The sequence below is a fragment of the Bradyrhizobium sp. USDA 4353 genome (assembly GCF_054063215.1).
In genome coordinates, this window is sequence record NZ_JBSSGB010000001.1 from 3,589,722 (window position 1) to 3,808,458 (window position 218,737).

The window sequence follows — 218,737 nt, forward strand, 5'->3', positions numbered from 1 at the left end:
ATCCGCGTCAACGCCATCGCGCCTGGCGAGATCAAGACCGAGATGGTGTCGCCGGAGACCGAAGCGCGGTTCTCGCCGCTGATTCCGATGCGCCGGATCGGCGCGCCGGAGGAGGTGGCCAAGGTGTTGTTCTTCCTCTGCTCGGACGCGGCGAGCTATGTGACCGGGGAGGAGATTCAGATCAATGGGGGGCAGCACCTCTAGGTTGATCGGCGCACGCGGCGTTTTGACGCCCGGCCCAGGTGGCGACCGGATTGTTGGCAATCAAGCGAAGTGAGTGCCATGCGGGGACTGGAAACTTTGTAAACAGTTCTGACGCTTGCGATGTCTTCGCAACAAGCATGTCGGTGCGCGTTTATTAGGTGTCGGAAACACAACAGATTTGTCAGTTCATCGCGACGTCAATCCACGCGCGGACTGTGCAATGCGCGCGTCGCGCCGACTGCAAACTAATTTGTTAAGATCATGAAGTTCTGCAGCTTTTCTGTTCTGTTTGCTGCACACTACTTCTGCGGCAATGCAGCAAAGTTAGGCACGACAATCATCTGCAGTTAAGGGAGGATGTTAGAACGCCTACAATCGCGGGCGATCTCGTCAAGAGCGTCCGTGACCATCAGAGAAGCGACCATGGTCCAAACGGAAACACGTCAGGTCGAAGCTCAGGACGTCAGGTCCAATGCTGCCCCGATACCGCTCAGCGAGATCGCGCTGACCGGAATTTTCGAAATCTCGAAAATTCTCGCCGCGCCGACGCGGCTGGAAATCACCCTCGCCAATGTCGTCAACCTGCTGCAGTCCTTCATGCAGATGCGCCATGGCGTGGTGTCGCTGCTCGCCGATGACGGCATTCCGGATCTCGCCGTCGGCGCCGGGTGGAGCGAAGGCAGCGACCAGCGCTATCGCGAGCGTCTGCCGCAGAAGGCCGTCGACCAGATCGTGGCCACCGCCGTGCCGCTGATCGCGGAGAACGTGTCGGATCATCCCGCCTTCAGTGCCGCCGATGCGGCGACGCTCGGCGCCGACGCCGGCACCCGCGTCTCCTTCCTCGGCGTTCCCATCCGTATCGATCAGCGCGTCGTCGGCACCTTGACGATCGACCGCGTCTGGGATGGCCGCGCGGTGTTCCGGCTGGACTCCGATGTCCGCTTCCTGACCATGGTGGCCAATCTGATCGGCCAGACCATCAAGCTGCATCGCGTCGTCGCGCGCGACCGCGAGCGGCTGATGGCGGAGAGCCACCGGCTGCAGAAGGAACTCTCCGAGCTGAAGCCGGCGCCGGCCAAGGGCAAGAAGGTGCTGGTCGACGGCATCGTCGGCGACAGTCCCGCGCTGCGCGCGCTGCTCGACAAGATCAACGTTGTCGCCAAGTCGAACGCGCCGGTGCTGTTGCGTGGCGAATCCGGCACCGGCAAGGAGCTGGTGGCGAAGGCCATTCACGAATTGTCGAATCGCGCCAAGCGGCCCTTCATCAAGATCAACTGCGCGGCGCTGCCGGAGACGGTGCTGGAGTCCGAGCTGTTCGGCCACGAGAAAGGCGCCTTCACCGGCGCGATCAATGCGCGCAAGGGCCGCTTCGAGCTGGCCGACAAGGGCACGTTGTTCCTCGACGAGATCGGCGAGATCTCGCCGGCGTTCCAGGCCAAGCTCTTGCGCGTGCTGCAGGAGCAGGAATTCGAGCGCGTCGGCGGCAACCAGACCATCAAGGTCGACGTGCGCATCGTCACCGCGACCAACCGCAATCTCGAAGAGGCGGTGGCGCGCAACGAATTCCGTGCCGATCTGTACTATCGCATCAGCGTCGTGCCCATCAAGCTGCCGCCGCTGCGCGACCGGCGCAGCGACATCCCGCAGCTGGCGCGCGAGTTCCTGCGTCGCTTCAATTGCGAGAACGAGCGCGATCTGACCTTCGACGTCAGCGCCATCGAGGTGCTGATGCATTGCGGCTTCCCCGGCAATGTGCGCGAGCTGGAGAACTGCGTGCAGCGGACCGCGACCTTGGCCGCGGGGTCGGCGATCGGCCAGCACGACTTCGCCTGCAGCCGCAACGAGTGCATGTCGGCGATCCTGTGGAAGGGCAACACGGTGACGCCGCCGCCGCCGCGCGGCCAGCCGATGGTGCCGCTGCCGATCCTGCCGCGCACCTCGGCCCCGATCGAAACGCCGGTCGATCTGCCTCCCGTCGATGCTGACGACGGCGACTATATCGAGAGCATGGACGGCGGCGCCGTCCCCGAGCGCGAGCGCATCGTCCAGGCGATGGAGCGCTCCGGCTGGGTCCAGGCCAAGGCAGCGCGGCTGCTCGGCCTGACACCGCGCCAGATCGGCTACGCGCTGAAGAAATACAACATCGAGGTCAAGCGGTTCTGAGTGGATCCACTCGGTCGTGATGAAGGGGCGCGCTGTGGCGCGCCCTTTTTGCTTGAGGCCATGCTCGGGTCGCGGACGCCGTGCAAATGAGAGCCCCACTTTCGCTCCAACTGCGGTGGGCTCCCCTCCCCCTTGCGGGGAGGGGGCGGGGGTGGGGGTCCCCGAGCACACTGCGCGTGATGCGCGCGAACCTCTTCGTCAGAAGCACCGGCGTCATTGGTGGATCAGACGCTCATCTACTTCACAGTTGTCGTCGAACGTGCGCACGTCACTCCATCCGACTCACGAACATCTGCGCCCGGGGACCCCCACCCCCGACCCCTCCCCGCAAGGGGGAGGGGAGCGCACCGCCGTTGTGGGGACAGCTCGACTCAAACGCGCACACGTCTTTCCATCGCCCCTGTCGCACTTACGACATGCTGTCGGGAGAGCGACAGCTGGCCGCTGTCAGTGACATTTAGAATCCTCCTTAGAAATCAACCAAATGCGCTCTGGCACGGCGCTTGAAAGATCATGACCGAATGACATCGCCCGATGTCGCGACAAGCGCGGGGAGCGGCACATGAGCTACAAGATCATCGCCTCACAATGCACGGTCTGCGGAGCCTGTGAGTTCGAATGTCCGAATGCGGCCATTCGCCTGAAGAACGACATGTACATCATCGACCCGAAGAAGTGCACGGAGTGCGAAGGCCACTTCGACGCGCCGCAATGCGCCGCCGTCTGTCCGGTGCCGGACACCTGCGTGCCCGCCTGACGCGGGCGCGACGGCAACATTGCAAGCGGAGTGAAAGATGGCAGCGGTTCAGGAGACCATTGATCGCGTCAAGGATATCGACGTCGATCAATATCGCTACGGGTTCGAGACCGTCATCGAATCCGAGAAGGCGCCGAAAGGGCTGTCGGAAGACACGATCCGCTTCATCTCGGCCAAGAAGAACGAGCCGGCCTGGATGCTGGAATGGCGGCTGGAGGCGTATCGCCGCTGGCTGACCATGACCGAGCCGACTTGGGCCCGCGTCGGCTATCCGAAGATCGACTATCAGGATCTCTATTACTATTCGGCGCCGAAGCCGAAGAAGAAGGTCGCCTCGCTCGACGAGATCGACCCGGAGATCCTCAAGACCTATGAGAAGCTCGGCATTCCGCTCCGCGAGGTCGAGATTCTCGAAGGCGTCGAGCGTCCGACCGCAGCCGTGGAATCCGAGGACGGCGAGGCAGCCGCGCCGCGCACCAAGATCGCGGTCGATGCCGTGTTCGACTCGGTGTCGGTGGCGACGACGTTCAAGGAGGAGCTGAAGAAGGCCGGCGTGATCTTCATGCCGATCTCCGAGGCGCTACGCGAGCATCCCGACCTGGTGCAGACATATCTCGGCACGGTCGTGCCGACGACCGACAACTATTTTGCCACGCTCAACTCGGCGGTGTTCTCCGACGGCTCGTTCGTCTACATCCCGCCGGGCGTGCGCTGCCCGATGGAGCTGTCGACCTATTTCCGCATCAACGAGCGCAACACCGGCCAGTTCGAGCGCACCCTGATCATCGCCGACAAGGGCGCCTACGTCTCCTACCTCGAAGGCTGCACGGCGCCGCAGCGCGACGAGAACCAGCTGCATGCCGCCGTGGTCGAGCTGGTCGCGCTTGATGATGCCGAGATCAAATATTCGACGGTGCAGAACTGGTACCCCGGCAATTCCGAAGGCGTCGGCGGCATCTACAATTTCGTCACCAAGCGCGGCGACTGCCGCGGCGCGAACTCCAAGATCTCCTGGACGCAAGTCGAAACGGGATCGGCGATCACCTGGAAATATCCGAGCTGCATCCTGCGCGGCGACAATTCCAGCGGCGAATTCTACTCGATCGCGATCTCCAACGGTTTCCAGCAGGTCGACTCTGGGACGAAGATGATCCATCTCGGCAAGAACACGTCGAGCCGCATCATCTCCAAGGGCATTGCAGCGGGCAAGTCGCAGAACACCTATCGCGGCCTCGTCAGCGCCCACCGCAAGGCCTCCGGCGCACGCAACTTCACCGCCTGCGACTCGCTCTTGATTGGCGACAAATGCGGCGCGCACACCGTGCCCTACATCGAGGCCAAGAACTCCTCGGCGGTGTTCGAGCACGAAGCCACGACTTCGAAGATCTCCGAGGACGTGCTGTTCTACTGCATCCAGCGCGGCCTTTCCCAGGAAGAGGCGGTCGGCCTTGTCGTCAATGGCTTCGTCAAGGACGTGTTGCAGCAGTTACCGATGGAGTTCGCGGTCGAGGCGCAGAAGCTGATCTCGATCAGCCTCGAAGGTTCAGTCGGATAAGGACGTCGCGCGCGGCGACAACAGATGAGGAGTGTTCGATGACGGCCTTGCTCGAAATCAAGGGGCTCCATGCCGAGATCTCCGGTGGTCGCAAGATCATCCAGGGCCTGGACCTGACCGTGAACAAGGGCGAGATCCACGCCATCATGGGACCGAACGGCGCCGGCAAGTCGACGCTGTCCTACGTGCTCGCGGGCAAGCCCGGCTACGAGATCACCGCCGGCGAGGTCTATCTCAACGGCGAGGATTTGCTGGCCATGTCGGCTGACGAGCGCGCCGCGAAGGGGGTGTTCCTGGCGTTCCAGTATCCGCTGGAGATCCCGGGCGTCGCGACCTTGACCTTCCTGCGGGCGGCCTTCAATGCCCAGCGCAAGGCGCGCGGCGAGGAGGAGCTGTCCTCGCCCGATCTGATCAAGCGCGTCCGCGAGATCGCCAACACCTTGAACATCGACTCGGAGATGCTGAAGCGGCCGCTCAATGTCGGCTTCTCCGGCGGCGAGAAGAAGCGCAACGAGACCCTGCAGATGGCGCTGCTGCAGCCGTCGCTCTGCGTGCTCGACGAGACCGATTCGGGCCTCGACATCGACGCGCTGAAGGTGGTGGCGAATGGCGTCAATGCGCTGCGCTCGGCCGAGCGCGGCATGATCGTGATCACGCATTATCAGCGGCTGCTCGACTACATCGTGCCCGATATCGTCCATGTGTTCGCGGCGGGGCGCATCGTCCGCACCGGGGCTGCGGATCTCGCGCGCGAGCTCGAGGCGACCGGCTACGCGCAGTATCAGAGCGAAGCAGCCTAAGGCGCGGGGAGCAGCAGCATGGGCGTCGCGATTCGCAAGACCAAGGCCGAGCTCGGACTGGCCGATCTGTATCAGGGCGCCCGCCGCTATCTGCCGGGCGGCGAGGAGATCACGGCCGTGCGCGCCGCCGCCTTCGATCGCTTCACGGCGGTCGGCCTGCCGCATCGACGTGTCGAGGCGTGGCGCTACACCGATCTGCGCACGCAGATGAAGGAGGCCAAGCGGCTCGCCTCGCTGCCGGACGATGCCGCCAAGGCCAAAGTGCGCGAGGCAAAGGATCTGTTTGCCGGCGCCGGCTTCCGCAAGCTCGTCATCGTCGACGGCGCCTTCGTACCGGAGCTGTCGGATCTCGCCGATCTCGAGCCGGGCCTGACCATCCAGCCGATGGCCGATGCGCTCGCCGCCGACAAGCCGCTGCTGTCGCAGCGCCTCGGCGCGATCGTGCCGGACGACGATCCGGCGCTGGCACTCAACACCGCGCTGGCGGCCAATGGCGTCGTCATCCTGGTCGCACCGGGCACGGAACTGAGCCGGCCGATCCACGTCGCCTTCGTCACGACCAATTGGGTCGCGACCTCGATGTTCACGCGCTCCCAGGTCAATATCGGCGCCGGCGCCAGCGCCACCATCGTCGAGTCGCATCAGGGGCCCGACGGCAGCGAGTATCAGGTCAACACCGCGATGCAGCTCGTCGTCGGCGACGAGGCCCGCATCGATCATGTCAAGGTGGTCAGCGAGGGCGGCAGCGCGCTGCACATCGGCTCGCTGCTCGCCAATATCGGCGCGCGCGCGACCTTCAACCAGCTCGGCTTCGTCGCCGGCGGCAGCCTCGTGCGCAACCAGCTGTTCGTCCGCCTCGCGGGCGAGGGCACCGTCGCCGACATCCGCGGCGGCTCGCTGCTGTCCGGCACGCAGCATGCAGACACGACGTTGTCGATCGAGCATGCCGCCGAGAACGGCCAGAGCCGCGAGACGTTCAAGGCCGTGGTCGGCGATACCGCCCGCGCCGTGTTCCAGGGCAAGATCACGGTCGCCCCCGGTGCGCAGAAGACCGACGCCAAAATGATGTCGCGGGCGCTGCTGCTGTCCGACGAGGCCGAGGCCGACTCCAAGCCGGAGCTCGAGATCTTCGCCGACGACGTCCAGTGCGGCCACGGCACCACGACCGGCGCGATCGACGATGAGCTGCTGTTCTACCTGATGGCGCGTGGCATTCCGCCTCATGAAGCGAAGGCGCTGCTGATCCAGGCCTTCATCGGCGAGATCATCGAGGGCGCCGCCAACGAGGCCGTGCGCGACGCGCTGACCGGGGCGCTGCTGGGCTGGCTCGGACGACGGGAGTAGACGATGCATGCAGCGGTGAACGGGAGCGGCTACGACGTCGGTCGCATCCGGGCGGACTTTCCCATTCTCGGCATGCAGGTGCACGGCAAGCCGCTGGTCTATCTCGACAACGCCGCCTCCGCGCAGAAGCCGCAGGCGGTGCTGGACCGGATGAACCAGGTCTACACGTCCGAATACGCCAATGTGCATCGCGGCCTGCATTATCTCGCCAACGCCGCCACCCAGGCCTACGAGGGCGCGCGAGCCAAGGTGGCGTCGTTCCTCAACGCCGAGAGCTCCGAGCAGATCATCTTCACCCGCGGTGCCACCGAGGCGGTGAACCTGGTGGCGCAGACCTTCGGCCGCGAGCGCATCGGACCGGGCGACGAGATCGTGCTCTCGATCATGGAGCACCATGCCAACATCATCCCCTGGCATTTCCTCAGGGAGCGTCAGGGCGCTGTGATCAAATGGGCGCCCGTCGACGAGGACGGCAATTTCCTGCTGGACGAGTTCGAGAAGCTGCTGACGCCGCGCACGAAGATGGTGGCGATGACGCAGATGTCGAACGTGCTCGGCACGGTCGTTCCGGTCAAGAAGGTCATCCGCATCGCGCACGATCGCGGCATCCCGGTGCTGATCGACGGCTCGCAGGCCGCGGTGCACATGGAGGTCGATGTCAGGGATCTCGATGCGGACTTCTATTGCATCACCGGGCACAAGATCTACGGCCCGACCGGGATCGGCGCGCTCTATGGCAAGCGCGAACTGCTGGCCTCGATGCCGCCGTTCAATGGCGGCGGCGAGATGATCCGCGAGGTCGCGCGTGACTGGGTCACCTATGGCGACCCGCCGCACCGCTTCGAGGCCGGCACGCCGCCGATCGTGGAAGCGGCCGGGCTCGGTGCGGCGATCGACTATGTCGCCTCGATCGGCAAGCAGCGCATCGCCGCGCATGAGCATGATCTCGTGACCTACGCGACCGAGCAGCTGCGCGAGATCAACTCGCTGCGCATCATCGGCAATGCCGCCGACAAGGGCGCCATCGTCTCGTTCGAGATGCAGGGCGCCCACGCCCACGACTTCGCCACCGTCATCGACCGCTCGGGCGTCGCGGTGCGCGCCGGCACCCATTGCGCCATGCCGCTCTTGGAGCGCTTCGGCGTCTCGGCAACCTGCCGGGCGTCGTTCGCGATGTACAACACGCGGGAAGAGGTTGATGTGCTGGTCCGCGCGCTGAAGAAGGCGCAGGAGTTTTTCTCGTAAGGCGGATTGTCCCGCGCAGTTTTCGTGAAGAAGCCGGTGCCAGTTGCTGTGCCCTCTCCCCTTGTGGGAGAGGGCTACACCGCTGTTAGCTCCAGCCTCACTTGGGTGAGGGGTTGTGTCGGCGACTCACGACCGCCTGAGTATGCCGAGAGAACCCCTCACCCGGCGGCCTTCGGCCGCCACCCTCTCCCACAAGGGGAGAGGGTGCACCGCGTTTGCCGCACCATGCGGGCTCAATCAAACAAATAATCAGCTAATCAAACCTACGCCGCCGCGGCCATCGCGGCCTGCGCATCGGCCTTGATCCGGTTCACCATCGAGCGGAAGCCATTTGAGCGCTGCGGCGTCAGATGCTCACGCAACCCGAGCTTCTCGAACAGCGCGATCGGATCGGCCGCCAAGATCTCCGGCGCGGTGCGGCCTGAGACCATCGCGAGCAGGATCGCGACCAGGCCGCGGACGATATGCGCATCGCTGTCGCCGACGAACTCGAGCACCGGCGTCGCACCGTGGCGCACGGAGGTCGCGACCCAGACCTGGCTGGTGCAGCCCTGGACCTTGTTGCCGTCGTTGCGGTCGGCGTCGGGCAGGGGCGTGAGGCCGCGGCCGAGCTCGATGACGTAGCGGTAGCGGTCGTCCCAGTCGTCGAGCAGGGCGAAATTCTCGACGATGTCCTCGATGTCCGGATTAGCCGGAGCTGCCGTCTGCACCATCTTCAACATGATCCTCTCCTGGTGGTCTGCTGATCTCGATCCGCCTCGGGGCGGCTATGTCGCGAGGCTCGGCTCGGTGCCGCGGCGCGCCAGCACCGTGTCGACCGCATGCGTGACGCCGTCGAAGGTGATCGGCTTGGCAATGATCGCCTCGGCGCCCTGGCGCAGGCCTGCGAGCGCGAGCGGCGACTTGGTCGAGCCGGCGACGACGATGATGCCGGCCTGGTGAAGCTTGCGGGCGAGCATGCCGACGGTCTCGGCGCCGTCGTCCTCCAGGATGCTGCTGCCGACCAGCACCGCGTCCGGTGTTGCCCGCGCCGCCTTGCTCAGCGCGTCCGCGGTCTCCGCGAAGGTGAAGGTCTCGTGACGCTCGCTGAGGATATAGCCGAGCGCCGAGCGGATCACCTGATCGGATTCAATGACAAAGACGCACGTCCTGCTCGACATCGAAATACTCCTTTCGGCCCGTTCGTAGAGCGGGTTTGATCTACATCAAGCAAACTCCGTACCGCCGGCCTGAGCGGGCTTCATACATGCGCTGCGAGGGAGGATCGCTGCAGCGCTGCGTGGGGCCTGCGACGACATGTGTCGTTTCGGACAGCACGTCGTGGGAGCGTCGGGTGAAAAACCCGGATGTCGGGTTTGCAACAAGCTCATCCTAGCGTCGAGCTTGACCGCATCTCTTTCAAAACATGGCCTTTTTAACGATTCCAAAGCTCTGGCACATCAGTTGCAAAACTCTGGTCAGGCAAAGGTTGAGGGCTGAGTGCACGCCGACGCTTCGGACGAGCGATGCTCTCCTTCCCAATAACCCGTCTGCCGGTTCTGGAGAGAGGACGCAGGTCCCGGTCATGCAAGGCGCATGCGGGACATTGGAAATCGGTTGATGGAGAGCAGAATGTCATCACTTCGACAAATCGCATTCTACGGCAAAGGCGGCATCGGCAAATCGACGACGTCGCAGAACACCCTCGCAGCGCTCGCCGAGATGGGTCATCGAATCTTGATCGTCGGCTGCGACCCCAAGGCGGATTCGACCCGCCTGATCCTGCACGCCAAGGCGCAGGACACCATCCTGAGCCTGGCCGCCGCCGCCGGCAGCGTCGAGGATCTCGAGATCGAGGAGGTCATGAAGGTCGGCTATCGCGACATCCGTTGCGTCGAGTCCGGCGGTCCGGAGCCGGGCGTCGGCTGCGCCGGCCGCGGCGTCATCACCTCGATCAATTTCCTGGAAGAGAACGGCGCCTATGAGGACATCGACTACGTGTCCTACGACGTGCTGGGCGACGTGGTCTGCGGCGGCTTCGCGATGCCGATCCGCGAGAACAAGGCGCAGGAGATCTACATCGTGATGTCCGGCGAGATGATGGCGATGTATGCCGCCAACAACATCTCCAAGGGCATTCTGAAGTATGCGAACTCCGGCGGCGTGCGCCTGGGCGGCCTGGTCTGCAACGAGCGCCAGACCGACAAGGAGCTGGAGCTGGCTGAGGCTCTCGCCAAGAAGCTCGGCACCCAGCTGATCTACTTCGTGCCGCGCGACAACATCGTGCAGCACGCCGAGCTGCGCCGCATGACCGTGCTGGAGTATGCGCCGGAGTCGGTTCAGGCCAACCACTACCGCAACCTGGCGACCAAGATCCACGGCAATGCCGGCAAGGGCATCATCCCGACCCCGATCACGATGGACGAGCTCGAGGACATGCTGATGGAGCACGGCATCATGAAGGCCGTCGACGAGAGCCAGATCGGCAAGACGGCCGCCGAGCTCGCCGCCACGGCCTAAAGCGTCACCGGTCATCCGGCCCGTCACGTCGACGGGCCGGGCGATCTCCGCAACCGATCATCGAGGAACAAGCCAGATGAGCGTTATCGAGAAACAAAGCGTTGCCGAGATCAAGGCACGCAACAAGGAACTGATCGCCGAGGTCCTCAAGGTTTACCCTGAGAAGACCGCAAAGCGCCGCGCCAAGCATCTCAACGTCCACGAGTCCGGCAAGTCGGACTGTGGCGTCAAGTCGAACATCAAGTCGATCCCGGGCGTCATGACCATCCGTGGCTGCGCCTACGCCGGCTCGAAGGGCGTGGTCTGGGGTCCGATCAAGGACATGATCCACATCAGCCACGGCCCGGTCGGCTGCGGCCAATACTCCTGGGCCGCGCGCCGCAACTATTATATCGGCACGACCGGCATCGACACTTTCGTCACGATGCAGTTCACCTCCGACTTCCAGGAGAAGGACATCGTGTTCGGCGGCGACAAGAAGCTCGCCAAGATCATGGACGAGATCCAGGAGCTGTTCCCGCTGAACAACGGCATCACCGTGCAGTCGGAATGCCCGATCGGCCTGATCGGCGACGACATCGAGGCGGTGTCGAAGACGAAGTCCAAGGAGTATGACGGCAAGACCATCGTCCCCGTCCGCTGCGAAGGCTTCCGCGGTGTCTCGCAGTCGCTCGGCCACCACATCGCCAACGACGCGATCCGGGACTGGGTGTTCGACAAGCTGCCGGCCGACGCCGCGCCGCGCTTCGAGCCGTCGGATTACGACGTCGCGATCATCGGCGACTACAACATCGGCGGCGACGCCTGGTCCTCGCGCATCCTGCTCGAAGAGATGGGCCTGCGCGTGATCGCCCAGTGGTCGGGCGACGGCTCGCTCGCGGAGCTGGAGGCGACGCCGAAGGCGAAGCTGAACGTTCTGCACTGCTACCGCTCGATGAACTACATCTCGCGTCACATGGAAGAGAAGTACAATATTCCGTGGTGCGAGTACAACTTCTTCGGGCCGAGCAAGATCGCCGAATCGCTGCGCAAGATCGCCAGCTATTTCGACGACAAGATCAAGGAAGGTGCCGAGCGCGTCATCGCCAAGTACCAGCCCCTGATGGACGCCGTGATCGCCAAGTACCGGCCGCGCCTCGAAGGCAAGACCGTGATGCTGTTCGTCGGCGGCCTGCGTCCGCGCCACGTGATCGGCGCCTATGAGGACCTCGGCATGGAGGTCGTCGGCACCGGCTACGAGTTCGGCCACAATGACGACTATCAGCGCACCGCCCAGCACTACGTCAAGGACGGCACGCTGATCTATGACGACGTGACCGGCTACGAGTTCGAGAAGTTCGTCGAGAAGGTCCAGCCGGACCTGGTCGGCTCGGGCATCAAGGAAAAGTACGTGTTCCAGAAGATGGGCGTGCCGTTCCGCCAGATGCACTCCTGGGACTACTCGGGTCCCTACCATGGCTATGACGGGTTCGCGATCTTCGCCCGCGACATGGACATGGCGATCAACTCGCCGGTCTGGAAGATGACCAAGGCTCCCTGGAAGCAGGCTCCCAAGCCGCTGCTCCAGGCTGCCGAGTAACCACAACCACCCACGGCCTGGCTCTCCTTCGGCGGAGAGCCAGCGCTCCCTGATCGACACAGGAACATAGAGAGGGTTTTCCCATGACACAGTCTGCCGAACATGTGCTCGATCACTTCGAGCTTTTCCGTGGTCCCGAATACCAGCAGATGCTGGCCAACAAGAAGAAGATGTTCGAAAATCCGCGCGATCCCGCGGAAGTCGAGCGCATCCGCGAATGGGCCAAGACGCCCGAATATCGCGAGAAGAATTTCGCCCGCGAGGCGCTGACCGTCAATCCGGCCAAGGCCTGCCAGCCGCTCGGCGCCGTGTTCGTCGCCGTCGGCTTCGAGAAGACCCTGCCGTTCGTGCACGGTTCGCAGGGCTGCGTCGCCTATTATCGCAGCCATCTGTCGCGCCACTTCAAGGAGCCGAGCTCCTGCGTGTCGTCGTCGATGACCGAGGACGCAGCCGTGTTCGGCGGCCTCAACAACATGATCGACGGCCTCGCCAACGCCTACAACATGTACAAGCCGAAGATGATCGCGGTCTCGACCACCTGCATGGCGGAAGTCATCGGTGACGACCTCAACGCCTTCATCAAAACCTCGAAGGAAAAGGGCTCGGTTCCGGCCGAGTACGACGTTCCCTTCGCCCACACCCCGGCCTTCGTCGGCAGCCACGTCACCGGCTACGACAATGCGATGAAGGGCATTCTCGACCATTTCTGGGACGGCAAGGCCGGCACCGCGCCGAAGCTGGAGCGCGTTCCGAACGAGAAGATCAACTTCATCGGCGGCTTCGACGGCTACACCGTCGGCAACATCCGCGAGGTCAAGCACATCTTCGAGGAGATGGGGATCGAGTACACCATCCTCGGCGACAATTCGAACGTGTTCGACACGCCGACCGACGGCGAGTTCCGCATGTATGAGGGCGGCACGACCCTGGAAGACGCGGCCAACGCCGTTCACGCCAAGGCGACGATCTCGATGCAGCATTATTGCACCGAGAAGACGCTGCCCTTCATCGCCAACCACGGCCAGGAAGTGGTCTCGTTCCATCACCCGGTCGGCGTCTCCGGCACCGACGCCTTCGTGATGGCGCTGTCGCGCATCTCGGGCAAGGAGATCCCGGAATCGCTTTCTATCGAGCGCGGCCGCCTGGTCGACGCGATCGCCGACTCCAGCGCCCACATCCATGGCAAGAAGTTCGCGATCTATGGCGATCCGGACCTCTGCCTCGGCCTGGCTTCGTTCCTGCTGGAACTCGGCGCCGAGCCGACCCATGTGCTCGCCACCAACGGCAACAAGGAGTGGGCAGAGCGCGTGCAGGCGGTGTTCGATGCCTCGCCGTTTGGCAAGAACTGCCACGTGTATCCCGGCAAGGATCTCTGGCACATGCGCTCGCTGCTGTTCACCGAGCCGGTCGACTTCTTGATCGGCAACACCTACGGCAAGTACCTGGAGCGCGACACCGGCACGCCGCTGATCCGCATCGGCTTCCCGATCTTCGATCGCCACCACAAGCACCGTTATCCGGTGTGGGGCTATCAGGGCGGCCTGAACGTGCTGGTCACGATCCTCGACAAGATCTTCGACGAGATCGACCGCAACACCAACGTGCCGGCCAAGTCGGACTACAGCTTCGACATCATCCGCTAAGTCACGGCGCGCGGCGGTCCCCAAAGGGCCGCCGCGCTTCGCTCCGGACGATGCGGCTCGTGGGAAGGCAACGAATCCCTGAGCCGCTTCATCCCACCAAGACGCGCCGAAGGTCCGCCAACAGGAGAAGCCGATGAGCTCGCTGTCTGCCACGATCCAGAACGTCTTCAACGAGCCGGGTTGCGGCAAGAACGCCAACAAGTCCGAGGCCGAGCGCAAGAAGGGCTGCACCAAGCAGCTGCAGCCGGGCGGCGCGGCCGGTGGCTGCGCGTTCGACGGCGCCAAGGTCGCGCTGCAGCCGCTGACCGACGTCGCGCACCTCGTGCACGGGCCGATCGCCTGCGAAGGCAATTCCTGGGACAACCGCGGCGCGGCCTCGTCCGGCTCGCAGATCTGGCGCACCGGTTTCACCACCGACATCAACGAGACCGACGTCGTGTTCGGCGGCGAGAAGCGCCTGTACAAGGCGATCAAGGAAATCATCGAGAAATACGATCCGCCGGCGGTCTTCGTCTACCAGACCTGCGTGCCCGCCATGACCGGCGACGACATCAACGCGGTCTGCAAGGCGGCCTCGGCCAAGTTCGGCAAGCCCTGCATTCCCGTCAATTCGCCCGGCTTCGTCGGCCCTAAGAATCTTGGCAACAAGCTCGCCGGCGAGGCGCTGCTCGACCACGTCATCGGCACCGTCGAGCCGGAGGTGACGACGCCCTACGACCTCAACATCATCGGCGAATACAATCTCTCCGGCGAGCTCTGGCAGGTGAAGCCGCTGTTCGATGAGCTCGGTATCCGCATCTCCGCCTGTATCTCCGGCGACGGCCGCTACAAGGACGTCGCGTCGTCGCATCGCGCCCGCGCGGCAATGATGGTGTGCTCCAAGGCGATGATCAACGTCGCCCGCAAGATGGAGGAGCGCTACGGCATTCCGTTCTTCGAGGGCTCGTTCTACGGCATCCAGGACTCCTCGGACTCGCTGCGCGAGATCGCGCGCCTTCTGGTCGAGCGCGGCGCGCCGACGGATCTGCTGGACCGCACCGAGGCCGTGATCGCCCGCGAGGAGGCCAAGGCCTGGGCGGCGATCGAGCCGTTCAAGAAGCGGCTCACCGGCAAGAAGGTGCTGCTGATCACCGGCGGCGTGAAGTCGTGGTCGGTCGTGGCGGCGCTGCAGGAGGCCGGCATGGAGCTGGTCGGCACCTCCGTCAAGAAGTCCACCAAGGAGGACAAGGAGCGCATCAAGGAGCTGATGGGCCAGGACGCCCACATGATCGACGATATGGCGCCGCGAGAGATGTACAAGATGCTCAAGGACGCCAAGGCCGACATCATGCTGTCCGGCGGCAAGTCGCAGTTCGTGGCGCTGAAGGCCGCGATGCCCTGGCTCGACATCAACCAGGAGCGCTCGCACGCCTTCATGGGCTATATCGGCATGGTGAAGCTGGTCGCCGAGATCGACAAGGCGATCTACAACCCGATGTGGGAGCAGTTGCGCAAGCGGGCGCCCTGGGAGACGGCCAGCAACAACTGGCAGGCCAAGGCGATCGCGCAGGCCGATGCAGAAGCCGCGGCGCTCGCCGCCGATCCCGTCGCGGCCGAGGCCGCGCGCCGCGCCAAGAAGATCTGCCACTGCAAGTCGGTCGATCTCGGCACCATCGAGGATGCGATCAAGGCGCACGGCCTGACCGACGTCGTCGGCGTCCGCACCCACACCAACGCCTCGGGCGGTTGCGGCGCCTGCGCCGGCCGGGTCGAGGATATCCTGGCGGCGCAGAAGGCGTCGGCTGCGCCGCTCCTGCAGGCGGCGGAATAGGGCGGCGCTCATGGCCAAGGTCACCATCGGAAAGAAGGCCTGCGCGGTCAATCCGCTGAAGATGAGCCAGCCGATCGGCGGCTCGTTCGCCTTCCTCGGCCTGCGCGGCGCGATGCCGCTGCTGCACGGCTCGCAGGGCTGCACCTCGTTCGGCCTCACCCTGTTCGTGCGCCACTTCAAGGAAGCGGTGCCGATGCAGACGACGGCCATGAGCGAGGTCGCGACCGTGCTCGGCGGCTACGAGAACGTCGAGCAGGCGATCCTCAACATTCATAAGAAGCAGAAGCCGGAGATCATCGGCATCTGCTCGACCGGCGTCACCGAGACCAAGGGCGACGACGTCGACGGCTACATCAAGCTGATCCGCGAGAAGCATCCGGAGCTCGCGACCTATCCGCTGGTCTACGTCTCCACGCCCGACTTCAAGGACGCGTTCCAGGATGGCTGGGACAAGACGGTTGCCAAGATGGTCGAGGTGCTCGTCGACAAGCCGACCTCGACGCGACGCGATCCAGCGCGGGTCAACGTGCTGCCCGGCTGCCATCTGACACCCGGCGATATCGAGGAGCTCCGCACCATCTTCGAGGATTTCGGCCTGGAGCCGTCGTTCCTGCCGGATATCGGCGGCTCGCTCGACGGCCACATTCCCGATGAGTTCACGCCGACCACGATCGGCGGCATCGGTCTCGAAGAGATCGCGACCATGGGCAGTGCGTCCTGGACGATCGCGATCGGCGCGCAGATGAAGCGCGCGGCGGAGGCGATGCAGGCCAAGACCGGCGTGCCGTACCGGCTGTTCGAGCGGCTCTGCGGCCTGCTGCCGAACGACGAGTTCATGTCCTTCCTGAGCGAGATCTCGGGGCGTCCGGTGCCGGCGAAATATCGCCGCCAGCGCGGCCAGCTCGCGGATGCGATGCTGGATGCGCATTTCCATATCGGCGGCCGCAAGCTCGCGATCGGCGCCGAGCCGGATTTGCTGTTCGACGTCGCCAGCATGCTGCACGACATGGGCGCCGAGATCGCGGTCGCCGTCACCACCACGCAGTCGCCGGTGCTCGAGCGCATGCCGTGCGATGAAGTTCTGATCGGCGATCTCGAAGATCTGGAGACTCGCGCGAAGGAGCGTGACTGCGGTCTGATGATGACGCATTCGCACGGCCGCCAGGCGGCGGCGCGGCTCAAGATCCCGTTCTACCGGATCGGCTTCCCGATGTTCGACCGGCTGGGGGCAGGGCATCTGCTGACGGTCGGTTATCGCGGCACCCGCGACCTGGTGTTCGCGCTCGCCAATTTGATCATCGCCGACCGCGAGGACAATCATCAGCCGACGCCGGACACCTGGATCGATCCCTGGAAAGATTTCCAGCAGGTCTCGCCAGAGCCGGCCGTCGTGGCACCGCTGCATTGACGCGTCAGGAGAAAGGACCGACGACATGAAAGTCGCATTCGCTACCCAGGATCTGAAACGCGTCGATGCCCATTTCGGCTGGGCCAAGAACATCGCGATCTACGATCTCGATCCCGAAGGCTACCGCTTCGTCGAGACCGTCGAGTTCGACGGCGATCTCAAGGAAGACGGCAACGAGGACAAGCTGGCGCCGAAGATCGAGGCGATCAAGGATTGCGCGATCCTCTATGTCGCCGCGATCGGCGGCTCCGGCGCGGCGCGCGTGGTCGCCAACAACATCCACCCCATGAAGGTCACCCAGCCCGAGGACATCACCGATCTCCTCGGCAAGCTGCAGGCGGTGCTGAAGGGCACGCCGCCGCCGTGGCTGCGCAAGGCGCTGGCAAAGGGCCAGGAACGCGCGCTCGATTTCGAGGAATGAGGAAACGAACATGTCTGATACCGCAGTCGTAGAAGAAGTCGTCCCCGCCGAGCAGCGGCCCTTCGTCAAGGAGCTGATCAAGGTCTGGCGCGCCCAGGACACCCATGGGGCCTGGGAAGGCAAGAAGGATGTCGAGCTGCTCGAGCCCTACATCCTGGACAAGGAAAAGCGGCGCGCGCTGCCGATCATCGGCGATCCCGATCCGGAGACGATCTGGCGGCTCGAGCTGTTCTTCAACGCCATCGCGCTGTCGATCGAGAAGGCGACCGGCGTGATGATCTCGCCGATGCTGAAGATGAGCCATGAAGGCTTTGGCCGCATGGTGCTGATCGGCGGCCGGCTGATCGTGGTCAACAAGCAGCTGCGCGACGTACACCGCTTCGGTTTCGACAATCTCGGCAAGCTCGCCGACGAGGGCGACAAGTTCGTCAAGGCCGGCGTCGAGATGATCGAGAAGTTCAAGGACGTCGCGAATTACTGAACTGCGAGGATGAGACGATGAGCGACCTGGATACATTGAAGGCCGAGATCAAGAAGCTGTCGGCCCGCGCCATGGATGCCAAGATGAACCTGCACGATCTGTCGGAGGAGCTGCCCATCAATTGGGACCAGATCCTGCCGACCGCTCAGAAGGCGCATGAGGCATTCGCCGAGCTGGAGAAGAAGCGGGCCGAGCTGAAGAAGCTCGAGGCCGCATAAAGCCCGCACAAGGACCTGTCACCATGTCCAATTCAACCCGCGACGGCCGCGACTGGCGGCCGGACTATCTGGTCGCGATCGACGCGGCCAAGTGCATCGGCTGCGGCCGCTGCTACAAGGTGTGCGGCCGCGAGGTGATGACCCTGAAGGGTATCAACGACGAGGGCGAGTTCGTCGAGCTGGACGACGACGAGGATGACGAGGTCGAGAAGAAGATCATGGTCATGCACGACACCGGCGCCTGCATCGGCTGCGGCGCCTGCGCCCGTGTCTGCCCGACCAACTGCCAGACCCATTCGCCGGCGGCGTGATCCTATCGGGCGTGCGGCCATGCTGCGGATGGAAGCAAAGTTCACGATCGGCCAGGTGACCCGGCACCGCGTCTACGATCTGCGCGGCGTCGTGTTCGATGTCGACCTGTCGTTCTCCGAGGAGGAAGGCTGGCGCGCTATTACCATGGACACCCGCCTCGACAAGGAGCAGCCGTTCTACTATCTGCTCGCCGAATGCGGCGACAGCAGCTACATCGCCTATGTGCCCGAGCAGAACCTGGTGGCGGATGTCTCCGGAGAGCCGGTGAAACATCCCGATATCGGCGAGCTGTTCGATGTGGATGATGGCGGCGGCTATCACTACCGCGGGCGGATCTTTCAATAGTTTTGCAGTAGGGTGGGCAAAGGCGCCTGGGCGGTCTCTCGATAAAGAGCGCGGTCCTACGCGCCGTGCCCACCGTCTGTCCGCGCATGCGGAGCAACAATGGTGGGCACGCCTCGTTCGTCGCTTCGCGCCGCCCGCTGGCTTTGCCCACCCTACGATTCTAAATCGCAGGGACCTACTCGATCCCCTGTTCCCGGGCCTTCCACATCGCGGCGATCCGGAAGCGTTCGTTGATCGCGGCGGGGCTGGCCAGGATCTCGGACTGGGCGCCGGCGAAGGCGCCCTCGACGATTGCGGCTTCGTCCTTCGTCAGCGTGATCCGGCCGGCCATGTGGGTGGCGTCAGGCGCCGCCTCCCAGATCTTGCGGCGGTTCGGATGCAGCTTGACCTCGACCAGTTCGAACGCCTCGAGCTCGCCGTCGAGGCAGATGGCCAGCCCGATCACCTCGACCTTGCGGCCGTCCTGCGTGGTCTTGACCAGAGTCTTTGTCATGCGTGGGCTCCCGTCATTGAGGTCCTGAGGTCACGCCGCCGCCGGCGTGTCGTCGAGCTGGCTCCATTCCGCCCAGGCGCCGTCATGGACGGCGACAGTGGGGACGCCGAGCCGGTACAGCGCCAGCGCGAGCATGCAGGAGATGATGCCCGAGGCGCAGGTGGTGACGATCGGCTTCGCCAGATCGACGCCGGCGGCCGCGAAGCGCGCGACGAGCGCGTCGGGTGGCAGCAGCACGCCTGTGTCGGGATCGACCAGATCGGCCCAGGGCAGGTTGATGGCGCCGGGAATGTGGCCCTGGCGCTTGAAGCTGAAGACGTCTGCTTGCGTGCCGTCGAACTTGCCGGGGCCACGGGCGTCGACGAGCTGCGCGCCACTCTGGAGCGCGCCCTGCACCTGCGCCGAGGTCGCGACCAGCTCGGGCCGGAAGCTCGTTGTGAAGCTCGCCGGTTCTGGGCGGACCGGCGTCATCTCGGCCGGCTGCTTCTCCTTGGTCCATTTGCCGAAGCCGCCATCGAGCAGGGCGACATTGTCGTGGCCGAACACGCGGAACATCCACCACACGCGTCCCGCGGCCGAGCCACCATAATGGCGGTCATAGACGATGACGCGGTCGGCATTGCTGATGCCGAGCAGGCCGATCTTGTGGGCGAAGTCCTCCGCCGTCGGCAGCATGTGCGGCAGCGGATTGGACTTGTCGGCGACCTGGTCGATGTCGAAATGCACCGAGCCCGGCAGGTGCCGGCCGCGATATTGCGTGCGGCCGTCGAGATTGGTGCTCGGATGATGCCAGGTGCAATCGAGGATCTTGATGCCGGGATCGGCGAGGTGCTGCGCCAGCCATTCGGAGCTGACCAGGGCGTCGGAAGGATCTCTGCTCATGCATGCGCTCTCGATGAGGGGCCAACGGGACAGCTGACGCGGGACGCGCGTCAGAGCGTTTTCGGCATCGCGTAGCCCGGGCGCGGATGGCTGTCGTAATATTCGGGGCGTTCCGGCCAGCCGCCATCGGCGATGATCTTGAAGGTCGCGACCGTCACCGGCGCGCCGGGCGAGCAGGACACTTCCGTGAACTTGATCTCGCGCTCGCCGGGGCCCGCCGAGAAATCGGCAACGGTGGTGCCGTCGGCCTTGCGGGCCCGCGCGAAGCCGGGCGTGCCGACGGTTGCCGCGGGCACGGCGGCGGCGACGAAGTTCGGCTGCTCCAGGCCGTCGACCGCGGGGCCGAAAGCGGGCGAGGCGAAGGTGAAGGTCGCGAGCACGCCGCTGCGATCGACCGCCCTGTCGGCGGTGGTCGGACGCGCCACCGAGTAGACCGTCAGCGTGCCGCCGTCGAGCGCGGCCTTGATGTCGTCGAGTGAGCTTTCGACAAAGTCCAGTGTCACGTTCATGTCGATGTCCTTACAAAGGGCCGTTTGCAGGAGAAATTTTCAAGTTCTGTGCCAGTCTCTCGCAACAGCGGGAAAGGCAGGAGACGCGCGGAGTTGCGCGAATCTTGCAACGTGGACCGTCAGCGAGCCGACGGTCGCTCTCGCTGTGCGGAAAGCGGCAATGTCGGACATGCGCCAGACATCGATGAGGCCTGACATGACGACCGACGTCGCCTACGCCATCTGCAGCTTCAACGACATCCCGAGCCGCCGCGCCATGGGCTTCCAGCTCATGATCGTGGCAGAGGACGGCAGCCATCGCCCGTGGCCGATCTTCGTGATCCGCTGGGGCAAGCAGGTGTTCGGCTATCTGAACATGTGCCCGCACGACAAGGTGAACCTGGATTGGGAGCGCAACCAGTTCATGGACGGCAACGGCCTGCGCATCCTCTGCGGCAAGCACGGCTCGCTGTTCGAGATCGGCACCGGGATGTGCGTCGACGGCCCCTGCAAGGGCGAGAGCCTGACGCCAGTGGCGCTGTCGGTCATCGATGGCGACATCTGCGTGACCGGCGTGACGCTGGTCGAGGATGACGAGGACGATGAGGAAGAGACCGGCCTGCAATGCGAGGAAGGCTGAGATCTCAAGACGAAGTCCCGGCGCGAGGGCCGGGACTTCAACTTGCGAGTGAAGTAGAAGCGGCGCTCAAACCGGCCGATTCTCGTTGCGGTTCTTGACCGGCTCCATCTTGGCCAGCGCGTCGGCATAGGCAATGACCTCGTAGCTCTCGCTGAATTTCACCGCGGCGTCGAGCACGTAGTCGAGCTTGCCGGCGGTGTCCAGCTTCTTGATGTCGTTCTTGTCGATCGACAGGAGGTCCATCATCTCCTTCCAGACCGTCGATTCATCGCAGGGCAGGACGTAGAACGTCACATCGCCCATCTTGATGCGGTATTTCGCCAGCAGGTCGATGTTGTTGCAGAACATGAAGTAGCTGCCGTCCGGCTTCAGGAGGCCTTTCAGCACCTCCACAGCCGTCTCGAGATAGGCGAGCGAGTGGATGTAGCCGACCAGCACCGGGATGGTGGGCTCGCCGTCGTTGACGATCGTCAGCACCTGCTCGATCGAGAAATCCGGCGGGCGCTTCTCGTCGGCGACCTGGGTCTGGAATTTCAACGCGATATCGCCGCGGAAGCCGAACCGTCCGGGCTTGGTGGTCGGCGCCTTCAGCACGGCGTTCAGCAGCCGTCCCTCCTTGTCGAGTTGCGCGAGCGCGGTGGTCTCGATCGCAACCGTCTTCTCCAATGTCGTCATCAGCAAATCCCCTCGCATGTCCTTCATGAGCCGTTCGCCGCACGGCGCGGTCAAAAGGGCGGTGATGCAAGTTGTCTGCCGATGTGTGTTGCGCGTTGATTTGCCAGGAATTTTTGCCCGTCGGGCCGGCCAATTGTCGGATTTGCGCCGCGACATCGCGGCGTCACGGGCGCGACACGGCGCGAACTGCGCCTGTCGCAAAGCCGACACGCGTCGGAAACGCCACAGCGACATCGCGAAAAGCCGTTTTCTTTCAGGCGATTGTTGCATGGCACGAGACTTGCCAATTCCGTTCGCAACAGCCGAATGGGAAAGGCCAGACGATGATGATCAACCTGACCGACAGCGCCATCAATGCGGTGCGCAACGCGATCACGACCTCCGACAAGCCGGTCGACGGCCTCCGGATCATGGTCGAAGCCGGCGGCTGCGCCGGGCTCAAATACAATATGGGCCTCGTCAGCGGCAGCGAGCCGGAGGACACGGTGATCGAGCGCGAGGGCGTGCGCGTGCTCGTCGATCACAAGAGCCTCGAATATCTCGAGGGCACGACGATCGATTTCGTCGTCGCGCTGGAAGGCTCCGGCTTCACCTTCGAGAACCCCAACGCCAAGTCGAGCTGCGGCTGCGGCAAATCCTTCGCCTGAACCGTCGTTCGCTTGATCCCTTCAACATCTGAAAGAGCTGATATCATGCTGGTCGAATCCCAGGGCGTCGTCGAAGCGCCGGCTCAGATGAGCGAACGCGAGCGGATCATTCGGGCCGTGATCGAGGAGGTCCGTCCGAACCTCAAGCGCGACGGCGGCGATTGCGAGCTCGTCGAGATCGACGGCAACAAGATCATGGTCAAGCTCGCCGGCGCCTGCATCTTCTGCAAGCTTGCCAGCGCGACCCTGGAAGGCATCCAGGCCCGCATGATCGAGAAGCTCGGCGAGTTCGTTCGTCTCGTTCCAGTGGCCGGCGCAGCCAAGGCGCGGCATTAAGGAGCGGCCTTGCGCCCGGTGTACCTCGACAACAACGCCACGACGCGCGTCGACCCCGAGGTCGTCGCGGCGATGTTGCCGTTCTTCACGGAGCAGTTCGGCAACGCCTCGTCCTCGCATGCCTTCGGCAGCGAGGTCGCGGGCGCCGTCCGCCAGGCGCGCAAGAGCCTGCAGGCGCTGCTCGGCGCCGCCTTCGATCACGAGATCGTCTATACTTCCGGCGGGACGGAATCCGACAATACCGCGATCCTGTCGGCACTGGAGACGCAGGAGGGTCGCAACGAGATCGTCACCACGGCGGTCGAGCATCCCGCGATCCTGACGCTGGTCGAGCATCTCCGCGACAAGCGTGGAGTGACGGTGCACCTGATCGGCGTCGATGCGGCCGGTCGGCTCGATCTCGAGGCCTACAAGCGCGCGCTCGGACCGCGCACCGCGATCGCCTCGGTGATGTGGGCCAACAACGAGACCGGCACGCTGAATCCTATTCCGGAGCTTGCAAAGCTCGCGCATGACGCGGGCGCGCTGTTTCACACCGATGCCGTACAGGCCGTCGGCAAGATCGCGATCGATCTGAAGGCTGCCGGCGTCGACATGCTGTCGCTGTCCGGACACAAGCTGCACGGACCGAAGGGTATCGGTGCGCTCTACGTCAGGAAGGGCACGCCATTCGCGCCGCTGGTGCGCGGGGGCCCGCAGGAGCGCCGCCGGCGCGGTGGCACCGAGAACGTGCCCGCCATCATCGGCCTCGGCAAGGCGGCCGAGCTCGCCGCAAAGCATCTCGCCGACGAGCAGGGCCGGGTGCGCGCGCTGCGCGACCGGTTGGAGCAGGGCATCCTTCAGGGCATCGGCCATTGCGCCGTGCTCGGCGATCCCGAGCGGCGGCTGCCGAACACCGCGAACATCGCGTTCCAGCATCTCGAAGGCGAGCCGATCGTGATGCGGCTCAACCAGGCCGGCATCGCCGCGTCGTTGGGCTCTGCCTGCGCCTCCGGCTCGATGGAGCCGTCGCATGTGCTCAGGGTGATGAGCGTTCCGCCGGATCTGCTGCGCGGTGCCGTCCGCTTCTCGCTGTCGCGCGACACCACGGACGATGACGTCACGCGGGTGCTCGCCGTGCTGCCCGACATCGTCGGCCGTCTCCGCGAGACCTCGCCCGCCTGGCTGCAACATCATCCGTCACACGCGGCGGACGCCCTTCGTCCCACGGAGCTCACGCAATGAAAGTCATGATCCGTCGCTCGCCGGAAACCGGCCTCTCCATCTACGTCCCCAAGAAGGATTTGGAGGAGCCGATCGTCGAGACCGAGCACGAGACCCTGTGGGGCGGCTGGATCCGCATCGCCAATGGCTGGGTGCTCGAGCTGCCGCAGATGGCCGCCGATACGCGGCTGCCAATTACGATCAATGCGCGCAAGCGCGGTGGAGAAGGGGACGAGTGATGAATGCGCCGCTTCCTCATATCGACATCATCAAGCAGGCCGACGCCGAGGCGCTGCTGAATGATGTCGTCGCCAAGCTCAAGGCTGGCAAGATCGTTCCGTTCCTTGGTCCGGCCGTGTCGGAGCAGTCCGGCGCTGCCGTGCCGATGAATCCGGAAGCCCTCGCGGCATTCTTCGGCACCAAGGTGGCGTTGCCGCGCCGGGCCAAGGGCAACGCCTGGGCCTCGGCGCAGCACATCGAAAGCACGCGTCATCGCTCCACGGTCACGGCGCTGATGGCGGAAGCCTTCGCCGCGCCTGTCGCGCCGACGCCATTGCAGCAGCATCTGGCGTCGCTGCCGCTGCCGATGATCGTCGAAAGCTGGTATGACGGCGCGATGCGGACGGCCCTGGCTGGCCGCAGCGATTGGGGCGAGGTGCAGGGTATCACCCGCGCCCATATCGGCGAGGACCGCTGGTATCGCTTCTATGGCGCGGATGGCGGCGAGAGCGACCGTGAGAAGGCCAATGGCTGGACGACGCTGCTGTACAAGCCGCATGGCGGCATCACGCCGGCCAAGAACTTCCTGATCACCGATGCCGACTATGTCGAGGTCCTGACCGACATCGACATCCAGACGCCGATTCCGGACACCGTGAAGGATCGCCGCACCGATCGCGGCTTCCTGTTCATCGGCTGCCGCTTCAACGATCAGCTGCTGCGCACCTATGGCCGCCAGGTCATCAAGCGCTCGGGCAGCGAGCACTACGTCCTGGTCGAGCCGGATACGCTGTCGAAGAACGAGCTGAAATTCTTCATCGCGGAGCGGCTGATTCCGATCGCGATCCCGCTCGCCCGCGCCACCGAGATCATCATCGGCGGCTGAGCCCGATCCGTCGCACTCACGAACAGCGCGGCCGCAAGCCGCGCTGTTTTGCTGTGCGTCCGCGCGTCGGTTCGAGTCTGTAACGTTTCTAACAACGCATCAAACGAGAGGCTTTCGCATGTTGGCAAGGCGACAGCCGCAATGATCTTGCTAACGCGTTGATAGTCTGAAGAAATGATCTTGTCCGTGGCGTGGCACGCGAGTTGCTGAACTCCTTGCCAAGGCGGTTTGCGGCTCGCCAGCAACGTTAAGGAGCGGACATGGACGCGTCAGTGCAGCACGAACAGGCGACGATACCGGACAGCGACAAGCTGAGCTCGGTGATGCAGACCATCGCAGAACACAAGGGTTGCGGCACCTCGGGCGGCAGCGGCAAGGCGAGCTGCGGCTCGGGCGCCGGCGAGAACGACCTCCCGCCGGAGATCTGGGAGAAGGTGAAGAACCATCCCTGCTACAGCGAGGAGGCGCATCACCACTACGCGCGCATGCATGTCGCCGTGGCGCCCGCCTGCAACATCCAGTGCAATTACTGTAACCGCAAATATGACTGCGCCAACGAGTCGCGTCCGGGCGTCGTCAGTGAGAAGCTCTCGCCGGAGCAGGCCGCCAAGAAGGTGCTCGCGGTCGCCTCGACCATTCCGCAGATGACCGTGCTCGGCATCGCCGGCCCCGGCGATCCGCTCGCCAATCCCGAGAAGACCTTCAAGACGTTCGAGCTGATCGCGCGCACCGCGCCCGACATCAAGCTTTGCCTGTCGACCAACGGCCTGGCGCTGCCCGACCATGTCGACACCATCGCCGGCTTCAACGTCGACCACGTCACGATCACCATCAACATGGTCGATCCCGAGATCGGCGCCAAGATCTATCCCTGGGTGTTCTGGAAGCACAAGCGCTACACCGGCGTCGAAGCCGCCAAGCTGCTCACCGACCGCCAGCTGCAGGGCCTGGAGATGCTGACCGAGCGCGGCATCCTCTGCAAGGTCAACTCGGTGATGATCCCTGGCGTCAACGACAAGCACCTCGTCGAGGTCAACAAGGCGGTGAAGTCGCGCGGTGCCTTCCTGCACAACATCATGCCGCTGATCTCCTCGCCCGAGCACGGCACCGTGTTCGGCCTGACCGGTCAGCGTGGCCCGACCGCGCAGGAGCTGAAGGCGCTGCAGGACGAGTGCGAAGGCGAGATGAACATGATGCGGCACTGCCGCCAATGCCGCGCCGACGCCGTCGGCCTGCTCGGCGAGGACCGCTCGGCTGAGTTCACCACCGACAAGATCATGGCGATGGAAGTGAACTACGACATCGACAGCCGCAAGGCCTATCAGGAGGCGGTCGAGAGCGAGCGTGTCGCCAAGGTCGTCGCGCGCCAGGAGGAGCTTGCCTCGCTCGCCGGCCAGTCCAGCGACATCAAGCTGCTGGTCGCGGTCGCGACCAAGGGCTCGGGCCTGATCAACGAGCATTTCGGCCACGCCAAGGAGTTCCAGGTCTACGAGCTCTCCACTGGTGGTGCGAAGTTCGTCGGTCACCGCCGCGTCGACCTGTACTGCCAGGGCGGCTATGGCGACGAGGACAGCCTGGAGACCGTGATCCGCGCGATCAACGACTGCCACGCGGTGTTCGTGGCCAAGATCGGCGGCTGCCCGAAGAGCGACCTGCAGGCTGCCGGCATCGAGCCGGTCGACCAGTTCGCCCATGAGTTCATCGAGAAGTCGGCGATCGCCTGGTTCAAGAGCTACCTGGACAAGGTCAACAGCGGCGAGATCCAGCACGTGGTGCGCGGTGACGCCGAGATCCGCCAGGGCGCGCTGACCTCGGCGGCGTGACATCCGATCCCGGCGGCGTCGCGGCGCCGCCGGTCCCTTTCGACAGGAGCGTTTCATGACTTTGAAGATCATTGCCTCGCAATGCACGAGCTGCTCGGCCTGCGAGCCCGAATGCCCGAACGTGGCGATCTCTGAGAAGAACGGCACCTTCGTGATCGACCCCAAGAAGTGCACCGAGTGCATCGGCCATTTCGACGAGCCGCAATGCGCTGCGGTCTGTCCGGTCGACAACACCTGCGTCATCGACAATTCGTTCCCGCGCTATCAGCCGCCGGCCTGAGGAGAGCCAGATGAACTTTACGCTCACGCCAGCCGCGCAGAAATTCATGCGCATGATGCTGCGGGCCGACGGCGCCGCCGGGGCCGGCTTCCGTCTCGCGGTGTCGCCGGGCGGATGCTCGGGTCTCGCCGCCGACATCAGCGTTCTCGCCACGCCGCAGGCCGGCGACGCCGTGGTCGAGCGCGACGGCGTCAAGCTGTTCCTGCCGGCCGAGAGCCGGCTGCTGCTCGACGGCGTCACGATCGACTTCGCGGATACAGCGACGCAGACCGGCCTCGTGTTCCATGATCCGAAGCAGGTGTCGTGCTCCAGCCATGCTTTGAAGGCGCTGCAGGACTAGGACAGCAGACCATGCCGACCGATGCCCGGCCCAGCTCCCAGACTGCCATCGAGGACGCGCTGCTTGCGGACGCGCTGCTGGGTGGCGGGCTGCCGGAGGAGGCCGAGCATCATCTTTGGCTCGCTGGCCAGAGCTACCATGTCGATGAGGTCGCGGAGACGCATCTGAAGCAGGCCGAGGCGCTGGCGCCGGATCATGCGGCGGTCCTGATCGGCTTCTATCGTTTCTACTTCTACAAGGGGCGGCTGAACGATGCGCTGCGCATCGCCAAGCGCTGTCTCGCCAAGGCCGCGGTCGAAAATCATCTGCCGCCGCATTGGCGCGACGTCCGGCCGGAGCATGCCGAGTTCGGCAGCTTCGACCACATGCTGCCGCGCTTCTTCATGTTCACCTTGAAGGGCTACGCCTACCTGCAGATGCGGCTCGGCAATCTCGTCGAGGGGCGGCTCGCGGTGCAGAAGCTGCTCGACCTCGACCCCACCGACAAGATCGGAGCGCGCGTGCTGCTCGAGGTCGTCGACCGGGTGGAGCTCGACGATGAGTGACGACATCGACGAAGCCATCGACTGGCAGGGCCACGAGATCACCTGTCACGGCTGCGCCCACGAACAGCTGAGCGCGGCCGGCGGCTGCAAGCTGCGCCACGCCTGCGTGCACGACCGCTATGCGCGGCGCATCGACCGCTTCTTCAACTGGAATCCGGCGCTCGCCAACGACTACGTCAAGCACCCGCATTTCGAGGTGCGCGCGATCGCGGCCAAGCATGCCAGTCCGTTCTATCTGCCGCCGCTGCTCGACGATCCCGAGGAGACGGTACGCTGGAATGCGGCGCGGCGGCTGCCGAAGCGGCTGGTGCTGCGGCTGCGTCACGACCCGCATCGCGAGGTCCGCATCCGCATCGCCACCGTGCTCGATCCCGAAGACCTCATGCCGATGATGATGGACGACGATTATTACGTCCGCCTGGTCGTCGCGCGCCGGATCGTCCCCTCCGTGCTCGGCCGCATGATGGGCGATCCCGAGGCCGAGGTCCGCCGTGTCGTCGCGCGGCGCATTCCGAGCGACTGGCTGCTCGGCATGATCAGCGATCCCGATGCGCGTGTCAGGCTGGAGATTGCCGAGCGCCTGGCACCGGATCTGCTGACGGCGATGCGCAGGGATGCCGATTGGCGCGTGCGCCATGAGGTCGCGAGCCGCATTCCGCTCGCTGACATCGCCGAGCTCGCGCGCGACGAGGATCCGCTGGTGCAGGAGATGGCGCGCGGCCGGCTCGACAACCGTTCGGGAGCTGCGATGGAGAAACCGGCATGAGCAACATCGTTCGTGACAGCGAGGTCGTCGAGCTGTCGGCGCCGCCATACTTCACGTTCGGCGAGAAGGTGAAGGCGAAGCGCACCATCCGCAACGACGGCACCTATGCGGGCAAGGAGATCGGCGAGATCCTCGCGAAGAAGGGCGAGATCGGCTACGTCGTCTCGATCGGCACCTTCCTGCAGCAATTCTACATCTACGGCGTCGAGTTTCTCGAAAGCGGAAACCGCGTCGGCATGAAACGCAAGGAGCTCGAATCCACCGTTCCCCGCGGGGAGGCCGAGGACGAGCTGCCGCTGCCGGGAGCGTACAGGTCATGATCGAACCGCGGATGCCGAAATACCAATGGGGCCAGCGCGTCAAGGCGCTGATCGACCTCGTCAATGACGGCTCGTTCCCGAATGCGCCGGCCGAAGCCAAGCTGGTCGGCATCGGCGACATGGGCGAGATCGTGCAGGTCGGCACCCATACCGAAGCGAACATGCCGATCTACCTCGTCGAATTCGGCGAGCAGCTTGTCGTCGGGTGTCTCGAGGAGGAGATCGTCCCGGTCTGAGGGCGATGATCGATCATGGTGGCAGCCGCGCTTAAGCCCAGCCTCGTTCTGCCTGCGCATCCCAACGAGCTGGATCGCAAGCGGATCGAGCGCGCGCTGAAGTCGCGCAAGCGCTACCGCTATGTCGAGCCGACAGTCGTGCCGGTCGATGAAGGTTATCAGGTCCGCAGTCCATGCTGCTCGCGCAACATCGACAAGGACGGCGGGGTGATCGACGTGGCACTGCTGCGTCACGATCCCGCGAAGACGATGTGGAAGCTGTTCTGGAGAGATCACGCGAAGGGGATCTGGGAGCTGCACAGTGTGCACCAGCGGTTGACCGCGGCGGTCGACGAGCTGAACGCCGACCCCGAGCGGATCTTCTGGCAGTAACGAGGAGGACGGGTGAGATGGCATTGGCCGAGCAGGAACTGAATGAGATCGGAGAGGTCCTCGAGCAACCGGACGGCGGCAGCACCGCGTTCGGCGAGCTGCGCCGCCGGTTCCCCAAGCTGGTTCTGACGCGGTGCGACGCCTCCGATGTGACGGAGCCGCCGTTCCGCAGCTACGGCGGCATTCGACCTGCATCTGCTCGATGCCAGCGAGCATTGCGCTGGCGTCACCGACGATCCCGCCAAGGCCACTGGTCTCATCCTGGCGAAGCGGGGCTGACCATGACCAAGCCCTATCTGGTGCATGACGCTGACCGGCAGGAGCAGGACGAAGCCGAGCTGACGCCGGTCGAGGCGAGCTTCATCCCGCTGTCCGATCCGGATATCACGACGGCGGAGATCGCCGCCGTGGACGCCGCGTTGCGCTCGCCGCGGCTGTCCCACGGGCCACTGGTCGAGGAATTCGAGGCAGCGTTCGCCGCGTATATCGGGCGCAAATACGCCATCGCTGTGCCGAGCGGGACTCTTGGCCTTGTCCTTGTCTTGAAGGGCTTGGGAATCGGCCCAGGCGACGAGGTGATCGCGTCGTCCTATTCGTTCCGCGAGGTCGCGCATGCGATCAGCATCGTCGGCGCCAAGCCGGTGTTCGCCGATATCGACTATTATTCCGGCACGCTCGCGCCGAGCAAGATCGAGGCGCGCATCACGCCGCAGACCAAGGCGATCCTGGCCGGCAACACCAATGGTCATCCGGCCAAGTGGTCGGAGCTGCAGGCGATCGCCAAGACGCACGGCCTGACGCTGCTCGAGGATTCGACCGAGGCGATCGGCTCGAAATACAAGGGCGCGCTGGTCGGCACGTTCGGCGCGGCCGCGGTGTTCGACTTCTCGCAGCCGTTCGCGCTGACCTGCGGCGAAGGCGGCATGGTCGTGACGGATGATGTCGACATCGCGGTCGCCGTGCGCCGCCACCGCTCGCACCGGCTCGACGAGCGGAGCTCGGTCGTGGTCAGCGGCACGCCGTCGCACCAGGCCGTCATGAGCGACGTCACCGCGGCGCTGGGGCTGGCGCAGCTCAAGCGCATCAACGAGATTCTCGAGCGCCGGCGGCTGATCGAGCAGATCTATTACAGCCAGGTGCAGTCCTTCGAGGGCATCAAGGATCCCTATGTCGGGCCAGATGTCACCGAGGTGAACTGGTTCCTCTACCAGGTGCATCTGGGGACGCGGTTCTCGAAGTCGAGCCGCGACTCGATCGTCGAGGACCTCCGGGTCGAGCAGGTCGAGGCCGTCGCCTATTCCAATCCGCTGCATCTGCAGCGGCACTATTTCGACCTGGGCTACCGGCGCGGCGACTGTCTCGTGACCGAGAAGGTCGCCGATCGCGTCGTCGCCCTGCCGTTCCACGTCCATCTGACCACCGACCACATCGCCTTCATCGTCGCGACGATGAAGGACGCCTCGGTCAACGTCGGAGCGGGCGCGGCGATCTACTGACGCGTTCTAATCTCAAACCCAAGAAGGAGACTCCACATGGCAACTCTGACGGTCATGCCCTCTGGAAAGACGATCGAGGTGGGCGAGGGCACCACCATTCTCGCGGCGCTGCTCGCCGCCGAGGTCGAGATCCCACACAAATGCGAGGGCCAGGCCAAGTGCGGCTCGTGCCACATCTTCCTGCAGGAAGGGCGCAAGGGCGTGTCGAAGGTCAGCAAGCTCGAGAACGAGAAGCTCGACAGCATCGTCGGCGTCGGCTCCAAGTCCCGCCTCGCGTGCCAGGCGACGATCCTCGGCACCGAGAACGTCAAGATCGAGCTGCTCGGCTTCGGCTCGGGCCTGTAACACTCGCGCCTGTCAAAGGAGGATCACATGGACAACGTCACGCTTCACGTTCGTTTCGCCCCGGATGGCACCGTCGCCGAGATCAGTGAGCGGCCGGCGACCCTGACGCCGCAGCAATGGTTCAACAAGCTCAGCGAGGCGATCGGCCTGAAGGCCTATCAGACCTTCGCCGGCGGCCGCGGCGTGTTCAAGACGACGCGCGACCAGATCGAGGCGTTGAAGGCCGCAGCCTGACCGGTTGCGTCCTCAACCAGGAGCGAAGCGGCGGCGCGATGAGCGATACAGGACAGGACTGCCAGTTCTTCGTCTCGTATACGGGCGTCAAGCTGCCGCTGCGGCTGGTGACGGCGATCGCGCCGGAGCAGCTGTCGAATCGCAACACGTTCATCCGCGGCTATTTCAATGACGCGGGCGCGCTGACCGGATTCGAGAAGGTGGTCTATGGCGAGATCGAGCTGACGCACCGCTATAGCTACCATGCCAACGGGGCCTTACGCAGCGCGGAGATCGTCATGCTCGACGAGGATCCGGTGACGCTGCATTTCGATGAGACCGGCGCTGCTGTCGCCGGCCAGGACGCTGCATGAGGGAGGCCCCGTGACCGTCGCCAAGCTGATCGAGGCTCTTGCCAGCATGCCTAAGGACGCTATCGTGCTGATGGATTCCGGCGCCGGATTGTCACGGGTCGATGCGCTGGAGCTCGTGGCCGAGCAGGGGCCCGGCGCACCGGCCGAGGTCATTCTGCAGCCGAGCTTGGACGAATAGAGACGGGATTTGTTTGATGGCGGACGCAGGCACGACAGAGACTGAGACGTCGGCGGCAGGGCCGGTGATCACGCCCTATGAGCGGATAGGCGGCGCCGTCGTGGTCGATCGCCTGGTCGAGTCGTTCTACCACCGGATGGATACGCTGCCGGAAGCCAAGACGATCCGCGACATGCACGGCACGAACCTCGGACCGATCAAGGTCGTGCTGAAGCGCTATCTCTCGGAATGGCTGGGCGGCCCGAAACTGTACTCCCCCGAGAAGGGCCACCCGCGCCTGCGCCAGCGCCACATGGGTTTTGCGATCGGCAACGCCGAGCGCGATGCGTGGCTGCTCTGCATGCGCGGCGCGCTCGAGGAGACGGTGGCGGATGTTGCTGCGCGGCAGGATGTCGACGCCGCGATGACGAAGCTGGCCGACTGGATGCGGAATCAGGCCGGCAACCCGCATGATGCGCGTGCCGCACGGCCGTGAGTTGATGTGCTGCCGGTGAATGCGCCCTCTCCCCCAGGGCGAAGCAAAGCTTCACTAGGGTGGGAGAGGGCATGTAGGACGGTGCGTCATGCTCGGTTGGGTGAGGGGTTTCTCTCCACGAGCCTGACTCGCGGAGAGGACCCCTCACCCAAGCGAGCCCGTGGAGAAGCCGGCGATGCCCTCTCCCGCAAGGGGAGAGGGCGCTGTATTGGGCAGCGCTGGTTGACTTGATCAATGATCCGTAGGGTGGGCAAAGCGAAGCGTGCCCATCGGCCGCTTGATCCGCAGATACCGCCGCTGGAATGGTGGGCACGGCGCGCATTGGGCGGTGCGAATTCGCGACCGCTGGTGGCGCCTTTGCCCACCCTACGCCACCACGACTAATACAAAGGGACGCCGAAGAAGTTCTCCTCATCGCCGCCCCAGGCGCGGTGCAGGGCCAGTGCGTTCTGCCATTGCGCCAGCTCGGTCTCGCTGGCGTTGCGGTGGGTGATCTTGCCGTCCGCAGTCTCGGCGAGCAGATAGGTCCTGCCATTGCGGATGAAGCGGTTGAGGTCCTTGGTGTCGTTGGGCCGCACCACGCAGCGCGGCCGTTCGTTGATCAGGATGGTGGTCGGCTGCATCGCGGCGCTCACTCCATCGGATTGTCAATCGGCCGGAGGTCCCATGTCGTCGTCGGCCTTCTTCTTCTTTTTCTTGTCGACCTTGGCGAGCGCATAGGCGCCGGCGTTCTTCAAGGTGATCGGCGGCTGTCCCACGACGTATTGCGAGATCCAGGCGAGGGTTCGCTCCTGCGCCAGCGCAGCGGCCGTCTCATCATAGGTCTCGCCCTCGGCATCGAAGTCGTGGGCGGCATTGGGATAGGAGAACGCGCTGACCTCGGGATGGTCGGCGCGAAACATGCTGACGGCCGGGAACGGCACGACCGCGTCGGCTTCGCCGAAGTGCAGCAGGGTCGGGACCTTGCGCTTGGCGCCGGCGGCGTCGACGACGCCGGTCGCATAGTAGCTGACGGCGCAGGCGAGCCCGGACACCCGGTTCGCAGCGCTGTAGGCGAGGCCGCCGCCGGCGCCGTAGCCGACCACGGCCACCTTGCCGCATTCCTTGACGCTGTCGACGGTGGACTGGATCTCGGCGAGCAGAGGAGCGACCGGATCCTGTGCGGCTGGCGGCGGCTCGCCGTCTGCCGGGGTCGCGACCGCCGCGGGCGGCGACAGCTCCGGCGCGATCACGACATAGCCGCTCGCGGCAAAGGCGTCGGCGACCTTGCGGACCTTGCTGATGCCGTTGCCATCCGGCAGCACGATGACGGCGCCCTTGGGCGTGTCGGCCGGATCGGCCCGAAACACCTGGAAGGTATGCCCGTCGTGGGCGGTGAGCTTGATGGTGCTCTCGGTAGCCATGCGATGCTCCTGCTTAGTTGGCGCGGTTCGCGCGCGTTACAACAAGCCCAGCTCCAGGGCGGTCTCTTCGGACATCCGCGACTTGTCCCACGGCGGCTCGAACACGAGCGTGACCTTGACCGAGACGACACCGTCCACGGCCTGCACGGCATCCTCGACCATGCGCACGATCTCGCTCGCGACCGGACAGCCGGGGGCCGTCAGCGTCATGTCGATCTCGACCGCGCCGCCGCCCTCATGAGCGATGCGATAGACCAGACCGAGGTCGTAGACGTTCACCGGAATCTCCGGGTCGTACACCGTCCGCAGCGCGGCGATCACGCTCTCGGCGGCATCCTGGGAGCCGGTCGCGAGCGCGTTCGGCGACGGGGAGGGAGGGGCAGCGGCGTGCATGCTCATCATGCGTTGGGTCCTCTCATGGTCCTGGTTCGCACCGGGGGATGGTCGTTCGAAGTCATGTCGATATTGCGCTTGGGATGCTGCATGGCTGAGTCTCACTCCGCACCGAGCCCGTCGGCGAGCGCCGCGACGACAGGCCATCCGACCGCTCCGCTCGGATCGAGCTCGCGCAGCGCCGTCAGCATCTCGGCCGCGCTCGCGGTATCGTTCTTGCGCAGATGGATGAAGGCCAGCGCCTTCAGCGTGTAGAGGGCGAAGCGGCCGGCGCCATCGGGGAGCGGATCATGCGGCACCCATTGCCGCCAATCCGAGGACCAGCCGGCCTGGCGGGCAGCCTCGATGAGGCCGAGCTCGGCAACGGCCTTGGCCTCGTCGAGGTGGCCTTGATAAGTGTGAATCTTATAGAGACAGAAATAGGTCGGCAGCTCCTGCGGGGCGGCCGCCAGCGCCTGGCGAAACAGTCGGTCGGCGCGCGCGTGGTCGCGGCGATAGGCCGCCACGCCCTGCTGCAGCAGCGCGTCGATCTCCTCGGGAAGATCGCCGAAGTTGATCGTGTCGGGTTCGCTGACGAGTTCGAGCATCTGCATTGACCTCGATCAAATCATTGCAAGACGCGGACCGTTTTTGTGGTGGTGCAGCAGAGGCCGGCATCGCCGCGAAGTCTGCCAAAACGCGCGGGCCTGTTGGATTTTGAACGCCAGATCCGGGTCGCATCGTTGTCCATGTCGCAAAGCCGACGCAACCGTCGTCATTTCGGCGCCTGAGCAGAGCCGGCACGGCATTCGCGAGCCGCAAATGGCTGGTTCGGAGCTTGCATGACGCTGTCATCAATCCAGCGGGAGACACAGCGATGGCGATGGCAGCAACTGATATCGAACGTCTTATCAAAGAGGCGTTCCCGGATGCAGTCGTCGTGATCGAGGATCTGGCCGGTGATGGCGACCATTATTCGGCGCGCGTCACCTCGCAGGCTTTTGCCGGCAAGAGCCGGGTGCAGCAGCATCAGATGGTCTATTCGGCCCTCAAGGGCCAGATGGGCGGCGTGCTGCATGCGCTGGCGCTCGAGACGTCATTGCCGAAATGATCGCTGCCGCGACACCTCCAGGGACGAAAGGACAACATCAATGTCGACATCCGAACGCATTCAGAAGCTGATCGACAGCAATGACATCGTGCTCTTCATGAAGGGCGTGCCGGCGGCGCCGCAATGCGGCTTCTCCGCCGCGGTGGCGCAGATCCTGGCCAAGCTCGACGTGCCGTATGAGAGCGTCAACGTGCTGGCCGATCCCTTCATCCGCGAGGGCATCAAGGAATTCTCCAACTGGCCGACCATTCCGCAGCTCTATGTGAAGGGTGAGTTCGTCGGCGGCTGCGACATCGTGCGTGAGATGTTCCAGGCCGGCGAGCTCGCGACGCTCCTGACCGACAAGGGCATCAAGGCGGCCGCATCATGAGCGATGGCAGTGTCGCGGAGGCGGATGACGATTTCGAGATTCCGCAGCTCTACAAATATCACGCCTTCGTCTGCCTGACGCAGCGTCCGCCCGGCCATCCGCGCGGCAGCTGCGGCGCGCTCGGTGTCCAGCCGCTGTGGGACCGGCTGACCAAGACGATCGAGGCGCAGCGGCTGACTGATGTCGGCGTCACTGCCGCCGGCTGCTTCGGCTTCTGCAGCGCAGGCCCCATGATGGTGGTCTATCCCGACGGCATCTGGTATCGGCCGACCAAGCCCGAGGATATCGACGAGATCGTCGAATCCCACTTCAAGCAGGGCAAGCGCGTCGACCGCCTGGTGATGGTGCTGAAGCGCTGAAGTTTTGTCCGGAGCCGCTCAGCGCGGCTCCGGGCAGGGCAACGCTTCGGGCCGCGTGCAGCCCTGGACCTCGTCGAGATCATCCTCCCGCTGCAGCAGCGACAGCACCGGCTCGCGGTCGAAGCCCGCGCAGCACTGGCCGCCGGCCTCGATCAGTGGGCGGCGTATCAGCAGCGGATCTTCCAGCATCAGGTCGATCGCCGCGGCGGCCTCGATCGCCTCCGGCTCGATCTCGCCGGACTTGACGCGCGGCGAGGCTGGGTTGAACCAGGACCACACCGGTGTCCCGGCGAAGTAGGCGCGCAGCCGCTCGCCGGTCCACGGTTCGGTCAAGAGATTCCTGGCCTCGACCTCATGACCGGCGCGAGTCAGCATCAGCTTCTGCCGGGCATTGGTGCCGCAGCCCGGCTTCTCGTAGAACACGACGGTGGTCATCTCAGAGACTGCCGAGCTGCACCAGCTGCGCGCCGCCGGCGCGGCCCAGGATGGTGTCGACCTTCTTGCGTACCGACTCGATGGTGAGCGGTTTGACCACCGCGCCATGCGCGCCAGCCTTCAACCCTTCGATGGCAATCGCCTCGTCGGCCTTCGCGGTCACGATCAGGATCCGCACGCCCTTGAACTTGGCGGCGATCTCTCGCACCAGCTCGGGCCCGCGCTGCTTCAGAAAGGAGACTCCGAGCAGCACCACGTTCGGCGCCAGCCAGTCGACGCCCTTCTCATAAGCTTCTTCCGGCGTCGCCAGCTCGTGAGTCTCGATCTCATCGTGCAGCATGAACTGCAGGGCGGCGCGGGTGATCTCGTCGTCATCGATCACGAACACGCGCCGCTGGTCCACCGCTTTCGCCGTTTCAACTCCGATCTGCATCGCATCCTCCTCAAAATCTTCGCAAGATCCTTGGCCGCAAGGCTGCGATGAGGATCTAGCAAATCCCGTTCCGGCTCGGATTCCGCAGGAAAACAGCCGCTCTTGTGTCGTTTCGGACAGCGGAGCGCCGCGTCCGATCTTGCGAAGCGTTCCGATGTCGGGTTTGCAACAAGCCGCCATGATTGCTGGATTGCACTTCATCTCCTTCAAAACATGATCGTTTTCGCTCGCCTCAGATGCTGGCACAGCCGTTGCAAAACTCTGGTCAGGCAATGGTTGAGGGCTGAGTGCACGCCGACGCTTCGGACGAGCGATGCTCTCCTTCCCAATAACCCGTCTGCCGGTTCGGACACATGAGAGGACGCGGTCACGCCCTGCGGAGAAGCGGGCGCGGCTTTAGCAATCGGTTGATGGAGAGCAGAATGGCATCCCTGCGACAAATCGCATTCTACGGCAAAGGCGGCATCGGCAAGTCGACGACGTCGCAAAACACCCTGGCCGCGCTGGCCGAGATGGGTCATCGGATCCTGATCGTCGGCTGCGACCCCAAGGCGGATTCGACCCGCCTGATCCTGCACGCGAAGGCGCAGGACACCATCCTGAGCCTGGCCGCTGCCGCCGGCAGCGTCGAGGACCTCGAGATCGAGGAGGTCATGAAGGTCGGCTATCGCGACATCCGTTGCGTCGAGTCCGGTGGTCCGGAGCCGGGCGTCGGCTGCGCCGGCCGCGGCGTCATCACCTCGATCAACTTCCTGGAAGAGAACGGCGCCTATGAGGACATCGACTACGTGTCCTACGACGTGCTCGGCGACGTGGTGTGCGGCGGCTTCGCGATGCCGATCCGCGAGAACAAGGCGCAGGAGATCTACATCGTGATGTCCGGTGAGATGATGGCGATGTATGCCGCCAACAACATCTCCAAGGGCATTCTGAAGTATGCGAACTCCGGCGGCGTGCGCCTGGGCGGCCTGGTCTGCAACGAGCGCCAGACCGACAAGGAGCTGGAGCTGGCCGAGGCTCTCGCCAAGAAGCTCGGCACCCAGCTGATCTACTTCGTCCCGCGCGACAACATCGTGCAGCACGCCGAGCTGCGCCGCATGACCGTGCTGGAGTACGCGCCGGATTCGGTGCAGGCCGGTCACTACCGCAACCTGGCGACCAAGATCCATGGCAATGCCGGCAAGGGCATCATCCCGACCCCGATCACGATGGACGAGCTCGAGGACATGCTGATGGAGCACGGCATCATGAAGGCCGTGGACGAGAGCCAAGTCGGAAAGACTGCCGCCGATCTCGCCGCAACGGCTTAAGCAGTCTTGGTACCGGCCTTCCTCCCGTCGGAAGGCCGGTACCTCTTCTTCGAACTCTCATCGGCCTCGATAGGAGATCGCGCCATGACCATCGCCATCGTCGATACGTCGCATGCCGCCGCGGTGCACCTGCAAGCACCGCTCGCCTTCGAGGACGACAAGCGGCATCATGGCCGGCAGATCTACCGCCTGCTGACAGGCAACGACCCAGCCGAGGCGGTGATCGATGATGATTTCAACTTTGACCGCCATGTGATCGCATCGATCCTGGCGGTGTCGGCGATGGAGCATGGTGCGCTCGCGGAGCGCGCGGGGCTTTCGACCGTCGAGCTGATTGCGCTGCTGGCGCAGCTGTTTCCCGCCGCCGCAATCGATTCCACCTGGCTGCCGATCAATGGCGCCGCTCCAGCCCCTGATTACGACGAGATCGCGATGGTGCGCGATCTGCTCGGAGCGCAGCGCTCGACCGATGGCGACGTCAGCCGCTGGCTCGCGGCGATGGTCGCGCGCCGCGCGATGGAGCCGAACCATCTCTGGGAAGATCTGGGCCTGCGCGAGCGCTCCGAATTGTCCCGGCTGCTGATGCGCCATTTCGCGCCGCTGGCCAGCCGCAACACGAGAAACATGCGCTGGAAGCGCTTCTTCTACCGCATGCTGTGCGAGGACGACGGCTTCGTGATGTGCACGACGCCCGTCTGCACCCAGTGCAACGATTTCGCGCTCTGCTTCGGTGAGGAGACCGGTGAGAGCCGGATGGCGGAGCGGCGCCGCGAGGTGGCGCTGCAGGAGGCGGCCAACGCCGCCATGTGAGTTCGAGGATGCGACGATGTTGATGGACCCCCAGCTTGGATCCCCCTGCAACTCCGACCATGGACGCTGTCCGGAAGCGGAGACCTGCGAGGCCGGCGAGGCCCTGATGCGCCGCTGCGAGGACGCGCTGCGGCTGGCCGGCTTGCGCCCGACCCAGCAGCGCCAGCAGCTCAGCCGCATCCTGTTCGGCAACGGCAACCGTCACATCACCGCCGACGTGCTCTATGCCGAGGCGGTCGCGACTGGGATGAAGATCTCGCAGGCGACCATCTACAACACGCTCAATCAGTTCGTGGAGCTGGGCCTGCTCAGGCAGATCGGGGTCGACGGCTCGCGGTCGTTCTTCGACACCAACACCACGGTGCATCCGCACTTCTTCTACGAGGACGAGGGCGAGCTCGTCGACGTGCCTGATGTCGCCGCGTTCAATCAATTGCCGGAGCCGCTGCCGGGCTACGCCATGGAGCGGATCGACGTCGTCATTCACCTGCGCCGCACGCGCCAGGGCTGACGGCGCAGGCCCCGCGTGGGCGTAAATCTCTCCATCTCCGCCACGTCCGATTCCCGACCCTGTTACAAATCCGACAATCGGCGTCGTTTGCAAAAGCCATTTGCATTCAAGCAAATAGGATGGTGATCGGCCCTGGCATGGCCGTTGCTGAGTGACTGGCAGGCCGTGGATTGAGCGAACTGCTCTGGCGGTCAACACAGGTTGCGACGGAGCAAGTGAATGCCTGACGTCTTCGGACAGCGCGAGCCCAAGACACTCAGCAAGAATGTCCTGGATGCCGGCTCTCCTCTGATGCCCCGGGTCATCCTGAACGACACCACCCTCCGCGATGGCGAGCAGGCCCCGGGTGTCGCTTTCGCTCTCGCCGAGAAGGTCGCGATCGCCCGCGCGCTAGCGCGGGCCGGCGTTCCCGAGATCGAAGCCGGCACGCCCGCGATGGGCGCTGACGAGGTCGCTGCTATCAGAGCGATCGTAGAGGCCGGTCTGCCGGCGACCATCATCGGCTGGTGCCGGATGCGCGAGGCGGATGTCGATGCCGCGATCGCTGCCGGCGTATCGATGGTGAATGTCTCCATCCCGACGTCGGACGTTCAGATCGCGGCCAAGCTCGGCGGTGGCCGCAGCGTCGCGCTGGAATTGCTCAAGCGCGTCGTCAGCTATGCCAGGAGCCGGGGATTGGATGTTGCCGTCGGCGGCGAGGATTCCTCGCGCGCGGATGTCGGCTTCCTCGCCGAAGTGATCGCGACGGCCAAGGCACTCGGCGCGCGGCGCTTCCGTGTCGCCGATACCTTGAGCGTGCTCGATCCCGATGCGACATCGGCGCTGGTCGGAGCTCTGCGCGCGACGACGGACCTGGAGATTGAATTTCACGGCCATGACGATCTCGGCCTTGCCACCGCCAACACGCTCGCGGCGATCAAGGCCGGCGCGACACATGCGTCGGTGACGGTGATCGGTCTCGGCGAACGCGCCGGCAATGCGCCGCTGGAGGAGGTCGCCGTCGCACTGCGGCAGCTCTACCGTCGCGAGACCGGCATCGTTCTGGCCGAGCTCGATCATGTCGCCAATGTCGTCGCGGCCGCCGCGGCGCGCGCGATCCCGCTGAACAAGGCGATCGTCGGCGAGCATGTCTTCACCCACGAGTCCGGCATTCACGTCGACGGCCTGCTGAAGGACCAGCGTACCTACCAGGCGCTCGATCCCGTGCTGTTCGGCCGCTCGAACCGGATCGTGATCGGCAAGCATTCAGGTCTCTCGGCGATCACGTCGCTGCTGTCGGATCTGCGCCTGCCGGCGAGCGCCGACCAGGCGCAACGCATTCTCGCGCGCGTGCGCAAGCATGCGGTCGCGCACAAGGGTCCTGTGCCGAAGGAAGCCGTTGCCGCCATCTGGCGCGAAGTTTGTGATCACCCGCATGCGAGCTTTGCCTGATCATGACCGACATCATGGATAACCCGATCGTCAAGAACGTCGCCGCCGAGGCGAGCCCGCCGTCGCTGTTCCGCCTGATCCGCGAGGACATCGGCTGCGTCCGCTCGCGCGATCCGGCCGCGCGCAGCGAGATCGAGACCTTGCTGACCTATCCCGGCATCCACGCGCTGATCTGGCACCGCCTTGCGCATCGCTTCTGGATCAGCGGCTGGCGGTTTCCGGCGCGGCTGCTGTCGTGGCTCGGCCGCTTCCTGTCCAATGTCGACATTCATCCCGGCGCCGAGATCGGCCGCCGTTTCTTCATCGATCACGGCGCCTGCGTCGTCATCGGCGAGACCGCGGAGGTCGGCGACGACGTCACGCTGTATCATGGCGTCACGCTCGGCGGCACGTCGTGGTCGCCGGGCAAGCGGCATCCGACTTTGGAGAACGGCGTTGTCGTGGGTGCCGGCGCAAAAATCCTCGGGCCGATCACGATCGGGCCGCGCACCCGGGTCGGCGCCAATTCCGTCGTCATCCAAAGCACGCCGCCCGATGTCACCGTGGTTGGCATCCCTGCAAAAGTGGTGCGGCCGGAGTTCTCGCATCGCCGCACCGTCGGACGCATCGATCTCGATCATCACCTCATGCCTGATCCGGTCGGCGAGGCGCTGTCGGTGATGCTCGACCGCATCGAGTTCCTCGAAGCGCAGCTCGCGCATGTCCGGCAGAGGGTCCGCCAGGGACCGCCGCCGCCAGCGCCGATCAACGGATGCGAAGTTGACCCGACTTTGACTCAAGGAGCGAAGCAATGAGTGCGGCAACACCGAATGTGCTCGAGCAACTGAAGCAGACGTCCGCGGCCGAAGAATTCTTCAAGCTGCTCGGCGTCGACTACGATCCCAAGGTCCTGAACGTCTGTCGTCTGCACATCCTCAGGCGGATGGGCCAGTATCTCGTCAGCGAGGACTTCTCGGAGGTTTCCAACGACGAGATCGCAACGCGCTGCAAATCCTTCCTGGAACAGGCCTATCAGGATTTCGTGGTGTCGACGCCGCTCGACCAACGCGTCTTCAAGGTGCTCAAGGAAGCTGTCGCACCGCCGAAGCCCGCGCCGAAACCGTTCGTCTCGCTGACGACGCTGAAGTAACAGGCGAGCTCATCACGATATCCGCAAGCGCCGCCGGTCCTGCCGGCGGCGCTGTTGTTTGTGAGCGAGCACAGCGAATTGACGTCCTGTCGTATTCCCGACGCGTGCTGCTTGCGACGTGTCGGACCTCTGCATGAACTCTCAGCAGAATTTCAGGTGCCTCCGTCAAGGCGTTGAATCGGCGACGTTATTCATCGTGATCGAAACTGGTACGACAATTGCTGTCCTCATTGTAGGCCCTACACCGGAGAGATCGCATGCATATCGTCGTCTGCATCAAGCAGGTCCCGGACTCCGCGCAGATCCGCGTCCATCCGGTGACCAACACCATCATGCGCCAGGGTGTGCCGACCATCATCAATCCCTACGACCTGTTCGCGCTCGAGGCGGCGCTGCAGCTGCGTGACAAGTTCGGCGGCGAAGTGACGGTGCTGACGATGGGGCCGCCCTCGGCCGAGGACTCGCTGCGTCGCGCACTGACCTACGGGGCCGATCGCGCCGTGCTGCTCACCGACCGCTTCTTTGCCGGCGCCGACACGCTGGCGACGACCTACGCGCTGGCAACCGCCATCCGCAAGATCAGCGAGACCTTCGGCGCGCCTGACATCGTGTTCACCGGCAAGCAGACCATCGACGGCGACACCGCGCAGGTGGGGCCCGGCATCGCCAAGCGGCTCGGCCTGCTGCAGCTGACCTATGTGGCGAAGATCAACGAGGTCGATCCGGCCGCGCGCACCATCGAGGCCGAGCGCCGCTCGGAGGGCGGTGTGCAGGTGTTGAAGACCAAGCTGCCCTGCCTGGTCACGATGCTCGAGGCGACCAACGAGATCCGTCGCGGCGGCATGGCCGACGCGCTGCGGGCCGCGCGGGCGCAGATCGTGACGTGGAGCGCCAAGGACGCCGGTGTCGAGGACATCTCCAAATGCGGCCTGAAGGGCTCGCCGACCATCGTGAAGCGCGTGTTCGCGCCGTCGGCGCGCGCCGAGAAGGCTGTCTTCGTCGATTTCGCCAATCGGCCGCCGGCGGAGGCGTTGATCGACGAGCTGTTCAAGCGCCAGCCGAAGCTCGAGGCCGAGCTGATCTCTTCCGCACACGGCTTCTGACCCTAGGCTTCTGATTAACGGCTTTTGACGGATCAAGGGACCGACGACCATGAGCGAACCCACCAAAGCACCGCCCGCCGCAGCCGGTCGCGCCGCGACCAAGAAGGAGCTGCCGGAGCATTTCAAGGCCTACAAGCACGTCTGGGTGTTCATCGAGCAGGAGCGCGGTCAGGTTCACCCTGTGTCGTGGGAGCTGATGGGCGCCGGCCGCAAGCTCGCCGACAAGCTGAAGGTCGATCTCGCAGCGGTGGTCATCGGACCGCCCGGCGAAGCCGTGCAGCATGCCGCCGCCGAGTCGTTCTGCTACGGTGCCGATCTGGCTTACATCGTGGCCGACGAGGTTCTCACCGACTATCGCAACGAGGCGTACACCAAGGCGCTGACCGACACCGTCAACACCTTCAAGCCCGAGATCCTGCTGCTCGGCGCCACCACGCTGGGCCGCGACCTCGCCGGCTCGGTGGCGACCACCTTGCTGACCGGTCTCACCGCCGACTGCACCGAGCTCGACGTCGATGCCGACGGCTCGCTGGCGGCGACGCGGCCGACCTTCGGCGGCTCGCTGCTGTGCACGATCTACACGCTGAACTACCGGCCGCAGATGGCGACCGTGCGTCCGCGCGTGATGCCGATGCCCGACCGCATCGAAAAGCCGGCGACCCGGATCATCGAGCACAAGCTCGGCCTGGTCGAGGACGACATCGTCACCAAGATCCTGTCCTTCATTCCGGACCGCGACTCCGCCAAGTCCAATCTCGCCTATGCCGACATCGTCGTCGCCGGCGGTCTGGGCCTGGGCTCCCCGGAGAATTTCCAGCTCGTCAAGGGTCTCGCCGCGGTGCTCGGCGCCGAGTTCGGCTGCTCGCGCCCGCTGGTGCAGAAGGGCTGGGTGACGTCGGACCGCCAGATCGGCCAGACCGGCAAGACCATCCGTCCGAAGCTCTATATCGCCGCCGGCATCTCCGGCGCGATCCAGCATCGGGTCGGCGTCGAGGGCGCCGACCTGATCGTCGCCATCAACACCGACAAGAACGCGCCGATCTTCGACTTCGCGCATATCGGCATCGTCACCGACGCGATCCGGCTGCTGCCGGCGCTGACGGAGGCATTCCGCGCACGCCTGTCGCCGCATTCGCGCGACCGCATCGCAAGCTAGGCACAGAGGAGCAGGGCAATGATCGAGGAACGTTTCGACGCGATCGTGGTGGGCGCCGGCATGGCCGGCAATGCGGCTGCGCTGACCATGGCCCAGCGCGGCCTGAAGGTGCTGCAGCTCGAGCGCGGCGAGTATTCCGGCTCGAAGAACGTGCAGGGCGCGATCCTCTACGCCGACATGCTGGAGAAGCTGATCCCGGACTTCCGCGAGGAAGCCCCGTTGGAGCGGCATCTCGTCGAGCAGCGCTTCTGGATGCTCGACGACAAGTCGCATGTCGGCCTGCACTACAAGTCTGATGATTTCAACGAGGAGAAGCCGAACCGCTACACCATCATCCGTGCGCAGTTTGATAAATGGTTCTCGTCCAAGGTCAAGGAAGCCGGCGCGACGGTGCTGTGCGAGACCACGGTGACCGAGCTGGCGCAAGACGCCTACGGCAAGGTGATCGGCGTCAAGACCGATCGCCGCGATGGTGAGATCCACGCCGACGTCGTCGTTTTGGCCGAGGGCGTCAACGGCCTGCTCGGCACCCGCGCGGGCTTGCGCGAGCGGCCGAAGCCGGAGAACGTCGCGCTCGCGGTCAAGGAGATGCACTTCTTGCCGCGCGAGACGATCGAGGCGCGCTTCAATCTGAAGGGCGATGAGGGCGCGGTCATCGAGGCCGCCGGCACGATCTCCCGCGGCATGACCGGCATGGGCTTCATCTACTCCAATAAGGAGTGCATCTCGCTCGGCATCGGCTGCCTCGTCTCCGACTTCCAGAAGACCGGCGAGACGCCCTACGGCCTGCTGGAGAACTTCAAGCGGCATCCGTCGGTGGCGCCGCTGATCGAGGGCTCCGAGGTCAAGGAGTATTCGGCGCATCTGATCCCCGAGGGCGGCTACAACGCGATTCCGGAGCTCTGCGGCGACGGCTGGGTCGTGGTCGGCGATGCCGCCCAGCTCAATAATGCGATCCATCGCGAGGGCTCCAACCTCGCGATGACCTCCGGCCGCATCGCGGCCGAGGCGATCTTCCAGGTGGAGTCACGCCGCGATCCGATGACCAAGGCGAACCTCGCGCTCTACAAGAAGATGCTGGAGGAGTCCTTCGTCATCAAGGATCTGAAGAAGTACAAGGACATGCCGGCGCTGCTGCACAACCAGTCGCAGAACTTCTTCCTGACCTATCCGCAGCTCGTCTCCAAGGCGATGCAGAACTTCGTGCGCGTCGACGGCACGCCGAAGAAGGAGAAGGAGAGCAGCACGCTGCGCTCCTTCGTGAGCGCGCGGTCGTGGACGGGCCTGTTCGGCGATGCCTTCAAGTTTGCCCGGGCGTGGCGCTAATCGGTGAATGAACCAAGCAGGTGAAGCCAAGCTGAAGTCAAAGGGAGATCAGAGATGAGCACGGATGTCGCAGTGCGGGTCGAAGACAAGCTGTTCTACAATCGCTACCAGGTCGATCCCGGCCGGGCCCATATCAAGGTCCGTCCGCACACGACGCCGAGCCCGCAGCTGAAGGCGCTGCTCAAGGCCTGCCCGGCGCGCTGCTATGAGCAGAACGATGCCGGCCAGGTCGAGATCACGGTCGACGGCTGCATCGAATGCGGCACCTGCCGCGTCATCGGCGAGGCCAGCGGCGATATCGAGTGGAGCTATCCGCGCGGCGGCTACGGCGTGCTGTTCAAATTCGGCTGACATGCGCACGAGCCGCGCGCGGCCGCAACACCTGACGTGGCGGCTTCGCCGCTGCTATATCATGATTGATATAGGTCATTGATCCCGGCTGTCGTGTCTGCTTACATCCCCTTGCAGCAATGGAGCTGCAAGGATGAGGAGCAGCAGGTGAAGCTGAGCGCACGGAATGTCTTGCCGGGCAAGGTCGTCTCGGTGTCCAAGGGCGCAACGACGGCGCATGTCAGGGTCGAGCTCGCACCGGGGCTCACGGTGTTTTCGGCGATTACCAATGAAGCCGTGGAAGAGCTTGGGCTCGCGGTCGGCGATAGCGTGTCTGCCGTCATCAAGTCATCCGACGTCATGATCGGAAAATAGCTGCGCTGCGCGCGTTCAGCCGATCGGCGACCGACGTGATTGCAAGCCAAGCCACCACGCGGCCATGGCGGGCTGAGAAGGCGGCAGCAAAGTGCCGAGATCGCCGGTGAACGTCCGCCAATCCGCGATGCATTTCTGCGGCACGGCGGTCAGCACGGGAATCCCCGACGTGATCGCGTCGGCGAGCTCGCCGCGCAAGCCGCTTCCCAAGGCTTCCTGCTTGGAGAACTTGTTGATCACGATGAGCTCGGCATGAGCGGCGATGGCGCGATGAACGGCCATGCCGGCTTCGGCAAGGCCTGCGGCGTCGAGCTTGCAGGCCGTCGACCCGCTGCCGAGGTCCTGGCAGATCGAGATGGTGTCGCCATTGGTGAGATCGATCACATCCATCCCGCTCTTGCGGCCGATCTCGTCGCGGGTGTTGCGCTGAACGATGCCGCCGACGCGTACGCCGCGCTGCAGGAGGCCCTGGGTGAACGTGTCGAGCAGGACATCGGCATCGTCGCCCGGCCCGTAGAGGATGGCCGCGAGACGGGGCGGATCGAGCTCTGCCGGCTCGGAAGGATCGTGCGGCGTCATGGGTGGGCCTCGAAGGGGGCCGTCATCCCGCGCGGGCGTCCGGCCAAGCCGGCCCGGCGATCGAGGCCGATTAGCGCGTGGCAGATATATCGAGAATTCGTCTTGGACACAAAGAGGAGATGTGGCGCGTGCCGACCATTGCCACTCAGCATGACCTGGAAACGCTGCTCCGCGACGACGTTCCCCATGGCGACTTGACCACCGAGGCGTTGGGCATTGGGGCCGAGCCTGGGCAGATGGAATTCACTGCGCGCGACCGGATGGTGTTGGCGATGGCCGAAGATGCGGCTGCGCTGATCGAGCTCGCGGGCAGCCGCGTCGAGCTGCGCGCGACCAGCGGAGCAGTGTTGGAGAAGGGGGCGCCGATCCTGCGGGCGGAGGGGACTGCCGCGTGCCTTCTGAGGAGCTGGAAGGTGGCGCAGACGCTGATCGAGATCTGGTCCGGCGTGGCAAGCGAGGCTGCCGCGATCGTGCGTGCCGCGCGGGCGGTCAGGCCGGATATCGCGGTTGCTTTCACACGCAAGAACGTTCCGGGCGCGAAGCCATTCGCCGTCGCCGCGGTCAAGGCTGGAGGCGCGGTGATGCACCGGCTCGGCCTGTCCGAGACGATCCTGGTCTTTCCCGAGCATCGGGCATTTCTTGGAGAGATTCCGCTCGCGGATGTCGCCACACGGTTGCGCCGGATCGCTCCGGAGAAGCGTCTCGTCATCGAGGTCACGGGTCTCGAGCAGGCTGTTGCGGCCGCTGCGGCCGGCTTCGACGTGATCCAGGCCGAGAAGTTCACGGCGGATGGCATCGCGGCGCTGGTCGCGCGGATCAAGGCCATGGCGACTTTGCAGGTCAGGCCGGTCGTTGCCGCAGCAGGCGGCGTCAATGCGCAGAACGCCGCCGCCTATGCCGCTGCGGGCGCCGACGTGCTGGTCACCTCGGCGCCGTATCTTGCGCGCCCTTGCGACGTGCAGGTGCAGATCGGCAGGATGCAGGCCGTGCGCTGACGCCGCAGTCACCTGTGCACATCTTCGTCGTTGGAGCGCAGGCGATATCAGCCGCTCTTCGGACGAGAGCGGTCGGGATCGCGCTCGCGCGTTGCTCAGTCTGAGACGTCAGCGTGCCGCGGAGACGCGGCGGCTGGCTTCCGGCGATCCTTGCTCCGCCGCCTTCAGATACCAAGTGCGGGCCTTGGCCGCATCGGGAACGGCCCCGAGCAGGCGCGACTTCGTCAGCTCGGCCGGATCATAGGTGCGCGCCAGCAGCAGCGAGGCGTCGGCGATTCCTGCATCCGACAGCCGGGTGAGGATCAGGCGCGCGCTGGCGACGTCGCCCGCGGCCAGCAGGTCGCGCCCGCGCTTCATCAGCGCGTCGACCTCGTCACGGGGCATGGGAGCGGCCGGACGCGACGGAGCCGCCGGCAGCGCAGGAGGCAGGCTGGTCGAGACCGCCGGTGGGGCGGCCGCCGGCGGCGGCGATTGCGGAGCTGACGGCCAGGAGCGCGTTGCAATGTCGGTCGCGCTGGGCGCCACCAGCGACGCGACCGTCTGCGGCGGATCGTCCTGGGCGACCTTGGCTTCGGCGGGGTCGATCTGGGCGAGGCTCTCCAGCACGGTGGACGGCATGATCGGGGTCTTGACCACCGATGTCGATGCGCCGTTGTCGAAGGAGATCGCGTTCGCGACGATCATGGCGACCGAGGCCGCCACGCCGATAGCGGCGCCAATCTTGATCAGGCCGCCAATACGGGACGCCTTGTCGCTATCCTCCGGCGGCAGCGGCATCACGACGGGATCGAGCTTCGCACTCCACGCCCGCCGCTGCTCCTCATCGTCGAGGTCGATCACGGGCGTCCGCGCCGGCAGGAAGCTGCTGCGCGCGATCAGGTGATGCGGCAGACGGGGGCCTTCCTCCAGCATGTCTTGGGGGGCAGCGTCCGGCTGGTGCCGGCGGGGCGCATATTTACGAAGCTCCTCGCTCGCCCATGGCGGCGCCGGTTTTGCCGGATCGTTCTCAGCTGGAGCACTCATCACTAGCCTCCTGTCTCCGACGATCGGATCGTGGGAGAGAGATTCAGGGCGTCAGGCACGCGCGGTCCGGCCGAGGATCGCATGCTGCGAGTTCGGAGGGAATGCACTAACGCTTCCGTCGAGACTGACAGGTCCGGTTTCCTTCCGACACAGGCGCCACGGTTTTCGCGCGCCCCGAACACATTCGATGTTGCTTGGCCCTTAAGCTGATCAATGTTCTTGGCGGGAAGCGTGAGTTGGTAAGGCTATTTGATGGAAATTTCCCGGCTGGTCGTCTTGATGAATGCTCGTCAAGCGCGAACCCGCTGCAGGCCTTGCCGCATTCGAGGATGATGGCCTGGAGTATCTGGGTGCCGCAGCGGTCCCGACTTTGCCGCGAGGTCAGAGGCTTAGTTCCCCGATCGGTTGCGGGCGACGGGCTCAGATTTACAACTCAAGCGGGAAATCGCGAAAAAGAAAATGCGGCCGGACGAGGCCGGCCGCATTCACATATCGGGTCGATTTCTACTCGGCCGCGAGGGCGACGGTCACACCAGCGGCCTCGATGGCGACAGCAACCGACTGGATGATGGCGGCAAAGCGGACGGCCGTCTGGATCGAGGCGGCGGGCACGCCCGCATCCTGCAGGACCTTCTCATGCGCGTCGATGCAGGTGCCGCAGCCGTTGATCGCGGACACCGCGAGCGACCACAGCTCGAAATCAGCCTTGTCGACGCCCGGGTTGGCGATGACGTTCATCCGCAGCCGGGCCGGCATCGTCGCGTACTCCTTGTTGGAGGCAAGGTGCACAAAGCGATAGTAGACGTTGTTCATCGCCATGATCGCGGCGGCGGACTTTGCCGCAGTCAAGGCTGCCGGCGACAGATGCGCTGCTGCGACCGATTCGAACGCCGCCGTCACCGCCGGATTGCGGGTCGCAATCGCGCAGGCGACGAACAGGCCGTATTTGGCCTGCGGCGACAGCGTCTCGTCGGACGCCATGGACGACAGGTTCAACCTGACGTCCTTGGCGAAGTCCGGGATCTGGTCCTTGAGCTGCTCGATCGACATGATCAGGCGACCTTCAGGGTCTCGCCGCCGACCTCGCGGTTGCACGGGCAAAGCTCGTCGGTCTGCAGCGCGTCGAGCACGCGCAGCGTGTCCTTCGGCGCGCGGCCAACGTTGAGATTGGTCGCATAGACGTGCTGGATCGTGTTGTCCGGGTCGACGATGAAGGTGTAGCGATAGGCGACGCCATCCGGCGAGCGGACGCCGAGGCCATCGACGAGCGAGCCCTTGGTGTCGGCGAACTGCCAGATCGGCAGCTTGTGCAGATCCTTGTGATCGCGGCGCCAGGCCAGCTTGCAGAACTCGTTGTCGGTCGAGCCGCCGAGCACGACGGCGTCACGATCGGCGAAGTCCTTCGACAGGCGCGCGAACTCGGCGATCTCGGTCGGGCAGACGAAGGTGAAGTCCTTCGGATAGAAGAAGATGATCTTCCACTTACCGGGGAAGCTGGTCTCGGTCAGGGTCTCGAAGGCGCTCTCGCCCTTCTCCTCCTGCAGGTGAAAACCGGGCTTCACACCGACGATTTCGAACGAAGGCAGCTTACTTCCAATTCCGAGCATGTCGCACTCCAAGAAATTTCTGCGCTGCAATAGCGAGGCGCATTGTGCATTGCAAGCGATATGCCATTAGCTATCAACATCAATGCGTTGTCGGAAACGCAACACTGGTTTTGCCGATGTTGCGATTGCGAATGACTGCAATGTTCGAGACCTGACCAAGCGCGGGGCGCATGAGCCGTCGGGGTACGATTCGTGACATCGGCATGAAGGAGTGGGGCGCATGCGCAGGGTGTATGTCGGTGCCAGCGCAGAACGAGGTTGACGACGATACCGTCGCGCCGCTTGTGCAAGCTCCTGCGGCGCGTCGGCCACCGATCCCCGTGCAATTTCTTTGTGCGGTCGGAATGGCAAAATTGACATTATTGCCGGTGTTGCGATGCACGTTTGACCACGGCGGCTTGAGAAGCGGCAGCAAGGTGACAAGCGCTCGGCAGCGCGCAGCGTCTCGCAGTGATGGCGGTCTCCGCCGTTCTCGTTGTTGTCAGCTTTTCAGCAGATCGCGTCTGTTATTTCGCCTTGCTGCGTGGCCGCCTGACCATAGTCTCCGCTCAGAGTTTCAACGCCTGGGAGGAGTTCTGCACCATGAGCGAACGTGTCTCGGCAATATCCGCGAGCGCAAATCCATCGATCGATCGCCGTCGTTTCCTTGCAACCTCCGCCGCGCTCGCGGCGGGCTTGGCCGCACCGACCTTGATCGGAACGCGAAGGGCATCGGCCGCAGGCCTGAAGACGGTTCGCTTCAGCGAGGCCGTGCATAACCTCGGCTACATCAATCTCTACGTCGGCATGCATGCTGGCATCTTCAAGAAGAACGGCCTGGACATGCAGGTGAGCGCCGCCGGCGGCGACACCCAGACCTTCGCGGCCGTCCTCGGCGGCTCCGCTGATTTCGCGATCGGCGATGCGACGATGGCGCAGATCTCGCGCGAGAATGGCGGCCCGGGCGTGGTCGTCGGCACGGTCGTGCAGCGTGCGCATTATTTCGGCGTCTCCAAGACGCTGGAGCCGATCACCGATCCCAAGGGCTTCAAAGGCCTCAAGATCGTGACCTCGCCGGAGCCCAACACCAATTACAGCGTCGCCAAGCGGCTGTTGGAGAAGGCGGGCATGAAGGTCGGCGTCGATGCGACGATCGTGCCGGTCAATCCCGGCACCGAAATCGCGGCGATGCTGGCGGGGCAGGCCGATATCGCCATCGCTTATCAGCCGAGCGTATCGGCAGCCGAGGCGCAGGGCGCCAAGGTGGTGTTCGACTTCTCCAACTACATCGGCCCGTTCTGCAACACCGGCATCATGGTGCTGCCGACCACGATCCAGAAGGACCCCGAGATGGTGCAGGCGCTGGTGACCTCGTTCGAGGAAGCCTCGCGCAAGACCTATGCCGACCCGGCGTTCTCCAAGGAGGTCGCGCGCAAGGAGTTCCCGGACCTTCCGGGCGAGGTCGTGGACAAGGCGATCGATGCCGAGCTGAAATATCTCATCCCGGCGCAGTCGGTGATCACCAAGACCGACCAGTGGGCCAACCTGATGGAGATGCAGGTCTATCTCGGCAACGCCAAGGGCTCGGTGCCGTTCGACCAGATCATCGACAATTCGTTTGCTGAGAAGGCGATCGCCAGTCTCAAATGATTGAGGTGAGCGGTACGATGCAAACAGGGCCGGGCGCTGCGGTGGCGCCCGTGCCCCCGCTCGTCGTCGAGCACGTGGCCAAGAGCTACGAGCTCGACGGTGGCCGCATCGTGCCTGTCATCGGCGACCTCAGCCTGACCTTGCGAGAGGGCGAGATCGTCAGCATCGTCGGCCCGTCCGGTTGCGGAAAGACGACGCTCCTGAACACGCTGTGCGGACTGCTCGCGCTCGATGCCGGCCGCATCCGTTGGCATGGCCGGGAGGTCGCAGGACAGCCGCAGAACGTCGGCTACATGCTGCAGAAGGATCTGCTGCTGCCGTGGCGGACCGCGCTCGGTAACACGATGCTCGGCCTGGAAATCCGCGGCGTACCGGCGGCCCAGGCCGAGGATCGCTGCCGCGCGATGCTCGACCAGCTCGGTCTGCATGGCTTCGCCGATCACTATCCATCGACCCTGTCCGGCGGGATGCGGCAACGCGTGGCGTTGGCGCGCACGCTGGTCAACGAGCCCGACGTGCTGCTGCTCGACGAGCCGTTCGCCGCGCTCGATTTCCAGAGCAAGCTGCTGATCGAGAATGACACGGTCGATCTGGTGCGGAAGGGACGGCGCTCGCTGCTGCTGATTACCCACGACATCGAGGAGGCGGTGTCGCTGGCCGACCGCGTGATCGTGCTGACCAAGCGTCCGACGCAGATCAAGGCGGTCTATGACATCGCGCTCGGCGCCGATCGTCGCGACGTGATCTCGGTCCGGCAGGCGCCGGGCTTCAGCCATTACGTCCGCAGCATCTGGGCCGATCTCGACGTGGTGCTGCAATGATCGCTGATATTGATGTGGCGCCGCCCACCGCCAAGGCACCGAGCGATCGCGCAGCTCCGGCACGGCGATGGCTCCGCCTGCGCAGCACGCTCGGGGTGCTCGCGACCCAGCTCGTCGTGCTCGCGGCGTTTCTTGCGTTCTGGGAATACGCGACGGGGCAGAACAAGGCGGCGGCCTTCATGTTCGGCTCGCCCTCGGCGATCTTCAAGTTCCTGTCGCAGATGGCCTTTGACGGCAGCCTCTGGCGCGACACCTCCGTGACGGGCCTCGAGACGCTGCTCGGCTTCTTCGTCGGCAACTGCATCGGCACGATGATCGGTCTTTCTCTTTGGTATTCGCGCTTCATCTCCCGCGTGGTCGAGCCGTTCGTGATCGCGCTCGGCTCGATCCCGATCATCGCGCTGGCGCCGATCATCATCATCTGGTTCGGCACCGGCCTGATCTCGAAGGTGGCAATGTCCACGCTGTCGGTCGTGATCGTCGCGCTCGTGACCTCCTACAAGGGCGCAACCGGCGTCGATCCCGACCAGATCAATCTGTTGCGCACCCTCGGCGCCTCCAAGTTCCAGATCTTCCGCAAGCTCGTGGTGCCGGCTTCGCTCACGGACATCTTCGCCGGGCTGAAGCTCACGGTCGGCTTTGCGCTGATCGGGGCCATCGTCGGCGAGTTCATGTCGTCATCGGAGGGCCTGGGGCACGCGATCTTCAAGGCTGGCTCGCTGTACATCATTCCGAAGGTGTTTGCCGCGCTGGTCGCGACGATCGCGCTGGCGCTGATTCTGACGTTTGCCGTCGGCAAGATCGAGCAGCTGCTGATGCCATGGCGCCGGCAGCTGCAACGGTGAGGCCCGGCGTTCAACATGAAGCATCACCAGAAACGTAACGGCAGACAAACAGGGAGTGATCATGTCAAAGCGCATCGGCAAGGCTGGCAATATCAAATACGCGCTCTCCGGCGATGATACGTTCATCGCGTCGGTCGAGCCCGGTGAGATCTTCGTCGTCGAATGCGCCATCAACGTCAATGATGGCACCATTCGCGCGCTCGGCCAGCAACTGATCGAAAGCGACGTGACGCTGCCTTACGTCAACGGCGCGACCGGTCCAATCGAGGTGCGCGGCGCCAAGGCCGGCGACATGCTGCGGCTCGACATCCTCGACATGGAGCTCGATCGCCTCGGCTTCACTGCGTTGTGGCCGGGCATCGGCATGTTTCCCGACTGGGTGCGGCGCAAGGAGTTCGGTATCCAGACCCGCGTCGTCGCCGTCGAGGATGGCCACGTGCTGTGGAACGAGCATGTGAAGCTGCCGGTGCGGCCGATGATCGGCGTCGCCGGCGTTGCGCCGGTGCATGGCGCGGTGCTCACGATCGACAATGGTCCGCATGGCGGCAATCTCGACGTCCAGGAGATCACGTCCGGCAATTCGGTGTTCTTCCGCGTCAACAAGGACGGCGCGCATCTCTTCCTCGGCGACTGCCACGCCATCCAGGGCGATGGCGAAGCCAACGGCATGGGCGCGATCGAGATCGCTGCGAACCTCACCGTCAAGGTCTCGCTCGACAAGGCGCCGGCGCGGCTGAATCACCCGCGGATCGAGACGCCGACACATATCTGCACGCTCGGCTGCGCGCGCCCCCTGGAGGATGCGATGCGGATCGCGTTCGAGGAGATGATCAACTGGCTGGAGGATGATTGGAAGATCCCGGCGGCGGAGGCCTACATGCTGCTCGGCCAGGTCGCCGAAGCCCGCTGCACCCAGGTGGTCAATCCGAAATACACCTACATCTGCAAGGTCAACAAGGCCTTGCTCGCCGGCTATCACGGCTGACGCCGTCCACTCGAAACGAAGGAGAACATCATGGATCTGGGATTGGCCGGCAAGAGCGTGCTGATCACGGGCGGCAGCAAGGGCATCGGGCTTGCGATCGCCGACTTGTTTGCTGCCGAAGGCGCCAACGTGGCGATCTGCGCCCGTGATGCGGAGGCCGTCAGCAAGGTCGTCGCGAAGCTCGCGGCAAAGGGTGTGAAGGCGTGGGGGCAGGGGATCGACGTCGCCGATCCCGTCGCTTTGAAGGGCTGGGTCGACGGTGCGGCCAAGGAGCTCGGCGGTGTCGACTGCGTGGTCTGTAATGTCAGCGCGTTGGCCGTCGGCGACACGGCCGAGACATGGGAGAAATCCTTCCGCGTCGACATGATGCATACCGTCAATGCGATCGCGGCGGCGGTTCCCTATCTCGAGCAGTCCAAGTCGGCCTCGATCAGCATCATCTCCAGCGTATCCGGCTTCGAGGTCGATTTCGCCGCGGGCTCCTATGGCGCGATCAAGGGCGCGTTGATCCATTATGCGAAGGGGCTCGCGCACCAGCTCGTGAGCAAGGGCATCCGCGTCAACGCGGTGTCGCCGGGCAACACCTATTTCGAAGGCGGCATCTGGCAGAACATCGAGAACGGATCGCCCGATCTGTTCAAGATGGCGATGGGCCTGAACCCGACTGGACGAATGGGAACCGCCGAGGAGGTCGCCTATGGCGTCGTGATGCTGGCGAGCCCGCTGGCCAGCCGAATCTCTGGAACCAACCTGATCATCGATGGAGCCTTGACCAAGGCGGTCTAGATTCGCCTCGCTGCAAGCTTGGAAGCCATGCGGCACGAGAATGCTGCACTGCGGCTAACGTCCGACTCTCCCGGCGGCCTCACGAGTTGAAGGCGCTTGAGGCCGCAAGGGAGAACACAGCATGCAGGCACTCGTGCAGCAACTGTCCGCACTGGTTCCGGACTGGATGATCGGGCCGGCTCTGATCATCGGCGCCATCACGGGCGCGCTGCTCGTCTACAAGGTCCTGCGCGCGCTGGTGAGGCGCGCGATCCGATCACGTCAGTCGATCCTGCTGCCGATCCTGCAGCGGACCGCGGGCCCTGCGCGGCTCGCGCTCTGTTTGATCGCGGTCGCTCTGGTGCTGCCGCTGGCACCGTTGAACGAGGGCTGGCGGCGTGCGCTCGCGCATCTGTTCGTGGTTTCGACCATCGCGCTGATCGGCTGGATCACGATCCGTATCGTCGACATGGTGTCGGCGCGCTATCTTCAGCGCTTTCGCGACGACATCACCGAGAATTTTCTCGCGCGTAAGCACGTCACCCAGGTGCGTGTCTTCAAGCGTGTGATCGATACCCTGATCATCATCGTCGCGGTCTCCGCGGCGTTGATGACGTTCGACTCGGTCCGGCAATATGGCGTCAGCCTGTTCGCATCGGCCGGCGCCGCCGGTTTGATCGTCGGTCTCGCCGCACGGCCGCTGCTCAGCAATTTGATTGCCGGCGTGCAAATCGCGGTGACGCAGCCGATCCGGATCGAGGATGCCGTCATCATCGAGAACGAATGGGGCTGGGTCGAGGACATCGCCTCGACCTATGTCGTGATCCGGCTGTGGGACTGGCGCCGCATGGTGGTGCCGCTGTCCTACTTCATCGAGCGCCCGTTCCAGAACTGGACCCGCGATGCGGCCTCGCTGATCGGCTCTGTGGTGCTGCATGTCGACTACGCCGCGGACGTGCCGCGCATCCGCAGGCGGCTGGAGGAGGTGGCCAAGGAGTCCAAGATCTGGGATGGCGCGGTGGTCAACCTGCAGGTGGTCGACACCAACGCGCGCACCATGGAGCTGCGGGCCTTGGTGAGCGCGCGCAATGCGCCGCAGGCCTGGGACCTGCGCTGCGAGGTCCGCGAGAAGCTGATCGCCTTCCTGCAGCGGGACATGCGCGAGGCGCTGCCGCGCGACCGCGCCGACATCTCGCCGCCGCTGTCGATGTTCAATCCGCAATCGCCGCCGCATTTCGCGACTGCGCCGAACTGACCTCAGCTCTCGGCGAGCGCCCAGCTATTGAGGATGCCGAACCGGCTCGTCGAGCTGGCTTGGCGGAATAGTGCGATCCGATCGATGGCGAGGCCGCGGAGATCCAGCTCGGCGAAGCGATCGCGCAGCATCGCAAGCACAGGCGCGCGCCGCTCGTCGGACAGCCGGCAGGTCAGCGTCATGTGGAAGCGGAAATCGTCCATGACGTAGGGATAGCCCCAGCGGTCGAGTTGCTCGCGCTGGCGCGGCGTCAGCATCTCCGGCTTGCGCCGGGCACGGTCCTCCGCGCTCATCGGCGCGCGAAAGGGCTCGAACGTCTCGACGCAGGCGGCGGCGAGGTGTTGCAGCTCCGCCGACGCTTCGCCGGGGATCACCGCGATGAAGCCGCTGATGGCATCGACGACGGGACGGATGACGGGAACGGCGCGGGGAGTTGCCGCGAAAGCAGCACAGGCGGCGGACAGCTCAGCTTCGGTGCGCGCATCGTGCAGCGGAAACGGCGCTTTGAGCGTGCCATGGAAGCCGTATTTCCGCGCGTCGGCGGTGAGCTCCGCCCAATCGGGCACAGCTTCGCGCACTTCGCTTGGGAACTGCCGTTCGTTGCCGGTCCAGGCGTCGTAGCCGAGAAGATCGGCGCCAAACGCGGCAAGCGCCGTGTCCCGCGCGGGCGTGTAGTAGATGGCGTAGCGCGGAAAGTTGGCCATGCCCTCACTCCGCCGCTGCTTCGCGCTGCGACGCGCGTGCGCTGAGGCGACCGGCGTCGGTGAGATGGACGAGGCGGCCGGCGGCGATCACGGCGACGACTCTCGGGCGCATAGGCAAGCTGTCATCGACGAGGATGATGTCGGCGCGCTGCCCGGGCGCGAGCGCGCCGCGGTCGGACAGGCCCGCCGCTTGCGCGGGGCCGGCCGAGATCAGGCTCCAGGCGCGGGCCAGCGGCAAAATGCCGTCGGCGACGAGACGATAGGCCGCGAGCAGGGGGGCTGGATAGTAATAGTCGGACGCGAGCACCGAGCACAGGCCCTTGGCGATCATGTCGCTGGCCTTGGTCCAGCCGGTATGGCTGCCGCCGCGCACGACATTGGGAGCGCCGAAGACGATCGCGTCGCCGCCTGCCGCGGCCTCCCGCGCGGTCTCCTCATTGACAGGAAACTCGGCGATTCCGACGCCCTGTCCGCGAAACGCCCGGCGCATCTCCGGGCTCTCATCGTCATGCGACAACATGCGGACGCCGGCCTTGCGCGCGGCCTCGGCGAGCCGAGCGATCGACGCCGGCACGGCATCGGCGCGGGTCACAATGCGCGCGACCAGGCGATCGAACTCGTCGCCGGTGAGGCCGGTGCGATCGACCATCCGCTGCCGCTTGTGCGGCTTGTCGAGGCTCGCGACCGTCGCGTCCATGTGGTCGTTGAACGCGAACAGGTCGATGCGTCGGGCGGCGAGTAGCTGGCCGATCTCGTCCTCGTCATCGAGATTGTAGGTCTCATGGCGGAGATGGAAGCGTGTGTCGGCCGCGAGCCGGGGCCGCAGATTTTCGATCGCCTCCAGCAGTTGGCGCGCATTGCCGGCGCTGCGCAGGCCCGGCTCCCACGACCATGTCGTCGCATGGAACACGGTGGTGATGCCGTTGCTGACGGCCTGCCGATCGCTATCGACCAGCGCGACGTCGATCGGGAAATCGACGCCGGCCCGCGGCATCATCTGCCGCTCGAACGCATCGCCATGGATGTCGACGATGCCCGGCAGCACCGTGAGGCCGGCGGCATCGAGATCAAGAGCGCCAGCACGTGTCGGGGCATCGAGCCGGTCGATCACGCCTTCGGACAAGGTCAGGGAGGTGTCAACGAGCTCGGAGCCGATCAGGCAGCGGCCGCAGGAGATGGAAATGTCGGTCATCGCGCGGCACTCTGCCGCAGCTGGCGTCCGCCGTCGAGAGCCGCCTCGTATTTGTCCAGGAAGGCGCCGATCTCGAGCTGCCGGAAATCCGGCAGCGCCGCGCGCAGCGTGTCGTGATCCCAGTCCCACCACGCGAGGTTGACGAGTCGTTGCTCGACCTCGACCGGAAAGCGTCGCTTGATGATCCGGGCGGGATTGCCGGCGACGATGGTGTAGGCGGGCACGTCCTTGGTGACAATAGCGCCTGCGGCGACCACGGCGCCGGTGGCGATGTTCCGTCCCGGCAGCACGATCGCGCCATGGCCGATCCACACGTCATGACCGATGGCGACGTGATGCTGCCTGCGCCAGGCAAAGAACTCCGCATCGTCGGCCTCGCCGGGGAAATAGGCGCTGGCGCGATAGGTGAAGTGGGCCTGGGTGGCGCGATGCATCGGGTGATTGCCCGGATTGATGCGGGTCATCGCCGCGATCGAGCAGAACTTGCCGATCGTCGTGTAGGTGATCTGAGCGTCGTTGACGACATAGGAATAGTCGCCCATCGTCACCTCGTGAAGGATGGTGCGGGCGCCGACCTCGCAATACGCGCCGAGCTGCGTCTCGTGGAGCTTGGCGCTGGGATCGACGGTGGGATCGATGGAAAGCGATTTGCCGGCCATGTCTTGCTCTATTCCCCTGGAGATCAAACAGAACCTGTAGGTCGCTCATCATGACAGTTGCATGACGCGTCAATGACGCAACGGCTGCCGATGTGGATGACGGAGTGAGCGTAAAAAGGCTGTCACATAACTGTTGAAACCAGACGCTAGCGGTAGGGGCAAAGCGAGGCGTCTGGAGAAGTCCATGCTGGTGGTCAATGGTCTGACGTGCCGTTTCGGCGCGAAAGCCGCGGTCGACAATGCGTCCTTCTCGGTGGCGCCCGGTAGCTTCGTCGGCGTGATAGGACGCTCGGGCGCCGGAAAGTCGACCCTGCTGCGCTCGATCAACCGGCTGAGTCCGATCAGCTCCGGACAAGTTCTGTTCAAGGATCTCGACATCACGGCGCTGCGCGGCCGCGAGCTGCGCCAGTGGCGCGCCCGCTCGGCGATGATCTTCCAACAGTTCAATCTGGTCGGCCGGCTCGATGTTCTCACCAACGTTCTGATGGGCCGCCTCGCCCAGGTCCCGTCCTGGCGCTCGCTGGCGCAACTGTGGCCGGCGGAAGATGTCGCGATGGCGTTGTCCGCGCTCGAGCAGTTCGACATGGCCTCGCTGGCCGCGCAGCGCGCCGATCAGCTCTCCGGCGGCCAGCAGCAGCGCGTCGCGATCGCCCGCGCGCTGGTGCAGAACCCCGAGATCATCCTAGCCGACGAGCCGATCGCCTCGCTCGATCCGCGCAACACCAAGATCGTCATGGATGCGCTGCTGCGCATCAACAAGCATTTTGGGATTACCGTGGTCTGCAATCTGCATTCGCTCGACCTCGCGCGGAGCTATTGCGATCGCCTGATCGGCATGGCGCAGGGGCGCGTCGTGTTCGACGACGTTCCGGCGGGGCTCACCGCGCAGATCGCGCGCGAGCTGTACGATCTGGAGGCAGACGAGGTGATGGATGGCGTCCGTCCCGTGCCTCCCGCAACCGTTCCGGCCTTCGGCGAAGCTGCCGTGGCCTGAGGCGTGAGTAACGCACGTTTCGGCCGTCGCTCGCTGCGGCGGCCTGACAGTATGAGCCCAAAAAGAGGATTTGCCATGATCAATCGTCGCATCATTCTGGCCGGCATTGCCGCGCTTGGCTTCGCCGGCTCGGCGTCCGCCGAGGATTGGAAGGCGAAATATCCGGAGCTGACCTTTGCGGTGATCCCGGCCGAGAATGCCTCCGGCGTGACCGAGCGCTGGACGCCGTTCGTCAACTATCTGTCCAAGGAGCTCGGCACCAAGGTGACGCTCCGCATCGCCAATGACTACGCGGCGGTGATCGAGGGGCAGCGCGCCGGCAACATCCACATCGCGAGCTACGGCTCGGCCTCCTTTGCCCGCGCGCGTCTGACCGGCGTCAAGATCGACGCCTTCGCCAACGACATCAACGCCGACGGCAGCACCGGCTATTACTCCGTGTTCTTCGTCAAGGCCAACAGCCCCTACAAGAAGGTCGAGGATCTCAAGGGCAAGAATCTCGGCCTCGTCGATCCGAACTCGACCTCCGGCAACAACGTGCCGCGTTTCGAGCTCAACAAGATGGGCGTGACCGACGCCGAGGCCTATTTCGGCAAGGTCGTTTTCGCCGGCAGCCACGAGAATGCGATCCTCGCGCTGGCCCAGGGCACCGTCGACGTCGCGGCCAACCAGTGGACCAGCGACAACGACTCGACCTTGGCGCAGATGCTCACCAAGGGCATGCTGAAGAACGCCGACGGCTCGCCGATGAAGAAGGACGACTTCCGCATCATCCACAAGTCGGCCCCGATCATCAACGGCCCCTATGCCTACAACTCCGATCTGCCCGCCGACCTGAAGGAGGCCATCGCCAAGGCGTTCTTCGAGGCGCCGACCAAGGACAAGGCGGCGTTCGACCGTCTCTCCGACGGCCAGAAGAAGGGCTTCCATCCGGCCACCACCAAGGACTGGGACGGCACGATCGACCTGATCAAGTTCGTCGACAGCCTGCGCAAGAAGGCGTCCTGATCGACGTCTCATCCAAGCGTGAGCCGGGTCGGGCATGACCCGGCTCCCGCCTTGACTGACGCCATATATTTCCAGAGAGAGCAGCACTCATCCGATGGCGGTCGCCGTTTCGATCCTGCCGAGCCAGCAGCTTGAGGCTTTGAACGACGCATATCGCCGGGCCGTCTCCCGCCGACGCCTGCGTCTTGCGGTCTCTGCGTTGGCGTTCCTGGCTGTTCTGCTCCTTGCGGCCATCGGCGCCGAGGTCAATCTGGCGACGCTGTTCACCTATTTCGGCAATTTCGTCAGCTATTTCGATCGCATCTTCACGCTAGATGACGGCCACCGCGTCTGGACCAATATCCCCGAGTGGTTCTGGGGCTTCAGGAAGTGGATCAAGCTGCTCGGTGAGACGCTGCTGATCAGCTATGTCGGCACGCTCGCGGGCATGCTGGTCGCGTTCTGTCTCAACTTCCTTGCCGCAGAGAACACCTCGCCGGCACCCTGGGTCCGGTTTACGGTCCGCCGGCTGCTCGAATTCGCGCGCACGGTTCCCGGCATCGTGTTCGCGCTGATCTTCGTCATCGCGTTCGGTCTCGGCCCTGTCGCCGGCGTGCTCGCGATCGCCGTGCATTCCAGCGGCGCGCTCGGCAAGCTGTTCTCCGAGGTGGTCGAGAATGCCGATATGAAGCCGGTCGAGGGTGTCAGAGCCACCGGCGCGAGCTGGCTGTCCTGCATGCGCTTCGCGGTGCTGCCGCAGGTCATCGCCGGCTTCTCCAGCTACACGCTGCTGCGCTTCGAGATCAATGTGCGCGAGGCCTCCGTGATGGGCTTCGTCGGCGCCGGCGGCATCGGCCAGGAGCTCGTGGTGGCGATCCGCAAGTTCTATTATTCGGATGTCAGCGCCATCCTCGTGATGATCGTGATCACGGTGTTCCTGATCGATATCGGCACCGGCTGGCTGCGCGGGCGGCTGTTCGGCGCGGAGGCGCGGACATGAGCCTCCAGGACACGCCGGACCAGGCGCAGCTGCGCGAGCGCTATCCCCACATCTTCAATCGGCCGATGTCGGCGCGGCTCGCGACCCCCGTGGTGCTGCTCCTGGCGCTCGCGGTGTTCATCTTCGGCCTCGTCGATTTGGATTTCTCACCGTCGCGCATCCTCGCGGGGCTCAGCCAACTCGGCTGGATTGCGCGCCTGATGCTGCCGCCCGATCCCGGCTCGTCGCTGCCGATCTATCTCAAGGCGCTCGGCGAGACGCTCTCGATCGCGGTGCTCGGCACCACGCTGGCCGCGTGTCTTGCGTTTCCGGTCAGCCTGCTGGCGGCGCGCAACGTCATTCCCTCGGCGATCTTCCGCTTTCCGGTGCGCAGGCTGTTCGACACCATCCGCGGCGTCGATACGCTGATCTGGGCGCTGGTTTGGATCAATGTCGTCGGCCTCGGGCCGTTCGCCGGCGTCCTCGCGATCGCGGTCTCGGATTTCGGTGCGCTCGGCAAGCTGTTCTCGGAGGCGATGGAGAGCGCCGACCGCAGGCAGGTCGAGGGCGTGCGGGCATCCGGCGGCGACGCGCTGCATGAGATCCGCTTCGGCCTGCTGCCGCAGGTGCTTCCTGTCATCGCGGGCCAGGTGCTCTATTTCATCGAGTCCAACACCCGCTCGGCCACGATCATCGGCATTGTCGGCGCCGGCGGCATCGGGCTGCAATTGGCCGAGCAGATCCGCGTGCTCGAATGGCAGAAGGTGTCGTTCCTGATCTTGATGATCCTGGTGGCCGTGGCCGCCATCGACTGGATCTCGAACAGGCTGCGCTTCGCCATCATCGGACGTCGCGCGGTGGCATGAGCGGCATCTGAAGGTTGCGATCGTTCGCAGACAAACGATCAGGCTGCGCAGAGGCCTGTGTGCACTGCACGCGGTGTCGCAAATCTTTCATCTGCCGGCCTTAAGGGGGCTCCGGAACTGGCCGCGATGCCAGACATAGGAGTCTCAATCATGAAGGTCATCCGCCTCGTTCTTGCGCTGCTCGCGCTGTTCGTTCTGGCGCCGTCGCAGCCAGCCAAAGCCGCTGACGTCATCTGCTACAATTGTCCGCCGGAATGGGCCGACTGGGCCTCGATGCTCAAGGCGATCAAGACCGATCTTGGCTACGACATTCCGCACGACAACAAGAACTCCGGCCAGGCGCTGGCCCAGATCCTCGCCGAGAAGGCCAATCCGGTCGGCGACATCGGCTATTTCGGCGTGACCTTCGGCATGAAGGCGAAGGCGCAGGACGCGCTGGAAGCCTATAAGCCGGTCAACTGGGATCAGGTCCCGGCCGGGCTGAAGGATGCGGACGGCTATTGGACCACGATCCATTCCGGGACGCTCGGCCTGTTCGTCAACAAGGATGCGCTCGGCGGCAAGCCCGTTCCGGCCTGCTGGAAGGACCTGCTCAAGCCCGACTACAAGGGCATGGTGGGCTATCTCGATCCGAGCTCGGCGGCGGTCGGCTATGTCGGCGCCGTCGCCGTCAATCTTGCGCTCGGCGGCTCGCCGACGAACTTCGATCCGGGCCTGAGCTTCTTCAAGGACCTGCGCAAGAACGATCCGATCGTGCCGAAGCAGACGTCCTATGCCCGCGTCGTCTCGGGCGAGATCCCGATCCTGTTCGACTACGACTTCAACGCCTATCGCGCGAAGTACACCGAGAAGGGCAATTTCGAGTTCGTCATTCCCTGCGAGGGCTCGGTGGTGTTCCCTTACGTCGTCGGTCTGGTGAAGAACGCGCCCGACAAGGACAAGGCGAAGAAGGTCATGGACTATCTCCTGTCCGACAAGGGCCAGGCGATCTGGACCAACGCCTACTTGCGTCCGGCCCGCCCGATCGAGCTGCCGGAGTCCGTCAAGAGCAAGTTCCTGCCTGACAGCGACTATGCCCGCGCCAAGAGCGTGAACTGGGGCGACATGGAAACCGCGCAGAAGGGCTTCGTCGACCGCTATTTGTCCGAAGTCCGCTAAGGGAGACCCGTGCCCCGCCGGCCGAGATCCGGCGGGGCACGCTTGAGATCATGTCGCACAAATCCTTCGTCTGGATGTGTCTGTTGCCATTGGCGGCCGTGACGGCCGCCTTCTTCGTTCTGCCGATGGCGCATCTGCTCGTCACCGGCGCGGAAGGGCCGCGCGGACTGGCGGAATATTTCGCCATCATCGCCGAGCCGCGCTATCGTGCCACGCTTCTGAACACGGTGGTGCTGGCCGCCACGACCACGATCGCGACGCTGATCGTGGCAACGATCGCCGGCCTGTTCCTGCAGCGTCATCGCTTCCCCGGCCGCGCCGTCCTGGTCGCGATCCTGACGTTTCCGCTCGCGTTTCCGGGCGTCGTGATCGGCTTCATGATCATTCTGCTCGCTGGCCGCCAGGGCCTGATCGGTGATGTGTCCTCGCGTCTCCTGGGCGACAAGATCGTGTTCGCCTATTCGATCTACGGCCTGTTCCTCGGCTATCTCTACTTCTCGATTCCCCGGGTCATTCTCACCATCATGGCGGCCGCGCAGAAGCTCGACCCGAGCCTGGAGGAGGCGGCCCGCTCGCTCGGCGCGAGCCCATGGGCCGTGCTGCGCGAAGTCGTGCTGCCGGCGCTCGCGCCCGCGCTGGTCGCCTCGGGCGCCATCGCATTCGCAACCGCGATGGGCGCGTTCGGCACCGCGTTCACGCTCGCGACCAATATCGACGTGCTGCCGATGCTGATCTACACGGAGTTCACACTTGCCGGAAACCTCGCCACCTCGGCGGCGCTGTCTGTCGGGCTCGGCGTGATGACCTGGCTGATCCTGGCGCTGGCGCGCACCTTCACCGGCAACTCCGTGGCAGCAGCGGGCTAGCACGTGCGCAACCGGATTCTCTTCACGCTTCAGTTTCTGTTCACGCTGCTCGTCGCTGCGTTTCTCGCCGTGCCTGCCGGGCTCTCGATCGCCGCAGGCGTCACGGTGAACTACTTCCGCGGCCTCCAGTCCGGCGTGACCTTGCAATGGGTCGCCCAGGTCTGGGAGCTCTATTCCGGAACGATCCTGGCCTCGATCATGATCGCGCTGGGCACGCTCGCCGTCACGCTCGTGGTCGGCGTTCCCGCGGCCTACGCGTTGTATGTGCGCGGTGGCCGTCTCGCGCGCTTGGTCGAGGAGATCATTACGCTGCCGCTGGCCATTCCCGGGCTCGCCATCGCGCTCGCGCTGCTGCTCACCTATGGCGGCTTCGGCAGCTTCCGGCGCTCCTGGCTGTTCATCCTCGCAGGGCATGTGATCTTCACGATGCCCTTCATGGTCCGCTCGGTGATGGCGGTGTTCGCGACCATCGATGTCAAATCGCTCGACGAAGGCGCTGCGTCCGTCGGAGCGTCACCATGGCGCCGCTTCGTCGATGTCATCGTGCCCAATGCGGCTCCTGGAATCCTGGCCGGCAGCCTGATGGTGGTGACGCTGTCGCTCGGCGAGTTCAACCTGACCTGGATGCTGCACACGCCGCTGACCAAGACATTGCCCGTCGGCCTCGCCGACAGCTACGCATCGATGCGGCTCGAGGTCGCCTCGGCCTACACGCTGATCTTCTTCGTCATGATCATCCCGCTGCTGGTGGCCATGCAATGGATCGGTGAGAGAGGACAATCACGGTGAACATGATGACCCGGCACGGCGCCGCGCTGAAGGTGGAGAATTGCGGCAAGACGTTTGCCGATGGGACCTGCGCACTGGCGCGCGCCACGCTCGACATCGGCCAGAGCGAGACATTGGTGCTGCTCGGCCCGTCCGGCTGCGGCAAGACCACGCTGCTGCGGATTGTCGCGGGCCTCGAGACGCCCGATAGCGGCGGCCGCGTGCTGTTCGACGGCAAGGATCTGACGCGGCAGCCGATCGAGAGGCGTAATGTCGGCATGGTGTTCCAGTCCTACGCGCTGTTCCCGAACATGAGCGTCGCCGACAATATCGGCTACGGGCTGAAGCTTCGCGGCATGTCGAAGACGGAGCGCGCGGCGCGAGTGGAGGAGCTTGTCGCGCTGACCAATCTCGGCGGGCTGGAAGGCCGGCGCATCGATCAGCTCTCAGGCGGCCAGCGCCAGCGTGTCGCGCTCGCGCGTGCGGTCGCGATCCGGCCGAGCGTGCTGCTGCTCGACGAGCCGCTGACGGCGCTTGATGCAGCGTTGCGTGAGCGTCTGCGGGGCGAGCTCAACGATCTCCTGCGTAAGCTCGGCATCACCGCGATCTATGTGACGCACGATCAGGCCGAGGCGATGGAGCTCGGCGACCGCATCGTCGTGATGCGCAAGGGCGCCATTGCGCAGATCGGCACGCCGCGCGAGATCTACTTTACGCCCGCCAATCGCTTCGTTGCCGAATTCGTCGGGGCGGCCAACATCATCGAGGCGGCGATCGAGAACGGCGAGCTGATCCTGCCCGGCGGCCGCGTGCCGGTGGATGGGCCAGCTGCGATGAGCAGGGCGGTGGCGATGGTGCGCCCCGAGACGATCGCGATCTCCGACGCCGCAACCGCTAGCCTTGCCGGCGTCGTCGACAACGTTCGGTTCGCCGGAGATCGCCAGCGCATCATCGTGCGCGACGCCGCGTCGATTCCGCTGGCGGTGGATGCACCGAATACGATTAGGGTCAGCGCGGGCGAGCGCGTCGGCCTCGCCATTCCACGCGATGCCATTCGCCTGCTGCCTGAGGAAGGCTGACGCCCATGACGAAGACTCCGGTCACCATCGCGCAGATTTCCGACCTGCACATCAAGGCGCCCGGGCGGCTCGCCTATCGCCGGGTCGACACCGCGCAGGCGCTGTCCCGCTGCATCGATGAGCTCAACCGGTTCGCGCCCAGGATCGATCTCGTGGTGATCTCCGGCGATCTCGCCGACACGCCATCCGCCGAGGAGTACACCCATCTCAAAAGCCTGCTCGCCGAGCTGAAGCTGCCGTTCGTCGCCATTCCCGGCAACCACGATTCGCGCGAGTTGATGCGCGCTGCATTCCCCGATCATTCTTACGAGGCCACTTCAGGTCCGCTGAACCGGCACGTGCAATTGGCCGACCTCGATCTGCTGCTGCTCGATTCCAGCGTCCCCGGCCATCCCCATGGTGAGCTCGAGCCGCATAGTCTCCGCTGGCTCGAGGCAACGCTATCCGCCAGCACTGAGCGGCCGGCTCTACTGTTCCTGCATCACCCGCCGTTCGCCGCCGGGATCTGGCACATGGACCGGCAGAATCTGCGCAATGCCGACGAGCTCGCGGCCATCGTGCGTCGCCATCCGCGGGTGCAACTGATCGCTTCCGGCCATGTGCATCGCGCTGCGCTGACGCGCTTTGCCGGCGTTCCCTGCACGATCTGTCCCGCGCCGAACCACGCCGTCGATCTTGACCTTGCAGCGCTTCGCCCACCTGCCTTCAAGGTCGAGCCGCCGGCCTTCCATCTTCACACCTGGTTTGCCGGGCCTGAGTTCGGAACGATCGTGACGCATCAGGTGCCGATCGGCGACTTCGACGGCCCGCACCCGTTCTTCAACACTGATGGGTCGTTGATCGACTGATTGCGCCGTCTTCGACTCCGCTGCCGAGGCCGATCAACTTTCCACCTCGAAGGTGACGCGCTCCGCAGCAAAGCGCGAGCGCTTGCTGACCAGCGGCGTGCCGTCGGCATCGATGTCGGTGCTGTCGACGACCAGCACGGGACGCCCCAGCGCGAGATCGAGCCGCGCGGCGTCGCTGGCGTCCGCGATCGCGGCCGTGATGCGCGTCGAGCCGCGGCGATAGTCGCGAATGCCGTAATGCGCCAGCAGCGCCGTCATGGAGCGCACAGCGGCGAAGATGCGGCCAGCATCCGGAAACCGCTCGGCCGACAGAAACGAGGTGCTGACGCAAATCGGCGTCTTGTCGGCAAAGCGCAAGGCCTCGATGCGCACCAGCGGCGCGCCCGTCTTCAATCCCAAGGCGCGTGCGAGCTCGCGCGTCGCCGGCTCCTCGGACGCCGCGATCAATTGTCCGCGCGGCTCGCGGCCGCCGGCGCCGACGATCTCGGAGAAGCGCGTCCGTGAGCGCAGCGGATAGGACAGGCGAGGGGCCTCGACATAGGTGCCGCTGCCGCGCTCCGCGCGCACCAGCCCGCGCTCGGCCAAGGTCGCGAGCGCACGCCGCACCGTGTGGCGATTGACGCGATAGCTCTCGGCGATCTCGGTCTCGCCGGGCAGCCGCGTCCCCGCCGCGAAACGGCCTTCGGCGATCTCGCGCTCGATGCCATCAGCCACGCGCCGCCACAGCGCCACGCCCGATCCGGCGTCCTCAATGCTCATCGCCGCTCCAACCAGCCCATCCGAAAATCACGGCCATGTCATCAAACAGTCATGGCGTCCTCTTATCAAGTTGTCTATTATCATAGACAACTTGAGCCCGGCAAGATCGGAACGGCCATGAGTGGTGACACGGCGTTGCAAGACAGGCGGAAAGGGGCGATGCGCGTGCTCGCGCATGTCTCTTCGGCTGAAATCGAAGCGCGGATGGCCGAGTTCACGGTGCCGCCGCATCGCGAGCTCCGGGCCGCCGAGAGCGGGCTCGTGATGGTGCGTGGTCGGATCGGTGGCGACGGCGCACCGTTCAATCTCGGCGAGGCGACCGTGTCCCGTGCCGCCGTGCGGCTCGACAGCGGCCAGGTCGGGTTCGGCTATGTGCTCGGTCGCGACAATGAGAAAGCGCGGCTGATCGCGCTGTGTGATGCCCTGCTGCAATCGGCTGAGTACGCCCAGGCGATCGAGGCCAAGGTCGTGGCTCCGCTGCGCGCACAGATGCAGGCGGACCAGCAGCGGAGCGCGGCCGAGGCTGCCGCGACGCGGGTGGACTTCTACACCATGGTGCGGGGAGAAGGCTGATGGCGGCGACGACGATCGAGCTGCAGCCTGGGTTCGCCGACAAGGTTCTGTCGGCGCAATCGACCTTCCGCCTCGTCATGGAGGCGATGGCGCGACCGGGGCAGGTGATGGTGGTCGACGATGAGGTCGGTCGCCCGTCCTCGATGATGGCGGGCGTTGCGGCCATCGCGCTCACATTGCTTGATCAGGATACGCCTGTCTGGCTGGATCAGGCTTTCGCAAGCGTGCCGGATGTCAGTGCGTGGCTGAAGTTTCACACCGGCGCGCCGATCGTCGCGCGGCCGGACGCAGCGAGCTTCGCGCTAGTCGCGGAGCCTGCAGCGCTGCCGGACCTCGCCTCGTTCGCGCTGGGGACGCCCGAGTATCCCGACCGCTCGACGACTTTGATCATGCAGGTCCCGAGCCTGTCCGTGGGCGAGACATTTCATCTGCGTGGCCCAGGCATCGACGGCACCACGGCGCTGACAGCGACGATCGAGCCGACGGATCTGTTCGCGCGGCTGTCCATCAACGAAGCGCTGTTTCCGCGCGGCGTCGATGTGATCCTGGTCGACGATCGCGCGCTGGTCGCCATCCCGCGCACGACGCGCCTCGCATCCTCGGGAGTTTGACGCATGTATGTGGCGGTAAAGGGCGGCGAGCGCGCCATCGAGAATGCGCACCGGCTGCTGGCGCATGAGCGCCGTGGTGACAGGAGCGTGCAGGAGCTGTCGCTGGCGCAGATCTCCGAGCAACTCGGGCTGGCTGTCGATCGCGTCATGAGCGAGGGCTCGCTGTATGACCGTGAGCTGGCCGCGCTCGCCATCAAGCAAGCGCGCGGCGATTTGATCGAGGCGATCTTCCTGGTGCGCGCCTTCCGCGCGACGATGCCCCGCTTCGGGGCGACGGAGCCGGTCGACACCGGCGCGATGCGCGTGCAGCGACGGGTCTCCTCGACCTTCAAGGACATTCCGGGCGGGCAGGTGCTTGGTCCGACCTTCGACTACACGCATCGGCTGCTCGATCCTGGTCTGGCGCAGGGCGGCGAACCGGAAGAGCCGGCTATCGCCGCCACGTCCGATGTTCCGATGCCGCGCGTCACCGACATCCTCGGGCAGGATGGATTGATCGAGCCGTCTCCTGCCGCCGAGGCCGATGCGCCGGTTGGCGATCTCACGCGCGATCCGCTGAGCTTTCCGGCCGGCCGCGATCTGCGGCTCCAGAATCTCGCGCGCGGCGACGAGGGCTTTCTGCTGGCGCTCGGCTATTCGACCCAGCGCGGCTATGGCCGCAATCATCCGTTCGCCGGCGAGATCCGCTTCGGCGAGGTCGAGGTCGAATTCTTTGCGGAGGAAATCGGCTTCGCGGTGACGCTCGGGTCGATCGAATTGACCGAATGCCAGATGGTCAATCAGTTCAAGGGCTCCGCGACCGAGCTGCCGTGTTTTACCCGCGGCTATGGGCTGGCGTTCGGCCAGAGCGAGCGCAAGACGATGTCGATGGCGCTGGTCGATCGCGCGCTCCGCGCGCGCGAGCTCGGCGAGGATGTGGTGGCGCCGGCGCAGGATGAGGAGTTCGTGATGTCGCACTCCGACAATGTCCAGGCGACCGGCTTCGTCGAGCACCTGAAGCTGCCGCATTACGTCGACTTCCAGTCCGAGCTTGGCCTGCTGCGCAAGCTGCGCCAGGAGTTTGCCGAGACCAATGCCGCTCCCGCGCTGAAGGAGGCTGCGGAATGAACGCGCCGACCTATAACTTCGCCTATCTCGACGAGCAGACCAAGCGGATGATCCGCCGCGCCATCCTCAAGGCCATCGCGATCCCCGGCTATCAGGTGCCGTTCGCAAGCCGCGAGATGCCGATGCCCTATGGCTGGGGCACGGGCGGTGTCCAGGTCACCGCGGCCATCCTCGGGCCTGAGGACGTGCTCAAGGTCATCGACCAGGGCTCGGACGACACCACCAATGCGATCTCGATCCGCAAGTTCTTCGCCAAGACGGCGGGCGTCGAGACCACGACATCGACGGATGCCGCGACCGTGATCCAGACGCGTCACCGCATTCCCGAGGCGCCGCTGCGCGCGGGCCAAGTGCTGGTCTATCAGGTTCCTATCCCAGAGCCGCTGCGGTTTCTCGAGCCGCGCGAGACCGAGACGCGGCGCATGCATGCGCTGGCGGAATACGGGCTGATGCATGTCAAGCTGTATGAGGACATTGCGCGCTTCGGCCACATCGCGACCTCCTATGCCTATCCGGTCAAGGTCAATGCGCGCTATGTGATGGATCCGTCGCCGACACCGAAGTTCGACAATCCCAAGATGGACAATTGCCCGGCGCTGCAATTGTTCGGTGCCGGGCGCGAGAAGCGCATCTACGCCATTCCGCCCTATACGTCAGTGGTGTCGCTCGATTTCGAGGATCATCCGTTCACGCGCTACAAGTTCGATGCGCCGTGCGCACTGTGCGGCGCGGAAGATTCCTATCTCGACGAGATCGTGACCGACAACAAGGGCAGCCGCATGTTCGTCTGCTCGGACACCGACTATTGCGAGGGCCGCCAGGCGGCCGGACATCGGGGCACCGAGAGTGCCGCCCCGCACAAGGAGGCGGCCCATGGCTGACGTTACCGGCGCATCGGATCAGCCGCTGCTCGTTGCGGAGGGGCTGACCAAGAGTTACGGTCGGCTTGCCGCCTGCCGCGACGTCTCCTTCGTGCTCTATCCTGGCGAGGTGCTCGCGATCGTCGGTGAATCCGGCTCGGGCAAGTCCACGCTGCTGCAGATGCTGTCGGCTCAGCTCGCGCCGAGCGGCGGTCGCGTCTCCTACCGCATGCGCGACGGCGTGCTGCGGGATCTCGCTGAGCTCGGCGAGGCCGAGCGCCGTTTCCTGTTCCGCACCGACTGGGGCTATGTGCATCAGGACCCGGCCCAGGGCCTGCGCATGGCGGTCTCCGCCGGTGCCAATGTCGGCGAGCGGCTGATGGCGGTCGGCTGGAACAATTACGGGCGAATCCGGCAGACGGCATCGTCCTGGCTCGAGCGCGTCGAGATCGACACGGCCCGCATCGACGATGCGCCCCGGACCTATTCCGGCGGCATGCGTCAGCGGCTGCAGATCGCGCGAAACCTGGTGACCGAGCCGCGGCTGGTGTTCATGGACGAGCCGACCGGCGGCCTCGACGTCTCCGTCCAGGCGCGGCTGCTCGACCTGATGCGCAGCCTCGTCAACGAGCTCGGCCTCGCCGCGATCGTGGTCACGCATGACCTTGCCGTGGCGCGGCTGTTGTCTCATCGTGTGATGGTCATGAAGGAGGGGCGGGTGATCGAGACCGGCCTGACCGACCAGGTGCTCGACGATCCGCGCGAGCCCTACACACAGCTTCTCGTGTCCTCGATCCTGCCGGCGTGAGCGTGAAAGCAATGACCGTGATGCTCAACGTTGAGAATGCCAGGAAGACCTTCACCATGCACCTGCAGGGCGGCATCTCGCTGCCGGTGGTGCAGGGCGTCTCGTTCCAGGTCGCGGCCGGCGAGTGCGTCGTGCTGTCGGGGCCGTCGGGCGCCGGAAAGTCGTCGATCCTGAAGATGATCTTCGGCAATTATCGCTGCGACGGCGGCCGCATCAGCGTCCGTCACCAGGGCGAGATGACCGATCTCGCCGGCGCCGAGCCGCGTCTGGTGCTGAATGCGCGGCGACAGACCATCGGCTATGTCAGCCAGTTCTTGCGCGCCGTGCCGCGCGTGGCCGCGCTCGACGTGGTGGCCGAGCCGCTGCTTGCATCCGGCGTCGCGCGCGAGGAGGCGCGAGCGCGTGCTGGCGCGCTGCTCGGCCGGCTCAACATTCCCGAGCGGCTGTGGTCGCTGCCGCCCTCGACGTTCTCCGGCGGCGAGCAGCAGCGCGTCAACATCGCGCGCGGCTTCATCTCCGATCTCCCGATCCTGCTGCTCGACGAGCCGACGGCTTCGCTCGATGCGGCGAACCGGGCCGTGGTAGTCGATCTCATCGCGGCCAAGAAGCAGGCCGGCGTCGCGATGATTGCGATCGTGCACGATGATGATATCCGTGCTGACATCGCAGACCGCACGGTCGATGTGACGACGTTCGCGGCGGCGGCGTAGAAGGCAGAGGAGCAGATGAGCGCGAACATGTCCGACACCGTGATAGGCAACGCCCGGCTGGTCCTCGCCGACCGCGTCATCGAGCAGGGCTGGGTGGCGATGGTCGACGGCGGGATCGCCGAGATCGGCGAAGGCGCGGCGCCTGCCGGCAGTCATGACGCGGGCGGCGATCTGCTGATGCCGGGGCTCGTCGAGCTGCACACCGACCACCTCGAAGCGCATTTCGTGCCGCGCCCGAAGGTGTATTGGGATCCTGTCGCCGCGGTCATTTCCTATGACGGGCAGCTTGCAACGGCGGGCATCACGACGGTTCTGGATTCGCTGCGCGTCTGGAGCGAGGAGGGTGCGGAAGGCGTCGACGGTCAGGCCAATGTGCTCGCGGACGCGATCGCGCGGGCGCGCGACACGCGCCTGCTGCGTGCGGATCATTTCCTGCATCTGCGCTGCGAGGTGCCGATGCCGACGGTGGTCGAGGAGGCGAAGCAGCTGGCGGGCCGCCCGGACGTCCGTCTGATGTCGCTGATGGATCATACGCCGGGCCAGCGCCAGTTCCGCGACGAGGGCAAGCTTCGCGACTACTACCGCGGCAAGAGCGGCGGCAAGACCGATGCGGAGCTCGACGTGATGTTCGCGCGCCGCTTCGCCTATCAGCAGGCCTATGCGGCGGCGAACATGCGCGACATCGTCGCGCTGGCCAAGACCCATGACGTGCCCCTCGCCAGCCACGACGACACCACCGACGAGAACGTCGCCGATGCGATCAAGGACGGCATCGCCGTCGCGGAGTTTCCCACCACCATCGAAGCCGCGCGCGGGCTGCACGAGGCGGGCATCAGCATCTTGATGGGTGCGCCGAACGTGGTCCGCGGCGGCTCGCATTCCGGAAACATCGCCGCTGTCGACCTCGCGCGCGAGGGACTGCTCGACATCCTGTCGTCGGACTACGTCCCCTCGAGCCTGCTGATGGGCGCGCTGCAGTTGCCACAGCGCGTGCCGGCGATCGATCTCGCTGCCGCGGTTCGGACCGTCACCAAGGCACCGGCTGACGCGGTGGGGCTGCATGACCGCGGCGAGATCGCGGCCGGCAAGCGCGCCGACCTGATCCGCGTTCACGTCGCCGGCGATCACGCCGTCGTGCGCAGCGTCTGGCGCGAAGGGCAGCGGGTGGCATGAGCGCGGCGCCGACTGGCTCGGATGATGAGCACGCGCGACTGGGACCAGGGCGGCTGGTGCTCGTGGTCGGGCCGAGCGGCGCGGGCAAGGATACGCTGCTCAACCTCGCGCGAGCCGCATGCGCGGGCGACGACCACATCGTGTTTCCGCAGCGGGTCGTGACCCGCGAGGCCTCGGCGTTCGAGGACAATCTAGAAATGAGCGAGGCGGCGTTTCGCGAGGCTCTCGCGGCCGGCGCTTTCGCGCTGAGCTGGGACGCGCATGGGCATCGCTATGGCGTCCCGCGCAAGCTCAGGGACGACATCGCCGCGGGCCGCACCGTCGTCGTCAACGTGTCGCGAACCGTCATCCCCGCAGCGCGGCGCGACTATGCCGACGTCGTCGTGGTGAACATCACCGCGCCGGCCGATGTTCTCGCAGAACGTCTCGGCAAGCGGCATCGCCCGAGCGACACGGACATCGGCGAGCGACTGCATCGGAGCGTCGGCACGGAGACGGTGACGGCGGACGTCACGATCAACAATGTGGGCGCCCCCGCGACACACGGACGCAGGCTGATCGAGGTGATCAAGGGATCGAACGGCAGGGGACTGCCCGAGGTGAAAGGAGCTGTGAACGATGTCGATCATCACCACGATTGAGCAGCTCGAGGCGATCTACGGCCAGACGGGATTAACCTCGACGGCCAAAGTGGCCGACCGGGTGACACCGCACTATCGCGTGATGATCGAAAGATCGCCCTTCGTTGCGCTCGCGACATCGGGACCGGAAGGCCTGGACTGCTCGCCGCGCGGCGATCTCCCCGGCTTTGTCCGTATCCATGATGAGAAGACGCTGATGATGCCGGATCGCCGCGGCAACAACCGGGTCGATTCACTCCGCAACATCGTGCGCGATCCGCGCATCGGACTGTTGTTCCTGATTCCGGGATCGGGCAACACGCTGCGCGTCAACGGTCGCGGTCACTTGTCGACAGACGCGGAGCTGCTCGAGTCGTTCCGCATGGAAGGCAAGCTGCCGCGCACGGTTCTCGTCCTGACCGTCGACGAGATCTACTTCCAATGCGCCCGCGCGATCGTGCGTGCCGATCTCTGGAACCCCGACAAGCGCGTCGATCCGAAGCAGATCCCGACGCCCGGTCAGATCCTGGCGGCCATGACGGCCGATGCCGTCGATGGTGCGGAGTACGATCGCGAATGGCCGGAGCGTGCGCGCCAGTCGATGTGGTGACGATCGCCGCGAGGGACGGCGTTCGCGGGTTGGCTCAGGCTGCAACGTCGAGCAGGCGCGACGAGCCCCGGATGAGGACCTTACGTCCGTCCGGCGTGATCCTGGCCGCTCCGCCGTCGACGACCGCAAGTCCAAGTGCAATGAGTTGTTCGACGATGAAGCCGTTCGGCCGACGGCCTTCGCGCACGGGACCGCGGAGAGCCTTGAGGGTCTCCCACTGATCCGGCGTCAGCTCGTGATCGAATTCCGCGTTCATGGTGCCTCGAACCTTGTTGTTGCGCTCACGTCTTAGGCACACAGCGTGACGAAGATGCGACCGCTATGCATCCGTAGTGATACGGCTCGCTTCATTACGCGCGAAGGACGGTGCGATTAATTCAAATTTGAATGATCCGCAATGTGCGATGCAGCACTGTTTCGTCAACGCACTGCGCCACGCGAATGGCGTGGAATTAACGATCGATTAAGGATTCGTCGTCTGCGATCGAACGGTAACGCAGCTGTCACATGGACGTGCCAAACGGCGCCATCATCCCGCTCGAATCAGCCGGCGCACATCGCCTCGGCGAGAAGATCCGCTGAATGGCCGTGCTGAACGATGATCTGCCTCCGCAGCTGAACAGCAGGGCCTGGCTGCGCGGTTTGGCGGGATTTGCCTTGAGCCTCGTGATCGCTGGGATCGCGGTCGCCGTGCTCGCACGCGCGATCAAGAAGCTCGATATCGCTCATGCGGTCTCGATCGCGCAGGCGACTGATCCCAAGCTCATCGGTCTCGCACTGGCCTTGATCGCGCTCTCCTACGGCGGTCTGATCTTCTATGATCTCTTTGCGCTCCGCACGATCGGTCGCAAGGACATCCCGTTTCGTGCTGCCGCTGTTGGCAGCTTCACGAGCTATCCGATTGCCCACGGCATCGGCGCTGTCGCGCTGATCTCGCCGCTGGTGCGCTATCGCGTCTACGCCCCTTACAAGCTCGGTGCGCTCGACATCGCCAAGATCAGCTTCCTCACGGGCTTGACGTTCTGGCTCGGCAATCTGACAGCGCTCGGCCTCAGCTTGATGATTGATCCCGATGCGTTCGGCTGGGTGGAGTATTGGCCGCCGACGCTCAACCGGCTGGTCGCCGCCGCGCTGCTGTGCGGCATTCTCGCCTTTGTCATCTGGAGCTGGCCCGGACGGCGCAGCGAGCGATGGCGGCTGCGCCTGCCGTCAGGCCCGACGGTGTTGTTGCAGATCCTGATCGGATTGTTCGATCTCAGCACCGCGGCACTTGCGATGTATGTCCTGATTCCGGCCGAGCTCGGCATCGATGTCGCGCGACTGATGGCTGTGTTCATTGCTGCGACACTGCTCGGCTTCGCCAGTCACGCGCCGGCGGGCATCGGACTGTTCGATGCCACGATCATGCTCGGGCTTGGCGGCGATGATCAGGACCAGCTGCTCGCGGCGCTGCTGATGTTCCGCATCCTCTATCACCTGATCCCGTTCATCCTGTCCTTGACGCTGTTCGGTGGCATCGAGCTGTGCCGAAGCTGGCGTGGGAGCAGGACGGTCAGACCGGCGAGTTCAGCTTCAGCCCCACCATGCCGGCAATGATCAGCGTCAGACAGAGCAGGCGGATCGGATCGGCCGGCTCGCTATACAACCACATGCCGACAACGATGCTGCCGGCTGCGCCAATGCCCGTCCACACCGCATAGGCGGTGCCGAACGGCAGTGACCGCAAGGCGAGCGACATCATCGCAAAGCTGAGCAGGATCGCGACGACGGTTCCGAGGCTTGGCCAGAAGCGGGTCAGGCCGTCGGAATGCTTGAGGCCCAGCGCCCAGATGATTTCGAGCAGGCCGGCGGCCAGGAGTGCGAGCCAGCCGCTCGTCATGGCCGCGGGCTCTTCAACGGCGGAGCAATCGCACGCGATGGTCCGGGCATTCTCGTCTCCACGCGATCCGAATGCCGCTCATCTGCAATCTTTGCACGACGGGCATGTGACAGCGCCGAGGACGAAGCCGTCCGAAACTACCGCTCCTGCATCATCGTGAATACGAAGCCGGTCAGGCTTGCCCCGACTGCAAAGGCCAGCGTGAATGTGCCGACAAAGACGACGAACGTCATGTGCGGGTCGAGGCTGTGGGCGATGAGAGTGGAGATGCCGAACGCATCGACCTGTGTCAGGGCGAACGCAAAGCCAAGCCCCAGCGCGGTGCCCATGAACGTGTGACAGGCGAGCTCGATCAGGATGGCCGGGCTGACCACGGCACTGCGTTTTTTCGGCGGCATGAGGCGGTCCTCGCTGTTGGCCGATGAACGCGGGAACGGCGGACGGGGTTCCTGGCGAGCGCTCCAGCGATCGAGGCCGCATCGAAGGCGGTTGCCAGGGGGCGTGGTGAGCGGCTACCTAATGAGCCGACGGTGCCGATGCAGGCAGAACAATAACCGCGGCAGAACGGCGCGACCGTCAGGCTCCTGCAGGGAGGATGAGCAAGACATGACGAACGCCATTCGCTTCCATAAGACCGGCGGCCCCGAGGTGCTCACTTGGGAGCAGGTCGAGGTCGGCAAGCCAGGGCCGGGCGAGGCGCGCATTCGCCACACGGCGGTCGGCCTCAACTTCATCGACATCTACAACCGGTCGGGCCTCTATCCGGTGCAGCTTCCGAGCGGCTTGGGCAGCGAGGGCGCCGGCGTGGTCGAGGAGCTGGGCGAAGGGGTGACGGACCTGAAGGTCGGCGACCGCGTTGCCTATGGCTCGTCGCCGCTCGGCGCCTATTCCGAGGCCCGGCTGATGCCGGCCGCGCTGCTGCTGAAGCTGCCCGATGAGATCGACGACAAGACCGCGGCCGCGATGATGCTCAAGGGCCTGACGGCGCAATATCTGATCCGGCAGACCTACCGCGTCAAGGCGGGCGAGACCATCCTGCTGCATGCCGCCGCCGGCGGCGTCGGGCTGATCCTCAGCCAATGGGCCAAGCATCTCGGCGTCACCGTCATCGGCACCGTGTCCAGCGACGACAAGGCGGAACTGGCCAAGGCGCATGGCTGCGACCATACCATCGTCTACAGCCGCGAGGACTTCGTCGCCCGTGTGAACGAGATCACCGGCGGCAAGAAGGTGCCGGTGGTCTACGATTCCGTCGGCAAGGACACGTTCCTGAAGTCGCTCGATTGCCTCGCACCGCTCGGCTATGCGGTATTGTTCGGGCAGTCGTCGGGCGCGGTCGATCCGCTCAATCTCGGCCTGCTCGCGCAGAAGGGCTCGCTGTTCGTCACCCGTCCGACGCTGTTCACCTACGCCGCCAAGCGCGAGAGCCTGGTCGCGATGGCCAACGAGCTGTTCGACGTCGTGAAGTCGGGCGCGGTGAAGATCGAGGTCAACCAGACCTATCCGCTCAAGGAGGCGGCGCAGGCGCACGCCGATCTGGCGGCGCGCAAGACCACCGGCTCCACCGTCCTGCTGGTCTGAGCGAGCGGCGGACAGGCGTTGGTGGGCGGCCGCACATGCGGGGCGTCTGCCAGCCCCCGGCCGGTCAGCCGGCCGGCTCGTGCTTGCGGAGATCACGCAAATGATCGAACCGCATGGCCTTCAAGTCCGTTTCCTGGTGATGGATCTCGGGCAACGCCGCCTCTGACATAAGGTCCGCGGTGATGTCGGCGACGGATTGGCCGACGATCTCGTGAATGAAGCTGATATTGGAATACTCGCCCGACACGATCCGGGCGACGACGTCTCGCCGGGTCAATTCGGGATCGACCACGGCCTCGCGTCCGCGGCGGCCGTAGTCGATCATCACGACGAAATACTGCATGGAGCGCCAGTTCGCCTTCGGCTGACTGTGATCGCGCCATTATTTCTGTAAATCAGAAAAATGTCAAGGCCGATTCGGACCTGAGCAGCAAGCCGGCGGGGAGCGCGTCGGCGCCCCCGCGACCCGCCTCGAGCCTTACTTGTTGGCTGCGCGGGCGCGCGACTTCGCCGCCGCCTTGGCCCGGATGCGCGAGATCTGGCCGCGCGGCAGGGTGACGAAGATCTCGCCGATCCAGTCCAGCTTCACGCCGACGATCGGCTTGGCGTTGAAGCTCTTCAGATTGACCACGGACGGCGACTTGCCGCGCTCGATCGTCTTCAAATAGCGTTCGCCGGACTTCAGCCGCACCACGGCCTCCTCGCCGTAGAAGCTCGACAGCGGGTGGCGCTGCTCCTTGTAGACGACGATCACGTCGCCGCTCTCATATTTCGGCAGCATCGAATCACCCATCACCTCGAAGGCGACCGTCTCTTCGGAGATCGGGAACGGCAGGGCGACCTCGCCCAGGCCCTCGAGCGGCACCTGCTCGTAATCCGGCTCGATTACCGAGCCGGCGCCGACGCGTCCCATGATCGGGACGGAGTTCAGCTCCAGATATTCCGTGATCAGGGGGATTTCGGCCGCCTTGATCAGGCGCTGGCCTCCGAGGATCTCGGAGACGGCGCCCGGGCGCACGCCCATGGCGCGTGCCAATCCTCCCTTGGTCTTTCCCGGCTTCTCGAGTGCACGCTCGATCATGGCGACGTCCAACATGGCTTTGACCCCTTTTGCGAATCTCGGAAAGCAGTATATGTTTCGCATTATCAGAATTCAAGCTTGACTTTTTCTTCGGAATATCGGAAGATTTGGCCGTCGGGTGCTGCCGGCCGGTCCGGCGGCCCCGACCCAGAAGAAAGAGGCGAGAATGCAATCCACCGATTGGCCAGACCAACATTCCAAGATGCTGTGCGAGCTCCATGCCCAGGGGCGGTCCTATGCCGAGATCGCGCGCGCCCTCAACAAGCAGTTCGGAACCGCCTATACGCGGAACGCGACGCTCGGCCGCGGCAAGCGGATCGGGCTGATCGCCCCCGGCGGGCCGAAAGCCGCGCGATCCGACCCCCGGCCGATGTCCGCGGCGGTCCGAACCGTGCGGCGAAGCGCGGAGGCGGCGGCGCGGCCGATGTCGGCTCCATCGAAACCCCGCGCGCCGGTCAAGCTGCGCTGCGTCGGCATCAGCCCGCGGCTGCTGTCGCTCGATCAGCTCGAACCCAACGACTGCCACTACCCCTATGGCGGCGACCGCGACGGCGATCCGATCACCTTCTGCGGCCATCCGCGCCAGCCCGGCTCCTGCTACTGCACGCCGCATTACCATCTCACACGGCTTCCGCCTGAGGAGACCGTGGTGCGCCCCGGCGGCCGTTTGATCCTGCGGCTGGTCGCCGCCGCGTAGCCGCGGCAAGCCCGACCCGACCTGACCCCACCCATTTTCCGGAGACGAGACATGGCGCGCCCCAGACGCAGCAAGCCCTATCGCATGGCCAAAACCCACGACCGCAGAGCTCACGACCTGCCGTTGAATGCTGACGTGATTCCGGTGGAAATCGACGATCCGCTGGCGCTCGAGCCGGGCGAGAAGATCGTCGCGTTGCGATCGGTCCGCGGCGACCCGCTCGGCCGGCTGCATGCGCACAAGCAGCTCGATGACGCCCAATTCCGCGCCGGTCGGGCTTTCCAGCACGATTGGGAGCGAGCTGAGCGGGGGCCGCAGGCCATCGACCCCACCCGCGAGCATGTCGACGGCGCGCGCGGGCGTGAGCCGGTGACCGAAGGCCAACGGCAGGCCGTGCTGCGGCTGAACCGGGCCGAGCGCGAGCTCGGGGCGGACGGGGCGGCGATCACCCATGATGTCCTGGTGCAAGGTCTGACGATGGAGCAGGTCGGTCACAAGCGGGGTTTCGCCAGCCAGCGCTGGAATGACTATTTCGCCCGCCGCTTCAAGGAATGCCTGGACCGGCTGGCCGTGGTGTACGGCTTTGCCTCCGAGCGCGTCGCCGCCAAGCATCATCAGGCCTCGCGATCGAACCAGCCGGTGCGGATGTAAGTGCATCTGGCTGCCGTCGTGCCATCAGCGATGGCGCGACGGCGTCGGTGCCCGTTTGGCTTAGGGAAGCCTCTGCTGAAGTCATCGAGGCTCCTGTCTGTCTTCTTTGTGTTTGTGAGCGCGCACGCATTGGTTTCCGGTACCGGTCTGTCGGTTCGCGGAAAATGCGCATGACAGGCGTTGAACCACCTGCCGAAGCGGACGTCTAAAACAGAATAAGGGAGCGCCCTGTTCAGAGCCGATGCCCGGTGTCACCGGACCGCGTCGTTGACGCAGGTCAAGCGGCTCGCCTGGGCTTGTTGTATCAGAGACGGACGAAGCGACGGGGGGATGCATGATCAGCGGTCAAAGTCTCTACGGTTCAGCCAGCGTCAGAATCGCGCTTGCCGCAGCCGCGTTAGTCGTCGGTGCAACATGCGCGCCCGCGCCGTCCTTGGCGCGCGCAGCCGCCCCTGTCAGCAAGCAGGGCATCGTGAAGGCGTCAGCCTCAGACGCAACCGATCTCAGCGCGCGCCGGCGCTATCGGCGCGTCTATCGCGGCAATCCGGCGGCCGGTCTCGCCATCATGGGCGTCATGATCGGGACGATCGGCGCGATTGCCGCACATCAGCATGATGATGACTATTATTATTACGGTGGGCCGGGCTATTACGCTGGACCCGGCTATTACGGACCGCCCCGGGTCTATTATGCGCCGCAGCCGTACTACGGTCATCCGTATTACGGCCACCCCTATTATGGGCCGCGCGTTCACTATTACTATCAACCCTATTGAGAGCGGATCGATTGGCTCACGGCTGAGCAGCCGTGGGCAGTGGTCGTGCGGAGCTTGAAAGCTGAGCTTAGAAGCCGCCGGCGCCGAAGCGCAGCGGCTGCACGACGTCATAGGCGGCCTTGCTGATCGGCACCGCATAATCCACGGTCAGCGGGCCGAATGGCGAGGCCCAGGTCATGCCCACGCCGACCGAGGACCGCAGGACGTTCTTGTTCGCCACCTGGACATTCTGCGTCGGTCCGCGATAGCCGAACACGGTGCCCGCATCGACGAAGGCCGATGCGCGCAAGCCGTATTCCTGCGGCAGGCCTGGAATGTTGCTCTGCAGCTCTGCGGTGGTCGCCCAATAGAAGCTGCCGCCGACGTTGTCCATCGTCGATCCCGGCGTGAGATCGCGCGGGCCGAAGCCGCCTGGCGCGAAGCCACGTACCATCGTGGGGCCGCCGAAAAAGCTGTTGAGCAGCGGTGCCTGCTGGCCTCCCCATCCGGTGATATAGCCGCCCTGGCCACGGACCATCGCGGTCAGATCGCTGTTGATGGAGCGGTAGTAACGGACGTCGGCCGTCGTCCGCAAAAATCGGACGTCGCCGCCGAGACCGGCGAGATCCTGGCTCAGCTGCGAGCGGATGCCGCTGGTCGGCAGCTTGTTGTTGTCGAGCGTGTTATAGGTGACAGTGTTTCCGATCTGGGACACGGTCTGCCGTCCTGCGGTGACCGCCTGCCGCACCGGTACAGATACTTGCGCCGGCGACAGCCCCGGCGCGAGCACGACCTTCTGATCGTAGAGCGAGTAGCGCCACAACATCGCGGTCTGCTCGCTCACGGGCATGCCCAGCGTAAGGGCGCCGCCATAGCTGTTGCTGCCGAAGGATTGGAAGTTGCTGACCATGCTCTGCCGCGCGAACAGCTCGACCCCGGGCGTCATCCGGCCGAGCGCGTAAGGCGAGGTGAAGGACAGGTTGGCGCCGCGCGCAAACTGACCATAGGTGAACGTCGCCTGCGCCGTGTTGCCGGTGCCGAGCACGTTGCGATCGCCGATCTTGACCTCCGCGAGCACGCCGTCCGTCGATGAGTAGCCGCCGGAGACATTGAAGTCGCCGGTCGGCTGGTCGACGGTCTCGACGTCGAGCACCACGCGATCCCGCGCCGAGCCTGGGCTCGTCGTGATCTTGACGGTCTTGAAATAGTTGAGATTGCGCAGGCGCCGCTCGGCGCGGTCGACCAGCGTCTTGTTATAGGCGTCGCCTTCACCGAAATCGAACTCGCGGCGGATGACGTCGTCGCGCGTGGTCTTGTTGCCATGGATCTCGATGCGCTCGACATAGATGCGCTGCCCCGGCTCGATCTGGAAGCCGACGTCGGCGATGCCGCCTCGCGGGTTGCGATTGATCCGCGGCTCGACCTGCGTGAACGGCAAGCCGAGCTTGCCCAATTCGGCCGTCAGCGCCTCGGCGGTCTTGTCGAGCTTGCCCTGGTCGAAAACGTCGCCCTGTTGAATCAGCAGCAGCGGGCGCAAGCGCTCGCAGGCCAGCCCCTCCACGTTGCAGGAGATCTCGATCGTCCCGAACTTGTAGAGCGCGCCCTCGTCGATGGTGAAGCTCAGATCGAAGCCGTTGGATGCGCGGTCGAACTCGACGTTGACATTCGTCACCTCGGCGTCGGCATAGCCGTGATTGCGGTAGTATTGTCGCAGCAGCTCGCGATCCTCGTTGACCCGGTCGGCGTCATAGGCGTCTCCGCCGGTCACGAAGCTCAGCACGGTCGACACCGATGTCTTCATGATCGCGCGCAGCTGCCTTGCGCCATAGGCGTTGTTGCCGACGAAGCTGATCGCCCGCACCGGCGTCTTCTTGCCTTCGGTGATGCTGAAGATTAGATCGACGCGATCATTGCCGCGGTCGATGATCTCAGGAACGACACGGACATCGTCCCGACCGACGCGATGATAGGCCTGGAGGATGCGGGCGACATCGCCCTGGACCGTGGCGCGCTGCAGGCCCGCGCGCGGCTTCGACAAGACCGCGCTGGTCAGGTCGGCGTCCTTCACCTTCTTGTTACCCTCGAAAGCGACCCTATCGAGCACTTTTGCTTCCGCCAGCCGGACGACGATCCGGCCCTCGGCACGGCTGATCTTGACGTCCTCGAAAAGGCCGGTTGCGACCAGGGCCTTCAGGCCGGCATCGAGTGCCGCGTTGTCGTAGCGGCCGTTGGCGTCGGCATGAAAATAGGATTGCACGGTTGCGACATCGACGCGTCGATTGCCCTGCACGGTGAGGGTTTCCGCCTGCGCCGCGAGCATCGGCGACGTCAGCGCTGCCATGAGCATTGCGACCTGCAGCGGTCGGCTCAAGCGAAGGTGACGCCGGTACCGGGCGGTCATGATGTTCGCTCCTGCCTGCTCGTCATTGCCGTGATGCAAGAGCCGGCGGGCGGCCAAATCATGTCAGGGTTGTGGAGACTTGTGGGCCTGCGATCACGCCTGCGAAGGTTGCGGGACGGAACCAATGTAGGTCGCAGAATCGACGCAGAGTCGATTCAAACGCTGACCAGGATTGTGCTCATTCGCTCGCGACGGCAGCTGCCGGCGGTGAGCGTTTGTCAGGAGCAGACCATGCGCGCGATCGCTCTGGCCCTCATTGTTTGTACCTTCATTCAGTCGGCTCTCGCAGCCGCCCCCGTGCCGGAGATCGATCCGCGCGCGTCGCTTGGCGTGGTTCAGAACTGGATCTACAACTACCGGACCAAGCCGGACTACGCCCATGTGCCGGCGGCGGTGCGGGTGCTGTTCCACTCGCAGACGTTCAAGGAGCCGGAGAATTCCGGCATCTATCTCGGCTTCATTGCGGGTGCGATCGGCTCCAACCCGGCCAAGGCCGAGCAGCTCGTCAACAGCTTCTTTCCGGTGCCGCCCGAGGAGGAGTGGGTCATCGTGCGTGCCATCGCCTATTCGGGCCTGCCGGACTGGCGCAACCTGCTGCGCAAGGTAGCGACGAAGATGCCGGGCCGCCGCGTGATGATCGACGGCTATCTCAGCGGTACGCAGCCGACGCTGATGGACATTCCGTTGGAGGAAGCCAAGCCGGGCATGATGGACAAGCTGCGCGGCGCCATGACGCAGAACCCGTTCAAGAAGGAGGAGCGCAAGCTCGATACCCGGCTGAGCTACGCGACCCATCAGGATCTGCTCGATATCCTCTGGGGCTATTACTTCGCCACCGGCTCGCGCGTGCCGATCCAGCGCATCGTGCAGATGCTGCCGTGGTCCAAGAGCCGCGACACTGTCGACAAGCTGACCATCGGCAGCATGGCGCGCTACACGCTCGCCAGCTACGCGGTGCGCGATGCCAGCCTGCGCGATTATCTTCGCGACGAGCTGGCGCGGCAGTCGGGGCCCGTCAAGGAGCCGCTGAGGGAAGTCGTCGAGGCCGCCGACACCGTGCAGCTCGGCGCCGTCCGCAAGGATGCCGTTGCTGCCGTCGACGAGCTCAAGCTCAAAGGCTCGGACACGCGACGCAACATGGATTTCTGGGGGCAGCTCGGCGTCGGCGCGCTGGCGCTCGGCTGCGTGTCGGCTGCGGCGCTTGGGCAGGTGGCGGTCGGCATCCCCTGCGTGATCGGCGGCTCCGCCTCGCAAGGGCTGTTGTCATTCTGGGAGAAGCAGCAATAGCGCTCTGGAACTGAGCGGGTTTGCGACTATTGTCGCGGCATGGATGGCCTCATCGCCAAGGCGGTCGCAAGCCTCATCATCCTGATGCTGGTGATGGGAGGCCTGATCTTTGGGGCGGCCGGCAGCTTTCACTACTGGCAAGCCTGGGTCTTCCTGATCACCTATTTCGCCGCATCCGTGGGCGTGCTGATCGACCTGCTGCGCCGCGATCGTCCCCTGCTGGAGCGTCGCATGCGCGGAGGGCCGTTCGCCGAAAGGGAGCCGGTTCAACGCCTGATCATGACGATCGTCTCCTTGTCGTTCGTCGGATTGCTGCTGCTGCCCGCTTTGGACCACCGCTTCCGCTGGTCTCAGATGGGAGCGCCCACAGTCGTCGGCGGTGACGTTCTGGTTGTGCTTGGCTTCCTTGGGATCTGGCGCGTGTTTCGCGAGAACAGCTTTGCGGCAGCCACCGTGGAGGTGGCTCGCGACCAGACCGTCATATCGACCGGGCCATACGCCGTCGTGCGTCATCCGATGTACGCGGCGGCGCTGCTGCTGCTGGCGGGCATTCCGATCGCGCTGGGATCGTGGTGGTCGCTGCTGCTCACGCTTGCCGTCTCGCCCGTTCTGGTCTGGCGCCTGCTTCACGAAGAACGCGTGCTGGCTCAGCAGCTCTCCGGCTACCCGGCGTATCAGGCGCGCGTGCGCTGGCGGCTGGTGCCATTGATCTGGTGAGCCAGTGTCTGATGAAGGCGTTGTCTGGTGAGCACGGGCCCGCACAGCTTGGCCGGTTGTCGGCCATCCACCACTGCAGGAAACATCTCAATGGTTGATGTTGAGGGCTTAAAATCTACGAAAAGTTGCAATTTGCTCCGGCGACCCGTCAGTGTCGGCAAGCCGACAAAAAATCAGGACAGGCTGGCCTTCACCGCCGCGGGGTAAACCGGCTCCCTGTGAATCTCCGCGCCCGATTCGTCGACGACGACGATCGACAGCCTCCGATCGGTGATGCGGGGGTCATGGCGAAGCCGCCGGGCGAGATCCCGGCTATGCTCGATCGCCCCGGCGCTGGTCGCAAATTCGAGACCCGTCCGGTCCCTGGTCGGAATGCCATCCTTCATATCGAAATAGTAAGTGCGCATGGTCTTCCTACAACCGCTGTGTTGCGGGAGTGGCGCGCAGAAGCCGAACCGGCATCCGCAATCCGTAGTCCTCCCGCTCAAACTATAGAAGACCTCTAATGTGGAGGACAAGCTTACCTCCACCGTAATCCCCCTTCATGGTTCGGTAAATGACCGTTTTCGCTGGTATGGTACGCCAGAAACTGCCAGAAAGCTCACATTGTGCCGACAAAATCGACCGATTGGTCAGTTCGGCTTGCTGCAGGAGTTGTTCGCTGGCATACTTTCAACCTCTTCGGGTTCCGCCCGGTCGATTTCCAGGCGGGCCATGCGGAGGATCAGGGTCGCGGTGGTCAGACCAAGACTTTCCGCCTCGATTGCTGCAGTATCTACCTTGCGTGCAAGGCCTTCACGTTTGCTAAGGACTGGCATTACCGTTTCCTGCCAAAGGTGCGAGATGAAGAATCCCACATTCATCGCGGAGCTGCACACCAAGCTCGGAGCCCCATCGAGCGAAGCCGTCGAAAGCCTTCGGCTATTGAAGGCGTTTCTGAAGCTGGCCCCGGGCCAGCGCATCGAAGTCATCGACATGGTCGAGCGGCTGACCTCCGAATCCCATCCGGAAACCGACCGCCCCCTGTCCTGACCTCATCGTCCCTGATTGCATGCAATCGTGGCGGGCTCTCCCATCGCGATTGCATAAATTGCGTCGTCCAGCGCTTCGGACTCGTGCAGCGTCCCGGCCGGTAGCAGGATCTTGTCGCCCGCCGTGCAGATGCGCTCGCCGCCTTCCCATCGGAAGGTGAGCCTTCCCTTGATCACGACCAGCACCTCGTCCACCGGATGCGTGTGGAAGGCGTGGACCTTGCCGGCCGCGTCGTGCTGCAACTCGATGCAGCCCTGCGTCGGCAGCAGCGCGAGAATGTCGGGATCGATTGCGAACTCGGTCTTCGTGCCAGCGATGATCTGGGTCATGCGGCTTGCTCCTTATCTCCGATGGACGATGGCTTGGCCTGCGCGAGCTGGTGAAACGGGCAGGCGGGCGGCGGCTGATTGTCGTCGTAGAGGAAGTACTGCTTGAACTCCCTTCCCTCGGGATTGCCGTAGCGGCCGAGCAGGGGAGAGGGCGATGTGGTGTCGAACGGCACCAGACGCTTGCGCACCTCGTCGAATGCCTTCGCGGCCGCCTGCTCGGTGCCGAGCATCCGCTCGAACACCCAGCGCGGCTGGAAGGTCAGCATGAACGCGCTCGAGCGTCGGCTCTGACGCATGACATGCGCCGGCGTGCTGCAGACGACGAAGATCGGCTCGCCGGCGAACGAGAACTCCCACATCGGATGATCGACCGCCTGCGGAATCTCGGCAGGCCACGGCTTTTTGTCGTTGCGCGCGAGCTGATCGAGAATGCGCCAGAACTTCTTGTAGTAGGCGTCGAGCGTCTGCACCGGGCGCGGGCGGGTAAACAGGACGAGCGACGTGTTGGGTCCGTGCGAGCGACTTTCGTCGACGAACATGGCGAGCTGCTTGCCGAGAACGTCGATGTCGATCGGATCGAGAAACAGGTAGCGCAACTGATCGTGGCGATAGCCCGCGACGCCGAAGACGCACGGAAAGGGTCTTGCTTCGCTGCTCATCTGAGCTTCGAATTCTGAAAACAGGACGCTCTGCCAGCTTCCGGCCTGATGGCTGGATCGGACTTCGTCCTTTCTCAAATACAAACGCGACATACTCACCCTCTCTGCTCTTTATATTTTTGTGCCCAGTATCAATTTGCGCCTCATCATCAGCGGGCCGACAATGCCCGGCAGCGACATCAGCAGAAGAATTGCGATCAGCGTGGCGTAGCCCGCGTCATTGGCGAGCTTGCTCGCGCTCGATCCGGCTGCGACATCGAGCCCGCTCGCGGCCACCATGGCGAAGGCGATGACCGGCTGCGCAAGGCCGGCGAACACGCCCGCGGATGTGGTGTTGATCGAGGCGCCGACGCCGATCCGTTCCGCCGTGTAGAGATGCTTGGTGCATTTCAGGATCAGAGGAACGGTGCCGCCCGCGACCAGGCCCAGCACGGCGAAGACGACGCCGACATAGATCAGGCCGAAGCCATGCGCGAGAGCCGGGAGCAGCATCGCAACCAACAGCATGCGCAGCAGGCTGATGCGGATCAGCGCCCCATCCAGCGACCGTGTCCGGTCGGCGGCATGGCCGAGAAAGATTGATCCGATCGCATTGCCAACCATGAAGGCGAGAAGGGGACCCCCGGCCGCCGACGGCGAGATTCCGAAATAGTGCGACACCATCGGAATGCCCCACACGCCCGCAAGCGTGGTGACAACTGCGAAGTGCGAGGCAAAGCTCATCGCGCAGCCCCAATTCGCAGCCGATCCGAGCGCATGCCAGCATGCCAGCAACACGCCTCGGAGCGTCGGGGGCTTCGCGTTGGGGGATGCCGGCTTCAAGGCGACGGAGGCGCAAGCGAGGTTGGCAAGGCCGATACAGGCGATGAAGAGGAAGCAGGCGCGCCAGCCGAAGCCCGTCACGGCGGCCGCGAGCGGTGTCGTGGCCACCACGCCGCCGGCATAGCCGGACACCTGGGAGATGCCGGACATCAGGCCGAAACGCTGGTCGGAGAAGCTCTGTGCGACGAGCTTGAGCAGCGCGGTGAACACCAGCGCATCGCCGCACGCCATGATCACGCGCGCGATGAAGACGTCGAGCAGATTGGGCGACAGCGCAAAGGCGGCACTGCCGAGCACGGAGGCCGTCATGCTGCAGAGGACGACGCGCTTGACGCCGAAGCGATCGACGAGCACGCCCGCCGGAATCTGCATCAGCGTGTAGCCCCAGAAGTAGCTCGAGGCGAGCATCGCGACGCCGGAGGCGTCGGTGCCGAAGTCCCGCATGAAGCTGAGGCCGATGGTCTGCGGCGACATGCGCTGCAGGAAGGCGATCGCATAGGCGAACGCGACCGTTCCCCACGCGACATAGGCGCGATCGGCAAACCGCGGCGGAGAGGAGGAGATGACGGCGTGTTGTCCGAGCACGGCCATCACACCCTCGCATAGCCGACGGAAAACAGGGCGTCGGCCGAGTTCGGGATGACCCGCGACATCGCCGTTTCGACCAGCGACGCCGTGCCGTGATAGTCCTGCCTGATGTGCTCGATATGTCCGTAGGCGCCGCGCATGATCATGCCGGGCACCTCGAGCGGCTTGCCCGGATAGAGCGTGGCGCACATCTCGACGCACGCCGCCTGCAGCTCGGGATCGGCCGCATCGTCGAGCAGCGAGGGCGCGACCTTCTCACAGATCTTGGCGTTGGCCGCCCAGACGATCGGATTGCGCGTGCGCCATCCGTAAAGGATCTCCTTGCTGCGAGCAGCACAGCCGGGGTGCTTGAGAATCTGCGACGTGAAGAACCCATACAGACCACGGCCCTGGTGCGCGGGCAGCACTTCGGTCCCACTGCGGTAGATGGCCAGCCGCTGTGCGATGGTCATCACGCGATAGACGGAGAAGGCCACCAGCCCGATGTGATCGTAGACCAGAACGAGGCTGTATTTGCTGTCGAATGGCGATGCCGCCGCAGTCCAGTGAGGTTCGATTGCTTTCCAGTTAATGGCAATGATCGAATTCATCGCATCCATGATCGGTCGCCGATCGGACTCGGCAATCTCGGACGCGTCGGGGAAGCTGTAGACGGTGTAGTCGTCCCAGGGCGAAGCGACGGTCGGATAGTGGCCGTCCAGGTTGTGCGACATCGCGTGAACTCCAACACTGCACGTTGAGCTATACAGGCCGCGCTCCGATGGCTTAAAGGACAATATGCCCTCGAATTCTGCCAACTCCGTCCGACGTGCCGCAATGCGGCGAGACAGCGCCGAGCGACGGCTGGCGATCTTCGCTTTTCCGGGAGTGACGCTGCTCGATGTCTCCGGGCCGGCCCAGGTGTTCGCCGAGCTCAGCGAGATCGAGCTGCCGGGCCCGGGCTATGCGTTGACCTACGTCTCCAGGGAGGGTGGCCTGGTGCCGACCGATGTCGGCCTGATGATCGACACCGCGCCGCTGTCGGCGATGAACCCGCGGGAGATCGATACGCTGCTGATCCCGGGCGGGCCGGGCATCTGGAAGCTGCGGCAGGACGAGACCGCGATGCAATGGATCGGCGAGGTGCTCCCCGGCGCCCGACGCATCGCCTCGGTCTGCCTCGGTGCGTTTGCCCTGGCGTGGGTCGGAGCTCTCGAAGGCAAGCGGGCCGCGACACATTGGCGCTACTGCCCGCGGCTGCAGGACAGCTTCCCCAACGTGAAGGTGGAGCCGGACGCGATCTTCGTGCAGGACGGGCGCGTGTGGTCATCGGCGGGCGTCAGCGCCGGCATCGATCTGGCGCTCGCGATGATCGAGGAGGATTTCGGCCACACCATCGCGCTCGACGTGGCGCGGCGGCTCGTCGTGTTCCTGAAGCGGCCGGGCGGGCAGAGTCAGTTCTCGACCGTGCTGGCGGCGCAAGCCTCCGACGTCGAGGGCCGCTTCAGCGCGCTGCATGCCTGGATCATCGAGAACATCGCCAGCGATCTCCGTGTGGAAGCGCTGGCGGCGAAAGCGGGCATGACGCCGCGGACCTTTGCGCGCACCTATGCCAGCCGGACCGGCATGACGCCGGCCCAGGGCGTGGAGGCGCTGAGAGTGGAGACGGCGCGGCTGCTGCTCGAAAGCCGCCAGGTCGACAGCGTCGTGGAAGTGGCCAAGCGGGCCGGCTTCGGCGATGACGAGCGCATGCGGCGCGCCTTCCTGCGGCATCTCGGTGTGTCGCCCTCGGAGTATCGCCGCCGCTTCTCCGGGTGACACCGGATGCGCGGCGCGGCTACGGTCGTCGCCGAGGCGTTTCGCTTTGCTTTCAGGTTAATCCCGCTGCGCGCGTTGGGGCCGCGGCGGCCGCGCCGTCTGCGATCGATCTAAGGCTTCAGTAAAATGCCGCGTGTATAAAAGCGAAAATTGAATCCGTTTGCAGACGCAGCGGGGACAGGCCAATGACCAACATCGTTCCCTTTCGCCCGCGAGCCGTCTCGCCTCATGCCAGGCTCATGACGGCTCATGAGGAGGCCGTGGCCGTTGCGGCCAGCGGCGCCAGCCGGCTCGAGGCACCGCGTCGCAGTGCTCTTGCACCGCGAGACGATCTCAGGAGAACGGTGCTGCTGCTCGATCTTGCTTTGCAGCACGCACGAGAGCTGTCGGACCTCGTGACCGATGAGCGGATGCGCAGCCTGTTCGATCGGCATCTCGCCGCGATCGAGTATTCATTGCAGATCGCGCGCGATCGCATGGCGGCGTCCTCCTAGTAGCCGCGCTCGAGTCGCCATCCGATGCATTTGCACGGCGACGCGGCAGGCCGAATATGGTAGTTGGGTCGGTCGTGGAGGACGCAACAATGACCCAAACCAAACTGGAAGTGCCCGCCGAACTGCGCGACCTCGCGGAAAAGACCATCGCGCAGGCGGAACGGGCCTTCGAGATGTTCTTTGACGCGGCCGGCAAATCGATCTCGACGGTTCCGGGACCCGCCGCCGACATGTCCAAGCAGGCTCTCACCCTCACCGAGCAGAACATCAAGACCGCCTTCGAGCATGCACGAAAGCTCGTTCATGCGACCGAATTGGAAGAGGCGATGCGGATCCAGTCCGAATTCCTGCGCAGCCAGTTCACCAACGCAGGCGAGCATATGAAGACGATCACAAGCAGCATCATGTCTGCTGCGAGCAAGGCGACTGAGCCCAAGTCCTGAGCCCGAGTCCTGAGCACAAGGCCTGAGTGACACCAGGGCCGTTGCGGTGCGACGGCCATCGGAGACGGCATCGGCGGCCGTTGGGCCGCCGTCACGCACAGGCCGGATTGGCGGGTTACTTGCGCAGCGAGCCGATATAGGCGGCGATGTCGGCCGCTTCCAGCCGGTTGAGCGGGAAGCTCGGCATCTTCGGGTGCGGGTCGAGCAGGAAGAAGGCGACCTTCTCAGGCGTGAAGTCCGCCTTCCGCGCGATCTCCGCGAAGGAGGGAACGTCCGCGCTGGCCTGCTTCTGCGTGCCTTCGATGAGGTGGCATGAGGCGCACCAGCGTCGCGCGAGGTCGGCGCCATGATCCGCGTCGGCGGCCCGAACCGATGTCGAGGCCGCGATTGCCGCCACAAGCGTCACAACTCTGATCATCAATGCGCGCATCCAAGAACTCCCGAGCGTGTCTGTGTTGGGGACGAGCCAGCGTCCGTCGCTGAGGGAAGGATGGTGGCTTCCGAGGGGGATTGTCGCAACGAAGATGCTTTCTTCGTCGCGTATCGGTGAAGGTGCGGGGCTGCGCTGCCGAGATCCGCAGCGTCAGTTACAGCACGACCTGGGAAAATGGGACAGGTCGATTCGGCTGACGATCGACTTCAGCAGGCTGCCGAGCCGGCGCAGCCAAGTCGGATGGGGCGAGGGAACAGCCGTCAGTTCGTCTGCAACGTAGGACATCTCGCGCCCTCCCTGTCGCTCAGCAATTTCCCGGTGCACGTATTGACGAGGTGCAGGCGCCCGCATGCTGGACATGCGACCGCCTCGTAGCAATCGGCATGGTCGGCGAGCGACGTCGCAGCCAAGCCGATCTGCACATTCGACCCCGTCTGGGAGCAGCGAAAAACGAGAGTTTCCATGACCTGACCATGACGGATCACGGCGCAAAAGCCTTGATCTGTCTCAACAGGCTGGAAACGGCTCTCTCGGCCGATGGCGTGCTTGAGAGGACGCGAGCGGTCAGGTCAGACCGTGGGAGGTCGCCTTGGCCAGTTCCATGCGCTCGGCCACGCTCGCCGCGGGAACCGCGCCGGTCTGGCTTGCGCGCAACGCGGCATCGATCTTCGACTTCACGCGCCGCGCCGCCAGCGCCGCGAGCCTGGTCTGGGTGCGTCCGGTTTTGACCTGGTCGCCGAACTCGTACCGCCATTCCCAAATGTCCGGCTCAGCAGTCGCGACGACCGTATATTGGACACCTCGGTGGATCACGGAACCCCCCTTTAACACTTCCACTGCAAGTCAACGTCTAACCAACCTACAATCAATCCGGGCAACTACGGGACTGGAACAATTGCCACCGGAGCGACGGTAATTTGGTTAACACCACCATCCCGACAATGTTCCGCGCGCTTCGCATTTCTCGTGCATTTTCTGTGGCGCGCGCGACTGGCGCGAGTGGGGGAGTTCCGTGACATCGCAACTGCGTGGGGCTGGTGAAAAAATGGCACGACATCTGGCGGCGACGTTCAGTGCCCTACATGCTTGGCGATGAAAGGCGAGGCTCGAATTGATGGCGTTTGATCGTCCGTCGGCGCACGCAAATGTTGGCGTCATGCAAGGCCGCAACGGCCGTCGCGACCTCCGGCTCGATGCGTGCCGCGGCTTGGCGCTGTGGTTCATCTTCGTCGATCACGTGCCGGACAATTCGCTGGCCTGGCTGACGTTGCGCAATTACGGCTTCAGCGACACGTCGGAAGTTTTCGTCTTCATCTCCGGCTACACCTGCATGCTGGCCTATGGCGGCGCGGTCGGGACGCAGGGGTGGGCAACGACGGTGGTGCGCGCGTTGCGCCGGGCGTGGGAAATCTATGCGGCGTTCCTGGTGCTGCTGCTCGCCTATGCGGCGCTGGTGTGGGTGATCGGCGGCGGCACCCGCTACGTCGACGAGACCAACACCGGGTTCTTCTTCCGCGAGCCGGGTCCCACGCTGGTGCATGTCGCACTGTTGCAGTTCGCGCCCGTCAACACCGACATCCTGCTGACCTTCGTGATCCTGCACATCTGCTTTCCCATCGTGCTGTGGCTCATGATGAGCAGCGCGACGGTGACGCTGGTCCTCTCGTTCCTGCTGTATCTGATGGTTCAGCTGTTCAGCTGGCAGGTGCCGGCATGGCCGAGCGGCGAGCTGTATTTCAATCCGTTCGCTTGGCAGTTCCTGTTCGTGATCGGCGCTTGGTACGCTTATGTCGGCGCCTCGCACCTGCGGCCGATCCTGAACTCGCGGGCGCTGTTGCTGATCGCGCTCGTCTATCTCGCGTTCAGCCTGCTCATCGCGCTGAGCTGGGAGTTCAAGAGTCTCGAAAGCCTGGTCCCGCAAGCGATCACCAGCCTGATCTATCCGATCTACAAGAGCCATCTGGCTCCCGTTCGGCTGCTGCATTTCCTGTCGCTGGCCTTCGTTGTCTCGCGGCTGGCGCCGTTGGAGTGGAAGGGACCGGTGCGCCCGCTGATGGCGGCGATGATCAGGTGCGGTGAGAACTCGCTGTCGATCTATTGCCTCGGCGTGCTGCTGGCGTTCCTGGGCCAGGTCGTGCTGACGGACGTCTCGAGCGGCTTCGCCATGCAGCTCGCGATCAGCCTCACAGGCATCGCGATCATGGTCGTCGCGGCGACGCTGCTGACCTGGGAGTCACAGCTCGACCGCCGCGGGCCGCGGTTGTTCTGATGGCTGTCAGCGCCGCCGTGCGACGGCGACGCCGCACAGGAAGGCAACGAGCAGGCTCGCCAGCGGAGCCTCGCGCGTGATCGCGCTCAAGGTGGACAGGGCTGTCCCGGGACGTCGCGCCTCGTGTGCCGCCCGGCTCAGCCGGTCGACGGCGGCACCCAGGGTGCCCATCATCTCGCCGAGCGAACGGGACATGTCGGTCGCCGTGTCGAGCGCGCGTTCGGCGACGCCCGGCTGCGGAGGTGGTTCGAACGGTTCGCTGCTCACTTTCGTTGCCTTCTCGACGCCCATCGGCCGGATTGAGATGTCACCCTCGGCGCGATTCGACCGCGGGCGCTGACGCTCCAGGAAATGCCGGGTGGCCCGATTGGTTCCGGAGACCTTGAATCCGGTGGACCGTCGAACGGGGGCGGGTCATTCGAGCCCGAGACCCGTTATGCTCGGGTGTGCGTGTGAAAGGATCTCGCCTTGGCTTCATCAGAGACAGCATTGCCGCATCGCATCGCCGTGCTCGGCGCGCCCATCGATCTCGGCGCCTCCGTGCGCGGCACGCTGATGGGCCCGGCCGCGCTGCGAACGGCGGGACTCATCACGGTGCTCGAGAGTCTCGGCCTCGAGGTGACCGACTACGGTGATGTCGGCATTTCGGATGTGCCCGAGCTCGACGACGAGCTGCCGGCCAATGCCAAGCATTATCGGCAGATCCAGCGCTGGTCGCGGGTGCTGGCGCGGCGCAGCCATGAATTAGCGCAGACCGGCGCCATCCCCGTCTTCATCGGCGGCGACCATTCGTTGTCGATGGGATCGGTCAACGGCATCGCCCGTCACTGCCGCGAGACCGGGCGAGAGTTGTTCGTGCTCTGGCTCGACGCGCACGCGGACTACAATACGCCGCAGACGACGATCACCGCGAATATGCACGGCATGTCGGCGGCCTTCTTGTGTGGCGAGCCCGGTCTCGACCGCCTGCTCGGCGACGAGCCGCGCGTCGGCATTGCATCGGCGCAGCTCGAATTGTTCGGCATCCGCTCGATCGACAAGGCGGAGAAGGAGCTCTTGCGGCTGCGCCAGGTCAGCATCGCCGACATGCGCGCGATTGATGAGTTCGGCGTCGCGGTCTTGATGCGTCGGGTGATCGACAAGGTGCGCGCACGAAATGGCGTGCTGCATGTCAGCTTCGACGTCGACTTCCTCGATCCCGACGTGGCGCCGGGGGTCGGCACGACTGTCCCGGGCGGCGCGACCTACCGCGAGGCGCATCTGATCATGGAGATGCTGCACGATTCAGGGCTGGTCCGCTCGGTCGATATCGTCGAGCTCAATCCCTTCCTCGACGACCGCGGCAAGACGGCGCGCGTCGCGGTCGAGCTGATCGGCAGCCTGTTCGGCCAGCAGATCACGGACCGGCCGACGCCGAGCAACGCGATCGTGCCGGAGGCCTAGTCCCGCGTGCGGATCGTTGCCGCAGAGCGCGGATGCCTTCATGCGAAGGCATCCGCGTGATTGGGATCAGTAGCGCGCGTCGTACATCTTCGATTCGACGAAGCCGAGCAGATCATTGGGCGCAGGCCCGGTGGCCAGCCCGTTCTGATAGGCGACGCCAGCAACCGCAGCACCGATATGGGCTGACACCTCGCGGATGCGCGGCAAGGCCGGATACAGGCTGCCCTGTTCGAGATCGGCGCCGGTCACGCAGTTCGCAAGCGTGTGAGCTGCGGCCATGAACATCTCGTCCGTGACGAGGCGGGCGCCGCTGGCGATGGCGCCGAGGCCGACGCCGGGGAAGATGTAGGAGTTGTTGCCCTGGCGCGGCACGAAGGTCTTGCCGTCGAGCTTGACCGGATCATACGGGCTGCCGCAGGCGAACAGCGCGCGTCCCTGGGTGTAGCGATAGGCCGCCTCCGCCGAGCACTCCGCCTTCGAGGTCGGATTGGACAGCGCGAAGATGATCGGGCGCTCGTTGAGCTCCGCCATCGTCTCCAGCACCTCCGGCGTGAAGGCGCCGCCGACTGCGGCGACGCCAATGATCGCCGTCGGCTTGAGCGTCTTGATCGCGGACAGGAAGTCGCCGATCGGGGCCTGATCATGCGCATAGCGCAGCTTGTGGCCGTGCAGATTGTCGCGGCCCTTGATGACGAGGCCTCGGGAGTCGGTGAGCCAATTGCGGCGCAGCGCCTCGGCCTCGGACAGGCCTTCGGCCATCATCGCAGAGACGACGAGATCGGCGATGCCGGTGGCTGCCTCGCCGGCGCCGAGGAACAGCACGGTCTGGTCGCGCAACTTGCCGCCGGTGATGCGCAGCGCCGAGAACAGGCCGGCGAGCGCCACGGCCGCGGTGCCCTGGATATCGTCGTTGAAGACGCAGGCGTCGTCGCGGTATTTGTGCAGCAGCTTGAACGCGGCGTGGTTGGCAAAATCCTCGAACTGGATCAGCACGCCCGGGAAGGCCGCGCGGGCGGCGGTCATGAACTCGTCGACGAACGAATCGTAAGCTTCGCCCGTCAGGCGCTTCTGCCGCAGGCCAATGTAGTAGGGGTCGGCGAGCAGCTCCTCATTGTTGGTGCCGACGTCGAGCATGACCGGCAGACAGTCCTCGGGATGGATGCCGGCGCAGGCCGAGTACAGCGACAGTTTGCCGACCGGAATGCCCATGCCATTGGCACCGAGATCGCCGAGGCCGAGAATGCGCTCGCCGTCGGTGACGACGATCAGCCTGGCGCGATACGGCCAGTTGGCGAGGATCTCGGCGATTCGGCCGCGATCATTGGCGGAGATGAACAGGCCGCGCGGACGCTGGAAGATCAGGCCGTATTTCTGGCAGGCGAGCCCGACGGTCGGCGTGTAGATCAGCGGCTGAATCTCGTCGATGTTGTCGCAGACGACGCGGAAGAACAAGGCCTCGTTGCGGTCGTGCAGCGCGTTGAGCGCGACGTACTTCTCGAGGTCATTGGACAGGCTGCGCAGGTTGACCAGGATGCGCTCGGCCTGGGCCTGCATCGACATGACGCCAGCGGGCAGGAAGCCGCGCAGGCCGAGCGCGTCGCGCTCCTGCTCGGTGAAGCCGGTGCCCTTGTTGAGCAGCGGGTCGCGCAGCAGCGTCAGCCCGCGCGGGGAATAGGTGGACAGCGGCGGTGCGCTCATACGTTGCGGTTGGGTCAAGGCAATCTCCGAGGTGCTTTGTTCGAGCCTCGCCATTCCGGAGCGCGCCGGCGTTGATCGGCGTCAACGGCGGCGGGATGGCGGGAACGGACTGTTAACACAGTTTACGTTCCGCGTTGCACCAATGACGTTGTGCAACTGCGTTGCGGAGGACGCAGACGGAGCTGGCAGAATTGCTCTAGGCCGGGCCTGTGACGAATGACCACAGCAGCGCCAGCACGGCGACCGCCATGATCGCGGTGCCGACCCAGCCGAGGCCGATCAGCCAGGAGCGGGCGCGGAAGCGGCCCATCACTCCGGTGTTTGAGACGATGACCATCATCATCGCCATGATCGGCACGGCGGCGATGCCGTTGAGCACCGCGCTCCACACCAGCATGTGGATGGAGTCGATGCCGGTGAAGCCGAGGCCGAAGCCGATCAGCGTCGCGGCGGCGATGATGCTGTAGAACCCCGCGGCCTCATCCGGCTTGGCCTCCAGGGTCGCGTGCCAGCCGAAGATCTCGGCGACGCCATAAGCGGCCGATCCCGCCAGCACAGGGATCGCCAGCAGGCCGGTGCCGATGATGCCGAGCGCGAACAGCAGGAAGGTGAAGTCGCCGGCGAGCGGGCGCAGCGCCTCAGCCGCCTGCGTCGCCGAGTCGATCTTCGTGATCCCGTGGCCGTGCAGGACGGTCGCGGTCGTCAGGATGATGAAGAAGGCGATCGCATTCGAGAAGACCATGCCGATCGTGGTGTCGATGCGCATGCGCCGCAGCTCGGGATGATGCTTCTTCGAAAGCTCGCGCAAGGGGCGGTCGACCTTGCCCTGGTTCATCTCCTCGACCTCCTGTGAGGCCTGCCAGAAAAACAGATAGGGGCTGATGGTGGTGCCGAGCACGGCGACCACGGTCAGCAGATAGTCGGCATCCGTCGATGGGCTCGGCCAGACCGCAGCGAGCAGCGCGGTGCTCCAGGGCACCTTGACCATCAATGCGGTGGCCACATAGGCGAACAGGCTGAGTGTGAGGACCTTGATGAAGGGTGCGTAGCGCCGGTAAGGCAGGAAGACCTGCAGTAAGGTCGATGCGGCGGCGAAGATCAGCGCATGCTCGTGGTTGAGGCCGCCGATCACGAGCGACAGCGATTCGGCCATGGCGGCAATGTCGGCCGCGATGTTGAACGTGTTGGCGCCGACGAGCAGGGCGACGAGCCCGAAGACGATCCAGCGTGGCGCGAGCGCGCTGATGTTGGCTGCAAGTCCCTTGCCGGTGACACGGCCGATGCGCGCGCTCACCAGCTGGATGGCGATCATGAACGGCGTCGTGAGAAACACCGTCCACAGCAGGCCGTGGCCGAACTGCGCGCCGGCCTGGGAGTAGGTGGCGATGCCAGAGGGGTCATCGTCGGCGGCTCCCGTAACGAGACCAGGACCCAGCAGGCGGAAAACGCTCCAGGCCGATTTCTTCGGCTTGTTCGGCTCGGATGCAACGATCATCGTCACGGCGGCGTCCCCGAGTAAGCTTATGTTACTCGAAGTCGCAGCGGGCCCTTTTTGTTCCGGGCCCTGGAACCGCAAGGGAATACCAGCGTTTGTCATCGCGTCGTGGTTTGCGATGGGGGAGCGTTTGCCGGATCAGCGGCAACCAGTGGGTGATGAGGGGCTCGGCTCCGCCGAGCGCGAGCGGCTTTTCTCCGGCGGCAGCGAGCTGGCCGGATTGATGCTGCAGTTCGATTGGGCGAGCACGTCGATCGGACCTCCCGAGCACTGGCCTCAGAGCCTGAAAACCGCTGTCAGGATCATGCTCACCTCGCAGCAGCCGATCTGGATCGGCTGGGGGCGGGAGCTGATCTATCTCTACAACGACCCCTACAAGGCGATCATCGGCGGCAAGCATCCCTGGGCGCTCGGACGTCCGACCTCGGTGGTCTGGCACGAGATCTGGGAGGACATCGGCCCGTTGCTCGCCAAGGCAAGCGGCGGCGACCAGGGGACCTATGTCGAGGCCCAGCTCTTGATCATGGAGCGCAACGGCTTTCCCGAGGAGACGTACTACACGTTCTCCTACAGTCCCATTCCCGACGATGACGGGTCGCCGGGCGGCATCTTCTGCGCCAATACGGACGACACTCAACGCGTCATCAGCGAGCGCCAACTGGCGCTGCTGCGCGCGCTGGCCAACGCCGGCGCCGAGGCGCGCAGCGTCGACCAGGCGTGCGCGAGCTGTGCACGCGCTCTGGCGGGGGAGCCCCGCGATCTTCCATTCGTGATGATCTACATGATCGAGCCGGATGGCCAGGCAGCAAGGCTCGAGGCCTTGACCGGGATCGGCCGCGATCATCCGGCCGTGCGGCCAAGGCTGCTGGTCCGGTCGGACGAGATGTGGCCGCTGGCTGAGGCATTGCGTCAGCAGGCTGCGGTCCGGGTCGGCGATCTCACGCAACTGGCCGGCGTCCCTTTCCCAAGCGGCGGCTGGCGCCAGCCACCGCGGCAGGCGGTGGTGATTCCGCTGGCCCCCTCCGGCGAGGCCGGGCAGGGCGGGTTCGTGATCGCCGGCCTCAACCCGTTCCGTCTTTACGACGAGAGCTACGCACGCTTCCTGAACCTGGTGGCCGGGCAGATTGCGGCCGCCGTCAGCAATGGCGGGGCCTACGCAGCCGAACGCCGCCGCGCCGAGGCGCTCGCCGAGGTCGATCGCGCGAAGACCGCGTTCTTCTCCAATATCAGCCACGAGTTTCGCACGCCGCTGACCTTGATGCTCAGTCCGCTGGAGGACATGCTCGCACGCGACGGGGCCGGGATCGGCGCGGCGGAGCGCGCGGTTCTCGACCTCGTTCACCGCAACGGCATACGTCTTCTCAAGCTCGTCAACACGCTGCTGGACTTCTCGCGGATCGAGGCCGGTCGGATGACGGCGAGCTTCGAGCCGGTGGATCTCGCCGCCTTCACCGCCGAGCTCGTCTCGAGCTTCCGCGCGGCGACCGATCGCGCCGGGCTCCGTCTGCTGATCGACGCCGAGGCTCTGTCCGAGCCGGTCCATGTCGATCGCGACATGTGGGAGAAGATCGTCCTCAACCTCGTCTCCAATGCGTTCAAGTTCACGTTCGAGGGCGAGATCGCGGTGTCCGTTGGACTCTCGGCCGACCGCCGCCGTGCCGAGCTCAGGGTGCGCGACACCGGCACCGGCATTCCGAGAGAAGAGCTGCAACATCTGTTCGAGCGGTTTCGCCGCATCGAGGGCGCGCGCGGTCGCTCCTTCGAGGGCAGCGGCATCGGCCTTGCGCTGGTGCAGGAGCTGGTGAAGCTCCATGGTGGTGAGATCACCGCCGAGAGCGAGCTCGGCCGTGGCTCCGTGTTCTCTGTGCGCATTCCACTGGGGACGGCACATCTGCCTGCGGGCCAGCTCAGCACCGCGCATCGGCAGGCCGCCGCGACGCAGCGCGCGCAGGCCTATATCGACGAGGCGCTGGGCTGGCTGAATGGCGACAGGCCGGTCGAGCTGCCGCATCCTTCCGCATCCGACGATCTTGGGGTTCGCACCACCGCGGCCTCGGGGCGGGATCGCGTGGTGCTCGCGGACGACAATCCGGACATGCGCGATTATGTGCGCCGGCTGCTCGACGAGGACTATGAGGTCGAAGCCGTCTCCGACGGCAAGGCCGCGCTGCAAGCCGTTCGCCGGCGCCGTCCTGATCTCGTGCTGACCGACGTCATGATGCCGCAGCTCGACGGCTTCGGTCTGCTGCAGGCGCTACGCAGCGACGCGCAGCTGCGCGACATTCCCGTCGTCATCCTGTCCGCGCGGGCCGGCGAGGAAGCCAAGGTCGAGGGGCTGGATGCCGGCGCCAGCGACTATCTCAGCAAGCCGTTCAGCGCGCGGGAGCTGCTCGCGCGCGTGCGCGCCAATATCGATCTGGGGCGCGTCCGACGGGAGGCGGAGACCACGTTGCGCGAGCTGAACGAACGTCTCGAGGCGCAGGTGCTCGAGCGGACCGCGGAGCTGCAGGCCAAGGAGGCGCGGCTCCGCACCATCTTCGAGGCGAGCTACACGTTTCAGGCCCTGTTGTCCGCGGATGGCACGCTGCTGGACGCCAACGCCACCTTGCTCGAGGCGATCGCCGCGCCGCTGAACGAGGTTGTCGGTCAGCCGTTCTGGCTGACGCCCTGGTTCGCGGGCACTCCCGGGATGTCCGACGTGATCCGGTCACTGGTCGAGGCCGTGGCCCGCGGCGACGAGGCGCGACGGGAGCTCCAGCTCGATCTGCCGGTCGGCGGCTGGCGATGGTTCGATTTTCAGATGCGGCCGGTGCGCGACGAGACCGGGCAGGTCGTGGCCATCGTGCCCGAGGCGGTCGAGCTGACGGAGCGCCGCAAGGCGGAGGAGGCGTTCCGGCAGGCGCAGAAGATGGAGGCGATCGGCCAGCTCACCGGCGGCGTCGCGCACGACTTCAACAATCTGCTGACCGTGATCAGATCATCGGCCGATCTGCTGCGCCGGCGGCAATTGTCGCCGGAGCGGATGCGGCGCTATGTCGATGCGATCTCCGATACGGCCGATCGCGCCGCCAAGCTGACCGGGCAGCTGCTCGCCTTTGCGCGTCGGACGCCGATGGAGCGCCGGGTGTTCGACGCGGCCGGGCATATCGAGCAGATCGAGGACATGCTGCAGACCGTGCTCGGGGCGCCCGCCGTGATCGAGCTCGACCTACGGGCACGGCCGTTACCAATCGATGTCGACGTCAATCAGTTCGAGACCGCTCTCGTCAACCTCGTCGCCAATGCGCGCGACGCGATGAACGGCCGCGGCGTGCTGACCATCCGCGGTGAGCTCGTGTCGCACGAGGATGCGGGCGGGCAGACGCAATGCGTCGCGATCGCGGTCAGCGATACCGGCTGCGGCATCGCGCCCGATCAGATCGACCGCATCTTCGAGCCGTTCTTCACCACGAAGGGCGTCGGCCGCGGCACGGGGCTCGGCTTGTCCCAGGTCTACGGCTTCGTTCATCAGTCCGGCGGCCGTGTCCTGGCCGAGAGCGAGCTGGGCAAGGGAACGACGCTGACCTTGCTGCTCCCGCTGACGCACAAGCCGCTGGGGCCGCGGGAGCGGACCGAGCATCATGCCGAGGTGCTCGCTGCGCGCTGGAACGTGCTGGTGGTCGAGGACAACCCGGAAATCGGGGAGTTCTCGACGCAACTGCTCGAAGACCTCGGCTATCGCACCGTGCTGGCGCGCAGCGGCCTCGATGCGCTGCGGATGATCGAGGACAATCCCGGCGGCTTCGACCTCGTGCTCAGCGACGTCGTGATGCCGGGCATGGACGGCGTGACGCTCGGCCAGGAGATCCGGCGGCGGCTGCCGATGATTCCGATCGTGCTCAACAGCGGCTACAGCGACGTGCTGGCCGATGGCGACCGGCACGGCTTCAGCCTGATCCACAAGCCCTATTCGGTGGACGAGCTGTCGCGGGTGCTTCGCCAAGTGATGGCTGCGCGCGGCGCCGGTCCGACGGCGTCGCCGCCCGAGTAGACCCGCCGGCGGCGATCCCCGGTTCTTTAGGACGCGCACCGCGATCGACGCTTGAAGACGCGTGCCGGACCGGCGTATTTTTCTGCCGCTGGGGGACGTCAGAATGGTGGATGAGGAATTGTTGCCGGGCGAAGGCCGGCCCTTGCTTTGGCTCTCGGTCCTGTCAATCGGTGTCGCACTGCTGATCAGCGGCAGCGCCGTCGCGAAGGACGATGACGACAAAGACGCGTCGTCATCCGGCATCGCCAACATCTATCTCGACGTCCGCACGAACTATGCCTATGTGCCCGGCGGCGCGCTGTCGACCGGTCTCGGCGACACATCCTTGTTCGGCACGCTCTCGCAGCTCGCGACCTTGCGGAAGCTGCTCGACCGTCCGCCCCTGCCTGGACGCCCGCAGCTCTCGGCGCCGACCAATCAGGGCGTCGGCGTCGATGTTCCGCTCACCGTGGATCTCGGCGAGGCGCTCTCGCTCTATGCGGGCTTCACCGGCAGCGCGTCCTATAACGGCCTGTCCGGCTGGTCGAACGTTGCGGTGACGAGCTGGTTCCTCGGCTTCCAGGCTGACGTCTATCAGCAGAACGGCGGCGCGTTCCCGACCATGACGCTGCAATCGACGGTGACGCGCTCGGTGCCGGACGCACCGTTGGCAACCACCTCGTTCAGCACGGTGGTCGAGGCGAAATACGCGCTCGACGCCGAGGAGATGCGCGGCTGGCTCGCGGGCGTTCAGTACACCCATGTCGAGGTCGATTCCGTGCTTGCGCGGGTGGGCGACACCACGGCCGGCTATGTCGGCGGCTTTTATCAGTGGGACAACAATTGGAAGGTCTCTGCGCGTGTCGGCCTGCAGTCCTTCGGCGGCGCGCAGCTGCTTGCCGTGACGCCCATCGCGTCCTATACGCAGCCGCTGATCAGGCTCGATCTCGACCGCATGGACGACGACGACAACCGCCTGTTCGGCATCACGGCGCAGATCGCCTGGGCGCCGAAGCCGGTCTATCAGCTCACCGTGCGAACGCCGCTCTACGCGATCAAGAACTGAGCGGCGCTCGCATCAGCGTATGCTCACGAACTTGCCCCAGAGGCCCGCGAGCACCGCACTCGTCATCACGTAGTGCGGCTTGTCGCAGAACAGGCTGCCGACCTGGCAGACATCGGCGCCGACCGATCCGAGCTGGTGGTCGCCCGCCGCGTAAAACAATACGGACAAGGCGCCGAGAATGACTGCGACGACATACATCGTGAAACCTCCTTCTCCGGCGTGGCCCGACGGGCGTGTGCATCGCGCAGCCGATCACGTGAGCGAGCGCGCTTGACACGTCGGGCAAATCAGGCGCATTTTGCCATCGTCGAAAAAATCATAGAGCCCGCGCCGGAAAACTGGCAGCGGGCTTTTTGTTTGACCGGCCGATGAGTTCGCGCGGCGGTTATCGAAATCGGAAAGTCCGATCGCCGCATTTCGATCAAATTTGACACGTCGGGCAAATCACCGGCAAGATGCCAGCATCGAATTTTCCGAAATCACGCGGCTGTCGGCGCTGACCGGGCTCCACGGGTGGGATCCGGTCATTGGCTCGTCCCGCAGCACGCGCTTTCAGATCATCTGGATATTGGCCGCCCCGCGCGAACGGGACGGTCGCGGGCATGGCGCTGGTCGCCGTGCCCGCAGCGGTCCCTCGCGTGAGGGATAGGGTTCGCGCCCGAAGCGATCGCGTTGGCCGCGATCCGCCGCGCTTTTCTCTTATCAACGATCAGGAGGGGACGATGACCGCCACCTTGATTTCGCTTGCGCTGGTAGGGCTCGTCGCGATGGCCGCCACCGACGCTCTGTCGTGATCAGACTCCACATCACTCGAGACCCGGACGCGAAAATGTCGAAGACGATCACCGAAATCCGCTCGATGGCGCGCAGCCACACCAAGACGGCGATCAACACGCTTGTCGGCGTGATGCGCTCGCCCAAGGCCACCCATGCGGCCCGCGTGTCGGCCGCCAACGCCATTCTCGATCGAGGCTGGGGCAAAGCGCCTCAGGCACTGCAGAATGGGGAAGACGGCGCGCTGGAGCTGATCCATCGCATCGAGCGAGTGATCGTGCATCCGGATGGAGAGGATGACGAGCAGGAGAATGAGTGATCGCTGATGGCGAAAGCCATGCGAGTGTCGAGCTCGATCGGGAGCATGGCTGACGCGATTTTGGAATGGAAGGTCAAGACAGCTCGTCGCTGCAACTGACCGTTGACAATTCCTGTGGGGTCTGATGTTCTTTTTTCGTTCTGAGCGAATATGTCGGCTCGCGCAACTTGTCCCGTTGACGTCGTCTCAAAAGTCGGCTGCTGCGCGGATGATAATTGTTGCGACAGCGGGGCGCCGCGGTGGTGTGCATGCCTTGCGAGGAGGGGATTGTGCTGCTCAACAAAGGAGGGCTGATCGCTTCCGCTCTCTATATTGTGCACTTTCTGCTGTTCAGCAGCCTGTCTTACTTCGCCGGCTTGAAGGCGAGTGTCTTGCTGGCTGAAATGGCTGTTCTTCCGGCCGGGTTGATCCTTGGTTGGGTCTGGCTCGCTTTTGGTCTTCACGATCCGCCGTTCGACACCGAAAGCTGGATGAACAGCTATCTGTTTTATTTCCCCGTCAGCCTGCTGATTTCGTACCTGTTCGGATGGATGCTCCATACCTCCTGGCGTCTGTCTCTCAGATACATAGGTCCAGGCCTTGAGCGGATCGACGTACGTCTGATCAAGCGGCTTGATCGGGATTAAAGCATGATCCGGAAAAGTGCGCAGCGGTTTTCCGAAAAGATCATGCGCAAACAATAACCTAAAGCGCGATGACGAATCATCCTGATCTCATCGCGCTTTAGTCGGACTGCGCGACAACCGTGTCGCCTTCGTATCGATGCGGCGGCAAGCGCCAGCTCGTGTAAAGTCGCATGGGCCGATGCATTTCGTCTCGGGCCTTTCGCGGTTGGAAGATCGATTGGCTCGACGAAGAGCTGCCGGCATCGTTCGCACCTACCGTTGCGATTCCTGACAGCGCGCCAGCGACACTCATTCAGAAATCCCTTTCAGCAAGGTGGATGCAACCATGACTGCTCGACACTCGCTCACATTTCAGATCAACCCGGCCTTGCCGGGGCACGCCGCCGTTGTGGTCAATGATCCGACGGGGCATGTCTATGCTGGCTTTGGCCCGCAGCATCATGGCTCGATTTCAGACCAAGGGAAATTTGACGCTCACCGGATGCAAGATGGGAAAGCTCCACCGAACGACTTCTCCAGCGTCGCGGATGACGGCCAATATGCGACGTTCACGGTTCCGATTACCGAAAGGCAAGCTGATCTCGCGCGTGGGGAGATCGCGAAGATCGGGACCGAACCCCTCTTGTACAATGGCTGGGATCTTGCCCGTTTCTCGCGAGATCCCCGCATCTGTACTTCGATCGTGAACAGGATCACTGAAGCCGCGGGCCTTGGGAAACACCTTTATCCGGTGCCGCAAGCCAATTACGAGTATCTGTCCGATATCGCCGATACGCTTGCAAAGGATCCAAAGGCGCAGCGATTGGCTAGGACGGGATTGCCGATCCCTGATGCCCTCCGCGGACTTCAGAAAGACTACGCATATGTTGGCGGTGGCGCCGATACGCCCTCGGAACGATTGGGACGTTTTCCCAGCGAGTCGAGCAGCGATGTGCCGTCCGTGCCAGCTTCATCCTTCGAAGAGCGCTTTGGAGATCAAATCAACCCAAGGGCCGCAGCGACCCTGCCGAGCTGGGTCGAGCCCGGCGTCGCTATCGAGGAACAGCGTCAGCCGGTTCGACGTCTTCGATCGCGGCAGGCGACTCCTGATCCATTCGTATTCGATGGGGCACCGCCTGTGCCTTTCGTGTCGGCCCCGTGGACGGCTCAACCGCCTGTCAGCAGCAGGTGATCATTGTCGACATTGAAGATCCCCACCGCAAAAGTGTTCGAGCCGCTGCTCGTGCCGGCGCGTTACAAGGGTGCGTTCGGCGGCCGCGGCTCGGGCAAGTCGCACTTCTTTGGCGAACTGTTGGTCGAGACCTGCCAGGCTGAACGCGGCACGCTCGCGGTCTGTATCCGCGAGGCGCAGCGTACGCTTGCGCAATCGTCCAAGCGGCTGATCGAAGACAAGATCGCGGCGCTCGGACTCGGCCAGGGCTTTCGTCCGTTCAGCGACCGGATCGCGACGCCGGGCGACGGGCTCATCATCTTCCGCGGGATGCAGGACCACACCGCGGAGTCGATCAAGTCGCTTGAAGGATTTCGCATCGCCTGGATCGATGAGGCGCAGACCCTGAGCGCGCGGTCGCTGTCGCTGCTGCGGCCGACGATCCGGGCGCCGCGCTCGGAGTTGTGGGCGAGCTGGAATCCGCGCCGCAAGTCGGATGCCGTCGACGATTTCCTGCGAGGGCGCAAGCCGGACGGCGCGGTCGTGGTCAAGGCGAACTGGCGCGACAATCCGTGGTTTCCGGCGGTTTTGGACGAAGAGCGGCGGCTCGATCTTTCGCTCTATCCGGACCGCTACGAGCACATCTGGGAGGGCGACTACGTGCGCGCGTTCGACGGAGCCTATTTCGCCGACCTTCTGGCCCAGGCGAAGCGCGACGGGCGGATCGGCAAGGTGGCGGCGGACCCGCTGCCGCTGCGCGCTTTCATCGACATCGGTGGCGCTGGAGCCACGGCCGATGCCTTCACGATCTGGATCGTGCAGTGGGTCGGCAATGAAGTCAGGGTGCTCGACTACTACGAGGCGGTCGGCCAGGTGCTGGCCTTCCATGTCAACTGGCTGCGCGCGCGAGGCTATCAGAACGCGATCCTCTATCTTCCGCACGACGGACTCGCGACCAATGCCGTGACCGGCAAGCGCTACGCCGACCATCTGCGCGAGGCCGGCTTCGCCGTCGAGCCGCCGCTCAAGAACCAGGGCAGGGGTGCCGCGATGATGCGGATCGAGGCGTTGCGCCGGCTCGGTCCGCAGCTCTGGTTCAACGACGCGACGACCGAGGCCGGGCGCGAGGCGCTCGGCTTCTATCACGAGCGCAGGGACGAGACGCGCAATGTCGGGCTCGGCCCTGAGCACGACTGGTCATCTCACGCCGCCGACGCGCTCGGCCTGATGGCTGTCTGCTATGAGGCGCCAGGTCGCAGCGGGAGCTTCAACCGGCCGATCCGATACCAGGATGCGGGATGGCGGTGACCTTGCGTCGTCCGATCGCTCAACTCCGTGGCTCTGCAACCAGAAAGCGATTGCCGACGTGGAACAAATCGTGTACAGATCTGCTTGTTTGTCAACCGCCATGACGGATCGACCTCTTCTCATGCCCCCACTCTTGCGTGCAGTCGCCGCTGCGCTGGCACTGGCTGCGTTCACTCTGACTGCCGCTTTCGGTGGCCCGAATGAATTCGATGATTCGCCGGACAAGGTTGAGAAACGCCCTGACGGTGCGCTGGGCCCGTGCATGGAGTTCGCCCAGATCAAGCTGACGGAACAGCAGATTGCCGGCCTTCTTGCTGCCGCCGATGAAATCGACGAGATTCGGGAGAACAGCAGCGACGGATTCTACAAGACTGGTCCAGCGACGACGGCGAAACTGGATGCGGTCGCGAGGAAACACGACCTGAGCGGATATGACGAATTCAAGACCATACGAGCGAACGTCATTCATGTTTTTTCGGGCTACGACGCGGTTACCAAACGTTACGTTGGCCGGGAGCAATTGATCAGAGTTCGAGTCGCTCGAACGAGGGCAGATCGACGAAAACCTGCAAACGAGAAGGCGCACGAGATCGAGATCACCGAGGCCCAGCGCCAGTGCACGCTTCCCGCGATCAAATTCAGGTCCAACATCGAACTTGTTCACAAGCATTACGACGCTCTTCGTGTCAGTAACTTCCAGAGGTGACATCGGCGCATAGTTGATGCGATCGTCTTGCGCGTCGGGAAGGATCTCATTTGCCCAGCGCAAGCTCGCAATTCAGCCGATAGGCGATGGCCGAGCGGGGGCCGCTCGCTCAGCTCGGAGTCATGTCCGTGCCGACAGTATTCGCCGTCCAGCTGCGTGTCGGCGGTGAGGTGGCGTGCGCCCGTCGAGGGCTGAGCCAGGATCGGCGATCGCAAATTGAACGCTAGCCTGGGCTCGGCGCGTGACCCGATCAGCTGAGCTCATCGGCCGCGGGGCTCGCGATGTCTGGGCGCAGTCAGCAGCAACCAGGCCGAACAATTGAGCCTTGAAGCGTGCGTGTCGCATTTTGCGATGCGTCTGTTTGGTCGTCACCGAGACACCTGCAGCTACGAGTTTATCCCGGCCCGGCGCCGTTCGCGCCTGTCCCAAATCGTCAGAGGAATACTGAATGTCATGGGAACAAGCGCTGCGGCGCATGCTTCAGCCGGTCACTGATGGATCGAACGTCACTCATTACTCGCACACGACAAGCTTTCCGGGACGGCGCTGGAGGGAGAGCTGGAACGATTGGCAGGACCACCAGGGAGTAGACGGCAACTATTTCGGCGGTCAGAAGCTGCCGTTGAACAGGAGCTATCCTTCGCTGCGGTCACCGGTGACGGGCGTCGTCACCCGGGCGGGCGAGGGAGGGTACGGAACGATTGCCATCCAGGACAAGGACGGGATCTCGCATCAGCTTCTTCATACACATTCCCAGCACGTGCGAGTGGGCGATTCCGTCGGGGCCGGCGAGCTGGTCGGAACGATGGGTAACATGGGGGTCAACACACCCGGCGTGGAGGGCGGAGACTTTCATCTGCACTACCAGATCAAGGATCGTGACGGACGAACGCTCAACCCTGTGGACTACTGGAACGAGCAGGGCGAAATCGACCCCGATCCCTATCTGGCGCCCTACTTGAACGAGCAGCGCCAGTACGAGCGCGGGCTTGCATCGACGGTCGACAACGTGTTCGGCTCTATCCCTACCTCCGGACCGCGCTATGGCGCGCAACCGGCCCTTGCGCTTCGACCGAATGCTGCCGCCCCCGAATTGCCATCGGCGCCAACGAGTCCGGTACGTATTTTGCGGTCGCGTCGGGCCATTGAGCAAGTAGCTGATGCGCCGGCGGCCATGCCGAACGAGTTGGCGCCGCCCGATTACGTTCCGGCCTTTGCCGACCGGTTTGGAGCGTGGACGTCCCAGGCGGGAGCGAGCGCTCCGATCACAGCTGACCGACGTTTCGTTCCGCCCTCGCAGTCAGGACGACCTCTCGGTGTCGTTGCGGGAGCTCCGTCACCCGATTATCCATTTCCGCCGCCGGACACGGGCGAAAGCATGCCAGGACTTGAAGCCTGGTCCGCTCTCGGGCGGAAGCCGCCGAACTGGGGCAGATGACGCTGCTGCCTTCGCGGTCGACCGACGACATCGGCCGACCCGCGGCCCCACGAGAGCGACCGTCTTGCGCGCATTCCTGGGCTACTCTTGACGATCGGGGGACACTTCGTGTCCGCTTTTTGTTTCCAAGTGCCGGCGCGCTCGACCATGAGCAACGTCCAGCGCTAAAGCCATTCGTTGTCTCATCCATCGTCGCGCCGGCGAATAATCGTCCCTCGTCAGCTCAGGCTGCAATTCAAATGCGTGCTCTTCTGAATATTCTCAAATATGGTTTGGTTGTCTCCATCCTCATCATCTGGTTTCCCGCTCAATACGCCGTTGTACGGGCGTGCCGCAGCTCCTTCTGGCGGTCGTCGTTGCCGGCTATTTACTCGCAGTTCTCCTGCTCGCGCTGACCGCCTTGGCGGAAAAGGCGGGAGTGAAATTGAGCGCGCGCCTGAGCGATGGTTTTGGGTGATTGTACCTCCGGTGATTTCATTGCCGCTTCAGCTCGGCATTTGGCTTTACGCCCGGCGACACGACTCGTTCTATGGGTGCATCGACTGCGGCTGGCATCTGTTCTGGGAGTCGGTCCTTAGTCGCACGGCGCGCAATGTGGAGGTCGACTACTATCTCTTTGCTGGCACGCTCGCCGTCGCATTTTACGCCATTCTACTGGTTTCAAGCCTCTTCATTAGGTTCATGTCAGGACGTTCATAGGAGCAACGTCAGTGCGGGCTTCAGCTTCGTACCGACGCTCGGATTTTGACCAGCGCTCGCTCCGACCTTCGAAGAGATGTCAGGCACGGCTTGTCCAGGCTGGCACTTGGCCTGCCCTGTGGCCTCCCGGCGGGAGGCGCGTTTGCCTGCCACGAACTGCCGCTATCTCATGTTGTTACGCGTCTCGCGTGTATTCCTTGAGCTACTCTTGACAACCTAGAGACACATGGGGTTCCTTGTTTGTTCCAGGCTTTCGCGTGTCGCACAAGGGACACTGCCGGAGGCCGGCCAGACTGCAAGCAACCAGCTGATAAGCGAGAGATCGATGTTCGAAAGATGGGATGCCCAACGGGTATCGTCACTGGCGCTCAAGGTCGGCTGCGCATCGCAGGTGATGTGGGTGATCTTGAGCGACATCATCATCTCCCTCACGAGCCATGGAAGATACGCCTTCGACTATCAGACGGTCGTCGTCCATGTCATCTGGCTTGCCCCGATCCCGGCATTGTGGATTGTCCGTCACTCTCCCTCTGTGACCGTCCTGTACGTGATGGCATTGTCGCTGATATTGGCGTCGCGACTTTACGAGTGCCTGCAGGTTGCGATGTATGGCGCTTCCGTTTTGAGAAAGATGACCGAGGCCGATCTCGCCGCCACCGTCATCGGAGGGCTATCGCTCGTCATCATTTTTGCCTGGGCAGCACATCTGCTGACAAACCTCGTCTTTATAGCGGTACAGCGGATAGTCGGAGTTTTTAGAAATGGCTGAGCGGTATTCCATCACTTTGGTCGTCGGTCCTGGATTTCCTGGCCATGCGGCGATCGAGATCAGGGGCCGGAGCAAACGACATATGCAGGCCTGGGGCCGGTGACGCACAAGTCCCCTTATTCGACGGGACAGTATGACGTCATTACGCTGCCAGATGGCATATCTCCCGTTGGTCGATTGCGCGATCCACAAGATGGATGATGAATCGGACTACAAATACAAGACGTACCTTCCGCCATTCAAGGCCGATCCAAATCCGCCGAAGTTCTCCGCCCCGCCGCCGCCAGGCCCGCCGGCCTATGAGCCGGGTGCCGTGCATTCTCCGCATGGAGAGTTCATGGGCCAGTTTTCAGATCGATCGCCGGACGAAGCGGTAGCTCGACAACGTCTGGCAGCGGAGCCGAGCTATGGGGAAGTCCGCGCCTTGGCGCAGACGATGCCTCGTCACTGTCGCGATGGCCTGCATCCCGGGACGCGACCGGCTCCGCTCAGCAACAGCCGCGGCGATTGGCGCCGCTCTTTGCCGTCCTCGGGCGATCGGCAGTTGCTGCCGGTGCCTCCGGTCGCACGTTCGGATGAAGCGTGGATCGGGAATTCAGCGCCTGACAGTTCGTCTGCACTACCGGCGTTCGAGGCGATGCCCGGCTTTGAAGAATGGACCTTTCCATGGGCGCGGCGTTCGCCATGGGATGCCGGACAATAGCAGCGAGTCCCCAAGCGAAATCCCAAGCAGGATGATCTCTGGGGGAGGATGGCTCGCCGGCTGGCGCGGCGTCCGCCAGCCCTTCTCTTTGAACACGCCGCCCAATCATAGGGTCCTTGATCATGCCAAAGATGACGAACTCCGATCTCAAGACCATGCTCGCGGCGGAAAAGGCCGATGCACTCGCCGCGCTTTCGGCGGCGCGGCTGGCCGAAGAGCGCGCCGACGCCATGGACTACTACCTCGGCAACATGAAGAAGGACATGCCGGCGCAGGAGGGACGCTCGCGCGCTGTCTCGACCGATGTCGCCGACACGGTCGAGGGCCTGATGCCGCATTTGATGGATATTTTCGCCGGCTCCGACGAGGTCGTGCGGTTCGAGCCTGTCGGTCCGGAGGACGAGGCCGCCGCGTCGCAGGAAACCGACTACGTCAATCACGTCTTCATGCAGCAGAACCCCGGCTTCATGATCCTCTATTCGTTCATCAAGGATGCCCTGCTGTCGAAGGTCGGCATCGTCAAGGTGTGGTGGGAGGAGCGCGAGGAAGAGAGCCGCGAGACCTACTATGATCTCACCGAGGACCAGTTCGCGCTGCTGGCACAATCGGTGATAGAATCGGACGGTGCCATGCGTATCGTGGCGCATACGAGGCGCGATGCAGAGAGCGCTAGGTCCTCACGTTCAAACGACGCACCGCTGTCCTGAGGCCGATGTCGCTCAGCTCGCTCGCGCGTCGAGTCGGTTTAGGCGGGTGTGCATTCAGAGGCCGGCCGAGAGGGTGGGAGCATTGCTCTTGAAAAGAATGCCACGAGCATGTTGTAGAGATTCTGTATTTGTTCTAGTTTACGTTGAGGCAGCGGAAGCTGCCTGCGGCTGATGGCTGAGCCCGCGTTTTGTACGGCAATGCCATGTGATCGCAGCGATCAGATGGCATCCGCGGCTTCGGGCCTCTGGGCACGGATCGCAGGCTCGTATCGTCGTGGGAGATCGTCGTGCTTCGATTTGCAAGATGGATCGCTGGCATCGTCGTGCTGGTGCTTCTGGTGCCTGTCGTCAGTCTGGGCCTGCAGATTGTCCCGCGACGATCAAGCCTTCCGGCGAGCGGACCTGACAGGCGAGCTGGTTCGGAACGGCCGCTATGATCCTGCCGAGCATTTTTCGTTTGAACGAGCGTGCACGCATTCGGTGGGCGAGCAAGGCGATGGCGATCTTTACCAGCGTGGGTACACACGACTCGATCCGACGACCGCCCATGATCCCGACATGGTCTGGCCGCTGGTTCTGATCAATGACACCGACAAGACCTATCGCATCCTCTACGGCCGCGAGGCTGAAGTGATGGCGCCTGGATGGGTGTGTCATGATCGAGTGACGCTGCAGGTTGAAACAATCGATGGTCGCGCGAAAGCTTACATTGCCGAAACACGAGGTCATTAGGGATTGCCATGGCTGACCCCATCTTCAATTTTCAAAACTATCTGAACGACATGAGTAAGACGAGCGAACGTCTTGCCGACGCCAATTCACTGCATGGATATGATCCGGTTCTGCGCGATTCAGCAGACAAGCCGCTCGAACTCGGCGCTGCCAGCGTCAATGCGATTGCCCACGCGTTGACGAGCGCCTATCTGGCTCATGACCATTCTACGACGGAAGCGTCAGCGCTCGGGTTTGCGCGTGAGCTGAAGTCCTATTTTGGACGGCAGCCGCCGGAGGCGTGGGACACCTTCAAGGACATGTACAACAACCAGGTCGGTCGGAACATCGCCGACTACGCCAAGAAGAATGGCCTTCCGCGTGAGCACATTCAGGATCTCATTTTGGATGCGCTCAGTTCGGGCCGGCTGATCGCAACCCGGAAGGACCCTCGGATTGCGCCGTCGTTCAACGGGAATCCGCTGAACTTCGAGGCGCCAAGCGGCGACGCCGCACCCTGGACGCGCCCGTCGCTCGGCTTTGGCGATTATGCGGCGACGATCACTCGGGTGCCAATCCCTGCCGGCCCGACGCGCGGTTCGTCCGGGCTTGGCAGGAGAGGGGATCTCGAGTCCGGCCCGGCATCGTCCTCGCCCGCATCGTCTAGGGGCGCATTCGCCGACGGCAGGGCTGTGTTTCCGGGAGGCCTTCCGAGTCTGATCGCATCGATGGCCGCCCAAGATAGGGGCAACCCGACGCGCGATCATGCGCCGGCGCGTGGTCTGCCGGGGCTGATCGAGGACTATCTCCGGCAGCAGCCGGGCGAATCGCGCTGATCGCTTCAGCTCGCGGCCGCAACCGGCCCTATCGCGCGAGCTCGCACGGCGCCGGCAGCTGCAACTCAGGCAATGGCTTCGGAGATCATCGTGCCGTCTGGCGCAGTCGGTCATGGACTCGGACGGCGCGATGCGGATCGTGGCGCATACGATGCGCGGCCGAGAGCAGGCCGCTCATCTGCGGCGCGCCGACCAGGATGCACCGGCCCGTCGCGGTGGTGGAAGACTGTGAAGGCGATGTTCGTGTTGAAACGCGCCGGATCAGGTCGGAAGGCAGCCTCGAGGGGCCACGCTGAGCCGATAGCAAGCATGCTCATCCGGCGAGAGCAGTGCTGCTCACAAGCCGGACCGCGCAAGGCTCGCCGGGCCTCGGAGCGGACGACCAGTTTAGTAACGTCAACAAGTTGCAGGACTTCTCGCATTCCATTTGTTTGAATGCGTCAGCTCAACATGGCTATAGCCAGGATCACGGGCAAGGATCCGACAATCCATCCCCACAGCATTCTCTCGTGCCGGATCGCGAGTCTCAGATGTTCTCGACCGGGCTCCGTCAGCTTCGCGGGATCGGTTGCCATGAAGTAAAACCCGGAATACGTCCAAAACCAAGAGCCCGGCTTCAGGTAGCGCATATCCGAGGCGCTCGGGGCAATATGGTTGTGGATGATGCGGATATCATTCAGCCATAGCCCCCACAGCGGCAGGCCTGCGATCGCCCAAACACAGAGGATGCCGATTGCCGTGTAGGACATGTCTACGGAGCTGATGAGGTGTGGAGCCGATGCGGCGTCGATCAAGCCTGATCGCGTCATTTTGATAGATGATAGGTAGTCTAATGTCGGTGAATGAGAAAGGCAATCTTCGCCCTGATGGCATCTCCTTGGAGCTGCCGTTTGGCCCGATCGCGCTCGGAGGGACATACTATTGGAATCCGGGAGCCCTCCCTGCGCCGAAGTTCACTCTGACAGGGGGAGTGGGCCAGGGAGGAGGCGGGGTGCACCTGATCCACCTGAGAAGAGGCATGTCCTCCGAAGATACTCTGCGGTATGGCGCGTCGGTCAACGTGCCATCGTTCAATGTCAACGCGACCATTCCGGACGACTCCGGCGTTCCGCTGCCCTGGAAGGCGAAAGTGTCGTCGATCGGAATAGGAGCTGGATTTCCCGGTGTCAGTGCGAACTTTACGGCCACACCGCAACAGATCGCCGCCTTCATCAGGAAATATGTGCTGACCCCTATCATGGGGTCGACGGACCAGTCCGCGGCGCCTGGAGGCATGCCCCAGAGTCTGCCGATCCGAATGCAGCCCGGCGCTGAGCGACCCATGCCTTATGCTGGATATTCGGCCGGCAGCGCGCCATTTGGGGCAGGCATCTCTCCGTGGTTCTCCGACTATGCTGACGTCCGTGAGCCTCCAGCTCGCGCTGTTTCGGGAGGCCGTTCCGACCGTGTGTTCTTCGATGGTGCCTCGGCCGTTCCCTACATCAAAGACGAGCGTGCAACTCTTGGAGCTCCCTCGGCTGCTTCCGTTATGAGCGGCGGCTCGGGAGCCAGCGGACCCGTAGGATCTACCGGCTCCGGGACCCGCCCATTTCGCCCGGCAATGCGATGTGAGTGCAGCGACCAGCTCACATCCGCGGCTTCACGCGTGTACTACGCGTCGTGGGCTGGTGTCGTCACGGAAGGTCGTCGTGCTTCGATTTGCAAAGTAGGTCTGGCGTCAGATGCTCGTCATGGATGTGAAGGGGGCGAGAGCAGCGGGATCAGAACGAGAAACGGAACATCAAGCGTCCAGAGGAAAAGACATCGTTCTCCCCATTGCGCATGCGACAGGAGCGAGCGACCAGCTTCGGAAAGCTTGGTCGGATCGATGTAGACCGCCAGTTTGGTCACGCCGAATCGGCGAAAGTCGGCAGGGCTCGCGTCCGGCGCCGGATGCCTGAGGGCAAATTTGAGCTGCGAACGCGCTCTGTGCGCAATCCCGATGATGCCAGCCAGCCAGCCGAGCACGATCAAATCTGGAAAAGGACTCGTCACGGGTGGTCCCCCGCAAATGCCATGGCTGCGAGCAGATCTGCACGCAGTGCTTTACGATCGATAATACAAATATGGAGAACGATGTGTCGGTCAACAAGAATGGGAATTTGCGCGTGGACGGAATTTCTGTGTCGCTGCCGACCTTCCTCGGTCGCCTGGGGGACACCTCCGATTGGAATCCCGGTGCGCCAGGCGCTCCGTCTTTGACTGTGACGCGGAGTTGGGGACTGCCGGGATTCGGTGCGCACCTCGTCCATCTGCGTCCGAGAGCATCTTCCAGAGATACTCTGGGCCAAGGCGTCTCCGGCAATGTCTCGGTGGGGCTTCCCTCGGTCATCGTGAATGGCGCTGCGCCGGATGGATGGCTCTCCCCAGGACGATGCGGGAAACCAGCGTGGAGTATGGGGCCGGTTCACCCAACGTCTCTTCGGCTCTCACGACGACCTACACGCCCGCGCAAATCGCCGACTGCATCAATACCTACATATTTTCACCCGCAACGGGGCCGCGCGACGAGCTCACACCGTTCGAGAGATTTCCCCGGAGAGGCCCTGCAAAGCTGGCGCCAGATGGGGAATCTTCGGTGCCGTATCTGCCTCCGGGGATGGGCGTGGCGCCGTGGGCTGGTGCATCAATTTCCGGGCGGGCCGCAGGCAAGCGGTCTGCTGGGCATGATCCAGGACGACATGCGCAACACATTTGCGGGTGACCAAAGCCGTTGATTGATGGTCTGGCCGCATTCTAACCTCCCGAGAGTTCATCATGATGACCATGTCTCTTCCGTCCGCGCCGCTGCAACCGGCGCAGGCGCCGATCACGCACGACGTCACCATCGTCACGACGCGAAAATTCGCGCAGGCGCGGGTGATGGGCGTGCCGCCCGAGGAGTTCGGCATCGAGCGTGGCGCACGCTCGATCCGCGACTGCAACTATTGCTTTCACGAGATCGTCACCAAGACAGAGGCGCAGCTGATCGCCGAAGGCTTCGACGCTGCGCAGATCAAATCGCTCGGCGACTATACCGGGACCACCCGGGTCGAAACCTTGGCGCGCGATACGGTCGACGAGCATTCGTCGGCGTCGTCGAGCGCGTCGAATGCAGGCACGAGGCTGGTCCGGATCACCGAGCATTGCGTCCGGATCGACTATGAAGGCGAGGGCAGGCCCTGCCTGTACCAGATCATCACCGGCGGCGATCAAGGCGAGATCCTGCGCAAGGACGGCCAGGATTGCATCATGCCGTTCGATGCGATCCCGTTCGCCGCAACGACGCCGGTGCCGATGACGCACCGCTTCTTCGGCCGCTCCATCGCCGATCTCGTGATGCCCTTGCAGCGTGAGAAGACGGCGCTGAAGCGCGGCGCGCTGGATAATCTCTATCTGCACAACAATCCGCGGGTCGAGGTGGCCGAGCAGAACGCCGGCCCCAACACGCTCGACGATCTCCTGGTGTCGCGTCCCGGCGGCGTGGTGCGCACCAAGACCGCCGGAGGCCTCAACTGGCAGGTGGTGCCTGATATCACCAGCTCGATCGACGCCGAGCTCGAGAGCCGCTCTGGTCTGTCAAAGCAGGCGCAGGGCATCGATGCCAATGCGCTGCAGAACCAGTCGGCGACCGCGGTCGCGCAGGTGTTCTCCGCCTCGCAGATGCGCATCAAGCTGATCGCGCGGATCATGGCAGAAGGCGTCCGCGACATGTTCGGCCTGCTGCACGCCACCATCCGCAAGCATGGCCAGCAGCGCCAGACGGTGCGTCTGCGCAATGCCTGGGTCCAGGTCGATCCGCGCAGCTGGAAGACGCGGGACGACATGACCATCGAGGTCGGGCTCGGCTCCGGCGGCAAGGCGCAGCAATTCGCGCAGACCATGGCGATCGCCAATGTGCAGAAGGAACTGGTGATGGCCGGCAAGGTCAACCTGGTCGGCGACCGCGAGCTCTACAACACGGCGGCCGAGCTGACGCGGATCATGGGCCACAAGAATCCCGGCCGCTTCTTCAACGATCCGGCCGCGCTGGATCCGCAGACCGGCCGCCTGCTGCATCCGCCGCCGGCGCCGCCGCAGCCGCCGCCAGATCCGAAGCTGCTCGCGGCGCAGGCGCGGGTGCAGACCGAGCAGGCGATTGCCGCGCACAAGGCGCAGCTCGCGCAGCAGCAGGCGCACAATGATCGGGTTCACCAGCAGGTGAAGATGCAGGCTGAGATCGAGCTGGCCAAGATCAAGGCCGGGCTGGATGCCAAGGTCGCGCTGCTCGATGCGCATCTCAAGTCGGTGGAGGCGGCGCAGAAGCGCGAGCAGGCGCACACCGCTCACGATATGAAGATGGCTGAAGCCGCGATGGGCCTTGCGGCCACCGCTGCGCACACTGGTCGCGAGACGCAAGAAAAGATGGAGCGGCGAGATGACTGACGAGAGCATGCTGCAACAGACGGCGGCACGGGGCGTTCGCGCGAAGGCTCTGCTCGACGACGAGCTGCTTTCCGGCGCTTTCGATGCGCTCGAGGCGAGCTACAGTGCGACCTGGCGCCAGACGCTGATCGACGACGTTGCCGGCCGCGAGAAGCTGTTTCTCGCGATCAACATCGTCGGCAAGGTGCGCGACCATCTCGGTGCGATCGTCGCCAATGGCAAGCTGGCGGAGGCGGAGCTCCGGGAGCTCGCGCAGACGGCCGAGCGGCGGAAGCGCTTCGGGCTGCTTTGAACACCGGCCGCCTTGAACAGTCAGGCGCGCAGGATGGGCGAAAGCGGCGTTGACATGTTCGCTTTTTGTTCTTTATGCTGCGCGCCGCGCAACCGTGCTGGTGTCATATGTGGCAAAAGCTGACTCGGCTCATAAGTCGTGGCCTGTTTGCGGGCCTTGCTCTGCTCGTCCTCGTTATTCCGCACCGTCTGGCTGCGCAACAGGTCGGGCTGGATCCAGAAGCCTATCGTCGCGCCGTCGATTACTGTCGTGGCGACGTGCCGCAGCCCACCGCGATCAGCCCCGACCGCTCGATCGTCTGCTTCGCCGACACGTCCGGCGTCGATCCCGATCCGTCTGTCGTGAGCCAGATTGCTCAAAACGGGCTCTTCGTCGTGCGCGGCTTGGGAGGCAAGCGCGATAGCGCGATGAGCGTCTCCGACCTGCTGCGGAGCCGTAACGTGACCGTGGTCGTGTTCGGCGTCTGCTTCCATCATTGCGCCAACTATTACTTCGTGGCGTCGACGAGAACCTACGTCGTGAAGAGTACGCTGGTCCTATGGCAGCATAATCTGGCCGATTGCCAAGTTACCTTTCGCGAGCCGCACGATTCCAAGGTTCCAAAGCTCTGGCGCGCCGAGTGTCCGAAAGGTGAGGAATGGCGTCTTGCTTTTTCGAGCGACGCTCCGGGCTTCGGGCGCTTCTATCAGGACAGAGTGGTCGACCCATATCATTTTCAGCCGCTACCCGACAGCGAGTATGTCCGAAAGCGTCTGAAGTCGCTCTACGATCAGACGGGTCGGTTTCCGCTCATTGGATGGATGTTGAGCCCAGCCTCGCTCAAGCGACTCTTTCAGGCCGAGATCATCTACGAATCCTATCCCCGATCGCAGGAGGAAGCGACCGCCTTGGCGAAACACTACGGGGCGCGCGATGTCATCTACGATCCATGATCATCCTCGCGCCGGCCATCAACATCAAAACGATCTTTTTTTTGGAGTGCTAGAACATGAGAGACAGAGCTTCATTGCCTTCGATGCCAGTCCTTCCCAATCCGAATCAGGCCGGCGAGCTGCGCGGATATGGCCAGCAGTGGACGGTGCCGAGTGTCGAGGATCTCGCTCGAGACCGGTCACCTCTCTATCTTCCCGGGGACGATCCGGCGAGAGACAATCCCGGCAATTCGCCGTGGCTGCCGAACTACAGGGAGACGCCGCGCTCGCGTGATCCGGAGTCCTCTCTGCCCCGATCGGGGCCGGATCTGATGGCCGGATCCACGCCGTCTGCGACTTTGAAGGCGCTGATGGCGCTTGCCGCACTCGGCCGTGCTTCGGGAGTGAATGATGCCCCCGGACGAGGGCCGGGCGCATTGATGTCGCGTCCGGCGGGGCCGGCGGTTCTGTTCGGCCTCGGCTCGCCTCCCGCGCCCGCCGACGCCCGGACCGGAGGCGGCGGTCTGGCCGATTTGCTGGCCACGCTGATGGCTTCCAACCCTGACGGTCCGTCCTCGCTGGGGTGATCAAGGGGGATATTGGCCGGCGTCCCGCACGGAAGGTCTGCGCCTCTTTGCGGTTCGCTCACTCGCTCGCCGCGGCGATGGTCTTGGTCTGTTTGCCGGTCCAGATCACAAGGTGCTGGCGCGTAGTTGACCGTCACGTGTCGAGCTGAGGCGATTTTTCTAACCGGGCGAGTGTGGTGCTTGCTCTACAAGACAGCCGTTGACACGTCGGGCAAATCACCCTCATAAGGGCATCATCACAAGATACATACGAAGCCCGCGCCGCGTCACACCGGCGGCGGGCTTTTTCGTCAGCCGGTGAATGACTCCGGCATTGAACCCATGTGCCGTGCTGTCGAGCTTGATCGCGTTGAGAGACGTAGGAGCTCGCAGAAGACGGCACTGCCGACCCCGTCTGCGACGGGCGCCACGGCTACGACGTCTCGTTGGGCGAACCGGGAGTGATCTCCCGCACGATCGTGCCTGCGTGACCTGAACGTCTCATACATCTTCAGACCTGCGCAGCGTCGTCTGGCGAAGCGCGCGATCCTGACGTCCGAAAGCGGCGGCACGATTGCGCGTCACGCTGTGCGTTGCGCCTCCATCATCAGGGATCATCGATGACCACAGCCGCGCGACTTACGCGACATTGTTCGCCGTGATCGGTAGAAGTACGGTCTGGACTATCCCGCGGTGTCGCAGACCAATCCGGGACTGATCTACTGCTCGATATCGGCCTATGGCCGCACGGGTCCGTTTGCGTGGCGCTCGGGCTTCGATCCGATCACGCAAGCCGAGAGCGGCTTCATGTCGCTCAACGGATTTCCCGACGGCCCGCCGGTGCGAACCGGCCCTCCGGTCATCGATTTCGCCACCGGCATGTCGGCCTGCAATGCCATCCTGCTGGCGCTCGCGGCGAGGCAGCGGCTCGGCCGGGGGCAGCATGTCGAGGTCGCGCTGTTCGATACGGCCTTGGCGATGACGGGCTTCTCGGGAATGGCCTATCTCATGAACGGCGTGAATCCGTCGCGAACGGGCAACTCGCCAAACGATTCGCCGACGGTCGGAGTGTTCCAAGCATCGGATGGTCCGCTCTATATCGCCTGCGGAAACGACCGGCTCTATCATCGGCTGGTGACGGAGGTCCTTGCGCGCACGGACCTTCTCAGTGATCCGCGCTTCGCCACCCGAAAGGCGAGATGGACCAACCGCGCCCAACTCCGCGGCATTCTTGCCAACATCATCGCACGGGATCGGATGGACGTCTGGATCGCTCGGATGAATCAAGCCGGCGTTCCCGTCGGCCGCGTCCGTACGGTGGAGCAAGCCTTCAATGCCCCGGAGGTTCGTGCGCGCGACCGCGTGTGTCGCGTTCCGCACCCGACGGCAGGCACGATCCCCAATATCGAGCCGGTCATCACCATGCAGATGACGCCGGCTGTCGAGCCTCGAGCCGCGCCGCGTCTTGGCGAGCATACGACGGCTGTTCTGCGCGACAGGTTGGGACACAGCGAGCAGGAGATCGAAGCCTTCCGCCAGCAGGGCGCGTTTGGACCGACTGACGCCTCTTCTGAGTCAGGCGCAAGTCTGCTCGTTGCCGCGCAAGACCGGCGACGCTAGACTGAAGCGCGCAGCGTCACCGTCGATCCTCAACTGGCCTTAGCCATATCCTCGTCTTCCGGCGAGTTCAGGTACATCCCGGACATGGTGTCGACCCAGCACAGATGGTCGTGCACCTTCTTCACACCAGCGACGTTTTCGGTGGCGACCGTGGCCGCCTGCCGCGAGCGCTCTTCGGTGATGACGCCGCTCAAATGAACGATGCCATCCTTCACGATGACCGACAGTCCGAAGGGGCACCAGTCGTTCTTCTCGAGGGCATCGATGACGCGATTGCGGATGTGATCGTCATCAGCCGTGGGATCCGGAACCTGCCGGCCGAGGGTAGCGACCGCCTGCAGCAGATTCGCCCGTGACACGATGCCGACGACCTGGTCACCCTTCACCACCGGCAATCGCTTCACGTGGTTCTTCTCCATCAGCTCCACGATCTCGGCGAGGGCCGCGTCCTCCGTGATCGTCAGGGGAGACTTGGTCATCACCTCCGCTACCTTGCGGCCATGCTCGTGGACGAAGTCGGCGGCTGATTTTCCGGGCCCGAGAATGAAGCGCAGCCAGCGACCACGCTTGCGTCCCGTGCCGATCTCCGTCCGGCGGATGAAATCGCCTTCAGAAACGACGCCGACCAGCTTGCCGCCTGCATCGACCACCGGTAGGCCGCTGACGTGGCGTTGGAGCATGATGTTGGCCGCGTCCACAATCGACGTGTCGGGCGTGACGGTGATGACGGGACGGGTCATGATCTGATGGGCGCGCATGGCGAACTCCGATGTCAAAAGCTGCAGAACCGTAGTCCCGCGGTCGAGCCGTGAATTGACCCAGGTCAAAGAGAAGGTTGCCCGGTCATTGATGCAGCTCAAGGCTCCGGCTTCGATGCGGAGCTAAAAGATGAGATGACCAGCAAGAGGAGAGATGCCCATGTCTGAGCTCTCCAGGGCAAATATCGTGGCCGCAGAAACGGCCGAGCTGTCCGAACGTGTTGCGCTGTCAAATAAGCATGCGCTCGAGTTGCTCATCGGCTCTCAGCAGATCATTCTGGAGGAGATGCTCTTCGCCAGCAATGAGGTGCTGGACCGCGCTCGCACGGAAACACATCTGCTGGCTGAGTTCGTGTCGAAGCTGGCCGGGGCGCATTCCGTCAAGGGAATTCAGACGATGGTCCAGGAATGCGGACAGCATCAGCTCGACTTCGTCAGGCGCGATTGCGACCGGCTCTTCAGGCATGGGCAGCGTCTCATTGATGCCAGTGTGAATCTCGTGGGGCAACGGTGGCGAAACTGAAGAGCAGAGGACCGTCCCGTTCGGATCGTCATAAAGCAGAGACTCATCAGAACCGAGGTGAGGCGTTGGACGTTGCAAGTGCCGCTCCGGTCCGTCAGGATTGGGGCCAGTCGGCTGTACCTGTTGCCGTATCGCTCTCTCAGGATACCGAGGCGGATGCCAGGGAGTTCAGCCGCGAGGATCATGAGCTGGACAAGGCCTTTAGCGCTGTCCTGGCGCGCATAACCGGCGGAATCTCGCCGGCCGCGCTATCGATGGCCTATCTGGATTGGGCCTGCCACCTCGCGGCGGCGCCTCAACGCCAGATCGAAATCGCCCGGGATGCCTGGCATGGTGCTCGGCTGCTCGCGGAGCGGGCGTTGCATTTTGCGGACCCGGAGCGGGCTCCATGGGATCTGATCAGGCCGCAAGCCAACGATCATCGCTTTTCCAAGCCGCAATGGACGATGCAGCCATTCAACCTGCTGGCGCAAGCTTTCCTGCTCGGTGAAGATTGGTGGCACAAGGCGACGACGGGCGTTCGCGGAGTCAACCCGGCCAACGAAGCCGTCGTGGATTTTTCGCTTCGTCAGTTGCTCGATATGTTCGCGCCCTCGAACTTCGCAGCGACCAATCCCGAGGTGCTGGAAAAGACCATTCGGAGCGGTGGCGAGAACTTTGTCTTCGGTTGGCAGAATTGGCTGGCCGATCTCATGCAGGTTCTGCAGCCTGGAAAGACATCTGATAGCGCCGAATTCGTCGTCGGCCGGACGGTCGCGACGTCGGCCGGCAAGGTCGTGTTCCGAAACCGCCTGATCGAGCTGATCCAATACGCACCGACAACCGACAAGGTGCGGCCTGAACCGGTCCTGATCGTGCCGGCCTGGATCATGAAGTTTTACATCCTCGATCTGTCGCCGCACAATTCCCTGGTCAGGTATCTGACCGACCAGGGCTTCACGGTGTTTATGATCTCTTGGCGAAATCCAGGAGCCAAGGACCGGGATCTTGCGTTCGACGACTACCGCTCGCTGGGCGTCATGGCCGCATTGGGCGAGATCGGGAAGATCGTTCCGGACACGCCGGTCCATGCCGCCGGTTACTGCCTTGGAGGGACGCTGCTCTCGATCACCGCGGCCGCCATGGCGCGGGACGGAGACACTCGTCTCAAGACCATCACGCTGTTTGCGGCTCAGACCGATTTTACGGAAGCGGGAGAGCTGACGCTCTTCATCAATGAGAGTCAGGTCGCATTTCTAGAAGACATGATGTGGGAGCGCGGCTATCTCGACACGACGCAGATGGCGGGCGCCTTCCAATTGTTGCGATCCAACGATCTGATCTGGTCGCGGGTCTCGCGTGACTATCTTCTCGGCGAGCGGGCCAATCCGAGCGATCTGATGGCGTGGAATGCAGACGCAACGCGGTTGCCGTATCGCATGCACTCCGAATATCTTCGCAAGCTGTTTTTGAACAATGATCTTGCCGAAGGGCGGTACAGGGTCGAGGGAAAGCCCGTGTCCCTCTCCGACATTCATACGCCGATGTTCGTTGTCGGCACCCTGCGCGACCATGTCGCCCCGTGGAAGTCGACTTACAAAATTCACTACGAGGTCGACGCCGACGTCACCTTCGTGCTGGCGAGCGGCGGGCACAATGCCGGCATCGTGGCGCCGCCGGGCGAACAGGGGCATTCGCATCAGGTGCGCACCAAGGCGGCCGACGCGCCTTACCTTGGCCCAGATGAGTGGCTGGGTACTTCGCCGCGGATCGAGGGATCGTGGTGGCCGACGTGGACGGCTTGGCTCGCGCAGCAGTCTGGATCGCCGGGTGTCCCGCCGCAGCTGGGGATGGACGAATCGAACGAGCTGGGGAACGCGCCGGGCGACTACGTGCACACGTAGGTCCGACGTTCGTCTCTAGTGATCTTCCGATCAGGCCGCGCCTCAGCGATTGATCCGGAGCAGCGACAGGCTCCGGTTCAGGGTCGTTTCCGGAGTTCCTGACGCATCCACCTGCAACCAATCCAGAGCGCCGATGTCATAGCGTTCCTGCTCTCGAGCGACCGCAGTCGTGGCGTCGGATGCATCGTTGACTCGGTGCTGAATCCGCTCCTGGCGGACGTGCAGGTCTGCAACAAGAAAGAGGCCAGCAAACGGCACTCGCAGTCGATCTGCCAATTGCTGGATTGCCTGACGTTCGGCCTCGCGTGCAAACACGGCGTCGACGATGACGGTGAATCCCTGCGCCAGCACCCGCGCGGCCTGGTTCATCAGCTCGCGATACACTCGGGTGCTCGATTCAGGTGTGTAGGCGGTTGTCGGCAGCCGCTCGCTCTGGGACACGCCAAACAGCTGCTTTCGTAGCACGTCGCTGCGCAGAACGATGGCTCCCGGTATCGGCGCCAACTCAGGGGCGAGCGCGCGCGCCAAAGCTGATTTTCCCGTTCCTGACAGGCCGCCGACGGCAACCATCATTGGAGCGGCTGGCTGAATGAGCTTGCGCGCGAGCTGGAAGTAGCTGTTTGCAATCTCAAACGTCGTTGAGAGATGGGAATCGTTGTGTTCGGTCGCTCCGCGATCGAGTTTCGCGAGGAAGACTTGCGCTCGAATGGCTGCTCTCATGGCCAGGAACAGGGGCAGAGCAGCAAGGCCGTCCGTCTGCTCGGGCTCGGCGGCAAGGAGATAGCGGTTCAGGAGATGATTGGCCGCGACGGGCAGGGTGAAGTGCAGCAGATCCATCAGCGGAAAGGCAAGGTCGTAGAGGACGTCGATCGTGGCGATACGGTCATCGAATTCGATGGCGTCGAACAGCACCGGCTTATGATTGATCACGACGATGTTGGCCAGATGCAGGTCGCCGTGGCAGCGCCGGACATCGCCTTTGGCAGCACGCTGCTCGAGCAATGGTTTGAAGCGCAGAAAAGCCGAACGACAGAGCGCTTGAAGCTCTGCGATCTCTCCTTCCGGAAATCGCCTGCCGGCCTCAAAGCTGGCGATCGACGCGTCGATCCAGCCTGGGACGGAATCGATCCACGCGCTGTCCGCGACCTTGGCGGCAGCCCGATGTGACTCTGCGATGGTCTCCGCCAGATGGTCGGCCAGATCAGCGTCCACCCCTGCATGTCCCGCGAGGTGATCCAATGTCTGGCTATCATCGAAGCGACGCATCTCCACCGCATATTCGATGGGCTCACCCGGCCCATCGATGTCGAATGTCCCATTTGCGGCCTTCGTGATGGCAATGACGCGGAGATAGATGTCGGGGGCAAATGGGTGATTGATCTCCAACTCTTTGGTGCACGCGGCCTTGCGTAGCGCGAGCGTCGAATAGTCTAGGAATGGAAGTTGGATTGCACGCTTGATCTTCAGCGCGCGTTCGCCAAACAGAAAAACGGACGCCGCGTGGGTATCGATGCGGCGAACGTCCGGATGGCGGTTGCTGTCGCCCAAGAACGTGAAGACGAGATCCTGATCGGATGGTGACGTCATGAGCCGCGGCTTCCTGTGTTCAGCTTCAAACGTCTGGCACAAGAACGGCTGCACCGAGAATGTCACCCCGCCTCAATCGGGCAAGAACGGCATTTGCATCCGACAGTGGGTACGCGGTCGTATGAGTCTCGACGCGGGCTTCCCGGGCAACACGTAGGAAGTCGAGACCATCCTTTCGGGTCAGGTTGGCGACGGACATCACCTGACGCTCTCCCCAGAGGAGCCAATAGGGGAAGCTCGGAATGTCGCTCATGTGGATGCCCGCACAGACGACCCGGCCGCCTTTTCGGACGGCTCGCAGGGCGGCTGGAACGAGCTCGCCGGCCGGCGCGTAGATGATGGCCGCATCCAGAGCGACGTCGGGACGCCGGTCCGATCCGCCGGCCCACACTGCACCAAGCCGGCGGGCGAGATCTTGCGCGGTTCGATCGTCTTCGCGAGTGAATGCGTAGACCTCGCGGCCTTCCCAGCGGGCGACCTGGGCAACGATGTGCCCCGCCGCGCCGAATCCGTAAATCCCGATCCGCTCTGCATCTCCGATCATGACCAGGGACCGCCACCCGATCAAGCCCGCGCATAACAGCGGAGCGGCCGCGACGTCGTCACTCAGACCCTGCAACGGGAATGCATAGTTTGCGTCGGCAATCGCGTAAGTGGCATAACCACCATCACGGGTGTAGCCGGTGAAGCGAGGATCATCGCACAGATTTTCCATTCCGTGTGAGCAGAACGTACAGTGGCCGCAAGTGTGCCCCAGCCAGGGAACGCCTACTCGCGCGCCAAGCTGATGCGTCGTGACGCCCGGACCGATTCGGTCGACATGGCCGACGATCTCGTGACCAGGAATGATTGGATAGCGAATGTCCGGCAGTTCCCCGTCGCAGAGATGCAGATCGGTGCGACAAACACCGCATGCGCTGACCCGGATACGAATCTCGCCGGGACCAGGCTCGGGATCCGGGAGTGTCTCGGGTTGGAGAACTCCTCCCGGTCGTTGCAACACCATCGCGTGCATCGAGGACTCCTGGGCAGCGTCGCGCCCGTAACATAAGTCATGCCACGACGCAGGAGGTTGATGTCCGTCAAGGTCGTATGCGCGCTGCACAGCCTATCAAATGCCGGCTGGTGGGGCGAGGGCGGGCTTCCGAAAACGAAGCAGCGTCACATCTCTCCGGTACTGAGATGATAGGTCGCGCTGGACCTGTCGGGGATTGAAACTAAGATGCTGCCGCGGGGCGGCCGCCTTTCGCAGGCTCATGCTGGATATCGAGATGTCGACCTATCGATTGCGGAACCTGCTGCTGCCTCGCTCCATTGCTCTGGTCGGGGGAAGTCCGCGGCCCAACTCGGTCGGGAGGGCCATTCTCGACAACGTCGTCAAGGCAAAGTTCGAGGGCAAGCTCGGTCTCGTCAACTCACGCTATCCGGAGATATCGGGCATCGCATCGGTGCAAAGTCTCGCCGAGTTGCCGTTCGTTCCCGAATTGGTCGTGATCACGACGCCGCCGCCTGCAATTCCCGATCTGATCGACCGCGCGGGTGCGTTGGGGACTGCCGGTGCCCTGATCATCACCTCGGGGCTCGGACACGGGGCTGGATCACTGGCGGATCAGGCCGAGAAAGCCGCACAAAAGCACGGCATGCGTTTGATCGGTCCGAATTGTCTGGGCATCATGATGCCGACCATCAAGCTCAATGCGAGCTTTTCGGCGCATATGCCGGTTGCCGGGAACTTGGCGCTGATCTCACAGTCGGGTGCCATCGCCGCCGGCATGGTGGATTGGGCAGCCCAGCGCGGCGTCGGGTTCTCAGGGATCGTCTCGATCGGTGATCAGCAGGATGTCGATCTCGCCGACCTCCTGGATCATTTCGCGCTGGACGGCGGAACCCGCGCGATCCTGCTCTACATCGAAGCCATCAAGGACGCCCGGAAGTTCATGTCGGCAGCGCGAGCGGCGGCCAGAGTCAAGCCGGTCGTCGTGGTCAAGTCGGGCCGCGGCGCGCTCGGCGCTAAAGCCGCTGCAACGCATACCGGCGCATTGGCCGGCGCGGATGCCGTCTACGAAGCCGCGTTTCGCCGCGCGGGCGTTCTTCGAGTCTCGGATCTGCGAGAGCTTTTCGACTGTGCGGAGACGCTGGGCCGGGTGGAGTCCCCGACGGGCAAGAGGCTCGCTATTCTGACGAATGGCGGCGGGATTGGTGTGCTCGCTGTCGACCGCCTGGTCGAGCTCGGAGGGATTCCGGCGCAGCTATCAACTTCCGTCCATGACAAGCTCGACGCCGTGCTCCCGCCGACATGGTCCGGATCGAACCCGGTCGACATTGTCGGCGATGCGGATGCCGCGCGTTACACGGCTTCACTCGAGGCCCTGCTGGCGGACCCGGCCAATGACGCAATTCTCGTGATGAACGTTCAGACGGCGATTGCATCGGCGAGCGACATCGCGACAGCTGTCACCCAGTTCGTCAGCGCGTATCGCAAGCAGCATCGGCGGTGGGCCAAGCCTGTGCTGGCGGCATGGGTGGGCGCAGAGCAGCCAGTCATCGAAACCCTGAGCGGGGCGGGGATCCCGAACTATCCGACTGAAGATGATGCCGTCCGGGGCTTCATGCATCTCGTTCGCCACCGTGAAGTCGTGGAGTCGCTCGCGGCCGTTCCGCCGGCGATGCCGAGCTCATTTGCGCCCGACGTCGAGGCCGCTCGCAAGATCGTCACCACGGCGCTCGCCGACGGGCGCACGTGGCTCGATCCCGTCGAGATCAGCCGGCTTCTGGAGTCTTACGACATTGCGATGGTGCCGACCTTCGCGGCGTCCAATGTGGACGAGGCGGTCGCCTATGCAAGTCAGCTCTTTGCCCAGGGAGCCACGGTCGTACTGAAGATCCTGTCGCGTGATATCGTTCACAAGTCGGATGTCGGCGGTGTCGTCCTCAATCTCACCACGGTCGAAGCCGTGCGCAACGCGGCGAACGAGATCATGGCTCGCGCCAAGGCTGTTCGGCCCGACGCCAGGATTTCCGGGGTAATCGTGCAGGCGATGGTGGTTCGGGCCAAGGCGCGAGAGCTGATCATGGGCCTCGCCGATGATCCAACGTTCGGCACGGTGATCGTGTTTGGCCGTGGCGGCACGGCTGTCGAGATCATCAATGACAAGGCGCTCGCTCTGCCGCCGCTGGATCTCCAACTGGCGCGTAACCTCATCGAGCGAACGCGTGTGTCGCGATTGTTACGGGCCTATCGCGACGTCCCTGCCGTCAAGCCGGATGCGGTCGCCTTGGTCCTGGTGAAGCTTGCACAGCTGGCAGCGGACGTTCCTGAAATTCGCGAGCTTGACATCAACCCGCTGCTCGCGGACGAGAGCGGCGTCTTGGCTGTGGACGCGCGGATCGCAGTCGGCGAGGTCCCGCCTAAATTCAAGGGCTCCGGGCCGGCGAATTTCGCCGTTCGGCCCTATCCGAGCCAATGGGAGCGACATCTTCAGGTCAAGGATGGCTGGCGCATCTTTGCGCGACCGATCCGGCCTGAGGACGAGCCGATCATTCACGAGCTCCTCAAGCACGTGACCGCCGAGGATCTCCGCTTGCGCTTCTTTGCGCCGATGAAGGAGTTTACGCACGAGTTCATTGCACGCTTGACCCAGCTCGACTATGCGCGCGCGATGGCCTTCGTTGCTCTCGACGAAGTGACCAACGAGTTGGTCGGCGTCGTGAGAATTCATTCCGACTCGGTCTATGAGAGTGGCGAGTATGCGATCCTGTTGCGGTCAGATCTCAAGGGCAGAGGTCTCGGCTGGGCGTTGATGCAGCTGATCATCGAATATGCCAAGGCGGAAGGCCTGAAGATGATCTCCGGCGACGTGCTGCAGGAGAACAGTGTGATGTTGGAGATGTGCAGGAATCTTGGTTTCGAGGTCAAAACGGATCCGACCGAGCGTGACCTCTGTAACGTCAAGTTGAGGCTTTAGATTATCGGCGCAAGCTGCGGGGAGGGAAGCGCGTTCAGGCCGTAGGGGCGCCGTCAGGCGGCGGACTTGCTGCAGCGTTCTCAGATCCGACATGCGCGCGCAGCGTCCTGATGATGATCGTCGCGAGGGGAACGACAAGAAGCGGAATCAGCTTGTTGAGCGGATGATTGACGATGTTCGAGATGTCAGCTTGGAGAGATCGCGCTTCGAGTTGAAGCGCATCCATCGATGAGGAATGAATCTCGTTGGCCAGCTCGATCTCGCGACCTGACGGCGCGCGGGACGCGAGGATCAGCAGGATCGCCGCGATGAGGAAATTGCAGCCGCCGAGCGCTGCGGCCGCCAGCACTGCGGAGGTGACCTGGACCAGCGCAAGATAGGCCGCCAGCTCGAGCATCAGCAGACCGAAGACGGCAATCAGCGCAGCGAAGGCGCGCAGGCCGAGGCCGACGAGCAGATGTCGAAGCCTGATGTCGGCGATAACACGGTCGGTGCGCCAGAGAAGGCGTAAATGTTTAGCGACATTCTCCGTATCCACTTAAGTTCTCCGCAAGAGGAGGCCGATGGCCATGCCGATCGTAAAGGCTGCAACCGTCGCCGTGATCGGACGAGCCCGGATCAGCCGTTCAATTTGAAGATCGGCGTCGCTCAGACCTGAGCCCAGTGCGCTGATCGCTGCCGCGATCGGCTCGGTCGTCGCCTGCGGATCGACGCCGCTGTGATGTGCGTTCGCATGCCGCAACAGATCCCCCAGCTCATGGGTCAGAGCATCCAGTTCGTTCCTGAGCGTTGCAGCGTCGATCGCCATGTTTTGTTCCTATATCAATCCATTGTAGAAGCAGCAGTGGCGGGAAGCTTGATTTCGCTCAATCGTGTGCCATGCGCGTTTTGATGCAGGTCAAGCGCGGTAGGCCTGTGGGATCTAGGAACGTGCTGTGTCCAGTGACACGCACAGCGAGGGAGACATTCGATTGCGTTCTCATCCGGGATTGACCGCCGAGGCGACGGAAGAGGTGCTGGAGCTCCGTCCGAGTGGCCCCTGGGTCTCTCTCAACGTCGCGGAGCTCGAGAGCTTGACCGGCTCGGCCAGCGCCAAGCTGGGCGCCGCGAGGGCTGTGAAGCTTGACCTCGGGGAGGTCACCGAGATCGACACCGTCGGAGCTTGGCTGCTCGAGAGGCTGGGCCGGCGGGCTGCGGCTGACGGCCGCAAGGTCGAAATGAGCAGCGTTGCCGAGAACTACCTCGGACTTGTCGAGGAGGTTCGACAGGTCAACCGGCGCGAGATCGCGCCGGTGCCGCACCAGAACCTAATCGTTGCCAAGCTCACGGACCTCGGCCGTTCGTCGCTGTCTGCCGCCCGCGACATTGCCGTGTTTCTCGATATGCTCGCGGCGCTGTCGTTTGCGTTGGTGCGAACGCTACGCCGTCCGCAATCGCTGCGTATCACCTCACTCGTCTATCAGATGTATCGGATCGGCTGGCAGGCCATTCCGATCGTGGTTTTGATCACGTTCCTGATCGGCGCCATCATCGCCCAGCAGGGCATCTTCCACTTTCGGCGTTTTGGCGCTGAGTCTTATGTCGTCGACATGGTCGGGATTCTCGTTCTGCGTGAGCTGGGTGTGCTGATCGTTGCGATCATGGTGGCGGGACGATCAGGCAGCGCCTACACGGCGGAGCTCGGATCGATGAAGATGCGGGAGGAGATCGATGCCCTGGTAACGATGGGACTCGATCCCGTTGAGGTTCTGATTCTGCCACGCATCGTCGCCTTGGTCTTGACCTTGCCCATACTGGCCTTCATCGGGTCAATGGCCGCGCTCTATGGCGGGGGATTGGTCGCCCAGCTCTACGGTGGCATGGGGCCGGCCATCTTCATCGCGCGATTGCATGAGGCGATCTCGGTCACGCATTTCGAAGTGGGCATGTTGAAGGCCCCGTTCATGGCGTTGGTGATTGGCATTGTGGCATGCAGCGAGGGCCTTCGCGTGAAAGGGAGCGCGGAATCTCTCGGACAACAGACGACGACGTCTGTCGTGAAATCGATCTTTCTGGTGATCGTGCTCGATGGCCTGTTCGCCGTCTTCTTCGCATCCATTGGAATGTAGCAATGGATGGTAGTGGAAAATCGAGCGCCATTCGGGTGACCAACCTCGTTGTCGGCTTCGGCCGGCAGGTCGTGCTGAACGAGCTCTCGCTGGATGTTCGCCGTGGCGAGATCCTTGGATTGGTCGGTGCATCCGGTGGCGGCAAGTCGGTCCTGATGCGAACGATCATCGGACTTATTCCACGGCGCAGCGGGACCATCGAGGTCATGGGCGTGCCGCTTGGGGGCGCGGCGGAGCGCGCGACACAGAGTGTGGCGACACGCTGGGGCATCTTGTTTCAGCAGGGTGCGCTGTTTTCATCGCTGACCGTCAAGCAGAACGTCCAGTTTCCGCTGCGCGAAAATCTGCAGATGTCGCAGGGCCTGATGGATGAGATCGCCATCGCCAAGCTCGAGATGGTCGGCCTTCGCGCCGAGGATGGCGAAAAGTTTCCGGCCGAGCTCTCCGGCGGCATGACCAAGCGTGCCGCACTGGCGCGGGCACTCGCGCTCGACCCGGCGATTGTGTTTCTCGATGAGCCGACGTCCGGTCTCGATCCGATCTCCGCCGGCGATTTCGATGCCTTGATCAAGACCCTCCAGCAGACCTTGGGGCTGACCGTGTTCATGGTGACCCATGACCTGGCGAGCCTCAACACCGTCTGCGACCGCGTCGCTGCGTTGGCCGACGGCAAGATCGTTGCGATTGGCCCGATGAGCGATCTACTTCGATCCGAACATCCCTGGGTGAAAGCCTACTTCCATGGCAAGCGATCCCAGATGCTGCAACCGAAAGCGAGTTGAGATGGAAACGCGTGCCCCCTTTGCTGTCATCGGCGGCTTCGTGCTGGCGGCCATCGTGGCGATCTTTGGCTTCGTGTATTGGCTCAACAACACGGGAGGCCTCGGTCCGAGGACGACCTACCGGGTGCAGTTCGAGGGATCCGTCCCCGGCCTGCTGGTCGGCGCTGCCGTTCTGTTCAACGGCATCCGGGTTGGCGAAGTGACGGAGCTCGGCTTGGCGCCGGACAACCTGCGCCGGGTCAATGCGACGATCTCGGTCTCGTCGGCCACGCCGGTGCGCGCAGATACCAAGGTCGGCCTGGAATTCCAGGGACTGACCGGCGTGCCTGTGATCGCCTTAGAAGGGGGCTCTTCGTCGACCGCGCCTGGCGGCGTGTCGCTCCTCGTGGCAGAAGCGGGCGCCGGTCAGAGCATGACCCAGGCCGCACGCGATGCCTTGCGACGCGTCGATGCCGTTCTTGCGGAGAATGCCGGTCCGCTGAAGGACACGATCGCCAATCTCAAGACGTTCTCGGACGGGCTGGCGCGGAATACCGGCAAGCTCGATGGGATCGTCTCGGGCCTCGAGAAGATGACGGGCGGCGGCGCGCCGGCCCAGAAGATCACCTATGATCTGGCTGCGCCGCGGGATCTCGGTCCGGTCACCAAGGTCATCAAAGGACAACTCGCCATTCCCGACCCGACAGCGGTGGCGATGCTGCAGACCCAGCGCATGCTGTTCTCACCGGCCAAGGACTATCCTGGCTTCGCCGATTTTCTGTGGGCCGATAGCATTCCAAAATTGCTGCAGGCGCGTCTCATCGATGCATTCGAGAATTATGACGTCACCCACGCGCCGCTGCGGATGTCGGATCTCGGCCAGCCGGACTTTCAGCTGCTGATCGATGTTCGTCGTTTTCGGATCAATGCCGATGCGGCAGCCGTCGCTGAGATTGGGCTGTCGGCGCGGCTGGTGGACAGGAGCGGCAAGGTCATCGCGTCTCGGCTGTTCGACGAGAGTCAACCCGTGGCCAAGCTCGATCCCGCGGAGTCAGTGGCTGCTTTTGACCAGGCTTTCGGCCGTGTCGCCAGATCGCTTCTGGCCTGGACGGTCCAAGCTCTCTGAGCATGGTCCGGAAAAGTGGGAACCGGTTTTCCGAAAAGATCATGCTCAAACAAAGAGATAAGATCATGATGCGTTTCTGCCGAAACGCATCATGATCTTATCGGGGACGCGGCTCGGGGCCTATTCGAGGCTCTTCAGATACGACAGCAGGTCGTTGATCTCTGGGGGAGAGAGCTCAAATTGCGGCATCGCCGGGTGGCCGGTGACGATACCTTCGGCAAGCGCCTCGCCCAAGGTCTCGATCGGGTAACGCAGGTGCAGCGTTCGAAACGGAGGAGCCGGTCGAAATGGACTGTCTCCGACCTTGCCGATGGCGTGGCACCGCGCGCAATGCGTCTTCGCATAGACCCGGCCGCGCTGTTCGGGAGTTGATGCAGCATGGGACGGGAGAGACAACGAAAGGGTCACTATGAGGGCGCAGAAGGCAGACCGCTGCATGCATCACGTCCAAGTCACAAGGCATTTCCCGCCACGATAGTGCCCGGATCGTCCCCTCATTTGATTTGAATCAACTGCAACTCCGAGCATCCGTTAGAATGCGGCTATTCTCCTCACGCTTGGCCCAGCGGAGCCCTGTATGAAGACGTCTCTGGTTGCAGTCGATTTCCACGGGCAGGGCTGCGCCGATTGTGCCGTGCGAGGGTTCAGCGTCTGTGCATCGCTGGACCAGTTCGAGATGCGGGAGTTCGAGCAACTCAGTCGTCGCGTCAGCTTCGGCTCCTGCGAGACCGTGTTTGCGCAGGAGGATACGTCGTCCTGCTTCTACAATCTTCTCGACGGAGTCATGAGGCTCTACAAGCTCTTGCCCGATGGTCGCAGACAGATCGTCGGGTTTGTGTTGCCCGGCGACTTCGTGGGGATGACGACCGAGGAGCGGCATGGGTTTTCGGCCGATGCGATCGGTCCGGTCACGGTCTGTCAGTTCGCCAAGCTGCCGTTTGGCCGTTTCGCCGAAGACAAGCCGAACCTGCTGCGCCGGATGAACCAGCTGGCGGTCCAGGAGCTCAATCAGGCGCGTGACCACATGGTGCTGCTCGGCCGCAGATCGGCTGAGGAAAAGGTCGCGACTTTCCTGGTCGGCTGGAGGGATCGGCTCGTCGAGCTGCGAGGCCCGTCGAACATTGTGCCGCTCCCGATGAGCCGGCAGGACATTGCCGACTATCTCGGTCTCACGATCGAGACGGTGAGCAGGACGTTCACGAAGCTCGAGCGGGAGGGCGTCATCGCCATTCTGCCGGGCGGCGTATCGCTCCGGGATGCGGCCCGGGCCGAGGCTCTGGCTGCCGCCTGAAGCGTTGGCAGCTTTGCATTGATCTGAATCAAGGACGGTCGTGCCTCCGCTGAGGGACAGTGTCTCAAACTCTAAGAAGGGGGAGAGAGATGCCGTTCGACGCGATGATGGTCAGCTTTGCGGTCGTGGGGGTTTTCGTGGCTTTTGCGGCTGTCCTGCTCTGGGCTGATTCTCAGACCAAGCCTCGGACCTGACGCCGGAATACGTTCGGGCTGAAGCGGCCACCCTCCCGCGACCGGTCTTCGGGAGGGGGGACGGCTCGCGCGACGCGCCGGAAGTCACGTCGTGCACCCCAGCACCTCAAGACGGGCCTCCCTTGGGTCCTCGGGCGGCCGACGCGGCCCCCTCGGGAGGCGGCTTTTGCTGCCCCCAATTGATCTTCACTGCATTTTCCTAGACAACTGCCGATCTACCGTATTCCGAAGGGGAAGCGGACATCGAGGAATGGGCGGTCGGGGCTGAGGGATCGTCTGTGCCGCTGGCTACAGACGGGCTCGTGGTGCCTGACGCCATCAGGGCCTCCGTTACGGCTCGACATCTCCTTGGTGGGTAGGATAGGGGCGCCTGGGAGATGCGGTGTGACTGAGGAGAGAAAGGCCAACAGCCGATCAGCCAGCAGCGGCAAGCTATCGGTGCTGCGTCAGCACCCGATATTTCGCGAGCTCGAGTCGGATGCCCTCGATCAGCTGTGCCGTTATGCGAAGCCGACCACGCTCAAGCGCGGCGCCACCATCTTCTCAAAAGGGGATCCAGGATCGAGCCTGTACGCGGTGATCAGCGGCACAGTGAAGATCAGCGTCTCGTCGCCTGACGGCCGCAACGCCATCCTGAACCTGATCAGCGCGGGCGAGATCTTTGGCGAGGTCGCTGTGCTCGACGGACGCGAGCGAACCGCTGACGCCACCGCCAACACGAATTGCGAAATACTGGTCATCGATCGCCGCGAGTTCCTGCCCTTCGTCAAGAGCCAGCCGGTGCTTGCGATGAAGTTCATCGAGCTGCTCTGCGATCGGTTGCGCTGGACCAGCGACCAGGTCGAGCAGGTCATCCTGCAGGATCTTCCCCGGCGTCTCGCCAGCGCTCTGATCGGCCTGACCGAAAAGCAGAAGGTGGATGCGAGCCGCACCATTGCCATCACTCAGCAGGAGATCAGCGAGATGGTGGGCATGACGCGCGAGAGCATCAACAAGCAATTGCGTGCCTGGGCTGCGCGGGACTGGGTAAGACTCGAGCACGGCGCGATCGTCCTGCTGAATCCGGAGCCGCTGCGCGGTTTGGCCGAGGCCGGTGGGGACGCGGACGAATAGGACGTTGAGCCACCCACCGCTCTTCCAGCATAAATCTCGTGGTCGCCCGAACCTCGCTAAGCGATTTCTTGAATTCGCTTGATCATGTCCTGGTACTTCGGGCCGTATTTGTCCCAGACCGGCTTGACCGCCTTTTGGAAAGGCGCCTTGTCCGTGATTGCGATGATCTCGCTTCCGCCCGCCTTGGCCTTCTCCATGGCCTCGCGCTCGTAAGCCTTCCAAAGCTCGCGCTCCTCCATTTGAGCTTCGCGCGCGAATTTCTTGATCAATGTCTGATCGTCATTCGACAGATTGGCCCAGGCCCGCTTTGAAAAGACCAGGATCTCCGGAATAATCAGATGCTGCGTCAGCGAGTAGTAGCTCGCTGCGGTGTAGTGATTGCTGAAGACATAGCTCGGCGGGTTGTTCTCGGCCCCATCGATCACACCTGTCTGCAGCGCGCTGAAAACTTGCTCGTAGCTCATCGCCACGCCGCTCCCGCCGAGCGCGTTCATCATGTCGATGAAGATCGGATTGCCGATCACGCGGATCTTGAGCCCCTTGACGTCCTCGACCGTCCGGATCGGCCTCTTCGTGTTGTAGATGCTGCGCGCGCCGGAATTCATCCAGCAGAGTGCGACGAGATTGGCGCTCGGATGGGCGCTGACGCGGTCGAGCAGGTCCTGCCCGATCGGGCCGTCCATCATCCTCTCGGAATGTTCGATGCTCTTGAACAGGAACGGCATGTTGACGACGTTGACGTCATCGACGATCGGTCCCAATGATCCGGCGCTCACGCGCAGCATCTGAATTGCTCCGATCTGCGTCTGCTCGATAGTTTCCTTCTCCCCGCCGAGCTGCGCAGACGGATATATCTGGATCGCCAGCCGGCCGTTCGTCGCGGCCGCCAGCTTCTTGCCCAGGCTTTCAGTGGCTGCGACCGTTGGATAGCCTGGCGGCTGGACATCGGACGCCTTGAAGACTGCGTTCGATTGCGCGAGCGCGGGCGAGAGCGGCGGTAGCGTCGTTGCCCCGGCGATTGCGGCCGTCAATCTGATGAAATCGCGTCTCTTCATGGCGTCCCTTCCCACGGCCTCGATCGTCAAAACGCCCGCGGATGCCGCGGCCTCAGTTGCTGGGTTCGTCGAAATACTCTGGATTGAGAGTCTGAATTTCGGAGATGTCGTCGAGCAGTCTTTCCAGATGGCCCGCCATGGCCGCCCGTGCCCGGTCTGGATCGCGTTGTTCAATGCCCTTGAGAATGGGTTCGTGTTCGGCGATCACTTCCGACATTCGGCCGATTTGAGGTAAGGTCAGGCGACGATAGCGGTCAACGTGAACCTTTACTTGCTGGATCAACCTCCATATCCCAGGATAGCCGGCCACCTCGGCGATGCCAGCATGAAACATCTCGTCCGCTTGGTGAAAGGCTTCACGATCCTGCGCAGCGCAGGCCTCGCGCTGACGTTCGATCGTAGCATGCAGGTTGAGGATCTGGCTGGACGTCGCGCGCTCGGCCGCCATCCGCGTGGTCGTCTCCTCCAGAGATTTACGGATGATGATGGTCTCGGGAAGCGCTGCGACCGGAATGCGCGACACGAAGATGCCGGATTGAGGAAAAATCTCGACCAGCCCTTCGTCCGAGAGCTTCAGAATCGCTTCGCGAACGGGCGTTCTGCTGACTCCATACGCGGTTGCGATCTGCGCCTCCGAAATCGGCTCCCCGGGCTTGCGGATCAGGGATACCAGCTCGGCCCGAAGATCCGCATAAATCCGCGAAGCCGCCGTTGCGCTGCGCGGGCGGCCGTTGCGGCGCGTCCGGGCAACCACGGGACGGGGAGCAGGGACCAATTTCCTCGGGGCGCGGCTGGACATCGGTGCCTCCTCGATTGATATACTAATATATGAAGGAGCGATGGCAACTGAAATTGCCGGTTACCCGAATCCCGCCATGCTGCGTTGCGAATGAAGTTGTGAGGCCGCGTAAGCAGCGCCCTGAGCCGAGCGCCTCAGGTCGCGGAAGCTCGTGCTCGGTGATGCCGCTTGGGGCTTGGTCGGGACAGCGCAGATGATTGGCGCGTGCGAGCATCCGGAATCGGATGAGGGCGGTAGTGGCCGAGGAACCGGTCTTCCGGAGCAGAATGACCTTTGCGTTTTGCTCATGCGACTGCTTCGCGAACGCTCTCGGCTGGAGCCATGTTTGATGTTAACAATTGGCTCATGAACCAGCAGACTCGCATCGATATCCGCCACTCCACCTGTCCGCACGATTGTCCGTCGGCCTGCGCGCTCGACGTGGAGGTGATCGATCAGAACACGATCGGGCGTGTTCGCGGCTCGAAACGGCAGACATATACGGCCGGGGTGGTCTGCGCCAAGGTGGCGCGATATGCCGAGCGCATTCATCATCCCGAACGGCTCATGCATCCCATGCGTCGTGTCGGCCCCAAAGGCTCGGGCGAGTTCGCGCGCATGTCCTGGGATGAAGCGCTCGACGAGATCGCAGAGCGGTTTCGCCAGACCGAGCGTGAATTCGGCTCGCAATCCGTCTGGCCCTATTACTATGCTGGCACGATGGGACTCGTGATGCGAGACGGCCTCAATCGGCTCACGCACGTCAAGAAATACTCGCGGTTCTACTCGACGATCTGCGCCAACGTCGCGCGCATCGGCTTTGCGATCGGCACCGGAAAAATTGCAGGCGTCGATCCGCGCGAGATGGCGCTGTCGGATTTAGTCGTCATCTGGGGCACGAATCCTGTCAACACGCAAGTCAATGTCATGACCCATGCGGCGCGCGCGCGAAAAGAGCGCGGTGCCAAGATTGCGGCGGTCGATATCTACGACAACGAGACGATGAAGCAGGCTGACATCAAGATCATCCTGCGTCCGGGCACCGATGGCGCGTTTGCGTGCGGCGTGATGCACGTTTTGTTTCGCGATGGTCATGCCGATCGCGCCTACATGGCCAAGTACACGGATTGTCCTGATGAGCTCGAGGCTCATCTGAAGACGCGCACTCCGGAATGGGCCTCGCGGATCTGCGGTGTTCCGGCGAACGAGATCGAAGCCTTTGCAAAGCTGGTCGGCGAGACCAAGCGGACGTTCTTCCGTCTCGGCTATGGCTTCACCCGCAGCCGGAATGGTGCCACGCAGATGCATGCCGCGTCCTGCATCCCGGCCGTGACCGGCGCTTGGCAATATGAGGGGGGCGGGGCCTTCTTCAACAATGCTGCGCTGTGGCACTTCGACGAGTCGATCATCGAGGGCCATGATGCCATCGATCACTCGATCCGCTTTCTCGACCAGTCGCAGATTGGGCGCATCCTCACGGGAGATCGCGACGCGCTCTGTGGCGGTCCGCCGGTCAAGGCGATGCTGATCCAGAACACCAATCCGATGACGGTCGCCCCCGAGCAGAATCTGGTTCGCCAGGGCTTCGCGAGGGAGGATCTGTTCGTTGCGGTCCATGAGCAGTTCATGACCGAGACGGCGCAAATGGCCGACATCGTGCTGCCGGCGACCATGTTCATGGAGCATGACGACCTCTATTACGGCGGTGGTCATCAGCACATTTCGGTCGGGCCTAAGCTGATCGATCCTCCCGGTGAATGCCGCTCGAACCATGAGGTGCTGCAGGGATTGGCGCACCGGTTGGGCGCAGCCCATCCCGGGTTCGACATGACGCCGCGCGAACTGATCGACGCGACCTTGAAGAAGAGCGGCCATGGCGACATCGCCGCGCTGGAGGCCGATGTCTGGCGCGATCTGCAGCCGGATTTTCGCACCTCGCATTACCTCGACGGCTTCGCGCACAAGGATGGCAGATTCCATTTCAAGGCGGATTGGATTCACCCGCCGTTCGGACGGGTGATGGGCAACCCCGAGCGGATGCCGTCTCTGCCGGACCATTGGGCGGTGACCGAGGAGACCGACGAGCAGCATCCGTTCCGCCTGGCGACCAGTCCCGCGCGCTCCTTCCTGAACACGTCGTTCAACGAGACCCCATCCTCCCAGGCGCGCGAGGGGGCGCCCTCGGTGATGATCCATCCGCTCGATGCGGCTCCGCTCGGCATCGCCGACGGTGATGTCGTGACGCTCGGCAATGCGCGCGGGCATACCTCGCTGGCGGCTCGGCTGTTCGACGGGGTCCGGCGCGGGGTGCTCATCGCCGAATCGATCCATCCGAACCGCGCCCATGTCGGCGGTCGCGGCATCAACTCCCTCACGGCGGCCGATACTGTCGCTCCCATCGGTGGCGCAGCCTTCCACGACAACAAAGTCTGGCTGCGAAAGTCGCCGGGGTAGCCTCGCCGTCGGGTCGCTTCCTGAAAATCTCCTTATATTCAGTGACTTGAAGCGCTGTCGCAGCGCGCAGCTCGCGCTAGGCAAGATTCTGTTTACCTCATCGCCGCGGTCTGCAGAATTTTCTTGAGCGTCGCTCATTTCTCAGATAAGTATTTTGAGCATTGCTCAAAATACGAGGAGTCATCCCATGCAGGTTCTCAGCTCTCGAAGCCCGCAGCTTTTTTCCATCGACATTCAGCCTCTGCTGAACGGTTTGGCCCGGGCTGCGTCTCACCTTGTGGCGGACCGCGTGGAGCGCATCGCCAACGCTTGTGATGTGGCCGGTCTCCTGGCGTCGCGCCGAGCACGGCGGGGCGCTGGAGATCAGCTGTTTCGCGCCGCTGGCCGCGAAGGGCGCCGGAAGCGCCGCGGGGGCCTGTTCGGCTGTTTCCACTATCTGAGCGAGCTGAGCTGACCTCGGCTTAAATCCCTGCGCCTTGTGCAACGAAGCGGTCACCATGTGCTCACGTCCCATAGCTTCCGTGCAACTGCGCCCGGTCTGGATAAGCATTTTGCACATGACATTCGCGATAGCCTTCGTGCTGGTCGGCGGCGGCATCGTTGCGCTGCCGTTCGGCTCGCAACTGCGCGGTGGCTTCGCAGCAGGGCTCGTGGCGATGGTGTGGTCCTCCCTCACGCTCGCCGACACGATGTCGCTGCTGTCGCGAAGCCCGCTGCGGAGCAGCCGGTCACGGAAACAGGTCAGTCGCCGCGCATAAGAGAGATCCCGCGACCTCACGAGCTTCGATTTCAGCACCAAGCTTCAACACTCTTGCGATCCTTTGCGGCCAAGCCGCCGCGCTGCACACCAGGAAACGACCATGATCAAGCAGTTGATGTCGTCGCGCCGTTTCGCCCCGCTGTTCTGGGCGCAGTTCTCGTCGGCGTTGAACGACAACGTTCTAAAGAATGCGCTCGTCATCATGCTGCTCTATGGCGCGGTCGCCTCGCACGGCGACGCCTTGGTGACGGTGGCCGGCGCTGTCTTCATCTTTCCGTTCTTCATCCTCTCCGGGCTCGGGGGCGAGCTGGCCGACAGATACGTCAAGGGCGTCGTCGCCCGCCGGCTGAAGTTTGCCGAGATCTTCGCCGCCGGCTTCGCGGCGCTCGGCTTCTTCCTGCATTCGGTTCCGCTGCTGTTCGTTGCCCTTGGCATGTTCGGAATCATCGCCGCGCTGTTCGGCCCGGTGAAATACGCCATGCTGCCGGATCAACTCACGGTCGGCGAGCTCGCCACCGGCAATGCGCTGGTCGAAGGCGCGACGTTCATGGCGATCCTCATCGGCACGATCGCCGGCGGCCAACTGGTCTCCGGCTCCTCGCATATGGGCTGGGTCGCGCTCGCGGTGACCGGGCTTGCCGTGATCTCTTGGGCGTCCGCGTCGCGCATTCCGCATACCGCGCCGTCCGCTCCGGATCTGCGCATCACGGCCAATCCCTGGACCTCGACGTCGCATCTGTTGAAGTCGCTCTATGCCGCGCCGCGGCTGTGGGACGGCATGGTCATCGTGTCGTGGTTCTGGCTGGTCGGCGCCGTCGTGCTGTCGCTGCTGCCTGCGCTGGTCAAGGATGTCGTCGGCGGCACCGAAGGCGTCGTCACGCTGTGCCTTGCGATCTTCGCGGTCGGCATCGCCATCGGCTCGCTGTTCGCCGCCAGCCTCAGCCATGTCCGCCCGAATCTCGCTCTGGTGCCGCTCGGCGCCATCATCATGGGCGTGCTCGGTCTTGATCTGTCCTGGGCCATCGCGACCACGGACACCGCAAAGGGTCTCACCCCGCTCGGCTTCATCGGCTCCTGGGCAGGCGCCCGCATGCTGATCGATTTCGCGCTGTTCGCGTTCGGCGGCGGTCTGTTCGTGGTGCCGGCGTTTGCCGCCGTGCAGGCCTGGTCGGAGTCCAATGAGCGCGCCCGCGTCATCGCCGCCGGCAACGTGCTGCAAGCGGCCTTCATGGTGGTCGGCTCCCTCGGCGTGGCTCTTCTTCAGGCCGCAGGTGTCTCGATCGCCTGGATCTTCTTCGGCCTCGCGCTGGCGAGCTTCGGCGCCGTCTGGTTCGTCCTGAACAAATGGGGCCGCGAAGGCGTGCGCGACTTCGGCGCGATGCTGTTCCGCGCGCTGTTCCGCACCGAGGTGCGCGGGCTGGAAAACCTTCCGCCGGTGGGCACCCGGATGCTGATCGCGCCGAACCATGTCAGCCTGATCGACGGTCCGCTGCTGCATGCGGTGTTGCCGATCGATGCGACCTTCGCTGTCGATACCGGCATCTCCAAAGCCTGGTGGGCGAAGGTCTTCCTGAAGCTGGTGAGCCACATCACGATCGATCCGACAAAGCCGCTCGGCGCGCGCGACCTCATCAAGCTGGTGGCGAGCCAAGAGCCCGTGGTGATCTTCCCGGAGGGCCGCATCACGGTGTCGGGCTCGCTGATGAAGGTCTATGACGGCACGGCGATGATCGCCGACAAGGCCGATGCCGTCGTCGTGCCCGTGCGCATCGAGGGCGCCCAGCGCTCGCATCTCAGCTATCTCAAGGACGGCCAGATCAAGCGCTCGTGGTTTCCCAAGGTCACGGTGACGATCCTGCCACCGGTCAAGCTCACGATCGACGCAGCCCTCAAAGGCAAGACCCGTCGTAACGCCGCCGGTGCGGCGCTGCAGGACGTCATGATCGACGCGATGGTCAAGAACGCGATGCTCGACCGCACCTTGTTCGAGGCGCTGGCGCATGCCCATCGCGACCATGACACCGGCAAGGTCATGATCGAGGATCCGCTCGGCACCAAGCTGACCTATCGCAAGCTGCTGCTTGGATCCCAGGTGCTTAGCCGCAAGCTCGAGCAGGGCACCATGGTCGGCGAGAACATCGGCGTGCTGCTGCCGAACTCCGCCGGCGTCGCTGTCGTGTTCATGGCGCTGCAGTCGATCGGTCGCGTTCCGGCGATGCTCAACTTCTCCGCCGGCCCGGTGAACGTGCTGGCGGCGATGAAGGCTGCGCAGGTCACGACGGTGCTGACATCGCGGGCCTTCATCGAAAAGGGCAAGCTCGACAAGCTGATCGCCGCGATCGAGGGCCAGGCCCGTCTGGTCTATCTGGAGGACGTCAAGGCCTCCGTCAGTGCGGTCGACAAGATCAAGGGCATTCTCGACGGCAGCAAGCCGCGCGTCCCGCGTAACGCCGATCACCCCGCGGTGATTCTGTTCACCTCGGGCTCGGAGGGGACGCCGAAGGGCGTCGTGCTGTCCCACCGCAACATCCTGGCCAATGCCGCACAGGCGCTGGCGCGGGTCGATGCCAATGCTAACGATCTTGTGTTCAACGTTTTGCCGGTGTTCCACTCGTTCGGCCTCACCGGCGGCATGATGATGCCCATGTTGGCGGGCATCCCGATCTACATGTATCCGTCGCCGTTGCATTACCGGATCGTGCCGGAATTGATCTACCAGACCGGCGCCACCATTCTGTTCGGCACCGACACCTTCCTGACCGGCTATGCCCGTTCCGCCCATGCCTATGATTTCCGCACCCTGCGGCTGGTCATTGCGGGCGCCGAGCCGGTCAAGGATCGTACGCGGCAGGTCTACATGGAGCGTTATGGCATCCGCGTTCTGGAAGGCTATGGTGTCACGGAGACTGCGCCGGTGCTGGCGATGAATACGCCGATGGCCAACCGCGTCGGCACCGTCGGCCGCCTGTCGCCGCTCATGGAGTACCGGTTGGATAAGGTGCCGGGCATCGAGGAGGGCGGCCGTCTCTCGGTCCGCGGTCCCAACGTCATGCTCGGCTATGTCAGGGCGGAAAACCCCGGCGTGCTCGAAGCCCTTCCGGAGGGCTGGCACGACACCGGCGACATCGTCACCATCGACGAACGTGGCTTCATCACGATCAAGGGACGCGCCAAGCGCTTCGCCAAGATCGCCGGCGAGATGGTCTCGCTCACAATGGTCGAGCAGATCGCCGCAACCTTGTGGCCGCAGGCCGCCTCTGTCGCGGTGTCGATCCCCGACCAGCGCAAAGGCGAGCGCATCGTTCTGATCACCACGCAGAAGGATGCCGAGCGCGCCGCCATGCAGCGCCAGGCCAAGGCGCAAGGCGCGCCGGAGCTTGCGGTGCCGGCTGTCGTGATGGTCGTGGACAAGATCCCGCTGCTCGGCTCCGGCAAGACCGACTATGTCGGTGCGAAGACGCTGGCCGAGGAAGCTGCCAAGGGGGCTGCTCCGGAGCGCGATGCAGAGGAGAAAGAAGTCGCGTGATGGCATCGCTCCGCCGACGTCGCCACCAGCATGGCCCCCGCGACGCGGGGGTCGTGCTGCTGCATGGTATCGCCGGCCGCTCATTGATGTTGCGCCCGCTGGAAAAGCGATTGCAACGCGCGGGCTTTGCCACGCTGAACCTCGACTATGAGAGTCGCAAGAAGCCGCTCGAGCATCTGGCAGAGGACATCCATCCGGTCATCGCGGATTTTGCCGCTGCGATCGACGGCCCGATCCATTTCGTAACCCATTCGATGGGCGGTTTGCTGGCGCGGGTCACCATCGCCCGTCACCGTCCCCCGCGGCTCGGCCGCGTCGTCATGCTGGGCACGCCCAATGGCGGCAGCGAAGTTGCCGATCGGCTGCAGAACGTCGCGCTCTACCGCGCCTATTTCGGGCCGGCCGGCCTGCAACTGGTGACGAAGAACAATGTCGCGCTCGCCTCGCTTCCGCCGGCCGATTACGAGATCGGAGTGATCGCCGGAAACCGCTTTCTCGACCCGATTGCAGGGCTGTTCCTGTTGCCTTGGCCCAATGACGGCCGCGTCTCGGTCGAGAGCTGCAAGCTCGCCCAGATGACCGACTACACCGTGATCAAGGCCTCGCATATGGGCCTCTTGGTGCATCCGACGTCGTTCCGGCAGACCGTCGCGTTCCTGCGCGACGGCCAGTTCGAGCCGGCGCGTCCGCTGCTGCGCGGCGTCATCGCCGAGATCGGCCGCCGCGCGGCCTCCTGACGCAAGTTTTCCTTGCTCCGCGCGGCTATCCCGCGACAATCCGGCATTCGACAGCAAGCGACAGGCAAGGCAATGACCAACGACAGCGTGATTCTCGACAAGCGCGGGCAGGCCCTCTGGATCACGATCAACCGACCGGAGAAGCGCAATGCGCTCAACGGCGACGTCATTGCTGGGATCACGCGCGGTTATCGCCAGGCGCATGAAGATCCAGACGTGCGCGTCATCGTGCTGACGGGAGCGGGGGACAAGGCGTTCTGCGCGGGCGCGGATTTGCAGAACTCGGGCGCTGCCTTCGCGATGGATTTCTCGCGGCCCAATGTCGACTACGCCGATCTGCTGAGACTCTCGCAGAACGCCACCAAGCCGGCGATCGCGCGCGTCGGCGGCGTCTGCATGGCCGGCGGCATGGGCCTGTTGTGCATGACCGACATGGCGGTCGCGGCCGACCACGTCGTGTTCGGCCTGCCGGAGGTGAAGGTCGGCGTGTTCCCGATGCAGGTGCTGAGCCTGCTGCAGACCATCGCGCCGCCCAGGCTCGTCAACGAATGGGCGCTGACGGGCGAGCCGTTCGATGCCAAGGCCGCGCAGGCCGCCGGTCTGCTCAATCACGTCGTTCCCGCCGCCGAGCTCGATGCCAAGATCGACTGGCTGATCGGCCGCATCGTCGACAAGTCCCCGACCGCGATCCGCCGTGGCAAATACGCGATGCGCGCGATCGCCTCGATGTCGTTCGACGAGTCCATCGCCTATCTCGAGAGCCAGATCGCGCTGCTGGCGATGACCGAGGACGCCAAGGAAGGGCTGAAGGCATTTGCGGAGAAGCGTAAGCCGGTGTGGCCGGGGAAGTAGCTCACTCGCTGCAATGAGTTTCAAGACGTGCATCCGCGATCTCGCGGCGCCTTGCGCCCGAGTTGTTGTTCCGACATCAGCCCTCGAAAGAAGAGGGCGCAGGGAAGGCCGGGAGCTCGCCGCCCCCATGGCCCGCCTGCAGGAAGAATAGCAGGCGGCAGTCACCACAGGTTTGGCCGCAACTTCCGGCCTTCCCTGCGCGACGGGCTTACGGCTTATACGTGATCTCCCTGGTGCGCCGGGCTTTCTGGCCACCATCCCCACGCGAAGCAAAGCTTCGCCGTGAGTTGACATCAGCGTCGGGATGTCAGGACCACACGATTTCGCCGTCCGCCGCGTCACCAGTCGTCTTGCGCAAACGCGCCTGATGCCGCGACGGCCATCGCATCAACGGCCCAACGCTCGTGACGATCGCGAGGCGCCCCTCTCGTGGGCCGTGACGCCGGGAAATGTGCAGCTGATTTGCCCGACGACGCAACAGGCATGAGGGTGCGACATAGTAACCCGACGGGCAAAGTCTCAAAGCTTAAGGATTTCCTGCTGCAGATTGCGCGGGGCGGGACTACGATGACGTCATGACCTCACATCCTGCGTCTGACAGCGATGGCTTTGCCATTCGCCCCATGCGCACCGACGAGATCGCTCTTGCGATCGATTGGGCCGCGGCTGAAGGCTGGAATCCGGGTCTGTCCGACGCGGCCTGCTTTGCGCTGGTCGATCCGCAGGGCTTCCTCGTCGCCGAGCTCAAGGGCGAGCCGGTGGCGACCGTGTCCTGCGTGAACTATGACGACCGCTTTGCCTTTCTCGGCTTCTACATCGTGCGTCCTGACCTGCGTGGACGCGGCTACGGTCTGCGGCTGTGGCGGGCTGCGATGGCGCATGCGGGATCGCGGGTGGTCGAGCTCGATGGCGTGGTCGCTCAGCATGACAATTATCGAAAGTCGGGGTTCAGCTACGCCTACGCAAACATTCGCTTTGGCGGCTGGCCTGCGATGCTGCCGCGTGCGGTCGGAGTCGGTCTCGTCGCGCTTGCGGATGTGCCGATCTCCCAAATCGAAGCATCGGACGCGACCGTATTCCCGGCGTCGCGACGCGCATTCCTGCAGGCCTGGATCAGTACGCCTGGCCATGTCGGCCGGGCGTTGGTCAGGGGCGGTGAGCTGGTGGCGTGGGGTGTGGTCCGTCCGTGTCGCATCGGCTACAAGATCGGCCCGCTGGTGGCGGATCGCCGCGCCGATGCCGAGGCCGTTGTCGCCGCGCTATGCGCTGTGATCGGCAATCGCGAGGTGTTCCTCGACGTGCCTGCGATCAATCCGGAAGCCGTGGCGCTCGCTGAAAGCCTCGGGCTCAGGCCGGTGTTCGAGACGGCGCGCATGTACACCGGGCCGATCCCGCCGCTGCGGATGGAGCGGGTGTTCGGTGTGACGAGCTTCGAGCTCGGCTAGCTCAGCGCCGAAGCGGCCGCGCGAAGCTCAGCTCGTGACCATCGGGATCGGTGAGGTGGAAATAGCGCTCGCCCCATTCGGCATCGCGCGGTGTAGTCGAAGGCGAGAAGCCGGCCGCCAGGGCCTTCGCATAGACCGCGTCGACATCCGAAACATGGAAAATGATGCGGCCCCACCAGCTCCACTGCTTGTCCTCTGGCATGGCGATCAGGTTGAGATAACCCGCACCGACGCGGAAGGTCGTGAACGGCGACTCCGCGCCGCCATAGGGAATATCGTCGAAGCCGAGCGCGCGATAGAACGCGACCGCGCGGGCCATGTCGTGGGTGGCGATGGTGATCGCGCTGATGCTCTCGATGGTCATGGAGGCGCTCCGGACCGGGATGCAAGTCGCTGGAACAAAGAAGCGCATCTGACCATGGCGGCGCAAGGGCGGCATGGCGGCGCACGGGTCTAACGCCACCTCCGCCGGCTCATCGTCGCTCCCAGTGCAAAGAAGATGGCCGCGCCGATCGCAACCGTCGCAGCGCGCGCGACGTCTCCGGGCAACAGTACGGCCTGCTGTGAAGCCTCCTGGCTGAACGAGCCGCGGGTGCGGTGCAGGCGCGTGACCGGATGGTCGAGATTGTCGGTGCGGTCGGGCACCAGCGGCACGTCGGTCTGCTGTCCCGCGATCGCCTTGGCGGCGAGGTAGTGGTCGAGCAGAGCAGGCGCGACGGCATTGCCGAGGATGGTGAGCAGCGTCGGCCAACCGATCCAATATTCGCGGAAGCCGCCGGCGGCGACGCGATACACGGCGTCCGCGATCACCTCCGGCTCGACCGGACGCCCCATCGGGCGTGGCGTATGCGCGAGATGCGCCCGCGCCCAATCGAATTGCGGTGTGTTCACCGCCGGCAGATCGACCATGCATAGCGTGATGCGCGAGCGCTCGTGCATCAGCTCCGCGCGCAGCGAGTCGGTGAAGCCGTGGATTGCGTGCTTGGCGCCGCAATAGGCGGCCTGAAGCGGAATGCCGCGATAGGCGAGCGCCGAGCCGATCTGGATGATGCGGCCCTCGCCGCGCCGGCGCATCGAGCGCAGCGCCGCCATCGTGCCGTGAACGAAACCCAGATACGTCACCTCGGTGACGCGGCGGAATTCCTCGGGCGTGATGTCGGCCACGGTCGAGAACACCGTCTCCATCGCGTCGTTGATCCAGATGTCGACTGGCCCCAGCCGCTGCTCCAGCCGCTCGGCTGCATCGAACAGGGCTTGCGCATCGGCGACATCGACGGCCTCGTATTCGGCATGAACGAAGCGCGCCTGTAGCTCGCGCTGGACGTCGCGCAACGCGTCCTCGTCGCGCGCGATCAGTCCGACGCGATCGCCGGCTTCGCCGAAGCGCTTGGCAATGGCGCGGCCGACGCCGGCGGACGCGCCGGTAATGATGACGGTACGGGATCTCATCCGAGGCATGTCCGGTTCTCCGTGCGCCCCGTGGTACAAACGTGCAGCGGCCGGCAATGTTTCGGCCGCGAAGATCCGCTGCCAATGAAGTCTTGTTAAGCTCCCGAAGCGTCGCCGCCGCGCTTGTCCTCGGGAACCGCGACGACGTCAAAGTCTCGCGCCAGGGCCGCGAGCGCCAGCTTCATGTCCTGGCCCTGCATGGCCGCGCCGTGGCCGGTGATCACTGTCTCCGGCGACAGCGCGTCGATGGCGCGAACGGACTCGCGCGCCGCTGTCCAGTCCGGCGTGAAGTACATCGGCGGCCCGTGCATTTCCGGCGCCTGCGTCACCGACGCATAGACGGATTCCTGGGCGGTGGTGACGATGGCATCGCCTGCGATCAGCAGGCGATCGCGTTCGCGCCACAGCGAGACATGGCCCGGCGCGTGCCCGGGCGTATGGATCCAGCGAAACTCCGGCATGAAGGGCACCGAGTGGTCGGGCGGCAGATCGCGCAAATGCGCGCCGACATCGACCGGGCTGGTCGGGAACAGCGGCGACAGTCGCGCCAGCATGCCGCCGCCGACATGGGGATCAGGCGGCGGATAGGAGCGGGTGCCGTTGAGATAAGGGTGCTCGAGCGGATGGGCGTAGACCGGAACGTTCCATTCGCGGCTCAAGGTCTCGAGCACGCCGACATGGTCGAAATGGCCGTGAGTGAGCACGATGCAGGCGGGCCGGCCGCTGCCGCCGAAGCGGGCCTGTGCGGCGTGACGGATCGCGGGCCCTGAGCCGAACACGCCGGCATCGATCAGCACCCACCCGCCATCGCCTGCGCCGGCTCGGCCGTAGAACACGACATTGACGATGGCGAGCTGTCGATAGGCGACATCAGGCGCGATCTCGCGCACGCCATCATCGCGCGCGGCGTCCGCGTCATGGTTCTCGGCCAGCGCCGATGCGGGCAGCGGAATCTGGGTCATGCGGCCTCCGTGGTGAGATCACCAGGGAAGCCGCGGAGGGACGAAAGGTTGCTAAAGCAGCAATCGGAAGGATTGACCAAGTTGTAGCCTATGGGCTACAACTTGGTTATGGTCGAGGTGCGTCGGACGGATGAATTTTCGGACTGGCTGCGCCGTCTCAGGGATGCAGATGCGGCGGCGCGCATCATTGGCCGGATCCGCCGCATGGAGTTGGGCAACCCTGGAGATGCAAAAAGTGTCGGGGGTGGCGTTTTCGAGATGCGCATCGATCACGGGCCAGGGTACCGCGTCTACTATGTGCATCGGGGAGCCGAGATCGTGATCCTGCTCTGCGGCGGCGACAAGCGCCGGCAGCAGCAGGATATCAAGCGCGCACACGCATTGGCGGAGACTGTATGATGACCAAGACGGCGCCGTTCGATGCTGCCGACTACCTGGATACGCCGGAACGCCAAGCGGCCTACATTGCTGCGGCGCTCGAATCCGGGGATGCTGATTTCGTTCGGGACGCTCTCGGGCTGGTGGCGCGGGCCCGGGGAATGGCCGAGATCGCCAAGAAAGCCGGTCTCAACCGCGAGAGCCTCTACAAGGCGTTGGGCGAAACCGGCAATCCTGAATTCGGCACAGTCATGCGCATCGTCAACGCGCTAGGCCTGACGTTGTCTGCCCGTCAGGCCACGAGCGGCCCCGTCTCGAAGCGGCGCCGCTCGGCCTAGTATGAGCCGGGCGAGCCGAGCTCAGCCCGCATTCGCCTTGAGGCCGGCGGCTTCGATGCCGGCGATGGCGCAGATCTCGTCATTGTCGGAGGTGTCGCCGGACACGCCGACGGCGCCGAGCAAAGTGGTGCCGTCCGTGATCAGCACGCCGCCGGGCACCGGCACCATGCGGCCCTGAGCCAGCGTGTTCACGGCATCGATGAAATAGGCCTGCTCCTGGGCGCGCTGGAACAGGGCGCGGGAGCCGAGGCCGAGCGCGAGCGCGCCATAGGCCTTGCCATGGGCGACCTCGGCCCGCATCAGGCTGGTGCCGTCCTGCGCGGCAGCGGCCTTCAGGCAGCCGCGGGCGTCCAGCACCATCACGGCGAGCGGCTTCAGTTTTTTCTCGATGCCCTTGGCGAGCGTGGCGTCGAGGATCTTGCGGGCGGTGTCGAGCGTGAGGTCGGCCATGTCGGTGTCCTTTGTGTTGGTGAGACTGCGTCGGGTGGGCAAAGTCTAAGCGTGCTGTCAGATGCAGCGCCCTCTCCCCTTGCGGGAGAGGGCATCGCCGGCCCATCCACGCACGCGATCGGGTGAGGGGTATCTCTCGGCAAGTTGCGCTCGTGGAGACATACCCCTCACCCGACCGAGCTTGTTGCTCTTTCGTACATGCCCTCTCCCGCAAGGGGAGAGGGCGCATTCATTGGCACCGCACGCGTCTTCTCGCGTTCAAGTACAGCGGTGTGGGGTTCATGCTTCCTCATCATTTTCGAACTACATAGCGGCGCGCCCTCGCTCCAAACTCATCGCCAGGAGTTGCGCGGCGTGGATGGCGGCGCGGGTGGTGCCGTCCTGGATCTGGTGGCGGCAGGAGGTGCCGTCGGCGACGATGAAGGTCGTGCTGTCGGCCTTGCGGACGGCAGGCAACAGTGATGCCTCCGCCATCTGCAGCGAGACGTCGTAGGTCTCGGCGCCATAGCCGAACGCGCCCGCCATGCCGCAGCACGAGGACTCGATCGTCTCGACCGCGAGCTCGGGGATGAGCCGCAGCACCTGCTCGACCGGCTTGAACGCGGCGAAGGACTTTTGGTGGCAATGGCCGTGCAACAGCGCCTTGCCGGGCAGGGGCCCGAGCGGCAGCGCGAGCCGGCCGCTCTCGGCCTCGCGCGCCAGGAACTCCTCCAGCAGCAGCGCATGGGCGCTGATCGTCTTGGCTGTGGTGTCGTTGCGCAGCGACAGCAGCTCGTCGCGCAAGGTCAGGAGGCAGCTCGGCTCCAGCCCGATGATCGGCACGCCGCGCGAGGCGAATGGCGCGTACGTATCGACCAGGCGCTGCAGCTCGGACTTGGCCTCGTCGACAAGGCCGGCGGAGAGGAACGTGCGGCCACAGCACAGCGCGCGGCCGCCATCGGCCGGCTTGGGCACATAGACGCGATAGCCGCCAGCGATGAGTACGCGCAGCGCAGCGTCGAGATTCTCGTGCTCATAGATGCGGTTGAAGGTGTCGCCGAACAGCACGACCTCGCGGCCGCGCTCTGGGCCGAACGCCTCGGCATCGACGCGGAAGGTATCGGTGCGGAATGCCGGCAGCTTTCGCTTGGCGCTGATGCCGGCGATGCGCTCCATCAGCGTGCGCAACGGCGCGACATGGTTGCGTAGGTTCACCAGCGGCGCGAAGCGGGCGGCGAGATCAGCGTAGCGCGGCAGGTAGGCGACCAGGCGATCGCGCAAGGTGAGGCCATGCGTGGTGGCTCGCGCCGCCAGTACCTCGATCTTCATTTTGGCCATGTCGACGCCAGTCGGGCACTCGCGGCGGCAGGCCTTGCAGGAGACGCAGAGCTTCAGCGTCTCCATCATCTCGTCCGAGGACAATGCGCCGGGGCCGAGCTGGCCTGAGATCGCGAGTCGCAAGGTGTTGGCGCGGCCGCGGGTGACATCCTTTTCGTCGCGGGTGGCGCGGTAGGACGGGCACATCACGCCGCCGTCGAGCTTGCGGCAGGCGCCGTTGTTGTTGCACATCTCGACCGCGCCCTGGAAACCGCCCGCGGCGCCGGGATAGGCCGACCAGTCGAGCACGGGCTTGATGTCGTCGACGCGATAGTCCGGCGGATAGCGAAACAGCGAGCGGTCGTCCATCTTGGGAGGATCGACGATGCGGCCGGGATTGAGGACGTTGCCGGGATCGAAGCGCTGCTTCACCTCCTTGAAGTCGGCGACGATGCGAGGGCCGAACATCTGCTCGTGAAATTCCGAGCGCACGATGCCGTCGCCATGCTCGCCGGAATGCGAGCCCTTGTACTCGCGCACCATGGCGAACGCTTCCTCGGCGATGGCGCGCATCGCCTTGACGTCCTTCTCCAGCTTCAAGTTCAGCACGGGACGCACATGCAGGCAACCTTCGGAGGCGTGCGCATACATCGTGCCGCGGGTGCCGTGCTTGGCAAAGACGTCGTTGAGCCGTGCGGTGTAGTCGGCGAGATGCGGCAGCGGGACGGCGCAGTCCTCGACGAACGACACCGGCTTGCCGGCCTCCTTCATCGACATCATCACGTTGAGGCCGGCCGCGCGGAAGTCGGCCACAGCGGTCTGCAGCGCGGGCTCGGTGATCTCGACGACACCGCCCCATTTGATGACGTCATTGCTCCAGGAGAAGCCGAGATCGCCCATCAGCTCACCGAGCCGCTTCAGCTTGGCGAGGTTCTCATCCTTCGTCTCCTCGGCGAACTCCACCACCAGGATCGCGTCGGGATCGCCGCGCACGGCGGCCGCAATCACCGGCTGGAACATCGCGATGTCCCGGCCGAGGCCGATCATGGTGCGGTCGACCAACTCGACGGCGATCGGCTTCAGCTTGACCAGGTGCTGGGCTGCGTCCATTGCCTGGTAGAAGCTGCCGAAATGGCAGACGCCGAGCACCTTGGTGCGGATCAGCGGCCACAGCTTCAGCTCGATGCGGGTGGAGAAGGCGAGGGTGCCCTCCGAGCCGACCAGCAGGTGGGCGAGGTTGTTGGCCGCGTTGCGCGGCGTCAGCGCGTCGAGATTGTAGCCGCCGACCCGGCGCTGCACTTGTGGGAATTTGTCGGCGATCTCCGCGGCCTCGCGCTCGCCAAGCGCGAGCATGTCGCGGAACAGCGCGCGGGCGCTCTCCGGTGCGCTGATGTCAGCAAGATCACGCGGCACCTCACCGAAACGCGCCAGCGTGCCGTCGGCGAGCGCGGCATCGATCGCGATGGTGTTGTCGCGCATCGTGCCATAGCGCAGCGAGCGGCCGCCGCAGGAATTGTTGCCGGCCATGCCGCCGATCGTGGCGCGCGAGGCGGTGGAGACGTCGACCGGAAACCACAGCCCGTGTTTCTTGAGCTGGCGGTTGAGGTCATCCAGCACGATGCCCGGCTCGACCACGCAGGTGCGGCCCTCGACGTCAAGTGAGACGATCCGGTTCAGGTGCTTGGAGACGTCGACGACGATGCCTTCGTTGACCGTCTGCCCGCATTGCGAGGTGCCGCCGCCGCGCGGGGTGACGATGCGGCCGTCGTCACGGGCGATCGCCAGCGCCCGCAGCGCCTCGTCCATGGTGCGTGGCACGACCACGCCCGCCGGGATCACCTGGTAGAACGAGGCGTCGGTGGCGTAGCGGCCGCGGTTGAAGCGATCGAAGAAGACGTCGCCCGTGATCTCGGCACGGAGCTTCTGTTCGAGCCTGGACGGACCGGCTTTGGCGTTCGGCATGAGGATCCCTGATCAGCCCTGGTCGCGTCGCAGTTCGCCGGGCCTTGGCCCGGTGTCAATCATTTCCGGAACAGCGTCAACCGGATTGCATGCAATTTTGTCGGGCTGATCTCGACTTTAGTCTAGCCTGCCGATGAATTGCCCGCCGTGGCCTGGTCCTCGGCGAAATAGGCGATCGCCGCCGAGCCCTTGTTGCGCAGGTGCTGGAACAGGATGTCCGACAGCTCGCTGCCGGCCCGCCGGCGCAGCGCGTCGAGGATCTGCTCGTGCTCGCGCATGGCCTCGCTCCAGCGCTCGCGCTTGCGGGCGAAGTTGGCAGAGAAGCGCACCCGCCGGATCCGTCCTGCGAGGCTCTCATAGCTCGCGTGAAGGGTGGCGTTGGCGGCGGCATCGACGATCGCGCGGTGGATGAGCTGGTTCATGCGGAAATAGCCCTGCATGTCCTGTCGCATGTAAAAGCCGTACATATCGTGATGATATTGCTCGATCTTCGCGATCTCTTCATCCGAGATCTTCTCGCAGGCGAGGCGGCCGGCGAGGCCCTCCAGGCCGCCCATTAGGTCGAACAATTCCTGGATGTCGGCTGCGCTCAGCGGGCGCACCCGGGCACCGCGATTGGGCAGCAGCTCCACCAATCCTTCCGCGGCCAGGACCTTGAGAGCTTCGCGCAAGGGGGTGCGGGAGACCCCTAGCATTTCGCAGAGCTGTCGCTCCGACAGCCGGCCGCCATCGGCGACGTGACCCTCGACAATATAGTCGCGGAGCCGCGCCAGGATCTCCTCATGCAGCGAGGTCTCGTCGCGCGCGGAAGGGACGCGGCCGCTCGGCTCGCCCAAAACGGCAGTTTCAATATCTGGAATCGTGGAACTCATGCTCGCCCATTGTAGCGGTAGTTACAGATGGGGTCGATTGCAGAAATGCATTCGCAGGTCTCTTGTTATCCTACAGATTGCATGCAATCATGGGTGTCAGAATGCCGCTGTTCCCTGGAGCTCTGCCGTGACCCGTCACCAAGGCCGTCATTTCCTGCATATTCCGGGCCCGAGCCCCGTGCCCGAGCGTGTGCTGCGGGCGATGGACATGCCGGTGATCGATCACCGCAGCGCCGAGTTCGCCGAGCTCGGCAAGGCCGTGCTCAGCGGCTCGCAGAAGATCTTCAAGACCACGAGCCCGGTCATCATCTATCCGTCCTCCGGCACGGGCGCCTGGGAGGCTGCGATCGTCAACACGCTGTCGCCCGGCGACAAGGTGCTGATGGTCGAGACCGGCCACTTCGCCACGCTGTGGCGGCAGATGGCGGCCCGCTGGGGCATCGAGGTCGATTTCATCCCCGGCGACTGGCGGCGTGGCGTCGATGCCGCGGTCATCGAAGAGAAGCTCGCGGCCGATACCGCGCATCAGCTCAAGGCCGTCATGGTCGTGCACAACGAGACCTCGACCGGGGCGACCAGCCGCATCGGCGAGGTGCGTGCCGCGATCGATCGCGCCAAGCATCCGGCGCTGCTGATGGTCGACACCATCTCCGGTCTTGCCTCGGCCGACTTCCGCTTCGACGAGTGGAAGGTCGACGTCGCCGTGTCGTGCTCGCAGAAGGGCTTCATGCTGCCGCCGGGGCTCGGCTTCAACGCCGTCTCGGACAAGGCGCGGGCGGTCGCGAAGACCAACAAGATGCCGCGCTCGTTCTGGGACTGGGAGGACATGCTGAAGCTAAACGCGAATGGCTTCTTCCCCTACACGCCGGCGACGAACCTGCTTTATGGCCTGCGCGAGGCTATCGCGATGCTGCTCGAGGAGGGGCTCGATCAGGTGTTCGCGCGCCACCTCAAGCTCGCGGCGGCGACGCGCGCGGCGGTGGAGCATTGGGGCCTGGAGGTGCTGTGCCAGGAGCCGAGGGATTACTCGCCGGTGCTGACGGCCGTGCTGATGCCGCCCGGCCACGATGCCGATGCGTTCCGCCAGGTCGTGCTGGACAATTTCAACATGTCGCTCGGATCGGGGCTGTCGAAGGTCGCCGGCAAGGTGTTCCGCATCGGCCATCTCGGCGAGTGCAACGAGCTGACCCTGATGGCGGCGCTGAGCGGTGTCGAGATGGGGCTTCGAGTCGCCGGCGTGCCGCACCGTAGTGGTGGCGTCGATGCCGCGATGGCGCTGCTGGAGCAGCCGCTGCCCGGCAATGCGCCGCGGCATCTCGCAGTTGTGAAATGAGGCGAAATCGCGTGCGGCCGGCCGCCGGATCGGCTGGTGCCGCACTGCACAGAAGAGAGGATCACGTGTGCATCTGAGGGATGTCAGCCCGAATCGATCGGTGCTTGCGTCTTCTGTGTTGACGCCAGCGGTCTGGCGGGAGAAAAGCGCGACGAGCGCGTGGCATGCCACGTCCGCGCACCAACCAAATGACCGGGGATGGACGCCAATGACTGTGCACACAGGACGGCATTTTCTTCAGATTCCGGGGCCGACCAACGTGCCCGACCGCGTGCTGCGCGCGATGGACATGCCGACGTTGGACCATCGCGGTCCGGAGTTCGCCGAGCTCGGCTTTGCCGTGCTCGCAGCATCACAACGGATCTTCCGTACCAAGCAGCCCGTGGTCATCTATCCATCGTCCGGCACCGGCGCGTGGGAAGCTGCGATCGTCAACACGCTCGCCCCCGGCGACAAGGTGCTGATGGCCGAGACCGGCCAGTTCGCGGTGCTCTGGAAGGGCATCGCCGACAAGTTCAAGCTCGACGTCGACTTCGTTGCGGGCGACTGGCGTCACGGCGCCGACATCGCCGCGATCGAGCAGCGGCTCAATGACGACAAGGCGCACAAGATCAAGGCCGTGTGCATCGTGCACAACGAGACTTCGACCGGCTGCGTTACGCTGCCGCTGGAGGTGCGCAAGGCGCTCGACCGCGCCGGTCATCCGGCGCTGCTGATGGTCGACACCATCTCGGGCCTCGGCTCGATGGAGTATGAGCACGACGCCTGGGGCATCGACGTCTCCGTCGCCGGCTCGCAGAAGGGTCTGATGCTGCCGCCGGGCCTCGGCTTCAACGCCGTCTCCGAGAAGGCGCTCGCGGTGGCCAAGGCCAATCCCGGCATGCGCTCCTATTGGGACTGGCAGGAGATCATCAATTTCAACAAGCTCGGCACCTTCCCCTATACGCCGGCCTGCAATCTGCTGATGGGCCTCAACGAGGCACTGAAGATGCTGGAGGAGGAGGGCCACGAGAACGTGTTCGCGCGCCATCGCCGCCACAGCCTCGCGACGCGCGCGGCGGTGAAGGCCTGGGGCCTCGACACGCAGTGCCAGGATGCGCAGGCGCATTCACCGGCGCTCACCGGCGTCGTCATGCCCGAGGGCCATGACGCGGATGCGTTCCGCAAGACGGTGCTGGACAACTTCGACATGTCGCTCGGCACCGGCCTGAACAAGATCAAGGGCAAGGTGTTCCGCATCGGCCACATCGGTCATTTCAACGACCTGATGCTGATGGGGACGCTGTCCGGCGTCGAGATGGGCCTTGCGCTCGCCAATGTGCCGCATCGCGCCGGTGGCGTGCTCGCGGCGATGGAAGTCCTCAAGGCGCGCGAAGCCGCGCCGATTCCGAAGGTGGCCTGATGAACGCGCCTGCGAGCGGCTCCGACGATCTCATCTATGCCGTCGACGACGGCATCGCCAAGATCACCTTCAACCGGCCGCAGGCGCGCAACGCGATGACCTTCGCGATGTACGACCAGATGGCCTCGATCTGCGAGGCCATCAACGCCGACCGGTCGATCAAGGCGCTGATCCTGACCGGGGCGGGCGACAAGGCCTTCGCCTCCGGCACCGACATCTCCCAGTTCCGCGCCTTCAAGACCGCGCAGGATGCGCTCGACTACGAGGCGCGGATCGACCGCGTGCTCGGCACGCTCGAGCTTTGCCGCGTGCCTGTGATTGCGGCCATCGCGGGCGCCTGCACCGGTGGGGGCGCCGGCATCGCCGCCTGCTGCGACATCCGCATCGGCACCGAGACCACACGCATCGGTTTTCCGATCGCGCGCACGCTCGGCAATTGCCTGTCCATGTCAAACATCTCGCGCGTCGTGTCCCTGATCGGGCCTGCGCGCACCAAGGATCTGATCTTCAAGGCTCGTCTGGTGGAAGCGCCCGAGGCGCTCGCGCTCGGCCTGCTCAACGAGATCGTGCCGGATGTCGACACGCTGCAGGCCCGCGCGCTGGAGACGGCGAAGCTCGTCGCCTCGCATGCGCCGATCACGCTCGAAGTGACCAAGGAGGCGGTGCGCCGCATCCGCCGCACCTTGTCGCGCGACGAGGGCGAGGACCTGATCCTGCGCGCTTACATGAGCGAGGATTTCCGCGAGGGCATGGACGCCTTCCTGAACAAGCGGACGCCGAACTGGAAGGGCAAGTAGTCCGATGCCGGCCTTGCGACCTTATGCCGACATGATGAGGCCGCATCACGCTTGTGTTCTTGAACTGACCACAATAAGCCAGCAGTATCCTGGTAGGATACAAGCCGGCGCTTTGAACGGGGATGAAAACACGTGCGTAACCTGATCAAGATCGCGGCCACCACGGTGGCTCTTTTCGCTAGCGCGCCGGCCTTTGCCGGCTGGGAGCCGACCAAGCCGGTCGAGATCGTCGTGGCCGCGGGCGCCGGCGGCGCCTCCGACCAGATGGCCCGCATGATGCAGGCCGCGATCCAGAAGAACAACCTGCTGAAGCAGCCTGTCGTCGTGTCGCTGAAGGGCGGCGCGTCCGGAGCCGAAGCGCTGATGTACATGAAGTCCAGCGACGGCGATGCGAACAAGGTGCTGATCGCCTATTCGCTGATCTACATGCTGCCGCTGTCGGCGAAGCTGCCGTTCGACTGGCATGAGTTGTCGCCGGTCGCGGTGATCGCGCTCGACCAGTTCGTGCTGTGGGACAACATCAACGGCCCGAAGACGGTCAAGGAATTCATCGACGCCGCCAAGGCGTCGAGCTCGCCGTTCAAGCTCGGCGGCACCGGCTCGAAGCGCGAGGATCACGTGCTCACCGTGTTCCTGGAGAAGAAGACCGGCGCCAAGTTCTCCTATCTGCCCTACAAGTCGGGCGGCGAGGCCGCGACGCAGCTCGTCGGCGGACACACCGAGGCCAACGTCAACAATCCTTCCGAGAATCTCGAAGTCTGGCGCGCCGGTCAGGTGCGTCCGCTCTGCGTGTTCGACAAGGAGCGCATCTCCTACACCACCAAGGTCACGGAGACGCAGTCCTGGAACGACATCCCGACCTGCAAGGAGCAGGGTCTCGACGTGCAATATCTGATGCTGCGGGGCATGTTCCTGCCTGGCAAGGTGACGCAGGAGCAGCAGGAGTTCTATGTCGACCTGTTCAGCAAGCTGGTGCAGACGCCGGAGTATAAGGACTACATGGAGAAGCAGGCGCTCAAGCCGATCTTCCTCACCGGCAAGGACATGGTCCAGTTTCTCGAAGAGGACGGCTCGCTCAACAAGCAGCTGATGACCGAAGCCGGCTTCGTCGCGAAGTAGTTCGGGACAGATGGAGTAGGAGCGATGTCCAACGCTGAGCTCGAGATCGCGGTCGACGATCCCACCGCCCCGGAGGAGGATTCTCCGCCCGTCACCTCCAACCGCGCCGTCGACGTCGGCGTGTCGCTGCTGCTGCTCGCGCTGGCCGTCTTGCTCGCCTGGGACAATTGGCGGACCGGCGCGTCCTGGGACTCGACCGGTCCCGAGCCGGGCTATTTCCCGTTCTATCTCTCGGTGATCCTCGGCGGCGCCAGCCTCTACGGCATCGGCGCGGCGTTCCTGTCGAGCAAGGAGGCGGCCGAGACCTTCGTCACGCGGGCGCAGTTGCGCCGCGTGATGGCGGTGTTCGTGCCGACGCTGCTGTTCTGCATCGCCATGCAGCTCCTCGGCATCTACGTCGCGAGCTTCCTGTTGATCGCAGGCTTCATGCGGATCGTCGGCAAGATCGCGATCTGGAAATCGCTGCTCACGGCGTTCCTGTTCAGCGCCGTGATGTTCGTGACCTTCGATATCGTCTTCGACGTGCTCATGCCCAAGGGACCGCTCGAAGCGGCGTTCGGGTACTAACACCGGTCTCTCTCCCGTCATTGCGAGGAGCGAAGCGACGAAGCAATCCAGGGCTGCGCACTCGACTCTGGATTGCTTCCGCCTACGCCCGGTGGGCTTCGGCGGACACGTCGCTGCTCGCAATGACGAGGAAACAGTTGGATTGAAATCATGGAAGCCTTGGGTCTCCTCCTGCACGGGTTTGCGGTCCTCCTGACCTGGAAGACGCTGCTTTTGATGATGGTCGGGCTCGTGCTCGGCGTCTTCGTCGGCGTGCTGCCGGGGCTCGGCGGCCCGAACGGCGTCGCCATCCTGCTGCCGCTGACCTTCTCGATGGACCCGACCTCGGCCATCGTGATGCTGTCCTGCATCTATTGGGGTGCGCTGTTCGGCGGCGCGATCACCTCGATCCTGTTCAACATTCCCGGCGAGGCCTGGTCGGTGGCGACCACCTTCGACGGCTACCCGATGGCGCAGCAGGGCAAGGCGGCGGAGGCGCTGACGGCGGCCTTCACCTCGTCCTTCATCGGCTCGCTGGTCGCGGTGCTGCTGATCACCTTCCTGGCGCCCTGGATCTCGTCCTTCGCGCTGAAATTCGGACCGCCCGAGTTCTTCGCGGTGTATCTGCTGACCTTCTGCTCCTTCGTCGGCCTCGGGCGCGAGGACAAGCACAAGACGGTCATCGCGATGGCGCTCGGCCTGCTGCTCGCCGGCGTCGGCATGGACACCGTCTCGGGTCAGCTGCGCATGACCTTCGGCTCGACTGATCTCTTGCGCGGCATCAACTTCCTGGTCGCCGTGATCGGACTGTTCGGCATCAGCGAGATCCTGCTGACGATGGAGGAGCGCCTCGCGCTGCGCGGCCACGCCGCATCGATCTCGCTGCGCACGGTGCTCGCGGTCTGGAAGGACCTGCCGAAATATTGGATGACGCTGCTGCGCTCCTCGGTGATCGGCTGCTGGCTCGGCATCACGCCGGGCGGCGCGATCGCGGCCTCCTTCATGGGCTACAATCTCGCCAAGCGCTTCTCCAAGGACCAGGACAGCTTTGGCAAGGGCCGGATCGAGGGCGTGTTCGCGCCTGAGACGGCCGCGCATGCCTCGGGCACCGCGGCGCTGCTGCCGATGCTCGCGCTCGGCATTCCCGGGTCGGGCACCGCGGCGATCCTGCTCGGCGGCCTGATGGTGTGGGGCCTCAATCCCGGGCCGCTGCTGTTCGTCGAGCACAAGGATTTCGTCTGGGGCTTGATCGCCTCGATGTATCTCGGCAACGTCGTCGGCCTCGTGCTGGTGCTCTCGACCGTGCCGATCTTCGCCTCGATCCTACGCGTGCCGTTCGCCGCTGTCGCGCCGATGATCGTGGTGTCTTGCGCCATCGGTGCCTACGCGATCCAGAACGCGATGTTCGACGTCTGGCTGATGCTCGGCTTCGGCGTCGTCGGCTACGTCTTCAAGAAGATCAAGATCCCGCTGGCGCCGTTCACGCTCGCGCTGGTGCTCGGCAGCCGCGCCGAGGACGCCTTCCGTCAGTCGATGATCATCTCCGGCGGCAACATGAAGGTGTTCTGGGCGAACGGCCTGGTCGGCACCATCACGACGCTCGCGATCGTGCTTCTGTTCTGGCCGCTGATCGACCGGCTGGTTGCGAGCTTCGGCAAGTCGACCCCGCCGGCGGCGAAGGTCGAGGCGTAGGGAAGAGGCGGCGGCGTCTCCGGCCTCATGGTTCGAGACGCGCCGCGCGAGACCCTGGTGGTAAGCCGGTTTCGCCGGGGGCGCGGCACTCCTCACCATGAGGGTTTAGTTTTTTGCCGCGTACCTCGATCCTCGTCCTGAGGAGCCCGCCCCTTGGCGGGCGTCTCGAAGGACGGCCGCGGCGGAGGTGATCGCCCACCAGCGCTCACCACGCGTAACGTACCGTCCCCTTGCCGGCATACGACCGCGTCACGTTCGAGATTTCGCTCTCGAACGTCGCCAACGCGCTCCAGCCGTTCAGCCAGTTCATCTCGATTGACGTCGTCGTCAGCGCAGAGTCGTGAGCCTGCGCCGCGCCGTTGACGACGAAGCTTGCGCCCGGCAGCGTCTGGAACGTGGCGGCCGTCGAGCGCTCGGGATTGAAGTCGTGCGCCCAGGCGAGGCGACCGCGCAAGGTGAGAGCGCCATCCGCCAGCGCATAGGACTTGTCCGTCCGCAGGCCGAGTTCGGTGCGTGTGTCGGTGACAGTTTTGCCAGCGTAGGCCAGGGCGAACGTCGTGGCACCAGCGGATGCCTGTTCGACATAAGCCGGCAGACGCAGGCTCGTCACTTGCGCGGCGACATAAGGCGTGATGCCGATGCCGCCAAGTGGCGCGACCAGGCGCGTGCCGCCTTCAATACGGCCGGTCCAGGCGTTGGCTTGATAGCTCGCGCGCAGCCGGTCCGCGCCAGAGATCGTTACGGTGCGATCGGTCGTGACGTCCTGCCAGCCATAGGCCAGCGCGGCGCGCAGATAGCTCGGGCCGACATGGTGATGCAGATACACGCCGGCCTGGAAAAGGTCGGAGCGGCCCGAGCCGAGGCCATTGACGTTGAAGCTGGTGCCGCCGCCTGCGAGCGCGAAGCCGGCGATGGTCTGCGGTGCGATCCGGTAGTCGGCGCCGACCGCGGTGCCGGCGATACGGCTGGTGGTATCGTTGGAGCCAACGGTTGCACTGCCGCTGGTCGATTGCGAGCCGCCGAAGCCGGCGGCCCAGACGCTCCAGCGCTGCGCGAAATCCGCAGGCCGCTCGTCGGGCAGCATCGCGAAAGCATCGGTGCGCTTGCGCGACGTGTCGGCATAGCTGATCGCGACGCTGCCTTGGCGTTGTGCGAACGGATCTGTCAGCAGGCCGGCAAACTGGCCCATGGCGATGAAGGTGGTCTGCTGCACGCCGGTGGCGCTCTCGCCGGATGCCTGAGTCAGCCCGACCTGATTGAGCTTGCCGAACACGACCGGCATGTCGCCGGTGCGATCGAAGAACGCCGACAGCGTATCGCCGACCGCCTTCTGATTGCCGTTGAGCCCGCCGGGCAGGGCGAAGGCGAGGATCAGGTCGAGATAGACGTTGTTGGCATCGTAGCTCAGGCTGGTCTTGAAGCCCGAGGGCAGGTTGGTCTTCACCACCGCGCCGAAGCTGCCCGAGATTCCGCTGCCGGTGGTCAGGATGGTGTAGCGCTTGTCGACATAGCCGCCGGCGCCGAACACGGCGTTGACAGTTGCGCCGCCGAGGGTGGCCGATCCGGTGACGCTCGCGAATGAGGCGGTCGTCGGACTTAGCTGTACCATGTAGTATGCGCCAGACTGGAAGGCGAGGTTGCCGACGATCGACATCGACGAGCCGGCGCTGCCGTTGCCCGGTGCCAGCGTGCCGCCATTGTTGATGCTCACCGTCATCGGTGGATCGACGAGACCGGCGCCCATCAGCGTGCCGCCGGAGTTCACGGTCACGCCGGAGGTATTTGTGATGGCGCCTTCGACGTCGAGCACACCGCCATTGATGATCGTCGTGCCGCTGTAGTTGTTGGTGCCGGTGAGCGTCATCCGACCGCTGCCGACCTTGGTGAAGCCGCCGCTGCCGGAGATCGTGCCGGTGTAGGTCGTGTTCGAGTTGTCGCCGCCTGAGGTCAGCGTGCCCGCGCCGAGCAGCACGGCGCCGCCGCCGGTCAGCGAGGCGATGGTCTGATTGAAGCCGTTGAGATCAAGCGTGCTGCCATTATCGACCGCGACGGAGCTCAGGGGGGCGAAGGCGCCGGCCGCACCGGCCCGCAACGTGCCGCCATCGACGATGGTTGGCCCGGTGTATGTGTTGGTGCCGCTGAGCGTGAGAATACCAGGGCCGCTCTTGACGAAGGTGCCGCTGCCCGAGATCGCGCCCGAGAACACGGTGGCGCCGCCATTGTCGCCGATCGCCAGCGAGCCGTTGCTGCCGAGCAGCACGTTGCCGCTGCCGCTGAGGCCGCCGATGGTCTGGCCGGTACCGTCGATATCGAGAGTCGCGCCGCTCGCGATCATGTAGCTGCTGGCGACCGAGAGAACGCCGGACGCGCCGGTCTGCAACGTGCCGCCGCTGATGAAGGTGTCGCCGGCGTAGCTGGTGACCCCGGTCAGCGTGAGGATACCGGCGCCGAGCTTGGTCAGCCCACCGCTGCCGGTGATCGTGCCGCTGAGCGCGGCATTGTTGCCGTTGGTGTCGAAGCTGCCGCCGCCGGCGTTGAGCGTAATGTTGCGGGCCGAACTGAAGCCCACGAGAACTTGTAGCGTGCCGCCGCCGAAGGAGAGCCCGCCGGAGGCCGCGCCGAGATTGGCATCGGAAGAGACCGCGAGCGTGCCCTGGTTGATTGCCCACGGGGTGACGGCGCTCGTAGTGCCGGTCAAGGTCCAAGTGCCGGTGCCGGTCTTCACGAAGCTGGAGAAGCCCTGGTATTGCGCCGAGCCGCCGATATTGGAGATGTCGAAGGTGCCGTTGGCCGCGCCGCCGAGCCGGAAGGTGTCGCTGCCCGCGCCGACCACGTTGCCGTTGATGATCGAGCTCGCCCAGATCTCCAGCGTGTTGCTGCCGCCGGTGAAGGTGATGGCGTTGCCAAAGAGATTGCCGCCGGCGTCGTTTCCGCCCGAAATCGTCCCGCTGTTGATGATCGCGAGATTGCTGCCGCGGACGCCGTCCCCGGCGAGGCCTATTTGACCGCTGCCGCTCCCACCCTGGCCCGAGCCTGGCCCGCCCGAACTTCCGCCGGCAATGATGCCGGAGTTCACCAGCGTGCCGCCGGCAGCGAAGATCACGCCCGAGCCGCCCGAACCTCCGTTGCCGCCCGCGCTGCTCCCGTTGTTGGTCGTGGCGTTGCCGCCATCTCCGCCGTCGCCGCCTGCGATCGTGCCGGCGTTGGTGAGCATCACATTGGTGCCGGTCAGCAAGGCGCCGTAGCCGCCGTCGCCGCCATTACCTCCATAGCCGGCGAGTCCGCTCGAAACGCCGCCGTCGCCGCCTCGGCCGCCACTGACTGTCCCGGTGTTGCTGTAGGTGAGGCCATTGCCATCGATGACGACGCCATAGCCGGCAGCGCCGCCGCCCCCACCGCCATGATTGCCGGTGGTCGTGCCGCCGCGGCCGCCGTTGCCGCCGGTGATGGTTGCGGCATTTGTGGTGCTGGTCGTAACGAGCGCGCCGTGCGCGCCGCCCCCGCCGCCGCCGCCGCTGCTGCTGGTGGCGCCCGATCCGCCGGTATTTCCTCTTTCTCCTGGCGCCGCGCCGCCCGCACCGCCCACAACTGTTCCGGCGTTAGCGGACCCGCCAAAGCCGCCGGTGACACCCGCGCCACCGCCGCCCCCACCGATGTTGGAGGTGGCGTTGCCGCCATCGCTCCCGGCACCGGTGGCCGAACTCGTCCCGCCATTCGTCAATGTGCTGGAAATGCTGCCGCCTGAGCCGCCGCTGGTCGCCTGCGCGAGTGCGGCGTTGGACATCAGCAGCGAGGACGCCAGTGCCGTTGCCGACAGCCAGAACCTCCGCGCGCGCTGCGGCCGACTGAAGGGGGCGGAATGAAGTTGGGTCGCGAACAGCACTTCAGTCCTTTGCACAACTCACGTTCAAAGGCCCCGGATCGAGGCATAGGCTCTGACGAAGTGCAGGTAAAATGCGCAGACCGGTACTGTGACTTTTTGGGTGGATCCGGGATTGCCCTGCTTCGTTTCGCTCTGTTGCTGATGCGCAACGTCATATGCGAGAGGAGCAGGGGGGCGGCTCTTGCCTGGCACCACCAGAAGTTGCGGACCGTCGGCTTCCGGCATACGACCATGTCGCGGATCGCAAGCGAACTTGGCACGGCCGCCGCGTTCAGGCCTCAGCTTCGCAGCGGCGGACCGTTGTTCGAAGCGCTCGGCGCTTCTCCGGAAGTTGTGTCTTTGCGATGACAGCTTTTTAGGCAGGGTGGTGGTAGGCTTCATTCATGGGCAGATTTCGTCCTGCTCAGCGTGGTGACGCCTTAGGGATGGTCATCGCGCCCTGATGTTTCCTCCCGAGACGATCCCTTGCCCGGCGCTTGCGTCGGGCTTTTTTTGCGTTGGACTCTGGGGGACGCCTACAGCGAAACAGAAAAGCGAAAGCCTCCGTCCGGCTGATCGAACGAAGGCTTCAAGGGATCAATTGCGATGACGCGTGTGACGCCGCGTCAGCTTCGTATCAGTTCACGGTCTCCTCGACCGGCATGTGGTACCAGTCCGAGTCGTTGTCGAGCACTGTCTCATCGAACAGGAGAGCGCTGTCCTTGGTGAGAGCGGCCGCGTTGACATCGCGCACCATCTCCATCGCCGACAGAAACTCGTTCAACTCGGATGCGCTCATGACCCGCTACTCCTCACGCCCGCGGGCCATACTCAGGTCCGCGTCAACTGATGAGAAGAGATTAGCGCGGTCTTGCCTTGGCCTCAATCCGGCCCAGGTCGAAGTTCCAACGTGGTGACATCTGGGCCACAGCGGCGGGATGCCGCGGCCTGGTCATATTGCACCTGCTCACACCACGCGATGCAGCCGGAGATCGGCGATCTCGCCGTCAGTGAAGCCGAATTCCGAGAGGATCTCCTCGGTCTGCTCGCCGAACTCCGGCGGCCGCGCCGCCATGCTGCTCGGCGTGCGCGACAAGGTGAAAGGCTGCGCCACTAGCGTGATGTCGCGGCCGTCCTCAGTCGGCACGGGCTTGGCCATGCCGAGATGCTTCACCTGCGGATCCTCGAACATCTGATCGATCGCGTAGATCGGCCCGCAGGGCACGCCGGCGGCGTTGAGCTCGGCGACCCACTGCTCGCTCGTTTTGGAAAGGGTACGCGCGTTGATCTCGGCATTGAGCGCGTCGCGGTTCTTCGAGCGCGCCGGTGCGGTCGCGTAGTCCGGATTGTCGATCCATTCGGGCGCGCCGAGCGTCTGGCACAACCGTTCCCAGATCCGCCCGCCGGTTGCGGCGATGTTGATGTAGCCGTCGGAGGTCATGAACACGCCGGTCGGAATGCTCGTCGGATGATTGTTGCCCGCTTGCGGAGCGACCTCCTTCTCCATCAGCCAGCGCGCGGCCTGGAAGTCGAGCATGAAGATCTGCGCCTGCAGCAGCGAGGTCTGCACCCACTGGCCCTCGCCGGAAACCTCGCGCTCGAGCAGCGCGGTGAGGATGCCCATCGCGCAGGACAGGCCGGCGGAGAGATCGGCGATCGGAATGCCCGCGCGCATCGGGCCCTCGCCGGGGGCGCCGGTGATCGACATCAGCCCGCCCATGCCCTGCGCGATCTGGTCGAAGCCCGGCCGCTTGGAGTAGGGGCCGTCCTGGCCGAAGCCGGAGATGCTGCCATAGACGATGCGCGGATTGACCTTGCGCACGGCCTCGTAGTCGATGCCGAGCTTGGTCTTCACGTCGGGACGATAGTTCTCGATGACGACGTCGGCCTGCTTGGCGAGCCGCATGAAGACGTCGACGCCCTTCGGGTCCTTGAGATTGAGCGTCATCGCGCGCTTGTTGCGATGCAGGTTCTGGAAGTCGGAGCCGCGGCGCGGGCCGCCCAGCGCCTCGCCGCCGTCCTCCATCATGGCGTCGATCTTGATGACGTTGGCGCCCCAGTCGGCGAACTGCCGCGCGCAGGTCGGGCCGGCGCGCACCCGCGTCAGATCGAGCACCGTGAAGCGGGAGAGGGCTTTGGACGCGCGCGGGAAGGCCATGCGGATACACTCCGAAGAACGTGACATGGCTGTATAGGAGAGCGCGCGGGAGGCGACAATTGCGCGATGGCCGTGCGAACGGCGCGGCTCATGCCGTTGCCGCAGGGCTTAGCTCGCGTGCAGGAACCAGGCTTTAGCGTTCGTCTGATATCACCTTGCCGTCGTTCGGCAGCGTGCCCGGCGCAACCAGCTCGACGCTGCCGCCGAGCTTGGCGACATTGCGCAGGCTGGCAGCGAGCGCCTCTTGCAACCCGTCTGCCGGCGAGGCGCATTCCGCCTTCAACGTCATCGCATCGGTCTCGCCGGCGCGGGTCACGACCAGGCGGAGGCGGCCGAGCTCGGGATGGCGCTTGCCGATCTCGGCGACCTGTTCGGGGCGCACGAACATGCCTTTGATCTTGGTGGTCTGGTCGGCGCGGCCCATCCAGCCCTTGATGCGCATGTTGGTGCGGCCGCAGGCGCTGAAGCCGGGCAGGGCGGCGGTGAGGTCGCCGAGCGCCAGGCGAATCCAAGGGTGATGCGGATCCAGCGAGGTGACGACGATTTCGCCAACGTCGCCTTCCGCCACGGGATCACCGGTGCCGGGGCGGACGATCTCGAAGATCAGGTCCTCGTTCACCACCATGCCCTCACGCGCTGACGTCTCATAGGCGATGATGCCGAGATCGGCGGTGCCGAAGGCCTGGTAGGCATCGATGCCGCGCGCCTTGATCTCGGCCTGCAATGACGGCGGGAACGCCGCGCCCGACACCAGCGCGCGCTTGAGCGAGGAGATGTCGCGGCCGGCGCTGGCGGCGCCGTCGAGCAGGATCTTGAGGAAGTCCGGCGTGCCGCTGTAGCCGATCGGCCGATACGCCTCGATCAGCTCGAACTGCGCCTCGGTACTGCCTGGACCTGCCGGGATCACCGCGCAGCCCAGCGCACGCGCCGAGGTGTCGAAGATGAAGCCACCGGGCGTCAGGTGATAGCTGAAGGTGTTGAGCACCACGTCGCCGCAATGAAAGCCGGCCGCGAACAGCGCGCGCGCGCCGCGCCAGGGATCAGCGTGCGCCGCCTCCGGTTCGAAGATCGGGCCGGGCGAGGTGAACAGCCGCGAGAACGCGCCGGGCGATTGCGCGACGAAGCCACCGAACGGCGGCGCGGCCTTATGCAGCGCCGGCAGCTCCGACTTGCGCAGCACTGGCAGCTGCGCCAGCGCAGCGCGGTTCGCGATGTCCTGCGGATCAATGCCCTGCAGCAGCGCCGCATAGGCCGGCGCCTTCATCGCCGCGCGCAGCACGTCGGGCAGGCGGCCGAAGAGGTCCTGCTCGCGCTCAGTGGGATCACGGGTCTCGAGGGCGTCGTAGTGGGTGGTCATGTTAGGTCCCCAGTGTCGCTTTCACCTCTCCCCGCGTGCGGGGAGAGGTCGCATCGCATCGTCAGATGCGATGCGGGTGAGGGGGGCTCTCCGCGGCGCGGTGCCCGGAGCTGCCCCTCACCCCGACCCTCACAGCGCGAGCGAAGCTCGTCGCGCCCCCGTAAGAACGGGGAGAGGGAGAAGAAACAGCTACAGCCACCGCTTCCGCCGCTTGAAGCTCTTCAGGTTCTTAAAACTCTTGCGCTGGTCGCCGGCGCCGCCGAGGTAGAATTCCTTGACATCCTCATTGTCGCGCAAGCTGTCCGCCGTGCCGTCGAGCACCACCTTGCCTTGCTCCATGATGTAGCCGTGGCTCGCGACCGACAGCGCCGCGCGCGCGTTCTGCTCGACCAGGAGGATGGTGACGCCGAGATCCCGGTTGATCTCCTTGATGATCGCGAACACCTCTTTCACCAGCAGCGGCGACAGGCCCATCGACGGCTCGTCCATCAGGATCATCTTCGGCCGCGCCATCAGCGCGCGCCCGATCGCCAGCATCTGCTGCTCGCCGCCGGAGAGATAACCGGCGAGGCCAGTGCGCTCCTTCAGCCGCGGGAAATAGTTGTACACCATCTCGATGTCGCTGTTCACCTCGCGGTCCGAGCGGGTGAACGCGCCGAGCTTGAGGTTTTCGAGCGAGGTCATGTCGGCGACGATGCGCCGGCCTTCCATGACCTGGAAGATACCGCGGCGGACGATCTTCTCCGGATCGATGCCGTCGATGCGCGCCCCATCGAACATGATCTCGCCGCGGGTGACCTCACCGTCCTCGGTCTTGAGCAGGCCGGAGATCGCCTTCAAGGTCGTCGACTTGCCGGCGCCATTGGCGCCGAGCAGCGCGACGATTGCGCCCTGGGGCACATCGAGGCTGAGCCCGCGCAGCACCAGGATGACGTCGTCATAGACGACCTCGATGTTGCGCACGGAGAGCAGCGGGGCGGCTGTCCCCGCAGCTGTGCTCATCCGTGGATTTTCAAGTGTATCGGTCATGGCGACACTCTATCCGTCGTCATGCCCGGGCTTGACCCGGGCATCCACGCCCATCGGCGTGTGAAGCTGGACGTGATGGCCGGGACATCTGCGCGAAGACGCGCTTCGCGCTTTTGCCCGGCCATGACGCTGGGTGGAACTACCAACCCGCCCATTCGGCCTTGCGCGGCAGCTCGATCGTCTTCACCTTTTCGAGCTTGATCACGCCCTTGGCCATCAGATCATTCAGGTCGCCATCGGTCGGACCGGTCACACGCGCACGATAAAGGTCGACCTTCATCGTTCCGCGATGGTCCTTCTCGGTCCAGGTCGAGGGGCTGCAGACGCCTTCCATGCCTGATGGCACCCAGTCCTTCTTCTGGTGGAAGCCCTTGGCGACGTTCTCGCCGGTCGGGCCGCCATTCTTCGCAGCCCATTCGATCGCTTCCTTCATGTAGAGCGAGGAGCAGACGGCTGCGATGTAGTGCACCGGGCGATACACCTTGCCGGTGGGATCGGACATCTTGGCGATCTCCTGCACCGTCTTCATGCCCGGCGCGTCACCGCCCCAGCCAACGGAGGTGCGCAGCGGGAAGATCACGCCATCGGCGGCATCGCCCGCGGTCTTGGCGGCGTTCTCATCCATGCCCCAGACGTTGGACAGGAACTGGATGTCGACGCCGGCGTTCTTGCAGGCCTTCATCACCGAGATGTTGGAAGCCGCCGTGTTGCCCAGATAGGCGTAGTTGGCGCCGGAGCTCTTCAGGCTGAGGCACTGCGCGCTGTAGTCACCGGGCGCGAGCGCGAACACCAGCGGCGGCAGCACCTCGAAGCCGAGCTCGGTGGCGAGCGCCTCGCCCGCGGCCTTCGGCGCGTTGGGGTAGGGGTGGTTGGCGCCCATGTGGACGAACTTGGGCTTGCCGGGCTTGCCCTTGGCCTTCCAGTCCTCGGCCGCCCAGGTCAGCTCGGCGCGCAGCGCGTCCGAGTAGCTCGGCCCGTAGAAGAAGTTGTAGGGCGCGGGCTTGGCCTTGCCGCTGGTCCCTTCCGGATCAGTGAGCGCGGCCGCGTAGGAGCCGGACATGTCCGGGATCTTGTCATTGGCGAGGAAGCCGGTCAGCGCCTCGGTGTCGGCAGTGCCCCAGCCCATGATCGCGGCAACCTTGTTGTCCGGCGCGGACCACTTCTTGTAGAGCGCGATCGCCTTCGGCACCTGATAGCCGTAGTCGTTGCTGTCGACCGCAAGCTGCTTGCCGCCGATGCCGCCGTTCTTGTTGATCCAGGCAAAGGTGTCGACGACACCCTGGCCATAGGGCGTGCCCACGTCGGACGTGCCGCCCGAGAGATCCTGCAGATGGCCGATCGCGATCTGCTGTGCGTTCGCGGATGATACGAAGGTGCCTGCGAGCAGCGCCAGCGCCGCCGAGCCGAGCCATGTCTTGATGTTCATCGTGCTTCCTCCTGTGGTGGTCGGGCCGGATTGCCGCCGGTCCCTGTTGGTTGAAATCAATGTGAGAACGGATAGAGCTTCCAATATGTCTTGATCTGCCGCCAGCGGTGCGCCAGCCCGTCCGGCTCGAACATCAGGAAGGCGATGATGATCAGGCCGATCGCGATCTCGCGCAGGAAGGTGATGTTGTTGTTGAGCGCCAGCGCCTTGTCGATCGCGCCGCCCTTGAGGTAATGGCTCAGCAACTCCATCGATTCCGGCAGCAGCACCACGAAGGCGGTCCCCATCAGGGTGCCCATGATCGAGCCGGTGCCGCCGATGATGATCATCGCCAGGAACAGGATCGAGCGTTCGATGCCAAAACCCTCCTGCGAGACCACCAGCTGGTAATGCGCATAGAGCGCGCCGGCGATGCCGGCGAAGAACGCGGCGAGGCCGAACGAGAGCGTCCTGTACTTGGTCAAATTGATTCCCATGATCTCGGCCGAGAGATAATGGTCGCGGATCGCGATCAGCGCCCGGCCATCGCGGGTGCGCATCAGGTTGGTGACCAGGATGTAGCTGACCAGCACATAGGCCAGCACGACGTAGAAATATTGCCGGTCGCCGCGCAGCGTATAGCCTAGAATCGAGAACGGATTGGCCGACGCCGGTACCGAGCCGCCGGAGAACCATTCCGCGCGCGAGAAGAAGTCGAGCAGGATGTATTGCGCGGCGAGGGTGGCGATGACGAGATAGAGCCCCTTCAGCCGCGCGGCGGGAATGCCGAACACGAGCCCGACCAGCGCCGTGATCACGCCGGCCAGCGGGATCGAGAAGAACACGGGGATGGCATAGGTGTTGTTGATGTAGGCCGAAGTGAAGGCGCCGAGCAGAAAGAAGCCGGCCTGGCCGATCGAGATCTGCCCGGTGAAGCCGACCAGGATGTTCAAGCCGAGGGCTGCGATCGAGAAGATGCCGATCTGGATCGCGATCGACAACCAGAATTCCGAGAACACCTGCGGCGCGAAGCACAGCAGGATGACGCCGGCAATCGCGAAATTGCGGCTGGTCTTGGTGGGAAAGATCGTGGTGTCGGCCGCGTAGGAGGTGCGGAAGTCACCGGCGGGGATGGTGGAGCGTGCAACCATGATGTCAGATCCGCTCGATGTCGCGTGTGCCGAACAGGCCGTAGGGCTTGATCATCAGGATGATGATCAGCACGTAGAACGGCGCGATCTCGTACAGATTGCCCCAGTGCAGATACTGGCTGTCGACATACTGCGCGATGTTCTCGAGCAGGCCGATGATGATGCCGCCGAGCACGGCGCCACCGACGGAGTCGAGGCCGCCGAGGATCGCCGCCGGGAACACCTTGATGCCGTAGGCGGAGAGGCCGGAGGAGACGCCGTTGACGACGGCGACCACCACTCCGGCGACGGCCGAAACTGTCGCCGAGATCGCCCAGGCCATCGCGAACACGCTCTTGACGGAGATGCCGAGCGACTGCGCAACCTGCTGGTTGAAGGCGGTGGCGCGCATCGCGAGCCCGTATTTCGAGGCTTTGAAGAACCAGGCCATGCCGAGCATCATCAGCACGGAGACGACGAGGCTCATCACATAGACGGTCTGGATCTGTAGCCCGAAGATGTCGACCGCCTTGCTGGAAAACACCGGCGGGAACGGCTGCGGGTTGACGCCGTAGATCCATTTCAGCGCCGCCTGGAACACGGTCGACAGGCCGATCGTCACCATGATGACGGAGATGATCGGCTCGCCGATCATGGGACGGAGGATCACGACCTGGATCGCGATGCCGAACGCGAACATGAAGACCAGCGACAGCGGCATGCCGGCCCAGAACGGCACCTGGAATTTGGTGAGCAGGGTCCAGCACACCCACGCGCCGATCAGCAGCAGCTCACCTTGCGCGAAATTGACGACCTGCGTGGCCTTGTAGATCAACACGAACGACATCGCGACCACGCCATAGAGCGTGCCGACCACGAGGCCGTTGACCAGGAGCTGGATGAGGAAGGCGGTGTTCATGATCAGTCTCACTCGTCATCGCCGGGCTTGACCCGGCGATCGATCACGAGAGGGATTGTAGGGTGGGCAAAGCGACGCGTGCCCACCATCGGCTGGGTTCGGTGTGAGTCGGTGGGCACGGCGCTTCGCGCCTTTGCCCACCCTACGGATCTTGCTTCGCATGCAGATGCACCCTCTCCCCTTGTGGGAGAGGGTGGCTGCGCGGAGCGCAGCCGGGTGAGGGGTTCTCTCCGCGGGCGAGCGAGGGGAGAGGGACCCCTCACCCGACCGCGCTCGTGTCGACCGGCGGAGATGCCCTCTCCCACAAGGGGAGAGGGCGCAGTCATGAGCGGCGCAGTTTGCTGAAGCAGGCCCATCATTCCGCCGCCTCCGCCATCGGTCCATGCCCGCCCAGATCCACCACCTTCAGCGTCGTGCGGATGCGCTGGGTGGTGCCGTCCTGGAAGCGGATGATGGTGTCGACGGGGATGGCCGGCTTGCCGCCATAGATGCCGTCGATGATGTCGGCGTATTTCTCGTTGATGACGCTGCGGCGGACTTTTCGGGTGCGGGTCAGCTCGCCGTCGTCGGCGTCGAGCTCCTTGTAGAGCAGCAGGAAGCGGGCGATGCGTTGCGCCGGCGGGAGGTGCGCGTTGACGGTCTCGACCTCCTTCTGCAGCAGCGCGTAGACCTCGTTGCGCGAGGCGAGATCGGAGTAGGTGGTGAAGGCGATGCGGTTCTTTTCCGCCCATTTCGAGATGATCGAGTAGCGGATGCAGATCATCGCCGCGAGATGCTCGCGCCCCGCGCCGAGCACGACGGCTTCCGCGATATAGGGCGAGAATTTCAGCTTGTTCTCGATATATTGCGGCGAGAAGCGCTGGCCGTGCGAGGTCTCGGCAAGGTCCTTGATGCGGTCTATGACCACGAGCTGCTTGGCGTCGTTGAAATAGCCGGCGTCGCCGGAATGCATCCAGCCGTCCTTGATGTCGGCGGCCGAGGCTTCCGGGTTCTTGTAGTACCCTAGGAACATGTTGGGATGGCGCACCAGGATCTCGCCGATGCCCTGGCTGTCGGGCTGATCGATCTTGATTTCGATATCAGCGGCCATCGGCACGCCGGTCGTGTCGGGATCGACCTTGTCGTCGGGATGCAGGGTGTAGGCCCCCAGCAGCTCAGTCTGGCCGTACAGCGTGCGCAGCGGCACGCCCATGGCGCGGAAGAACTTGAACGTGTCCGGCCCGAGCGCCGCGCCGCCGGTGGCGGCCGAGCGCAGCCGGGTGAAGCCGAGCCGGTCGCGCAAGGCGCGGAACAGCAGCATGTCGGCGAAGCTCGAATGCTGGCCCTTCTCCAGTGCGGCGAGGCCGCTCGACATGCCCAACTGATACAGCCGCTGCTTCAGCGGCGAGGCGTCCATCACGGCAGCGCGGACGTCGGCGGCGATCTGCTCCCAGACCCTTGGTGCGAACAGCACGAAGGTCGGCGCGATCTCGCGGAAGTCGTTCATCATGGTATCGGGCTCTTCGACGAAGTTGACCTTCATCCGGCAGAGCAGGCCTTTGCCGAGCACGTAGACCTGTTCCATGATCCAGGGCAGCGGCAGCACCGAGACGTATTCATCCTCCGGACCCTTGGGGTCGAAGGCGAGATAGGTAGCGCAGTGCTTCAGCACGCGCGCGGCCGAGAGCATCGCGAGCTTGGGATGCGAGGTCGTGCCCGAGGTGGTGCAGAGAATGGCGACATCGTCGCCGACGGTCGCATCGACCATGCGGTCGTAGAGGTCAGGCTCACGGGCCGCGCGGTTGCGGCCGAGCTCGGCCAGCCTGTCGGCCGGCATCAGCCGGGGATCATCGTATTTCCGCATGCCGCGCGGATCGGAATAGATGATGTGCCTCAGCGCCGGCACGCGGTCGGCGAGGTTGAGCAGCTTGTCGACCTGCTCCTCGTCCTCGGCGAACACCAGCCGCGCTTCGCCGTAGTTCAGGAGATAGGCGGCCTCATCGTCGAGCACGTCGCGATAGAGGCCGAGGCTGTGGCCGCGGATGGCATGCGTCGCGATTTCAGCCGCGACCCAGTCTGGCCGGTTGTCGCCGATGATGCCGATCACGTCGTCCTTGCCGAGCCCGAGCTCGACCATCCCCAGCGCGAAGTCGCGCACGCGCGCCTGGTAGTCGGCCCAGGTGAACGTCCGCCAGAGTCCGAGATCCTTCTCGCGCAGCGCAATGTCCTTGCCGTGCTCTCTGGCATTCAGCCGCAGCAGCTTCGGATAGGTGTCGGCCTGCTTGACGCGGCCTGCGTAGTCCATCATGCGGCGTCCTCCGCGATGGAGGGCGCCTCGTCGGGATCGACCAGCAGCTCGTCCTCCTCGCCGAGATAGGCGCGCTTGACGTGGGGATCGGCGAGCACCGCGGCGGGATCGCCCTCGGCGATCTTGCGGCCGAAATCGAGCACCATGACGCGGTGGGAGATGTCCATGACCACGCCCATGTCGTGCTCGATCATCACGACGGTCATGCCGTATTCCTCGTTGAGGTCGACGATGTAGCGCGCCATGTCCTCCTTCTCCTCGAAGTTCATGCCGGCCATCGGCTCGTCGAGGAGGATCAGATGCGGCTCCAGCGCCATGGCGCGGGCGAGCTCGACGCGTTTGCGCAGGCCGTAGGAGAGGGTGCCCGCCGGCGCCTTGCGCACCGACTGCAGGTCGAGAAAGTCGATGATCTGCTCGACCTTCTCGCGGTGCTTCAGCTCCTCGCGCCGCGCGCCGGTGAGCCAGTACAGCGATCCCGTGAGGAAGTTGTTCTTCAAGAGGTGATGGCGCCCGACCATGATGTTGTCGAGCACGCTCATGTGGTGGAACAGCGCGAGGTTCTGGAAGGTGCGGCCGATGCCGATATTGGCGCGCGCGTTCGGCGGCAGGCCGGTGATGTCGCGCCCGCGATGGAACAGGCGGCCCTCGGTCGGCTTGTAGCGGCCGGAGATGCAGTTGACGATCGAGGTCTTGCCGGCGCCGTTCGGGCCGATGATCGAGAACAGCTCGCCCTCGCGCACGCCGAAGCTGACGTCGGTCAGGGCTTTCACCCCGCCGAAACGCAGCGAGACTCCGCGCGCTTCCAACGTATACTCCAAATCGTCCTCCCGAAGTCCTTGTCGGCGCTTGTCGCGCTCTTCAAGCCTCGTCCCGTGCGGCGGTGATGGGCCGCACGTGTCGCAATCTATCCCGCTCATCGGTTCCGCGCCATCCGACGAATGACGGTCCGGCCGTACGGTGCGTTTTGCCGCATCTTCAGGCCGATCCACGTCATCCGTCCAGCACGTGCCGAGTCGAATGCGGTGGTCCTGGTTAGGGGAAAGCGCTATCAGGAACTGTCTTGCGCTTGACAATTCCCAGGCAAAATTCATGACGTGATTGTTGCGATGCAATATGGTCGCGGCGAGATTCGACGAGACGAGATGACGGCTTGATCGCCTCCGACACCCTGCTGCGCATCGCCCCCTGGTCGCGCCATTTGAAGCCCGAGGAGGTCGACGTCGCCTCGGCCGGCATCGTCGAGCGTGCCTTCGCCGCCAACGAGCATATCTTCCTGCGCGGCGACCAGTTCGACTACTGGACCGGCATTGTCACCGGTCTTGCGCGAATGAGCACGGTCTCGCGTGGCGGCAAGGCGACGACCTTCGCAGGCATGTCGGCGGGCGCCTGGTTCGGCGAGGGCAGCGTGCTGAAGAACGAGCCGCGCCGCTATGACGTGGTGGCGCTGCGCGACACCCGGGCGGCACTGATGGAGCGTCCGACCTTCATGTGGCTGTTCGAGAACAGCGTCGGCTTCAACCGCTTCCTGGTCACCCAGCTCAACGAGCGGCTCGGTCAGTTCATCGGTCTCGTCGAGGTCGGCCGCACGCTGGACGCGACCGCGCGGCTCGCCCGCAGCATCGCCGCGCTGTTCAACCCGATCCTCTACCCCAACACGACGCGTCACCTGGAGATCACCCAGGAGGAGATCGGGGCGCTGTCCGGCCTGTCGCGGCAGAACGCCAATCAATGCCTCAAGACCTTGGAGCGCGAGGGTCTGTTGCGGGTGGAATATGGCGGGATCACGATCCTCAATCTCGACCAGCTGCGCTGCTATGGAGACTAGATCTGTGTCCCGAATTGACGTGGCACGTCAGGAGCTGGCCCGTGGCGTCGAGCTTTGATCTCGCCGGAAAGCGCGTCTTCGTTGCCGGTCATCGCGGCATGGTCGGCGGCGCGCTGGTGCGGCGCTTGGGGCGGGAGGATGTCGAGCTGGTCACGGTCTCGCGCAGCCAGGTCGATCTGCGCGATCAGGCCGCGGTGTTCTCATGGTTTGCGAAGGTCAGGCCGCAGGTCGTGTTTCTCGCCGCGGCCAAGGTCGGCGGCATCGTCGCCAACAACACGCTGCGCGCCGAATTCATCTACGACAACATCGCGATCGCCACCAACGTCATCCATGCCGCGCATGTGAACGGCGCCGAGAAGCTGATGTTTCTCGGCTCGTCCTGCATCTACCCGAAGCTCGCCCCGCAGCCGCTGCGCGAGGACGCAATGCTGACCGGGCCGCTCGAGCCGACCAACGAGCCCTATGCCATCGCCAAGATCGCCGGCATCAAGATGGTCGAGGCTTATCGCAGCCAATACGGCGCCGACTTCATCAACGTGATGCCGACCAACCTTTATGGTCCTGGCGACAACTATCATCCGGAATACAGCCATGTCGTTGCGGCACTGATCCGGCGCTTCCATGAAGCGAAGCTGGTTGACGCGCCGGAGGTCGTGGTCTGGGGCACCGGCACGCCGCGGCGCGAATTTCTCTATGTCGACGACATGGCCGATGCCTGTGTTCATCTGATGAAGACCTATTCGGATCCCGAGCTGGTCAACATCGGCACCGGCCAGGATATCACGATTGCGGACTTCGCGCGCCTGGTGGCTACAGCCGTCGGCTATCAGGGCCGCATCAGCTTCGATCCCTCGCGCCCCGACGGCACGCCGCGCAAGCTGCTCGACGTTTCCCGCCTGGCAAAGCTCGGCTGGCGCGCAACGACGTCGCTGGAGGAGGGCCTCGCGCAGGCTTACCAGGCATTCCTGCAGGAGACGGGGCAGGCGGCGGCCTGATCCTCCGCTGTCGTCCCGGCCTTGAGCCGGGACCCATACCGCGTGATGTCCGAAATGGGCAGGCGGCGCATTCCACGCGTCTCATCGCGTTCGGTGGCTATGGGTCCCGGCTCAAGCCCGGGACGACACCGTTAGTGAGGTGCCGTCCGTTGCGACTTCACGCCCAGCGCGGTCGCCATGGCCGAGATCAGCGGCTTCATGAAATACGCCTCGCCCGTTGGCGTGATCGACGGTGACAAGCCATGCGCTGCCAACTCCTCCGTCACCACAGGCCCCACGGACGCGATCGGTGTGCGCGCCAGGCCCTGCCGCAGCCGATCCTCCACGCCGTGCGCCTTGGCGACATCGAACAAGCGTCGCGGCTGGCCCGAGCTCGTCAGCGCGATGGCGTCGACCTTGCCGGCGGTCATCTCGTCGATCGCGGTGAGGATGTTCGCATCGGCCGCCTTGGCGTCATAGATATAGGGCAGGACCGTATCGACCTCGGCGCCACCGGCTTGGATGGCGCCGATCAGCGCCGAATGATCCTTATCGGGATAAAGCTGCAGGCCGAGCCGGTGGCCCTTCAAGTCGTGGCGCGCCAGCAGCTCGGCGACGCCTTCGGAGGTCGGCTTCTCCGTGGTGACTTGCGCCTCGAGGCCGAGCTCACGCAGGGCGCGCCCCGGCTTGGGACCGCGGGTGAATTTGCGCGCCTTGCCCAGCGCGGCGACGAACTCCGGCTCGACACCGATTCGTCGCACGACCGTCATCAGCCTGCGCAGGCCTTCTCCGGTCATCAGCACCAGGTCGTCGAATGGCCTGGAGATGCCGCGGCGGATCCAGGCTTCGATCGGCGCTGGATCGGGCGCGTCCTCGATCGTGAACATCGGACATTGCAGCACGTCGGCGCCTTGCTCGGCGAGCAGCCGCGAGAATTGCGCTTCCTCGCGGGTTTCCAGGATCAGGATGCGGTTGCCGGTCAGCCGGTCGGCCATGCCATTCTCCACCGAGACGGGTGATGTTTTGTTCATCCTGCCCCCTTGCCGAGCGTTGGCGCAAGGGTGTGGAGGGTGATAGAGCAGGGCCCGAACGGGCGCCAAGCCTGCATCCTTCATCCTTCTCATCCGCCGGTCCATCATCGCCATGTCCGACCACCAGTATGTCCTGACCCTGTCCTGCCCGGATCGTCCCGGGATCGTCTCGGCCGTCTCCACCTTCCTTGCCCATAACGGCCAGAACATTCTCGACGCCCAGCAGTTCGGCGACTTCGAGACGGGTCACTTCTTCATGCGCGTGGTGTTCACGGCCGCCGATCTCGCGGTGAACCTGCCGGCGTTGCAGACCGGCTTCGCGGCGATCGCCGAGCGCTTCGCGATGGATTGGCAGATGCGGGACCGTGCCGGGCAGCGCCGGGTCATGCTGCTGGTCTCGAAGTTCGACCACTGCCTGGTCGACATCCTCTATCGCTGGCGCACCCGCGACCTGTCGATGATCCCGACCGCGATCGTCTCCAATCATCCGCGCGAGACCTATGCCGGGCTCGACTTCGGCGACATTCCGTTCCACCACATGGCGGTGACCAAGGACACCAAGCGCGACCAGGAGCAGGCGATCCTGAAGCTTGTCGACGACACCAAGACCGATCTCGTCGTGCTCGCCCGCTACATGCAGATCCTGTCGGACGAGATGTCGGCGAGCCTGTCGGGCCGCTGCATCAACATCCACCACTCGTTCCTGCCGGGCTTCAAGGGCGCAAAACCCTATCACCAGGCCTATGAGCGCGGCGTCAAGCTGATCGGCGCCACCGCGCATTACGTCACCCGCGATCTCGACGAAGGCCCGATCATCGACCAGGATGTCGAGCGCATCAGCCATCGCGACACGCCGGAGGACCTCGTGCGCAAGGGCCGCGACATCGAGCGCCGCGTGCTGGCGCGCGCGATCCGCTATCATCTCGAGGACCGCGTCATCCTCAACGGCCGCAAGACCGTCGTGTTCATAGACTAGTCGAAGCGCGGGCGGATGTCGCCCGCGGTCCGGCCCAAATCGCGGATCGTAGGCCCTCAACGCCGAGGCGTGGCCGCCTGGGCATTCGCGTCCGACTGCGTCTCCTTGTCGCGCTCGCTTGCCGGCATCTGGCGCCGCCGCTCGCGCTCCTGCATGGAGCGGTCGTATTCGGCGGTGCCTGGCCGGGGCGGGGCGTCCGCGGGCAGACCGCCGGCCCATTGCGGCATCAGATCGCCCATCCCGGCGCCGACCTTCTCGTTGATCGACGAGCAGCCAGCCAGGGACAGGCCTACTGCGGCAGCCAGTGGGATGAGGACGAGACGAAAACTGCGTGGCATGTGTCAGCAACACCATATGGAACAAGGCAGGCCAGCCGCGCGGCAATTCCGCCTTCAAGCGTGCAATTCAGTCGAATTGATGCTAGGTAATATAATACTCTTTAGTAGCTTGTCCGTCCTTTCGGAGCCCACGCTCATCGGCGGCCAAGCCTCTGAAGAAATTCCCCAGTTGCATGGCTGGCATACAGAATCTATTCCGAATTGCTATAGCTGTTAGAGCGTGCGGCAGGTGTTCGGAGATCACAAATCGCTCTAGCGTCGCCGCAAAACTGAACATTTGATCGTGAGCACCGCCCGTAGAGGCGGCGCAAAGGGAGGATGGCACGTGAACAATCGAATTGCGGGTCTGATGTTGGCCGGCGCCGCCGCCGCGCTCGCCGCCTATCCGGCGTATGCCGAAGACACCTTCAAGATCGGCCTGATCGTGCCGATGACCGGCGGCCAGGCGTCGACCGGCAAGCAGATCGACAATGCGATCAAGCTCTATATGCAACAGAACGGCGACACCGTCGCCGGCAAGAAGATCCAGGTCATTCTCAAGGACGACGCCGCGCTGCCCGACAACACCAAGCGGCTGGCGCAGGAGCTGATCGTCAACGACAAGGTCAACGTGATCGCCGGCTTCGGCGTGACCCCGGCCGCTTTTGCCGCCGCGCCGCTCGCCACCCAGGGCAAGATCCCGGAGGTCGTGATGGCCGCGGGCACCTCGATCATTACCGAGAAGTCGCCCTATATCGTCCGTACCAGCTTCACGCTGCCGCAGTCCTCCACCATCATCGGCGATTGGGCGGTCAAGAACGGCATCAAGAAGGTCGCGACCCTGACCTCGGACTACGCGCCGGGCAACGATGCGCTGGCGTCGTTCAAGGAGCGCTTCACCTCCGGCGGCGGCGAGATCGTCGAGGAGGTCAAGGTCCCGCTGCAGAACCCGGATTTCGCGCCGTTCCTGCAGCGCATGAAGGACTCCAAGCCCGACGCGATGTTCGTGTTCGTGCCGGCCGGGCAGGGCGGCAACTTCATGAAGCAATATGCCGAGCGCGGCCTCGACAAGAGCGGCATCAAGGTGATTGGGCCGGGCGACGTCACCGACGACGACCTTCTCAACGACATGGGCGACGCGGTGCTCGGCGCGGTCACCGCGCACATCTATTCGGCGGCGCATCCGTCGGAAAAGAACAAGGAGTTCGTCGCGGCCTACAAGAAGGCCTACAACAGCCGTCCGGGCTTCATGGCCGTTGGCGGTTACGACGGCATCCACCTGATCTACCAGGCCCTGAAGAAGACCGAGGGCAAGACCGACGGCGACTCGCTGCTCGCGGCGATGAAGGGCATGGCCTGGGAGAGCCCGCGCGGCCCGATCTCGATCGATCCGGAGACCCGCGACATCGTCCAGAACGTCTATATCCGCAAGGTCGAGAAGGTCGACGGCGAGCTCTACAATGTCGAGTTCCAGACCTTTGACGCCGTGAAGGATCCGGGCAAGGCGAAGAAGTGACGCCGCGTGAGCGGCGTCATCCCGGAGCGGCGGTGCCGATGAACCCGGGATCTCGACATGATCAAGAGATTCCGGGTTCAGCGCTGCGCGCTGCCCCGGAATGACGATCTCCAACCCGGCTCGCCTCTTTCAATGACCTCCATCCTCACCAATCTGTTCGACGGCGTCGCCTACGGCATGCTGCTGTTCGTACTGGCCTGCGGGCTCGCCGTGACGCTCGGCCTGATGAACTTCGTCAATCTGGCGCATGGCGCCTTCGCCATGGCCGGCGGCTATGTCTGCGCGGTGCTCGTCAACCGGATCGGCTGGCCGTTCTTCGCCGCGCTGCCGATGGCCTTCGTCGCCAGCGCCGTGATCGGCGCGCTCTTGGAGCGGACGCTCTATCAGCATCTCTACGCGCGCAGCCATCTCGACCAGGTGCTGTTCTCGATCGGGCTGGTGTTCATAACGGTCGCGACCGTCGACTACATCATGGGCTCGTCGCGAATCTTCATCAAATTGCCGGCGGTGCTGCAGGGCCAGTTCGACATCTTCGGCGTCGGCATCGGCCGCTACCGGCTGATGATCATCGTGATCTGCGGCCTGCTCACGGTGGGCTTGCAACTCGTGCTGTCCAAGACGCGGTTCGGCAGCCGGCTGCGCGCCGCGGTCGATGATCCCCGCGCCGCCAGCGGCCTCGGCATCAACGTGCCGCAGGTGTTCGCCTTCACCTTCGCGTTCGGCTGCGGCCTCGCCGGCCTGGGCGGCGCGCTGAGCGCAGAGATCCTCGGCCTCGATCCGTATTTCCCGCTGAAGTTCATGATCTACTTCCTGATCGTCGTGACCGTCGGCGGCTCGTCCTCGATCACCGGCCCCTTCCTGGCCTCGCTGCTGCTCGGCATCGGCGATGTCGCCGGCAAATATTACGTGCCGAAGCTCGGGCCGTTCGTCATCTACACCATCATGATCGTGATCCTGATCTGGCGCCCGAACGGCCTGTTCGGTCGCACGGCGACGCGGTGAGGATCGCATGACCACGAACGCACAAACCGAGGTCGGCTTCCACGCCCGCCAACATGGCCGCTGGCACTGGAGCGAGTTCGCCTTCTGGATCGTCGTGCTGGCGGTCGGGCTCGCATTTCCCTCGCGCTATCTGATCATGACCGAGATCCTGCGTCTGGCGCTGTTCGCGCTGTCTCTCGACCTGATCCTCGGCTACGCCGGCATCGTCTCGCTCGGCCACGCCGCCTTCTTCGGCGTCGGCGCCTATTGTGCCGGGCTGTTATCGGTGCACGGGATCATCAACGAGCCGGTGCTGGCGCTGATCGTTGCCGGTCTTGCCGCGACGGTGCTCGGCTTCGCCACCAGCTTCCTCGTCATCCGCGGCGTCGACCTGACGCGGCTGATGGTGACGCTTGGCATCGCGCTCTTGATGGAGGCGCTCGCCGAGCGCTTCTCCAACATCACCGGCGGCACCGACGGGCTCCAAGGCATCGACATCCAGCCGATCTTCGGCGTGTTCGCCTTCGACATGTTCGGCAAGACCGGCTTCTTCTATGCGCTCGCGGTGCTGTTCGTGCTGTTCCTGCTGGCGCGGATGATTGTGCATTCGCCGTTCGGACTGTCGCTACGCGCCATCAAGAACAATCCGCTGCGAGCGTCGGCGATCGGCATTCCCGTCAACAAGCGCCTGATCGCGATCTACACCGTTGCGGCATTCTATGCCGGCATTGCCGGCGCGCTGTTCACCCAGACAACGGCGCTCGCCTCGCTCGACGTATTCTCGTTCGAGCGCTCGGCCGATCTGGTGCTGATGCTGGTGATCGGCGGCTCCGGCTATCTCTATGGCGGCCTGATCGGCGCGGCCGTGTTCCGGATGCTGCAGGAGCTGTTCCAGTGGATCACGCCGCAATACTGGATGTTCTGGATCGGCCTCGTGCTCGTCGTCATCGTGCTCGTCGGCCGTCATCGCATCCATGCTTACGCGCTGTGGCTGCCCAATCTCATCCTTCGGCAGATCGCCGGCCGCAAGGCCGCGGTGGCCCTCACCGATAACGAGGCGCCATGACCTACGCCCTGGAAACGCGCGGCCTCGACAAGCATTTCGGCGGCCTCCACGTCACCCGCAATCTCTCGCTTCAGATCGTGCCCGGCGCGCGGCACGCGCTGATCGGCCCGAACGGCGCCGGCAAGACCACCGTCATCAATCAGCTGACCGGCGTGCTGGAGCCGAGCTCCGGCCGCATCCTGCTAGAGGGCCAGGACATCACCGATCTGCCCGTGCACAAGCGGGTGCTGCGCGGACTGTCGCGCACGTTCCAGATCAACCAGCTCTATCCGGATCTGACGCCGCTCGAGACCATCGGTCTTGCGGTGTCGGAGCGGCTCGGCGGCGGCGGCAATTGGTGGCGGCGCATGGGCACGCGCGACGACATCAACGCCGAGATCGCCGAGACACTCGAGCGCTTCCGTCTGCTCGACGTCATGAACGACCGCACCGCGACGCTCCCTTACGGCAAGCAGCGCCTCCTGGAGATCGCGGTGGCGATCGCCGCCAAGCCGCGCGTGCTGCTGCTCGACGAGCCCGCCGCCGGCGTGCCCGAGGGCGAGCGCAAGGACATTCTGGCCGCCGTCGCCGCGCTGCCCCGCGACGTCACGGTGCTCTTGATCGAGCACGACATGGACCTCGTTTTCTCCTTTGCCGATCGCATCTCGGTTCTCGTCTCCGGTGCGCTTCTCGTCGAGGGCACGCCCGACGAGGTCGCGCGCGATCCGCAGGTCAAGGCCGTCTATCTCGGCGAGGCCGCGTGATGACCGATCTGCTGACAATCGAAAATCTCCGCGCCGGCTACGGCCAGGCGGTCGTGCTGCCGAACATGTCGCTGTCGCTGCCCGAGGGCCAGGTGCTGGCGCTGCTCGGCCGCAACGGCACCGGCAAGACCACCTTGATCAACTCCATCGTCGGCGTCACCCGCCGATTCTCCGGCAAGCTCGCGCTCGGCGGCACCGACATCACCTCGTTGCGCGCCGACCAGCGCGCCCGCGCCGGCATTGGCTGGGTGCCGCAGGAGCGCAACATCTTCCGCTCGCTGACGGTGGAGGAGAACATGACCGCGGTGGCGCAGCCCGGGCCCTGGACGGTGGAGCGCGTCTACCAGATGTTTCCGCGGCTCAAGGAGCGCCGCAACAATTTCGGCAACCAGCTCTCCGGCGGCGAGCAGCAGATGCTGGCGATCGGCCGCGCGCTGACGCTGAACCCGAAGGTGCTGCTGCTCGATGAGCCGACCGAAGGATTGGCGCCGATCATCGTCGAGGAGCTCCTGGTTGCGATCGGCACGATCAGCCGCGCCGGCGGGCTGTGCTCCATCATCGTCGAGCAGCATGCCCAGAAGCTGCTCGCGCTGGCGGACCGCGTCGTGATCCTGGAGCGCGGCACCATCGTGCACGACGCGCCCTCCAGCGCGCTGAAGGCCGATCCCGCACCGCTGGAGCGGCACCTCGGCGTCGCCAGCGCTGCGGCGCACTGACGTTCGGGTCCCCCGGGCCGGGGCCGCCCGCCTGGGGCTGTCTCGAACAGGAGCGGAGGGTTATTCTGTATACCGGAACGTCGACAGCCGGGATCGTTGGTCATCGCGGCCGAATGACCGGAATCGTGAAATCGACCTAGAGACCAAAGCCCGACCGGTGCGTGGGGTGGGACTTTCGACCCCCGCACACAATCCTCACCGAACGGAATTGTATACTGATCGGAGACGCGCTAGGGCTTGCCCCGGCTTTTGAGAACGCGCGGGCGCCGGCCACGGGGCCGCTCGTCGAGGCAGGATCATTTACCGATCCATCGACCCAATCGAAGACGTCGACCATTCCAAGGAGTGAACAGATGCAACGCACCAAGCCTCCCTTCCGCGCCGACGAAGTCGGCAGCCTCTTGCGCCCGCAGAAGATCAAGGAAGCCCGCGCCAAGCTGGAGAAGGGCGAGATCTCCGCGGCCGACCTCGCCAAGATCGAGGACATGGAGATCGAGAAGGTCGTGCACCGCCAGGCTTCGACCGGCCTCAAGCTCGCGACCGACGGCGAGTTTCGCCGCTCCTGGTGGCATTTCGACTTCCTCGCCAAGCTCACGGGCTGCGAGCTGTTTCATCCCGACGCCGGCATCCAGTTCACGGGCGTGCAGACCCGTCACGATGCGGTGCGCGTGATCGGCAAGCTCGACTTCCCCGACGATCACCCGATGCTCGATCACTTCCGCTTCCTCAAGAAGCACGCCGACACCGCGCATGTGACGGCGAAGATGACGATCCCGTCGCCGGCCGTGCTGCACTTCCGCGGCGGCCGCAAATCGATCTCCAAGGAGGTCTATCCCGATCTCGACGCGTTCTACGAGGATCTCGGCAAGACCTATCGTAAGGCCGTGAAGGCGTTCTACGACGCCGGCTGCCGCTATCTGCAGTTCGATGACACCGTGTGGGCCTATCTGTGCTCGCAGGACGAGTTGAAGAAGGCGCGTGAGCGGGGCGACAATCCTGACGGCCTGCAGCAGATCTATTCGCGCATCATCAACTACGCGATTGCCGAGCGTCCGGCCGACATGACCATCACCACCCATGTCTGCCGCGGCAACTTCCGCTCGACCTGGATCTCCTCCGGCGGCTACGAGCCGGTGGCGGAGACCATGCTCGCCAACACCAACTATGACGGCTACTTCCTGGAGTACGACAGCGAGCGCGCCGGTGGCTTCGAGCCGCTGCGCTTCCTGCCCAAGGGCAACAAGGTCGTCGTCGTCGGCCTCGTCACCTCCAAGGTCGGCGAGCTCGAGAAGAAGGACGACATCAAGCGCCGCATGGAAGAAGCCTCCAAGTTCGCTCCCCTCGACCAGCTCGCGCTGTCCCCGCAGTGCGGCTTCGCCTCGACCGAGGAAGGCAATATCCTGAGCGAGGAAGAGCAGTGGGCAAAGCTCCGCCTCTGCGTCGAGCTCGCCGAGGAGATTTGGGGCAAGTAATACACGCGGCAAGCGCTGGCGGATCAGGCCGGATCGGGATCGTCCCGATCCGGCCTTCTTGTTTCAAGGATCTAACAGTTCGTGCCGCCTTGCGAAGACGTGGAGGCGAGGGCGCCCTGAGCGAATTCAAATCCAATCTTGGATTACGCGGCGCGGCGGCCAGCTTTCTTGGCGGGCTTCCGCTTCGGAGCCGCCTTGGGTGGCGCCGACGTGAGTTTCACGCCGAGGGCCCTGAGCACTTTCAGGATGGTGGCAAACTCCGGATTTCCGTCTTCACCGAGCGCCCGATAGAGCTGTTCGCGACGGATGCCGGTCGCCTTTGCGAGGTCCGACATGCCGCGCGCGCGAGCGATCGTGTTGATCGCGGCACGGATTTCGTCCGCGGTGCCGTCCTCGAGCGCTGCCGCCAGAAACTCGGCTTGAGCCTCCGGCTCGGCGAGATATTCCGCGGCATCGAAACGCGTTGTTGCCATTCGCTAACCCTCTCTTTCAGCTAGTTCTTGCGCGCGGCGGATATCGGACCGTTGAGTGCCCTTGTGACCCCCGCATAGCAGGATCACCAGGACGTTGCCCTTCTGGCGGAAATAGATCCGATAGCCGGGGCCGTAATCGATCCGCATCTCGGAGATGCCTCGACCGACGGGCTTGCTGTCGCCGAGGTTACCGCCTTCGACACGGGCAATCCGAGCAGCAATGCGCGCTTTTGCTCTCATGTCCCTCAGACCAAGCAGCCATTCCCTGAATTCGCTGGTCTGCCGCACGTCGAGCATGGTCAAATGTACCTTAAAAGATACAGATGGGCAAGATGCGAGCGGAATGCGCCGGCAACTGCCCGAGTCTCGGTCGTCCGCTGGTCCGTCAGGGCAAGGCGGCCGGAGCAATCCGCCTCGCTTCCACTTTGGGAAGGAGCGCGCGGCGGATCAGCCGCTGCGCAGGGGCTTCGAACCAGCGAAAGGTTACGTACGCCGCCGTCAGCGTCAGCCCCATGAAGCCGATCCAGAACGACTGGTCGGCGTGCGGTATTGCTCGCCCCATGGCACCAAAACCCAGCGCGATCGCAAGCTGGACCGGGAAGTGTAGCAGATAGCACGAATAGGTCATGTTGCCGGCGGCCTGAAGCAGGTTCTCGATGCGCCGTGGCAGAGTGATGGGCGCGGCGCAGACGAACAACAGGAGCGGGGTAAGGACGAGCAGGAGAGCTACGGCGCGCTCGGCCAGATCGATATTGGACAGCCAGAGCGCCACCGAAATCCCGACAATCGCAAAAGCGGCCAGTGCCTCGAACTGCCGCCGACAGGACGCATCGGCGACCGCCTGCCGCGCCATCGCGGCGAGGCCTCCGGCATAGAAAAACACGACACATTTGCCGACCAGCGTTCCGCTCGTGATCCCCGCCAGGATCATCGCCAGATTGAGCAACGGCGAGGCAGTGACGAAGCGCAGCCCAAGGAAGAACGCGGCATAGACCAGCACCTCGATCGAGACCGACCAGATCGGCCCGTTGAAGCTGACGCCGGTCGGCGGCAGCCAGTCGCTCGCCATGAACAGCTGCGCGACGAAATGGGCGAGATCGTTGCTCTGGTACACGAACGCGTAGCCGTGCTGAGCGACGTAGATCGCCTGCAGGCCAGCGACCAGCAGCAGCGTCGCGAGATGCAGCGGGTAGAGCCGCGACAGCCGGTTGACGAAGAACGTCCAGCCGTCGACCTTGCCGTTCGGGATCAGCGCGCCGTACTTCCAGAAGAAGATGAAGCCCGAGATGCACCAGAAGATCACGACGCCGTATTCGCCGAGCTCATAGAACGGGAACAGCATGCGGTAGAACGGCAGCTCGCTGCGGACGAGCCCGACCGGCGCATCGCCGACATAGGCGAAATGCGGGTAGTGCCAGAGCAGGACCGAGATCGTGGCGAGGAAGCGCAGCAGCTCCAATCCGAGCAGCTTGTGAGTCCCAGGCGAGGTCGAGTTTGGGGGCTGGGCCATGCAGGGATCTGTTAACCGTCGCGGGGGGATGTGCTGACCGATCCTACCCGGACCCGAGTGAAGGATTGTTTTCGCCTGCTGAAGTTAAGCCTCGGCCGGTCGTCTTCAGCGACAGGCGAGCTCGATGGCCTGCTGGATCGCCTGGTCCCAGGAGCGATAGCCGGCGGCATTGAGATGGATGCCTTCGAGCGTGAACGGGGACTCGATCGGCGGCAGGGGCACGAAGGTCGCGCCGTTGCGCTTCGCGAGATCCGGCAGCGCGGCGCGATAGCCGGTGATGCTTGCCGTCGCGATCTTCTCGATGGCCTCCGTGAACGGACCGCGCACTTCGACCGGAGGAAACTCGATGATGGAGAGGCGCGTGCTGAGTTCCGCCAATTCGCGCAGCAGCGCCTCGTAGCGCCCGGCAAAGACGTCGCTGGAGTCGGGCTTGGCCGTCAGCGCGTCGTTGACGCCGAGTGAGACGATGATGGCGAACGGCTGCTTCGGTCCCAGCGCCGGCTTCAGCCAGCCGGCGAGGTCGCTGCGGGTGCCGGCGCCGGCAAGCCCGGCGTTGACGATGGGATGCCCGCAGGCGCTGGCGGGCAACGTCGCGGCCTCGACGATGCTGTCGCCGAGCACGATGATCGGGTCACCCGGGCGCGACAGCAGGTTGTAGTGGACGACAAGCTGGCGGACGGTGCGGTGATCACCGCCGGACGGCGCTGCGGAGCGGCGCGCGAGCACGAACGTCGCGGCTGCTGCGGCAATCACCGCAAACAGCACGAACCCCAGCCGCGCCTGCGTCTTCGCTGCCATGTGGACGATTGATGCTCCTCGATCGCCGACGCTACCGCGAATTCGCGAACGGATCTCTAATTTGCCCGCGTCCAGGTCGAGGACCGGCAGATCGCGCCGCCGAAGGCGCAGCCCGCGGTCGTCAGCGTGCCGCCGGAGAGCGTCATCTTGGCATCATAGGTCTTGCCGTCGTCGGGATTGCTGTAGCTGCCGGCCCAGGCGTTGGGCCCGATCGGCTTCATGCCGGAGAACAGCCGCTGGCCGACCTTCGCGGGCGTATCGGTGCCCTCCTTGATCCAGACCAGCGTGCCGCAGATGGCGCCGCCGCAGGGCGCGAACTTGACCTTGGACGCGCCGGTCTCACGCAGCCAGACGCCGGTGACGTCGTCAGCCAGCGCAGGCCCGGCGGCCAGTGCGACCGAGGCACCAAGTCCGAGAATCAAGCGACCGAGCATGAGAGCCCCCCTTGCATTGTCCGAGACGCATGTTGTCGCGTGCGCATCGTGTTGTCGACGTCCCGCGCCGACGGCGATCCGCGCCGTCTCTTGTGAGGAGAAGGATAGCAGAATTCGCGCGTGCTGCATCGGTTCCGACAATCGGCCGCCGAAGCAGGCTGTCGCAGCCGCAAAGCGCCCACAGCTATTTCGTGGTCAGATGCACCTCGCTGAGCTGCGAGGAGGGCGACCGTGCACCTGCTTGTTTCTTCGTCGCCAGGACGACTTCGGCCCGAACCCGCGTCAGCATCTGTCGCACCTCGAGTCCGGGATGCCGACCGCGGTGACAGGGCAGCTGATGACATTGAGATGCGTCCTATGGTTTCTGCGCGCGACGCGGACGAACCTCGACGAAATCGGCGGCGATCTGGACATCGAAGCGGGAGAGGAAGCTCATGCCCAGCAGCCCGTCGATTCCGCTGCCGTAGTCCTTCTGGTCGCCGGCCTGAACCGCGACCGGAATCCCGGTCGCCAGGAGTGAGTTGAGCTTGACCTTGTCCGCCCGTGACAGTCGCGCTTTCGTCTCTCCATTCGCGCTCATCAGCGTGATGTCGCTGCCGGCGTTCAGCGGCAGCTTGGCTCGCTCGGCAAAGGCCGAACGGACGGACACGTAGCTCGCCCCGGTGTCGAGGACGAACGATCCCTTGACGCCGTTGATCTCCGCCTTGACCACCACGACGTTCTTCTGCCTGCCCAGGGGAAACCGCTCGGTGCGGGCCTCCGTCGGAGCGACGCAGTTGCCCTGCCGCTCGTAGTCCGCGATCATCCGCTGGGTCTGGCCGGTGTCGCGGGCCACCGGGTCGAACGACACCCACAGGCTGATCGGCGCCATCGCCTCGCAATAGCGCTTCATCGCCGCATAGGCCTCGGCCATCTGCGTGAAGACGCGGCTGGCGATCTTGGCCTTGTCCGGCGAGAGCTCGATCGTGTCGGAGTAGTCGGTCAGCGCGCGCTGATGATCGCCCGCACCGGCGAGCGCCGTGGCGCGCAGATAATGCGCATCGCGATTGGAGGGCGCCCGGCGCACATACTCGTCGGCGACCTCGACGGCTTTGGGAAAGTCGGTGAGCTTCATGTAGGTATCGGCGGCGCGGTGCAGGGCCATCAGCGGGGCGCCGCACTCCTTGACGAAGCGGAATTGGCTTTCGGCGGCCTGGCGGCGATAGCCGAGCTTGTCGAGCATCAACGCGAGGTCGCCGATGCTCTTCTGGTCGCACGGCTCGCGCTTCAGCTCCTGCAGCCGCAGCCACACGAACGGATCCCGGGCGGCCTGCAGCGGCAGCGCGCCTATTCGCTCGTAGACACCTGCGAAGACCTCGTCCGGATTTTCATCGAGGTAGCCGGCGGCCGCCTGGCCCAGCGTCGCGACAAAGAGCAGCGCGGCCACGGACAACGTGGACCCCAAATACCTCGACATGCGCACCCCAGCGTTGATCCCGCGGGAACTGTATCGCTTCTCAGCGTGGCGGAACAAGGTACCGACCGGCGGCTTTGCATGGTGGGCAGAAGGTGCTACAGCGTTGGGCTACGGGCCATCTGCCCACCGCTATTTCCCACCCCTTCCGGCCGTATGAAGAACGACCAGCTGCTTGCCCAGATCACGGAGTTCTGCCGCCAGTCGGACATGGCGGAATCGACGTTCGGCCGCCGGGCCGTCAACGACGGCAAGCTGGTGCAGCGGCTGCGCGAGGGCAAGCGCATCACCATCGACACGCTGGACCGCATCCAGGCCTATATCGCAGCGTCCACCGGCACCTTGCCGCCGCCGCGGCTCGATGTCGTGCCGGAGAAGCGCGATCCCAAGAGCAATTTCCGCTTCTTCGAGAACCGGCAGAAATATCTGCTGTTCGTGCACACCTGTAGCGAGAAGCGGGTGGTGGCCGAGCGCGTCGGCCTCGAGCTCGCCAGCATCCATCCGCGCCCGCCAGCGCTGCGGCTGTTCGACGCCGGCGTCGGCGACGGGCACCGTGCTGTCGAAGGTGCTGCGGACGATGCACGGCCGTTTTCCACACATTCCGTTCTACGTCGCCGGCAAGGAGCTGAGCCTCGAGGACGTCCGGCTGACCCTGGAAAAGGTGCCCGACCGGCTATTCGAGCACCCGGCGTCGGTGTTCGTGTTCACCAACATGAACTATGCCGAGGCGCCCTGGCTGACCCCGGCCTCGCCGTCGGTGGCGGCCTCGATGATCTGGCACGAGGTCGTGCTGCAGGGCGATTCGTCCGGCGATTTCGAGACTCAGATCACCGCCCTCAAGCCGTTCCTGGAGCAGAACTGGCGCGCCAACGTCTCCCAGCGCACCGGCATGCCGGTCTATGAGCGGCCGATCGCGCTGGTGCTCTACCGCGAGGACCACCGCTTCCTGCTCGACAACATCATCCCCAGGGCAGGGCGGGTCGAGGCCAATTTCGACCTGATCATCGCGTCGCAGCCCTACCGGGCGCGCTCCTCGGTGAATTTCCGCGCCAAACGGATCATCGCACCGCTGGCGCGGGCGCTGAAGCCGGGCGGCCGGCTGATCGGAATCCACTCCCACGGCCAGGATCCGGGCCTGGAAATCATCCAGTCGGTGTGGCCCGGAGAAAATCCTTTCTCGGTCAGCCGCCATGAGCTATTGCGCGCCGTCAAGTACGAGCTGGGCTCCAGTGGGCGGGACTTAAATTTTAACGCCTATGCGGACAATCGCTCGATTTTCAGGTATGAGATGGAGGCTCTGCCCAACGAGGTCACCGGTGCGATCGGAACCTCGACGGCCTTTGCAGCCTGGAACGCGGCGGTGTATGTCGCGCAGATCGAGGAAGACCGCCTGACCGAGGTGGCCCACTCGTCCCGCGCGCTCGACGCCGCCAGAGAGGTCCTGCGAAAGCACAACGGGCTGTGGTTCTACGACGAGTCCTACGTCATCTCGCGGCGTCGCGACTGACATCCTGGGGATCAATCGAGGTCACCTTGAGATCAATACAAACGACCGCCGTGGGCGGCAAAGAAGGGGTTGCTTGATGCGCGCGTCATATCTGTTCACGTCGGAATCGGTGTCCGAAGGCCATCCGGACAAGGTCTGCGACCGCATTTCGGACGAGATCGTCGACCTGTTCTACCGCGAGGGGCCGAAGGCTGGCATCGACCCGTGGGCTATCCGCGCGGCTTGCGAGACACTCGCCACCACCAACAAGGTCGTGATCGCCGGTGAGACCCGCGGCCCGTCCTCGGTCACCAACGAGCACATCGAGCACGTCGTCCGCGAGGCCATCAAGGACATCGGCTACGAGCAGAACGGCTTCCACTGGAAGACCTGCGACATCGAGATCCTGCTGCACCCGCAGTCCGCCGACATCGCGCAGGGCGTCGACGCGCTGCAGCCGGGCGAGGTCAAGGAAGAGGGGGCCGGCGACCAGGGCATCATGTTCGGCTATGCGACGAACGAAACGCCGGATTTGATGCCGGCGCCGATCTTCTACGCCCACAAGATCCTGCGGCTGATCTCGGAAGCCCGTCACTCCGGCGTCGAAAAGGTGCTCGGTCCGGATTCCAAGAGCCAGGTCACCGTGCAATATGAGAACGGCAAGCCGGTCGGCGTGCGCGAGATCGTGGTCTCGCATCAGCATCTGGTCGAGGATATGACCTCGGCCCAGGTCCGCGAGCGCGTCGAGCCTTACGTGCGCAAGGCGCTGCCGGAAGGCTGGATCAACCCGAAGACGATCTGGCACATCAACCCGACCGGCAAGTTCTTCATCGGCGGTCCGGACGGCGATGCCGGCCTCACCGGCCGCAAGATCATCGTCGATACCTACGGCGGCGCGGCCCCGCATGGCGGCGGCGCGTTCTCCGGCAAGGATCCGACCAAGGTCGACCGCTCGGCCGCCTATGCCGCGCGCTACGTCGCCAAGAACATCGTCGCCGCCGGCCTCGCCGATCGCTGCACCCTGCAGCTCGCCTACGCCATCGGCGTGGCGCGGCCGCTGTCGATCTATATCGACACTCACGGGACCGGCAAGGTGTCGGAGGATGCGCTCGAGAAGGCCGTGGCCAAGGCCATGGACCTGACGCCGCGCGGTATCCGCACCCACCTCGACCTCAATCGCCCGATCTACGCGCGCACCTCGTCCTACGGCCATTTCGGCCGCACGCCGGACAATGAGGGCGGCTTCTCCTGGGAGAAGACCGATCTCGTCGAGCCGCTGAAGCGCGCGGTGTGATGCCTATGTCGTCTCTCCCCGCACGCCGGGGAGAGACGACAGCCGATGCCCCGCATCGGTGTTGTTAGATTGAAGACGGCGGCAGAAGGCCGCTTTTGCCTCTCCCCGTGAGCTACGGGGAGAGTGATCTGGACTGCGCCTCGACGCGTCTCTCTTCGTTCGTCACGATCCGTTTCGAATTCATCCGACCAGGAAACCCGACATGACCGCCAAGCCAGGCTTTACCGACTACATCGTCAAGGACATTTCGCTCGCCGAGTTCGGCCGCAAGGAGATCTCGCTCGCTGAGACCGAGATGCCCGGCCTGATGGCGACGCGCGAGGAGTATGGCCCGAAGCAGCCGCTGAAGGGCGCGCGCATCGCGGGCTCCCTGCACATGACCATCCAGACCGCCGTGCTGATCGAGACGCTGGCCGCGCTCGGCGCCGACATCCGCTGGGTTTCCTGCAACATCTACTCGACCCAGGATCACGCCGCCGCCGCGATCGCTGCCGCCGGCATCCCGGTGTTCGCCGTCAAGGGTGAGACCCTGGTCGACTACTGGGACTACACCGCCAAGCTGTTCGACTGGCACGGCGGCGGCCATCCGAACATGATCCTCGATGACGGCGGTGACGCCACCATGTACGTCCATCTCGGCCTGCGCGCCGAGAACGGCGACACGGCGTTCCTCGACAAGCCGGCGTCCGAGGAAGAGGAGGTGTTCTTCGCGCTTCTGAAGAAGCAGCTCAAGGAGAAGCCGAAGGGCTACTTCGCCGAGATCGCCAAGTCGATCAAGGGCGTCTCGGAGGAGACCACCACGGGCGTGCACCGGCTGTACGACATGCAGAAGGCTGGCACCTTGCTGTGGCCGGCGATCAACGTCAACGACAGCGTCACCAAGTCGAAGTTCGACAACCTCTATGGCTGCCGCGAGTCGCTGGTCGACGGCATCCGCCGCGGCACCGACGTGATGATGTCGGGCAAGGTCGCGATGGTCGCGGGCTTCGGCGACGTCGGCAAGGGCTCGGCCGCCTCGCTGCGCCAGGCCGGCTGCCGCGTCATGGTCTCCGAGATCGATCCGATCTGCGCGCTGCAGGCGGCGATGGAGGGCTATGAGGTGGTGACGATGGAGGACGCCGCGCCGCGCGCCGACATCTTCGTCACCGCCACCGGCAACAAGGACATCATCACCATCGAGCACATGCGCGCGATGAAGGATCGTGCCATCGTCTGCAACATCGGCCACTTCGACAACGAGATCCAGGTCGCCTCGCTGAAGAACCTGAAGTGGACCAACATCAAGCCGCAGGTCGACGAGATCACCTTCCCCGACGGCAAGCGCATGATCCTGCTGTCCGAGGGCCGGCTCGTGAACCTCGGCAATGCGATGGGCCATCCGTCCTTCGTGATGTCGGCGTCGTTCACCAACCAGACGCTGGCGCAGATCGAGCTCTACGCCAACAACAAGGACGGCAAGTACAAGAAGGAAGTCTACGTGCTGCCGAAGTCGCTCGACGAGAAGGTCGCGCGCCTGCACCTCTCCAAGATTGGCGTCAAGCTCACCGAGCTGCGCCCCGACCAGGCCGCCTATATCGGCGTCAAGCAGGAAGGCCCGTTCAAGTCGGACCACTATCGCTACTGATCGCAGCGTTCACGCGCGGCGGAGACAACGAAGGCCGGGGCATCGCCCCGGCCTTTTTGTTTTGGTTGCGCGGACATCATCATCGTGTCCACGATGGCAATGCTCGATCATTGAAGATGACCGCGGTGCCCATGACTGCGCCCTCCCCCCTTGCGGGAGAGGGCATGTAGGACAGTCCGGCAAGCTCGGTCGGGTGAGGAGTATGCCTCTCCGCGCGAGGCTCGTGGAAAGATACCCCTCACCCAACCGCATGTTTGGATCGGCCGGAGATGCCCTCTCCCGCAAGGGGAGAGGGCGCTGTATCGGACACCGCACTCAACAATCTCGCTAAGTTCGTCGTTCAGTAGCAAGCACGGCGAGCTACTCTGACGATCACCCCGTCCGCCGCGAGCCCAATGCCGACGCCCGCACCGCCTTCGCGCGCTTCGCCGCATGATGCTCCGAGCGCGCTGCGATCCGCTTGTGCTTCCTCGTCTCCGCCGCCGCGAGCTTCACGGCCGGCGTGCGGTGCTTGGTGTATTCCTCGCCGTCGACCGGGCCGACATGTGGCGGATCGTGATCGAGATAAGGCCTTCCGACGCCAAAGCTCTTGCCGTTGGCGTCGATCCATTTCCACAGCTGCTCGGTTGCTACCCAGCGCTGCGCCCGCGTCGCGCCGTTGACGCTGACGATGTCGGCCGCAAGCCCGTGGCCATAGCCGCCGCGCAGGCTGCCGCCGTGATAGGAGCGGTTGGTCGCGGCCTTCAGCCCGCTCGCGATCTCCTGGCGATAATCGTCGCGGAAGCCGCTGGTGATCCCCGGCGCGAGCCCCGCGGCCTCGGCCGCGTGCAAGGTGTGAAACAGCTTCATCTTGAAGCTGCGGTCCATGCCGCCGATGACGTATTCCATCATCGTCCGTCCGACGCGCTCGGCAGCCTTCGGATCCTTCCAGGCGAAATCATTGTCGACGAGCCTGGTGAAGCTGCGCGTCACCTTCACCATGCGGCCCTTGCGCTTCACCGTGACCACGCGGCGCTCGGTCTCGCGGATCTTGTCCAGCTTCGGCGCGCGCTCATACAGCGCCCAGAGATAGCGATCGACGCAGACGTCGATGTCGGGGCACTCATCGAGGATCTCGATACGATCGGCACTGACGACGGTGGACTTCGGCACTTCGCCCGGGGCCGCCGGCGCGGCCAGCTCGTCGACAGGCAGGGGAGCCGATGGCGCGATCGAAGCTGTCGTGAGCGCGGTCTCCGACGAGAGCGCCTGCGTTGTTGGCGGCGCTGTCGTCGCGGACGCCGTTACTTCCGCCACGACCGGCGTCGCCGCCTCCGGCTCGGCGGCGCCGGCGGGCCAGGCGATGACGCAGCCTGCGAGGACAACAGATCGGCACAACGCACGCGTGGTCAACTGCTGCGAGCTCATCATCCGGCCTCCGAGATCCAGGCCCCTGCGAGCAGGGACGGTCAGGCATCCGATACCTGCGATTGTTCGGCGCTTGGCGGCGAGGCGCAATAACACGGCAGGGGACGTCGGCAGCTTTTGCGGGAACTGTGGCTTGGGCGCAACGATCAGGGATTGTGAGTTCCGTGTGTCCCTGATGAGTCCGTTTGGCGTTGAACGATGCGTTGCGTCGTGCGGTGGAGCAGCTTGCGTCCCGTCAGCATGGCGCGTGCGAGGTTCTCCCGCTGCAGGCGGCTGACCAGGACGACGCCGGCGACATGCAGCACGACGAGCGGGATCAAGAGATACGACGTCACCTCATGCGTATCCTCGACCCACCACACGCCGAAGAACCGCACTGTCACTTGCATCGCGCCCGTGACGGCGGACACGATCAGCACGAGCAGCAGCGCCAGCTGCATCGTCGTGCCGGCGGGGTTGAGCCCGAGATAGCGTCCGGTTCTGCCGCGCCGCAGATTCCACAAATAGGCCGGCGTGGCGCGCAGCCGCGCGCGAAGGCTGCGGAAGCGCGAATGGCGGCTGCCGATCAGGCCCCAGATCAGGCGGAAGGCGAGCAGCCCGAGGATCGCGTAGCCCGCCACGCGATGCAGGCCGTCATGGACGTTCGGCGTCACCCAGGCGACGAGCACCAGCACAGCCAGCATCCAATGCCACAGACGCAAGGGAAGATCCCAGACCAGCACGGTCTCTGCCTGGTCTGGGTCCTTCGCGTTCGATCTGGGAGCTGTGCCGTGCATCGGTATCATGCGACGTCACCCAGGCGCGCTGGATGACGCCTGCGCCGACTACTTGGCGATCGTATGCTTCAGGCTGAGGTCTTCCGGGCTGTAGAACAGCTCATAGAGCTTGCCGGCCTTGACGCCATAGACCTCGTAGCAGCTGCCCTCGACCTTGGAGCGGCGCACCTCGTAGCCCGCATCCTTGGCCTTCGCCTCGGCCTCGGCGGCCGGCTTCCACTGGGCCTTGTCGAGCTTGGTGCAGTCCTTGTAGCCGTCGGCCAGGGCCGGCGAGATGGCGAAGCCTGCGAGGATGGCGCCGATCGCGGCAGCGGTGGTCAGTCTCATCAATCCCTCCAATGAGCAAATTCAAGCACGATGCATCGTGGGATCAGGGAAGACGGCAATGGCCGCAATGTGTCAACGGAGCGGCGGCTGGAATCGCTCTTAGAGGTTTTCCAGATCGGGGCCGGCCCTTTGAAATAAGGGCCGTAGCGATGTCGCCGGTATCCGCGACGTTACGTCTCGCTGCTCGCCAAGACCTACTCTCGATGCGCGAACACTGTGGACCGACCTGGTGCATTCGGCACGCGATCCGGCAGATCGATCCGCAGACAATGCGCCCGGACGGTCGCATCCGGAAAGTCGGCCATCACCTCCGTCTCCACGCAGCTCATCGACTCCCGGTCATCCTCTGACATGCTGCCGTCGAAGATGCAGAAGATGTCGATGTTGCGATCGACGAGGTCAAACTGAACGGCCCGCAGCGACGGCGTCACCTCGCCCAGAAGAGCGCGGGTCACGGACAGAACAACGGACGATCTCTCAAGCACGGCTCAGACTCTGACGTTCTGGGCTCCCGCAAGCAGGCGCGACGGATGTCGCGCTCATTGAACAGACAAGCACGGGGATCGTCAACGCAGGCAGCGGCATCGCTGGACGATGCTGCCGATCTCTGGCAGGATCCCTCACATGACCTCACGCGTTCACATCGCAGGCGCGGCTCTCAGCCGTCGAATTACCGACCCGGCCTGATCCGTCGGGCCGGGCGCGTTTGCCTGCGAATTCATGTTGTGAACGTTTCGGCGCCCCGAGGCGGCGCCGCTTGTGAGGTCCCAATCCATGTCCCCGAACCAACCCATGCTGCATCTCGTGTGCGGCAAGATCGCTGCCGGGAAATCGACGCTCGTCGCGGAGCTGGGCCGGCGCCCGGCCACGATCGTGGTCGCCGAGGATGACTGGCTGGCGCAGCTCTATCCGGGCGAGCAGACGAGCCTCGCCGACTATGTCCGGAATTCGTCGCGGCTGCGCGCGGTGATGGGGCCGCATGTCGTCGCGCTGCTGCGCGCCGGCGTCTCGGTGGTGCTCGATTTCCCGGCCAACACGCTGGCGAGCCGCGCCTGGATGCGCGGCCTGTTCGAAGCCGCCGGCGTGCCGCACCAGCTGCATCATCTCGACGTCCCCGATGAGATCTGCAAGGCGCGGCTGCGGGCGCGAAACGCGGAGGGCCGCCACGCCTTCACGGTGACGGACGAGGATTTTGATCTGTTCACGTCCTACTTCGTGGCGCCGACGCCGGGGGAAGGCTTCGACGTCATCGTGCACAGGTCGTAGTCGTCCATCGCGCAGCCCGGATGAGCGGCTTGTCCGCCGAAGCCCGTTGGACGAAGGCGGAAGCGATATCAGGGATCACCGAGATAGCGCGCGAGAACCCGGATGTCGCTGCGCTCATCCGGGCTTCGCGGTGTTGCTAATCGCTCTCGAGCCCGATCCTGAACCGCCGGTTCTGCCGCCCCTTGTTGTCGACCTTCAGAATGCGCACGCGCCGCGCCTGCGCGGTCGACACCAGATGCGTGCCGCCGCAGGCCTGGCGGTCGAGGCCGTCGATGTCGACGATGCGGATCATGCCGTCGGCTTGGCGCGGCGGGGCAACGGATTTGGCGCGAAACAGCCCGGCGGTCGCCTGCGCGTCGTCATAGGGCATGTCGAAGGCGCGCACCGGGCGGCCGTCGGAGATGGCGGCGTTCACCGCGTCCTCCACTGCGCGCAACTGCTCCGGCGCCACCTTCGGCAGGTCGAAGTCGACGCTGAACTCGTCGGTGTCGGTCATGCGCACGCCGGTCAGCAGCGCGCCGTCGAACAGCGTGTAGACCGCGCTGTTGACGAGATGGGCAACCGTGTGCTGCTCGCTCATTCGTTGCCGAAAGGCTGGATCGACCTTCAGCTCGATCGTTCCGTCGGCGATGGCGTCATCTCCGATCAGGTGCCAGAGACCGTCAGCGGTCGCCTCGAAACCCACGACGTCGCGCATGATCCCGTTCCACGCGATGGTGCCGCGGTCCGGCAACTGTCCGCCGCCGCCCGGATAGAACGGCGAGCGCGCCAGCAGCACCGCGCCCGGCCGCGCGTCGAGCGCCGTTATGTCGAGTGCCAGCACATCGGGATGGTCGACGGCAAAAGGGCGGGGCAGGAAATCGGTCATGCAACAACGGCTCGCGTGGCGTGGCCTGGATGAGCGGAGCGAGGTCCGGGTGTTCGGAGCGGCCGCGGAAGACCCCGCATATCGCTGCGCTCGTGCGGCCTGCGTCAGAGGATATGCAGCATCACGACGCGACGCAAATGGCCGGTCATACCCGTGCTCAGCGGCGCCTCACCGGCACGCCGCGACGCTGAACCAGGCCATGCGAAACGCCCCGTCGCGTAGGCGCAGGCAGACGGTGTCGCCGGGCTGCAGGCGCTCATAGAGCGCTTGAGCGACATGCGCGTCGGTGGCCGTCGCGAACGGCCCCCAGGCCTCCAGCGTCACCTGATAGGTCGCGAGCCGGCTGTGGCCGAGATGCTTTGATAGCACCCGGCTGCGCAGCAGCGCCGGTGCCGAGTGGTCGAGCGCTGTGTTGAACTGGCCGAGCGTCCCGAACGCGTAGGCGCCGACGAACAGCGAGGCCAGCAGGATGCGCCAGCCGCGGCGGCGCAGTTGGGTCTCGAACCTGATGGCGACGATCAGGAACACGACGGCCACCGCGATCGCGAATGCCAGGAGCGGCAGCCAGCTGACGAGGTTGACATCCGACAGCGTGCGCGCGGCCAGCGTGCCGGCGGCCACGATGCAGCCGGTGCCGAGATTGGCGCCGTAGCCGGAGCCGAGCCCGATGCGGAACCGGCCGGGGAAGCGCAAGGTGAGCATCAGCGCGAGCAGCGGAATGATGGTGACGACCGCGATCAACTGGCCGGCCGGAAAGCTCGGGACAAGCGACCAGGCCGCGAGCGCGATCGCAGCGATGGTGAAGCCCAAAGCGATGCCCGAGGCGATGCGCTGCGCCTGCGCGCTGCCGCGTTCCCGGCTGTCGTCGTTCCCGGGCGTGTCGCGTTGCGGGGCGGGGGCGTTCATCACGAGGTCCGTCTGATGTTGACCAGTCTGTTAGAGCAGGAGGGTTGATCGAATACCAACGCGTCGCTCGATTTGACAGGGTTGAGCGGTCTTGCGACTGTCCGCCACCGGCGCGGGACGCCGGACCAGGGAACGCCAGGACCGCCTCATGTCAACAGAGCATGTCGACGTGCTGATCGTCGGCGCCGGACTGTCCGGCATCGCCGCTGCCTATCATCTGCAGCACAAATGCCCGGGCAAGCGGTTCGCGATCCTGGAGGGGCGCGGCGCCATCGGCGGCACCTGGGACCTGTTCCGCTATCCCGGCATCCGCTCCGATAGCGACATGTATACGCTCGGCTATTCGTTCAAGCCGTGGACCGATCCCAAGGCAATCGCCGACGGGCCGCAGATCCTGAAATACGTCCGCGACACCGCGAGCGAGAACGGCATTGATCAGCATATCCGCTTCAACCATCGCGTCATCAGCGCCTCCTGGTCGAGCGCGGATGCACGCTGGACGGTGGAGGCCGAGCGCAGGACGGAGCAGGGCACGGAAACCGTGCGGATGACCTGCGGCTTCCTGTTCATGTGCTCCGGCTATTACCGCTACGAGAACGGCTATCTGCCGGACTTCAAGGGCATGGCCGATTTCAAGGGTCGCATCGTGCATCCGCAGGCCTGGCCGGAGAATCTCGACTATGCGGGCAAGCGCGTGGTGGTGATCGGCTCCGGCGCGACCGCGGTCACGCTGGTGCCGGCGATGGCCAAGACCGCCGCGCATGTGACGATGCTGCAGCGCTCGCCGACCTATGTCGTGTCGCGCCCGGCGCAGGATGCGCTGGCCAACAAGCTGCGCCGCCATCTTCCCGCGGGTCTCGCCTATCACCTGATCCGCTGGCGCAACGTGCTGTTCGGGATGTATTTCTTCCAGCTCAGCCGGCGCAAGCCGGAGCGCGTCAAGCAGCTCATCCTCGGCGGCGTGCGCGCCGCGCTCGGCCCCGGCTACGACGTCGCCACCCATTTCACGCCGCGCTACAATCCCTGGGACCAGCGGCTGTGCCTGGTGCCGGACGGCGACCTGTTCAAGACCATTAGGGAGCAGCGGGCATCGGTGGTGACGGCCGGGATCGAGACGTTCACCGAGCACGGCCTGCGGCTGTCCGACGGGCGTGAGATCGAAGCCGACGTCGTCGTCACCGCAACCGGCCTGGTGCTGCAGGTGCTCGGCGGCATCGAGGTCGTGGTCGACGGTCGCAAGGTCGATTTCGCCAACACGCTCAACTACAAGGGCATGATGTATTCCGACGTGCCGAACATGGCGGCCACGCTCGGCTACACCAATGCGTCCTGGACGCTGAAATGCGACCTGACCTGCGAATATGTCTGCCGGCTTCTCAACTACATGGACCGGCACGGCTACCGCCAATGCGTGCCGCATAATGACGATTCCACCGTCACGCCGCTGCCGTCGCTCAGCTTCAGCTCGGGCTACGTGCAGCGCGCCATTGCCGATCTGCCGAAGCAAGGCTCGAAGCGGCCATGGCGCCTGTACCAAAACTACGCCCTGGACATCGTCTCACTGCGCTTCGGCAAGGTGGATGATGGCGTGATGCGGTATTCGTGAGGGAGAGAAGTCGCGGCCTGCGTTGCTGTGCGGACATGGACTCATCGTTCGAATAGGTATTGGTCAGGCGGGACGAACATCGGCGCGGCGATGACGGTGCTCTCCCTCTCCCCGTTCTTCACGGGGAGAGGGAGCAGAGCGGCGCTCGTAGCGCCGCCGCGCCATCTAAGGCTGGGACGATCCAAATCCTCGACTACAAATACTCACCGCTCCGCCGCCTCTCGCAACGGCGCCCGGCTGAGCTCGTTGCCGGCGGCGATCGCCTTCTGCATCAGGCGGACGAGCTCCTTCGCCTCGGCCTTGGTGAGGCCTCGCACCATCAGCCGCTGCGCTGCTTCCACTGCTGGCGTCATCGCATCCAGCGTTCGCCGGCCCTCGGCGGTGATCAGGAGCTCGCGTGAGCGGCGATCGCGCGCACTGGCGCGGCGCACCACCAGTCCCTTTTGCGCCAACCGGTCGATCACGCCGGTGATGGTGGTGCGGTCATAGGCGATCAGTCCGGCCAGCGTGATCTGGTCGATCGCCGGGTTGGCCGCAATCGCCGCCAGCGCGGCGTACTGCACCGGCGTCAGGTCGAAGCCGGCGGCCTCGACCTCGGCCAGGAACACCGCCACCGCGATCTGCTGAAACCGGCGCGCCAGGTGCCCCGGCATCTCCTGCATCTCGGCCAAACGACTCTCCCTCAGCTTGCTTGACAAGCATACTGATGATCAGCATACTGATCAATAAGGAACAGCACGGGAGGTCGCCACATGCAATTCCACATCAATGGATTCCAGCCAGGCGATCCCGAGATCACCGATGCCGCCGAGCGCGTCGCGAGCCACGGCGCGAGCGGACCGCTGCCGGCCGAGGTGGATGTCCTGATCGTCGGCTGCGGCCCGGCCGGCCTCAACCTCGCAGCCCAACTCTCGGTCTTTCCCGATATCAAGACCTGCATCGTCGAGCAGAAGCCCGGCCGGCTGCTGCTCGGCCAGGCCGACGGCATCGCCTGCCGCACCATGGAGATGTTCAACGCCTACGGCTTTGCCGAAAAGGTGCTGAAGGAGGCCTGTTGGATCAACGAGACCACGTTCTGGAAGCCCGATGCGGCGAATAGCGCCGACATCGCGCGCAGCGGCCGCGTGCAGGACGTCGAGGACGGCCTGTCGGAGATGCCGCATGTCGTGCTGAACCAGGCCCGCGTGCACGACTTCTTTCTCGAAATGATGCGCCGCTCGGCAGCCAGGCTCGAAGCGCACTACTCGCGGCGGTTGCGCGATCTCACGATCGATCCCACAGCGCCCGCCGGCGCGCATGGCGTGACCGTCAGCTTCGACCGCATCGATCCGGAGCATGAAGGCCAGGTCGAGACCATCAAGGCGCGCTACGTCATAGGCTGCGATGGCGCGCGCAGCCAGGTGCGCAAGGCGATCGGCCGCGAGCTGCATGGCGATTCCGCCAATCACGCCTGGGGCGTGATGGACGTGCTCGCCGTCACCGATTTCCCCGACATCCGATTCAAGTCGCTGATCCAATCGGCGAAGGACGGCAGCCTCCTGGTGATCCCGCGCGAGGGCGGCTATCTCGTGCGGCTGTATGTCGAACTCGCCAAGCTCGAGGTCGGCGAGCGCGTCGCCGGCCGCAACATCACGGTCGACGAGGTGATCGCCAAGGCGCAACGGATTCTCTCGCCCTATAAGCTCGACGTGAAGGAAGTCGCGTGGTGGTCGGTCTACGAGATCGGCCAGCGCATCACCGACAAGTTCGACGACGTGCCGGAGGCGGAGGTCGCCACACGGCTGCCGCGCGTGTTCATCGCCGGCGATGCCTGCCACACCCATAGTCCGAAGGCGGGGCAGGGCATGAACGTGTCGATGCAGGACACTTTCAATCTCGGCTGGAAGCTCGCCGCCGTGCTGGGCAAGCGCTGTGCGCCGGAGCTGCTGCACAGCTATTCTGCCGAGCGCAAGGCGATCGCGCAGGAGCTGATCGATTTCGACCGCGAATGGTCGGGCATTCTCGCATCCGCCGCCAAGCAGGGCGGCGCGGACGCCGCCAAGACGCAGGACTATTTCGTCCGCCACGGCCGCTACACCGCGGGCACCGCGACGCAGTATCGGCCGTCGATGCTCACCGGCGACGATACCTTCCAGTCGCTCGCCACCGGCTTTCCGATCGGCAAGCGGTTTCATTCCGCGCCCGTCATCCGGCTCGGCGACGCCAAGCCGCTGCAGCTCGGCCACGTCGTCCAGGCCGATGGCCGCTTCCGCCTGTTCGCCTTTGCCGGCGCCGGGGATCCGACCGCACCGGACTCCGCCATTCGCCGGCTGTGTCATTTCCTCGCCGAGGATGCAGCGTCGCCGGTACGTCGCTACACGCCAGGGGACGCCGACATCGATTCCGTGATCGACCTGCGCGCCGTGTTCCAGCAAGGCCATCGCGATCTCGCGCTCGAAAGCATGCCCGCGCTGCTGCTGCCGCGGAAGGGGCGCTACGGCCTGATCGACTACGAGAAGATGTTCTGCCCCGACCTGAAGAGCGGCCAGGACATTTTTGCGATGCGCGGCATCGATCGCGCCGGCGGCTGCCTCGTGATCATCAGGCCCGACCAGTATGTCGCCGACATCATGCCGCTCGACGATATCAGGCGGCTGAGCGCGTATTTCGACGGGTTCATGCTGCCGGCCGGCGGAAGGTAAACGAAATCCAAATCGCAGCTCCGGATTCCCGGACATTGCGATAGCCAGATCCCAACGTTTCGGCGCTACAAACGAGGTCTCCGGATGGACGATTGAGTGGGTGAGCGTCGAGATGTTGATGTTGGCGAACCGTCGCAAGAGCGAACGTCGGCTGTGCAGGAGGATCGCGAAGATCCACTATGGCAATGGCAGCCTGCCGCGGGACTGCACCGTGACGGATATCTCCGACGGCGGCGTGAAGGTCGTCGCCGAATTCGTCGAGATCCCGCCGCAGTTCACGATCGTCTTCTCGCCCGACCATCAGCGCAAATGCCGGCTTGCCTGGCGCATCGGCTGCGAGTTCGGGGCCGAATTCATCGATTGAGCGGGACGGTCGCAACGGCTTAACGGGACCTTAGGGTTAATCTGCCAGCGTGCAGATCATCCGGTCCCGAAGTAGTTCAGTTGCATGCGTACGCGGCCCTTTCGCTCCCTCCCTCTGCGCCGGCCTGCGGCGTTCGCGCTGTCCTTCGGCGTCGTGTTGCTTGGCCTTGGCGCCTGCCAGACCACCGATCTCGGCGACATCACCGGCGCGCTCGGCGGCAAGTCCGAAAAGCCCGGCGCGGGCGCGTCCGACCCACGCGCCGAGCTCGACCAGCTCCGCGAGCGCTTCCGCGCCACCCCCAACGATCCCGACATTGCGCTGCGCTATGGCAGCGCGCTGCGCTCGACCGGCCAGCGCTCGCAGGCGGTGGCCGTGCTCGAGCAGGCGACGATCGCCAATCCCGGCAACAAGGCGCTGCTGGCGGCGTATGGCCGCGCGCTCGCCGACAACGGTAATTTCCAGCAGGCTTTCGACGTGCTGAGCCGGGCGCATTCGCCCGAGGATCCGGACTGGCGCATCCTGTCGGCGCAGGGCGCCGCGCTCGACCAGATGGGGCGCAACGAGGAGGCGCGGCAGTACTACGCGACCGCGCTGAAGATCGCGCCCGACGATCCCTCCGTGCTGTCCAATCTCGGCCTGTCCTATGCGCTCTCCAACGAGCTGCCGAAGGCGGAGGAGCAACTGCGCAAGGCCAGCGCCAATCCGGATGCGAGTCCGCGGGTGAAGACCAATCTCGCCGTCATCGTCGGCCTGCAGGGCCGCATGAGCGAGGCGGAGAGCATCGCGCGCTCCGGGCTGCCGCCCGAGCAGGCCAGCGCCAACGTCGCCTATGTGAAGAAGATCCTGGTGCGCCGGCAGATCGCGCAGCGCGAGCTGTCGCCGCGCCATGACCGGCCCGTGGCGGGCCAGCCCGACAAGGCCTTGGCGAAGGCGCTGAGCCGCTCCGACGATTGAGCGCTATTTTGCGCCGAGCAGCTTCGCGATCGGCGCCAGCAGCGAGCCGCGCTGCGGCTTGGCCTCGATCCGTCCGGTCAGCCGGTTGGCGATCTCCTTGAACAGCTTCGGCGTTCGGCTCAGCGCCCCGACCTCCGCGATCATCTGGCCGTTATTGGCGGCGGTGCCGAACAGCTTGCAGTCGAACGGGATCACCGCGACCGGCTCCGACTCGACGGTCTTGGCGAAGCGCTTCAGGTCGATCTCCGGCCGCTTGGGCATGCCGACCTGGTTCAAGCAATACAGCGGCGGCCGGTCGTTGGGACGCGAGGCCTTGAGCACCGAGAGCAGGTTCTTGGCGTTGCGCAGGTTGGCGAGATCCGGCTCGGCGACGACCAGGATGTCGTCGGCATTGATCAGCGCGTGCCGCGTCCAGGCCGACCATTGGTGCGGCACGTCGAGCACGATGCATTGCTGGGTCAGGCGCAGCGTATCGAAGATCGCGTCGAACGCCTCGGCGCCGAAATCATAGACGCGGTCGAGCGTCGCGGGCGCCGCGAGCAGGTTGAGATGCTCGGTGCATTTGGCGAGCAGGCGGTCCATCAGCGCGGTATCCGGCCGGTCCGGCTGGAAGATCGCGTTGGCGATGCCCTGCAGCGGGTCCTGATTGTAGTCGAGGCCGGCGGTGCCGAACGCCATGTCGAGGTCGATGACGACCGAATCCAGCGTCAGGTCGCGCGCCATGCTCCAGGCGACGTTGTGCGCCACTGTCGAGGCGCCGACGCCGCCCTTGGCGCCGACGACCGCGATGATGCGGCCGGTGATGACCGCCTCGGAGGCCGAGAACAGGCTGCAGATCGAGCGGATGATGTCGATGGTCTCGACCGGGCCGACGACGTAGTCGTTGACGCCGCGCCGCACCAGCTCGCGATAGGCGACGCCGTCGGACGGGCTGCCGATCAGCACCACGCGGGTGCCGGGATCACAGACGCTGGCGAGATCGTCGAGGCCGCCGAGAATGTCGCCGTCCGGCCTGGTCTCGATCACGATGACGTTCGGCGTCGGCTGCGAATGATAGGTCTCGATGGCGCGGGCCATGCCGCCGGCCTTGATCGTGATATGCGCCTTGCCGAGCCGGCGGTCCTGGCTCGCCGCGAGCACCGCCGACGAGGTCTGGTCGGTCTCGGTGAATGCCTGCACCGAGACGCGGGGGACCGGCGCGATGTGATCGTCGAGCGCCGTGCCGCTCGGCGCCGGCTGCTCCTCCTGGCTGTGACGGGACGCGTTGATCATTTGCCTGTATCGCTGAGCTTGGCCTTGTCGGCTTCCGGATAGGTGATCGCCGTCGACTCGCCCTTGCGGTATTTCTCGAACAGGGCCGTGCGGCGCGGCGTGTAGGCGGCCGTCTCCGAGCGCGGCTGCTCGAGATCGGCCGGATTGTCGATCATCGCAGCGAGGTTGCGCTGCGTGGCGCAGCCGAAGTTCTGATAGTGCTGATTGCTGCTGTAGCCGGGATTGTTGATGTTCGGCCCGAGATCGTCGGGCCACAGCCCGCAGGGGCCGGCGACGGCGGCCATCTTCGGATAGGTCAGGCGGATCACCGCGAGCTGCCGCGGATCGTCCGGCGTGGTGTGCCGCAGCGTGATGGCGCGCGACGGCACGCCGCCTGCGGTCAGCACCGCGTGGATCTCGCGATAGGCGTCGGAGGCGGCGCGCGCATTCGGCGTCCCGGCCGGCACGTCGGCGACGATCGCGCCGGTGCCTTCGCGCTGCCAGGAGCGCGCCAGTCCGATGACGTCGTCGCGTTGCGGCGAGGTGAGGCCGCCGCGGCCGCTGCCGATGAACACGACGATCGACTTCCGGCCTTCCTCGATCGCGATCGGATGGCGCATCTTGTAGTCATCGGGGATGGTCGCGACGACCTCGCCGGTGGTGGAGTTGCAGGCGCCGAGCGTGAGCGCGAGGCCCGCGATGGCCCCCAGCCGGTGCAGCGCGCGCCGGCATTGATGTTCCGATGATCCCGCCATGATCTGATCCCCCGTGTCCCGAAGTCCCCGTCGTCTCAGTCGATGATGAAGCCGAAGCCGGCCGGCTGCCCCGTCGCCGTGTCGACCTTGGCGGCGATGCCGTACAGCCGGTTCATGCGGCCGAGCAGCGCCGATTCCGAATCGGTCGCCGGCGCGAAGCCGTCATCCGGCCGCGACAGCTCCTTCTGCGCGACGGCGCGGACGACATAGGGCGTCACCAGCACCATCAGCTCGGTCTCGTTGTTGACGTAGTCCTGGCTGCGGAACAGCTGGCCGAGCACCGGAAGCTGATTGAGCCCGGGCAGGCCATTGATCGCCTGCTTGGTCTGGTTCTGGATCAGGCCGGCCATCGCCATCGAACCGCCGGAGGGAATCTCCAGCGTGGTCTCGGCGCGGCGGGTGCGGATCGCGGGGATGGTGACCGACGAGGCCGAGCCCGCGCTCGTGGCGTAGGACAGCGTGATCGCGTTGTCGTTCGACAGCTCCGACACTTCGGTCATGACGCGCAGGCTGATGCGGCCTTCGCTGAGCACGACCGGCGTGAAGTTCAGCGAGATGCCGAACTTCTTGAAGGTGACCGACGTGCTGCACAGTCCGGTCTTCGGATCGCAGGCGTAGCCGCCGGGGACGGGGAATTCGCCGCCGGCGATGAAGGTCGCGGACTCTCCCGAGATCGCGGTCAGGTTCGGCTCGGCCAGCGTCTTGACGACACCCGCGGTCTCCATCGCGCGCATCGTCGCCGACACCGATGACAGATTGCCGCCGCCAATGGCGGAGAGGCCGTTGCCGGCCACCAGCGACTTGCCATAGGCGGTGAACGGATTGGTCTGGTTGAAGTTCACCACCGCGGTGCCGTAGGTCATGCTGGCGCTGAGGTCGATGCCGAGCTGCTTGACGATCTCGCGCCTCACTTCGGAGACGTTGACCTTCAGCATCACCTGGTCGCGGCCGCGCACGGCGATCGAGTTGACGACCTTGTCGGTGCCGCCGACCAGCCGTGCCGCGATCTCGCCGGCCTGCTGCGCCTCGACCGGGCTCGACACCGAGCCGGTGAGAATCACGCCGTCGCCGACGCCGTCGATCTTGACGCCGGGAATGCTCTGGCTCAGCGCCTGGCGCACGCCGTTGAGATCGCGCTTGATGGCGATGTCATAGGCCGCGACCTGCTGGCCCTCGCCGTCGAAGAACACCACGTTGGTCTGGCCGACCGCCGCGCCGATGATGTAGGCGCGCCGCGCCGAGCGCACCACGGCGTTGGCGATCTTGGGATCGGCGACCAGCACGTCCTTGACGTCCTGCGGGAAGTCGACGACCACCGACTTGCCGATGCCGAGCGACATGTAGCGGACCTTCGACGAGCCGACCGAGACGACCGGCGTGTCCAGCCGCTCATCGGCCGCCTTCACCGGCGCCAGCGCCGGATTGAGCGCGAGCGCGACGGCTGCCGAGATGGAAAGCGCGCGGACGATCCCCATCCCCATCTTTGCGCGTTGATGCCCCTTCATTGTCCCCGTCCTTACTTTGCGCCCTGCGAGGTCGAAACCCCGTAGCGAATGATCTCGATGGCGTTGCCCCGCTGCGCCATCTGCTGCTGCTGCGTGTCGGACTTGCTGGTCTCGCTCGCATTGACGTCGGCGATGCTGCGCAGCGCGAGTGCGAGCGTGCCGGCCTGGCGTGCCCGGGCCAGCGTCTCGGCCTGCTCGGGCTTGAGCTCGAGCGTCACGGTCTTGCCGACCACCGTGTTCTGGCCTTCCTTCTCCTTCGGCGCCTGGTCGATCGCGAGCACGCGCACATTGGTGAGGATGGTCTCGGAGCTGACGGAGTCGGCAGCGCCCGGCTTGTCCGGATTCTTGTCGCGCTTGGAGAGAATGACGTCGACGCGATCGTTCGGCAGGATGAAGCCGCCGGCGCCGGTCTCCGGCGAGATCTCGGTGGAGATGGCGCGCATGCCGGCGGGCAGGATCGCGGCCATGAAGCCGGAGCCGTCCGACTTGACCAGCTTCTGCTCGCGGATCGGCTCGCCGACCACGAACGGCGCGCGCGCGATCGAGCCGACCAATTGATTGGCGGCTTCCGGGCGATCGCCGCGCCGGATGAAGATGTTGCTCGCCGCCTCGGGCCAGGTCTGCCACACGAGGTCGCCGGGCTTGATCGCCTGTCCGAGGCCGATGTCGGCCTTGGCCACCAGCACCTCGACGGTCGGCAGCTGCACGACCGGTGCGGCGGGCGCCGGCTGCTGGCCTTCGGAGTTGCTGACGAGATAGGCCGCAACGCCGCCAGCGCCGAGAGCGATGGTTAACACCACGATGCGTGCGGTCATCATGCGGGGAACTACTTTCTACTCATACACGGGGGGCAAACACGCTGATCGATCGACAGCGGTTCTCCCTGACTAACGACTAAGCGCCAATGGTATAAGCAGACTTGAACGAGGCGGGCCGCGGCAGCCGCCTCAAGCAACGATTGCGCAAGTGGTGAACAGGTTGTTAGCGTGCAAATAGTGAAACGCCGCGAATGTGTTAGCATTTCGCGGGCGGCACGTTTGCACGCAGCAATCGTCGTGCGCGCAACAGAATGAGATCGTGAGTTGCAGCCGCGCCTCAGTGGTCATCTCGTTAAGCTTGATCGTTTGCTAACAACATCGCTTAGGAACAACGACGACATCGACGCGGTTGTGCGATCGCGCGAGGAGATGCGGATCGGCCGATCACGCTTGCTTCGGCGCCTGCGCGAGACGTCCGCGCTGCACTCTCCAGGGGAGCGACGATGCCGAGACAGCCTGCCGCGCTGCACCGTAATCAGACGGGGCCGCATCTTCAGAAAGCGGAAAGGGGTTGGATCTACGATTCCGTTGGGCGGGATTTCCGACCTCATTTTCAGACTTCTTTAGGTTTTTGCGCGCACCGTTCCCTGATGATGGCTGGGTTCGTGCGCGGTGTATTTCGTTCGAAAATACACGCAGAGATTGCATTGACTGCGGCGCGCTGCGAAGAGCGGCGGGCGGTCGCGGGTCACGGGGATCAATGGGGATCGAGGGGAGGCGTGCGATGTCGGTTGCTCGATTCCTGAGGCAACGCGCGGTCCGGATCCAGACGGTCGGCACCTACACGCTGCCGAACTGGTATGATCCGCAAGGGAAGCTGCGCTCCTTCGCCTGCCGCACCACGCGGGTGTCGCCGTTTCGTGCGTTGCTCGACGTGCCCGTGGTCGGCAAGGTCGGCGACCGGTTGACGTCGTATTTCCGCGACTTCGGCAAGTTCGAAGGCGAGATCAGCGACACCGTGCATGGCGGCTTCCTGCTCGAGCTGGAGATGACGCGCGCCGAGCGCGCCAAGCTCGCCGAGAAGCTGGTCTGGCTGGAGAAGAAGCAGAAGGATCCGACGATCCGCGATTCCCGCCGCGACGCGCGCTTCGTGCCGAACTCGCCGCATTCGGAGCTGACGCTCGCCGACGGCAGCTGCATCCCCTGTCTCGTCATTGATGCCTCGATGTCGGGCGCGGCCGTCTCGGCCGCCGTCCAGCCGGAGATCGGCACGCCGCTCGCGGTCGGCAGTTGCATCGGCCGCGTGGTCCGGCATTTCCCCGACGGCTTCGCCGTCCGGTTCGTCGACACGATCCCGGCGTCGTCCGAGCTGGAGCGGCGCGTCATCACCCCGCCGACCCGCCCGACCCGCCAGAAGCTCGCCACGCACCATGACGATGAGCGCAGCCTCGAGACGCCGCAGGACTTCTTCCTGGTGTGAAGGCGTCGGGGCAGGGCGCGATCATAACCACGGCGATTCTTCACCCTCCAGGGGAGGGTGAGCAGCACGGCGCAATCGGCGCTTCCCCTCCACGGTCCGCCGTAGGGCGGCGACCTGCTGAGTCCGCCGAGCAACATCCGCGGTTTCGCGTATTGGGCGAGCAAGCGAATCCGGGCAAGGGGAACTGGCAGCCGCCCGCACGGTTAACGCGCTGTTAAGCGGCGTCGTGAATGCTTTGCGGTGCCGGGTGCAATGCCAGGAGGACCAGTTCCATGGAGGCCCAGAAGACCGCGGTCGACGCCGTCGTGATCCTGACCGGTTGCGACCGCGACGCCGTCGCCGCCTTCATCCGCCGGATGTATCTGGCCGGCGTGCGCGATCCGAAGCGGCTGACCTTCAAGGGGCTGCAGGAGATGGCGCGGGGCTGACGTCCCGGCGCCGGGGCCGGCGCCCGGCCCCTGTTGCCGCCAGAGCACGCCGAAGTGCTTTCCCTCGCCGGTTGCGATCACATCCTGCAACGCGGGGATGCAGCCTGCCGCACTTCCGGCTAAATTGACGCCCTCGCGGCTGGTATCAGGCGACCGTTGTCCACCTCGCCCACAAGGCGACACGGTTCTGCGCAACACGCTCTGAGCGGCCGGATCATGGGGACCGGGCATGCTCAGTCAGTTCTTCGCGCCACAGCTCATCGGCCTCTACATCCTGATCGGGGCCACCCTCTACGTCCACTTCCGCGGCAAGGAGCGGCTGCGCTTCGCGCGCCAGCTCGGCGATCACTCGACCTATCTCGCCCCCTACAATGTGCTGATGTATGCCGGCTCGGCCGTGCCGAACACGCCGGTGATCCCGGTCGAGCAGTTTCCGGAG

The 218,737-nt window shown here is 64.6% G+C and carries 234 protein-coding genes and 3 pseudogenes (2 of these 237 only partly in view); 152 read left to right on the top strand and 85 right to left on the bottom strand.

The features are described from left to right. The 7 genes from ACVILH_RS15885 to ACVILH_RS15915 all read left to right on the top strand — a co-directional run. Positions 1-204, top strand: partial view of an SDR family NAD(P)-dependent oxidoreductase gene (locus ACVILH_RS15885; protein ID WP_456713734.1) — the 3' portion only. The gene continues 657 nt to the left of window position 1, outside the view; 204 of the gene's 861 nt are visible here — the last part of the coding sequence; the start codon falls outside the window, past its left edge; its stop codon occupies positions 202-204. Positions 205-627: 423 nt separating this feature from the next. Next, complete coding sequence (gene nifA, locus ACVILH_RS15890) at positions 628-2,367, top strand: nif-specific transcriptional activator NifA (protein WP_456713735.1); 1,740 nt, start codon at positions 628-630, stop codon at positions 2,365-2,367. A gap of 562 nt (positions 2,368-2,929) precedes the next feature. Then, positions 2,930-3,124 carry a 4Fe-4S dicluster domain-containing protein gene (locus ACVILH_RS15895; RefSeq protein ID WP_009031096.1) on the top strand — a complete coding sequence of 65 codons (195 nt, stop codon included), beginning with the start codon at positions 2,930-2,932 and terminating at the stop codon, positions 3,122-3,124. Between the two features lie 37 nt (positions 3,125-3,161). Further along, positions 3,162-4,679: a Fe-S cluster assembly protein SufB gene (sufB, locus tag ACVILH_RS15900; protein WP_456713736.1), complete on the top strand. Its 1,518-nt coding sequence runs from the start codon at positions 3,162-3,164 to the stop codon at positions 4,677-4,679. Between the two features lie 38 nt (positions 4,680-4,717). After that, the gene (gene sufC, locus ACVILH_RS15905) at positions 4,718-5,479 is read left to right on the top strand and encodes a Fe-S cluster assembly ATPase SufC (RefSeq protein ID WP_456713737.1); all 762 of its coding nucleotides are present in this window, start codon (positions 4,718-4,720) and stop codon (positions 5,477-5,479) included. Between the two features lie 18 nt (positions 5,480-5,497). Further along, on the top strand, positions 5,498-6,823 hold the full coding sequence (sufD, locus tag ACVILH_RS15910) for a Fe-S cluster assembly protein SufD (RefSeq protein ID WP_456713738.1): 1,326 nt from the start codon (positions 5,498-5,500) through the stop codon (positions 6,821-6,823). A gap of 3 nt (positions 6,824-6,826) precedes the next feature. Further along, on the top strand, positions 6,827-8,068 hold the full coding sequence (locus ACVILH_RS15915; protein ID WP_456713739.1) for a cysteine desulfurase: 1,242 nt from the start codon (positions 6,827-6,829) through the stop codon (positions 8,066-8,068). Between the two features lie 263 nt (positions 8,069-8,331). Here ACVILH_RS15915 and ACVILH_RS15920 read toward each other — a convergent pair whose 3' ends face one another. Continuing rightward, entirely contained in the window at positions 8,332-8,790 is a 459-nt protein-coding gene (locus ACVILH_RS15920; protein WP_456713740.1) for a SufE family protein, read from the bottom strand. 45 nt (positions 8,791-8,835) lie between these two features. Beyond that, positions 8,836-9,228, bottom strand: coding sequence for a response regulator (locus tag ACVILH_RS15925; RefSeq protein WP_434876481.1), 393 nt, complete (start codon positions 9,226-9,228; stop codon positions 8,836-8,838). Positions 9,229-9,679: 451 nt separating this feature from the next. Between ACVILH_RS15925 and nifH (ACVILH_RS15930) the strand changes: the two genes are divergently transcribed. The 10 genes from nifH (ACVILH_RS15930) to hspQ all read left to right on the top strand — a co-directional run bounded on the left by nifH (ACVILH_RS15930) (position 9,680) and on the right by hspQ (position 18,784). After that, positions 9,680-10,567, top strand: a complete 888-nt coding sequence (nifH, locus tag ACVILH_RS15930; protein WP_006609655.1) for a nitrogenase iron protein — start codon at positions 9,680-9,682, stop codon at positions 10,565-10,567. 76 nt (positions 10,568-10,643) lie between these two features. Then, positions 10,644-12,146: a nitrogenase molybdenum-iron protein alpha chain gene (gene nifD, locus ACVILH_RS15935; RefSeq protein WP_456713741.1), complete on the top strand. Its 1,503-nt coding sequence runs from the start codon at positions 10,644-10,646 to the stop codon at positions 12,144-12,146. 83 nt (positions 12,147-12,229) lie between these two features. Further along, positions 12,230-13,789: a nitrogenase molybdenum-iron protein subunit beta gene (gene nifK / locus ACVILH_RS15940; RefSeq protein ID WP_006609657.1), complete on the top strand. Its 1,560-nt coding sequence runs from the start codon at positions 12,230-12,232 to the stop codon at positions 13,787-13,789. Between the two features lie 133 nt (positions 13,790-13,922). Then, a complete protein-coding gene (nifE, locus tag ACVILH_RS15945) occupies positions 13,923-15,599 on the top strand; it encodes a nitrogenase iron-molybdenum cofactor biosynthesis protein NifE (protein WP_456713742.1) in 1,677 nt (558 codons plus the stop codon). Between the two features lie 10 nt (positions 15,600-15,609). Further along, a complete protein-coding gene (gene nifN, locus ACVILH_RS15950; protein ID WP_456713743.1) occupies positions 15,610-17,007 on the top strand; it encodes a nitrogenase iron-molybdenum cofactor biosynthesis protein NifN in 1,398 nt (465 codons plus the stop codon). Positions 17,008-17,032: 25 nt separating this feature from the next. After that, on the top strand, positions 17,033-17,428 hold the full coding sequence (nifX, locus tag ACVILH_RS15955) for a nitrogen fixation protein NifX (protein WP_172134705.1): 396 nt from the start codon (positions 17,033-17,035) through the stop codon (positions 17,426-17,428). A 10-nt stretch (positions 17,429-17,438) separates the two neighbouring features. Then, a complete protein-coding gene (locus ACVILH_RS15960) occupies positions 17,439-17,909 on the top strand; it encodes a NifX-associated nitrogen fixation protein (protein ID WP_006609661.1) in 471 nt (156 codons plus the stop codon). Positions 17,910-17,926: 17 nt separating this feature from the next. After that, positions 17,927-18,127: a CCE_0567 family metalloprotein gene (locus tag ACVILH_RS15965; RefSeq protein WP_006609662.1), complete on the top strand. Its 201-nt coding sequence runs from the start codon at positions 17,927-17,929 to the stop codon at positions 18,125-18,127. A 23-nt stretch (positions 18,128-18,150) separates the two neighbouring features. Continuing rightward, on the top strand, positions 18,151-18,438 hold the full coding sequence (gene fdxB, locus ACVILH_RS15970; RefSeq protein WP_008960273.1) for a ferredoxin III, nif-specific: 288 nt from the start codon (positions 18,151-18,153) through the stop codon (positions 18,436-18,438). A gap of 19 nt (positions 18,439-18,457) precedes the next feature. After that, positions 18,458-18,784 carry a heat shock protein HspQ gene (gene hspQ / locus ACVILH_RS15975; protein WP_456713744.1) on the top strand — a complete coding sequence of 109 codons (327 nt, stop codon included), beginning with the start codon at positions 18,458-18,460 and terminating at the stop codon, positions 18,782-18,784. A gap of 175 nt (positions 18,785-18,959) precedes the next feature. Here the strand turns inward: hspQ and ACVILH_RS15980 are convergent, their stop codons facing one another. Genes ACVILH_RS15980 through ACVILH_RS15990 form a run of 3 tightly spaced genes read right to left on the bottom strand, consistent with a single transcriptional unit; the run spans position 18,960 to position 20,668 of the window. Beyond that, positions 18,960-19,277: a hypothetical protein gene (locus ACVILH_RS15980; RefSeq protein ID WP_456713745.1), complete on the bottom strand. Its 318-nt coding sequence runs from the start codon at positions 19,275-19,277 to the stop codon at positions 18,960-18,962. A 30-nt stretch (positions 19,278-19,307) separates the two neighbouring features. Next, positions 19,308-20,159, bottom strand: a complete 852-nt coding sequence (locus ACVILH_RS15985) for a sulfurtransferase (protein ID WP_456713746.1) — start codon at positions 20,157-20,159, stop codon at positions 19,308-19,310. Between the two features lie 50 nt (positions 20,160-20,209). After that, on the bottom strand, positions 20,210-20,668 hold the full coding sequence (locus ACVILH_RS15990; RefSeq protein WP_456713747.1) for a hypothetical protein: 459 nt from the start codon (positions 20,666-20,668) through the stop codon (positions 20,210-20,212). Between the two features lie 196 nt (positions 20,669-20,864). Between ACVILH_RS15990 and ACVILH_RS15995 the strand changes: the two genes are divergently transcribed. Further along, the gene (locus tag ACVILH_RS15995; protein WP_006609668.1) at positions 20,865-21,287 is read left to right on the top strand and encodes a Rieske (2Fe-2S) protein; all 423 of its coding nucleotides are present in this window, start codon (positions 20,865-20,867) and stop codon (positions 21,285-21,287) included. Between the two features lie 66 nt (positions 21,288-21,353). On the opposite strand, the gene ACVILH_RS16000 is transcribed toward ACVILH_RS15995, so the two are convergent. Beyond that, positions 21,354-21,962 (bottom strand): hypothetical protein, encoded by a 609-nt coding sequence (locus ACVILH_RS16000; RefSeq protein ID WP_006609669.1) that lies wholly within the window; start codon positions 21,960-21,962, stop codon positions 21,354-21,356. Between the two features lie 326 nt (positions 21,963-22,288). Between ACVILH_RS16000 and ACVILH_RS16005 the strand changes: the two genes are divergently transcribed. From ACVILH_RS16005 to ACVILH_RS16100, 20 genes and pseudogenes are all read left to right on the top strand, one after another. Further along, a complete protein-coding gene (locus ACVILH_RS16005) occupies positions 22,289-22,609 on the top strand; it encodes a HesB/IscA family protein (protein WP_008960276.1) in 321 nt (106 codons plus the stop codon). A gap of 45 nt (positions 22,610-22,654) precedes the next feature. Continuing rightward, positions 22,655-22,945: a NifU family protein gene (locus ACVILH_RS16010; protein WP_456713748.1), complete on the top strand. Its 291-nt coding sequence runs from the start codon at positions 22,655-22,657 to the stop codon at positions 22,943-22,945. Positions 22,946-22,954: 9 nt separating this feature from the next. Further along, on the top strand, positions 22,955-24,169 hold the full coding sequence (gene nifS / locus ACVILH_RS16015) for a cysteine desulfurase NifS (protein ID WP_456713749.1): 1,215 nt from the start codon (positions 22,955-22,957) through the stop codon (positions 24,167-24,169). Further along, positions 24,166-24,387, top strand: a complete 222-nt coding sequence (gene nifT / locus ACVILH_RS16020) for a putative nitrogen fixation protein NifT (protein WP_012029022.1) — start codon at positions 24,166-24,168, stop codon at positions 24,385-24,387. Before nifS ends, nifT begins: the two co-directional genes overlap by 4 nt. Next, on the top strand, positions 24,387-25,253 hold the full coding sequence (locus ACVILH_RS16025) for an SIR2 family NAD-dependent protein deacylase (protein ID WP_456713750.1): 867 nt from the start codon (positions 24,387-24,389) through the stop codon (positions 25,251-25,253). The genes nifT and ACVILH_RS16025 overlap by 1 nt, the downstream gene beginning before the upstream one ends. A gap of 260 nt (positions 25,254-25,513) precedes the next feature. Next, positions 25,514-27,076 (top strand): nitrogenase cofactor biosynthesis protein NifB, encoded by a 1,563-nt coding sequence (gene nifB, locus ACVILH_RS16030; RefSeq protein WP_456713751.1) that lies wholly within the window; start codon positions 25,514-25,516, stop codon positions 27,074-27,076. Positions 27,077-27,131: 55 nt separating this feature from the next. Then, complete coding sequence (locus ACVILH_RS16035; protein ID WP_006609676.1) at positions 27,132-27,356, top strand: YfhL family 4Fe-4S dicluster ferredoxin; 225 nt, start codon at positions 27,132-27,134, stop codon at positions 27,354-27,356. A gap of 10 nt (positions 27,357-27,366) precedes the next feature. Further along, positions 27,367-27,696, top strand: a complete 330-nt coding sequence (locus tag ACVILH_RS16040) for a HesB/IscA family protein (RefSeq protein WP_456713752.1) — start codon at positions 27,367-27,369, stop codon at positions 27,694-27,696. Positions 27,697-27,707: 11 nt separating this feature from the next. Continuing rightward, positions 27,708-28,241 carry a hypothetical protein gene (locus ACVILH_RS16045; RefSeq protein WP_456713753.1) on the top strand — a complete coding sequence of 178 codons (534 nt, stop codon included), beginning with the start codon at positions 27,708-27,710 and terminating at the stop codon, positions 28,239-28,241. Next, positions 28,234-29,007 carry a 4Fe4S-binding leucine-rich repeat protein gene (locus ACVILH_RS16050; RefSeq protein ID WP_456713754.1) on the top strand — a complete coding sequence of 258 codons (774 nt, stop codon included), beginning with the start codon at positions 28,234-28,236 and terminating at the stop codon, positions 29,005-29,007. Before ACVILH_RS16045 ends, ACVILH_RS16050 begins: the two co-directional genes overlap by 8 nt. After that, on the top strand, positions 29,004-29,327 hold the full coding sequence (locus ACVILH_RS16055) for a nitrogen fixation protein NifZ (protein ID WP_009032133.1): 324 nt from the start codon (positions 29,004-29,006) through the stop codon (positions 29,325-29,327). The genes ACVILH_RS16050 and ACVILH_RS16055 overlap by 4 nt, the downstream gene beginning before the upstream one ends. Continuing rightward, positions 29,324-29,563 (top strand): nitrogen fixation protein NifZ, encoded by a 240-nt coding sequence (locus tag ACVILH_RS16060; protein WP_012029017.1) that lies wholly within the window; start codon positions 29,324-29,326, stop codon positions 29,561-29,563. Before ACVILH_RS16055 ends, ACVILH_RS16060 begins: the two co-directional genes overlap by 4 nt. Before the next feature lie 15 nt (positions 29,564-29,578). Beyond that, positions 29,579-29,935 (top strand): DUF3024 domain-containing protein, encoded by a 357-nt coding sequence (locus tag ACVILH_RS16065; RefSeq protein WP_456713755.1) that lies wholly within the window; start codon positions 29,579-29,581, stop codon positions 29,933-29,935. Between the two features lie 17 nt (positions 29,936-29,952). Continuing rightward, positions 29,953-30,214: pseudogene (locus tag ACVILH_RS16070) on the top strand (hypothetical protein). A gap of 2 nt (positions 30,215-30,216) precedes the next feature. Beyond that, entirely contained in the window at positions 30,217-31,431 is a 1,215-nt protein-coding gene (locus ACVILH_RS16075; protein WP_456713756.1) for a DegT/DnrJ/EryC1/StrS family aminotransferase, read from the top strand. Between the two features lie 36 nt (positions 31,432-31,467). Next, entirely contained in the window at positions 31,468-31,776 is a 309-nt protein-coding gene (locus ACVILH_RS16080; RefSeq protein ID WP_257170747.1) for a 2Fe-2S iron-sulfur cluster-binding protein, read from the top strand. Positions 31,777-31,803: 27 nt separating this feature from the next. Next, a complete protein-coding gene (locus ACVILH_RS16085) occupies positions 31,804-32,010 on the top strand; it encodes a hypothetical protein (RefSeq protein ID WP_456713757.1) in 207 nt (68 codons plus the stop codon). 38 nt (positions 32,011-32,048) lie between these two features. After that, a complete protein-coding gene (locus ACVILH_RS16090; RefSeq protein WP_456713758.1) occupies positions 32,049-32,363 on the top strand; it encodes a DUF6156 family protein in 315 nt (104 codons plus the stop codon). A gap of 10 nt (positions 32,364-32,373) precedes the next feature. After that, a complete protein-coding gene (locus ACVILH_RS16095) occupies positions 32,374-32,541 on the top strand; it encodes a hypothetical protein (protein WP_006609688.1) in 168 nt (55 codons plus the stop codon). 16 nt (positions 32,542-32,557) lie between these two features. Next, positions 32,558-33,016, top strand: coding sequence for a group II truncated hemoglobin (locus ACVILH_RS16100; RefSeq protein WP_456713759.1), 459 nt, complete (start codon positions 32,558-32,560; stop codon positions 33,014-33,016). Positions 33,017-33,396: 380 nt separating this feature from the next. Here ACVILH_RS16100 and ACVILH_RS16105 read toward each other — a convergent pair whose 3' ends face one another. The 4 genes from ACVILH_RS16105 to ACVILH_RS16120 all read right to left on the bottom strand — a co-directional run bounded on the left by ACVILH_RS16105 (position 33,397) and on the right by ACVILH_RS16120 (position 35,405). Then, complete coding sequence (locus ACVILH_RS16105; protein ID WP_456713760.1) at positions 33,397-33,639, bottom strand: hypothetical protein; 243 nt, start codon at positions 33,637-33,639, stop codon at positions 33,397-33,399. 24 nt (positions 33,640-33,663) lie between these two features. Continuing rightward, positions 33,664-34,419 (bottom strand): dienelactone hydrolase family protein, encoded by a 756-nt coding sequence (locus tag ACVILH_RS16110; protein ID WP_456713761.1) that lies wholly within the window; start codon positions 34,417-34,419, stop codon positions 33,664-33,666. 36 nt (positions 34,420-34,455) lie between these two features. Beyond that, on the bottom strand, positions 34,456-34,818 hold the full coding sequence (locus ACVILH_RS16115; RefSeq protein WP_012029006.1) for an iron-sulfur cluster assembly protein: 363 nt from the start codon (positions 34,816-34,818) through the stop codon (positions 34,456-34,458). Positions 34,819-34,913: 95 nt separating this feature from the next. Beyond that, on the bottom strand, positions 34,914-35,405 hold the full coding sequence (locus tag ACVILH_RS16120; protein ID WP_456713762.1) for a tetratricopeptide repeat protein: 492 nt from the start codon (positions 35,403-35,405) through the stop codon (positions 34,914-34,916). Between the two features lie 263 nt (positions 35,406-35,668). Here ACVILH_RS16120 and ACVILH_RS16125 point away from each other — a divergent pair, with 263 nt between their 5' ends. The 3 genes from ACVILH_RS16125 to ACVILH_RS16135 are packed head-to-tail and all read left to right on the top strand — an operon-like array spanning position 35,669 to position 36,631. Then, a complete protein-coding gene (locus ACVILH_RS16125; protein WP_006609694.1) occupies positions 35,669-35,902 on the top strand; it encodes a BolA/IbaG family iron-sulfur metabolism protein in 234 nt (77 codons plus the stop codon). Positions 35,903-35,942: 40 nt separating this feature from the next. Beyond that, on the top strand, positions 35,943-36,272 hold the full coding sequence (gene grxD / locus ACVILH_RS16130; RefSeq protein ID WP_456713763.1) for a Grx4 family monothiol glutaredoxin: 330 nt from the start codon (positions 35,943-35,945) through the stop codon (positions 36,270-36,272). Further along, the gene (locus ACVILH_RS16135) at positions 36,269-36,631 is read left to right on the top strand and encodes a (2Fe-2S) ferredoxin domain-containing protein (protein ID WP_257170755.1); all 363 of its coding nucleotides are present in this window, start codon (positions 36,269-36,271) and stop codon (positions 36,629-36,631) included. The genes grxD and ACVILH_RS16135 overlap by 4 nt, the downstream gene beginning before the upstream one ends. 18 nt (positions 36,632-36,649) lie before the next feature. Here the strand turns inward: ACVILH_RS16135 and ACVILH_RS16140 are convergent, their stop codons facing one another. Both ACVILH_RS16140 and ACVILH_RS16145 read right to left on the bottom strand, forming a co-directional pair. Then, positions 36,650-37,066, bottom strand: a complete 417-nt coding sequence (locus tag ACVILH_RS16140) for an ArsC/Spx/MgsR family protein (RefSeq protein ID WP_456713764.1) — start codon at positions 37,064-37,066, stop codon at positions 36,650-36,652. Between the two features lies 1 nt (position 37,067). Continuing rightward, on the bottom strand, positions 37,068-37,499 hold the full coding sequence (locus tag ACVILH_RS16145) for a response regulator transcription factor (RefSeq protein ID WP_456713765.1): 432 nt from the start codon (positions 37,497-37,499) through the stop codon (positions 37,068-37,070). A 422-nt stretch (positions 37,500-37,921) separates the two neighbouring features. On the opposite strand from ACVILH_RS16145, the gene nifH (ACVILH_RS16150) reads away from it, so the two are divergent. The 11 genes from nifH (ACVILH_RS16150) to ACVILH_RS16200 all read left to right on the top strand — a co-directional run bounded on the left by nifH (ACVILH_RS16150) (position 37,922) and on the right by ACVILH_RS16200 (position 46,980). Beyond that, positions 37,922-38,809, top strand: coding sequence for a nitrogenase iron protein (gene nifH, locus ACVILH_RS16150; protein ID WP_006609699.1), 888 nt, complete (start codon positions 37,922-37,924; stop codon positions 38,807-38,809). A gap of 84 nt (positions 38,810-38,893) precedes the next feature. Further along, on the top strand, positions 38,894-39,619 hold the full coding sequence (locus ACVILH_RS16155; protein WP_456713766.1) for a nitrogen fixation protein NifQ: 726 nt from the start codon (positions 38,894-38,896) through the stop codon (positions 39,617-39,619). 16 nt (positions 39,620-39,635) lie between these two features. Next, positions 39,636-40,130, top strand: a complete 495-nt coding sequence (gene irrA / locus ACVILH_RS16160; protein ID WP_456713767.1) for an iron response transcriptional regulator IrrA — start codon at positions 39,636-39,638, stop codon at positions 40,128-40,130. 291 nt (positions 40,131-40,421) lie between these two features. Beyond that, a complete protein-coding gene (gene nifV / locus ACVILH_RS16165) occupies positions 40,422-41,561 on the top strand; it encodes a homocitrate synthase (protein WP_456716992.1) in 1,140 nt (379 codons plus the stop codon). Between the two features lie 2 nt (positions 41,562-41,563). Next, positions 41,564-42,355: a serine O-acetyltransferase gene (gene cysE / locus ACVILH_RS16170; protein WP_456713768.1), complete on the top strand. Its 792-nt coding sequence runs from the start codon at positions 41,564-41,566 to the stop codon at positions 42,353-42,355. Further along, positions 42,352-42,690 carry a nitrogenase stabilizing/protective protein NifW gene (gene nifW, locus ACVILH_RS16175; RefSeq protein WP_456713769.1) on the top strand — a complete coding sequence of 113 codons (339 nt, stop codon included), beginning with the start codon at positions 42,352-42,354 and terminating at the stop codon, positions 42,688-42,690. Before cysE ends, nifW begins: the two co-directional genes overlap by 4 nt. Positions 42,691-42,947: 257 nt before the next feature. Further along, positions 42,948-43,793, top strand: coding sequence for an electron transfer flavoprotein subunit beta/FixA family protein (locus tag ACVILH_RS16180; protein ID WP_456713770.1), 846 nt, complete (start codon positions 42,948-42,950; stop codon positions 43,791-43,793). A 49-nt stretch (positions 43,794-43,842) separates the two neighbouring features. Next, the gene (locus tag ACVILH_RS16185) at positions 43,843-44,949 is read left to right on the top strand and encodes an electron transfer flavoprotein subunit alpha/FixB family protein (RefSeq protein ID WP_456713771.1); all 1,107 of its coding nucleotides are present in this window, start codon (positions 43,843-43,845) and stop codon (positions 44,947-44,949) included. 18 nt (positions 44,950-44,967) lie between these two features. Then, positions 44,968-46,275, top strand: a complete 1,308-nt coding sequence (locus ACVILH_RS16190; RefSeq protein ID WP_456713772.1) for an FAD-dependent oxidoreductase — start codon at positions 44,968-44,970, stop codon at positions 46,273-46,275. A gap of 54 nt (positions 46,276-46,329) precedes the next feature. Continuing rightward, on the top strand, positions 46,330-46,626 hold the full coding sequence (locus tag ACVILH_RS16195; RefSeq protein WP_456713773.1) for a ferredoxin family protein: 297 nt from the start codon (positions 46,330-46,332) through the stop codon (positions 46,624-46,626). Positions 46,627-46,773: 147 nt separating this feature from the next. Further along, entirely contained in the window at positions 46,774-46,980 is a 207-nt protein-coding gene (locus ACVILH_RS16200; RefSeq protein ID WP_456716993.1) for a TOBE domain-containing protein, read from the top strand. Positions 46,981-46,995: 15 nt separating this feature from the next. On the opposite strand, the gene ACVILH_RS16205 is transcribed toward ACVILH_RS16200, so the two are convergent. Next, positions 46,996-47,559: a DUF2478 domain-containing protein gene (locus tag ACVILH_RS16205; RefSeq protein ID WP_456713774.1), complete on the bottom strand. Its 564-nt coding sequence runs from the start codon at positions 47,557-47,559 to the stop codon at positions 46,996-46,998. Positions 47,560-47,678: 119 nt separating this feature from the next. Between ACVILH_RS16205 and modD the strand changes: the two genes are divergently transcribed. Beyond that, entirely contained in the window at positions 47,679-48,554 is an 876-nt protein-coding gene (gene modD, locus ACVILH_RS16210) for a ModD protein (RefSeq protein WP_456713775.1), read from the top strand. 108 nt (positions 48,555-48,662) lie between these two features. On the opposite strand, the gene ACVILH_RS16215 is transcribed toward modD, so the two are convergent. The 3 genes from ACVILH_RS16215 to ACVILH_RS16225 all read right to left on the bottom strand — a co-directional run bounded on the left by ACVILH_RS16215 (position 48,663) and on the right by ACVILH_RS16225 (position 51,184). After that, positions 48,663-49,577: a sel1 repeat family protein gene (locus ACVILH_RS16215; protein ID WP_456713776.1), complete on the bottom strand. Its 915-nt coding sequence runs from the start codon at positions 49,575-49,577 to the stop codon at positions 48,663-48,665. A gap of 504 nt (positions 49,578-50,081) precedes the next feature. Then, positions 50,082-50,627, bottom strand: a complete 546-nt coding sequence (locus ACVILH_RS16220) for a carboxymuconolactone decarboxylase family protein (protein ID WP_456713777.1) — start codon at positions 50,625-50,627, stop codon at positions 50,082-50,084. A 2-nt stretch (positions 50,628-50,629) separates the two neighbouring features. Beyond that, positions 50,630-51,184: a peroxiredoxin gene (locus ACVILH_RS16225; protein ID WP_456713778.1), complete on the bottom strand. Its 555-nt coding sequence runs from the start codon at positions 51,182-51,184 to the stop codon at positions 50,630-50,632. A 582-nt stretch (positions 51,185-51,766) separates the two neighbouring features. On the opposite strand from ACVILH_RS16225, the gene ACVILH_RS16230 reads away from it, so the two are divergent. The 6 genes from ACVILH_RS16230 (at position 51,767) to ACVILH_RS16255 (ending at position 57,484) form a co-directional block, all read left to right on the top strand. Continuing rightward, on the top strand, positions 51,767-52,813 hold the full coding sequence (locus ACVILH_RS16230) for an ABC transporter substrate-binding protein (RefSeq protein WP_456713779.1): 1,047 nt from the start codon (positions 51,767-51,769) through the stop codon (positions 52,811-52,813). Positions 52,814-52,830: 17 nt separating this feature from the next. Beyond that, positions 52,831-53,634 (top strand): ABC transporter ATP-binding protein, encoded by an 804-nt coding sequence (locus ACVILH_RS16235; RefSeq protein ID WP_456713780.1) that lies wholly within the window; start codon positions 52,831-52,833, stop codon positions 53,632-53,634. Next, positions 53,631-54,479, top strand: coding sequence for an ABC transporter permease (locus tag ACVILH_RS16240; RefSeq protein WP_456713781.1), 849 nt, complete (start codon positions 53,631-53,633; stop codon positions 54,477-54,479). Before ACVILH_RS16235 ends, ACVILH_RS16240 begins: the two co-directional genes overlap by 4 nt. A 61-nt stretch (positions 54,480-54,540) precedes the next feature. Further along, the gene (locus tag ACVILH_RS16245) at positions 54,541-55,464 is read left to right on the top strand and encodes an acetamidase/formamidase family protein (RefSeq protein ID WP_456713782.1); all 924 of its coding nucleotides are present in this window, start codon (positions 54,541-54,543) and stop codon (positions 55,462-55,464) included. Between the two features lie 30 nt (positions 55,465-55,494). After that, positions 55,495-56,250, top strand: a complete 756-nt coding sequence (locus ACVILH_RS16250; protein WP_456713783.1) for an SDR family NAD(P)-dependent oxidoreductase — start codon at positions 55,495-55,497, stop codon at positions 56,248-56,250. Between the two features lie 121 nt (positions 56,251-56,371). Continuing rightward, complete coding sequence (locus ACVILH_RS16255) at positions 56,372-57,484, top strand: mechanosensitive ion channel family protein (RefSeq protein WP_456713784.1); 1,113 nt, start codon at positions 56,372-56,374, stop codon at positions 57,482-57,484. A 2-nt stretch (positions 57,485-57,486) separates the two neighbouring features. On the opposite strand, the gene ACVILH_RS16260 is transcribed toward ACVILH_RS16255, so the two are convergent. From ACVILH_RS16260 to ACVILH_RS16270, 3 genes are read right to left on the bottom strand one after another with little or no spacing between them, the layout of a single operon-like run. Continuing rightward, complete coding sequence (locus tag ACVILH_RS16260; protein ID WP_456713785.1) at positions 57,487-58,188, bottom strand: DUF1045 domain-containing protein; 702 nt, start codon at positions 58,186-58,188, stop codon at positions 57,487-57,489. A gap of 4 nt (positions 58,189-58,192) precedes the next feature. Further along, the gene (locus ACVILH_RS16265) at positions 58,193-59,380 is read right to left on the bottom strand and encodes an alpha-D-ribose 1-methylphosphonate 5-triphosphate diphosphatase (RefSeq protein ID WP_456713786.1); all 1,188 of its coding nucleotides are present in this window, start codon (positions 59,378-59,380) and stop codon (positions 58,193-58,195) included. Further along, the gene (locus tag ACVILH_RS16270) at positions 59,377-60,039 is read right to left on the bottom strand and encodes a chloramphenicol acetyltransferase (protein ID WP_456713787.1); all 663 of its coding nucleotides are present in this window, start codon (positions 60,037-60,039) and stop codon (positions 59,377-59,379) included. The genes ACVILH_RS16265 and ACVILH_RS16270 overlap by 4 nt, the downstream gene beginning before the upstream one ends. Before the next feature lie 184 nt (positions 60,040-60,223). Here ACVILH_RS16270 and phnC point away from each other — a divergent pair, with 184 nt between their 5' ends. The 9 genes from phnC to ACVILH_RS16315 all read left to right on the top strand — a co-directional run bounded on the left by phnC (position 60,224) and on the right by ACVILH_RS16315 (position 68,584). Continuing rightward, on the top strand, positions 60,224-61,033 hold the full coding sequence (gene phnC / locus ACVILH_RS16275; RefSeq protein WP_456713788.1) for a phosphonate ABC transporter ATP-binding protein: 810 nt from the start codon (positions 60,224-60,226) through the stop codon (positions 61,031-61,033). Positions 61,034-61,108: 75 nt separating this feature from the next. Continuing rightward, on the top strand, positions 61,109-62,041 hold the full coding sequence (gene phnD / locus ACVILH_RS16280) for a phosphonate ABC transporter substrate-binding protein (protein WP_456713789.1): 933 nt from the start codon (positions 61,109-61,111) through the stop codon (positions 62,039-62,041). Between the two features lie 94 nt (positions 62,042-62,135). Further along, a complete protein-coding gene (gene phnE, locus ACVILH_RS16285) occupies positions 62,136-63,020 on the top strand; it encodes a phosphonate ABC transporter, permease protein PhnE (RefSeq protein WP_456713790.1) in 885 nt (294 codons plus the stop codon). Further along, entirely contained in the window at positions 63,017-63,865 is an 849-nt protein-coding gene (gene phnE / locus ACVILH_RS16290; protein ID WP_456713791.1) for a phosphonate ABC transporter, permease protein PhnE, read from the top strand. The genes phnE (ACVILH_RS16285) and phnE (ACVILH_RS16290) overlap by 4 nt, the downstream gene beginning before the upstream one ends. A gap of 150 nt (positions 63,866-64,015) precedes the next feature. After that, a complete protein-coding gene (locus tag ACVILH_RS16295) occupies positions 64,016-65,023 on the top strand; it encodes an ABC transporter substrate-binding protein (RefSeq protein ID WP_456713792.1) in 1,008 nt (335 codons plus the stop codon). 50 nt (positions 65,024-65,073) lie between these two features. Then, entirely contained in the window at positions 65,074-65,889 is an 816-nt protein-coding gene (locus tag ACVILH_RS16300; protein ID WP_456713793.1) for an ABC transporter permease, read from the top strand. Positions 65,890-65,892: 3 nt separating this feature from the next. After that, entirely contained in the window at positions 65,893-66,678 is a 786-nt protein-coding gene (locus ACVILH_RS16305; protein WP_456713794.1) for an ABC transporter permease, read from the top strand. Between the two features lie 2 nt (positions 66,679-66,680). Next, positions 66,681-67,736: an ABC transporter ATP-binding protein gene (locus tag ACVILH_RS16310; RefSeq protein ID WP_456716994.1), complete on the top strand. Its 1,056-nt coding sequence runs from the start codon at positions 66,681-66,683 to the stop codon at positions 67,734-67,736. Between the two features lie 5 nt (positions 67,737-67,741). Then, positions 67,742-68,584 (top strand): phosphodiesterase, encoded by an 843-nt coding sequence (locus ACVILH_RS16315; RefSeq protein WP_456713795.1) that lies wholly within the window; start codon positions 67,742-67,744, stop codon positions 68,582-68,584. 33 nt (positions 68,585-68,617) lie between these two features. Here ACVILH_RS16315 and phnF read toward each other — a convergent pair whose 3' ends face one another. Then, a complete protein-coding gene (gene phnF / locus ACVILH_RS16320) occupies positions 68,618-69,343 on the bottom strand; it encodes a phosphonate metabolism transcriptional regulator PhnF (RefSeq protein WP_456713796.1) in 726 nt (241 codons plus the stop codon). A gap of 117 nt (positions 69,344-69,460) precedes the next feature. On the opposite strand from phnF, the gene phnG reads away from it, so the two are divergent. From phnG to ACVILH_RS16365, 9 genes are read left to right on the top strand one after another with little or no spacing between them, the layout of a single operon-like run. Further along, positions 69,461-69,916, top strand: coding sequence for a phosphonate C-P lyase system protein PhnG (phnG, locus tag ACVILH_RS16325; protein WP_456716995.1), 456 nt, complete (start codon positions 69,461-69,463; stop codon positions 69,914-69,916). Continuing rightward, positions 69,916-70,527 (top strand): phosphonate C-P lyase system protein PhnH, encoded by a 612-nt coding sequence (phnH, locus tag ACVILH_RS16330; RefSeq protein WP_456713797.1) that lies wholly within the window; start codon positions 69,916-69,918, stop codon positions 70,525-70,527. Before phnG ends, phnH begins: the two co-directional genes overlap by 1 nt. Positions 70,528-70,530: 3 nt before the next feature. Beyond that, the gene (locus tag ACVILH_RS16335) at positions 70,531-71,634 is read left to right on the top strand and encodes a carbon-phosphorus lyase complex subunit PhnI (RefSeq protein ID WP_456713798.1); all 1,104 of its coding nucleotides are present in this window, start codon (positions 70,531-70,533) and stop codon (positions 71,632-71,634) included. Continuing rightward, a complete protein-coding gene (locus tag ACVILH_RS16340) occupies positions 71,631-72,515 on the top strand; it encodes an alpha-D-ribose 1-methylphosphonate 5-phosphate C-P-lyase PhnJ (RefSeq protein WP_456713799.1) in 885 nt (294 codons plus the stop codon). The genes ACVILH_RS16335 and ACVILH_RS16340 overlap by 4 nt, the downstream gene beginning before the upstream one ends. Further along, a complete protein-coding gene (phnK, locus tag ACVILH_RS16345; protein WP_456713800.1) occupies positions 72,508-73,302 on the top strand; it encodes a phosphonate C-P lyase system protein PhnK in 795 nt (264 codons plus the stop codon). Before ACVILH_RS16340 ends, phnK begins: the two co-directional genes overlap by 8 nt. A gap of 11 nt (positions 73,303-73,313) precedes the next feature. Continuing rightward, entirely contained in the window at positions 73,314-74,012 is a 699-nt protein-coding gene (gene phnL / locus ACVILH_RS16350; protein ID WP_456716996.1) for a phosphonate C-P lyase system protein PhnL, read from the top strand. 15 nt (positions 74,013-74,027) lie between these two features. Then, complete coding sequence (locus ACVILH_RS16355; protein ID WP_456713801.1) at positions 74,028-75,185, top strand: alpha-D-ribose 1-methylphosphonate 5-triphosphate diphosphatase; 1,158 nt, start codon at positions 74,028-74,030, stop codon at positions 75,183-75,185. Next, a complete protein-coding gene (gene phnN, locus ACVILH_RS16360; RefSeq protein WP_456713802.1) occupies positions 75,182-75,826 on the top strand; it encodes a phosphonate metabolism protein/1,5-bisphosphokinase (PRPP-forming) PhnN in 645 nt (214 codons plus the stop codon). The genes ACVILH_RS16355 and phnN overlap by 4 nt, the downstream gene beginning before the upstream one ends. Then, the gene (locus ACVILH_RS16365; RefSeq protein WP_456713803.1) at positions 75,804-76,415 is read left to right on the top strand and encodes a pyridoxamine 5'-phosphate oxidase family protein; all 612 of its coding nucleotides are present in this window, start codon (positions 75,804-75,806) and stop codon (positions 76,413-76,415) included. Before phnN ends, ACVILH_RS16365 begins: the two co-directional genes overlap by 23 nt. Before the next feature lie 34 nt (positions 76,416-76,449). Here the strand turns inward: ACVILH_RS16365 and ACVILH_RS16370 are convergent, their stop codons facing one another. After that, complete coding sequence (locus ACVILH_RS16370) at positions 76,450-76,671, bottom strand: hypothetical protein (RefSeq protein ID WP_456713804.1); 222 nt, start codon at positions 76,669-76,671, stop codon at positions 76,450-76,452. A gap of 326 nt (positions 76,672-76,997) precedes the next feature. Between ACVILH_RS16370 and ACVILH_RS16375 the strand changes: the two genes are divergently transcribed. Next, a complete protein-coding gene (locus ACVILH_RS16375) occupies positions 76,998-78,011 on the top strand; it encodes a lysylphosphatidylglycerol synthase transmembrane domain-containing protein (protein WP_456713805.1) in 1,014 nt (337 codons plus the stop codon). Here the strand turns inward: ACVILH_RS16375 and ACVILH_RS16380 are convergent. Beyond that, positions 77,968-78,294: a DMT family transporter gene (locus ACVILH_RS16380; RefSeq protein WP_456713806.1), complete on the bottom strand. Its 327-nt coding sequence runs from the start codon at positions 78,292-78,294 to the stop codon at positions 77,968-77,970. The two genes, ACVILH_RS16375 and ACVILH_RS16380, sit on opposite strands and share 44 nt — an antisense overlap. Before the next feature lie 137 nt (positions 78,295-78,431). Continuing rightward, positions 78,432-78,692: a hypothetical protein gene (locus tag ACVILH_RS16385; RefSeq protein ID WP_006609742.1), complete on the bottom strand. Its 261-nt coding sequence runs from the start codon at positions 78,690-78,692 to the stop codon at positions 78,432-78,434. Positions 78,693-78,900: 208 nt separating this feature from the next. Between ACVILH_RS16385 and ACVILH_RS16390 the strand changes: the two genes are divergently transcribed. Further along, a complete protein-coding gene (locus tag ACVILH_RS16390) occupies positions 78,901-79,875 on the top strand; it encodes a quinone oxidoreductase family protein (protein WP_456713807.1) in 975 nt (324 codons plus the stop codon). A 64-nt stretch (positions 79,876-79,939) separates the two neighbouring features. On the opposite strand, the gene ACVILH_RS16395 is transcribed toward ACVILH_RS16390, so the two are convergent. Both ACVILH_RS16395 and ACVILH_RS16400 read right to left on the bottom strand, forming a co-directional pair. After that, the gene (locus ACVILH_RS16395; protein ID WP_456713808.1) at positions 79,940-80,218 is read right to left on the bottom strand and encodes a hypothetical protein; all 279 of its coding nucleotides are present in this window, start codon (positions 80,216-80,218) and stop codon (positions 79,940-79,942) included. Between the two features lie 135 nt (positions 80,219-80,353). After that, positions 80,354-80,971, bottom strand: a complete 618-nt coding sequence (locus tag ACVILH_RS16400) for a LexA family transcriptional regulator (protein WP_006609745.1) — start codon at positions 80,969-80,971, stop codon at positions 80,354-80,356. A 151-nt stretch (positions 80,972-81,122) separates the two neighbouring features. Here ACVILH_RS16400 and ACVILH_RS16405 point away from each other — a divergent pair, with 151 nt between their 5' ends. The 3 genes from ACVILH_RS16405 to ACVILH_RS16415 all read left to right on the top strand — a co-directional run bounded on the left by ACVILH_RS16405 (position 81,123) and on the right by ACVILH_RS16415 (position 83,079). Next, complete coding sequence (locus tag ACVILH_RS16405) at positions 81,123-81,653, top strand: GcrA family cell cycle regulator (protein ID WP_456713809.1); 531 nt, start codon at positions 81,123-81,125, stop codon at positions 81,651-81,653. 51 nt (positions 81,654-81,704) lie between these two features. After that, positions 81,705-82,304 carry a DUF6456 domain-containing protein gene (locus tag ACVILH_RS16410; RefSeq protein WP_456713810.1) on the top strand — a complete coding sequence of 200 codons (600 nt, stop codon included), beginning with the start codon at positions 81,705-81,707 and terminating at the stop codon, positions 82,302-82,304. Between the two features lie 334 nt (positions 82,305-82,638). Beyond that, positions 82,639-83,079 (top strand): hypothetical protein, encoded by a 441-nt coding sequence (locus tag ACVILH_RS16415; RefSeq protein ID WP_456713811.1) that lies wholly within the window; start codon positions 82,639-82,641, stop codon positions 83,077-83,079. A gap of 67 nt (positions 83,080-83,146) precedes the next feature. Here the strand turns inward: ACVILH_RS16415 and bamA are convergent, their stop codons facing one another. Further along, positions 83,147-85,459, bottom strand: a complete 2,313-nt coding sequence (gene bamA, locus ACVILH_RS16420) for an outer membrane protein assembly factor BamA (RefSeq protein ID WP_456713812.1) — start codon at positions 85,457-85,459, stop codon at positions 83,147-83,149. Positions 85,460-85,690: 231 nt separating this feature from the next. Here bamA and ACVILH_RS16425 point away from each other — a divergent pair, with 231 nt between their 5' ends. Together ACVILH_RS16425 and ACVILH_RS16430 are read left to right on the top strand one after the other, a co-directional pair. Then, positions 85,691-86,746: a hypothetical protein gene (locus ACVILH_RS16425; RefSeq protein WP_456713813.1), complete on the top strand. Its 1,056-nt coding sequence runs from the start codon at positions 85,691-85,693 to the stop codon at positions 86,744-86,746. Between the two features lie 39 nt (positions 86,747-86,785). Beyond that, entirely contained in the window at positions 86,786-87,463 is a 678-nt protein-coding gene (locus ACVILH_RS16430) for a methyltransferase family protein (RefSeq protein WP_456713814.1), read from the top strand. A 173-nt stretch (positions 87,464-87,636) separates the two neighbouring features. Here ACVILH_RS16430 and ACVILH_RS16435 read toward each other — a convergent pair whose 3' ends face one another. Next, positions 87,637-87,870 (bottom strand): DUF6894 family protein, encoded by a 234-nt coding sequence (locus ACVILH_RS16435; protein ID WP_012028945.1) that lies wholly within the window; start codon positions 87,868-87,870, stop codon positions 87,637-87,639. Positions 87,871-88,095: 225 nt separating this feature from the next. Further along, positions 88,096-88,326 (bottom strand): hypothetical protein, encoded by a 231-nt coding sequence (locus tag ACVILH_RS16440; protein WP_456713815.1) that lies wholly within the window; start codon positions 88,324-88,326, stop codon positions 88,096-88,098. Here ACVILH_RS16440 and ACVILH_RS16445 point away from each other — a divergent pair. After that, positions 88,307-88,495: a hypothetical protein gene (locus tag ACVILH_RS16445; protein WP_257168616.1), complete on the top strand. Its 189-nt coding sequence runs from the start codon at positions 88,307-88,309 to the stop codon at positions 88,493-88,495. The two genes, ACVILH_RS16440 and ACVILH_RS16445, sit on opposite strands and share 20 nt — an antisense overlap. Positions 88,496-88,497: 2 nt before the next feature. Here ACVILH_RS16445 and ACVILH_RS16450 read toward each other — a convergent pair whose 3' ends face one another. The 4 genes from ACVILH_RS16450 to ACVILH_RS16465 all read right to left on the bottom strand — a co-directional run bounded on the left by ACVILH_RS16450 (position 88,498) and on the right by ACVILH_RS16465 (position 91,690). Then, positions 88,498-88,824, bottom strand: coding sequence for a cupin domain-containing protein (locus ACVILH_RS16450; protein ID WP_456713816.1), 327 nt, complete (start codon positions 88,822-88,824; stop codon positions 88,498-88,500). Then, entirely contained in the window at positions 88,821-89,483 is a 663-nt protein-coding gene (locus ACVILH_RS16455; protein ID WP_456713817.1) for a YqcI/YcgG family protein, read from the bottom strand. Before ACVILH_RS16455 ends, ACVILH_RS16450 begins: the two co-directional genes overlap by 4 nt. 111 nt (positions 89,484-89,594) lie before the next feature. Beyond that, positions 89,595-90,896, bottom strand: coding sequence for an MFS transporter (locus ACVILH_RS16460; protein WP_456713818.1), 1,302 nt, complete (start codon positions 90,894-90,896; stop codon positions 89,595-89,597). Then, a complete protein-coding gene (locus tag ACVILH_RS16465; RefSeq protein ID WP_456713819.1) occupies positions 90,896-91,690 on the bottom strand; it encodes a hypothetical protein in 795 nt (264 codons plus the stop codon). The genes ACVILH_RS16460 and ACVILH_RS16465 overlap by 1 nt, the downstream gene beginning before the upstream one ends. A gap of 19 nt (positions 91,691-91,709) precedes the next feature. On the opposite strand from ACVILH_RS16465, the gene ACVILH_RS16470 reads away from it, so the two are divergent. The 3 genes from ACVILH_RS16470 to ACVILH_RS16480 all read left to right on the top strand — a co-directional run bounded on the left by ACVILH_RS16470 (position 91,710) and on the right by ACVILH_RS16480 (position 93,627). Continuing rightward, positions 91,710-92,690 (top strand): GlxA family transcriptional regulator, encoded by a 981-nt coding sequence (locus ACVILH_RS16470; RefSeq protein ID WP_456713820.1) that lies wholly within the window; start codon positions 91,710-91,712, stop codon positions 92,688-92,690. Between the two features lie 260 nt (positions 92,691-92,950). After that, positions 92,951-93,184 carry a hypothetical protein gene (locus ACVILH_RS16475; protein WP_456713821.1) on the top strand — a complete coding sequence of 78 codons (234 nt, stop codon included), beginning with the start codon at positions 92,951-92,953 and terminating at the stop codon, positions 93,182-93,184. An 89-nt stretch (positions 93,185-93,273) separates the two neighbouring features. Next, positions 93,274-93,627, top strand: a complete 354-nt coding sequence (locus tag ACVILH_RS16480) for a phasin (RefSeq protein WP_456716997.1) — start codon at positions 93,274-93,276, stop codon at positions 93,625-93,627. Positions 93,628-93,742: 115 nt separating this feature from the next. Here the strand turns inward: ACVILH_RS16480 and ACVILH_RS16485 are convergent, their stop codons facing one another. The 3 genes from ACVILH_RS16485 to ACVILH_RS16495 all read right to left on the bottom strand — a co-directional run bounded on the left by ACVILH_RS16485 (position 93,743) and on the right by ACVILH_RS16495 (position 94,873). Continuing rightward, positions 93,743-94,057, bottom strand: a complete 315-nt coding sequence (locus ACVILH_RS16485; RefSeq protein WP_456713822.1) for a c-type cytochrome — start codon at positions 94,055-94,057, stop codon at positions 93,743-93,745. 153 nt (positions 94,058-94,210) lie between these two features. Next, a complete protein-coding gene (locus tag ACVILH_RS16490; RefSeq protein WP_256387675.1) occupies positions 94,211-94,345 on the bottom strand; it encodes a hypothetical protein in 135 nt (44 codons plus the stop codon). A gap of 279 nt (positions 94,346-94,624) precedes the next feature. After that, a complete protein-coding gene (locus tag ACVILH_RS16495; protein ID WP_456713823.1) occupies positions 94,625-94,873 on the bottom strand; it encodes a hypothetical protein in 249 nt (82 codons plus the stop codon). Between the two features lie 343 nt (positions 94,874-95,216). On the opposite strand from ACVILH_RS16495, the gene ACVILH_RS16500 reads away from it, so the two are divergent. Further along, the gene (locus ACVILH_RS16500) at positions 95,217-96,329 is read left to right on the top strand and encodes an OpgC domain-containing protein (protein ID WP_456713824.1); all 1,113 of its coding nucleotides are present in this window, start codon (positions 95,217-95,219) and stop codon (positions 96,327-96,329) included. A gap of 6 nt (positions 96,330-96,335) precedes the next feature. Here the strand turns inward: ACVILH_RS16500 and ACVILH_RS16505 are convergent, their stop codons facing one another. Next, positions 96,336-96,596, bottom strand: a complete 261-nt coding sequence (locus ACVILH_RS16505; RefSeq protein WP_456716998.1) for a hypothetical protein — start codon at positions 96,594-96,596, stop codon at positions 96,336-96,338. A 201-nt stretch (positions 96,597-96,797) separates the two neighbouring features. On the opposite strand from ACVILH_RS16505, the gene rocF reads away from it, so the two are divergent. Next, the gene (rocF, locus tag ACVILH_RS16510) at positions 96,798-97,772 is read left to right on the top strand and encodes an arginase (RefSeq protein WP_456713825.1); all 975 of its coding nucleotides are present in this window, start codon (positions 96,798-96,800) and stop codon (positions 97,770-97,772) included. A 66-nt stretch (positions 97,773-97,838) separates the two neighbouring features. On the opposite strand, the gene ACVILH_RS16515 is transcribed toward rocF, so the two are convergent. After that, positions 97,839-99,470: an NAD-dependent malic enzyme gene (locus ACVILH_RS16515; RefSeq protein WP_456716999.1), complete on the bottom strand. Its 1,632-nt coding sequence runs from the start codon at positions 99,468-99,470 to the stop codon at positions 97,839-97,841. 196 nt (positions 99,471-99,666) lie between these two features. Next, positions 99,667-100,971: an NRAMP family divalent metal transporter gene (locus ACVILH_RS16520; protein ID WP_456713826.1), complete on the bottom strand. Its 1,305-nt coding sequence runs from the start codon at positions 100,969-100,971 to the stop codon at positions 99,667-99,669. 112 nt (positions 100,972-101,083) lie between these two features. Between ACVILH_RS16520 and ACVILH_RS16525 the strand changes: the two genes are divergently transcribed. Beyond that, complete coding sequence (locus ACVILH_RS16525; RefSeq protein WP_456713827.1) at positions 101,084-104,995, top strand: ATP-binding protein; 3,912 nt, start codon at positions 101,084-101,086, stop codon at positions 104,993-104,995. A gap of 103 nt (positions 104,996-105,098) precedes the next feature. After that, the gene (locus ACVILH_RS16530; protein WP_456713828.1) at positions 105,099-106,040 is read left to right on the top strand and encodes a hypothetical protein; all 942 of its coding nucleotides are present in this window, start codon (positions 105,099-105,101) and stop codon (positions 106,038-106,040) included. A gap of 12 nt (positions 106,041-106,052) precedes the next feature. Here the strand turns inward: ACVILH_RS16530 and ACVILH_RS16535 are convergent, their stop codons facing one another. Then, positions 106,053-106,238 (bottom strand): hypothetical protein, encoded by a 186-nt coding sequence (locus ACVILH_RS16535; RefSeq protein WP_456713829.1) that lies wholly within the window; start codon positions 106,236-106,238, stop codon positions 106,053-106,055. A 404-nt stretch (positions 106,239-106,642) separates the two neighbouring features. Between ACVILH_RS16535 and ACVILH_RS16540 the strand changes: the two genes are divergently transcribed. From ACVILH_RS16540 to ACVILH_RS16595, 12 genes are all read left to right on the top strand, one after another. Continuing rightward, complete coding sequence (locus tag ACVILH_RS16540) at positions 106,643-106,834, top strand: hypothetical protein (protein WP_456713830.1); 192 nt, start codon at positions 106,643-106,645, stop codon at positions 106,832-106,834. Positions 106,835-106,869: 35 nt separating this feature from the next. Continuing rightward, entirely contained in the window at positions 106,870-107,133 is a 264-nt protein-coding gene (locus ACVILH_RS16545; protein ID WP_456713831.1) for a hypothetical protein, read from the top strand. A 269-nt stretch (positions 107,134-107,402) separates the two neighbouring features. Next, positions 107,403-107,759 (top strand): hypothetical protein, encoded by a 357-nt coding sequence (locus ACVILH_RS16550; RefSeq protein WP_456713832.1) that lies wholly within the window; start codon positions 107,403-107,405, stop codon positions 107,757-107,759. A gap of 325 nt (positions 107,760-108,084) precedes the next feature. After that, positions 108,085-108,930, top strand: coding sequence for a hypothetical protein (locus ACVILH_RS16555; protein ID WP_456713833.1), 846 nt, complete (start codon positions 108,085-108,087; stop codon positions 108,928-108,930). 3 nt (positions 108,931-108,933) lie between these two features. Beyond that, positions 108,934-110,217, top strand: coding sequence for a PBSX family phage terminase large subunit (locus tag ACVILH_RS16560; protein WP_456713834.1), 1,284 nt, complete (start codon positions 108,934-108,936; stop codon positions 110,215-110,217). A gap of 121 nt (positions 110,218-110,338) precedes the next feature. After that, positions 110,339-110,923 (top strand): hypothetical protein, encoded by a 585-nt coding sequence (locus tag ACVILH_RS16565; RefSeq protein WP_456713835.1) that lies wholly within the window; start codon positions 110,339-110,341, stop codon positions 110,921-110,923. Positions 110,924-111,371: 448 nt separating this feature from the next. Next, complete coding sequence (locus tag ACVILH_RS16570; protein ID WP_456713836.1) at positions 111,372-112,361, top strand: peptidoglycan DD-metalloendopeptidase family protein; 990 nt, start codon at positions 111,372-111,374, stop codon at positions 112,359-112,361. Between the two features lie 1,024 nt (positions 112,362-113,385). Beyond that, positions 113,386-113,829, top strand: a complete 444-nt coding sequence (locus ACVILH_RS16575) for a hypothetical protein (RefSeq protein ID WP_456713837.1) — start codon at positions 113,386-113,388, stop codon at positions 113,827-113,829. Positions 113,830-113,983: 154 nt separating this feature from the next. Then, on the top strand, positions 113,984-114,532 hold the full coding sequence (locus tag ACVILH_RS16580) for a hypothetical protein (protein WP_456713838.1): 549 nt from the start codon (positions 113,984-113,986) through the stop codon (positions 114,530-114,532). Positions 114,533-114,654: 122 nt separating this feature from the next. After that, the gene (locus ACVILH_RS16585) at positions 114,655-115,239 is read left to right on the top strand and encodes a portal protein (protein WP_456713839.1); all 585 of its coding nucleotides are present in this window, start codon (positions 114,655-114,657) and stop codon (positions 115,237-115,239) included. Between the two features lie 366 nt (positions 115,240-115,605). Next, entirely contained in the window at positions 115,606-115,971 is a 366-nt protein-coding gene (locus ACVILH_RS16590; RefSeq protein WP_456713840.1) for a hypothetical protein, read from the top strand. Between the two features lie 8 nt (positions 115,972-115,979). Continuing rightward, complete coding sequence (locus ACVILH_RS16595; RefSeq protein ID WP_456713841.1) at positions 115,980-116,786, top strand: hypothetical protein; 807 nt, start codon at positions 115,980-115,982, stop codon at positions 116,784-116,786. A 440-nt stretch (positions 116,787-117,226) separates the two neighbouring features. On the opposite strand, the gene ACVILH_RS16600 is transcribed toward ACVILH_RS16595, so the two are convergent. Continuing rightward, complete coding sequence (locus ACVILH_RS16600) at positions 117,227-117,580, bottom strand: hypothetical protein (protein WP_456713842.1); 354 nt, start codon at positions 117,578-117,580, stop codon at positions 117,227-117,229. Positions 117,581-118,514: 934 nt separating this feature from the next. Continuing rightward, positions 118,515-118,820 (bottom strand): hypothetical protein, encoded by a 306-nt coding sequence (locus tag ACVILH_RS16605; RefSeq protein WP_456713843.1) that lies wholly within the window; start codon positions 118,818-118,820, stop codon positions 118,515-118,517. 762 nt (positions 118,821-119,582) lie between these two features. Between ACVILH_RS16605 and ACVILH_RS16610 the strand changes: the two genes are divergently transcribed. From ACVILH_RS16610 to ACVILH_RS16630, 5 genes and pseudogenes are all read left to right on the top strand, one after another. Then, positions 119,583-121,229 carry a portal protein gene (locus ACVILH_RS16610; RefSeq protein WP_456713844.1) on the top strand — a complete coding sequence of 549 codons (1,647 nt, stop codon included), beginning with the start codon at positions 119,583-119,585 and terminating at the stop codon, positions 121,227-121,229. Then, on the top strand, positions 121,222-121,521 hold the full coding sequence (locus ACVILH_RS16615; RefSeq protein ID WP_456713845.1) for a hypothetical protein: 300 nt from the start codon (positions 121,222-121,224) through the stop codon (positions 121,519-121,521). The genes ACVILH_RS16610 and ACVILH_RS16615 overlap by 8 nt, the downstream gene beginning before the upstream one ends. Positions 121,522-121,628: 107 nt before the next feature. Next, positions 121,629-122,453 carry a hypothetical protein gene (locus ACVILH_RS16620; protein ID WP_456713846.1) on the top strand — a complete coding sequence of 275 codons (825 nt, stop codon included), beginning with the start codon at positions 121,629-121,631 and terminating at the stop codon, positions 122,451-122,453. A 74-nt stretch (positions 122,454-122,527) separates the two neighbouring features. Further along, positions 122,528-123,019 carry a hypothetical protein gene (locus ACVILH_RS16625; RefSeq protein WP_456713847.1) on the top strand — a complete coding sequence of 164 codons (492 nt, stop codon included), beginning with the start codon at positions 122,528-122,530 and terminating at the stop codon, positions 123,017-123,019. A gap of 648 nt (positions 123,020-123,667) precedes the next feature. After that, positions 123,668-124,618 (top strand): annotated as a pseudogene (locus ACVILH_RS16630) (CaiB/BaiF CoA transferase family protein); the annotation flags it as partial. A gap of 29 nt (positions 124,619-124,647) precedes the next feature. On the opposite strand, the gene ACVILH_RS16635 reads toward ACVILH_RS16630, so the two are convergent. Continuing rightward, positions 124,648-125,376: a CBS domain-containing protein gene (locus ACVILH_RS16635; protein WP_456713848.1), complete on the bottom strand. Its 729-nt coding sequence runs from the start codon at positions 125,374-125,376 to the stop codon at positions 124,648-124,650. A gap of 160 nt (positions 125,377-125,536) precedes the next feature. Between ACVILH_RS16635 and ACVILH_RS16640 the strand changes: the two genes are divergently transcribed. Continuing rightward, a complete protein-coding gene (locus ACVILH_RS16640; protein ID WP_456713849.1) occupies positions 125,537-125,899 on the top strand; it encodes a hypothetical protein in 363 nt (120 codons plus the stop codon). 188 nt (positions 125,900-126,087) lie between these two features. After that, positions 126,088-127,782 (top strand): PHA/PHB synthase family protein, encoded by a 1,695-nt coding sequence (locus tag ACVILH_RS16645; protein ID WP_456717000.1) that lies wholly within the window; start codon positions 126,088-126,090, stop codon positions 127,780-127,782. Between the two features lie 42 nt (positions 127,783-127,824). Here ACVILH_RS16645 and ACVILH_RS16650 read toward each other — a convergent pair whose 3' ends face one another. Beyond that, positions 127,825-129,369, bottom strand: a complete 1,545-nt coding sequence (locus tag ACVILH_RS16650) for a bifunctional aminoglycoside phosphotransferase/ATP-binding protein (protein ID WP_456713850.1) — start codon at positions 129,367-129,369, stop codon at positions 127,825-127,827. 25 nt (positions 129,370-129,394) lie between these two features. After that, positions 129,395-130,384, bottom strand: a complete 990-nt coding sequence (locus tag ACVILH_RS16655) for a zinc-dependent alcohol dehydrogenase family protein (protein ID WP_456713851.1) — start codon at positions 130,382-130,384, stop codon at positions 129,395-129,397. A 256-nt stretch (positions 130,385-130,640) separates the two neighbouring features. On the opposite strand from ACVILH_RS16655, the gene ACVILH_RS16660 reads away from it, so the two are divergent. Beyond that, positions 130,641-133,334, top strand: a complete 2,694-nt coding sequence (locus ACVILH_RS16660; RefSeq protein WP_456717001.1) for a bifunctional acetate--CoA ligase family protein/GNAT family N-acetyltransferase — start codon at positions 130,641-130,643, stop codon at positions 133,332-133,334. A 34-nt stretch (positions 133,335-133,368) separates the two neighbouring features. Here the strand turns inward: ACVILH_RS16660 and ACVILH_RS16665 are convergent, their stop codons facing one another. Continuing rightward, a complete protein-coding gene (locus tag ACVILH_RS16665) occupies positions 133,369-133,872 on the bottom strand; it encodes a phage holin family protein (protein WP_456713852.1) in 504 nt (167 codons plus the stop codon). Next, on the bottom strand, positions 133,873-134,142 hold the full coding sequence (locus tag ACVILH_RS16670) for a hypothetical protein (protein WP_456713853.1): 270 nt from the start codon (positions 134,140-134,142) through the stop codon (positions 133,873-133,875). 163 nt (positions 134,143-134,305) lie between these two features. Here ACVILH_RS16670 and ACVILH_RS16675 point away from each other — a divergent pair, with 163 nt between their 5' ends. From ACVILH_RS16675 to ACVILH_RS16685, 3 genes are read left to right on the top strand one after another with little or no spacing between them, the layout of a single operon-like run. Next, a complete protein-coding gene (locus ACVILH_RS16675) occupies positions 134,306-135,442 on the top strand; it encodes an MlaE family lipid ABC transporter permease subunit (protein WP_456717002.1) in 1,137 nt (378 codons plus the stop codon). Between the two features lie 2 nt (positions 135,443-135,444). Beyond that, complete coding sequence (locus ACVILH_RS16680) at positions 135,445-136,224, top strand: ABC transporter ATP-binding protein (protein ID WP_456713854.1); 780 nt, start codon at positions 135,445-135,447, stop codon at positions 136,222-136,224. 1 nt (position 136,225) lies between these two features. Then, positions 136,226-137,329: an ABC-type transport auxiliary lipoprotein family protein gene (locus ACVILH_RS16685; RefSeq protein ID WP_456713855.1), complete on the top strand. Its 1,104-nt coding sequence runs from the start codon at positions 136,226-136,228 to the stop codon at positions 137,327-137,329. 120 nt (positions 137,330-137,449) lie between these two features. Here ACVILH_RS16685 and ACVILH_RS16690 read toward each other — a convergent pair whose 3' ends face one another. Beyond that, entirely contained in the window at positions 137,450-137,767 is a 318-nt protein-coding gene (locus tag ACVILH_RS16690; protein WP_456713856.1) for a c-type cytochrome, read from the bottom strand. A gap of 139 nt (positions 137,768-137,906) precedes the next feature. Here ACVILH_RS16690 and ACVILH_RS16695 point away from each other — a divergent pair, with 139 nt between their 5' ends. Both ACVILH_RS16695 and ACVILH_RS16700 read left to right on the top strand, forming a co-directional pair. Next, complete coding sequence (locus ACVILH_RS16695) at positions 137,907-138,620, top strand: helix-turn-helix domain-containing protein (RefSeq protein WP_456713857.1); 714 nt, start codon at positions 137,907-137,909, stop codon at positions 138,618-138,620. A gap of 578 nt (positions 138,621-139,198) precedes the next feature. Further along, on the top strand, positions 139,199-139,927 hold the full coding sequence (locus ACVILH_RS16700; protein WP_456713858.1) for a Crp/Fnr family transcriptional regulator: 729 nt from the start codon (positions 139,199-139,201) through the stop codon (positions 139,925-139,927). A gap of 56 nt (positions 139,928-139,983) precedes the next feature. Here ACVILH_RS16700 and dctP read toward each other — a convergent pair whose 3' ends face one another. Beyond that, on the bottom strand, positions 139,984-140,982 hold the full coding sequence (gene dctP / locus ACVILH_RS16705) for a TRAP transporter substrate-binding protein DctP (RefSeq protein WP_456717003.1): 999 nt from the start codon (positions 140,980-140,982) through the stop codon (positions 139,984-139,986). A 52-nt stretch (positions 140,983-141,034) separates the two neighbouring features. Next, on the bottom strand, positions 141,035-141,781 hold the full coding sequence (locus tag ACVILH_RS16710) for a GntR family transcriptional regulator (protein ID WP_456713859.1): 747 nt from the start codon (positions 141,779-141,781) through the stop codon (positions 141,035-141,037). A gap of 345 nt (positions 141,782-142,126) precedes the next feature. Here ACVILH_RS16710 and ACVILH_RS16715 point away from each other — a divergent pair, with 345 nt between their 5' ends. The 7 genes from ACVILH_RS16715 (at position 142,127) to ACVILH_RS16745 (ending at position 151,534) form a co-directional block, all read left to right on the top strand. Then, a complete protein-coding gene (locus ACVILH_RS16715; protein WP_456713860.1) occupies positions 142,127-144,214 on the top strand; it encodes a molybdopterin oxidoreductase family protein in 2,088 nt (695 codons plus the stop codon). Between the two features lie 187 nt (positions 144,215-144,401). Continuing rightward, the gene (locus tag ACVILH_RS16720) at positions 144,402-144,668 is read left to right on the top strand and encodes a hypothetical protein (protein WP_456713861.1); all 267 of its coding nucleotides are present in this window, start codon (positions 144,402-144,404) and stop codon (positions 144,666-144,668) included. 103 nt (positions 144,669-144,771) lie between these two features. Further along, on the top strand, positions 144,772-144,972 hold the full coding sequence (locus ACVILH_RS16725) for a hypothetical protein (RefSeq protein WP_456713862.1): 201 nt from the start codon (positions 144,772-144,774) through the stop codon (positions 144,970-144,972). Positions 144,973-145,074: 102 nt separating this feature from the next. After that, the gene (locus ACVILH_RS16730) at positions 145,075-148,500 is read left to right on the top strand and encodes an acyl-[ACP]--phospholipid O-acyltransferase (protein WP_456713863.1); all 3,426 of its coding nucleotides are present in this window, start codon (positions 145,075-145,077) and stop codon (positions 148,498-148,500) included. Further along, entirely contained in the window at positions 148,500-149,237 is a 738-nt protein-coding gene (locus ACVILH_RS16735; protein WP_456713864.1) for an alpha/beta fold hydrolase, read from the top strand. Before ACVILH_RS16730 ends, ACVILH_RS16735 begins: the two co-directional genes overlap by 1 nt. Before the next feature lie 72 nt (positions 149,238-149,309). Then, positions 149,310-150,089: an enoyl-CoA hydratase/isomerase family protein gene (locus ACVILH_RS16740; protein ID WP_456713865.1), complete on the top strand. Its 780-nt coding sequence runs from the start codon at positions 149,310-149,312 to the stop codon at positions 150,087-150,089. A gap of 575 nt (positions 150,090-150,664) precedes the next feature. Next, the gene (locus ACVILH_RS16745; RefSeq protein WP_456713866.1) at positions 150,665-151,534 is read left to right on the top strand and encodes a GNAT family N-acetyltransferase; all 870 of its coding nucleotides are present in this window, start codon (positions 150,665-150,667) and stop codon (positions 151,532-151,534) included. 1 nt (position 151,535) lies between these two features. Here the strand turns inward: ACVILH_RS16745 and ACVILH_RS16750 are convergent, their stop codons facing one another. The 3 genes from ACVILH_RS16750 to ACVILH_RS16760 form a co-directional block, all read right to left on the bottom strand. Beyond that, positions 151,536-151,898, bottom strand: coding sequence for a VOC family protein (locus ACVILH_RS16750; protein ID WP_456713867.1), 363 nt, complete (start codon positions 151,896-151,898; stop codon positions 151,536-151,538). An 89-nt stretch (positions 151,899-151,987) separates the two neighbouring features. Beyond that, complete coding sequence (locus ACVILH_RS16755) at positions 151,988-152,992, bottom strand: SDR family oxidoreductase (protein WP_456713868.1); 1,005 nt, start codon at positions 152,990-152,992, stop codon at positions 151,988-151,990. Between the two features lie 86 nt (positions 152,993-153,078). Continuing rightward, positions 153,079-153,945, bottom strand: coding sequence for an MBL fold metallo-hydrolase (locus ACVILH_RS16760; protein WP_456713869.1), 867 nt, complete (start codon positions 153,943-153,945; stop codon positions 153,079-153,081). A gap of 108 nt (positions 153,946-154,053) precedes the next feature. Between ACVILH_RS16760 and ACVILH_RS16765 the strand changes: the two genes are divergently transcribed. Continuing rightward, positions 154,054-154,344, top strand: a complete 291-nt coding sequence (locus tag ACVILH_RS16765; protein ID WP_456717004.1) for a type II toxin-antitoxin system RelE/ParE family toxin — start codon at positions 154,054-154,056, stop codon at positions 154,342-154,344. Further along, on the top strand, positions 154,341-154,661 hold the full coding sequence (locus tag ACVILH_RS16770) for an addiction module antidote protein (RefSeq protein WP_456713870.1): 321 nt from the start codon (positions 154,341-154,343) through the stop codon (positions 154,659-154,661). Before ACVILH_RS16765 ends, ACVILH_RS16770 begins: the two co-directional genes overlap by 4 nt. 21 nt (positions 154,662-154,682) lie before the next feature. Here the strand turns inward: ACVILH_RS16770 and ACVILH_RS16775 are convergent, their stop codons facing one another. The 3 genes from ACVILH_RS16775 to ACVILH_RS16785 all read right to left on the bottom strand — a co-directional run bounded on the left by ACVILH_RS16775 (position 154,683) and on the right by ACVILH_RS16785 (position 159,241). Continuing rightward, a complete protein-coding gene (locus ACVILH_RS16775) occupies positions 154,683-155,111 on the bottom strand; it encodes a GlcG/HbpS family heme-binding protein (RefSeq protein WP_456713871.1) in 429 nt (142 codons plus the stop codon). Positions 155,112-155,414: 303 nt separating this feature from the next. Further along, positions 155,415-158,369, bottom strand: a complete 2,955-nt coding sequence (locus tag ACVILH_RS16780; RefSeq protein WP_456713872.1) for an FAD-binding and (Fe-S)-binding domain-containing protein — start codon at positions 158,367-158,369, stop codon at positions 155,415-155,417. 122 nt (positions 158,370-158,491) lie between these two features. Continuing rightward, complete coding sequence (locus tag ACVILH_RS16785; RefSeq protein ID WP_456713873.1) at positions 158,492-159,241, bottom strand: GntR family transcriptional regulator; 750 nt, start codon at positions 159,239-159,241, stop codon at positions 158,492-158,494. Between the two features lie 127 nt (positions 159,242-159,368). On the opposite strand from ACVILH_RS16785, the gene ACVILH_RS16790 reads away from it, so the two are divergent. From ACVILH_RS16790 to ACVILH_RS16815, 6 genes are all read left to right on the top strand, one after another. After that, positions 159,369-160,574, top strand: a complete 1,206-nt coding sequence (locus ACVILH_RS16790) for a pyridoxal-phosphate-dependent aminotransferase family protein (RefSeq protein WP_456713874.1) — start codon at positions 159,369-159,371, stop codon at positions 160,572-160,574. Positions 160,575-160,782: 208 nt separating this feature from the next. Beyond that, on the top strand, positions 160,783-161,976 hold the full coding sequence (locus ACVILH_RS16795; RefSeq protein ID WP_456713875.1) for a pyridoxal-phosphate-dependent aminotransferase family protein: 1,194 nt from the start codon (positions 160,783-160,785) through the stop codon (positions 161,974-161,976). After that, positions 161,976-162,773 (top strand): enoyl-CoA hydratase/isomerase family protein, encoded by a 798-nt coding sequence (locus ACVILH_RS16800; RefSeq protein WP_434859415.1) that lies wholly within the window; start codon positions 161,976-161,978, stop codon positions 162,771-162,773. The genes ACVILH_RS16795 and ACVILH_RS16800 overlap by 1 nt, the downstream gene beginning before the upstream one ends. Before the next feature lie 132 nt (positions 162,774-162,905). Then, entirely contained in the window at positions 162,906-163,892 is a 987-nt protein-coding gene (locus tag ACVILH_RS16805) for a Bug family tripartite tricarboxylate transporter substrate binding protein (protein ID WP_456713876.1), read from the top strand. Between the two features lie 24 nt (positions 163,893-163,916). Next, positions 163,917-164,459, top strand: coding sequence for a tripartite tricarboxylate transporter TctB family protein (locus tag ACVILH_RS16810; RefSeq protein ID WP_456713877.1), 543 nt, complete (start codon positions 163,917-163,919; stop codon positions 164,457-164,459). 150 nt (positions 164,460-164,609) lie between these two features. Next, a complete protein-coding gene (locus ACVILH_RS16815) occupies positions 164,610-166,130 on the top strand; it encodes a tripartite tricarboxylate transporter permease (RefSeq protein ID WP_456713878.1) in 1,521 nt (506 codons plus the stop codon). 205 nt (positions 166,131-166,335) lie between these two features. On the opposite strand, the gene ACVILH_RS16820 is transcribed toward ACVILH_RS16815, so the two are convergent. The 11 genes from ACVILH_RS16820 to ACVILH_RS16870 form a co-directional block, all read right to left on the bottom strand. Further along, the gene (locus tag ACVILH_RS16820) at positions 166,336-169,914 is read right to left on the bottom strand and encodes an autotransporter outer membrane beta-barrel domain-containing protein (RefSeq protein ID WP_456713879.1); all 3,579 of its coding nucleotides are present in this window, start codon (positions 169,912-169,914) and stop codon (positions 166,336-166,338) included. Between the two features lie 123 nt (positions 169,915-170,037). Continuing rightward, positions 170,038-170,394 carry a hypothetical protein gene (locus ACVILH_RS16825; RefSeq protein WP_456713880.1) on the bottom strand — a complete coding sequence of 119 codons (357 nt, stop codon included), beginning with the start codon at positions 170,392-170,394 and terminating at the stop codon, positions 170,038-170,040. 235 nt (positions 170,395-170,629) lie between these two features. Beyond that, positions 170,630-170,791: a hypothetical protein gene (locus ACVILH_RS16830; protein WP_456713881.1), complete on the bottom strand. Its 162-nt coding sequence runs from the start codon at positions 170,789-170,791 to the stop codon at positions 170,630-170,632. Positions 170,792-170,959: 168 nt separating this feature from the next. Beyond that, positions 170,960-172,150, bottom strand: coding sequence for a CaiB/BaiF CoA transferase family protein (locus ACVILH_RS16835; RefSeq protein ID WP_456713882.1), 1,191 nt, complete (start codon positions 172,148-172,150; stop codon positions 170,960-170,962). A 133-nt stretch (positions 172,151-172,283) separates the two neighbouring features. Next, positions 172,284-173,507, bottom strand: coding sequence for a phenylacetate--CoA ligase family protein (locus ACVILH_RS16840; RefSeq protein WP_456713883.1), 1,224 nt, complete (start codon positions 173,505-173,507; stop codon positions 172,284-172,286). A 189-nt stretch (positions 173,508-173,696) separates the two neighbouring features. Continuing rightward, the gene (locus ACVILH_RS16845) at positions 173,697-174,536 is read right to left on the bottom strand and encodes an ABC transporter ATP-binding protein (RefSeq protein WP_456713884.1); all 840 of its coding nucleotides are present in this window, start codon (positions 174,534-174,536) and stop codon (positions 173,697-173,699) included. A 139-nt stretch (positions 174,537-174,675) separates the two neighbouring features. Further along, positions 174,676-175,962: an ABC transporter substrate-binding protein gene (locus ACVILH_RS16850; protein WP_456713885.1), complete on the bottom strand. Its 1,287-nt coding sequence runs from the start codon at positions 175,960-175,962 to the stop codon at positions 174,676-174,678. 56 nt (positions 175,963-176,018) lie between these two features. Continuing rightward, entirely contained in the window at positions 176,019-177,092 is a 1,074-nt protein-coding gene (locus ACVILH_RS16855; protein ID WP_456713886.1) for a branched-chain amino acid ABC transporter permease, read from the bottom strand. Positions 177,093-177,096: 4 nt separating this feature from the next. Beyond that, entirely contained in the window at positions 177,097-177,990 is an 894-nt protein-coding gene (locus ACVILH_RS16860) for a branched-chain amino acid ABC transporter permease (protein ID WP_456713887.1), read from the bottom strand. 355 nt (positions 177,991-178,345) lie between these two features. After that, complete coding sequence (locus tag ACVILH_RS16865; RefSeq protein ID WP_456713888.1) at positions 178,346-180,277, bottom strand: AMP-binding protein; 1,932 nt, start codon at positions 180,275-180,277, stop codon at positions 178,346-178,348. Next, a complete protein-coding gene (locus ACVILH_RS16870; protein WP_006609497.1) occupies positions 180,274-181,083 on the bottom strand; it encodes an ABC transporter ATP-binding protein in 810 nt (269 codons plus the stop codon). Before ACVILH_RS16870 ends, ACVILH_RS16865 begins: the two co-directional genes overlap by 4 nt. A 344-nt stretch (positions 181,084-181,427) precedes the next feature. Here ACVILH_RS16870 and ACVILH_RS16875 point away from each other — a divergent pair, with 344 nt between their 5' ends. Both ACVILH_RS16875 and fcl read left to right on the top strand, forming a co-directional pair. After that, positions 181,428-182,102 (top strand): Crp/Fnr family transcriptional regulator, encoded by a 675-nt coding sequence (locus ACVILH_RS16875; RefSeq protein ID WP_456713889.1) that lies wholly within the window; start codon positions 181,428-181,430, stop codon positions 182,100-182,102. Positions 182,103-182,143: 41 nt separating this feature from the next. Then, the gene (fcl, locus tag ACVILH_RS16880; protein WP_456713890.1) at positions 182,144-183,097 is read left to right on the top strand and encodes a GDP-L-fucose synthase; all 954 of its coding nucleotides are present in this window, start codon (positions 182,144-182,146) and stop codon (positions 183,095-183,097) included. 131 nt (positions 183,098-183,228) lie between these two features. Here the strand turns inward: fcl and ACVILH_RS16885 are convergent, their stop codons facing one another. Further along, a complete protein-coding gene (locus tag ACVILH_RS16885) occupies positions 183,229-184,071 on the bottom strand; it encodes a uroporphyrinogen-III synthase (RefSeq protein ID WP_456713891.1) in 843 nt (280 codons plus the stop codon). Between the two features lie 148 nt (positions 184,072-184,219). Here ACVILH_RS16885 and purU point away from each other — a divergent pair, with 148 nt between their 5' ends. Next, entirely contained in the window at positions 184,220-185,083 is an 864-nt protein-coding gene (gene purU / locus ACVILH_RS16890) for a formyltetrahydrofolate deformylase (RefSeq protein ID WP_456713892.1), read from the top strand. Between the two features lie 56 nt (positions 185,084-185,139). Here purU and ACVILH_RS16895 read toward each other — a convergent pair whose 3' ends face one another. Beyond that, complete coding sequence (locus tag ACVILH_RS16895; protein WP_456713893.1) at positions 185,140-185,421, bottom strand: hypothetical protein; 282 nt, start codon at positions 185,419-185,421, stop codon at positions 185,140-185,142. Between the two features lie 349 nt (positions 185,422-185,770). On the opposite strand from ACVILH_RS16895, the gene ACVILH_RS16900 reads away from it, so the two are divergent. The 6 genes from ACVILH_RS16900 to ACVILH_RS16925 all read left to right on the top strand — a co-directional run bounded on the left by ACVILH_RS16900 (position 185,771) and on the right by ACVILH_RS16925 (position 191,894). Then, complete coding sequence (locus tag ACVILH_RS16900) at positions 185,771-186,916, top strand: ABC transporter substrate-binding protein (protein WP_456717005.1); 1,146 nt, start codon at positions 185,771-185,773, stop codon at positions 186,914-186,916. A 132-nt stretch (positions 186,917-187,048) separates the two neighbouring features. Continuing rightward, positions 187,049-187,918, top strand: a complete 870-nt coding sequence (locus ACVILH_RS16905) for a branched-chain amino acid ABC transporter permease (protein ID WP_456717006.1) — start codon at positions 187,049-187,051, stop codon at positions 187,916-187,918. Between the two features lie 7 nt (positions 187,919-187,925). Then, complete coding sequence (locus ACVILH_RS16910) at positions 187,926-188,963, top strand: branched-chain amino acid ABC transporter permease (protein WP_456713894.1); 1,038 nt, start codon at positions 187,926-187,928, stop codon at positions 188,961-188,963. Next, positions 188,960-189,706, top strand: coding sequence for an ABC transporter ATP-binding protein (locus tag ACVILH_RS16915; protein WP_456713895.1), 747 nt, complete (start codon positions 188,960-188,962; stop codon positions 189,704-189,706). The genes ACVILH_RS16910 and ACVILH_RS16915 overlap by 4 nt, the downstream gene beginning before the upstream one ends. Further along, a complete protein-coding gene (locus ACVILH_RS16920) occupies positions 189,706-190,422 on the top strand; it encodes an ABC transporter ATP-binding protein (protein WP_456713896.1) in 717 nt (238 codons plus the stop codon). The genes ACVILH_RS16915 and ACVILH_RS16920 overlap by 1 nt, the downstream gene beginning before the upstream one ends. 353 nt (positions 190,423-190,775) lie before the next feature. Beyond that, positions 190,776-191,894, top strand: coding sequence for a cobalamin-independent methionine synthase II family protein (locus ACVILH_RS16925; RefSeq protein ID WP_456713897.1), 1,119 nt, complete (start codon positions 190,776-190,778; stop codon positions 191,892-191,894). A gap of 143 nt (positions 191,895-192,037) precedes the next feature. Here the strand turns inward: ACVILH_RS16925 and ACVILH_RS16930 are convergent, their stop codons facing one another. The 6 genes from ACVILH_RS16930 to ACVILH_RS16955 all read right to left on the bottom strand — a co-directional run bounded on the left by ACVILH_RS16930 (position 192,038) and on the right by ACVILH_RS16955 (position 196,535). Continuing rightward, positions 192,038-192,367: an addiction module antidote protein gene (locus tag ACVILH_RS16930; RefSeq protein ID WP_456713898.1), complete on the bottom strand. Its 330-nt coding sequence runs from the start codon at positions 192,365-192,367 to the stop codon at positions 192,038-192,040. A 3-nt stretch (positions 192,368-192,370) separates the two neighbouring features. After that, positions 192,371-192,664: a type II toxin-antitoxin system RelE/ParE family toxin gene (locus ACVILH_RS16935; protein ID WP_456717007.1), complete on the bottom strand. Its 294-nt coding sequence runs from the start codon at positions 192,662-192,664 to the stop codon at positions 192,371-192,373. A gap of 88 nt (positions 192,665-192,752) precedes the next feature. Beyond that, entirely contained in the window at positions 192,753-193,877 is a 1,125-nt protein-coding gene (locus ACVILH_RS16940; protein WP_456713899.1) for an acyltransferase family protein, read from the bottom strand. Positions 193,878-193,982: 105 nt separating this feature from the next. Next, positions 193,983-194,675, bottom strand: a complete 693-nt coding sequence (locus ACVILH_RS16945) for an SGNH/GDSL hydrolase family protein (protein ID WP_456713900.1) — start codon at positions 194,673-194,675, stop codon at positions 193,983-193,985. A 56-nt stretch (positions 194,676-194,731) separates the two neighbouring features. Continuing rightward, positions 194,732-195,109 (bottom strand): DUF2147 domain-containing protein, encoded by a 378-nt coding sequence (locus ACVILH_RS16950; protein ID WP_456713901.1) that lies wholly within the window; start codon positions 195,107-195,109, stop codon positions 194,732-194,734. 355 nt (positions 195,110-195,464) lie between these two features. Then, the gene (locus tag ACVILH_RS16955) at positions 195,465-196,535 is read right to left on the bottom strand and encodes an aspartyl protease family protein (protein ID WP_456713902.1); all 1,071 of its coding nucleotides are present in this window, start codon (positions 196,533-196,535) and stop codon (positions 195,465-195,467) included. A 183-nt stretch (positions 196,536-196,718) separates the two neighbouring features. Between ACVILH_RS16955 and ACVILH_RS16960 the strand changes: the two are divergent. From ACVILH_RS16960 to ahcY, 3 genes and pseudogenes are all read left to right on the top strand, one after another. Continuing rightward, positions 196,719-198,069, top strand: a pseudogene (locus ACVILH_RS16960) (hypothetical protein). Positions 198,070-198,145: 76 nt separating this feature from the next. Further along, entirely contained in the window at positions 198,146-199,342 is a 1,197-nt protein-coding gene (gene metK / locus ACVILH_RS16965) for a methionine adenosyltransferase (protein WP_456713903.1), read from the top strand. A 202-nt stretch (positions 199,343-199,544) separates the two neighbouring features. Further along, a complete protein-coding gene (gene ahcY, locus ACVILH_RS16970; protein ID WP_456713904.1) occupies positions 199,545-200,966 on the top strand; it encodes an adenosylhomocysteinase in 1,422 nt (473 codons plus the stop codon). Positions 200,967-201,338: 372 nt separating this feature from the next. Here ahcY and ACVILH_RS16975 read toward each other — a convergent pair whose 3' ends face one another. From ACVILH_RS16975 to ACVILH_RS16990, 4 genes are all read right to left on the bottom strand, one after another. Then, complete coding sequence (locus tag ACVILH_RS16975; RefSeq protein WP_456713905.1) at positions 201,339-202,376, bottom strand: hypothetical protein; 1,038 nt, start codon at positions 202,374-202,376, stop codon at positions 201,339-201,341. A gap of 143 nt (positions 202,377-202,519) precedes the next feature. Then, a complete protein-coding gene (locus tag ACVILH_RS16980; protein WP_456713906.1) occupies positions 202,520-203,158 on the bottom strand; it encodes a cytochrome b/b6 domain-containing protein in 639 nt (212 codons plus the stop codon). Between the two features lie 39 nt (positions 203,159-203,197). After that, a complete protein-coding gene (locus ACVILH_RS16985) occupies positions 203,198-203,476 on the bottom strand; it encodes a PepSY domain-containing protein (protein WP_456713907.1) in 279 nt (92 codons plus the stop codon). A 194-nt stretch (positions 203,477-203,670) separates the two neighbouring features. Then, positions 203,671-203,931 carry a hypothetical protein gene (locus ACVILH_RS16990; protein WP_456713908.1) on the bottom strand — a complete coding sequence of 87 codons (261 nt, stop codon included), beginning with the start codon at positions 203,929-203,931 and terminating at the stop codon, positions 203,671-203,673. Between the two features lie 319 nt (positions 203,932-204,250). On the opposite strand from ACVILH_RS16990, the gene ACVILH_RS16995 reads away from it, so the two are divergent. Next, positions 204,251-204,742: an AAA family ATPase gene (locus tag ACVILH_RS16995; protein WP_456713909.1), complete on the top strand. Its 492-nt coding sequence runs from the start codon at positions 204,251-204,253 to the stop codon at positions 204,740-204,742. A 136-nt stretch (positions 204,743-204,878) separates the two neighbouring features. Here ACVILH_RS16995 and ACVILH_RS17000 read toward each other — a convergent pair whose 3' ends face one another. Both ACVILH_RS17000 and ACVILH_RS17005 read right to left on the bottom strand, forming a co-directional pair. After that, positions 204,879-205,610 carry an alanyl-tRNA editing protein gene (locus ACVILH_RS17000; RefSeq protein WP_456713910.1) on the bottom strand — a complete coding sequence of 244 codons (732 nt, stop codon included), beginning with the start codon at positions 205,608-205,610 and terminating at the stop codon, positions 204,879-204,881. A 168-nt stretch (positions 205,611-205,778) separates the two neighbouring features. Continuing rightward, positions 205,779-206,516, bottom strand: a complete 738-nt coding sequence (locus ACVILH_RS17005; protein WP_456713911.1) for a hypothetical protein — start codon at positions 206,514-206,516, stop codon at positions 205,779-205,781. A 97-nt stretch (positions 206,517-206,613) separates the two neighbouring features. Here ACVILH_RS17005 and ACVILH_RS17010 point away from each other — a divergent pair, with 97 nt between their 5' ends. Further along, positions 206,614-208,122: a flavin-containing monooxygenase gene (locus tag ACVILH_RS17010; RefSeq protein ID WP_456717008.1), complete on the top strand. Its 1,509-nt coding sequence runs from the start codon at positions 206,614-206,616 to the stop codon at positions 208,120-208,122. A gap of 203 nt (positions 208,123-208,325) precedes the next feature. Here the strand turns inward: ACVILH_RS17010 and ACVILH_RS17015 are convergent, their stop codons facing one another. After that, complete coding sequence (locus tag ACVILH_RS17015; RefSeq protein ID WP_456717009.1) at positions 208,326-208,775, bottom strand: MarR family winged helix-turn-helix transcriptional regulator; 450 nt, start codon at positions 208,773-208,775, stop codon at positions 208,326-208,328. Between the two features lie 99 nt (positions 208,776-208,874). Between ACVILH_RS17015 and ACVILH_RS17020 the strand changes: the two genes are divergently transcribed. The 3 genes from ACVILH_RS17020 (at position 208,875) to ACVILH_RS17030 (ending at position 212,121) form a co-directional block, all read left to right on the top strand. Further along, positions 208,875-210,803: an FAD-binding monooxygenase gene (locus ACVILH_RS17020; protein WP_456713912.1), complete on the top strand. Its 1,929-nt coding sequence runs from the start codon at positions 208,875-208,877 to the stop codon at positions 210,801-210,803. Between the two features lie 118 nt (positions 210,804-210,921). Then, on the top strand, positions 210,922-211,167 hold the full coding sequence (locus ACVILH_RS17025; RefSeq protein WP_035644208.1) for a PilZ domain-containing protein: 246 nt from the start codon (positions 210,922-210,924) through the stop codon (positions 211,165-211,167). Between the two features lie 84 nt (positions 211,168-211,251). Further along, positions 211,252-212,121 carry a tetratricopeptide repeat protein gene (locus ACVILH_RS17030; RefSeq protein WP_456713913.1) on the top strand — a complete coding sequence of 290 codons (870 nt, stop codon included), beginning with the start codon at positions 211,252-211,254 and terminating at the stop codon, positions 212,119-212,121. Between the two features lie 3 nt (positions 212,122-212,124). Here the strand turns inward: ACVILH_RS17030 and ACVILH_RS17035 are convergent, their stop codons facing one another. Genes ACVILH_RS17035 through cpaB form a run of 4 tightly spaced genes read right to left on the bottom strand, consistent with a single transcriptional unit; the run spans position 212,125 to position 216,450 of the window. After that, positions 212,125-213,393 (bottom strand): AAA family ATPase, encoded by a 1,269-nt coding sequence (locus ACVILH_RS17035; protein WP_456713914.1) that lies wholly within the window; start codon positions 213,391-213,393, stop codon positions 212,125-212,127. Then, complete coding sequence (locus tag ACVILH_RS17040) at positions 213,390-214,127, bottom strand: CpaD family pilus assembly protein (RefSeq protein ID WP_456713915.1); 738 nt, start codon at positions 214,125-214,127, stop codon at positions 213,390-213,392. The genes ACVILH_RS17035 and ACVILH_RS17040 overlap by 4 nt, the downstream gene beginning before the upstream one ends. Before the next feature lie 35 nt (positions 214,128-214,162). Then, complete coding sequence (locus ACVILH_RS17045) at positions 214,163-215,632, bottom strand: type II and III secretion system protein family protein (protein WP_456713916.1); 1,470 nt, start codon at positions 215,630-215,632, stop codon at positions 214,163-214,165. A gap of 11 nt (positions 215,633-215,643) precedes the next feature. Next, positions 215,644-216,450, bottom strand: coding sequence for a Flp pilus assembly protein CpaB (cpaB, locus tag ACVILH_RS17050; protein ID WP_456713917.1), 807 nt, complete (start codon positions 216,448-216,450; stop codon positions 215,644-215,646). A gap of 724 nt (positions 216,451-217,174) precedes the next feature. On the opposite strand from cpaB, the gene ACVILH_RS17055 reads away from it, so the two are divergent. The 3 genes from ACVILH_RS17055 to ACVILH_RS17065 form a co-directional block, all read left to right on the top strand. Continuing rightward, positions 217,175-217,870 (top strand): PilZ domain-containing protein, encoded by a 696-nt coding sequence (locus tag ACVILH_RS17055; RefSeq protein WP_456713918.1) that lies wholly within the window; start codon positions 217,175-217,177, stop codon positions 217,868-217,870. Between the two features lie 272 nt (positions 217,871-218,142). Continuing rightward, positions 218,143-218,298, top strand: a complete 156-nt coding sequence (locus tag ACVILH_RS17060; RefSeq protein ID WP_006608993.1) for a hypothetical protein — start codon at positions 218,143-218,145, stop codon at positions 218,296-218,298. Between the two features lie 229 nt (positions 218,299-218,527). Next, positions 218,528-218,737, top strand: partial view of an aspartyl/asparaginyl beta-hydroxylase domain-containing protein gene (locus tag ACVILH_RS17065; protein ID WP_456713919.1) — the 5' end (the start) only. The gene runs 720 nt beyond the window's last position; 210 of the gene's 930 nt are visible here — the first part of the coding sequence; its start codon is at positions 218,528-218,530; its stop codon lies off the right edge, out of view.

What these genes read in the sequence shown, in the direction of transcription:
- nifA (WP_456713735.1), top strand. Translation starts at nt 628, where the DNA reads ATGGTCCAAACGGAAACACGTCAGGTCGAAGCTCAGGACGTCAGGTCC.
- ACVILH_RS15895 (WP_009031096.1), top strand. Translation starts at nt 2,930, where the DNA reads ATGAGCTACAAGATCATCGCCTCACAATGCACGGTCTGCGGAGCCTGT.
- sufB (WP_456713736.1), top strand. Translation starts at nt 3,162, where the DNA reads ATGGCAGCGGTTCAGGAGACCATTGATCGCGTCAAGGATATCGACGTC.
- sufC (WP_456713737.1), top strand. Translation starts at nt 4,718, where the DNA reads ATGACGGCCTTGCTCGAAATCAAGGGGCTCCATGCCGAGATCTCCGGT.
- sufD (WP_456713738.1), top strand. Translation starts at nt 5,498, where the DNA reads ATGGGCGTCGCGATTCGCAAGACCAAGGCCGAGCTCGGACTGGCCGAT.
- ACVILH_RS15915 (WP_456713739.1), top strand. Translation starts at nt 6,827, where the DNA reads ATGCATGCAGCGGTGAACGGGAGCGGCTACGACGTCGGTCGCATCCGG.
- ACVILH_RS15920 (WP_456713740.1), bottom strand. Translation starts at nt 8,790, where the DNA reads ATGTTGAAGATGGTGCAGACGGCAGCTCCGGCTAATCCGGACATCGAG.
- ACVILH_RS15925 (WP_434876481.1), bottom strand. Translation starts at nt 9,228, where the DNA reads ATGTCGAGCAGGACGTGCGTCTTTGTCATTGAATCCGATCAGGTGATC.
- nifH (WP_006609655.1), top strand. Translation starts at nt 9,680, where the DNA reads ATGTCATCACTTCGACAAATCGCATTCTACGGCAAAGGCGGCATCGGC.
- nifD (WP_456713741.1), top strand. Translation starts at nt 10,644, where the DNA reads ATGAGCGTTATCGAGAAACAAAGCGTTGCCGAGATCAAGGCACGCAAC.
- nifK (WP_006609657.1), top strand. Translation starts at nt 12,230, where the DNA reads ATGACACAGTCTGCCGAACATGTGCTCGATCACTTCGAGCTTTTCCGT.
- nifE (WP_456713742.1), top strand. Translation starts at nt 13,923, where the DNA reads ATGAGCTCGCTGTCTGCCACGATCCAGAACGTCTTCAACGAGCCGGGT.
- nifN (WP_456713743.1), top strand. Translation starts at nt 15,610, where the DNA reads ATGGCCAAGGTCACCATCGGAAAGAAGGCCTGCGCGGTCAATCCGCTG.
- nifX (WP_172134705.1), top strand. Translation starts at nt 17,033, where the DNA reads ATGAAAGTCGCATTCGCTACCCAGGATCTGAAACGCGTCGATGCCCAT.
- ACVILH_RS15960 (WP_006609661.1), top strand. Translation starts at nt 17,439, where the DNA reads ATGTCTGATACCGCAGTCGTAGAAGAAGTCGTCCCCGCCGAGCAGCGG.
- ACVILH_RS15965 (WP_006609662.1), top strand. Translation starts at nt 17,927, where the DNA reads ATGAGCGACCTGGATACATTGAAGGCCGAGATCAAGAAGCTGTCGGCC.
- fdxB (WP_008960273.1), top strand. Translation starts at nt 18,151, where the DNA reads ATGTCCAATTCAACCCGCGACGGCCGCGACTGGCGGCCGGACTATCTG.
- hspQ (WP_456713744.1), top strand. Translation starts at nt 18,458, where the DNA reads ATGCTGCGGATGGAAGCAAAGTTCACGATCGGCCAGGTGACCCGGCAC.
- ACVILH_RS15980 (WP_456713745.1), bottom strand. Translation starts at nt 19,277, where the DNA reads ATGACAAAGACTCTGGTCAAGACCACGCAGGACGGCCGCAAGGTCGAG.
- ACVILH_RS15985 (WP_456713746.1), bottom strand. Translation starts at nt 20,159, where the DNA reads ATGAGCAGAGATCCTTCCGACGCCCTGGTCAGCTCCGAATGGCTGGCG.
- ACVILH_RS15990 (WP_456713747.1), bottom strand. Translation starts at nt 20,668, where the DNA reads ATGAACGTGACACTGGACTTTGTCGAAAGCTCACTCGACGACATCAAG.
- ACVILH_RS15995 (WP_006609668.1), top strand. Translation starts at nt 20,865, where the DNA reads ATGACGACCGACGTCGCCTACGCCATCTGCAGCTTCAACGACATCCCG.
- ACVILH_RS16000 (WP_006609669.1), bottom strand. Translation starts at nt 21,962, where the DNA reads ATGACGACATTGGAGAAGACGGTTGCGATCGAGACCACCGCGCTCGCG.
- ACVILH_RS16005 (WP_008960276.1), top strand. Translation starts at nt 22,289, where the DNA reads ATGATCAACCTGACCGACAGCGCCATCAATGCGGTGCGCAACGCGATC.
- ACVILH_RS16010 (WP_456713748.1), top strand. Translation starts at nt 22,655, where the DNA reads ATGCTGGTCGAATCCCAGGGCGTCGTCGAAGCGCCGGCTCAGATGAGC.
- nifT (WP_012029022.1), top strand. Translation starts at nt 24,166, where the DNA reads ATGAAAGTCATGATCCGTCGCTCGCCGGAAACCGGCCTCTCCATCTAC.
- ACVILH_RS16025 (WP_456713750.1), top strand. Translation starts at nt 24,387, where the DNA reads ATGAATGCGCCGCTTCCTCATATCGACATCATCAAGCAGGCCGACGCC.
- nifB (WP_456713751.1), top strand. Translation starts at nt 25,514, where the DNA reads ATGGACGCGTCAGTGCAGCACGAACAGGCGACGATACCGGACAGCGAC.
- ACVILH_RS16035 (WP_006609676.1), top strand. Translation starts at nt 27,132, where the DNA reads ATGACTTTGAAGATCATTGCCTCGCAATGCACGAGCTGCTCGGCCTGC.
- ACVILH_RS16040 (WP_456713752.1), top strand. Translation starts at nt 27,367, where the DNA reads ATGAACTTTACGCTCACGCCAGCCGCGCAGAAATTCATGCGCATGATG.
- ACVILH_RS16045 (WP_456713753.1), top strand. Translation starts at nt 27,708, where the DNA reads ATGCCGACCGATGCCCGGCCCAGCTCCCAGACTGCCATCGAGGACGCG.
- ACVILH_RS16050 (WP_456713754.1), top strand. Translation starts at nt 28,234, where the DNA reads ATGAGTGACGACATCGACGAAGCCATCGACTGGCAGGGCCACGAGATC.
- ACVILH_RS16055 (WP_009032133.1), top strand. Translation starts at nt 29,004, where the DNA reads ATGAGCAACATCGTTCGTGACAGCGAGGTCGTCGAGCTGTCGGCGCCG.
- ACVILH_RS16060 (WP_012029017.1), top strand. Translation starts at nt 29,324, where the DNA reads ATGATCGAACCGCGGATGCCGAAATACCAATGGGGCCAGCGCGTCAAG.
- ACVILH_RS16065 (WP_456713755.1), top strand. Translation starts at nt 29,579, where the DNA reads ATGGTGGCAGCCGCGCTTAAGCCCAGCCTCGTTCTGCCTGCGCATCCC.
- ACVILH_RS16075 (WP_456713756.1), top strand. Translation starts at nt 30,217, where the DNA reads ATGACCAAGCCCTATCTGGTGCATGACGCTGACCGGCAGGAGCAGGAC.
- ACVILH_RS16080 (WP_257170747.1), top strand. Translation starts at nt 31,468, where the DNA reads ATGGCAACTCTGACGGTCATGCCCTCTGGAAAGACGATCGAGGTGGGC.
- ACVILH_RS16085 (WP_456713757.1), top strand. Translation starts at nt 31,804, where the DNA reads ATGGACAACGTCACGCTTCACGTTCGTTTCGCCCCGGATGGCACCGTC.
- ACVILH_RS16090 (WP_456713758.1), top strand. Translation starts at nt 32,049, where the DNA reads ATGAGCGATACAGGACAGGACTGCCAGTTCTTCGTCTCGTATACGGGC.
- ACVILH_RS16100 (WP_456713759.1), top strand. Translation starts at nt 32,558, where the DNA reads ATGGCGGACGCAGGCACGACAGAGACTGAGACGTCGGCGGCAGGGCCG.
- ACVILH_RS16105 (WP_456713760.1), bottom strand. Translation starts at nt 33,639, where the DNA reads ATGCAGCCGACCACCATCCTGATCAACGAACGGCCGCGCTGCGTGGTG.
- ACVILH_RS16110 (WP_456713761.1), bottom strand. Translation starts at nt 34,419, where the DNA reads ATGGCTACCGAGAGCACCATCAAGCTCACCGCCCACGACGGGCATACC.
- ACVILH_RS16115 (WP_012029006.1), bottom strand. Translation starts at nt 34,818, where the DNA reads ATGAGCATGCACGCCGCTGCCCCTCCCTCCCCGTCGCCGAACGCGCTC.
- ACVILH_RS16120 (WP_456713762.1), bottom strand. Translation starts at nt 35,405, where the DNA reads ATGCAGATGCTCGAACTCGTCAGCGAACCCGACACGATCAACTTCGGC.
- ACVILH_RS16125 (WP_006609694.1), top strand. Translation starts at nt 35,669, where the DNA reads ATGGCGATGGCAGCAACTGATATCGAACGTCTTATCAAAGAGGCGTTC.
- grxD (WP_456713763.1), top strand. Translation starts at nt 35,943, where the DNA reads ATGTCGACATCCGAACGCATTCAGAAGCTGATCGACAGCAATGACATC.
- ACVILH_RS16135 (WP_257170755.1), top strand. Translation starts at nt 36,269, where the DNA reads ATGAGCGATGGCAGTGTCGCGGAGGCGGATGACGATTTCGAGATTCCG.
- ACVILH_RS16140 (WP_456713764.1), bottom strand. Translation starts at nt 37,066, where the DNA reads ATGACCACCGTCGTGTTCTACGAGAAGCCGGGCTGCGGCACCAATGCC.
- ACVILH_RS16145 (WP_456713765.1), bottom strand. Translation starts at nt 37,499, where the DNA reads ATGCAGATCGGAGTTGAAACGGCGAAAGCGGTGGACCAGCGGCGCGTG.
- nifH (WP_006609699.1), top strand. Translation starts at nt 37,922, where the DNA reads ATGGCATCCCTGCGACAAATCGCATTCTACGGCAAAGGCGGCATCGGC.
- ACVILH_RS16155 (WP_456713766.1), top strand. Translation starts at nt 38,894, where the DNA reads ATGACCATCGCCATCGTCGATACGTCGCATGCCGCCGCGGTGCACCTG.
- irrA (WP_456713767.1), top strand. Translation starts at nt 39,636, where the DNA reads ATGTTGATGGACCCCCAGCTTGGATCCCCCTGCAACTCCGACCATGGA.
- nifV (WP_456716992.1), top strand. Translation starts at nt 40,422, where the DNA reads ATGCCCCGGGTCATCCTGAACGACACCACCCTCCGCGATGGCGAGCAG.
- cysE (WP_456713768.1), top strand. Translation starts at nt 41,564, where the DNA reads ATGACCGACATCATGGATAACCCGATCGTCAAGAACGTCGCCGCCGAG.
- nifW (WP_456713769.1), top strand. Translation starts at nt 42,352, where the DNA reads ATGAGTGCGGCAACACCGAATGTGCTCGAGCAACTGAAGCAGACGTCC.
- ACVILH_RS16180 (WP_456713770.1), top strand. Translation starts at nt 42,948, where the DNA reads ATGCATATCGTCGTCTGCATCAAGCAGGTCCCGGACTCCGCGCAGATC.
- ACVILH_RS16185 (WP_456713771.1), top strand. Translation starts at nt 43,843, where the DNA reads ATGAGCGAACCCACCAAAGCACCGCCCGCCGCAGCCGGTCGCGCCGCG.
- ACVILH_RS16190 (WP_456713772.1), top strand. Translation starts at nt 44,968, where the DNA reads ATGATCGAGGAACGTTTCGACGCGATCGTGGTGGGCGCCGGCATGGCC.
- ACVILH_RS16195 (WP_456713773.1), top strand. Translation starts at nt 46,330, where the DNA reads ATGAGCACGGATGTCGCAGTGCGGGTCGAAGACAAGCTGTTCTACAAT.
- ACVILH_RS16205 (WP_456713774.1), bottom strand. Translation starts at nt 47,559, where the DNA reads ATGACGCCGCACGATCCTTCCGAGCCGGCAGAGCTCGATCCGCCCCGT.
- modD (WP_456713775.1), top strand. Translation starts at nt 47,679, where the DNA reads ATGTGGCGCGTGCCGACCATTGCCACTCAGCATGACCTGGAAACGCTG.
- ACVILH_RS16215 (WP_456713776.1), bottom strand. Translation starts at nt 49,577, where the DNA reads ATGAGTGCTCCAGCTGAGAACGATCCGGCAAAACCGGCGCCGCCATGG.
- ACVILH_RS16220 (WP_456713777.1), bottom strand. Translation starts at nt 50,627, where the DNA reads ATGTCGATCGAGCAGCTCAAGGACCAGATCCCGGACTTCGCCAAGGAC.
- ACVILH_RS16225 (WP_456713778.1), bottom strand. Translation starts at nt 51,184, where the DNA reads ATGCTCGGAATTGGAAGTAAGCTGCCTTCGTTCGAAATCGTCGGTGTG.
- ACVILH_RS16230 (WP_456713779.1), top strand. Translation starts at nt 51,767, where the DNA reads ATGAGCGAACGTGTCTCGGCAATATCCGCGAGCGCAAATCCATCGATC.
- ACVILH_RS16235 (WP_456713780.1), top strand. Translation starts at nt 52,831, where the DNA reads ATGCAAACAGGGCCGGGCGCTGCGGTGGCGCCCGTGCCCCCGCTCGTC.
- ACVILH_RS16240 (WP_456713781.1), top strand. Translation starts at nt 53,631, where the DNA reads ATGATCGCTGATATTGATGTGGCGCCGCCCACCGCCAAGGCACCGAGC.
- ACVILH_RS16245 (WP_456713782.1), top strand. Translation starts at nt 54,541, where the DNA reads ATGTCAAAGCGCATCGGCAAGGCTGGCAATATCAAATACGCGCTCTCC.
- ACVILH_RS16250 (WP_456713783.1), top strand. Translation starts at nt 55,495, where the DNA reads ATGGATCTGGGATTGGCCGGCAAGAGCGTGCTGATCACGGGCGGCAGC.
- ACVILH_RS16255 (WP_456713784.1), top strand. Translation starts at nt 56,372, where the DNA reads ATGCAGGCACTCGTGCAGCAACTGTCCGCACTGGTTCCGGACTGGATG.
- ACVILH_RS16260 (WP_456713785.1), bottom strand. Translation starts at nt 58,188, where the DNA reads ATGGCCAACTTTCCGCGCTACGCCATCTACTACACGCCCGCGCGGGAC.
- ACVILH_RS16265 (WP_456713786.1), bottom strand. Translation starts at nt 59,380, where the DNA reads ATGACCGACATTTCCATCTCCTGCGGCCGCTGCCTGATCGGCTCCGAG.
- ACVILH_RS16270 (WP_456713787.1), bottom strand. Translation starts at nt 60,039, where the DNA reads ATGGCCGGCAAATCGCTTTCCATCGATCCCACCGTCGATCCCAGCGCC.
- phnC (WP_456713788.1), top strand. Translation starts at nt 60,224, where the DNA reads ATGCTGGTGGTCAATGGTCTGACGTGCCGTTTCGGCGCGAAAGCCGCG.
- phnD (WP_456713789.1), top strand. Translation starts at nt 61,109, where the DNA reads ATGATCAATCGTCGCATCATTCTGGCCGGCATTGCCGCGCTTGGCTTC.
- phnE (WP_456713790.1), top strand. Translation starts at nt 62,136, where the DNA reads ATGGCGGTCGCCGTTTCGATCCTGCCGAGCCAGCAGCTTGAGGCTTTG.
- phnE (WP_456713791.1), top strand. Translation starts at nt 63,017, where the DNA reads ATGAGCCTCCAGGACACGCCGGACCAGGCGCAGCTGCGCGAGCGCTAT.
- ACVILH_RS16295 (WP_456713792.1), top strand. Translation starts at nt 64,016, where the DNA reads ATGAAGGTCATCCGCCTCGTTCTTGCGCTGCTCGCGCTGTTCGTTCTG.
- ACVILH_RS16300 (WP_456713793.1), top strand. Translation starts at nt 65,074, where the DNA reads ATGTCGCACAAATCCTTCGTCTGGATGTGTCTGTTGCCATTGGCGGCC.
- ACVILH_RS16310 (WP_456716994.1), top strand. Translation starts at nt 66,681, where the DNA reads ATGATGACCCGGCACGGCGCCGCGCTGAAGGTGGAGAATTGCGGCAAG.
- ACVILH_RS16315 (WP_456713795.1), top strand. Translation starts at nt 67,742, where the DNA reads ATGACGAAGACTCCGGTCACCATCGCGCAGATTTCCGACCTGCACATC.
- phnF (WP_456713796.1), bottom strand. Translation starts at nt 69,343, where the DNA reads ATGAGCATTGAGGACGCCGGATCGGGCGTGGCGCTGTGGCGGCGCGTG.
- phnG (WP_456716995.1), top strand. Translation starts at nt 69,461, where the DNA reads ATGAGTGGTGACACGGCGTTGCAAGACAGGCGGAAAGGGGCGATGCGC.
- phnH (WP_456713797.1), top strand. Translation starts at nt 69,916, where the DNA reads ATGGCGGCGACGACGATCGAGCTGCAGCCTGGGTTCGCCGACAAGGTT.
- ACVILH_RS16335 (WP_456713798.1), top strand. Translation starts at nt 70,531, where the DNA reads ATGTATGTGGCGGTAAAGGGCGGCGAGCGCGCCATCGAGAATGCGCAC.
- ACVILH_RS16340 (WP_456713799.1), top strand. Translation starts at nt 71,631, where the DNA reads ATGAACGCGCCGACCTATAACTTCGCCTATCTCGACGAGCAGACCAAG.
- phnK (WP_456713800.1), top strand. Translation starts at nt 72,508, where the DNA reads ATGGCTGACGTTACCGGCGCATCGGATCAGCCGCTGCTCGTTGCGGAG.
- phnL (WP_456716996.1), top strand. Translation starts at nt 73,314, where the DNA reads ATGACCGTGATGCTCAACGTTGAGAATGCCAGGAAGACCTTCACCATG.
- ACVILH_RS16355 (WP_456713801.1), top strand. Translation starts at nt 74,028, where the DNA reads ATGAGCGCGAACATGTCCGACACCGTGATAGGCAACGCCCGGCTGGTC.
- phnN (WP_456713802.1), top strand. Translation starts at nt 75,182, where the DNA reads ATGAGCGCGGCGCCGACTGGCTCGGATGATGAGCACGCGCGACTGGGA.
- ACVILH_RS16365 (WP_456713803.1), top strand. Translation starts at nt 75,804, where the DNA reads ATGTCGATCATCACCACGATTGAGCAGCTCGAGGCGATCTACGGCCAG.
- ACVILH_RS16370 (WP_456713804.1), bottom strand. Translation starts at nt 76,671, where the DNA reads ATGAACGCGGAATTCGATCACGAGCTGACGCCGGATCAGTGGGAGACC.
- ACVILH_RS16375 (WP_456713805.1), top strand. Translation starts at nt 76,998, where the DNA reads ATGGCCGTGCTGAACGATGATCTGCCTCCGCAGCTGAACAGCAGGGCC.
- ACVILH_RS16380 (WP_456713806.1), bottom strand. Translation starts at nt 78,294, where the DNA reads ATGACGAGCGGCTGGCTCGCACTCCTGGCCGCCGGCCTGCTCGAAATC.
- ACVILH_RS16385 (WP_006609742.1), bottom strand. Translation starts at nt 78,692, where the DNA reads ATGCCGCCGAAAAAACGCAGTGCCGTGGTCAGCCCGGCCATCCTGATC.
- ACVILH_RS16390 (WP_456713807.1), top strand. Translation starts at nt 78,901, where the DNA reads ATGACGAACGCCATTCGCTTCCATAAGACCGGCGGCCCCGAGGTGCTC.
- ACVILH_RS16395 (WP_456713808.1), bottom strand. Translation starts at nt 80,218, where the DNA reads ATGCAGTATTTCGTCGTGATGATCGACTACGGCCGCCGCGGACGCGAG.
- ACVILH_RS16400 (WP_006609745.1), bottom strand. Translation starts at nt 80,971, where the DNA reads ATGTTGGACGTCGCCATGATCGAGCGTGCACTCGAGAAGCCGGGAAAG.
- ACVILH_RS16405 (WP_456713809.1), top strand. Translation starts at nt 81,123, where the DNA reads ATGCAATCCACCGATTGGCCAGACCAACATTCCAAGATGCTGTGCGAG.
- ACVILH_RS16410 (WP_456713810.1), top strand. Translation starts at nt 81,705, where the DNA reads ATGGCGCGCCCCAGACGCAGCAAGCCCTATCGCATGGCCAAAACCCAC.
- ACVILH_RS16415 (WP_456713811.1), top strand. Translation starts at nt 82,639, where the DNA reads ATGATCAGCGGTCAAAGTCTCTACGGTTCAGCCAGCGTCAGAATCGCG.
- bamA (WP_456713812.1), bottom strand. Translation starts at nt 85,459, where the DNA reads ATGACCGCCCGGTACCGGCGTCACCTTCGCTTGAGCCGACCGCTGCAG.
- ACVILH_RS16425 (WP_456713813.1), top strand. Translation starts at nt 85,691, where the DNA reads ATGCGCGCGATCGCTCTGGCCCTCATTGTTTGTACCTTCATTCAGTCG.
- ACVILH_RS16430 (WP_456713814.1), top strand. Translation starts at nt 86,786, where the DNA reads ATGGATGGCCTCATCGCCAAGGCGGTCGCAAGCCTCATCATCCTGATG.
- ACVILH_RS16435 (WP_012028945.1), bottom strand. Translation starts at nt 87,870, where the DNA reads ATGCGCACTTACTATTTCGATATGAAGGATGGCATTCCGACCAGGGAC.
- ACVILH_RS16445 (WP_257168616.1), top strand. Translation starts at nt 88,307, where the DNA reads ATGAAGAATCCCACATTCATCGCGGAGCTGCACACCAAGCTCGGAGCC.
- ACVILH_RS16440 (WP_456713815.1), bottom strand. Translation starts at nt 88,326, where the DNA reads ATGAATGTGGGATTCTTCATCTCGCACCTTTGGCAGGAAACGGTAATG.
- ACVILH_RS16450 (WP_456713816.1), bottom strand. Translation starts at nt 88,824, where the DNA reads ATGACCCAGATCATCGCTGGCACGAAGACCGAGTTCGCAATCGATCCC.
- ACVILH_RS16455 (WP_456713817.1), bottom strand. Translation starts at nt 89,483, where the DNA reads ATGAGCAGCGAAGCAAGACCCTTTCCGTGCGTCTTCGGCGTCGCGGGC.
- ACVILH_RS16460 (WP_456713818.1), bottom strand. Translation starts at nt 90,896, where the DNA reads ATGGCCGTGCTCGGACAACACGCCGTCATCTCCTCCTCTCCGCCGCGG.
- ACVILH_RS16470 (WP_456713820.1), top strand. Translation starts at nt 91,710, where the DNA reads ATGCGGCGAGACAGCGCCGAGCGACGGCTGGCGATCTTCGCTTTTCCG.
- ACVILH_RS16480 (WP_456716997.1), top strand. Translation starts at nt 93,274, where the DNA reads ATGACCCAAACCAAACTGGAAGTGCCCGCCGAACTGCGCGACCTCGCG.
- ACVILH_RS16485 (WP_456713822.1), bottom strand. Translation starts at nt 94,057, where the DNA reads ATGCGCGCATTGATGATCAGAGTTGTGACGCTTGTGGCGGCAATCGCG.
- ACVILH_RS16490 (WP_256387675.1), bottom strand. Translation starts at nt 94,345, where the DNA reads ATGTCCTACGTTGCAGACGAACTGACGGCTGTTCCCTCGCCCCATCCG.
- ACVILH_RS16500 (WP_456713824.1), top strand. Translation starts at nt 95,217, where the DNA reads ATGCAAGGCCGCAACGGCCGTCGCGACCTCCGGCTCGATGCGTGCCGC.
- ACVILH_RS16515 (WP_456716999.1), bottom strand. Translation starts at nt 99,470, where the DNA reads ATGAGCGCACCGCCGCTGTCCACCTATTCCCCGCGCGGGCTGACGCTG.
- ACVILH_RS16525 (WP_456713827.1), top strand. Translation starts at nt 101,084, where the DNA reads ATGGGGGAGCGTTTGCCGGATCAGCGGCAACCAGTGGGTGATGAGGGG.
- ACVILH_RS16530 (WP_456713828.1), top strand. Translation starts at nt 105,099, where the DNA reads ATGGTGGATGAGGAATTGTTGCCGGGCGAAGGCCGGCCCTTGCTTTGG.
- ACVILH_RS16535 (WP_456713829.1), bottom strand. Translation starts at nt 106,238, where the DNA reads ATGTATGTCGTCGCAGTCATTCTCGGCGCCTTGTCCGTATTGTTTTAC.
- ACVILH_RS16540 (WP_456713830.1), top strand. Translation starts at nt 106,643, where the DNA reads ATGGCGCTGGTCGCCGTGCCCGCAGCGGTCCCTCGCGTGAGGGATAGG.
- ACVILH_RS16545 (WP_456713831.1), top strand. Translation starts at nt 106,870, where the DNA reads ATGTCGAAGACGATCACCGAAATCCGCTCGATGGCGCGCAGCCACACC.
- ACVILH_RS16555 (WP_456713833.1), top strand. Translation starts at nt 108,085, where the DNA reads ATGACTGCTCGACACTCGCTCACATTTCAGATCAACCCGGCCTTGCCG.
- ACVILH_RS16565 (WP_456713835.1), top strand. Translation starts at nt 110,339, where the DNA reads ATGCCCCCACTCTTGCGTGCAGTCGCCGCTGCGCTGGCACTGGCTGCG.
- ACVILH_RS16570 (WP_456713836.1), top strand. Translation starts at nt 111,372, where the DNA reads ATGTCATGGGAACAAGCGCTGCGGCGCATGCTTCAGCCGGTCACTGAT.
- ACVILH_RS16575 (WP_456713837.1), top strand. Translation starts at nt 113,386, where the DNA reads ATGTTCGAAAGATGGGATGCCCAACGGGTATCGTCACTGGCGCTCAAG.
- ACVILH_RS16580 (WP_456713838.1), top strand. Translation starts at nt 113,984, where the DNA reads ATGGCATATCTCCCGTTGGTCGATTGCGCGATCCACAAGATGGATGAT.
- ACVILH_RS16585 (WP_456713839.1), top strand. Translation starts at nt 114,655, where the DNA reads ATGCCAAAGATGACGAACTCCGATCTCAAGACCATGCTCGCGGCGGAA.
- ACVILH_RS16595 (WP_456713841.1), top strand. Translation starts at nt 115,980, where the DNA reads ATGGCTGACCCCATCTTCAATTTTCAAAACTATCTGAACGACATGAGT.
- ACVILH_RS16610 (WP_456713844.1), top strand. Translation starts at nt 119,583, where the DNA reads ATGATGACCATGTCTCTTCCGTCCGCGCCGCTGCAACCGGCGCAGGCG.
- ACVILH_RS16615 (WP_456713845.1), top strand. Translation starts at nt 121,222, where the DNA reads ATGACTGACGAGAGCATGCTGCAACAGACGGCGGCACGGGGCGTTCGC.
- ACVILH_RS16620 (WP_456713846.1), top strand. Translation starts at nt 121,629, where the DNA reads ATGTGGCAAAAGCTGACTCGGCTCATAAGTCGTGGCCTGTTTGCGGGC.
- ACVILH_RS16635 (WP_456713848.1), bottom strand. Translation starts at nt 125,376, where the DNA reads ATGCGCGCCCATCAGATCATGACCCGTCCCGTCATCACCGTCACGCCC.
- ACVILH_RS16640 (WP_456713849.1), top strand. Translation starts at nt 125,537, where the DNA reads ATGTCTGAGCTCTCCAGGGCAAATATCGTGGCCGCAGAAACGGCCGAG.
- ACVILH_RS16650 (WP_456713850.1), bottom strand. Translation starts at nt 129,369, where the DNA reads ATGACGTCACCATCCGATCAGGATCTCGTCTTCACGTTCTTGGGCGAC.
- ACVILH_RS16655 (WP_456713851.1), bottom strand. Translation starts at nt 130,384, where the DNA reads ATGCACGCGATGGTGTTGCAACGACCGGGAGGAGTTCTCCAACCCGAG.
- ACVILH_RS16660 (WP_456717001.1), top strand. Translation starts at nt 130,641, where the DNA reads ATGTCGACCTATCGATTGCGGAACCTGCTGCTGCCTCGCTCCATTGCT.
- ACVILH_RS16670 (WP_456713853.1), bottom strand. Translation starts at nt 134,142, where the DNA reads ATGGCGATCGACGCTGCAACGCTCAGGAACGAACTGGATGCTCTGACC.
- ACVILH_RS16680 (WP_456713854.1), top strand. Translation starts at nt 135,445, where the DNA reads ATGGATGGTAGTGGAAAATCGAGCGCCATTCGGGTGACCAACCTCGTT.
- ACVILH_RS16685 (WP_456713855.1), top strand. Translation starts at nt 136,226, where the DNA reads ATGGAAACGCGTGCCCCCTTTGCTGTCATCGGCGGCTTCGTGCTGGCG.
- ACVILH_RS16690 (WP_456713856.1), bottom strand. Translation starts at nt 137,767, where the DNA reads ATGCAGCGGTCTGCCTTCTGCGCCCTCATAGTGACCCTTTCGTTGTCT.
- ACVILH_RS16695 (WP_456713857.1), top strand. Translation starts at nt 137,907, where the DNA reads ATGAAGACGTCTCTGGTTGCAGTCGATTTCCACGGGCAGGGCTGCGCC.
- dctP (WP_456717003.1), bottom strand. Translation starts at nt 140,982, where the DNA reads ATGAAGAGACGCGATTTCATCAGATTGACGGCCGCAATCGCCGGGGCA.
- ACVILH_RS16710 (WP_456713859.1), bottom strand. Translation starts at nt 141,781, where the DNA reads ATGTCCAGCCGCGCCCCGAGGAAATTGGTCCCTGCTCCCCGTCCCGTG.
- ACVILH_RS16715 (WP_456713860.1), top strand. Translation starts at nt 142,127, where the DNA reads ATGAACCAGCAGACTCGCATCGATATCCGCCACTCCACCTGTCCGCAC.
- ACVILH_RS16720 (WP_456713861.1), top strand. Translation starts at nt 144,402, where the DNA reads ATGCAGGTTCTCAGCTCTCGAAGCCCGCAGCTTTTTTCCATCGACATT.
- ACVILH_RS16725 (WP_456713862.1), top strand. Translation starts at nt 144,772, where the DNA reads ATGACATTCGCGATAGCCTTCGTGCTGGTCGGCGGCGGCATCGTTGCG.
- ACVILH_RS16730 (WP_456713863.1), top strand. Translation starts at nt 145,075, where the DNA reads ATGATCAAGCAGTTGATGTCGTCGCGCCGTTTCGCCCCGCTGTTCTGG.
- ACVILH_RS16735 (WP_456713864.1), top strand. Translation starts at nt 148,500, where the DNA reads ATGGCATCGCTCCGCCGACGTCGCCACCAGCATGGCCCCCGCGACGCG.
- ACVILH_RS16740 (WP_456713865.1), top strand. Translation starts at nt 149,310, where the DNA reads ATGACCAACGACAGCGTGATTCTCGACAAGCGCGGGCAGGCCCTCTGG.
- ACVILH_RS16745 (WP_456713866.1), top strand. Translation starts at nt 150,665, where the DNA reads ATGACCTCACATCCTGCGTCTGACAGCGATGGCTTTGCCATTCGCCCC.
- ACVILH_RS16750 (WP_456713867.1), bottom strand. Translation starts at nt 151,898, where the DNA reads ATGACCATCGAGAGCATCAGCGCGATCACCATCGCCACCCACGACATG.
- ACVILH_RS16755 (WP_456713868.1), bottom strand. Translation starts at nt 152,992, where the DNA reads ATGCCTCGGATGAGATCCCGTACCGTCATCATTACCGGCGCGTCCGCC.
- ACVILH_RS16760 (WP_456713869.1), bottom strand. Translation starts at nt 153,945, where the DNA reads ATGACCCAGATTCCGCTGCCCGCATCGGCGCTGGCCGAGAACCATGAC.
- ACVILH_RS16765 (WP_456717004.1), top strand. Translation starts at nt 154,054, where the DNA reads ATGGTCGAGGTGCGTCGGACGGATGAATTTTCGGACTGGCTGCGCCGT.
- ACVILH_RS16770 (WP_456713870.1), top strand. Translation starts at nt 154,341, where the DNA reads ATGATGACCAAGACGGCGCCGTTCGATGCTGCCGACTACCTGGATACG.
- ACVILH_RS16775 (WP_456713871.1), bottom strand. Translation starts at nt 155,111, where the DNA reads ATGGCCGACCTCACGCTCGACACCGCCCGCAAGATCCTCGACGCCACG.
- ACVILH_RS16780 (WP_456713872.1), bottom strand. Translation starts at nt 158,369, where the DNA reads ATGCCGAACGCCAAAGCCGGTCCGTCCAGGCTCGAACAGAAGCTCCGT.
- ACVILH_RS16785 (WP_456713873.1), bottom strand. Translation starts at nt 159,241, where the DNA reads ATGAGTTCCACGATTCCAGATATTGAAACTGCCGTTTTGGGCGAGCCG.
- ACVILH_RS16795 (WP_456713875.1), top strand. Translation starts at nt 160,783, where the DNA reads ATGACTGTGCACACAGGACGGCATTTTCTTCAGATTCCGGGGCCGACC.
- ACVILH_RS16800 (WP_434859415.1), top strand. Translation starts at nt 161,976, where the DNA reads ATGAACGCGCCTGCGAGCGGCTCCGACGATCTCATCTATGCCGTCGAC.
- ACVILH_RS16810 (WP_456713877.1), top strand. Translation starts at nt 163,917, where the DNA reads ATGTCCAACGCTGAGCTCGAGATCGCGGTCGACGATCCCACCGCCCCG.
- ACVILH_RS16815 (WP_456713878.1), top strand. Translation starts at nt 164,610, where the DNA reads ATGGAAGCCTTGGGTCTCCTCCTGCACGGGTTTGCGGTCCTCCTGACC.
- ACVILH_RS16820 (WP_456713879.1), bottom strand. Translation starts at nt 169,914, where the DNA reads ATGTCCAACGCCGCACTCGCGCAGGCGACCAGCGGCGGCTCAGGCGGC.
- ACVILH_RS16825 (WP_456713880.1), bottom strand. Translation starts at nt 170,394, where the DNA reads ATGAAGCCTACCACCACCCTGCCTAAAAAGCTGTCATCGCAAAGACAC.
- ACVILH_RS16830 (WP_456713881.1), bottom strand. Translation starts at nt 170,791, where the DNA reads ATGAGCGCATCCGAGTTGAACGAGTTTCTGTCGGCGATGGAGATGGTG.
- ACVILH_RS16835 (WP_456713882.1), bottom strand. Translation starts at nt 172,150, where the DNA reads ATGGCCTTCCCGCGCGCGTCCAAAGCCCTCTCCCGCTTCACGGTGCTC.
- ACVILH_RS16840 (WP_456713883.1), bottom strand. Translation starts at nt 173,507, where the DNA reads ATGACCACCCACTACGACGCCCTCGAGACCCGTGATCCCACTGAGCGC.
- ACVILH_RS16845 (WP_456713884.1), bottom strand. Translation starts at nt 174,536, where the DNA reads ATGACCGATACACTTGAAAATCCACGGATGAGCACAGCTGCGGGGACA.
- ACVILH_RS16850 (WP_456713885.1), bottom strand. Translation starts at nt 175,962, where the DNA reads ATGAACATCAAGACATGGCTCGGCTCGGCGGCGCTGGCGCTGCTCGCA.
- ACVILH_RS16855 (WP_456713886.1), bottom strand. Translation starts at nt 177,092, where the DNA reads ATGGTTGCACGCTCCACCATCCCCGCCGGTGACTTCCGCACCTCCTAC.
- ACVILH_RS16860 (WP_456713887.1), bottom strand. Translation starts at nt 177,990, where the DNA reads ATGAACACCGCCTTCCTCATCCAGCTCCTGGTCAACGGCCTCGTGGTC.
- ACVILH_RS16865 (WP_456713888.1), bottom strand. Translation starts at nt 180,277, where the DNA reads ATGATGGACTACGCAGGCCGCGTCAAGCAGGCCGACACCTATCCGAAG.
- ACVILH_RS16885 (WP_456713891.1), bottom strand. Translation starts at nt 184,071, where the DNA reads ATGGCCGACCGGCTGACCGGCAACCGCATCCTGATCCTGGAAACCCGC.
- purU (WP_456713892.1), top strand. Translation starts at nt 184,220, where the DNA reads ATGTCCGACCACCAGTATGTCCTGACCCTGTCCTGCCCGGATCGTCCC.
- ACVILH_RS16895 (WP_456713893.1), bottom strand. Translation starts at nt 185,421, where the DNA reads ATGCCACGCAGTTTTCGTCTCGTCCTCATCCCACTGGCTGCCGCAGTA.
- ACVILH_RS16900 (WP_456717005.1), top strand. Translation starts at nt 185,771, where the DNA reads ATGTTGGCCGGCGCCGCCGCCGCGCTCGCCGCCTATCCGGCGTATGCC.
- ACVILH_RS16905 (WP_456717006.1), top strand. Translation starts at nt 187,049, where the DNA reads ATGACCTCCATCCTCACCAATCTGTTCGACGGCGTCGCCTACGGCATG.
- ACVILH_RS16910 (WP_456713894.1), top strand. Translation starts at nt 187,926, where the DNA reads ATGACCACGAACGCACAAACCGAGGTCGGCTTCCACGCCCGCCAACAT.
- ACVILH_RS16915 (WP_456713895.1), top strand. Translation starts at nt 188,960, where the DNA reads ATGACCTACGCCCTGGAAACGCGCGGCCTCGACAAGCATTTCGGCGGC.
- ACVILH_RS16920 (WP_456713896.1), top strand. Translation starts at nt 189,706, where the DNA reads ATGACCGATCTGCTGACAATCGAAAATCTCCGCGCCGGCTACGGCCAG.
- ACVILH_RS16925 (WP_456713897.1), top strand. Translation starts at nt 190,776, where the DNA reads ATGCAACGCACCAAGCCTCCCTTCCGCGCCGACGAAGTCGGCAGCCTC.
- ACVILH_RS16930 (WP_456713898.1), bottom strand. Translation starts at nt 192,367, where the DNA reads ATGGCAACAACGCGTTTCGATGCCGCGGAATATCTCGCCGAGCCGGAG.
- ACVILH_RS16935 (WP_456717007.1), bottom strand. Translation starts at nt 192,664, where the DNA reads ATGCTCGACGTGCGGCAGACCAGCGAATTCAGGGAATGGCTGCTTGGT.
- ACVILH_RS16940 (WP_456713899.1), bottom strand. Translation starts at nt 193,877, where the DNA reads ATGGCCCAGCCCCCAAACTCGACCTCGCCTGGGACTCACAAGCTGCTC.
- ACVILH_RS16945 (WP_456713900.1), bottom strand. Translation starts at nt 194,675, where the DNA reads ATGGCAGCGAAGACGCAGGCGCGGCTGGGGTTCGTGCTGTTTGCGGTG.
- ACVILH_RS16950 (WP_456713901.1), bottom strand. Translation starts at nt 195,109, where the DNA reads ATGCTCGGTCGCTTGATTCTCGGACTTGGTGCCTCGGTCGCACTGGCC.
- metK (WP_456713903.1), top strand. Translation starts at nt 198,146, where the DNA reads ATGCGCGCGTCATATCTGTTCACGTCGGAATCGGTGTCCGAAGGCCAT.
- ahcY (WP_456713904.1), top strand. Translation starts at nt 199,545, where the DNA reads ATGACCGCCAAGCCAGGCTTTACCGACTACATCGTCAAGGACATTTCG.
- ACVILH_RS16975 (WP_456713905.1), bottom strand. Translation starts at nt 202,376, where the DNA reads ATGATGAGCTCGCAGCAGTTGACCACGCGTGCGTTGTGCCGATCTGTT.
- ACVILH_RS16980 (WP_456713906.1), bottom strand. Translation starts at nt 203,158, where the DNA reads ATGATACCGATGCACGGCACAGCTCCCAGATCGAACGCGAAGGACCCA.
- ACVILH_RS16985 (WP_456713907.1), bottom strand. Translation starts at nt 203,476, where the DNA reads ATGAGACTGACCACCGCTGCCGCGATCGGCGCCATCCTCGCAGGCTTC.
- ACVILH_RS16995 (WP_456713909.1), top strand. Translation starts at nt 204,251, where the DNA reads ATGTCCCCGAACCAACCCATGCTGCATCTCGTGTGCGGCAAGATCGCT.
- ACVILH_RS17000 (WP_456713910.1), bottom strand. Translation starts at nt 205,610, where the DNA reads ATGACCGATTTCCTGCCCCGCCCTTTTGCCGTCGACCATCCCGATGTG.
- ACVILH_RS17005 (WP_456713911.1), bottom strand. Translation starts at nt 206,516, where the DNA reads ATGAACGCCCCCGCCCCGCAACGCGACACGCCCGGGAACGACGACAGC.
- ACVILH_RS17015 (WP_456717009.1), bottom strand. Translation starts at nt 208,775, where the DNA reads ATGCCGGGGCACCTGGCGCGCCGGTTTCAGCAGATCGCGGTGGCGGTG.
- ACVILH_RS17020 (WP_456713912.1), top strand. Translation starts at nt 208,875, where the DNA reads ATGCAATTCCACATCAATGGATTCCAGCCAGGCGATCCCGAGATCACC.
- ACVILH_RS17025 (WP_035644208.1), top strand. Translation starts at nt 210,922, where the DNA reads ATGTTGGCGAACCGTCGCAAGAGCGAACGTCGGCTGTGCAGGAGGATC.
- ACVILH_RS17030 (WP_456713913.1), top strand. Translation starts at nt 211,252, where the DNA reads ATGCGTACGCGGCCCTTTCGCTCCCTCCCTCTGCGCCGGCCTGCGGCG.
- ACVILH_RS17035 (WP_456713914.1), bottom strand. Translation starts at nt 213,393, where the DNA reads ATGATCAACGCGTCCCGTCACAGCCAGGAGGAGCAGCCGGCGCCGAGC.
- ACVILH_RS17040 (WP_456713915.1), bottom strand. Translation starts at nt 214,127, where the DNA reads ATGGCGGGATCATCGGAACATCAATGCCGGCGCGCGCTGCACCGGCTG.
- ACVILH_RS17045 (WP_456713916.1), bottom strand. Translation starts at nt 215,632, where the DNA reads ATGAAGGGGCATCAACGCGCAAAGATGGGGATGGGGATCGTCCGCGCG.
- cpaB (WP_456713917.1), bottom strand. Translation starts at nt 216,450, where the DNA reads ATGATGACCGCACGCATCGTGGTGTTAACCATCGCTCTCGGCGCTGGC.
- ACVILH_RS17055 (WP_456713918.1), top strand. Translation starts at nt 217,175, where the DNA reads ATGTCGGTTGCTCGATTCCTGAGGCAACGCGCGGTCCGGATCCAGACG.
- ACVILH_RS17060 (WP_006608993.1), top strand. Translation starts at nt 218,143, where the DNA reads ATGGAGGCCCAGAAGACCGCGGTCGACGCCGTCGTGATCCTGACCGGT.